This is a genomic window from Flavobacterium cellulosilyticum (genome assembly GCF_004349355.1).
In the GTDB taxonomy this organism is placed as follows: domain Bacteria; phylum Bacteroidota; class Bacteroidia; order Flavobacteriales; family Flavobacteriaceae; genus Flavobacterium; species Flavobacterium cellulosilyticum.
In genome coordinates, this window is the sequence record NZ_SMFK01000001.1 from 1 (window position 1) to 230,686 (window position 230,686).

Annotated in this window: 191 protein-coding genes, 1 tRNA gene, 1 pseudogene and 2 riboswitches (1 of these 195 cut by a window edge); of the genes and pseudogenes, 89 read left to right on the forward strand and 104 right to left on the reverse strand. The window is 33.0% G+C overall.

What is annotated here, in order from left to right; all coding sequences use genetic code 11:
• Positions 1 to 1,021: 1,021 nt before the first annotated feature.
• Complete coding sequence (locus tag E0F76_RS00005) at positions 1,022 to 2,257, reverse strand: ABC transporter permease (protein WP_132000286.1); 1,236 nt, start codon at positions 2,255 to 2,257, stop codon at positions 1,022 to 1,024.
• Positions 2,258 to 2,352: 95 nt separating this feature from the next.
• Positions 2,353 to 2,847: a YkgJ family cysteine cluster protein gene (locus E0F76_RS00010; RefSeq protein WP_132000287.1), complete on the reverse strand. Its 495-nt coding sequence runs from the start codon at positions 2,845 to 2,847 to the stop codon at positions 2,353 to 2,355.
• A gap of 92 nt (positions 2,848 to 2,939) precedes the next feature.
• Here E0F76_RS00010 and E0F76_RS00015 point away from each other — a divergent pair, with 92 nt between their 5' ends.
• Together E0F76_RS00015 and E0F76_RS00020 are read left to right on the forward strand one after the other, a co-directional pair.
• Positions 2,940 to 3,641, forward strand: coding sequence for a class I SAM-dependent methyltransferase (locus E0F76_RS00015; protein WP_132000288.1), 702 nt, complete (start codon positions 2,940 to 2,942; stop codon positions 3,639 to 3,641).
• A gap of 81 nt (positions 3,642 to 3,722) precedes the next feature.
• Positions 3,723 to 4,265 (forward strand): YfiT family bacillithiol transferase, encoded by a 543-nt coding sequence (locus tag E0F76_RS00020; RefSeq protein ID WP_132000289.1) that lies wholly within the window; start codon positions 3,723 to 3,725, stop codon positions 4,263 to 4,265.
• 111 nt (positions 4,266 to 4,376) lie between these two features.
• Here E0F76_RS00020 and E0F76_RS00025 read toward each other — a convergent pair whose 3' ends face one another.
• The 8 genes from E0F76_RS00025 to E0F76_RS00065 all read right to left on the reverse strand — a co-directional run bounded on the left by E0F76_RS00025 (position 4,377) and on the right by E0F76_RS00065 (position 12,076).
• Positions 4,377 to 5,534, reverse strand: coding sequence for an aminotransferase class V-fold PLP-dependent enzyme (locus E0F76_RS00025; protein WP_132000290.1), 1,158 nt, complete (start codon positions 5,532 to 5,534; stop codon positions 4,377 to 4,379).
• A gap of 27 nt (positions 5,535 to 5,561) precedes the next feature.
• On the reverse strand, positions 5,562 to 6,194 hold the full coding sequence (locus E0F76_RS00030) for a 7-carboxy-7-deazaguanine synthase QueE (protein ID WP_132000291.1): 633 nt from the start codon (positions 6,192 to 6,194) through the stop codon (positions 5,562 to 5,564).
• A gap of 108 nt (positions 6,195 to 6,302) precedes the next feature.
• Positions 6,303 to 7,979 carry a tetratricopeptide repeat protein gene (locus E0F76_RS00035; protein WP_132000292.1) on the reverse strand — a complete coding sequence of 559 codons (1,677 nt, stop codon included), beginning with the start codon at positions 7,977 to 7,979 and terminating at the stop codon, positions 6,303 to 6,305.
• Between the two features lie 19 nt (positions 7,980 to 7,998).
• Complete coding sequence (locus tag E0F76_RS00040) at positions 7,999 to 8,916, reverse strand: PstS family phosphate ABC transporter substrate-binding protein (protein ID WP_132000293.1); 918 nt, start codon at positions 8,914 to 8,916, stop codon at positions 7,999 to 8,001.
• A 247-nt stretch (positions 8,917 to 9,163) separates the two neighbouring features.
• Positions 9,164 to 9,958 (reverse strand): energy transducer TonB, encoded by a 795-nt coding sequence (locus E0F76_RS00050; protein WP_132000295.1) that lies wholly within the window; start codon positions 9,956 to 9,958, stop codon positions 9,164 to 9,166.
• A gap of 34 nt (positions 9,959 to 9,992) precedes the next feature.
• Positions 9,993 to 10,556 carry an ExbD/TolR family protein gene (locus tag E0F76_RS00055; RefSeq protein WP_132000296.1) on the reverse strand — a complete coding sequence of 188 codons (564 nt, stop codon included), beginning with the start codon at positions 10,554 to 10,556 and terminating at the stop codon, positions 9,993 to 9,995.
• Between the two features lie 19 nt (positions 10,557 to 10,575).
• Positions 10,576 to 11,184 (reverse strand): ExbD/TolR family protein, encoded by a 609-nt coding sequence (locus E0F76_RS00060; protein ID WP_132000297.1) that lies wholly within the window; start codon positions 11,182 to 11,184, stop codon positions 10,576 to 10,578.
• Between the two features lie 70 nt (positions 11,185 to 11,254).
• A complete protein-coding gene (locus E0F76_RS00065) occupies positions 11,255 to 12,076 on the reverse strand; it encodes a MotA/TolQ/ExbB proton channel family protein (protein ID WP_132000298.1) in 822 nt (273 codons plus the stop codon).
• A 374-nt stretch (positions 12,077 to 12,450) separates the two neighbouring features.
• On the opposite strand from E0F76_RS00065, the gene E0F76_RS00070 reads away from it, so the two are divergent.
• Positions 12,451 to 13,983 carry a helicase HerA-like domain-containing protein gene (locus E0F76_RS00070; RefSeq protein ID WP_132000299.1) on the forward strand — a complete coding sequence of 511 codons (1,533 nt, stop codon included), beginning with the start codon at positions 12,451 to 12,453 and terminating at the stop codon, positions 13,981 to 13,983.
• Positions 13,984 to 14,616: 633 nt separating this feature from the next.
• Here E0F76_RS00070 and E0F76_RS00075 read toward each other — a convergent pair.
• From E0F76_RS00075 to E0F76_RS00140, 15 genes are all read right to left on the reverse strand, one after another.
• On the reverse strand, positions 14,617 to 15,024 hold the full coding sequence (locus E0F76_RS00075) for a glycine zipper family protein (RefSeq protein ID WP_132000300.1): 408 nt from the start codon (positions 15,022 to 15,024) through the stop codon (positions 14,617 to 14,619).
• Between the two features lie 174 nt (positions 15,025 to 15,198).
• Positions 15,199 to 16,248, reverse strand: a complete 1,050-nt coding sequence (queA, locus tag E0F76_RS00080; RefSeq protein ID WP_132000301.1) for a tRNA preQ1(34) S-adenosylmethionine ribosyltransferase-isomerase QueA — start codon at positions 16,246 to 16,248, stop codon at positions 15,199 to 15,201.
• A gap of 159 nt (positions 16,249 to 16,407) precedes the next feature.
• On the reverse strand, positions 16,408 to 17,634 hold the full coding sequence (locus E0F76_RS00085; RefSeq protein ID WP_132000302.1) for a 3-phosphoshikimate 1-carboxyvinyltransferase: 1,227 nt from the start codon (positions 17,632 to 17,634) through the stop codon (positions 16,408 to 16,410).
• A 107-nt stretch (positions 17,635 to 17,741) separates the two neighbouring features.
• A complete protein-coding gene (locus E0F76_RS00090) occupies positions 17,742 to 18,068 on the reverse strand; it encodes a nucleotide pyrophosphohydrolase (RefSeq protein ID WP_132000303.1) in 327 nt (108 codons plus the stop codon).
• A 58-nt stretch (positions 18,069 to 18,126) separates the two neighbouring features.
• Positions 18,127 to 18,294, reverse strand: a complete 168-nt coding sequence (locus tag E0F76_RS19510) for a hypothetical protein (protein WP_246021938.1) — start codon at positions 18,292 to 18,294, stop codon at positions 18,127 to 18,129.
• Between the two features lie 54 nt (positions 18,295 to 18,348).
• Complete coding sequence (locus E0F76_RS19515) at positions 18,349 to 18,741, reverse strand: hypothetical protein (protein WP_246021939.1); 393 nt, start codon at positions 18,739 to 18,741, stop codon at positions 18,349 to 18,351.
• Between the two features lie 62 nt (positions 18,742 to 18,803).
• Positions 18,804 to 20,798: a DUF3857 domain-containing protein gene (locus E0F76_RS00100; RefSeq protein WP_132000304.1), complete on the reverse strand. Its 1,995-nt coding sequence runs from the start codon at positions 20,796 to 20,798 to the stop codon at positions 18,804 to 18,806.
• Positions 20,799 to 20,803: 5 nt separating this feature from the next.
• Entirely contained in the window at positions 20,804 to 22,708 is a 1,905-nt protein-coding gene (locus E0F76_RS00105) for a DUF3857 domain-containing protein (RefSeq protein ID WP_132000305.1), read from the reverse strand.
• Positions 22,709 to 22,758: 50 nt separating this feature from the next.
• Positions 22,759 to 23,211 (reverse strand): D-aminoacyl-tRNA deacylase, encoded by a 453-nt coding sequence (gene dtd, locus E0F76_RS00110; protein ID WP_132000306.1) that lies wholly within the window; start codon positions 23,209 to 23,211, stop codon positions 22,759 to 22,761.
• 64 nt (positions 23,212 to 23,275) lie between these two features.
• Positions 23,276 to 24,253: a ribosome small subunit-dependent GTPase A gene (gene rsgA / locus E0F76_RS00115; protein WP_132000307.1), complete on the reverse strand. Its 978-nt coding sequence runs from the start codon at positions 24,251 to 24,253 to the stop codon at positions 23,276 to 23,278.
• 195 nt (positions 24,254 to 24,448) lie between these two features.
• A complete protein-coding gene (locus E0F76_RS00120; RefSeq protein ID WP_220398883.1) occupies positions 24,449 to 25,117 on the reverse strand; it encodes a hypothetical protein in 669 nt (222 codons plus the stop codon).
• A gap of 202 nt (positions 25,118 to 25,319) precedes the next feature.
• Positions 25,320 to 26,402 carry a bifunctional 3-deoxy-7-phosphoheptulonate synthase/chorismate mutase type II gene (locus E0F76_RS00125; RefSeq protein ID WP_132000308.1) on the reverse strand — a complete coding sequence of 361 codons (1,083 nt, stop codon included), beginning with the start codon at positions 26,400 to 26,402 and terminating at the stop codon, positions 25,320 to 25,322.
• Positions 26,403 to 26,489: 87 nt separating this feature from the next.
• Positions 26,490 to 27,347 carry a prephenate dehydrogenase gene (locus tag E0F76_RS00130; protein ID WP_132000309.1) on the reverse strand — a complete coding sequence of 286 codons (858 nt, stop codon included), beginning with the start codon at positions 27,345 to 27,347 and terminating at the stop codon, positions 26,490 to 26,492.
• 74 nt (positions 27,348 to 27,421) lie between these two features.
• Positions 27,422 to 28,567 carry a pyridoxal phosphate-dependent aminotransferase gene (locus E0F76_RS00135; RefSeq protein ID WP_132000310.1) on the reverse strand — a complete coding sequence of 382 codons (1,146 nt, stop codon included), beginning with the start codon at positions 28,565 to 28,567 and terminating at the stop codon, positions 27,422 to 27,424.
• A gap of 47 nt (positions 28,568 to 28,614) precedes the next feature.
• Entirely contained in the window at positions 28,615 to 29,445 is an 831-nt protein-coding gene (locus tag E0F76_RS00140; protein ID WP_132000311.1) for a prephenate dehydratase, read from the reverse strand.
• Positions 29,446 to 30,130: 685 nt separating this feature from the next.
• On the opposite strand from E0F76_RS00140, the gene gldA reads away from it, so the two are divergent.
• Entirely contained in the window at positions 30,131 to 31,027 is an 897-nt protein-coding gene (gene gldA / locus E0F76_RS00145) for a gliding motility-associated ABC transporter ATP-binding subunit GldA (protein WP_132000312.1), read from the forward strand.
• Positions 31,028 to 31,207: 180 nt separating this feature from the next.
• Here the strand turns inward: gldA and E0F76_RS00150 are convergent, their stop codons facing one another.
• The 14 genes from E0F76_RS00150 to E0F76_RS00215 form a co-directional block, all read right to left on the reverse strand.
• Positions 31,208 to 32,260 carry a glycosyltransferase family 9 protein gene (locus E0F76_RS00150; protein ID WP_132000313.1) on the reverse strand — a complete coding sequence of 351 codons (1,053 nt, stop codon included), beginning with the start codon at positions 32,258 to 32,260 and terminating at the stop codon, positions 31,208 to 31,210.
• A gap of 68 nt (positions 32,261 to 32,328) precedes the next feature.
• The gene (gene metF, locus E0F76_RS00155) at positions 32,329 to 33,282 is read right to left on the reverse strand and encodes a methylenetetrahydrofolate reductase [NAD(P)H] (protein WP_132000314.1); all 954 of its coding nucleotides are present in this window, start codon (positions 33,280 to 33,282) and stop codon (positions 32,329 to 32,331) included.
• Between the two features lie 80 nt (positions 33,283 to 33,362).
• Complete coding sequence (locus E0F76_RS00160; protein ID WP_132000315.1) at positions 33,363 to 33,719, reverse strand: four helix bundle protein; 357 nt, start codon at positions 33,717 to 33,719, stop codon at positions 33,363 to 33,365.
• 102 nt (positions 33,720 to 33,821) lie between these two features.
• Positions 33,822 to 36,503: a methionine synthase gene (gene metH, locus E0F76_RS00165; RefSeq protein WP_132000316.1), complete on the reverse strand. Its 2,682-nt coding sequence runs from the start codon at positions 36,501 to 36,503 to the stop codon at positions 33,822 to 33,824.
• A 365-nt stretch (positions 36,504 to 36,868) separates the two neighbouring features.
• Complete coding sequence (locus E0F76_RS00170; RefSeq protein ID WP_132000317.1) at positions 36,869 to 37,630, reverse strand: hypothetical protein; 762 nt, start codon at positions 37,628 to 37,630, stop codon at positions 36,869 to 36,871.
• A gap of 57 nt (positions 37,631 to 37,687) precedes the next feature.
• Positions 37,688 to 38,689, reverse strand: a complete 1,002-nt coding sequence (locus tag E0F76_RS00175) for a homocysteine S-methyltransferase family protein (RefSeq protein WP_132000318.1) — start codon at positions 38,687 to 38,689, stop codon at positions 37,688 to 37,690.
• A gap of 254 nt (positions 38,690 to 38,943) precedes the next feature.
• A riboswitch (SAM riboswitch) is annotated at positions 38,944 to 39,045 on the reverse strand.
• 243 nt (positions 39,046 to 39,288) lie between these two features.
• Positions 39,289 to 39,621, reverse strand: coding sequence for a 2Fe-2S iron-sulfur cluster-binding family protein (locus E0F76_RS00180; protein ID WP_132000319.1), 333 nt, complete (start codon positions 39,619 to 39,621; stop codon positions 39,289 to 39,291).
• A gap of 49 nt (positions 39,622 to 39,670) precedes the next feature.
• Complete coding sequence (locus tag E0F76_RS00185) at positions 39,671 to 40,723, reverse strand: NAD(P)/FAD-dependent oxidoreductase (protein ID WP_132000320.1); 1,053 nt, start codon at positions 40,721 to 40,723, stop codon at positions 39,671 to 39,673.
• Positions 40,724 to 40,809: 86 nt separating this feature from the next.
• A complete protein-coding gene (locus tag E0F76_RS00190; protein WP_132000321.1) occupies positions 40,810 to 41,445 on the reverse strand; it encodes a precorrin-2 dehydrogenase/sirohydrochlorin ferrochelatase family protein in 636 nt (211 codons plus the stop codon).
• 238 nt (positions 41,446 to 41,683) lie between these two features.
• The gene (gene cobA / locus E0F76_RS00195) at positions 41,684 to 42,469 is read right to left on the reverse strand and encodes a uroporphyrinogen-III C-methyltransferase (protein WP_132000322.1); all 786 of its coding nucleotides are present in this window, start codon (positions 42,467 to 42,469) and stop codon (positions 41,684 to 41,686) included.
• On the reverse strand, positions 42,462 to 44,552 hold the full coding sequence (locus tag E0F76_RS00200; RefSeq protein WP_132000323.1) for a HEPN domain-containing protein: 2,091 nt from the start codon (positions 44,550 to 44,552) through the stop codon (positions 42,462 to 42,464). Before E0F76_RS00200 ends, cobA begins: the two co-directional genes overlap by 8 nt.
• Before the next feature lie 95 nt (positions 44,553 to 44,647).
• Positions 44,648 to 45,892, reverse strand: coding sequence for a sulfate adenylyltransferase subunit 1 (locus E0F76_RS00205; RefSeq protein WP_132000324.1), 1,245 nt, complete (start codon positions 45,890 to 45,892; stop codon positions 44,648 to 44,650).
• Positions 45,893 to 45,996: 104 nt separating this feature from the next.
• The gene (gene cysD, locus E0F76_RS00210; protein WP_132000325.1) at positions 45,997 to 46,896 is read right to left on the reverse strand and encodes a sulfate adenylyltransferase subunit CysD; all 900 of its coding nucleotides are present in this window, start codon (positions 46,894 to 46,896) and stop codon (positions 45,997 to 45,999) included.
• Positions 46,897 to 46,962: 66 nt separating this feature from the next.
• Positions 46,963 to 47,664, reverse strand: a complete 702-nt coding sequence (locus tag E0F76_RS00215; protein WP_132000326.1) for a phosphoadenylyl-sulfate reductase — start codon at positions 47,662 to 47,664, stop codon at positions 46,963 to 46,965.
• A gap of 524 nt (positions 47,665 to 48,188) precedes the next feature.
• Between E0F76_RS00215 and E0F76_RS00220 the strand changes: the two genes are divergently transcribed.
• Complete coding sequence (locus tag E0F76_RS00220; RefSeq protein ID WP_132000327.1) at positions 48,189 to 48,971, forward strand: sulfite exporter TauE/SafE family protein; 783 nt, start codon at positions 48,189 to 48,191, stop codon at positions 48,969 to 48,971.
• Between the two features lie 93 nt (positions 48,972 to 49,064).
• Here the strand turns inward: E0F76_RS00220 and E0F76_RS00225 are convergent, their stop codons facing one another.
• From E0F76_RS00225 to E0F76_RS00250, 6 genes are all read right to left on the reverse strand, one after another.
• Positions 49,065 to 49,475, reverse strand: coding sequence for an RrF2 family transcriptional regulator (locus tag E0F76_RS00225; protein ID WP_132000328.1), 411 nt, complete (start codon positions 49,473 to 49,475; stop codon positions 49,065 to 49,067).
• 269 nt (positions 49,476 to 49,744) lie between these two features.
• Positions 49,745 to 50,917: a trans-sulfuration enzyme family protein gene (locus E0F76_RS00230; protein ID WP_132000329.1), complete on the reverse strand. Its 1,173-nt coding sequence runs from the start codon at positions 50,915 to 50,917 to the stop codon at positions 49,745 to 49,747.
• 90 nt (positions 50,918 to 51,007) lie between these two features.
• Positions 51,008 to 51,442 carry an OsmC family protein gene (locus E0F76_RS00235; RefSeq protein ID WP_132000330.1) on the reverse strand — a complete coding sequence of 145 codons (435 nt, stop codon included), beginning with the start codon at positions 51,440 to 51,442 and terminating at the stop codon, positions 51,008 to 51,010.
• Between the two features lie 60 nt (positions 51,443 to 51,502).
• Positions 51,503 to 54,889 carry a bifunctional aspartate kinase/homoserine dehydrogenase I gene (thrA, locus tag E0F76_RS00240; RefSeq protein ID WP_132000331.1) on the reverse strand — a complete coding sequence of 1,129 codons (3,387 nt, stop codon included), beginning with the start codon at positions 54,887 to 54,889 and terminating at the stop codon, positions 51,503 to 51,505.
• 71 nt (positions 54,890 to 54,960) lie between these two features.
• A riboswitch (SAM riboswitch) is annotated at positions 54,961 to 55,065 on the reverse strand.
• Positions 55,066 to 55,223: 158 nt separating this feature from the next.
• Positions 55,224 to 55,427, reverse strand: coding sequence for a hypothetical protein (locus E0F76_RS00245; protein WP_132000332.1), 204 nt, complete (start codon positions 55,425 to 55,427; stop codon positions 55,224 to 55,226).
• A gap of 78 nt (positions 55,428 to 55,505) precedes the next feature.
• Positions 55,506 to 56,789, reverse strand: coding sequence for an O-acetylhomoserine aminocarboxypropyltransferase/cysteine synthase family protein (locus E0F76_RS00250; RefSeq protein ID WP_132000333.1), 1,284 nt, complete (start codon positions 56,787 to 56,789; stop codon positions 55,506 to 55,508).
• 704 nt (positions 56,790 to 57,493) lie between these two features.
• Here E0F76_RS00250 and metK point away from each other — a divergent pair.
• Positions 57,494 to 58,744: a methionine adenosyltransferase gene (metK, locus tag E0F76_RS00255; protein WP_132000334.1), complete on the forward strand. Its 1,251-nt coding sequence runs from the start codon at positions 57,494 to 57,496 to the stop codon at positions 58,742 to 58,744.
• A gap of 122 nt (positions 58,745 to 58,866) precedes the next feature.
• Here the strand turns inward: metK and E0F76_RS00260 are convergent, their stop codons facing one another.
• Both E0F76_RS00260 and E0F76_RS00265 read right to left on the reverse strand, forming a co-directional pair.
• The gene (locus tag E0F76_RS00260; RefSeq protein WP_132000335.1) at positions 58,867 to 61,569 is read right to left on the reverse strand and encodes a TonB-dependent receptor; all 2,703 of its coding nucleotides are present in this window, start codon (positions 61,567 to 61,569) and stop codon (positions 58,867 to 58,869) included.
• 31 nt (positions 61,570 to 61,600) lie between these two features.
• The gene (locus E0F76_RS00265; RefSeq protein WP_132000336.1) at positions 61,601 to 62,497 is read right to left on the reverse strand and encodes a GLPGLI family protein; all 897 of its coding nucleotides are present in this window, start codon (positions 62,495 to 62,497) and stop codon (positions 61,601 to 61,603) included.
• A 311-nt stretch (positions 62,498 to 62,808) separates the two neighbouring features.
• On the opposite strand from E0F76_RS00265, the gene E0F76_RS00270 reads away from it, so the two are divergent.
• Positions 62,809 to 63,600, forward strand: a complete 792-nt coding sequence (locus tag E0F76_RS00270; protein ID WP_132000337.1) for a hypothetical protein — start codon at positions 62,809 to 62,811, stop codon at positions 63,598 to 63,600.
• Positions 63,600 to 64,214, forward strand: coding sequence for a deoxynucleoside kinase (locus tag E0F76_RS00275; protein WP_132000338.1), 615 nt, complete (start codon positions 63,600 to 63,602; stop codon positions 64,212 to 64,214). Before E0F76_RS00270 ends, E0F76_RS00275 begins: the two co-directional genes overlap by 1 nt.
• Positions 64,215 to 64,348: 134 nt before the next feature.
• Here E0F76_RS00275 and E0F76_RS00280 read toward each other — a convergent pair whose 3' ends face one another.
• The 5 genes from E0F76_RS00280 to E0F76_RS00300 all read right to left on the reverse strand — a co-directional run bounded on the left by E0F76_RS00280 (position 64,349) and on the right by E0F76_RS00300 (position 72,024).
• Complete coding sequence (locus E0F76_RS00280) at positions 64,349 to 66,925, reverse strand: sodium-translocating pyrophosphatase (protein ID WP_132000339.1); 2,577 nt, start codon at positions 66,923 to 66,925, stop codon at positions 64,349 to 64,351.
• Positions 66,926 to 67,058: 133 nt separating this feature from the next.
• Positions 67,059 to 67,586 carry an inorganic diphosphatase gene (locus E0F76_RS00285; protein ID WP_132000340.1) on the reverse strand — a complete coding sequence of 176 codons (528 nt, stop codon included), beginning with the start codon at positions 67,584 to 67,586 and terminating at the stop codon, positions 67,059 to 67,061.
• 102 nt (positions 67,587 to 67,688) lie between these two features.
• Positions 67,689 to 68,291, reverse strand: a complete 603-nt coding sequence (locus E0F76_RS00290) for a DNA-3-methyladenine glycosylase family protein (RefSeq protein ID WP_132000341.1) — start codon at positions 68,289 to 68,291, stop codon at positions 67,689 to 67,691.
• Between the two features lie 154 nt (positions 68,292 to 68,445).
• Entirely contained in the window at positions 68,446 to 70,932 is a 2,487-nt protein-coding gene (locus E0F76_RS00295; protein WP_132000342.1) for a DUF5686 and carboxypeptidase-like regulatory domain-containing protein, read from the reverse strand.
• A gap of 111 nt (positions 70,933 to 71,043) precedes the next feature.
• The gene (locus E0F76_RS00300; RefSeq protein ID WP_132000343.1) at positions 71,044 to 72,024 is read right to left on the reverse strand and encodes a pyruvate dehydrogenase complex E1 component subunit beta; all 981 of its coding nucleotides are present in this window, start codon (positions 72,022 to 72,024) and stop codon (positions 71,044 to 71,046) included.
• A gap of 266 nt (positions 72,025 to 72,290) precedes the next feature.
• On the opposite strand from E0F76_RS00300, the gene E0F76_RS00305 reads away from it, so the two are divergent.
• From E0F76_RS00305 to E0F76_RS00325, 5 genes are all read left to right on the forward strand, one after another.
• Entirely contained in the window at positions 72,291 to 73,037 is a 747-nt protein-coding gene (locus E0F76_RS00305; RefSeq protein WP_132000344.1) for an electron transfer flavoprotein subunit beta/FixA family protein, read from the forward strand.
• Positions 73,038 to 73,199: 162 nt separating this feature from the next.
• The gene (locus tag E0F76_RS00310; RefSeq protein WP_132000345.1) at positions 73,200 to 74,168 is read left to right on the forward strand and encodes an electron transfer flavoprotein subunit alpha/FixB family protein; all 969 of its coding nucleotides are present in this window, start codon (positions 73,200 to 73,202) and stop codon (positions 74,166 to 74,168) included.
• A gap of 164 nt (positions 74,169 to 74,332) precedes the next feature.
• A complete protein-coding gene (locus E0F76_RS00315) occupies positions 74,333 to 74,959 on the forward strand; it encodes a bifunctional nuclease family protein (RefSeq protein ID WP_132000346.1) in 627 nt (208 codons plus the stop codon).
• Positions 74,960 to 75,060: 101 nt separating this feature from the next.
• Entirely contained in the window at positions 75,061 to 75,885 is an 825-nt protein-coding gene (locus tag E0F76_RS00320) for a thymidylate synthase (protein WP_132000347.1), read from the forward strand.
• Between the two features lie 55 nt (positions 75,886 to 75,940).
• Positions 75,941 to 76,369 (forward strand): HIT family protein, encoded by a 429-nt coding sequence (locus E0F76_RS00325; protein WP_132000348.1) that lies wholly within the window; start codon positions 75,941 to 75,943, stop codon positions 76,367 to 76,369.
• 62 nt (positions 76,370 to 76,431) lie between these two features.
• On the opposite strand, the gene E0F76_RS00330 is transcribed toward E0F76_RS00325, so the two are convergent.
• A complete protein-coding gene (locus E0F76_RS00330; RefSeq protein ID WP_132000349.1) occupies positions 76,432 to 76,728 on the reverse strand; it encodes an isoamylase early set domain-containing protein in 297 nt (98 codons plus the stop codon).
• A gap of 238 nt (positions 76,729 to 76,966) precedes the next feature.
• On the opposite strand from E0F76_RS00330, the gene E0F76_RS00335 reads away from it, so the two are divergent.
• From E0F76_RS00335 to porT, 4 genes are read left to right on the forward strand one after another with little or no spacing between them, the layout of a single operon-like run.
• A complete protein-coding gene (locus E0F76_RS00335) occupies positions 76,967 to 77,323 on the forward strand; it encodes a 2TM domain-containing protein (RefSeq protein ID WP_132000350.1) in 357 nt (118 codons plus the stop codon).
• A 3-nt stretch (positions 77,324 to 77,326) separates the two neighbouring features.
• Positions 77,327 to 77,812, forward strand: a complete 486-nt coding sequence (locus tag E0F76_RS00340) for a dihydrofolate reductase (protein WP_132000351.1) — start codon at positions 77,327 to 77,329, stop codon at positions 77,810 to 77,812.
• A gap of 47 nt (positions 77,813 to 77,859) precedes the next feature.
• The gene (ubiE, locus tag E0F76_RS00345; RefSeq protein ID WP_132000352.1) at positions 77,860 to 78,591 is read left to right on the forward strand and encodes a bifunctional demethylmenaquinone methyltransferase/2-methoxy-6-polyprenyl-1,4-benzoquinol methylase UbiE; all 732 of its coding nucleotides are present in this window, start codon (positions 77,860 to 77,862) and stop codon (positions 78,589 to 78,591) included.
• A 1-nt stretch (position 78,592) separates the two neighbouring features.
• Positions 78,593 to 79,312: a type IX secretion/gliding motility protein PorT/SprT gene (porT, locus tag E0F76_RS00350; RefSeq protein WP_165932611.1), complete on the forward strand. Its 720-nt coding sequence runs from the start codon at positions 78,593 to 78,595 to the stop codon at positions 79,310 to 79,312.
• Between the two features lie 84 nt (positions 79,313 to 79,396).
• On the opposite strand, the gene E0F76_RS00355 is transcribed toward porT, so the two are convergent.
• Complete coding sequence (locus tag E0F76_RS00355; protein WP_132000353.1) at positions 79,397 to 80,122, reverse strand: TrmH family RNA methyltransferase; 726 nt, start codon at positions 80,120 to 80,122, stop codon at positions 79,397 to 79,399.
• Positions 80,123 to 80,159: 37 nt separating this feature from the next.
• Between E0F76_RS00355 and tamL the strand changes: the two genes are divergently transcribed.
• The 7 genes from tamL (at position 80,160) to E0F76_RS00390 (ending at position 89,675) form a co-directional block, all read left to right on the forward strand.
• Complete coding sequence (gene tamL / locus E0F76_RS00360; protein WP_132000354.1) at positions 80,160 to 82,718, forward strand: translocation and assembly module lipoprotein TamL; 2,559 nt, start codon at positions 80,160 to 80,162, stop codon at positions 82,716 to 82,718.
• 67 nt (positions 82,719 to 82,785) lie between these two features.
• Positions 82,786 to 83,853, forward strand: a complete 1,068-nt coding sequence (gene fbaA / locus E0F76_RS00365) for a class II fructose-bisphosphate aldolase (protein ID WP_132000355.1) — start codon at positions 82,786 to 82,788, stop codon at positions 83,851 to 83,853.
• 79 nt (positions 83,854 to 83,932) lie between these two features.
• Positions 83,933 to 84,787: an acetyl-CoA carboxylase, carboxyltransferase subunit beta gene (gene accD / locus E0F76_RS00370; RefSeq protein ID WP_132000356.1), complete on the forward strand. Its 855-nt coding sequence runs from the start codon at positions 83,933 to 83,935 to the stop codon at positions 84,785 to 84,787.
• A 125-nt stretch (positions 84,788 to 84,912) separates the two neighbouring features.
• The gene (locus E0F76_RS00375) at positions 84,913 to 85,545 is read left to right on the forward strand and encodes a hypothetical protein (protein WP_132000357.1); all 633 of its coding nucleotides are present in this window, start codon (positions 84,913 to 84,915) and stop codon (positions 85,543 to 85,545) included.
• A gap of 245 nt (positions 85,546 to 85,790) precedes the next feature.
• Positions 85,791 to 87,326 (forward strand): peptide MFS transporter, encoded by a 1,536-nt coding sequence (locus E0F76_RS00380; protein ID WP_132000358.1) that lies wholly within the window; start codon positions 85,791 to 85,793, stop codon positions 87,324 to 87,326.
• 4 nt (positions 87,327 to 87,330) lie between these two features.
• Positions 87,331 to 89,136 (forward strand): peptide MFS transporter, encoded by a 1,806-nt coding sequence (locus E0F76_RS00385; protein WP_132000359.1) that lies wholly within the window; start codon positions 87,331 to 87,333, stop codon positions 89,134 to 89,136.
• Positions 89,137 to 89,189: 53 nt separating this feature from the next.
• Positions 89,190 to 89,675: a thioredoxin family protein gene (locus tag E0F76_RS00390; protein WP_132000360.1), complete on the forward strand. Its 486-nt coding sequence runs from the start codon at positions 89,190 to 89,192 to the stop codon at positions 89,673 to 89,675.
• Between the two features lie 3 nt (positions 89,676 to 89,678).
• Here the strand turns inward: E0F76_RS00390 and E0F76_RS00395 are convergent, their stop codons facing one another.
• The 4 genes from E0F76_RS00395 to surE all read right to left on the reverse strand — a co-directional run bounded on the left by E0F76_RS00395 (position 89,679) and on the right by surE (position 94,119).
• Positions 89,679 to 91,715 (reverse strand): ComEC/Rec2 family competence protein, encoded by a 2,037-nt coding sequence (locus E0F76_RS00395; protein ID WP_132000361.1) that lies wholly within the window; start codon positions 91,713 to 91,715, stop codon positions 89,679 to 89,681.
• Positions 91,716 to 91,797: 82 nt separating this feature from the next.
• Positions 91,798 to 92,907 carry a lipid-A-disaccharide synthase gene (lpxB, locus tag E0F76_RS00400; RefSeq protein ID WP_132000362.1) on the reverse strand — a complete coding sequence of 370 codons (1,110 nt, stop codon included), beginning with the start codon at positions 92,905 to 92,907 and terminating at the stop codon, positions 91,798 to 91,800.
• 33 nt (positions 92,908 to 92,940) lie between these two features.
• The gene (locus E0F76_RS00405; RefSeq protein WP_132000363.1) at positions 92,941 to 93,213 is read right to left on the reverse strand and encodes a hypothetical protein; all 273 of its coding nucleotides are present in this window, start codon (positions 93,211 to 93,213) and stop codon (positions 92,941 to 92,943) included.
• Positions 93,214 to 93,327: 114 nt separating this feature from the next.
• Positions 93,328 to 94,119, reverse strand: a complete 792-nt coding sequence (gene surE / locus E0F76_RS00410) for a 5'/3'-nucleotidase SurE (protein WP_132000364.1) — start codon at positions 94,117 to 94,119, stop codon at positions 93,328 to 93,330.
• A 192-nt stretch (positions 94,120 to 94,311) separates the two neighbouring features.
• Between surE and E0F76_RS00415 the strand changes: the two genes are divergently transcribed.
• From E0F76_RS00415 to E0F76_RS19955, 3 genes and pseudogenes are all read left to right on the forward strand, one after another.
• Complete coding sequence (locus tag E0F76_RS00415) at positions 94,312 to 96,585, forward strand: carboxy terminal-processing peptidase (RefSeq protein ID WP_132000365.1); 2,274 nt, start codon at positions 94,312 to 94,314, stop codon at positions 96,583 to 96,585.
• A gap of 111 nt (positions 96,586 to 96,696) precedes the next feature.
• Positions 96,697 to 96,975: a hypothetical protein gene (locus tag E0F76_RS19950; protein WP_342773038.1), complete on the forward strand. Its 279-nt coding sequence runs from the start codon at positions 96,697 to 96,699 to the stop codon at positions 96,973 to 96,975.
• A 51-nt stretch (positions 96,976 to 97,026) separates the two neighbouring features.
• Positions 97,027 to 97,314 (forward strand): annotated as a pseudogene (locus E0F76_RS19955) (DNA/RNA non-specific endonuclease).
• A 139-nt stretch (positions 97,315 to 97,453) separates the two neighbouring features.
• On the opposite strand, the gene rodA reads toward E0F76_RS19955, so the two are convergent.
• From rodA to purH, 6 genes are read right to left on the reverse strand one after another with little or no spacing between them, the layout of a single operon-like run.
• Positions 97,454 to 98,689, reverse strand: a complete 1,236-nt coding sequence (gene rodA, locus E0F76_RS00425; RefSeq protein ID WP_132000366.1) for a rod shape-determining protein RodA — start codon at positions 98,687 to 98,689, stop codon at positions 97,454 to 97,456.
• Positions 98,690 to 98,706: 17 nt separating this feature from the next.
• Positions 98,707 to 100,635, reverse strand: a complete 1,929-nt coding sequence (gene mrdA / locus E0F76_RS00430) for a penicillin-binding protein 2 (protein ID WP_132000367.1) — start codon at positions 100,633 to 100,635, stop codon at positions 98,707 to 98,709.
• The gene (locus E0F76_RS00435) at positions 100,632 to 101,138 is read right to left on the reverse strand and encodes a rod shape-determining protein MreD (protein ID WP_132000368.1); all 507 of its coding nucleotides are present in this window, start codon (positions 101,136 to 101,138) and stop codon (positions 100,632 to 100,634) included. Before E0F76_RS00435 ends, mrdA begins: the two co-directional genes overlap by 4 nt.
• Positions 101,131 to 101,955: a rod shape-determining protein MreC gene (mreC, locus tag E0F76_RS00440; protein WP_132000369.1), complete on the reverse strand. Its 825-nt coding sequence runs from the start codon at positions 101,953 to 101,955 to the stop codon at positions 101,131 to 101,133. Before mreC ends, E0F76_RS00435 begins: the two co-directional genes overlap by 8 nt.
• A 52-nt stretch (positions 101,956 to 102,007) precedes the next feature.
• Positions 102,008 to 103,036 carry a rod shape-determining protein gene (locus E0F76_RS00445; RefSeq protein ID WP_132000370.1) on the reverse strand — a complete coding sequence of 343 codons (1,029 nt, stop codon included), beginning with the start codon at positions 103,034 to 103,036 and terminating at the stop codon, positions 102,008 to 102,010.
• A gap of 53 nt (positions 103,037 to 103,089) precedes the next feature.
• Complete coding sequence (gene purH, locus E0F76_RS00450; protein WP_132000371.1) at positions 103,090 to 104,616, reverse strand: bifunctional phosphoribosylaminoimidazolecarboxamide formyltransferase/IMP cyclohydrolase; 1,527 nt, start codon at positions 104,614 to 104,616, stop codon at positions 103,090 to 103,092.
• A 164-nt stretch (positions 104,617 to 104,780) separates the two neighbouring features.
• On the opposite strand from purH, the gene E0F76_RS00455 reads away from it, so the two are divergent.
• From E0F76_RS00455 to E0F76_RS00470, 4 genes are all read left to right on the forward strand, one after another.
• Positions 104,781 to 106,034 carry an ABC transporter permease gene (locus tag E0F76_RS00455; protein ID WP_132000372.1) on the forward strand — a complete coding sequence of 418 codons (1,254 nt, stop codon included), beginning with the start codon at positions 104,781 to 104,783 and terminating at the stop codon, positions 106,032 to 106,034.
• A 165-nt stretch (positions 106,035 to 106,199) separates the two neighbouring features.
• Positions 106,200 to 107,306 carry a pectinesterase family protein gene (locus tag E0F76_RS00460; protein WP_132000373.1) on the forward strand — a complete coding sequence of 369 codons (1,107 nt, stop codon included), beginning with the start codon at positions 106,200 to 106,202 and terminating at the stop codon, positions 107,304 to 107,306.
• Positions 107,307 to 107,404: 98 nt separating this feature from the next.
• The gene (locus E0F76_RS00465; protein ID WP_132000374.1) at positions 107,405 to 108,727 is read left to right on the forward strand and encodes a hydroxymethylglutaryl-CoA reductase, degradative; all 1,323 of its coding nucleotides are present in this window, start codon (positions 107,405 to 107,407) and stop codon (positions 108,725 to 108,727) included.
• Between the two features lie 137 nt (positions 108,728 to 108,864).
• A complete protein-coding gene (locus E0F76_RS00470) occupies positions 108,865 to 109,782 on the forward strand; it encodes a GYDIA family GHMP kinase (RefSeq protein ID WP_132000375.1) in 918 nt (305 codons plus the stop codon).
• Between the two features lie 50 nt (positions 109,783 to 109,832).
• Here the strand turns inward: E0F76_RS00470 and E0F76_RS00475 are convergent, their stop codons facing one another.
• The 6 genes from E0F76_RS00475 to E0F76_RS00500 form a co-directional block, all read right to left on the reverse strand.
• Positions 109,833 to 111,932 carry a peptidylprolyl isomerase gene (locus E0F76_RS00475; RefSeq protein ID WP_132000376.1) on the reverse strand — a complete coding sequence of 700 codons (2,100 nt, stop codon included), beginning with the start codon at positions 111,930 to 111,932 and terminating at the stop codon, positions 109,833 to 109,835.
• Between the two features lie 108 nt (positions 111,933 to 112,040).
• The gene (locus E0F76_RS00480; protein ID WP_132000377.1) at positions 112,041 to 113,300 is read right to left on the reverse strand and encodes a hemolysin family protein; all 1,260 of its coding nucleotides are present in this window, start codon (positions 113,298 to 113,300) and stop codon (positions 112,041 to 112,043) included.
• A gap of 3 nt (positions 113,301 to 113,303) precedes the next feature.
• Entirely contained in the window at positions 113,304 to 113,498 is a 195-nt protein-coding gene (locus E0F76_RS00485) for a hypothetical protein (protein WP_132000378.1), read from the reverse strand.
• A 12-nt stretch (positions 113,499 to 113,510) separates the two neighbouring features.
• Complete coding sequence (lptC, locus tag E0F76_RS00490) at positions 113,511 to 114,059, reverse strand: LPS export ABC transporter periplasmic protein LptC (RefSeq protein WP_132000379.1); 549 nt, start codon at positions 114,057 to 114,059, stop codon at positions 113,511 to 113,513.
• Positions 114,060 to 114,110: 51 nt separating this feature from the next.
• Positions 114,111 to 115,349 (reverse strand): hypothetical protein, encoded by a 1,239-nt coding sequence (locus E0F76_RS00495; RefSeq protein WP_132000380.1) that lies wholly within the window; start codon positions 115,347 to 115,349, stop codon positions 114,111 to 114,113.
• The gene (locus E0F76_RS00500) at positions 115,342 to 116,076 is read right to left on the reverse strand and encodes a type III pantothenate kinase (RefSeq protein WP_132000381.1); all 735 of its coding nucleotides are present in this window, start codon (positions 116,074 to 116,076) and stop codon (positions 115,342 to 115,344) included. The genes E0F76_RS00495 and E0F76_RS00500 overlap by 8 nt, the downstream gene beginning before the upstream one ends.
• Positions 116,077 to 116,175: 99 nt before the next feature.
• Here E0F76_RS00500 and E0F76_RS00505 point away from each other — a divergent pair.
• The 3 genes from E0F76_RS00505 (at position 116,176) to acs (ending at position 119,047) form a co-directional block, all read left to right on the forward strand.
• Positions 116,176 to 116,248 (forward strand) — tRNA-Phe (locus E0F76_RS00505).
• A gap of 223 nt (positions 116,249 to 116,471) precedes the next feature.
• Positions 116,472 to 117,032: an acetate uptake transporter gene (locus E0F76_RS00510; protein WP_132000382.1), complete on the forward strand. Its 561-nt coding sequence runs from the start codon at positions 116,472 to 116,474 to the stop codon at positions 117,030 to 117,032.
• A 107-nt stretch (positions 117,033 to 117,139) separates the two neighbouring features.
• Positions 117,140 to 119,047, forward strand: a complete 1,908-nt coding sequence (gene acs / locus E0F76_RS00515; protein ID WP_132000383.1) for an acetate--CoA ligase — start codon at positions 117,140 to 117,142, stop codon at positions 119,045 to 119,047.
• 142 nt (positions 119,048 to 119,189) lie between these two features.
• Here the strand turns inward: acs and E0F76_RS00520 are convergent, their stop codons facing one another.
• The 5 genes from E0F76_RS00520 to E0F76_RS00540 form a co-directional block, all read right to left on the reverse strand.
• Positions 119,190 to 120,725, reverse strand: a complete 1,536-nt coding sequence (locus E0F76_RS00520; RefSeq protein ID WP_132000384.1) for a T9SS type A sorting domain-containing protein — start codon at positions 120,723 to 120,725, stop codon at positions 119,190 to 119,192.
• A gap of 231 nt (positions 120,726 to 120,956) precedes the next feature.
• Positions 120,957 to 123,875 carry an alpha-amylase family glycosyl hydrolase gene (locus E0F76_RS00525; RefSeq protein ID WP_132000385.1) on the reverse strand — a complete coding sequence of 973 codons (2,919 nt, stop codon included), beginning with the start codon at positions 123,873 to 123,875 and terminating at the stop codon, positions 120,957 to 120,959.
• 157 nt (positions 123,876 to 124,032) lie between these two features.
• Positions 124,033 to 125,103, reverse strand: coding sequence for a SusE domain-containing protein (locus E0F76_RS00530; RefSeq protein WP_132000386.1), 1,071 nt, complete (start codon positions 125,101 to 125,103; stop codon positions 124,033 to 124,035).
• A 35-nt stretch (positions 125,104 to 125,138) separates the two neighbouring features.
• Positions 125,139 to 126,755 (reverse strand): RagB/SusD family nutrient uptake outer membrane protein, encoded by a 1,617-nt coding sequence (locus E0F76_RS00535; protein WP_132000387.1) that lies wholly within the window; start codon positions 126,753 to 126,755, stop codon positions 125,139 to 125,141.
• A gap of 19 nt (positions 126,756 to 126,774) precedes the next feature.
• Positions 126,775 to 129,693, reverse strand: coding sequence for a SusC/RagA family TonB-linked outer membrane protein (locus tag E0F76_RS00540; RefSeq protein ID WP_132000388.1), 2,919 nt, complete (start codon positions 129,691 to 129,693; stop codon positions 126,775 to 126,777).
• Positions 129,694 to 129,918: 225 nt separating this feature from the next.
• Between E0F76_RS00540 and E0F76_RS00545 the strand changes: the two genes are divergently transcribed.
• The 11 genes from E0F76_RS00545 to E0F76_RS00595 all read left to right on the forward strand — a co-directional run bounded on the left by E0F76_RS00545 (position 129,919) and on the right by E0F76_RS00595 (position 150,062).
• Positions 129,919 to 130,962: a LacI family DNA-binding transcriptional regulator gene (locus E0F76_RS00545; protein WP_132000389.1), complete on the forward strand. Its 1,044-nt coding sequence runs from the start codon at positions 129,919 to 129,921 to the stop codon at positions 130,960 to 130,962.
• Between the two features lie 263 nt (positions 130,963 to 131,225).
• Positions 131,226 to 132,761, forward strand: coding sequence for an MFS transporter (locus E0F76_RS00550; protein WP_132000390.1), 1,536 nt, complete (start codon positions 131,226 to 131,228; stop codon positions 132,759 to 132,761).
• Positions 132,754 to 133,413 (forward strand): beta-phosphoglucomutase, encoded by a 660-nt coding sequence (gene pgmB / locus E0F76_RS00555; protein WP_132000391.1) that lies wholly within the window; start codon positions 132,754 to 132,756, stop codon positions 133,411 to 133,413. Before E0F76_RS00550 ends, pgmB begins: the two co-directional genes overlap by 8 nt.
• Positions 133,414 to 133,445: 32 nt before the next feature.
• A complete protein-coding gene (locus tag E0F76_RS00560) occupies positions 133,446 to 135,752 on the forward strand; it encodes a glycoside hydrolase family 65 protein (RefSeq protein ID WP_132000392.1) in 2,307 nt (768 codons plus the stop codon).
• 105 nt (positions 135,753 to 135,857) lie between these two features.
• Entirely contained in the window at positions 135,858 to 137,690 is a 1,833-nt protein-coding gene (locus E0F76_RS00565) for a glycoside hydrolase family 13 protein (protein ID WP_132000393.1), read from the forward strand.
• A 62-nt stretch (positions 137,691 to 137,752) separates the two neighbouring features.
• The gene (locus tag E0F76_RS00570) at positions 137,753 to 140,122 is read left to right on the forward strand and encodes a glycoside hydrolase family 31 protein (RefSeq protein WP_132000394.1); all 2,370 of its coding nucleotides are present in this window, start codon (positions 137,753 to 137,755) and stop codon (positions 140,120 to 140,122) included.
• An 80-nt stretch (positions 140,123 to 140,202) separates the two neighbouring features.
• The gene (locus tag E0F76_RS00575) at positions 140,203 to 141,849 is read left to right on the forward strand and encodes an alpha-amylase family glycosyl hydrolase (protein WP_132000395.1); all 1,647 of its coding nucleotides are present in this window, start codon (positions 140,203 to 140,205) and stop codon (positions 141,847 to 141,849) included.
• A 106-nt stretch (positions 141,850 to 141,955) separates the two neighbouring features.
• Positions 141,956 to 142,642, forward strand: coding sequence for a glycerophosphodiester phosphodiesterase (locus tag E0F76_RS00580; RefSeq protein WP_132000396.1), 687 nt, complete (start codon positions 141,956 to 141,958; stop codon positions 142,640 to 142,642).
• Between the two features lie 145 nt (positions 142,643 to 142,787).
• The gene (locus E0F76_RS00585; protein ID WP_132000397.1) at positions 142,788 to 143,195 is read left to right on the forward strand and encodes a GxxExxY protein; all 408 of its coding nucleotides are present in this window, start codon (positions 142,788 to 142,790) and stop codon (positions 143,193 to 143,195) included.
• A 425-nt stretch (positions 143,196 to 143,620) separates the two neighbouring features.
• On the forward strand, positions 143,621 to 144,829 hold the full coding sequence (locus E0F76_RS00590) for a BaiN/RdsA family NAD(P)/FAD-dependent oxidoreductase (protein WP_132000398.1): 1,209 nt from the start codon (positions 143,621 to 143,623) through the stop codon (positions 144,827 to 144,829).
• Positions 144,830 to 145,580: 751 nt separating this feature from the next.
• On the forward strand, positions 145,581 to 150,062 hold the full coding sequence (locus tag E0F76_RS00595) for a gliding motility-associated C-terminal domain-containing protein (protein ID WP_132000399.1): 4,482 nt from the start codon (positions 145,581 to 145,583) through the stop codon (positions 150,060 to 150,062).
• Positions 150,063 to 150,131: 69 nt separating this feature from the next.
• Here E0F76_RS00595 and E0F76_RS00600 read toward each other — a convergent pair whose 3' ends face one another.
• Positions 150,132 to 150,608, reverse strand: coding sequence for a TspO/MBR family protein (locus tag E0F76_RS00600; RefSeq protein WP_132000400.1), 477 nt, complete (start codon positions 150,606 to 150,608; stop codon positions 150,132 to 150,134).
• A 101-nt stretch (positions 150,609 to 150,709) separates the two neighbouring features.
• Between E0F76_RS00600 and E0F76_RS00605 the strand changes: the two genes are divergently transcribed.
• From E0F76_RS00605 to E0F76_RS00625, 5 genes are all read left to right on the forward strand, one after another.
• Positions 150,710 to 151,813, forward strand: a complete 1,104-nt coding sequence (locus E0F76_RS00605; protein WP_132000401.1) for a diphosphomevalonate/mevalonate 3,5-bisphosphate decarboxylase family protein — start codon at positions 150,710 to 150,712, stop codon at positions 151,811 to 151,813.
• Between the two features lie 151 nt (positions 151,814 to 151,964).
• The gene (locus E0F76_RS00610; protein WP_132000402.1) at positions 151,965 to 152,903 is read left to right on the forward strand and encodes a mevalonate kinase family protein; all 939 of its coding nucleotides are present in this window, start codon (positions 151,965 to 151,967) and stop codon (positions 152,901 to 152,903) included.
• A 1-nt stretch (position 152,904) separates the two neighbouring features.
• A complete protein-coding gene (locus tag E0F76_RS00615) occupies positions 152,905 to 153,825 on the forward strand; it encodes a geranylgeranylglycerol-phosphate geranylgeranyltransferase (protein ID WP_132000403.1) in 921 nt (306 codons plus the stop codon).
• Between the two features lie 110 nt (positions 153,826 to 153,935).
• The gene (gene fdhD / locus E0F76_RS00620; protein ID WP_132000404.1) at positions 153,936 to 154,751 is read left to right on the forward strand and encodes a formate dehydrogenase accessory sulfurtransferase FdhD; all 816 of its coding nucleotides are present in this window, start codon (positions 153,936 to 153,938) and stop codon (positions 154,749 to 154,751) included.
• A 7-nt stretch (positions 154,752 to 154,758) separates the two neighbouring features.
• Positions 154,759 to 157,053: an FdhF/YdeP family oxidoreductase gene (locus tag E0F76_RS00625; protein ID WP_132000405.1), complete on the forward strand. Its 2,295-nt coding sequence runs from the start codon at positions 154,759 to 154,761 to the stop codon at positions 157,051 to 157,053.
• Between the two features lie 135 nt (positions 157,054 to 157,188).
• Here E0F76_RS00625 and E0F76_RS00630 read toward each other — a convergent pair whose 3' ends face one another.
• Together E0F76_RS00630 and E0F76_RS00635 are read right to left on the reverse strand one after the other, a co-directional pair.
• Entirely contained in the window at positions 157,189 to 157,629 is a 441-nt protein-coding gene (locus tag E0F76_RS00630; RefSeq protein ID WP_132000406.1) for a VOC family protein, read from the reverse strand.
• Between the two features lie 11 nt (positions 157,630 to 157,640).
• Positions 157,641 to 158,063, reverse strand: coding sequence for a VOC family protein (locus E0F76_RS00635; protein ID WP_132000407.1), 423 nt, complete (start codon positions 158,061 to 158,063; stop codon positions 157,641 to 157,643).
• A 505-nt stretch (positions 158,064 to 158,568) separates the two neighbouring features.
• Here E0F76_RS00635 and E0F76_RS00640 point away from each other — a divergent pair.
• The 3 genes from E0F76_RS00640 (at position 158,569) to E0F76_RS00650 (ending at position 160,594) form a co-directional block, all read left to right on the forward strand.
• Positions 158,569 to 159,477 (forward strand): pseudouridine synthase, encoded by a 909-nt coding sequence (locus tag E0F76_RS00640; RefSeq protein WP_132000408.1) that lies wholly within the window; start codon positions 158,569 to 158,571, stop codon positions 159,475 to 159,477.
• 176 nt (positions 159,478 to 159,653) lie between these two features.
• Complete coding sequence (locus E0F76_RS00645) at positions 159,654 to 160,040, forward strand: hypothetical protein (RefSeq protein ID WP_132000409.1); 387 nt, start codon at positions 159,654 to 159,656, stop codon at positions 160,038 to 160,040.
• 68 nt (positions 160,041 to 160,108) lie between these two features.
• Complete coding sequence (locus E0F76_RS00650; RefSeq protein WP_246021977.1) at positions 160,109 to 160,594, forward strand: DUF885 domain-containing protein; 486 nt, start codon at positions 160,109 to 160,111, stop codon at positions 160,592 to 160,594.
• Between the two features lie 55 nt (positions 160,595 to 160,649).
• On the opposite strand, the gene E0F76_RS00655 is transcribed toward E0F76_RS00650, so the two are convergent.
• The gene (locus E0F76_RS00655) at positions 160,650 to 161,399 is read right to left on the reverse strand and encodes a uroporphyrinogen-III synthase (protein WP_132000411.1); all 750 of its coding nucleotides are present in this window, start codon (positions 161,397 to 161,399) and stop codon (positions 160,650 to 160,652) included.
• Positions 161,400 to 161,411: 12 nt separating this feature from the next.
• Positions 161,412 to 162,083, reverse strand: a complete 672-nt coding sequence (locus E0F76_RS00660) for a DUF4271 domain-containing protein (protein WP_132000412.1) — start codon at positions 162,081 to 162,083, stop codon at positions 161,412 to 161,414.
• Positions 162,084 to 162,187: 104 nt separating this feature from the next.
• Here E0F76_RS00660 and E0F76_RS00665 point away from each other — a divergent pair, with 104 nt between their 5' ends.
• Genes E0F76_RS00665 through E0F76_RS00675 form a run of 3 tightly spaced genes read left to right on the forward strand, consistent with a single transcriptional unit; the run spans position 162,188 to position 164,814 of the window.
• Positions 162,188 to 162,913 carry a polyprenol monophosphomannose synthase gene (locus E0F76_RS00665; protein ID WP_132000413.1) on the forward strand — a complete coding sequence of 242 codons (726 nt, stop codon included), beginning with the start codon at positions 162,188 to 162,190 and terminating at the stop codon, positions 162,911 to 162,913.
• A 12-nt stretch (positions 162,914 to 162,925) separates the two neighbouring features.
• Positions 162,926 to 164,266, forward strand: coding sequence for a dihydroorotase (locus E0F76_RS00670; protein ID WP_132000414.1), 1,341 nt, complete (start codon positions 162,926 to 162,928; stop codon positions 164,264 to 164,266).
• Positions 164,267 to 164,268: 2 nt separating this feature from the next.
• Positions 164,269 to 164,814, forward strand: coding sequence for a DUF4296 domain-containing protein (locus tag E0F76_RS00675; protein WP_132000415.1), 546 nt, complete (start codon positions 164,269 to 164,271; stop codon positions 164,812 to 164,814).
• On the opposite strand, the gene E0F76_RS00680 is transcribed toward E0F76_RS00675, so the two are convergent.
• The gene (locus E0F76_RS00680) at positions 164,747 to 165,736 is read right to left on the reverse strand and encodes an NAD-dependent epimerase/dehydratase family protein (RefSeq protein ID WP_132000416.1); all 990 of its coding nucleotides are present in this window, start codon (positions 165,734 to 165,736) and stop codon (positions 164,747 to 164,749) included. The two genes, E0F76_RS00675 and E0F76_RS00680, sit on opposite strands and share 68 nt — an antisense overlap.
• A 207-nt stretch (positions 165,737 to 165,943) precedes the next feature.
• Here E0F76_RS00680 and tyrS point away from each other — a divergent pair, with 207 nt between their 5' ends.
• The gene (tyrS, locus tag E0F76_RS00685; RefSeq protein WP_132000417.1) at positions 165,944 to 167,242 is read left to right on the forward strand and encodes a tyrosine--tRNA ligase; all 1,299 of its coding nucleotides are present in this window, start codon (positions 165,944 to 165,946) and stop codon (positions 167,240 to 167,242) included.
• A 113-nt stretch (positions 167,243 to 167,355) separates the two neighbouring features.
• Here the strand turns inward: tyrS and E0F76_RS00690 are convergent, their stop codons facing one another.
• From E0F76_RS00690 to E0F76_RS00710, 5 genes are all read right to left on the reverse strand, one after another.
• On the reverse strand, positions 167,356 to 168,336 hold the full coding sequence (locus E0F76_RS00690) for a LuxE/PaaK family acyltransferase (RefSeq protein WP_132000418.1): 981 nt from the start codon (positions 168,334 to 168,336) through the stop codon (positions 167,356 to 167,358).
• Between the two features lie 356 nt (positions 168,337 to 168,692).
• Entirely contained in the window at positions 168,693 to 169,058 is a 366-nt protein-coding gene (locus tag E0F76_RS00695) for a toxin-antitoxin system YwqK family antitoxin (protein ID WP_132000419.1), read from the reverse strand.
• A 510-nt stretch (positions 169,059 to 169,568) separates the two neighbouring features.
• A complete protein-coding gene (locus E0F76_RS00700; RefSeq protein WP_132000420.1) occupies positions 169,569 to 169,910 on the reverse strand; it encodes a T9SS type A sorting domain-containing protein in 342 nt (113 codons plus the stop codon).
• A gap of 244 nt (positions 169,911 to 170,154) precedes the next feature.
• Complete coding sequence (locus E0F76_RS00705; RefSeq protein WP_132000421.1) at positions 170,155 to 171,336, reverse strand: hypothetical protein; 1,182 nt, start codon at positions 171,334 to 171,336, stop codon at positions 170,155 to 170,157.
• 97 nt (positions 171,337 to 171,433) lie between these two features.
• Positions 171,434 to 174,205: a TonB-dependent receptor gene (locus tag E0F76_RS00710; RefSeq protein WP_132000422.1), complete on the reverse strand. Its 2,772-nt coding sequence runs from the start codon at positions 174,203 to 174,205 to the stop codon at positions 171,434 to 171,436.
• Between the two features lie 218 nt (positions 174,206 to 174,423).
• Between E0F76_RS00710 and E0F76_RS00715 the strand changes: the two genes are divergently transcribed.
• From E0F76_RS00715 to phoU, 9 genes are all read left to right on the forward strand, one after another.
• Positions 174,424 to 175,107: a response regulator transcription factor gene (locus tag E0F76_RS00715; protein ID WP_132000423.1), complete on the forward strand. Its 684-nt coding sequence runs from the start codon at positions 174,424 to 174,426 to the stop codon at positions 175,105 to 175,107.
• 35 nt (positions 175,108 to 175,142) lie between these two features.
• A complete protein-coding gene (locus tag E0F76_RS00720) occupies positions 175,143 to 176,222 on the forward strand; it encodes a sensor histidine kinase (RefSeq protein WP_132000424.1) in 1,080 nt (359 codons plus the stop codon).
• 147 nt (positions 176,223 to 176,369) lie between these two features.
• Positions 176,370 to 177,665 (forward strand): porin, encoded by a 1,296-nt coding sequence (locus tag E0F76_RS00725; protein ID WP_132000425.1) that lies wholly within the window; start codon positions 176,370 to 176,372, stop codon positions 177,663 to 177,665.
• A 36-nt stretch (positions 177,666 to 177,701) separates the two neighbouring features.
• Positions 177,702 to 178,535, forward strand: a complete 834-nt coding sequence (locus E0F76_RS00730) for a phosphate ABC transporter substrate-binding protein (protein WP_132000426.1) — start codon at positions 177,702 to 177,704, stop codon at positions 178,533 to 178,535.
• A gap of 75 nt (positions 178,536 to 178,610) precedes the next feature.
• Complete coding sequence (locus E0F76_RS00735; protein WP_246021942.1) at positions 178,611 to 179,438, forward strand: phosphate ABC transporter substrate-binding protein; 828 nt, start codon at positions 178,611 to 178,613, stop codon at positions 179,436 to 179,438.
• Between the two features lie 168 nt (positions 179,439 to 179,606).
• A complete protein-coding gene (gene pstC, locus E0F76_RS00740) occupies positions 179,607 to 180,911 on the forward strand; it encodes a phosphate ABC transporter permease subunit PstC (RefSeq protein WP_132000427.1) in 1,305 nt (434 codons plus the stop codon).
• 3 nt (positions 180,912 to 180,914) lie between these two features.
• Positions 180,915 to 181,859, forward strand: a complete 945-nt coding sequence (gene pstA, locus E0F76_RS00745; RefSeq protein WP_132000428.1) for a phosphate ABC transporter permease PstA — start codon at positions 180,915 to 180,917, stop codon at positions 181,857 to 181,859.
• A 37-nt stretch (positions 181,860 to 181,896) separates the two neighbouring features.
• Complete coding sequence (gene pstB, locus E0F76_RS00750; protein ID WP_132000429.1) at positions 181,897 to 182,655, forward strand: phosphate ABC transporter ATP-binding protein PstB; 759 nt, start codon at positions 181,897 to 181,899, stop codon at positions 182,653 to 182,655.
• A 135-nt stretch (positions 182,656 to 182,790) separates the two neighbouring features.
• Positions 182,791 to 183,459 carry a phosphate signaling complex protein PhoU gene (gene phoU, locus E0F76_RS00755; RefSeq protein ID WP_132000430.1) on the forward strand — a complete coding sequence of 223 codons (669 nt, stop codon included), beginning with the start codon at positions 182,791 to 182,793 and terminating at the stop codon, positions 183,457 to 183,459.
• Between the two features lie 81 nt (positions 183,460 to 183,540).
• Here phoU and E0F76_RS00760 read toward each other — a convergent pair whose 3' ends face one another.
• The 4 genes from E0F76_RS00760 to E0F76_RS00775 form a co-directional block, all read right to left on the reverse strand.
• On the reverse strand, positions 183,541 to 184,608 hold the full coding sequence (locus tag E0F76_RS00760) for a glycosyltransferase family protein (RefSeq protein WP_132000431.1): 1,068 nt from the start codon (positions 184,606 to 184,608) through the stop codon (positions 183,541 to 183,543).
• A gap of 95 nt (positions 184,609 to 184,703) precedes the next feature.
• Positions 184,704 to 188,111 (reverse strand): hypothetical protein, encoded by a 3,408-nt coding sequence (locus E0F76_RS00765; RefSeq protein ID WP_132000432.1) that lies wholly within the window; start codon positions 188,109 to 188,111, stop codon positions 184,704 to 184,706.
• A gap of 368 nt (positions 188,112 to 188,479) precedes the next feature.
• Positions 188,480 to 189,736, reverse strand: coding sequence for an aspartate kinase (locus E0F76_RS00770; protein ID WP_132000433.1), 1,257 nt, complete (start codon positions 189,734 to 189,736; stop codon positions 188,480 to 188,482).
• A 194-nt stretch (positions 189,737 to 189,930) separates the two neighbouring features.
• Positions 189,931 to 190,410 (reverse strand): GNAT family N-acetyltransferase, encoded by a 480-nt coding sequence (locus E0F76_RS00775; protein WP_132000434.1) that lies wholly within the window; start codon positions 190,408 to 190,410, stop codon positions 189,931 to 189,933.
• Between the two features lie 166 nt (positions 190,411 to 190,576).
• On the opposite strand from E0F76_RS00775, the gene fbp reads away from it, so the two are divergent.
• The gene (gene fbp / locus E0F76_RS00780) at positions 190,577 to 191,596 is read left to right on the forward strand and encodes a class 1 fructose-bisphosphatase (protein WP_132000435.1); all 1,020 of its coding nucleotides are present in this window, start codon (positions 190,577 to 190,579) and stop codon (positions 191,594 to 191,596) included.
• A 106-nt stretch (positions 191,597 to 191,702) separates the two neighbouring features.
• Here fbp and E0F76_RS00785 read toward each other — a convergent pair whose 3' ends face one another.
• Positions 191,703 to 192,134 carry a TerB family tellurite resistance protein gene (locus tag E0F76_RS00785; RefSeq protein ID WP_132000436.1) on the reverse strand — a complete coding sequence of 144 codons (432 nt, stop codon included), beginning with the start codon at positions 192,132 to 192,134 and terminating at the stop codon, positions 191,703 to 191,705.
• A gap of 199 nt (positions 192,135 to 192,333) precedes the next feature.
• On the opposite strand from E0F76_RS00785, the gene E0F76_RS00790 reads away from it, so the two are divergent.
• The 3 genes from E0F76_RS00790 to E0F76_RS00800 are packed head-to-tail and all read left to right on the forward strand — an operon-like array spanning position 192,334 to position 194,933.
• Positions 192,334 to 192,927, forward strand: a complete 594-nt coding sequence (locus E0F76_RS00790) for a HupE/UreJ family protein (RefSeq protein WP_132000437.1) — start codon at positions 192,334 to 192,336, stop codon at positions 192,925 to 192,927.
• Between the two features lie 8 nt (positions 192,928 to 192,935).
• The gene (locus E0F76_RS00795) at positions 192,936 to 193,364 is read left to right on the forward strand and encodes a deoxycytidylate deaminase (RefSeq protein ID WP_132000438.1); all 429 of its coding nucleotides are present in this window, start codon (positions 192,936 to 192,938) and stop codon (positions 193,362 to 193,364) included.
• Positions 193,365 to 194,933 (forward strand): S41 family peptidase, encoded by a 1,569-nt coding sequence (locus E0F76_RS00800; RefSeq protein ID WP_132000439.1) that lies wholly within the window; start codon positions 193,365 to 193,367, stop codon positions 194,931 to 194,933. It abuts the gene before it with no gap.
• A gap of 11 nt (positions 194,934 to 194,944) precedes the next feature.
• Here the strand turns inward: E0F76_RS00800 and E0F76_RS00805 are convergent, their stop codons facing one another.
• The 3 genes from E0F76_RS00805 to E0F76_RS00815 form a co-directional block, all read right to left on the reverse strand.
• On the reverse strand, positions 194,945 to 195,580 hold the full coding sequence (locus E0F76_RS00805; protein ID WP_132000440.1) for an FAD-dependent oxidoreductase: 636 nt from the start codon (positions 195,578 to 195,580) through the stop codon (positions 194,945 to 194,947).
• A gap of 2 nt (positions 195,581 to 195,582) precedes the next feature.
• Positions 195,583 to 195,786 carry a hypothetical protein gene (locus tag E0F76_RS00810; protein WP_132000441.1) on the reverse strand — a complete coding sequence of 68 codons (204 nt, stop codon included), beginning with the start codon at positions 195,784 to 195,786 and terminating at the stop codon, positions 195,583 to 195,585.
• Positions 195,787 to 195,915: 129 nt separating this feature from the next.
• Complete coding sequence (locus tag E0F76_RS00815; protein WP_132001602.1) at positions 195,916 to 196,494, reverse strand: MarC family protein; 579 nt, start codon at positions 196,492 to 196,494, stop codon at positions 195,916 to 195,918.
• Positions 196,495 to 196,701: 207 nt separating this feature from the next.
• On the opposite strand from E0F76_RS00815, the gene E0F76_RS00820 reads away from it, so the two are divergent.
• From E0F76_RS00820 to E0F76_RS00835, 4 genes are all read left to right on the forward strand, one after another.
• The gene (locus E0F76_RS00820; protein WP_132000442.1) at positions 196,702 to 197,274 is read left to right on the forward strand and encodes a DUF3109 family protein; all 573 of its coding nucleotides are present in this window, start codon (positions 196,702 to 196,704) and stop codon (positions 197,272 to 197,274) included.
• Between the two features lie 245 nt (positions 197,275 to 197,519).
• Positions 197,520 to 198,497: a ribonucleotide-diphosphate reductase subunit beta gene (locus E0F76_RS00825; protein WP_132000443.1), complete on the forward strand. Its 978-nt coding sequence runs from the start codon at positions 197,520 to 197,522 to the stop codon at positions 198,495 to 198,497.
• A 231-nt stretch (positions 198,498 to 198,728) separates the two neighbouring features.
• Positions 198,729 to 201,158 (forward strand): ribonucleoside-diphosphate reductase subunit alpha, encoded by a 2,430-nt coding sequence (locus E0F76_RS00830; RefSeq protein WP_132000444.1) that lies wholly within the window; start codon positions 198,729 to 198,731, stop codon positions 201,156 to 201,158.
• Positions 201,159 to 201,619: 461 nt separating this feature from the next.
• On the forward strand, positions 201,620 to 202,099 hold the full coding sequence (locus E0F76_RS00835) for an RDD family protein (protein ID WP_132000445.1): 480 nt from the start codon (positions 201,620 to 201,622) through the stop codon (positions 202,097 to 202,099).
• Between the two features lie 140 nt (positions 202,100 to 202,239).
• Here E0F76_RS00835 and E0F76_RS00840 read toward each other — a convergent pair whose 3' ends face one another.
• Positions 202,240 to 204,000, reverse strand: coding sequence for an ABC transporter ATP-binding protein (locus E0F76_RS00840; protein ID WP_132000446.1), 1,761 nt, complete (start codon positions 203,998 to 204,000; stop codon positions 202,240 to 202,242).
• Between the two features lie 121 nt (positions 204,001 to 204,121).
• On the opposite strand from E0F76_RS00840, the gene E0F76_RS00845 reads away from it, so the two are divergent.
• The 4 genes from E0F76_RS00845 to E0F76_RS00860 all read left to right on the forward strand — a co-directional run bounded on the left by E0F76_RS00845 (position 204,122) and on the right by E0F76_RS00860 (position 205,857).
• Positions 204,122 to 204,409 carry an ArsR/SmtB family transcription factor gene (locus tag E0F76_RS00845; RefSeq protein WP_132000447.1) on the forward strand — a complete coding sequence of 96 codons (288 nt, stop codon included), beginning with the start codon at positions 204,122 to 204,124 and terminating at the stop codon, positions 204,407 to 204,409.
• A gap of 63 nt (positions 204,410 to 204,472) precedes the next feature.
• Positions 204,473 to 205,222, forward strand: coding sequence for an SDR family oxidoreductase (locus E0F76_RS00850; protein WP_132000448.1), 750 nt, complete (start codon positions 204,473 to 204,475; stop codon positions 205,220 to 205,222).
• 129 nt (positions 205,223 to 205,351) lie between these two features.
• Positions 205,352 to 205,558, forward strand: coding sequence for an addiction module protein (locus E0F76_RS00855; RefSeq protein WP_165932612.1), 207 nt, complete (start codon positions 205,352 to 205,354; stop codon positions 205,556 to 205,558).
• Positions 205,558 to 205,857: a type II toxin-antitoxin system RelE/ParE family toxin gene (locus E0F76_RS00860; RefSeq protein ID WP_165932613.1), complete on the forward strand. Its 300-nt coding sequence runs from the start codon at positions 205,558 to 205,560 to the stop codon at positions 205,855 to 205,857. Before E0F76_RS00855 ends, E0F76_RS00860 begins: the two co-directional genes overlap by 1 nt.
• A gap of 85 nt (positions 205,858 to 205,942) precedes the next feature.
• Here E0F76_RS00860 and metE read toward each other — a convergent pair whose 3' ends face one another.
• A complete protein-coding gene (metE, locus tag E0F76_RS00865; protein ID WP_132000451.1) occupies positions 205,943 to 208,267 on the reverse strand; it encodes a 5-methyltetrahydropteroyltriglutamate--homocysteine S-methyltransferase in 2,325 nt (774 codons plus the stop codon).
• A 153-nt stretch (positions 208,268 to 208,420) separates the two neighbouring features.
• Here metE and E0F76_RS00870 point away from each other — a divergent pair, with 153 nt between their 5' ends.
• Both E0F76_RS00870 and E0F76_RS00875 read left to right on the forward strand, forming a co-directional pair.
• A complete protein-coding gene (locus tag E0F76_RS00870) occupies positions 208,421 to 208,882 on the forward strand; it encodes an Lrp/AsnC family transcriptional regulator (RefSeq protein WP_132000452.1) in 462 nt (153 codons plus the stop codon).
• Between the two features lie 121 nt (positions 208,883 to 209,003).
• Positions 209,004 to 210,350, forward strand: a complete 1,347-nt coding sequence (locus E0F76_RS00875; RefSeq protein WP_132000453.1) for a deoxyguanosinetriphosphate triphosphohydrolase — start codon at positions 209,004 to 209,006, stop codon at positions 210,348 to 210,350.
• On the opposite strand, the gene E0F76_RS00880 is transcribed toward E0F76_RS00875, so the two are convergent.
• Together E0F76_RS00880 and E0F76_RS00885 are read right to left on the reverse strand one after the other, a co-directional pair.
• The gene (locus E0F76_RS00880) at positions 210,351 to 211,466 is read right to left on the reverse strand and encodes a DUF3078 domain-containing protein (protein ID WP_246021944.1); all 1,116 of its coding nucleotides are present in this window, start codon (positions 211,464 to 211,466) and stop codon (positions 210,351 to 210,353) included.
• A gap of 19 nt (positions 211,467 to 211,485) precedes the next feature.
• Positions 211,486 to 213,273 (reverse strand): 1-deoxy-D-xylulose-5-phosphate synthase, encoded by a 1,788-nt coding sequence (locus E0F76_RS00885; RefSeq protein WP_132000454.1) that lies wholly within the window; start codon positions 213,271 to 213,273, stop codon positions 211,486 to 211,488.
• Positions 213,274 to 213,459: 186 nt separating this feature from the next.
• On the opposite strand from E0F76_RS00885, the gene E0F76_RS00890 reads away from it, so the two are divergent.
• The gene (locus tag E0F76_RS00890) at positions 213,460 to 214,566 is read left to right on the forward strand and encodes a Fic family protein (protein ID WP_132000455.1); all 1,107 of its coding nucleotides are present in this window, start codon (positions 213,460 to 213,462) and stop codon (positions 214,564 to 214,566) included.
• Between the two features lie 66 nt (positions 214,567 to 214,632).
• Positions 214,633 to 215,076, forward strand: coding sequence for a nucleoside deaminase (locus E0F76_RS00895; RefSeq protein WP_132000456.1), 444 nt, complete (start codon positions 214,633 to 214,635; stop codon positions 215,074 to 215,076).
• Between the two features lie 45 nt (positions 215,077 to 215,121).
• Here E0F76_RS00895 and E0F76_RS00900 read toward each other — a convergent pair whose 3' ends face one another.
• A complete protein-coding gene (locus tag E0F76_RS00900) occupies positions 215,122 to 216,162 on the reverse strand; it encodes an ion channel (RefSeq protein WP_132000457.1) in 1,041 nt (346 codons plus the stop codon).
• 324 nt (positions 216,163 to 216,486) lie between these two features.
• A complete protein-coding gene (locus E0F76_RS00905) occupies positions 216,487 to 217,320 on the reverse strand; it encodes an AraC family transcriptional regulator (protein WP_132000458.1) in 834 nt (277 codons plus the stop codon).
• A 130-nt stretch (positions 217,321 to 217,450) separates the two neighbouring features.
• Between E0F76_RS00905 and E0F76_RS00910 the strand changes: the two genes are divergently transcribed.
• Complete coding sequence (locus E0F76_RS00910; RefSeq protein WP_132000459.1) at positions 217,451 to 218,617, forward strand: MFS transporter; 1,167 nt, start codon at positions 217,451 to 217,453, stop codon at positions 218,615 to 218,617.
• Between the two features lie 177 nt (positions 218,618 to 218,794).
• Here E0F76_RS00910 and E0F76_RS00915 read toward each other — a convergent pair whose 3' ends face one another.
• Entirely contained in the window at positions 218,795 to 220,339 is a 1,545-nt protein-coding gene (locus tag E0F76_RS00915) for an Rne/Rng family ribonuclease (RefSeq protein WP_132000460.1), read from the reverse strand.
• A 382-nt stretch (positions 220,340 to 220,721) separates the two neighbouring features.
• On the reverse strand, positions 220,722 to 221,012 hold the full coding sequence (locus E0F76_RS00920) for an HU family DNA-binding protein (RefSeq protein ID WP_132000461.1): 291 nt from the start codon (positions 221,010 to 221,012) through the stop codon (positions 220,722 to 220,724).
• Positions 221,013 to 221,144: 132 nt separating this feature from the next.
• Between E0F76_RS00920 and mutY the strand changes: the two genes are divergently transcribed.
• The 5 genes from mutY to gldD all read left to right on the forward strand — a co-directional run bounded on the left by mutY (position 221,145) and on the right by gldD (position 225,842).
• The gene (mutY, locus tag E0F76_RS00925) at positions 221,145 to 222,188 is read left to right on the forward strand and encodes an A/G-specific adenine glycosylase (protein WP_132000462.1); all 1,044 of its coding nucleotides are present in this window, start codon (positions 221,145 to 221,147) and stop codon (positions 222,186 to 222,188) included.
• Between the two features lie 123 nt (positions 222,189 to 222,311).
• Positions 222,312 to 223,400 carry an alpha/beta hydrolase gene (locus E0F76_RS00930; protein WP_132000463.1) on the forward strand — a complete coding sequence of 363 codons (1,089 nt, stop codon included), beginning with the start codon at positions 222,312 to 222,314 and terminating at the stop codon, positions 223,398 to 223,400.
• Between the two features lie 111 nt (positions 223,401 to 223,511).
• Positions 223,512 to 223,952: a single-stranded DNA-binding protein gene (locus E0F76_RS00935; RefSeq protein ID WP_132000464.1), complete on the forward strand. Its 441-nt coding sequence runs from the start codon at positions 223,512 to 223,514 to the stop codon at positions 223,950 to 223,952.
• A gap of 23 nt (positions 223,953 to 223,975) precedes the next feature.
• The gene (locus E0F76_RS00940; RefSeq protein ID WP_132000465.1) at positions 223,976 to 225,271 is read left to right on the forward strand and encodes a gliding motility-associated protein GldE; all 1,296 of its coding nucleotides are present in this window, start codon (positions 223,976 to 223,978) and stop codon (positions 225,269 to 225,271) included.
• Positions 225,272 to 225,278: 7 nt separating this feature from the next.
• The gene (gene gldD / locus E0F76_RS00945; RefSeq protein WP_132000466.1) at positions 225,279 to 225,842 is read left to right on the forward strand and encodes a gliding motility lipoprotein GldD; all 564 of its coding nucleotides are present in this window, start codon (positions 225,279 to 225,281) and stop codon (positions 225,840 to 225,842) included.
• Positions 225,843 to 226,018: 176 nt separating this feature from the next.
• On the opposite strand, the gene E0F76_RS00950 is transcribed toward gldD, so the two are convergent.
• On the reverse strand, positions 226,019 to 226,711 hold the full coding sequence (locus E0F76_RS00950; protein ID WP_132000467.1) for a zinc metallopeptidase: 693 nt from the start codon (positions 226,709 to 226,711) through the stop codon (positions 226,019 to 226,021).
• A 304-nt stretch (positions 226,712 to 227,015) separates the two neighbouring features.
• Positions 227,016 to 230,270: a leucine--tRNA ligase gene (gene leuS, locus E0F76_RS00955; protein ID WP_132000468.1), complete on the reverse strand. Its 3,255-nt coding sequence runs from the start codon at positions 230,268 to 230,270 to the stop codon at positions 227,016 to 227,018.
• Positions 230,271 to 230,597: 327 nt separating this feature from the next.
• Here leuS and E0F76_RS00960 point away from each other — a divergent pair, with 327 nt between their 5' ends.
• Positions 230,598 to 230,686: the 5' portion of a cell division protein FtsX gene (locus tag E0F76_RS00960; RefSeq protein WP_132000469.1), read on the forward strand. Its footprint extends 787 nt past the window's final position; the window shows 89 of its 876 coding nt (coding positions 1-89); its start codon is at positions 230,598 to 230,600; the stop codon falls past the right edge of the window.

Below are 230,686 nucleotides of genomic sequence, written 5' to 3' on the forward strand. Positions count from 1 at the left end.
CGGTTAGCGGCTGCAAAAGTAACTATTCTTTTTTAACTGGCAAGACTTTTTGAAAATCTTTTGAAAAATATTTTTTTTCCATCTTATTATCAATCTTCTTATCAGTCTATCAAGGAACGTTGCTCGTTTAGCGGGGTGCAAAGGTAACTCTCGTTTTTAAATCTCACAAGCTTTTTTTAAACTTTATTTAGAAAATAAATCTTCCTTTTTGTTTGTAATGCTTGTCAGTATTTTAAAGAACTTCGTGCTCATTGCGGGTGCAAAAGTAGTGGGTTTATTTAGTTATTCAAGACCTTTTGTAAACTATTTTTAAAGTATTTTTTAACACATTGATAACCTATTGTTTACATTAGCTATTTTTTGAGGTTTTGTGATTTATGATTCCAGTTTTTTAGAATTCTATACGTTTTATGGACTTTGAGGTTTGATTTGGGTTTCGGATTTTGAATGGAAATGGGTTTTATAGCGATTATATATGATGAGGCGTGCTGTAAAAAAAAGCGGTTTCTTTTGAATAATAGCTTTCAAAGACCTATCCCCTGCTTCTGACACACAGATTTGAGCAAATTTTCGTAGATGGTTTAACAGTGCATCTGTTTTTATTTGAAAAACTTTGAGATTATATTTTAGTAATAAGTACGTTTGATTAGATTTACTGTACCTATATATAAGGAGAACTGTATATATAAAACCAACTTACCTTTGTTGGAATTTAAAGTGGCACGCAGATTTTAGAAGATGGCGAACTGACATACTGGTTTATTTTGAAAAGCATTGGCTTTTATAGTACTACATAATGACATGAACAGAATATATATAGGAGAAACATCTTAATGACTACGTATGCCATAGCCCTGATCGCAGTGGAAATCCTTGTGAAAAGAAAGACTAATTTTTCTTGCAGAAAAAGAGCGACCAAAGGAAGCTCCTTTTTATGCTTAGAAAAATAGACTGGATTGAACAAGATTGAAACGAAGAGATGGATGAAGCTCCTGAAAGCAATAAATATTTGATTCTAAATCTACTCGTAACGTATGGCTTTGACCGGAGAAATCTTTGTTATTATGTAGGAAGGGATTAATAATACAAGGAAACAGATTGTGATGGTGAGCAAATTTAGTAAGACGATGTAACCCCAATTGAGGTATACGGGTGCTTCATTTACGTAATAATTTTCGGGATTGAGGGTGATTACTCCGAAATATTGCTGAATGAGTAGCAGTGAAATCCCAATGAAGTTTCCCCAGAAGAGTCCTTTTATTATAAGATAGAGTGCGTTGTAGAGAAATACTTTACGCACGGACCAATTGTTTGCACCTAATGCTTTGAGCATTCCGATCATTTGAGTACGTTCGAGAATAAGTACCAATAGCGCAACGACCATATTGATGGTAGCCACGAGTATCATTACCGATAATATGATGATGATGTTGAAATCGAAGAGTTTTAACCACTCGAATATATAGGTGTATTTTTCGACTATGGTTTTAGTGTCTAATGTTGAGCCCGATTGTTTGTATACTTTTTCGCCAATTTCTTTTATGTTATTGAAATCGTCTACAAAAACTTCGAAAGCACCTACTTGATCAGTCGTCCATTTATTGATACGCTGAATGTGACGAATGTCACCTATAATATAGGTGGCGTCGAATTCCTGAAAACCAGAGTTGAATATCCCTGCAATTTTGAATCTTCGGACGTTGGGCATCTTATTTTGCTCTTCCTTCATGAAGAAGGTGTTGAAAGTATCGCCTACTTTTAGATGAAGTCGGTTAGCGAGAAACTGAGAGATTAAAACCTCTTGATTTGTATTCTTTGTATAATCAGGAACGTTACCAGATACGAGATACTCTTTTATGTTGTTCCATTGATAATCATTTCCGACTCCTTTGAAAATGATTCCTTCGAAAGCAGTTTCGGTTCTAATAATACCAGCTTTACTAGCAATGGCTTGAATATGACTTACCTCAGGAATGGAAGAGAACTTGGGATAAAAATCTTGTTTTTTAGATATAGGAACCAGCGTAACTTCGGATTGATTGTTATCATAATTTGAAATAATGATATGTCCGTTGAATGCTGAGATTTTATCACGGATTTTTTGTTGAAGTCCAATACCCGTTGCGACCGATACGATCATCATAATCATTCCGATGGCAATTGCCGAAATAGCAATCTTTATTATAGGTGAAGAGATACTGCTTTTGTAATCTTTGGCAGTGATAAGTCGTTTGGCTATGAAATATTCTAAATTCAATTGTATAGGATGTCTTGTTTGAAATTTGCTTATGCCAAAAATACAGCATAAACTTGTTTGGTGATTTTATAATGGATAAAATTTATGAAATCTATTTACAAAGGCAACTTCTCCTTCATTTTTTCTACAATATTAAAAGCTGCGGGGCAAATGGCGACATTTTTTAGCGTTAAATCGGTAATTTGATTGAACTTCTTTCTATCGGTGTGTGGAAATTCGCGACATGCCTTTGGACGAACATCATAAATAAAACACGTATTATCTGTATCCAGAAAATTACAAGGCACAGATTGCAACACATAATCGGTATCTTCATCTACACGTAAATACTGATCAATAAATTGCTGTGGTTTTTGTCGTAAATATTTTGAAATTCGCTCAATGTCGGCCAAAGTAAACAATGGACCGGTTGTTTTGCAGCAATTGGCACAATCCAGACAATTTGTTTTTTTGAATTCGGCATCATGCAAATCCTGCATAATGTAATCGAGATTCCTTGGCGTTTTCTTTTTTAGCTTATCGAAATACTTTTTATTTTCGATATGCTTATCTTTGGCTTCTTTAGGAAGATTATTTATGATTTGTTTCAATTTGATTACTTGATTTGAATTACAAAAGTAAGCAACTTCTAATTTAATAACTAAAAACCTGAGGATAGATTACTTCGTTCCTCGCAATGACTATGAAAGATCTTTTCGGAAAAGCCATACTCGATTTCCAAACCAATACATCTCCTGAAGATTTAATTACCGAAACATCCATCTCTGAAGCGGACGAAATGAGTGTTGCCTATCTTTTTCGTTCTTATAATGAAATGCCAAAGTTGGAACAAAAAGCGCTTCAATTAGCCAAAGGAAAAGTACTTGATGTAGGTTGTGGAGCAGGAAGTCACAGCCTGACTTTACAAAACGAACGGAATCTAGACGTTACTGCTATCGATATTTCGCCAAATGCGATTGAAGCATGTGCACTTCGAGGTTTGAAAAACGCCAAAGTTCAAGATATCATGACTTTGGAAAACGAAAAATTTGATACTATTCTGTTATTAATGAATGGAACGGGTATTTTCGGGACTATAAAAGAAACTCCTCGGTATTTGCAAAAACTAAAAAGCCTATTGAACCCTCGCGGACAAATATTAATTGATTCATCGGACATTATTTATATGTTTGACGATGATGAAGATGGCGGAAAATGGATTCCAAGTAATGGTTATTACGGCGAATTGACTTTTACGGTTTCCTATAAAAACGAAACTGAAGCTACTTTTCCTTGGTTGTATTTAGATTACAACACCTTGCAAAATGCGGCATTCGATAATGGTTTGAAATGCGAAATGATTTTGGAAGGGGATCATTATGATTATTTAGCTAAACTCTCATAGAAAAGTGAGGGAGTTAGAAGTGGGAAGTTAGAAGACGGGAGAGAAGAGTAAAGTAAATTTAACAAATACAAAACTTAAATTATGAATGATTTAGAATTAGATAAATTGCGTTATCCAATTGGACATTATATCGCTCCTGAAAAATACACTTCAAAATACATAAATGAGAAAATTGCTGAAATCGCTTCATTCCCCGAAAGGCTAAAAAAAGGAGTTTCCCAATTATCAAACAAACAATTAGATACTGCCTATCGACCAGATGGGTGGACTATTCGTCAAGTGGTTCACCATTGCGCCGACAGCTATATCAATTGTTTTAGCAGAATCAAATGGGCATTGACCGAAGATACACCTATCATAAAATTTTACCACGAAGAACTTTGGGCAGAAATGCACGACAATAGAACTATGCCTATCGCACCAACTTTGTCTTTGCTCGAAGGTTTGCATTTTCGTCTGGCGTACTTAATGAGCAGTCTGTCTGAAAACGACTTGCAAAAATCATTCATACATCCCGCAAATAATAAAGAGTACAAAATCGAGGAAATCATTGGCACTTATGCTTGGCATAGCAACCACCATTTGGCACACGTCACCGAATTGAAGAAAAGAAAATCTTGGTAAATATTAGGAGCTTTTTCCAGCTGTACATTACAATCTTTTTATAGCTTTTACTCCGCAAAGCTACGTAATAGCTATAAAAAGGATTTTCATTTCCATCTGGGCTAGTGCATTTTACACCTCTAGCAGATTTGTAGTTTCGATAATATCTTGCAATGCTGCATACAAAACATCTAGATCTTCTTGAGAATTATACGCGTTAATCGAGTAACGTATATAAAAATTTCCATTCAAAGGTAGAATAGGAATTTCGATTTTGTATTTTATATACAAAACTTCTTTCAATTCGACAGGATTGGATGTATTAATTGGAATACTTGCCATTTGAACCATAAATTCTTCAGATATAGGACAAATTGGATTCGTTTTAAGTAGATCACAAAAACGTTGGTAGTTTTCTAAAACAAGTTTTCTACATTCCTTTGCTTGAAGTTTCCAATTATTCTTTTCCAGAAATTCAATTACTTTAGGCGTACACAAGAAAGCAGAAATATCTCTAGTTCCCTGAAATTCTTGATAATCTAAAAACTGACTTTCTCCAGGAGCCACACTTTCGTATCCCCAACCCACAACAAGCGGATCCAGCATATCCTGAAAATTTTTTTTCACATAAAGAAAAGAACTTCCCTTGGGAGCCAACATCCATTTATGTAGTGTACCTGTATAAAAATCAGGATTCAAATCCATGATATTTAAATCCATTTGACCTGGTACGTGAGCACCATCAATAATAGTGATTAGTCCTAATTCTCGAGCTTTTTCACAAATTTCCTTAACTGGAAAAACCAAAGCAGTTGCGCTTGAAATATGGTTTAAGAAAACGATTTTGGTTTTTTCATTATAACCAGACCAAAATTCTTCTAATATTTGTTCTTTAGAAACGACTGGAAGCGATATATTTTGGCGAATGTATTTGATTCCCGCTTTTTTGCAATAGAAATTCCAAGTACGATCCATGGCGCCGTATTCGTGATTTGTAGTCAGAATTTCGTCGCCTTCATTTAAATCCAAACTACGCATAATTGTATTGATAGCGAAAGTTGGATTTGGTGTGAAAAAAAAATCATTAGAATCACATTCAATGTAATTGGCTAATCTTTCTTTAGCTATATATAAATATTCACGCTGCTTTTTTAATAAAAACTGAACAGGTTCTTTCTCTAATTCCAATTGAAATCGTTGGTATTCTTCAAAAATTAGTTTCGGACAGGCACCAAATGAACCATGATTTAAAAACGTGATTGTAGGATCAAGAAGGAATTGTGATTTCATTTCTTACAGCTGATTAAAAAACAATAATTATGGAATGTTCAAGTATTTATGGGTTTGCAAAGAAACTCGCCATTCAGGATTGTTCATTACATACTCTACAATAAGCGGCGTCATTTCTTCTTTTTTGCTCCATTCCGGTTGCAAAAATAAAATGGCATGGTTATTTACTAATGCAGCTTGCTCCTCAGCGAAAATAAAATCGTGCTTATTGTAAATAATCACTTTCAATTCATTTGCATTATTATATACGGTTTGAGTAGGTAATTTATTTTTCTTTGGAGAAAGACAAATCCAATCCCATTTCCCAGACAGTTCATAAGCACCTGATGTTTCTATATGTACTTTCCGGTTTTGATCTTTAAGCTTTTGAGTTAGCAAAGTCATGTCCCACATCAATGGCTCCCCTCCAGTTACAACAACGGTATCTGAATATTTGCTGGCATTCGTAACTATTAAATCAGTACTTGTAGGTGGATGCAATTCAGCATTCCAACTTTCCTTTACATCACACCAATGACAACCAACATCGCAACCACCAATTCTTATAAAATAGGCAGCTGTTCCAGTATGATAACCTTCTCCTTGTATAGTGTAAAACTCTTCCATTAGCGGAAGCATTGCACCTTTATTAACTTCTAATTGTAATTCTTTTGAAAGCATTTCTTTATTTTAAAGTGCAAAGATAGTGAAATAAAAGTGTTGAGTAAACTCCATAAAAAAAGCCGATAATTCTTTGAGAATTATCGGCTTTTTTTATGGAGTTTTAAATTACTTTTTCAATAATTCTAATGATTTTGTAGCATAATTATTAGTTGGATCCAATGCAAGAGTTTTATTGAAATATTCAATTGCTTTTGGTTTATCAGTATTTGCATAAGCAGCCGCGCTAGTATTATACGCCTCTATAACTTTCTTTAAAACTACTGGGTTAGCCAATTCCTCTGCTCCTTTTTCAGTAGTTTTAGCAATGAATTCCTCATAATACTTTATAGTCATTGGGTCATTTGCCATCAAACTATTTGTTCTAGCTCTATAAAGCAAGGCATCAAGATAAGTAGGAGAAGCAGTAAAAACTCTCTCAAATGCAAGATCCGCTTTTTGCAATCCTGCAACATCTAATGGTTGACCTTCCTCTCTTTTTCCACTACCATAATAGATTGACAAACCATAATAAATATTGTCTTCTAAATAATTTGGACTTTCAGGATATGTAGTGGCAAATTCAAAAACAACACTTGCTTCTTTATAAAATTTATCACTAAACAATGATTTTCCAAGTTCATTTAAATCTTCAATAATTAATGGCTCAATTTCGATCGCTTTTTTAATATCAGAAACTCCTGATTTAAACAAAGTTGAATCGATAGAAGTCCCTTCTATTGACAAACCTTTTTTGAATTTAGCTTTAGCTAAATAAAGATAATCTTGAGCTATTATAGTATTATTAGGATTAGCAATATAATTATTTAATGATTTAATTGCCAAGTCAATGTTATTATTTTCTAAAGCAGAATACCCTAAATAACGAAATATACGTGGATTCACTTTATCCATTGCTGCCATAGCATTAGCTTCTTTTTCAAGTTCTTTATAATCTTTGACCAATACCAAGAAATCAGCATGACGCATTCTTGAATTTAAAGAACGATCTGTTAAACTAAGGTACTTTTCATAGTGGCCAATAGCGGTTTTCATATACTCTTCTTCTTTAGAACGTTTATTTCTACCCCATTTGTAATAAGTTTCAGCTAATTCTCTATAAACTGGACCATAATTTGGATTTATGGCAATTACCTCATTAAATGATTTTATAGCTTCATCATATGATTTTGCTCCTTTTAACAAAACCCCTAACTGCATTTTTGCTCTTAATAAAGAAGAATCTATTTGGAAAGCATTTCTATAGGCTGCATAAGCCTCATTTTGATTTTTATCCCCATAGTAAGCATCCCCTAAAGCAAGAAATATTTGCGAATCATCAGATTTTATCGCTTTTGCTTTATTTAAAAATTCAATAGCCTTTGAATAATTAGGAATTGATGAAAATGTATAGGCTTTACCAATATAAATTAACTCTTCGATATCTCTTCTTCTAACATTTTTTAATGCTAAGGCAAAATTTGAATCGGCAGCAACAGAATTTCCGTTATTTAAATCTATTTGACCTAAACCGATATAATTTAAATCTTCCCCATCTTTACCTGTTAATCCTCTTTTGAATGCAATTTTAGCTGAATCAGTAACTGTTTGAACAAGATAAACATTTCCCAATAAAAAATTCGCTCTACCATCGGTCGGATTAGATTGGAGGATTGATTTCAATATGGATTTAGCTTTCTCATATTGCTCAGCATCAATTGCCGTTTTCGCTTGATTAATGTCTTGTGCAAAACCAATTGAAATAGTTGCTAAAAAGGCTATGCTAAAAAGTTTAAATTTGTTCATCGATAATATATTTATTTTATTATTTTTCATTATTTATTGTATTTCTTATATTTATTTTTCTTCCAGGAATTCGTATAGGCAAAAGTCCTGACTTTAGAATAATTCTTTGTCCAATATCTCCTGCAACAAATGAGGCAAAACCCATACCTAAACCTGAAAATCCTTGTCCATTTATTATAAACAATTCTCGTGCCAAAGAATATTTACCTTCAGCAATATTATTTTGACTTGGAAAATAATAATTCTTATCTGTAAGGCTTTTAACACTTAAAATATTAACATTAGCCATATATTTTTTCATTATTGGCGATGGTTGTGACAACCAATTTAATCCTACAACACCAATCATCCCATCATTTTCGGCAACAAACTTAATAACATCTTGGTTTGTTTTAAAAGAAAAAACTCCTTTTTCCGGAATAGTATTAATTCCAGCAAGTTCGTTCATATAGCGTACAGTGCTTGAATTTGGATTATCAAAAACTAACCCTTTTATATTTGAATTTGACTTACCCTGCAAAAATTCAATTACATTTTTTAAATCTATTAAAGTGTCATTATTGGATTTATTTGATACAAACGCTATGGCATCGATAGCAAATTTAGTGATTTTTGGAATAATTTTTTTTTGTTCAAAGATTTTATTTTCCTCTTTTGTTAAATTTCTAGTTAAAATAGCTATTCTTGATTTATCTTTAAATAAAGAAAGAATCACTTCTGATTCTGATAAGGAAACAATATCAATCTTAGCATCATATTTACTTTCAAAAACCTCAACTTGATCTTCTATAATTGGCGTCAAGGTTTCATCTACCAAAACAGTTGTTGAACCTTTTAAAATTGATTCATTATTACTATTTTTCTTTTCTTTTTGATTACACATCACAAATAAAAATCCAATACATAAAAGAACAAAGTATTTGCTTTTTTTTAACATAACTAATTATTGTTTGAATTAAAAAATCGAAAAAATCTAAAGAATGAATAAACAATTAAAACAACTCCAAAAGAAACCCTATAAGTTGATGTCATTTCTATTGGAAAACTTTGGGGAAATAAAAAATTCCAAAAAATTACAATTAGGCCTAAAAGCAAATATACAAAAAAAAACAGGATTCCTATAATGAAAAGAAATCGCTCGTTAGGCGATTTCTTTTGAAAATTTATACCAATATTCTTCAACATTAGTCTGCTGATTGAATACTGATTGGCAAACTGAAAGTACAACGTACTTTTTTACCGTTTTGTTCTCCAGGGGTCCATTTTGGACATCTGTTTAATACACGTACAGCTTCTTTTCCAGTTCCGTAACCAATATCTCTAAGTATTTTAATATCTGTTAAGGAACCGTCTTTTTCAACTACAAAAGTAACATAAACTTTACCTTTAAGACCTGGCTCATCTGGTGCTTGGTAATTCCTGGCAACAAATTTATTGAACTCATTCATTCCACCAGGAAAATCAGGTTTTACCTCAATACCTGCTGTGTTATACACTGTATTATCTTCTTCAATTACAGCAGCAGGTCCTTTACCTACTGGCTCAACAGTTAGAACTGCATCAGGATCTCCTTTAATCGTTTCTTTACCAATGTTTTTATTTTTAATTTCTTTGATAACTACAATTTCTTCCACAACCTCTTCTGCTTTTGCAACAACTGGTTTAACAAACTTCACTTGATCCACTTTTGGAGGTGGCGGTGGAGGTGGAGGAAGATTAATATCTTTTGGTTTTTCCTTTTTTGGAGGTAGTTTTACTGTAGTAATAATTTTATCCAATGAGTTATCCACCTTTTTTTCTGGAAGCAAACGCATCAGATTTGGTATACTAACCAAAACAATAAAAATTATTGCCCCAATAATAAATGCCTTAAACGTTCGGTTTGTGATTGATTTTCTCAATTCATAAGCGCCGTAAACTTTGTTGCGACCCTCGAAAACAATTTCAAGCCATTGATTTTTTAATAAATCTAATTTCATATTTCTTAATTATTAGGTTATTAGGTTATTAGATTTACTCTTTTTTCCCCTCTAACAATTTTGTTTCTTCTGGTGTAAAATCATTAACAATTGCATAAGTCGGCACATCAACAATTGCCATTTCATCTAGTATATCAACCAAATTTCGATAATTTGATTTCTTACTTGGTTTAATAATAACAATCATACCATTTTTAGGCTTTCCTTTAGCAGTAGAATATGCTAAAACTGATTTTTTTCTAGATAATAATTCTTCACGAATTCCATCTTTTCCGTATGTAAAATCTTTAGGAGCTCCACCAACAACTGGAGTAGCCAATAAACCAACATAACGTACAATTTTATTATCAGCACCTAACATTATCGTCATCGTACGATTTTCATCTACTTTTATATTTGATTCATCTTTGTCATCTTTATCTGGCAACCCCAAACTCATAGATTGTGGTTTAGACAAGGTCGTAGTTAACATAAAGAATGTAATCAACAAGAAGGCTAAATCCACCATAGCAGTTAAATCTACTTTAGAGTTTTGTTTTTTACTTCTTACTTTTTTATCCCCCTTGCCTCCACTGTCGCCTGTATTTAATTCAGCCATTTTAGTGTGTGTTTTTTAATTAAAAATCTTTTCCTCTTAAACCAGTAACTAAACTAAAGTTATTGATTTTTTGATTTTGTAAAATATCCATTACTTTACGAATTACCGGATATTCTTCTTTAGCATCTCCTTTTATGGCAATTTGTAATTCCTTGTCATTAATTTCAATATTTGCAATTCGAGCATTTTGAACCCAATCCGCTAATTGATTATCAAGTGAATCTTTAGGAACTCCTGGTTGCCCCGCTTTTGATCGCTCAGAAGCTTTCATTTCAATAATTTGTTTTAAATTCTGAATTGGAACTCCAAAACCTTCCATTTTTGAAAATTCAGTTTTATCAGCATCTGAAAATTCAACATTATATTTCTCACTCATTAATTCTAAAGTTCTCATACGAACTTCTCTTCCTATTATGTCAAAAAATACTTTTCCTTTACCAATTGTCAAAGTAGCCAAATCAGATTCTGGCAATTTAGTTTGTACAGTTGATGATGGAGTATCCACAGGCAATGCTTCTGGTATTTTGGCCGTAGCGGTCAAAATAAAAAAAGTAAGCAAAAGGAATGCTACATCACACATAGCAGTCATATCAATAGACGTTGCTTTTTTTTGCGTTTTTACAGCCATTAAATTATATATTTAAATTAAAAGAATCTGGCCTACAAAAATGCAGACCAATTCTTAAAATTATTACTAATTATTTATTTAGAGTACCTCTGTAGTGTCTGTATGTATTCACGATTGTGTTACCAGCCTCGTCAATTGCGTAAGTTAGTGTATCTATTTTTGAAGTAAATAAGTTATAAGTAACAATCGCTAAAGCAGAAGTCGAGATCCCTGTAGCAGTATTGATAAGCGCTTCAGAAATACCATTAGCCAACAAAGCTTGATCTGGAGTTCCAGAACTTGCTAACGCACCAAATGCTTTAATCATACCAGTAACTGTTCCTAACAAACCTGCAAGAGTTCCTAATGAAACTAATGTAGAAAGAATAGTCATATGTTTTTCTAACATTGGCATTTCAAGTGAAGTTGCTTCTTCAATTTCTTTGTGAATTGTTTCAGCAGCAGTTTCGCTATCTAAACCTCCTTTTTTAACTTCTTGATATTTAACAAGAGCTGATCTAATTGCATTTGCAACAGATCCTTGTTGTTTGTCACAAGCTGCAATTGCACCATCAATATCTCCTGATTTGATGCTTTTTTGCACAGAACTCATAAAAGTATCTAAATTACCTTTTCCAGCAGCTTTAGATATTGCAGCATAGCGCTCAAATGAAAACACTATCACCATTAACAACAACCCCATCAAAACAGGTACAATAGGACCTCCTTTATAAACCATCGCTAAATAATTCCCTGGTATTGGATGACCTGTATTTACCCCGCCTTCAAAATTTCCTCCAGCACCCATAATGAAATTCCAAACTAACCATCCAGTAAAAATACATAATACAATGATCAATAATGAAATCATTCCTCCTAAACCTGAACCCTTTTCTTTTTTAACGTTTGCCATTTTTTTTTAATTTTAATAATTTTAATAATTTTATTTGCGCTTTAATAAACTTTGTTGAAGGGCAAATTTATATTTTTAGTTGAAATAAAAAAATTATTTTTGGTATTATTATAATATTTTTCAATTTACAAATCGAAATTTATTATTTTATTATTAAAAAAATTACATTATATTTAATAAAAACACCTTTTTTCATAAACATACTCCTAGATACAAGGCTTATCCAAACTATTTTTTAAAATTTTTGGTAAATATTTTACAATAAAAATATTTTGTTTATTTTTAAAATTACGAATTAATTTTATTCATTATTCAATTTTACATAACATTAAAAATACAATATATTGCATATCATTTAAATTCCAAAAACAATTATGAGAAAAAAAGATGAATTTGAACAAGTAATCACAAGTGGTTATTTATCTAAAGGTGAAAGTATAATTCTTGGGGGAGCAATGCTAGATGGCGAAGTTTTACCAAACGCACATATTAAAATTCCATTAAAAACTTTGAACCGTCACGGTTTAATTGCCGGAGCTACAGGAACTGGAAAAACAAAAACCATTCAAGTTTTATCTGAACAATTATCTTCATTTGGGATTCCTGTTTTGATGATGGACATTAAAGGTGATTTCAGTGGAATTGCCAAAGAAGGTGAAGAAAAAACGTTTATAACTGAACGTCATAGTAAAATTAATATTCCATACAAAATATCTAGTTTCCCTGTTGAATTAATGTCTTTATCTGACCAATCAGGTGTAAGATTGCGTTCAACTGTTTCAGAGTTTGGCCCCGTTTTATTTTCAAGGATTTTGGATTTAAATGACACCCAAGCTGGCGTTGTCTCGGTATTATTTAAATATTGTGATGATAACAAAATGCCTCTTTTAGATTTAAAAGATATAAAAAAAGTTATTAACTACATAACAGAAGATGGCAAAAAAGAAATCGAAGATAATTATGGTAAGATTTCAACTTCGACAACAGGTATAATTTTACGAAAGATTATTGAACTTGAACAACAAGGTGCTGAATTATTTTTTGGGGAAATGTCATTTGAAATTGACGATTTAATGCGAATTGACGAAAATGGAAAAGGATACGTCAATATCATTCGATTGACTGATATTCAGGACAAACCTAAATTATTTTCAACATTTATGCTAAGTTTATTGGCCGAAATTTACAATCAAATGCCTGAAAAAGGAGACTCAGACCAGCCTGAATTAGTCATTTTTATAGATGAAGCCCATTTGATTTTTAAAGAAGCAAGTAAGACTTTATTGGATCAAATAGAAACAATTGTAAAACTAATTCGCTCAAAAGGAGTTGGAATTTACTTTATTACTCAGAATCCAATGGATGTTCCGAGTGGAGTTTTGGCACAATTAGGGTTAAAAATTCAACACGCCTTGAGAGCTTTTACCGCAAAAGATAGACAAGCTATTAAACAAACGGCAGATAATTATCCTTCGTCCGATTTTTATAAAACCGATGAAATCCTGACTAGTCTGGGAATTGGAGAAGCTTTAGTAACTGCATTGAATGAAAAGGGAATCCCAACACCACTGGCCGTAACAATGCTTCGTGCCCCAATGAGTAGGATGGATATTTTAACTGAAAGTGAAATTCAAGAAATTAATTCAAAATCAAAATTAGTTCGAAAATATTCTGAAGTAATTGATCGAGAAAGTGCTTATGAAATGCTTAATAAGAAAATTTCAATTATTGAACAAGAAGTTGCAAAACACCAAGAAGAAAAAACAGCGAAAATAGAAGAGAAAAAAGAAAACAAGAAGACAGCTGAAACAACAGGAGCGGTAACTAATTCCGTTTTAAAAGTATTAACAAGCGCTACTTTTATAAGAGGAGCTTTTGGAGTTTTGAGTAAATTACTTAGAAAATAATTCTATCAAAAAAACCAATCTATTTTATACATTACTATTTTTACATATAAGTTGCACCCAGAAAACACATTTAAAATCGGAAATAGAATTAAAAGAGGAAGTTTTAAAAAAAGAAAGAGACTTCAATTCTCTTTCGGAAACGAAAGGAATTGCAGAAGCTTTTTATACTTTTGCTCATTCTAATGCAGTACTTAAAAGAGAAAACGATTCTTTAATTCGAGGCAAGGAAAACATTAAATTATATTATAATAATCCAAAATATAAAAATGTTACCATAAAATGGAAGTCTGATTTTATCGAAGTTTCCCAAGACGGAAATATCGCGTATACTTATGGCAAATATATTTGGAGCGTAAAAGATTCGGTAGGAAATTCCAAAGATTTCAAAGGTATTTATCATGCAGTTTGGAAAAGGCAAAAAGATGAATCCTGGAAATATGTTTGGGATTGACAGTCTTTAGTTTAATATGATAACTACCAAATTTAGGTAATAACATTCTTTATTTTTTGTTAAGTAGCAGTACTAAATCTTATAAAAAACCTAAATACTAAATTTTCAATTTAAAAAAAGAGAGTTTAAACTCCAATTGGAATCAAAACTCTCTTTTAATAAAACTAAAATAATTATTATTTTTATTTTTTACTGTCATCAATAATCGCTCCGGTTCCTGCTCCAACTCCAGCACCAACGAGTCCACCAATTATAGCTCCCGTACCTTTTTTCTTGCTGACAATAGCGCCTGTTGCAGCACCAACACCAGCGCCAATTACCGCCCCTTTTGCTGCTCCACTCCAACCTTTCTTTTTAGCAACTGTAGTGCTGGTTGCAGGTTGATTTACTACTGTTACATTTTGAGGACGAAGTTTTTCTTCATTGATTTTTGTGATTTCTAACTGCATAGAATCAATAATTTTTTGTTTATTGATTTCTGTTTGCATAGAATCAATGCTAGCCTTTTTGGCGTTATTAATGTCACTTTTTTGTTGGTTCTGACAAGAAACAAATAAAAGTGTCAAAAATAGAATAGATAGTGTTTTCATAATTACAATTTGTAAATTTGTTGTAAAGTTAGAATTAAAATCGTAGTGAGAGTTACACAATTCAAATAAAATTTCATACAATTACATGAATGACCAACTTATAAAAATCATCTTAAAAACTAAAAAATCTCGCCATTTCTGGCGAGATTTTTTACTTTAACCTTCTTTAGAAAATTAAATGATTAACATTGCATCTCCATAAGAATAGAATTTATACTCTTCTTTGATTGCTTCTTCATAAGCTCTTTTCATTAAATCGTGCCCACAAAAAGCAGATATCATCATTAATAAAGTAGATTTTGGTGTGTGAAAATTAGTAATCATACAAGTTGCCAAACTAAAATCGTGTGGTGGAAAAATAAATTTATTAGTCCAGCCGTCAAAAGGATTTAGAGTTCCGTGTGAAGACACAGAGCTTTCAATTGCTCGCATAGAAGTAGTTCCTACAGCACAAATTCGTTTTTTCTTCCCCTTAGCATCATTTACAACATCACAAGCTTCTTGATTGATTTTTAATTCCTCAGAATCCATTTTATGCTTTGATAAATCTTCTACTTCAACTGGATTAAATGTTCCTAAACCTACATGAAGTGTAACTTCGGCAAATTTAATTCCCTTAATTTCAAATCTTTTCAACAAATGCTTAGAAAAGTGCAATCCTGCAGTTGGCGCAGCAACCGCCCCTTCCTCTTTAGCATAAATTGTTTGGTAACGATCTGCATCTTCTGGAGTTACTTCTCTATTAATGTATTTTGGAATTGGTGTTTCTCCTAATTCTGTCAATTTATTTCTAAATTCTTCATACGAACCATCATAAAGAAAACGTAATGTTCTTCCACGTGAGGTGGTATTATCAATTACTTCAGCAACTAATGAATCGTCATCGCCAAAATATAATTTATTTCCAATACGGATCTTACGAGCTGGATCAACCAAAACATCCCAAAGACGTTGTTCTGCATTTAATTCTCGAAGTAAAAAAACTTCAATTCTTGCACCCGTTTTTTCTTTATTTCCATACAAACGTGCTGGAAAAACTTTTGTGTTATTTAAAATTAGGACATCTCCCTCATCAAAATAATCGATAACATCTTTAAATGTCTTATGTTCAATAGTTTGTTTTTTGCGGTCAATTACCATCAAACGTGCTTCATCTCTGTTTTCTGATGGATATTCAGCAAGAAGCTCTTTAGGTAAATTGAATTGAAAATGGGATAATTTCATTTTTATAGTTTAAAAGTTGATGCGTTTAGAAGTTTAGAGGTTCTAAAATTTTAAACGCCTGCAAATATACGACTGTAAGATAGGCGTTGTCAAGTGTTTCGCACTTTATTTTTATATAAAGTCGAAAATAAGATGTGACAGCAGTATTTTAATCGGATTTTACTTTTCTACAATCTCAAAACCTAGTTTTTTCATGTCTTCCCAAAAATCGGGATACGACTTTGAAACTACCTCTGCATTGTCTATAACAATTGGCACTTTCAGCGCTAAAGGAGCAAACGCCATTGCCATTCTATGGTCATTATAAGTTGCAATTGCAATAGTAGGCCTGATGTGATTTGTAGCTATCAATGTCAAACATTTATCTGTAACGGTGATGTTTGCACCCAATTTTGTTAATTCGGTTTTTAAAGCTTCTAGCCTATCTGTTTCCTTGATTTTTAAAGTATGAAGCCCCGTTAAATGGCAACCTATCCCTAAACCAAAGCAAGTTACTACAATAGTTTGGGCAATATCTGGTGAAGAATTAAGATCCCAATTTAGATTTTGAATTGATGTATAAGCCTTTTTCTTTAGAATAATTGAATTGTTTTCAAAAGTAGTTTCAACTCCTAATTCTTTATAAATAATTGCTAAAGAAGAATCGCCCTGTAAACTTTTTTCCTTGTAACTGGATAATCGAATAGCAGTGCCTACATTGGCCATAGCCACAATGGAATAAAAATAAGAAGCCGAACTCCAATCCGACTCAACTGTCATAACCTTCGTTTCGACTTCCTGTTTTGGATATACTTTGATTAAATTTCCCTCGAAACTCGTTTTTATCGCCAAATCGTTGAGCAACGCCAAGGTCATTTTGATATAAGGAACAGAGGTGATAGCACCTTCTAAATTCAATTCGATTCCATTTTCTAATTTAGGAGCTATGAGCAATAGTGCCGAAATATATTGGCTACTCACATTTGCTGGCATGGAAACATAACTGTTTACTAATTTTTGTCCTGTAATTTTAATTGGTGGAAAACCTTCGTTTTCTACATACTCAATCTTTGCTCCTAATTGTCGCAAAGCTTCAACCAAAATTTTGATGGGACGTTCTTTCATTCTTGGCGAACCGGTCAAAGTCACTGTTCTATTTTCTTGAATGGCAAAAAAGGCCGTCAAGAATCGCATGGCTGTTCCGGCATGATGAATGTCTACAATTTCGTCATTTCCATTCAATGCTTTTTGCATTACTTCGCTGTCATCAGAGTTCGATGTATTGGCAAGAGAAATAACAGGAAATAAAGCTTGCAACAATAACAATCTATTGGTTTCGCTTTTAGAACCTGTAATTTTAATTGTATTTTGTATATCGCTGATTGCAGATTGCAGGAGTAGATTCATTTCTATTAATTATAAGTTATGAGTTAAGGTATTTGACTTTATACTCAAATAATTTCGGGGCGCAATTTACTACTCCTCATTCACAATTCATAATTCACAGCTCATAATTATTTCAATTTTTCATTATTCTTGTGACGGTCTTTATCTCGAACGGATTTCAAATCCAATTTTTTATCGAAAGCAGCTTGCAGATCGATTCCGGTTTGATTAGCGAGACACAATACTACAAAAACCACATCGGCTAATTCTTCGCCAAGGTCTTTGTTTTTATCGCTCTCTTTTTCAGATTGTTCGCCGTAACGACGGGCTATGATTCTTGCAACCTCCCCAACTTCTTCAGTAAGTTGAGCCATATTCGTTAATTCATTGAAATAGCGAACTCCATGTTCATTTATCCAATTATCTACTTCTAGTTGAGCGTTTTTTAAGTTCATACGTTTTATATTTTTAACACTGTCAGGGTTTTGAACCCTGATTGGGTTGTTGATTAGGTTAATATTCGATTATTAAATTATTTATTTCATTTACTTTTGGCTCTTGATTATGAAAAAATATATAATCTTCGATACCTCCAAAAATCTCGATGACTTCATTTCTCATTAATTTTGTAGGCTTATCTGAAATTATAGTTTCATATGATGACCAAGGATACAAACTCATTTGTTTTACAAAACCGTGTTGAACTGGATTGATATGTATGTAATAAATCAGTTGTCAAAAATACATTTCAGAAGAAACCAATTTTCTTTCGAAAGTGGTTTCAAACAAACTTCCTGTTCTATTGTATCGTTTGTTTATAGCTTGTGTATAGGAGTTGAACAAATGCGAAAACTGTCTAGATGGGTCAATTAATTTTGGTTTTTCGGTTGTATTGTAGCTTAACTCGCTTTCGTTAATTTCAATTCTTTCTTTTATTTTTACCAAAATATGAAAATGGTTTTTCAATAAACACCAAGCAAAAGTTTCGGCAATTGGCTCTATACATTTTGCATACAAACGCAAAAAATGATAGTAATTCTCCGTTTCAAGAAATATATCAATTCCATTATTGCCCCGATTGTATATATGGTAATGATTTCCATGACGAATTGGTTCCTTTATTTCCATTTTCTAAATTTAATTAACCCTGTCAGGGTTTAAACCCTGACAGGGTTCGGTTAACGAAGGTATTAAATTTTCTTTAGAACAATTCTCTCTGATTGCTTATCTGTCATTTGTCTATAAAAATCTTTTAACACAGAATAAAAGTCTGCAGAGACAAGTAATTTGTTTGATTCTTTTGCAATCGAAACCTGAATTTTATTATAAGATGCTTCTACGTTAAATACAAATGATGCGACATTATCTTTAGTTTGCAATTTAATTGGTTTTGGAACTGATTCAACAACATAGCCTTTGGGGATTTCAAAAATCACATTGAATTTTTCTTGGTCTGGATAGCCAAAATAAATAGGGAATTCCCTTTTTTCCTGAACAAATGGATTTTTATTTTTTGCGAAAAAAAGTTGCGGATTAATATACATTTTATCTCTAATTATTTCGCATTGATTGTCGGATGTAAATGTAAAATTCTCCATGATAGGTTTAGAGTAGTCCTTACTGTTGTCGATAGTATAGTCACTAATTTTAATTCCAGACAAATCATTTTCTAGTTTTTCAAGATAATTTTCTTGATTAATTCCTGCGTATTTTTCTCTAAAAGTGAAAGCATGATAATCTGTCCCATACACTCTATATTGACCTGATATCTTCCCGTTTTCATCAATTGTCACGAGCATATTAGTTGTTGTTTTAGACAATAATTTTGGCTCTAATTTTATTTCCTCAGAACTCCCATCTTGTCTTATTAATCTTCCTGTCCAGTTTAAGGTGAAGAGTGGTAAAATAGAATTTGTGGTGTGTTTATTTGTTGCATCGAGTAAAATTTGTTTTCCGTCTAATTCTGCAGAAGCAATCACATAATTAAAAATAGTTCTATTGGGAAATATCGGAATACCATGATCTATAGTACTTAGTAACACTGGATTTGTTACTACCCCTACATAATTTAGCATAGCCATAAGAATAAAATTGATTTCGGCTGTGTTCCCGACCCCATCAATATAAGCTTGCTTGACACCTTTATCTGTATAATATCCTTTCTTATTGTTCCAATTCATTTTGTTCTGAACAAATTTAAAGATGATGTCCAACCTTTCACTTTTGGATTCTACATTTTTCAGAATACGCGATACATCTTGAATTATATAATCCCTTTCTTTAAGTTCTTTTCCAAAATCCTTATCTTCATAAATTGTTTTTGCAACTCCTTCCCAAGTCACAGAATAATCTTTGACTGGTTCTAGGTAAAATTGTGTTTTTTCTAATTCATGTGCTACAGACAAACGATAATTATCAATATTATCTACAAAAGGTTCTTCTTTTAAAGCGGGAATATTTATAGCTGTATAGGTATTACTAGCTTGTTGAAAACTAACTGATTCCGTTTTCATTTGATCATATTTATTAGCAAAAGATAGGTAACCGTTAGTAATTTTAGAATCAAATTTTAATTCCGAAGGTCGCTTAGCAATCGCTTTATACACAAAAAACCCAGGGATTTCTGTGGTGTATTCTGAATTATTTACGGGAATATCTTTTTGAAAATTAAAATCAGGAAACTCAATAATGTTCCCTGATTTTAAAACATATTTAAATTCAATAACAGAACCCACCTTTACATTTGGCATTGTAATGGCGGCTTCTTTCCAGTATTTATTTATTGATGTTTTAAAACTCCCTTCGTTATTTAGCTTAGTTTTAATCACCTTTCCATTTTCAAGATTATAGGTTACACAATCTGTAAACTCTAACTTATCAGGATTAAGGTTCTCATAGCCAACACGAAAAGACACATTATAATTTGCCCATTTTAGGCCTTCTTTTTTATAAATTTTAATTCTAAAGGTGTTTTCTGTATTAATACTAAACCCGTTAGTAATAGTGTAGGTGAAAAAAGTTTTAGCTTTATTAAACAAAACCGCCGCAACTGCTGACGAATCAATCGGATGCGTTTTTTCTTCAAGTTCTTTTATAGACACTTTTCCTAATTTAAAATCTTGGGCATTGCTAATAGCGAACGACAAAAAAGCAAAGACTGCGATTACGTTTTTTTTGAAAAGCATAATTATTAGTTTTTAGTTAATATAATTTTGGCATTGTCGTTTCTAGAAATTTGATCTATAAAAAGACGGTACTCCTCATATTCTTCCTTCGTATACATTCCTTTTTTCAACAAAAAGCTTCTTTTATAAGTAAAATGAGTTGCATCTTTTTTGACAAACTCGGCTTTGTATTCTCCAAATTTATTTATTGACTCTATGGTAGTTGGTAAAAATTCTATTGTAAATGCGGATGGCAATGATATTTCAATAGCATCTGAATCGAAAAAACCTCTATCAATTTCAAAAGGATTTTTACGATTTCGAATTCGAGTAACACCCCATAAATTATGATTGAAAGCGTTTACTGCAAACATCATTTTATTGGATGTAAGATTGCCATAATTCAAAGCACTTAAATCGGATTCTATTGTAAAAGCAACATTTTCTTTATCGTTAATGAATTTAGTCGAATTGATTTTTAAATTTTTAATATTCGACCAATATTTTTTAAAATGAGCTTCTTTCTCATCGGGTTGCATTCTTTCTGTATTCGATTTCTCATACTGTGAACCTGTAGACACAATACTAATCTTACCCGAAAAATCTCCATCTTGATTTATAGTATATTCGCCACTACTTATTTGAGAATTCGCTTTGTTTTCATATTTTTTGGTTCTTACAATTTCTCCACCTTTGGGTTTTATTACCACAACATCTCTGTCGTCTGTAAAATTAGCTTGATATCCAAATGGATTAAATTGATCCGTACATTCCAAAAATACATATTCTTCGCCATTTGGAATTGCCAAAATAGCATGATTCCCTTGAACAGAAAAAAAATCAGATTTAATATTTGTTTTATCTTTTCCTCCATACAATTCGGTATAATAAGAAGGTACATTAACTGCGAATAACAGTGCTCTGGTATAATTAGTAAGCGCCTTACAATCTCCATAACCCAATCGATCTACATCGTTGGCCAACATAGGTTTAAAACCACCAATACCTACTTGAATACCTACATATCTCGACTTTTCCTGCATGTATTTGTAAATCAGTTTCGCCTTCTCGATTGGATCTGTTTCGTCTCCAACTAAGGCTGTCATTTTTGCTTTTGTTTCTGGTGAAAGTTCCGCTGTTCCAGTCAATATTTTATCCGAAAACCATTTTCCATATTCATTCCAAGTTTTGGCATTTCCATCTACCCCTTCCAAATTAAAAAACTCCAATCCCATCATCAATTTAGGGTACATTTCTCGTACAGTTGGACTTAAATCCTCTGGCTTCTGAGCAGGAATATTGGTTGCTGTGTATGACAATTGCGTAGAAGAATCTAGCCCTTTTTTGATGTTGAAACCCATAAAATTCAATTCCATTTTCTTAAAACCAAGATTCGCAGGATAAGTCACATTTACTATGCTTTTTTCTATACTTAAAAAATAATCATTTAAAGGAAACCATGATGGAATAAAAGCGGTTGTAGAAGTTTCGACTTCGCTTTCGTAAACGACTGTAAAAGGATATAAAATTGGTGTATAATCTAAAAAGACAACTCTACTGTCTGAAAATATAGTTCCACCACCTGCAACACTTTGATCTCTAAAATCTTTACGCTTTATCTTCTTGATTTCATTTCCAAAATTATCAAAAACAGTAGCTTGTATACTCTGAATTGAGGATCTTTTATTGTAATTCTCATAGGCATCAACCGATCCGAGGCCCTTTTCATTTAGAACAGTTACCACTCTTGTCTTTTTGACATTCATACTTCTTTGAGATGAAATCACTATATCAGTTTGCTCTAAACGCACTACCGCATTGGCATTTTGCTTTAAACTATCAGGAATTGACACAGTAGAATACGATGATTTTTGAGCTGTAAGAAATGTAGTGAAAAACAGAAAAACGAGATAAACAAATTTGAATTTCATCGAATGATTTTTATCTCAGAAATGTAAGAATAAATCTGAATAAAAAAAAGTTAAATTGGATTTTTAGAATCAATTAAAATAGTCACTGGACCATCATTAATTAAAGCTACTTTCATGTCGGCACCAAATGTTCCAGTTTGCACTTTTTTGCTTAATTCTAGTTCTAATTGCTGTACAAAATTCTCATAAAGCGGAATGGCAATTTGGGGTTTTGATGCTTTGACATACGAAGGGCGATTGCCTTTTTTGGTTAAGGCGTGTAGGGTAAACTGAGAAACTACAATTATTTCACCATCAACATCTTTTATTGACAGGTTCATTACCTCGTAGTCATCACCAAAAATGCGAATATTAGCAATTTTAGCAGCCAGCCAATCAATATCTTCTTGAGTATCGGTATCTTCTATACCAACTAAAACCAATAATCCTTTTTGGATTTCGGCTACAATTTTAGAAGCTATAGTTACAGAAGCTTGAGAAACTCTTTGGATAACGGTTTTCATTCTTGATTAAGGAATAAGGGTTTTTAGATTTAGGATTTTAAAACTGAATACTCAAAACTGATCACTATTTCCTCGTTTCATCACTTGCTTTTCGATCCTCGTCATACGAATCGATTCGATAATTTTCATCATCACCTTCCAAAATTTTAAGATAGCTATTGTAACGCGACCAAGCAATTTCGTCTTTTTCCAATGCTTTTTTAATGGCACAATGTGGTTCTTCTTTATGCAGGCAATTATTGAATTTACATTGGTCTTTCAGTTTGAAAAATTCGGGAAAATAGCCACTGATTTCTGCTGCATCCATATCGACAATACCAAAACCTTTTATTCCCGGTGTATCTATTATTCGAGCATCAAAACTCAAATCATACATTTCTGCAAAAGTAGTTGTGTGCTGTCCTTGTTTACTTGCCTCAGAAATAGTTTTAGTTTTAAGATGCAAAGAGGGTTCCATGGCATTGACTAAAGTCGATTTCCCTACTCCAGAATGTCCTGAAAACATACTCACTTTACCAATCATCATTTCTTTCAATTCTTCAATTCCCTTCATTTCTGTCGAAGAAACCCGCAAACATTTGTATCCAATTTCCTGATAAACATGTTGCATGTACAATTGCTCGTCCAACGTGGCTTCGTCAAAAGTGTCAATTTTATTAAATACCAAAACCGTTTCTATTCCATATGCTTCGGCTGTTACCAGAAAACGATCTATGAAATTAAAGGTTGTTGGTGGATTATTAATCGTTATCAAAAGAAAAACGCGATCAATATTCGACGCAATAATGTGCATTTGATGCGATAAATTCACTGATTTTCGAACAATATAATTCTTTCTCTCGTGAATATTATTTATCGTTCCTGTTACAACATCAGAAGATTCTTCGAGCTCATAATCTACAATATCTCCCACCGCAATTGGATTAGTGCTTTTAATTCCTTTGATTCGGAATTTCCCTTTCATACGGCATTCGATAAAATCACCTTGCTCGGATTTTACGGTGTACCAACTTCCTGTAGATTTATAAACGAGTCCTGTCATTTTTTGAATTACGAATTACGAATTACGAATTTAGATACGAAATCTATACTTTGCAAAGGTAATTTTTTGTTTGAAGTTTGAAGTTTAAAGTTCGAAGTTTTTGTGACTGTCAACAAATAAAAAATCTCCACAACTTTAATTTAGAAGCTGTGGAGATTGATTTGAACTATACTAATGAAATTAGATTAGTTGTTTCTATTTTATATAAGGAAAATTTCTTGAAACCTTACGCATCATACTTTCAACTAAATCATCAGTTGAAGTTGCCAACCCTTGATCCATGGTCTTAAAAAAACGCCATAGTATCTCCCCATCTGAGCCATTATTAAGCGTCATCGTTAAAGTTCCAGTACCCGTTTTTCCTCCAAATCCACCAAATATTATTGCAGAAGCAATAGCACCAGCTTCAGATTTGGTTTGTTCTGTTTCAAACACCCCTCCAATTATCCCATCTACACCGAGAACTTTTGCAATCTCATCTTTTGTATATTCATCAAGTTTATCAAGAATTCCTGCTTTTTTTAATAAAATATTAGTTTTATCTACATCTTGAAAACTAACATTATAATTGTCACGCTTTCTCAGCAAAAAAGTATACATACTTGATTGTATCGAATTTGACATACTTTTTTCTTGATCACGATTTGCTTCAGCATTAAAATTCTTCGGCTGTTTCTTATAAGTAATACTTACTTTATAAGGCAAAATAGCCACTATTTTATGTTGACTAATGATGGTTTTTAATTGAGGACTCTCAAATATTTGCTTCGATTGAGCATGTCCTAAAAAAGAAAGAAAAAGACAAAACAAAAAGAAAACATTTTTCATAATGTTTTTGTAATTACACAGTAATGATTTTTTCATAAATTAAATTTAAAGGTTATAAATATACTCAACAATAATACAAAAAAAAACCTACAATAAATTGTAGGTTTTTAATAAATTATAAAATATTTTTTACAATTAAGTAATAACCATGGTATAATGTCGTATTTTAAAATTAGAATAAAATTATATAATAGACTGATTTAAAGTTATTTTCTTAAAGTTGATTCTTTTGACTTACTTACATATTCAATATTTTTTCTTGGTGTTCAATACTTTCTTGGTGAATTCCTTTGAATAATTTAATAATAAATTCTTCTGTCAATCCTTTTTTAACACCTTCAGCCAACATTTTTGTTTGAATTTCATTCCAACGTGTGTTTTGTAAAACGGCAACATTTGCCTCTTTTTTCACTTGACCAATTTCGTCAGCTACTTTCATACGTTTTCCTAACAATTCTAATAAATTAGCATCCAAAACATCGATATTTGCTCGCAATTTTGACATTTTTTGTTCAAAATCAGGAGTATCACCACTTACTTTTCTAATTTTCAAATCTTTCAAGATTTGTTTCAACGCATCTGGAGTTACTTGTTGAGCTGCATCAGACCATGCATTATCTGGATCAATATGTGTTTCGATTATCATACCGTCGTAATTTAAATCCAAAGCTTCTTGAGTCACTTCAAGGATCATTTCACGGTTACCTGTAATGTGTGATGGATCTATTATTAAAGGCAAATCAGGGAATTTATTTTGCAATTCGATAGCAATTTGCCATTCTGGAATGTTTCTGTATTTTGTTTTTTCGTAAGTAGAAAAACCTCTGTGAATTACTCCTAAATTTTTTATCCCAGCAGCATACAAACGCTCCACACCACCTAACCATAAAGCCATATCTGGATTTACTGGATTTTTAATCAAAACGATTTTATCTGTACCTGCTAATGTGTCAGCAATCTCTTGAACAGCAAATGGATTTGCAGTTGTACGAGCTCCAACCCATAACACATCGATATCATTTTCTAAAGCCAATTTACAGTGTGCAGCTGTAGCAACTTCCGTTCCCATTAGCAATCCTGTTTCTGCCTTTGCTTTTTTCAACCATTTCAATCCTATTTCACCAACTCCTTCAAATCCTCCTGGACGAGTTCTTGGTTTCCAAATTCCTGCTCTAAAAACACTAACATCTGAATCTTTCAATTCGTGAGCGATTTTCAAAACTTGTTCTTCAGTTTCAGCACTACAAGGTCCTGCTATCACAAATGGATGAGTTAAATTGAATTCGTTCAACCAATTTCTCATTTCTTTCTTGTTTTCCATCTTTTCTAATTTAATTTTTATTATTTTTTTCTGTGTTGTTCTTTTTTAATTGAAAACTGTGACCAAACACTTTATACTGACCACTATTTACTTTTTTATATGCATTCCGTTTAGAATCTCCTTTATTTTATTGACACTTTGCATTTCATTATAAATTGCATCGTAATCTTCGTTTTCCAATAACTCTTTGAATTTAGACAAATTGGAAATATATTCTTCTAATGTTTTAACTACTTGTTTATTATTTTGTTTGAAAATTGGTGTCCACATCGCTGGTGAACTTTTTGCTAAACGCACCGTACTTTCAAAACCCGAACCCGCCATATCAAAAATATCCTGCTCGTCTTTCTCTTTATTAATGACTGTTTTTCCTAGCATAAAAGAACTTATGTGCGATAAATGCGAAACATAAGCAATGTGTTTATCGTGTGATTTTGGGTCCATATATCGGATTCTCATCCCCATACTTTTAAATAACTCCAAGGCTTTTTCTTGTAGTTTGAAGGTGGTTTTTTCTACTTCGCAAATAATATTAGTTTTACCTTCAAACAATCCTCTTATTGCTGCTGATGGTCCTGAAAACTCCGTTCCAGCAATGGGATGTGTCGCAATATAATTTCTTCTTCGCAGATGATTCGCAACAACTTCACATATTGGCGACTTGGTAGAACCCACTTCAAAAACAATGGTGTTATCTCCAATAACATCCAATACTTTTGGCAAAACTATTAATGCCACATCTACAGGAACTGAAACAATTACTAAATCGGATGTAGCCAAATCGTCAAAAGTCGCTGCAGCATCAACAACCCCTAGAGCTATGGCTTCCGCCAAGTGGCTTTCGTTGTTGTCAATTCCATAAATTGTAGCTTCGGGATGTAGATTTTTTATATCCAAAACCATCGAACCGCCAATTAAACCTATTCCTATTACATGTACTTTCATTTTATTTTAAAGTTGTTGGTTGTTGGTTGTTGGTTGTTGGTTCGAACTATCAACCAACAACAGTCAACTATCAACTAAAATCTGTCAATTGCTTCTTGAACTATTTCTTCTTTTACACATAATGCAAATCGAATATAACCTTCTCCATTCGAACCAAATATTGTTCCTGGAGTGATGAAAATTGATTTCTCGTATAATATTTCGTCGATAAACTTTTCAGCAGATGTAATTCCCTCAGGTAATTTCGCCCAAACAAATAATCCAACTCCTTCTTTGTACACCGTACAACCTAACTTTTCTGCTAATTGTTCGGTAAGAATTCTACGTTTATTATAAATCACATTCATGGAATCAAACCAAGATTTGTCACTTTTTAAAGCGGCAATTGCTCCTTTTTGAATTCCGTAGAACATACCACTGTCCATATTGCTTTTTACTTTTAGTACTGCATCGATACATGCCGCATTTCCTAGAACCATTCCTACTCGCCAACCAGCCATATTGAAGGTTTTCGATAAAGAATTTAATTCTAATGCTACTTCTTTCGCTCCTTCGACTTGTAGCAAACTCATCGGATTGTCATTCAAAACAAAACTGTACGGATTGTCATTGATCAACAAAATGTTGTGTTTTTTGGCAAAGGCCACTAATTTTTCGAACAATTGTAAACTACCTCTCGCTCCTGTTGGCATATGAGGATAACCCAACCACATGATTTTCACTTTCGATAAATCTAATTTTTCTAAGGCTTCAAAATCGGGTTCCCAATTATTATTTTCCTTCAAATCATAATAAACTGGTACTGCTCCTACTAAATTCGTCACCGAAGTGTAAGTTGGATATCCTGGATTTGGAATTAAAACCTGGTCACCTTCATTCAAAAATGCCATAGAAATATGCATAATACCTTCCTTAGAACCTATCAAAGGCAAAATCTCCGTGTTAGGATTCAAAACAACACCATAATTTGAAGCATAAAAATCTGCCATACTTGATCTCAATTCCGGCAAGCCTTGATAACTTTGATACTGATGTGCGTTTTCGTCTTGCATTGCTAGAGTAACGGCATCAATAACTGCTTGAGAAGGCTTTAAATCTGGGCTACCAATTCCCATATTGATAATTGGTTTTCCTTCAGACGCTAATTGTCTTACTTCTCTCAATTTTGAAGAAAAATAATATTCTTCAATTATATCTAGGCGCTTTGCTGTTGTAATCATTGTTATCTTTTAAATTCTTTCGACTTTTTGACTTTATAACTTTAGAATTATTGTGGTTTTGTGTTTTTATATTCTCCCAACACTTTAAAATATTCCGCCATAATATTAATCAATGATTTTGCTTTGGCGTAATCGTCGTATTTTTCAAAAGTGACATCAACGAAAAAAGAATATTTCCAAGGGGTTTCTATTTTTGGAAGGGATTGAATTTTAGTTAAATTCAAATTACAATCACTCATTACATTTAGAATCGTTGCCAAACTTCCGCGTTTGTGATTCAATTCAAATTTAATGGAGGCTCTATTAATTTCATCTTCATTCACAAAAGAATTTTCTTTTTTCAGAATCACAAATCGAGTCATATTGTCCTTAATCGTTTGGATTTCTGGTGCCAATATTTCTAAATCATACATTTCAGCTGCCGTTTTACTGGCAATTGCCGCAATACCTTTGAATTGATTCCTTTGAATTCTTCTAGCGGTTTCTGCTGTATCTTTATCTTCTACTATTTTAATATTTGGATACTTTTTCAAGAATTCCATACACTGCAACAATGCCATTGGATGCGAATGTACTTCCTGAATATCCTCCAGTTTTTGTCCTTTTAAAGCCATCAAATTCTGATGAATACTCAAATAATGCTCACCAATGATGTGCAAATTATATTTATCAATCAGTGCATAATTAGGAATAATTGGTCCTGCGATAGAATTCTCAATTGCCATAACCGCTTGATCCGATTTACCTGTCAGCAAATTACTTACCAACTCTTCAAAAGACAAACATTCATCTACTTCTACATTTTGATAGAAATAATCTTGCGCCACTTGATGGTGAAAAGATCCTATTATTCCTTGAATCCCAATTTTAGTTCTCATATAATCAAAAAAAAATCCTGATTTTCATCAGGATTGTATATTAGTTTTATTTGTTTCTTCATTTTTCAAATAACCATAGCACAATCCTTACTTCTTGTTAAAGAAGAAATAAAAGGTGTTGCTAAAATAAAATCGGTTATTAGACATTGTCTTGCTCTTAATGTTAAATTTCTTTGCAAATGTAAATATTATTTATTGTTCCCCCAATAATTATACTTATTTTTTCGAACAAAAAAAGAATTCTCGGTAAAAATTGCATTTCATTATAAAATAACCAAAAATAAAGTCCAAATTTGACAATTAAGCAACTACAAATTTACCAATTCTACTCCAACTCAATTAAACTGTTCTACAATACTATTCTTGTTCTAATTAAAAAACAAGGTTCTTATAGTATTTGAGTTAAACTCGAAGATCAAAATCAGTTTCAACAATCTAAACCATTAAGAAAAATTAAGTTTGATGTTTTCTTAAATTACCAGAACTCATTATGCTTTAAATAGTCAAACGTGCTTTAAACACCAATGTTTTTCTTAAACCATGAAGAAAAATTAAGAAAGATTAAGTTTAGTTTATCTTAATTAACTTAATGGTTTAATAAAAAAACCATTCACAATAATACCTGTACAATCAAAAACAATAATTTATAAGATTTTCTGTTTACTTTTGTACCAAATTCAAAAGCATGTCAATAGAGGTAAAAAACATATCGAAAAGTTACGGTACTCAGAAAGCATTGGACAACATTTCGTTTGCTGTTAATAAAGGGGAAATCGTTGGTTTTTTAGGTCCAAATGGAGCAGGAAAATCAACTTTGATGAAAATATTGACCACTTATATTGCTGCCGATGAAGGTGATGCATCCGTAAATGGATTTGATGTAAACTCTCAAACCAAATCTGTGCAACAATCGATTGGCTATTTGCCAGAACACAATCCGTTGTATTTGGATTTGTACGTCAGGGAATATTTGGCTTTTAATGCCGATGTTTATAAAGTGACCAAATCTCGAATCGAAGAAGTAATCCAACTAACTGGTTTAACTAGTGAAAGTCACAAGAAAATAGGCGAATTATCGAAAGGTTTCCGTCAACGTGTGGGACTTGCCAATGCCTTATTACACAATCCTGATGTTCTCATTTTGGACGAACCCACAACTGGATTAGACCCAAATCAATTGGTCGAAATTAGAAATGTGATTAAAAACGTGGGCAAAGACAAAACGGTTTTTCTATCCACTCATATTATGCAAGAAGTCGAAGCCATTTGTAATCGGGTTATCATTATTGACAAAGGAAAAATTGTAGCCGATAAAAAACTAGACACTTTGATTTCTGAAGATAAGGAACAAATTATTGAAGTTGAATTTGACAAGAAAATCGAAGAAGAATTTATCTCCAAAATCGAAAATCTAGTTTCTTATAAAAACACCCATGACATGATTTGGGAATTGACTTTCAAAGCAGACAAAGACATGCGCCCAGTAGTTTTTGATTTTGCCAATGCCAATGGATTGAAAACACTTCAACTCAACCAGAAAAACAAGAACTTAGAAGCTGTTTTTAGAGAAATCACAAAATAAGTAATCAGTGGTCCGTTTTTAGTGATCAGTAAAAAAATTAAAAGCATCATCTCAGATTGAAAATGATGCTTTTTTTTATGAATTCAAATGTCATAGCCCAGATGGAAGCGGCATCCTTTTTCTGGCTTCTTTAGCCAGGAAAAGATATAGCATACAGCTGGAAATAGCTCCTAAAAAATACTAATTATTTTTCAATACTTCGTGAATAGTCTTCATCCAATCCTCTAAATCAGTTTGATTGGTTTGAATGGCGCAACTACCGGGATTGTATGGCTTGTATTTGTCTACGACAGTTACTGAGAACAAGCCTAAAGTTGGGATTTGCGCGGCACTGGCTAAATGCATCATACCGCTATCGGCACCTATAAAAATCGCGGTATTAGCGAAAAAAGCGGTTATTTCGCGAATATCTTTGCTGTAAAATGAAGGCGCTTTGAAACCTAATTGTGATACATTTTCGACTGGTAAAATTTCTAGGATGTTATAGTCTGGAAATTGCTTTAAAAGTCTTTCGTAAAAAACGGCCCACCAATCGACCGAATAACATTTTGCTCCTGTTGCAAAAGTAAAAATACCTATTGTTTTTTTTGTGGCTGGCACTAATAGATCTAGCTTTTCTTTTGCTGCTTTTAGTTCAGTTTGGCTTAATTTAATTAACAATGAGGGAACTATTTTGTCCTTACTTTGGATTCCAAATTGGGCTAAATAATTTCTTAAATTATAAACAGGCTGTTTGGCAATATGTCCGTAATTATCATATTTCGACTGATCTTCCTCGTTCATTCCTCCAAAAAACTTGTATTTTGAATTGGCTAACTTTATGGACAGCCTTCCTGAAGATGAGTTTTGCTCTACATTGATTGCCAGATCATACTTTTGTTTCCTGAGCGAAACCCAACCCTTTAAATAGGCTGAAAGTTCGTCGAAATGCTTTTTAGGAAGTTTGATGATTTGTCCTATGTTGGTATAATTTTCGAAAACTATTGGCGCCATATTTCCTTTTACGAAGATATCTATAGTGCAGTTGGGGAAAGTTTGAGAAACTTCTTGAACTAGTGGTGTGATTAATAATAAATTCCCCAGTCTATGATTGGGTCTTGAGATTAAAACTCTTTTTATTTGAGAAGGGTCCATTATTCCGTTTGCAGGTCCTATGTTGTTTTTTCCAATATTCCCAAAAACAGCTGCAGTTAAAACTCGTCTGAATGGGTTAATTTTACTTAATAATTTCATATTTACTTTTATAAAGAAGAACTAATAATTATATTTTTTAAATTAATTCAGATAATTTGGAAAAAAAATTAAAAAACCCGACTCGCAATATTATAAATGTTATCTGATTTACCCATCGAATAATAATGTACACAAGGCACACCAAATTCTATCAATTCTTTGGATTGTTGCACTGCAAAATCTACTCCTATTTGGCGAACTTCAATATTATCTTTGGCTTGCTCAATAGATGTAATCAAACTTTCAGGCATATCCAACCAAAAAACTTGAGGCAACAACTGCAAATGTCGCTTTACAGCAACAGGTTTGATACCTGGAATAATAGGCACTGTAATTCCGATTGCTCGAGCTGCTTCGACAAACCTAAAATAACGCTGATTGTCAAAAAACATTTGAGTAACTACATAATCGGCACCAGCAACTACTTTTTCCTTCAAACGTTTCAAATCGGCTTCTAAACTTGGTGCTTCGATATGTTTTTCGGGATATCCCGCTACACCAATACAAAAATCTGGCGCACTCTGCATAGGCAATGTTTCATGCAAAAATCGTCCTGAGTTCATCGCTTTGATTTGTTTAACCAAATCAACTGCATAATTATTACCGCCTTTCATTGGTTCAAAATATTTCTCCCCTTTCATTGGATCTCCACGAAGGGCAACTAAATTATCGATTCCCAAATAATGGCAATCAACCAATAAATATTCGGTTTCTTCTTTTGTAAAGCCACCACACAACACATGAGGAATAGCGTCTACACCATATTTATGTTGGATAGAAGCACAAATCCCAACTGTTCCCGGACGCATACGCGTGATGCGACGATCAAAAAGTCCGTCTTTCTCGATGTACACATATTCTTCTCTCGAAGTGGTTACATCTATAAACGGTGGTTTGAACTCCATTAACGGATCTATATTGGCATACAAATCTTTAATATTACTTCCTTTTTGAGGCGGAACAATCTCAAATGAGAATAAAGGTTTCCCTTTGGCGTCTTCTATATGTTGTGTTACTTTCATTATTTTTGGTTGTTGGTTGTTGGTTGATAGTTGATGGTTGATGTACTAAACCCCATCAACTAAATACTATCAACCAACAACTAAATTTTACTTTTATAATAATTTATAAATCCATTCAAAAGCTTTTTACAACTCTGAATCTGTTCAAAAGCAATATTAAAATTATCAGAATCAATATACTTCTGATCTAATGCTAAATAATACTGTGTTTCTAATTCATATAACGACCCTCTTGAAATATGTAAAAAATGCAAGGTATCCTTTGATGTTTGTCGACCACAACCCTCAGCAATATTGGAAGGTATAGAAATTGCAGCTCTTCGCATCTGATTGGTCAAACCAAACAATTCTTCTTTGGGAAATAATTTAGATGAATCATACAACAAATTAACTAGTTTTCTAGCTTCAATCCAAACCTCTAATTTATTGTACTCCATTTTTTGTTTGGTTGTAAGTTGATAGTTGTTGGTTGATAGAAAAAACTTGATGATGATTGGAAAATCCATCAACCATCAACCAATCACCAACAACCAAAATCTTTAATCCGCTATATTAGGACTCAACCATTTCGAAGCTTTATCTGTTGAGATACTTCTGCGTTTGGCATAATCAATTACTTGGTCTTCTTTGATTTTTCCGAGTCCAAAATACTTACTTTCTGGATTCGCAAAATAATAACCCGATACCGAAGACGCTGGCCACATTGCCATACTTTCGGTCAAAGTTACTCCAATTTCTTCTTCTACTTTTAATAATTTCCAAATTGTTGGTTTCTCCAAATGGTCAGGACAAGCTGGATAACCTGGAGCTGGACGCATCCCTTTGTAGCTTTCTTCGATTAAGGATTCAGTTGACAAAGCTTCGTCTGGAGAATAACCCCAAATTTCTTTACGGATTTGTTCGTGCAAATATTCAGCAAAAGCTTCCGCCAAACGATCCGCTAATGCTTTGACCATAATCGAATTGTAATCGTCTAAATTGTCTCTGTATTCATCGGCCCATTCGTCCACACCAAAACCGGTAGTTACACAGAAAGCACCCATATAATCGGTTACTCCATTGTCTTTTGGCGCGATAAAATCGGCCAAAGCAATATTTGGTGCTCCCTTAGTTTTTTGTGCTTGCTGACGTAGAGTCAAGAACTTTTCTATTTCTTTTCCACTTTCATCATACAACTGAATATCATCATCGTTAACTTGGTTCGCAGGGAAGATTCCGTAGATTCCTTTGGCAGTGAATTTTTTCTCTTTCAAAATAACGTCCAACATTTCCTTAGCATCTGCAAAAACCGAAGTAGCTTGTTCCCCTACTACCTCATCGGTCAAAATCGCAGGATATTTTCCGTGCAATTCCCAAGTTCTAAAAAAAGGCGTCCAGTCAATATATGGAACCAACACATCCAAATCGACTTCAAAACTTTTTGTCCCGATGAAATTGGGTTTCTTTGGCGTATAGTTTGCCCAATCCAATTGCAATTTATTTTTACGTGCTTGTTCAATAGTCAAGAAATTCTTGTCTCTCGAACGACTTAAAAAAGCTTCTCTAAACACATCATAGTCTTCACGAATTCCAGCAGTATAGGTTTCTTTATTATGGTCTAATAAATTCCCTGCAACCGTAACCGCTCTCGAAGCATCATTAACGTGTATAACTGTTTCTTTATATTGCGGTGCAATTTTAACGGCAGTATGTGCACGCGAAGTCGTTGCGCCACCTATCATGACTGGAATTTTCATTCCTCTTTTGTCCAATTCTTTGGCGAGATACACCATTTCGTCCAATGATGGCGTTATCAAACCGCTTAATCCAATAATATCAACTTCATGTTCAATAGCAGCAGCAATAATTTTCTCTGGCGCTACCATTACTCCAAGGTCAATAATTTCATAATTATTACAAGCTAATACCACCGAAACAATGTTTTTTCCAATATCATGAACATCCCCTTTTACGGTAGCCATCAATATTTTTCCGTTTCCTTGTTTGTCTCCCGCTTGTTTCGAGGCTTCAATATAAGGCAACAAATAAGCCACGGCTTTTTTCATGACACGTGCCGATTTTACCACCTGCGGCAAAAACATCTTCCCGGATCCAAACAAATCTCCAACGACATTCATACCCGTCATCAAGTTGATTTCAATCACTTCAATTGGTTTTGTAGCGGCTAATCTTGCTTCTTCAACATCTTCTTCTATAAAAGCATCCACTCCTTTTACTAATGAGTGCGTGATTCTTTCTTGAACGGTTCCAAAACGCCACTCTTGCACTTCCTTTTCAGTTGCTTTTGGTCCGCCTTTTACATTCTCTGCCAAATCCAACAAACGTTCTGTAGCATCATCACGACGGTTCAAAATCACATCTTCTACATGTTCTAATAAGTCTTTTGGAATGTCATCATAAATCGTCAACATTTCTGGATTTACAATTCCCATTGTCATTCCGTTTTGGATGGCGTGGTACAAGAAAACCGAGTGCATCGCCTCTCTCACCGTATCATTTCCTCTAAACGAAAACGAAACATTACTCACACCTCCACTAATATGTGCGTGTGGCAAATTGTCGCGAACCCATCTGGTTCCTCTAAAGAAATCCAAAGCGTTCAAACGGTGCTCTTCCATTCCAGTTGCAACTGGAAATATATTCAAATCGAAAATAATATCCTGAGGTGGAAAACCCACTTTATTCACTAAAATATCATACGAACGTTGGCATATCTCAACTCTCCTATCGTAATTATCAGCTTGACCTGTTTCGTCAAAAGCCATAATAATGGCTGCAGCTCCATAGCGTTTTATCAATTGGGCATGATGAATAAATTGCTCTTCTCCTTCTTTTAAAGATATCGAGTTTACAACACTTTTCCCTTGCACCACTTTCAAACCGGCTTCGATAATATCCCATTTCGAGCTATCAATCATAATTGGCACACGAGCAATATCCGGTTCAGCAGCAATTAAGTTCAGGAATTTCACCATCGCATATTCGCCATCTAGCATTCCCTCATCCATATTAATATCGATGATTTGCGCTCCACCTTCTACTTGCTCCTTGGCAATACTCAACGCTTCATCGTATTTTTCTTCCTTGATTAATCGAAGGAATTTTCTAGAACCCGTCACATTCGTACGTTCCCCAATGTTTACAAAAACACTTTCTGGCGTAATGATTAAGGGTTCTAATCCCGATAAAACTAAATTTCTTCTCTTTTCTTCTGCTGCCATTATTTTGTTTATTTGTCCTGCAAGGTTTCAAAAACTTTGCAGGTATCACTTTTCATCTCTTCATATTTTGGGCGTGTCCCAAAAGGGCCGGGCTGTTCGCTCTATCTTTTGTTCCGTTATCACTTCACAAAAGGATGCCGCTGCTATCCCTCACGGGGGCATTTTGCATCTCAATTTCATACCATTCAACGGATTAAAATCCGTTGCTACAAGATGTGTCGTTCCTACGGAACTTATTCTGTTGCTAGCGAGAGCGTCCCGCTCGTGCCTATCTCAATATTTAATTTTACCTTTTTTTACCTGCCTATGTTGGTTGGCACGAGTGGGATACTCGCGCTAGCTGGGTCTATCGGCAATAAATTATTTTATTCAGGATTCGCCTGTAATATATTTACTTTTAATTTAGTTATTTCAGATAAATAATTAATTATCTCTTCTTGCCTATTATTGTCATCTTCAAGACCTCTACTAGTATCCCAATGTCCATCATCATTAAATTTAATAAAATAAGATGGAGTTTGATTCTCTCCGGTATTTGGATTTATAGGTTGAATATAATTTATAGATTTGATTTCAGAAAAGGAATAAGTTTTATCTGTAAAAGTTAAAAAATCATTTAATACAATTTTTTCTTTATAAATATTAACCGAATAATCAGACAAAAGTATCATTAATACAACAGCTCCAATTCCTGATATCCACATCATATAATTAAATATTTTCATTCCATCGGCACCAGTTTTTAAATCCGAATACAAAATAAATTCATCAAAATCCTCTTTTAATATAAACTTATATATAAATATCATTGGAAACTTTACAAAGCCAAAAGACAAAACTAGTGCTGGCATAAACCACATTAATCTACTTGTAACTATATGGTATGTAATTTCAGAATCATTATTCTCTGGCGAATAAAAAATTATTGAGAATAATAAACCAATTAAATAGGTCATTAAAGGAATTAAAATCAATATTAAAATCAAAGACAACTTATCCCATTTCTGATATTTATTATTCAGAGCTGGAAAATCAATTTCCGAATGGTTTACTGGTAATTTGAGAGGCACGAATTTTGCAAGTAAAAATATAACTAGTGCTGTGATTGGGTAAATTAACAAAGTCATTTTTAGTGTTTTTTATTATTGTTGTTTTTAATCAAACATTCTAAAATCTTTTGTTGACTACATCCTCGCCATCGAAACCCTTGGCTTATAATCCTTCGCAATATCAGCAATCAATTTAATGTGTGCTGGAGTTGTTCCGCAACAACCACCAATTATATTTATTAAATTATCGTCTAAATACTCTTTGATGAAAGCTTGTGTTTGTTCTGGGGTTTCGTCGTATTCTCCAAAGGCGTTTGGCAATCCTGCATTGGGATGTGCTGACACATTGAAAGAAGTGTTTTGAGACAAAGTCTGCAAATACGGTTTCAATAAATCGGCACCTAAAGCGCAATTGAAACCTACACTTAATAACGGAATGTGCGATACCGAAACCAAGAAAGCTTCTACCGTTTGTCCTGAAAGTGTTCTTCCTGATGCATCGGTAATTGTTCCTGAAACCATGATTGGAATATCAATGCCACGTTCGTCTTTAACTTGTTCGATAGCGAAAAGTGCTGCTTTGGCATTAAGCGTATCAAAAATAGTTTCTACCAATAACAAATCGCAACCTCCATCCATCAAGGCTTCTACTTGTTGTTTGTAAGCTATACGCAAATCATCAAAAGTTACGGCTCTGTAACCTGGATCATTCACGTCTGGAGACATACTCGCTGTACGGTTTGTTGGCCCGATCGAACCCGCAACAAAACGAGGTTTGTCAGGATTTTTTGCGGTGAATTCGTCGGCTACTTCACGGGCTAATTTTGCCGATTGGTAGTTTAATTCATATACATAGTCCTCTAAATGGTAATCCGCCATTCCGATAGTGGTTCCTGAGAAAGTATTGGTTTCTACAATATCAGCTCCCGCTTCGTAATACAAGGCATGCACTTCTTTGATGGCTTTCGGTTGTGTCAATGACAATAAATCGTTGTTCCCTTTTAGCGAATGTGGAAAATCCTTGAATTGTTCTCCTCGAAAATCTTCTTCGGAAAAATTATAGCGTTGCAACATCGTTCCCATCGCTCCATCGAGTACGAGAATTCGTTTTTTGATTTCTTCTTGAATGTTTGGCATAATATTTAGCTTTTGGCTTTGAGCTTTTGGCTTTTGGCCGTGTTATTTTCACCTATTACGCAAAGGCGCAAAGGATTATATTCTAAACTCAGAATGTGTTGATTCCTATATTTTTAGCCCTGATAGAAGTGGAAATCCTTTGTGGCTGGAGTTCAGCCGCAAAGATTATAACGTATAGCAGGATATAGCTCCTAAAAAAAAGCTACCGTTTCTAAAAAAATAAATGTTATCGTAAAATGGGAGAGGATTTCTCGCAGTTATCTTTTCCCGTTTGGGACAGAATGTAGCACCTTCTTTACGGCTAAAGGGTTGCTAAGGTTTCACTGGGTCTTTCCCTCCGCCTTTCGTGATAACAATCAGTAAAATTATGAGCGCTGCAAATGTAATACTAAAAATTAAAATATGAAATAATTTCTGTTTATGCTTTAAATAATTTAAAAATAGAAAATCAACCTACAATACTTCATTTTTTATAAATTAGTACGAAATACTAAGCGCTGTTTAAATAGAATGTCATACTACATAACATAATTTAGCAAACGTTCAGATGAAAAAAAAAAATGTTATTTTAGTCCAAATCGATAAATAAATCCAGTCTTTTATGACTCTGGTGCAAGTGCAATCTCTAATCCTCCTAAAGCATTTGTTAGATAAATTTGGCATCCCAATCGACTATTGTCTTTTACATTAAAGGCTTCTGAGAGCATGGCTTCTTCGTCATCGCTCATTTCTGGCAAAGTCACTTGGTTTAATATATAACACTGGCAAGAGGCACACATAGCCATTCCGCCACATATTCCAATGGTTCCTGCTGGAGCCAATTCGTACGCACTCACGAGTTCCATGACATTCATATTCATGTCTGTGGGTGCTTGTACTTCGTGAGTTATTCCTTCTCTATCGGTAATTTTAATAGTTATATCCTGTGTCATATTCTATATTTATGTATCAATACAATAAATTGCATTGATGTATTAATTTTTAATCTATTGCTTTAACTACTGATTTGGGTGCCTCCTTACGAGTACCGTCGAATCCATCGATACCTGAAACAGTAGTGTATTTCATGACAAATTTCTTGCCAGGATTGATAATTTGATAAGCTGCCTGACACATTAAAGTTGCTTCATGGAAACCGCATAAAATCAATTTCAGTTTTCCTGGGTAGGTATTGACATCTCCTATGGCAAAAATTCCAGGAATATTGGTTTGATAATCCAACGCATTGTTTACTTTGATGGCATTTTTTTCGATTTCTAATCCCCAGTTTGCGATTGGACCTAATTTTGGTGTTAATCCAAAAAGCGGAATAAAATAATCACAAGGAACGTTACGATGTGCACCATTTTCATCTAAATCTACAGACTCAATATGTTCAGCCCCTTTAATACCAACAACTTCGGCAGGTGTTATTAATTTAATTTTTCCGGCGTCTTTTAATTCTTGTACTTTATCGACAGAATCCAAAGCACCTCTAAATTCATTTCTTCGGTGAACCAAAGTCACTTCGGAAGCAATATTAGAAAGAAAAATACTCCAGTCCAAAGCAGAATCTCCACCACCAGCAATTACGACTCTTTTATCTCTAAATTTTTCTGGGTTTTTGATAAAATATTTGATTCCCTTGTCTTCATAAAATTTAAGTCCATCAATAAGCGGTTTTCTTGGTTCAAAACTCCCTAATCCACCGGCAATAGCGATAACAGGGGCGTTAAATTTCTTCCCTTTATTTGAAGTCACAATAAAACTTCCGTCTTCTTGTTTTTCGATGGTTTCGGCACGTTCACCAAATGTGAAACCTGGTTCAAATTGCTTGATTTGTTCCCTTAGATTATGTATTAAATCACCTGCCAATACTTCTGGAAAGCCCGGAATATCAAAAATAGGTTTTTTAGGATACAACTCGGACAATTGACCTCCAGCTTGTGGCAAGGCATCCAAAATATGGCATTTTAATTTTAATAATCCTGCCTCAAAAACGGCGAATAAACCTGTTGGTCCCGCTCCTATTATTAGTATATCTGTTTTAATCATTTTATTTGTGTTACCTCCCACCAGTCTCCTCCAAAGGAAGGGGAACTGAGACAGAGTTGTTTATGGTTTATATTTATGTATTCTGTTTATTCTTTGTTTTTCAAAGCTTGAGTGATTTCGTTCATTCGTTGCACTTTGTTTTCGAAGTTGCCTTTTAAGGTTTTACGATATTCGTTTAAGTTTTCGACCATTTTATTGATGTCTTCTGGAATTACCTCTTCAAAAAATTCGCGTAATCTTTTGGCTGTTGTTGGCGACTTCCCGTTGGTTGAGATGGCTATTTTTACGTTTCCTTTGGTTACGATACCCCCCAAATAATAATCACATAATGGCGGTGTATCGGCGATATTGCAAATCAAATATCTTCGTCGGGATAAATCGTACACTCGCTTGTTGACTTTTAAATCATCGGTGCAAGCAATGACCATGTGGCGTTTTTTGAGCATTTTTTTCTTGAACTTCGCTTTAGTCAATTTTACCGAAGGATGATTTTTGACTAGGGCTTCTAATTCAGGTAAAAACTGGGTTGCCACGACCTCAACATTAGCATTAGGACTGGATTTGAGCATGAAAGACAATTTCTCTAAACCTACATTTCCTCCGCCTACTATAAGAACATTCAGATTGTGTAGTTTTAAAAAAATAGGATATAATTCGTTTCTTTCCGCAACACCTTCCAAAGGTGAGGAATCTTGATTATTTGAATTTATTTCGTCTGACATATTACAATTGTATTTAGCGTTAGTATTTTCAAAACAATTAATATTCTGAAAAAAAAAATTTAAACCATTAAGAAAATTAAGGTTCATTAAGAAAAAAGAAAACATTAATCTTTAAAAAATTAAATTCGCTCTCGTTTTGCTCAAAAAAATTAAACCATCAAGAAATTTAAGCTTTATTAAGTCAAAACTTAATTTCCTTAATTTCCTTAATGGTTTAAAAAATGGGCCGAAAAATAATTTATCCTCTAGCGCAAATCTTATTTGACTCCAGTTCTTTGTATATTTCTTTGAGATTATTTCGTTCTCGGACTACTTCTCCGATGACAATAATCGCTGGATTACTTAATTTTTGCTCCAATACAATTCCTTGAATGGTGTCTATGGTTCCAATGCCCACTTTTTCAGTTGGAGTTGTTCCGTTTTGAATAATTGCAATAGGGGTTTTTCCTTTGGATTCGTTTTGGAACAAAGTAACTATTTGTTCTAATTTACTCATTCCCATCAAAATTACGACTGTTGCCGATGATTGAGCCGCAAGGGCAATATCATTGGATAAATTCCTGTCGGATGTTGTTCCTGTGATGACCCAAAAACTTTCTGACACCCCCCTTTTTGTCAATGAAATTCCTTGATAAGCTGGAACGGCAATGGCTGAAGAAATTCCCGGAACCACAAAAGTTGGAATTCCGAAACTTTCTACAAATTCTATTTCTTCGCTTCCTCGTCCAAAAATGAAGGGATCTCCGCCTTTCAATCGAACCACATTTCCATACGTAAGGGCATTATCAACAATCAACTGATTAATTTGATCCTGCGTATACGAATGAGCTCCTTTTCTTTTCCCTACGAAAATCCGTAAGGCAGTTTTGGGTGCGTGATTCATTATTTCCTCATTGGCCAAAGCATCATACAAAACCACATTCGCTTCAGCAAGTGCCCGCACGCCTTTGAGCGTAAGCAAGTCGGGATCACCCGGACCCGCACCTACTAAAGTTACTTTTGGTTTTATACTATTATTAAGCATTCGCTAAATCTTTTGCTCTGTAATCTTCTAATTTTTGGAAAAACTCGGTTACTTCTTGAATGTATTTTTTTGCAAATGCTTCAGAAGGTTCGTTTTGATTGATCTGATACACGACATCTTTGAAAGAAGCTCCTAACTCAATTTTATTAGAATCTATAAAATAAGTGTCAAATAAATCGATAATACCAGCGTGGTGATTCGTTTTTTGGCTTTCTGCCAATAACAAGGCTTTTGCTCCATTTACGAAACCAGCATAGGCTAAATAAATAGCATCTGACCATTTTTTATCTTCGAAAGCTTCATTGGCAAAAGTGATTTTGTCTTTAGCTTCGAATAATAAAGTCGCAACTAAATCAATTACAACACCAGCACATTCTCCAACTCCAATTGCTTTTACATAATTGTCTGCATTTCCCCAATCTACGAAATCCTCTTCCGTAAGGTTGGTTACATCAGATAAAGGTTTCAAAAAGTCGAAGAAATACGTTTGCCCTTTTGCATCATAATGTTCTAGGAAAGAATTTCCGTTTGCATTCGCTTCGAAATCTGCTAAAATTGCGCGCAAAGCATCAGGACCACGACGGCTAGGAATTTTGATTACTTTATCAGCAAATCTTCCTACTCCATTTCCTAAATTTCCACCACCCAGTAATACTTGAAGTGCTGGTGCAACTAATTTCCCTGAATTGATAGACATTCCTTGGAAACCAATATGCGCCATATTATGTTGTCCACAAGCATTCATACAACCACTAATTTTAATTGTTAGATCAGTATTGTTGGCGTATTGTGGGTATTCTGCTGCTAAAACCCTTTCTAATTCTGCAGCTATTCCAGTACTGCTAGCTATTCCTAAATTACAAGTATCTGTACCAGGACAAGCGGTGATATCGCCAATAGTATCGTAACCTAAAGTCACCATATCCAATGTAGCTAATTCTTGGTAGAAAAATCCTAAATTTTCTGCTTTAATGTTGCGAATAACAATGTTTTGTCTTAATGAAAAACGCAATTCGTTGGTTCCGTAATTTTTGATCAAATCGGCCAATTGTCTTGCTTTGTCTGTATAAAAATCCCCTAAGGCAACTTTCACTCCAATGGCAAAATAACCAGCTTGTTTTTGAGCAAATACGTTCGATTTTTTCCACGCTTCGAAAGCTACAGCATCATCAACTGTAACGGTAGGTACTGATAATAGTGTTTCTGGTATAGCACCATCAAAAGCAGTTGTATCTATTTCGAAAGAATGATAGGGTAAAGCTTTTTTCTCTGCTTCAACCAATTTCAAGAACTCGTCTCTTCCTAAATCTTTAATCAAGAATTTCAAACGAGCTTTTAATCTTTTAGATCTTTCACCGTAACGGTCAAAAATTCTTAGAACTCCTTCAATTGTTGGAATTAATTGATTTACGGGAATAAATTCTGATAATAATTCAGCGTGATGTGGCTGTGAGCCTAATCCTCCACCCAACATTACTTTGAATCCTTTTTTGCCATCTACAATTTTTGGTATAAATCCTAAATCGTGTAAATAACTCAAAGCAGTATCTTTATCCGAAGACGAAAATGACATTTTGAATTTACGCCCCATTTCTTGACAAATAGGATTTCTCAAGAAAAATTGAAAGGCAGCGTGTGCATAAGGCGAAACATCAAATGGTTCCTCTACATCGATTCCTGCCGTCTCACTAGCTGTAATATTTCTCACGGTATTTCCGCAAGCCTCGCGAAGTGTGATATCACTTTTTTCTAATTCAGCCCAAAGTTCTGGTGTTCTATCTAAACTCACATAGTGAATTTGAATATCCTGACGTGTTGTAATGTGCAATCGTCCGGTAGAATATTCATCTGAAACTTTGCAAATTCGGTTTAATTGCTCACTGCTCACTTTACCAAAAGGCAATTTGATACGTATCATTTGAACGCCTTCTTGACGTTGACCATATACTCCTCTTGCTAAACGAAGACTACGAAAACGTTCGTCATCGATTTTACCATCTTTAAATAAGGCTATTTTTCTTTCTAAATCGATAATGTCTTTTTGGACAATTGGATCTTCTATTTCTGTTCTAAAACTTTGCATAATTTTTAGCTTTTAGCTATTAGCTGATGGCTGTTAGCTGTTTATGATTTTTGTTTTTCGCTTTTAACTTTTGCCAAGTGGCTTTTACCTAATGGCTATTTTATAAATCCTACTCCTGCAGTTGTGTTAGTCGCTGCATCTATTAATATAAAAGCACCGTTTGATTTGTTGTCATTATAGGCATCAAAATAAATGGCTTTGCTCAATTTAATATTCACTTCTCCAATTTCATTTATAGCTAATTGAGATGCTTCTTTTGTTCCTGAATAATCAGTAGCAATTACATTCTTTACACTATCAATTTTGGCTAAAACTCTGTTCGTATTGTGTTGTACAAAATATTTTGCCCCTGGAACTAGTTTTTTACTGTCCATCCAACAAACCGTTGTGTTGATGTCTTTTTCAACTTTAGGTAATTCGCCAGATTTTACAATCATGTCTCCTCTAGTTACATTGATGTCGTTTTCTAACTCAATTGTAATAGAAGATCCCGCAGTGGCTTCCTCATATTGCTCTTCAAAAAAGCGAATGTTCGTCACTTTAGATTCTGTCAAAGAAGGCAGGACAGTAACGGCATCACCAACTTTTATATTATTACCATATAATTTTCCAGCATATCCTCTAAAATCATGATATTGCTCCGTTTTTGGGCGAATAACTGTTTGAACTGGAAAACGCGCTTGTCCATTATCGTAAATGTCTTTTGGTTCTAAAGCTTCTAAATGTTCCAAAATAGTTTGACCATCATACCAAGGCATTTCTCCTAATGATTCTACAACATTATCTCCAGTCAAAGCACTCAAAGGAATATAACTTACGTTTTGTTCTTTGTAGGCGCTTTTTGCATTTAATGCTTGAAAATCCGCTTTAATTTTGTTGTACACTTCTTCCGAATAATCAACTAAATCCATTTTATTTACTGCAACAATTACGTCTTTTACTCTCAATAAATTATTAATGAAAAAGTGACGATACGTTTGCTCAATTACGCCTTTACGAGCATCAATCAAAATAATAGACACTTGAGAAGTCGAAGCACCTGTAACCATGTTACGTGTGTATTCTACGTGTCCCGGAGTATCTGCGATGATGTAACTTTTCTTAGCAGTAGAAAAATAAATATGAGCTACGTCGATAGTGATTCCTTGCTCTCTTTCTGCAACTAATCCGTCAGTAGCCAAAGAAAAGTCAAGATAATCATATCCTTTTTGCTTGCTGCTTTTTTCTATTGCTTCTAATTTATCTGTAGTTAACGATTGAGTATCGTATAATAATCTTCCAATTAATGTACTCTTTCCGTCATCTACACTTCCTGCTGTTGCTATTTTTAAAACTTCCATTTTTTATTTTTTGTTTAAAGTTTAAAAGGTTTAAAGTTTGAACTAAAATCCAACTTTTTTATACCTTTCACTTATGCCTTATTACTTTTGACTTTTGACTTATTTTAAAAATACCCTTGTTGTTTTCTTTTTTCCATCGCAGCCTCAGAACGTTTATCGTCGATTCTGGCACCTCTTTCGGAGATGGTTGACAACCTAATTTCGCCAACTACCTCAGAGATTGTAGCTGCATAAGAATCAACAGCTGCTGTACAACTCATATCTCCTACAGTTCTAAAACGAACAATTCTTTCTTCAACAACTTCATCTTCGTCTTGATAAACAAAAGGAGAATGCGACCAAATCATACCATCACGAATAAATACTTTACGTTTGTGTGAAAAGTAAATCGATGGAATTTCAATTTGCTCTTGTTCGATATAACTCCAAACATCTAATTCTGTCCAATTCGAAATTGGAAAAACACGTACGTTTTGACCATTTTCTATTTTACCGTTCAATAAATCAAACAATTCTGGACGTTGGTTTTTTTCGTCCCATTGGCCAAAATCATCACGAACAGAGAAAATACGTTCTTTTGCTCTTGCTTTTTCTTCGTCACGACGTGCACCACCAATACAAGCATCAAATTTGAATTCTGCGATAGCATCCAACAAAGTAGTTGTTTGCAAGCTATTTCGACTTGAATATTTTCCTGATTCTTCTACTACTTTTCCTTCATCGATAGCATCCTGTACATGACGAACAATTAATTCTAAACCTAATTCTTTTACCAATCGATCTCTAAATTCAATAGTTTCAGGGAAATTATGCCCTGTATCTACGTGCAACAAAGGAAAAGGAATTTTCGCAGGGAAAAATGCTTTTTGTGCCAAACGCACCAGCGTTATTGAATCTTTTCCACCGGAGAAAAGCAAAACTGGTTTGTCAAACTGAGAGATAACCTCTCTGAAAATGTAAATCGCTTCGCTTTCTAAAGCATTTGTTTTTAATATTGAACTCATTATTATTTGATAATTTGTTTATTCGGTTAATCGGTTAATCGATTAAACACCTAAACGATTAAACTTTTATTTTTGGTGTAAACCACATTCTTTATGACTGGATTCCCACGACCATCTTCCTGCTCTAATATCTTCGCCAGGAAAAATAGCTCTCGTACAAGGCGCACATCCTATACTCACAAAACCTTGTTTGTGTAAGACATTTTGTGGCACATTATTGTCCTCAATGTATTTTTGAACCTCTTCTAAAGTCCATTTTAACAATGGATTGAATTTAATAATGTCAAAATGAGCATCGTATTCAAAGAAGGCCAAATCGTTTCTATTCTCTGATTGCTCGGCACGTAAACCTGTAATCCAAATCGAATTTCCTTTTAAAGCTTTCGTCAATGGAGCTACTTTTCGAATAAAACAACATTCTTTTCTGTTCTCAACCGATTCGTAAAAGCTGTTAGGACCTTTTGTTTCTAGTAATTTCTCTACTGAAGCTGTATCTGGAAAACAAACTTTAATTTCCTTTTTATACTTTTTTAATGTCTTGTGAAAAACATCATACGTCTCTTGAAATAATCTCCCTGTATCCAAAGTGAAAATGGTAATTGGCAAATTATTTTTGGCAATCAAGGCAGTAATCACTTGGTCTTCTTGACCGAATGAAGTCGAGAATACCACTTTTTCTTTGAATTCATTAGCCAAAAAAGACAAGGTTTCCTCAATCGAGAAATCCTTTGTTTTTTCTAATAATGTTTGAACTATCATTTTACTCATTTGATTTTATTTTTTCATAAATCTATTACCCTATCGGTTTAGTAGATTACTTGGCAAAAGTACTACTTATTTCTATATATCAAAATAATATTTTGCCTTTTTACTAAAAATAGACAGTTTATTCATTAACACTCAATTAAATTGTAATAAAAGGATGGCTTTTGTTTTCAATGTTTCAAATGAAACTTCTCATTTAACAAAGATAACTTTACGTCTCAAATAATTATTAATCTAGTCCGTTAAAAAATTAATAAAAAATAATAGAATAGTAGTTATATACTGATAAATCTTAAAAAGATATTTATACTTGAACTCGATTAGTGTTATTATTTAAAAAATAGCTAATTGTAGATTTACAATGACAAATACCCTATTATAAAAAGGTTTTAGGTTCTTTCGAAGTATATCATAAACCAACTATAAAATAACTTTATTTACACATTTTTAAAATAAATTAATAAATAGTCTATAAAGTCGATAGGATAATTGTAAAATAGTTTTTACTTTTGAACAAAAAATTTCTAATGGATTTTCAAATAGGATTAGTAATTGCAGGTTTGGCTGTTGGTTTTGTAGTAGGTTTAACCGGTGTTGGTGGTGGTTCTTTAATGACCCCCATATTATTATGGTTCGGCATTCCCCCAACAACGGCTGTAGGAACTGATTTGCTTTATGCGGCTTTTACCAAAATGGGTGGTGTTTTTGTACATCATAAAAAAAGCAACATCAATTGGACCATCACGGGTTGGCTTTCTTTAGGAAGTGTCCCTGCTGCTTTATTAACTTTATGGATTCTTCACAGTATAAAAACTGATATTACTGCCTTAAATGCAATAATAAAATACAGTTTAGGTTGGGCGTTACTTTTTACTTCCGTAGCTGTTTTGTTCAAAAAAAGACTATTAGTTTTTTCTCAAAAACATGCTGGTGATAAGTTTCATAATGAGAGTAAAACTCAAAATTTTTTAACTGTCCTTATTGGTGTAATGCTGGGTGCCACTGTAACCTTGACTTCAATAGGCGCGGGTGCTTTAGGTACTGTTACTTTGTTTTTTTTATATCCACTTTTACCAACTCCAAGATTAGTTGGAACTGAGATTGCACATGCAGTTCCGTTGACTCTAGTCGCAGGATTGGGTCATGCTACAATGGGGAATTTAGATTTAGGTCTGTTAGGACAATTATTAATAGGATCACTTCCTGGAATTATTATTGGAAGTATGTTGAGTGGTAAAGTACCCGATTTAATACTAAGAAATGCTATCGCAATAATGTTATTTTTCGTGGGCTATAAATTGGTTTTTTAAATTATAGTATAATAGTAATTACTTAAAAAAATGCTCTTTCACTAATATTTATGAAAGAGCATTTTTTTTGAGGGTATTTTAGATTCGAAATAATCAAAAAACAATATCTGCAAGCGAATTATTTTCTAGTATTTTCAATGTATTGTCTCGTACTTCGGTCATTAATCGACGAACAGCGCAAGTAGCTTCATCGGTACAATCATCACATTTTTCATAAAAATTATGACTTGCACAGGGCAATAATGCAATTGGTCCTTCGAGGATACGATACACTTTTGCCATGTTGATATCCTTAGGTTCTTTGATTAAATAATAGCCACCACCTTTTCCTTTTTTGGCACCCAAAAAACCAGAATGACGCAAAAGCAATAAAATACTTTCTAAAAATTTAACCGATATGTTTTCACTTTTGGCAATATCAGCAATTGCGACTGGAGTTTGATCTTCTTGGCGTGCCAAAAAAGTCAATGCTTTTATTCCGTATTTTGTTTTTTTAGAGAGCATTTTTATAATATTAAAATAGAAACAAACGAAATACAGTATTTGAAATCGCTTTCCAAATATCGTGAATTTTATTGAAAGAAAGTATTGTCAAAGATTGAAACTTTGACAATGATTATGAAAAATCAAAACAAAGATGAGAATTAATAATTTATCCCAGAATTCAACCTTGGTCGAGTAAATTATGATTAACTTTTAAATTGTCTAAACAATAAACAAATAGCCCACGGCTGAAACCGTGGGCTATTGAATGAATTAATAATTATAATTTTTTAAGCCAAAGCTTGTTCCAAATCGGCAATAACATCTTTCACGGTCTCCAAACCTACTGATACACGTACCAAACCATCTGTAATACTCACTGCCAATCTTTCTTCGACAGATAATTTACTGTGAGTTGTAGAAGCTGGATGCGTTACGATTGTTCTTGTATCTCCTAAATTTGGCGATAGTGAACACAGTTTTATTTTATCTAAAAAGGCTCTTCCGGCTTCAATACCACCTTTTATTTCAAAAGCCACAATATTACCTCCCGCCTTCATTTGCTTTTGGGCGATTTCATACTGTGGATGCGATTTCAAGAACGGATATTTTACTTTATTCACGCTAGGATGCTGTTCTAAAAACTCTGCAACTTTCAAAGCATTTTCACAATGTCTGTCTAAACGAATCGCCAAAGTTTCTAAACTTTTAGATAAAACCCAAGCATTAAACGGAGATAAAGAAGGACCAGTCAATCGTGAAAACAAATATATTTTTTGAATCAATTCGATAGTTCCTACTGTTATTCCACCCAAAACTCTACCTTGACCGTCCATTAACTTTGTAGCAGAATGGACTACCAAATGCGCACCCCATTTTATAGGTTGCTGCAAATAAGGCGTTGCAAAACAGTTGTCAATGATCAAAATCAAATCGTGTTTTTTGGCAATGTCTCCAAGCAATTCCAAATCTATAATATCTACCGCTGGATTTGTTGGCGATTCTGCAAAAAGAATTTTGGTATTGGGTTTGATAAAACTTTCAATTGTTTCGGGTTTATTTATATCAAAATACGAAGTTTCAATTCCCCATTTTGGAAAATAATTGATAAACAGGGAATGCGTTGCTCCAAATATACTGCTGGCCGAAACCACATGATCTCCTGAATTCAACAAAGCTGCTAAAGTAGAATATACCGCAGCCATTCCAGAAGCGAATGCAAATCCAGATTCAGCGCCTTCCATCTTGCACACTTTTTCTACAAACTCGTTGTTGTTTGGATTGCTGTAACGGCTATAAATATTTCTATCTTTCTCATCAGCAAACGAGGCACGCATATCTTCGGCATCTTCAAATACAAAACTAGAAGTTAAGTATAATGGCACAGAATGCTCTAAATATTGTGTTCTTTCTAATTGGGTACGTATGGCTTCAGTTTCAAAACCAAATTCTTTTTCGTTCATTCTGTTTTATTTAAAGTTTAAAGTTTAAAGTTTAAAATGGTCCAAAAACGACATTTCCACTCCAACTCTTTAAACGAATAATTTTAATTTTTATATCTTTTCTAACTGGCTTCCATTCAAAATCACTTTATAATGTATGGTGGCTGTGGGTTCCAATGTTTTAGAAACCGAGCAATATTTTTCGAAAGATAATTGTGCGGCTTTTGCGGCTTTGTCCTCTTTTATATTTCCTTCTAAGGTGAAAACTAAATAAATATCTTTGAACGGTTTTGCTTCTCCAACTTGTATACGCTCTCCTTCTACTTCTGCTTTGAAAGAAGTAATCTCCTGACGTTGTTTTTTCAAAATCGAAATCATATCAATAGCACTACAACCTGCAACACCCATTAACACCAATTCCATTGGGCTTGGTCCCATATCATTACCTCCAAAATCGGGACGAGCATCTACATTTACTATGTGTCCACGATCGTTTTTTAATTCGAAGTGAAAGTTTTCGTTAACTCTGTTTAATGTTATTTTCATAATTTTATTTTTTAAATCTGAATTACTTCGTCCGTTCGCTATCGCTCGGGTCTAAAATCTTTATCCTTTGTCCGACAATCGCAATAAATCTCCAAAAACACCTCTGGCTGTTACTGCCGATCCTGCTCCTGCACCTTGAATCACAATTGGTCGGTCTCCATACGATTCTGTGTAAATTTCGAAGAAAGAATCTGATCCTTTCAATCCACCTAAAGCGGTATCCATTGGCACAGAAACTAATTTTACTTCCAGATTCCCTTTATCGTTTTGTAAATCTCCTGATAATTCACCAATGTATCGCAACACATGATTGGGTTCTTGATTAGCTTTAATCTTATCATAAATCGGGTCGAATTCTTTTAATTTTTGCAAGAATTCTGCAACGCTTCCTTCTCTTAAATGTTCTGGAATTAGGTTTTGAATATCGACTTCTTCAAACTCATTTTGCAAATCTAATTCTCTAGCTAATATCAATAACTTTCTACCTACATCGTTTCCACATAAATCTTCTCTTGGATCAGGTTCTGTATAACCATTATCAATTGCTTCTTTGAGTATTTCACTAAATGGAACGTCTTTTGAAGAAAAATTATTGAATAAATAACTCAATGTACCTGAGAAAACGCCTTTTATTTTAGTGATATTTTCGCCCGAAAGGTGTAATAATTTTATAGTGTCAATTAATGGCAAACCTGCACCAACATTAGTTTCATACAAATAATTCTTTTGATTATCAGCCAATACTTTTCTTAAATCCTTGTAGAATTTATAACTCAATGTATTTGCCACTTTATTAGAAGAAATCAAATCGAAACTTCCTTCTGCCAATGGAATATAATTTTCTACAAACGCAGCACTCGCCGTATTATCAATCGCAATCAAATTCTCTAAGTGATTATCTTTGGCGAAAGCAATAACATCACTCATTTTGTAGGCAAAACCATTGGTTTGAATTTCGTTTTTCCAGTTTGGAGAAACTCCGTTTTTATTTAAAAGTAAATTCTTTGAATTCGCAATCGCAAAAACATTCAATTTAATATCCTTCCTTTTTTCAATTGCAGCTGCTGATTCTAATATTTGATTGATCAAAGTTCCGCCCACTAATCCGTGACCAAAAACTGCAATATTTATTTTCTTAGAAACTCCAAATATCTCTCCGTGAATTACATTCAATGCTTTGTGTAATTCTGATTTTTTTACCACCAAACTCACGTTTTTTCCAGTCACTGTATTGTTGAAAAGTATAGGTACAACCTTATTCTTAATCAAAGCGGTGTACGGTTTATGAAAGGTACTTAAATCTTGACCTATAATCGAAATTACCGAAACATCATCCGTAATCGAAATTCTATTAACATCTTTCGAATAGAAATCATTTTCGAATTCTTTCTCCAATTCAATCATTGCTTTTGTAGCTTGATTGGCATTCACTACTAATCCAATTCCTCTTTCTGAAGAACCTTGCGAAATGATGCTTACGCTAATATTATTGTCTCCCATTACTCTAAAAATGCGTGCATCAACACCCGTTTTACCAAGTAATCCACGTCCTTCTAAATTTACTAATGCCACATTTTCGAGTACAGAAAGTGTTTTAATTCCTACTGCATTCGATTTTGAAGTAATTAATGTCCCTTGATTTTCGTGGTTGAACGTATTTAATATTCGTAATGGAATATTTTTTTCTATTAAAGGAATTATAGTTTTAGCATGCAAAATAGTTGCTCCAAAATTGGCTATTTCATTGGCTTCGTTAAAAGACAAACGGTCAATTTTCTTTGCGTCTGGAACGTATTCTGGATTTGCTGTATAAATCCCGTCCACGTGACTGTAGTTTTGCAATTCTTCAGCATCAACATAATTAGCAATTAAAGAAGCGGTGTAATTGCTACCATTTCTACCTAAAGTTGTCGTCTCATTATTATTATTAGAACCGATAAAACCAGTAATAATATTTACCTTATCCGCATTTTCTTTAAAATAATTGACGACATTTTTCTTTGAAATTTGCTCCAATGGTTGGGCGTCACCAAACTTAGAATCCGTTTTTAACAAAGTTCTTGAATCGGCAAAACGAGCATCTATCCCTTTTTCTTGCAACATTGCCGCTACTAATCTTGCTGAAACTAATTCACCCTGAGCTAAAACTTGGTCTTTTATCTTTTCGCTATAATCGCCAATCAAACTAACCCCTTCAAAAAGTTTGTCTAACAAAGCAAACTCTTCCGATAAATCGACATTATAACCGTCTTGTTGATAGCTTTTGAAACTTTCTAACAATGGTTTATAATTCCCATTTTTCGCAGCAATAGTCAATATATCTTCTAATTCATCTGTAGCATTTCCTCGGGCAGAAACGATAATAGCTATGTTTTCGTCTTTGCTTTTCTTATCGATAATAATATCTAAAACCTTATTTAATCCTTCACCGTTAGCTAACGATTTTCCGCCAAATTTTAATATCTTCATTTTATTTTTTTTGTTTTTAAAAACAACATCCAACAAATTATTCAATTGATCGTATTCCATTAAAAAAGCATCATGACCGTGTTGCGAGTCGATTTCGCTATAAAAAACATTGTGCTTGAATTTTTTTATTTCGTGATACGTTTCTCTGTTTTCATTGGCCGTAAAGAACAAATCTGAATTGATTCCGATGATATAAATATTGGCATCTATAGCCGAAATCATTTCTTCAAAAGACGCTTTTCCTCGAGTAATATCAATCGTTTTGAGCAATTGATTCATCATTTTATAAGCCGAAAGCTGAAAACGCTTTTGCAATTTCTCTCCATGATAATTCAACCAACTTTCCACCTGAAAAGATTCGAATTTTTCCGTTGAAGTTCTCTTGAATTTTTCTTTAAATGATTCGGGTGTTCGGTAGCACAACATCGCGTGAATCCGAGCATCTTCAATAGGTTTTGATGAATTGCAAAGTATTTTTTCTTGCAAATAGCAATTGGCAATCAGCCAATCAGTCGATTTCCAATCTGTAGCAATTGGGATGAAATTATGAGCTAATTTAGGTTCTAAAGCCATCATTTCCCAAGCAATTCCTCCACCAACAGAACCTCCAATAAGTGCGAAAATTTCCTTTATTTCTAAAACCCGAATACCTTCAACAAAAAGTCTTGCTACATCACGAGCGGTAAAATCCAAGTAATTTTCAATATAAATGGTATCGAAACCATTTCCTGGAACATCAAAAGCTACTATGGTATATTTATTAGTATCTATTGTTTTCTTTTCGCCAATAAGACTATTCCACCATCCATTTTCGCCAATTACTTGAGAATTTCCCGTTAAAGCGTGATTGACCATTACGATAGGAGCAGTATTCAAAGCTTGACCAAAAACCTGATAACTTAGATTTATGGAACTAATAATTACTCCACTTTCAGTAGTGAAATTTTGTAATGTAATTGACGATGGTTTATTTTCCAATTTTTAAATCTTTATGATTTTGTATGGAAATATTAGAAAGAAAACTAGAAGTAAACTAGAGAGGAGTTCATGTGTTATCTTCTCCCATTTACGGGATAGAATGTAGCACCTTCTTCGTTTGCGAAGGGTTGCTAAGCTTTCAACGGGTCTATTCCCTCGAGCTTTCTTTATAACATTTCAATACGTTTGTGAACTTAAAGGCACAAATTAACTACATTTTTTTTAAACAACCAAATTTAACTCATTTGGTTTGCTTCATTTTAATAAAACAATAACAATTAGAATCCAATTTCCAGAATCCAATTGTTATTGTTTAAAATATTTCTATTTCATCTTAAATGAAAAGAGCATTATTTTCTTCAGAATACATTTGAGACAACAATGAGTTCATTCCTTTTTTATTTATTGATGCTTTTTTTAAATCCATTTCAAATCTAGGATTTGTTAGTTCTGCACTATAGTCAGTTACTTTTGTTGGCCTCGTTTTTAGATTAGTAAAAAAAAGAAATTTGTTGGTGTAATATTTTAGTGTTTTCATGATGTTTTATTTTTTAAATTTTTCATTTATTTTATTTAAAACATATTGAATTCAGTTGCCTCAAGTTCAATTATGTTTTTATTGTGTTTTTAAATTTTCAAATACTGCTAATAAATCAGCTTTTAAATCTTCGATATCTTCCAGTCCTACGGACAATCTGATTAAATCTTTGGTAACTCCTGTTGCAATTTGATCTTCATCGGATAACTGCTGATGCGTTGTACTAGCCGGATGAATAATTAAAGATTTTGTGTCTCCAATATTTGCCAGAAGCGAGAATATCTTTGTTTCATCAGCCAATTGCTTGGCGGCTTCAAATCCTCCTTTAAGTCCGAAAGTTAGTAATCCGTTTTGACCCTTAGGTAAATATTGTGTTGCTAAATTGTAATATTTACTGGACTTCAATCCCGGATAATTCACCCATGTGACTTGCTCCTGCTTTTCTAGCCATTGGGCTAATGCCAATCCGTTTTCGCTGTGTTTCTGGACTCGAACGGCTAAGGTTTCTAAGCCTTGAACAATCTGAAAAGCGTTGAAAGGACTTAAAGCTGCTCCAAAATCCCGTAAACCTTCGATTCTCACTTTAGCAATAAAAGCAGCCGCTCCGAGGGCTTCGTGATATACTAAACCATGATATCCTGCATTTGGCTCCGTAAACTCGGGAAACTTTCCGCTACTCCAATCAAATGTTCCTGCATCAATTACTGCTCCACCAAGCGAAGTTCCATTTCCTGCAATGTACTTTGTCAAGGAGTGAATAACAATATTAGCTCCATGTTCGATTGGGTTTAACAAATAAGGCGATGGAACGGTGTTGTCAACTATAAAAGGGATCTTTAATACTTTGGCCTCAGCCGAAATCGCTTTCAAGTCCAAAACATCTAATTTTGGATTCCCTAAACTTTCTACAAAGAACACCTTTGTGTTTTCCTTAGCGGCCTTTGTAAAATTAGCTGCATCAGAAGGATCTACAAATGTGGTTGTAATACCTAATCTTGGCAAAGTATTACTTAACAAATTATACGTTCCACCGTATAAACTGCTTGATGCAACAATATGATCCCCCGCTTTTAGTAAAACCAACAATGAAGTTGCAATTGCAGCCGTTCCGGATGCGGTAACTACAGCAGCAATTCCTCCTTCGAGAGCTGCTAATCGTTGTTCCAGAATATCATTAGTTGGATTATTTAATCTGGTATATATAAATCCAGCTTCAGCAAGTCCAAATAAATTGGCCGCATGATCTGAATTATTAAAAACATATGAACTCGTTTGATAAATTGGTACAGCTCTAGTTCCAGCTGTTTTAGTAACATCGTGTCCTGCGTGTAATGCGTTTGTTTCGAATTTTTGAGTGCTCATAATTTATTTATTTTAGATTCTATATTTATATTTTTATTCGTTTTGAATACGTCTTTAATTTAATTCCTAAAAAGCGAAAAACCCTTTTAGAGTGTATCCAAAAGGGTTTTAAGTTTGTTCTAACTTATACTTTCGGAATCAACAGACACTAATACACACCATAGACTTGGCACCTAACATCGATTTGACATTGAATGATTTCATATGTTTTTGGTTTGAGTTGATCATAATAATGTAATTTAATATGTGATTAAAACAATTGTAAAAAAAAAGCTTCCCGTTATCTGGGAAGCTTTTGCTATATAAATTTGAATTTAAATTTATGCTACAGGCGACCCACAGGATTTATCCTGAGTGTGTTTCGACATTTTGCATACATTAATTTTCATTTTTCCCTTTTTGATGATACAAATTTGCAAACTTTTATTTACATATCCAAATAATTTTTAAAAAATATTTGCTGTAATTAATTTCTAACTATTTGCTTAAATTTATATTCTGATTTCTTAAATCAAAAAAAGTGTTAAGAATAATTTTCAATTCAAAATGGTTTTATACCTTTGCAGTCGAAAACTAGAGGAATAATTTGAACTGATTGCAACCTCATTAAAAAAAGCTAAAGCAGAACTCCTCCTTTAGTCTTTCGTTTGCAATCTTATTTTTTCTCTGAAAATTAATTTCTAAATTATAAAATAATTTTTATTATGGCATATTTATTTACCTCAGAGTCAGTAAGTGAAGGACATCCAGACAAAATTGCTGATCAAATTTCAGACGCATTAATTGATAATTTCTTGGCATTTGATCCTGAGTCAAAAGTAGCATGTGAAACTTTAGTAACTACAGGACAAGTAATTCTTGCTGGCGAAGTAAAGTCAAATATTTATCTAGACGTTCAAACTATCGCTAGAGAGGTTATTAAAAAAATAGGTTATACCAAGAGTGAATATATGTTTGAAGCCAATTCATGTGGTGTACTTTCGGCAATTCACGAACAATCTGCAGACATTAACCAAGGTGTTGACAGAGCGAGTAAAGAAGACCAAGGAGCAGGAGACCAAGGAATGATGTTTGGTTATGCTACGAGTGAAACGGAAAACTTTATGCCTTTGGCTCTTGATTTATCGCATAAATTATTACAAGAATTAGCTGTTTTACGTCGTGAGAACAATGAAATTAGGTATTTGCGTCCAGATGCAAAATCACAAGTAACATTAGAATATGATGATAATAACAAACCAACACGTATAGATGCCATTGTTATTTCGACTCAACATGATGACTTTGATGAAGAAAATACCATGTTAGCGAAAATCAAAAGTGATCTAGTAGGAATTTTAATTCCACGAATCATCAAAGATAATCCTCAATACGCTCATTTATTCAATGACAAAATCACGTATCATATTAATCCAACCGGAAAATTCGTAATTGGCGGACCTCATGGAGATACTGGATTAACAGGAAGAAAAATAATCGTAGACACTTACGGCGGAAAAGGTGCTCACGGTGGTGGCGCTTTCTCTGGAAAAGATCCAAGTAAAGTAGATAGAAGTGCTGCTTATGCAACACGTCATATCGCTAAAAACTTGGTTGCTGCTGGTGTAGCCGATGAGATTTTAGTTCAAGTGTCTTATGCTATTGGAGTCGCAAAACCAATGGGGATTTTTATTGAAACTTACGGAACGTCGAAAGTAGATTTGAAAGACGGTGAAATCGCTAAAAAAGTGGAAGCTATTTTTGATATGCGTCCGTACTTTATCGAACAACGTTTGAAATTGAGAAACCCAATTTATAGCGAAACTGCTGCTTACGGTCATATGGGACGTACTCCAGAAACGGTTACAAAAACTTTTTCAGCTCCTGGAGGCGAATCAAAAACAGTTACTGTTGAATTGTTCACTTGGGAAAAATTAGATTTTGTAGATGAAGTAAAAGCTGCTTTTGGATTGTAAAATTTAACCGCAAAGTTATACGCGAATTACGCAAAGAAAAAACCTGACTAATTATTTTAGTCAGGTTTTTTTAGACCTCATGGCAATGAAAAGCCTTTTCGATGGACAGCAGGATGACCTACTTACAAATTATACTTTAATGAGAAAATCACATATCGTGGTTGAACGGTGTATTGAGAGGATCTGGTTGAGAATTGCGAGAAACTATCGTCGTTTAATGATTTTGTGTTTAATAAGTTTGTTCCGCTGATTTTATATTCGAATTTGCTGTTTTTTTTTTGATAAATTAAACTCGAACTTAAGAAATCATATTTGTTTTCAACTGAATTATTTTTCGCGTGGTAGTTGTAATATTCGTATTCTGCCACAAAAGAAAAACTGTTTAGGAAATAATAATCCAACTTTGCAAAAGGCTTATTGGTGTAAAAAACACTACTGTTGTAATCGTTTATGGTATAACTATATCCCAATTCTAAATTAGGCCTATTTTTATAATTTGTAGCTGCTTTTACAGTATAACTTTGAGTAAAACTCTCATTAGTTGACAATACATTGTTTTGTATATTATTGTATTTAGACCAATTTAAATTGACTGTCGTAGAGGCTTTGTAATTTTTTAAGAAAGAACGCCCATAAGAACCTCTTGCGGAAATCGACTCATCGGCAAAATCAGAATTATATGGTGTAGAAGATTGATTTACGCCATCATAAAACGCTTTCGTTTTTATGGCATCGGTGCGTTTAGAGTAATTCAAAAAAGCCGATATGTTTTCTAAATTAAACATGTTATACTTAAAATAACGGAATGAATGTTGTAGCGCGGTCGCATTTTCTAACGTTCTAATCCCTTTTGTTAAACTGTTGTAATTAGAGAATACAAACCCTTCGGCCAACTGATTAATATCAGTAAAACTATTGGTAAGACCAACATTATAGGTTAAACTTTCTGCTTTTTTTATTTGATAAATAGCAAAAAAATCAGGCAATATACGATTGAACTGTTTAGTATAATCAGTACCTAATTGCGCATTTGTCATATTGAAATTATGCAAGCTAACGCCTGGTGTAAAAGTAAATTTACCCGTTAATATTTTATAATGCAATCCTAAATAGGCATCATTAAAATTATATTTTACATCATTTTTATTGACGGCACTATTCAACTCATTTACTTGTTGATTGTCTACTATTTGATAAATACTAGAATCGAAATTTTGATTTGAATAGGTATTTCCTAACGTTATATTAATATTGCTTTTTGCCGTAAGCATGTAATAATAATCCAATTTTGAATCAATTTTTTTTGTCTTTACAAATCGATTTTGATTGATATTATTCCTGTTTTGGCCAGAAATATACCCTTCTAAATTAAATGGTTTTGTCATTAAATCCGCATTGTAAAAAGGATCTTCTTCCTGATACAAATATTGCGTTTCGAAAGCAAATATATTTTTATTATTCAAGGTGTAAAACAAACTTAAATTTTGATTTACAGAAATCGGTTTTTGTTTTTTTATGGTGTTGATTGATTCTGTTGTAGAAACGTTATTTACAATCGATTCCCGCATCAAAGGAGACACCTCGTCTTGTTTTGAAAGTTTGGCTAGTACATCGTAATCAAATTGGAAATTTGCTGATGGTTTGTAACTGGAACTTAATTTAAACATCCCAAAACTACTTTTTTGATTGGCTAATTCATTGCGTTTTTCTGTTGATTGAATTTCTGATGAATTGGGCTTTAAAATATTAGTTTGCGATACGGTTTCCACTTGTGTGATTGATGATGTCAAAATCCCAAAACCGCTTAAACTCCATGCCTTTGTGACATTATAGGAGAAATTTGTCGCACCAAATTTGGTTTCAATCTCTTTAGCCCGATCATTTCTCAAAAGCGATATCCCCAAATTATTAGAGGATATATCAAAACTCGTCCCCCCTTTTGCCATCAAACCTCTAAAACCACCTGTTAGTTTGCCATAATCTTGAATGGTCATTGGCAATTCGCCTATATTATTAAAATTTGTTATAATATTAAGGCTGTATTTAGGATTATAATAAAACAATTTAGGATTGATAAGATATCGATTATCCGTATGTCCCACTCCAATACCTGCAGTAACATCACCAAACCAGAAATTCTTTTTCCCTGATTTTAGCTTGATATTCATCGCGACATTATCCTGATTGTTCTCTACTCCTTTAAGGATTGAATTTTCATTGTAATTACGCAATACTTGAATCTTGTCTATGGCATCTGCTGGAATATTTTTGACTCCTAATTTGGTATCCCCATCAAAGAAATCTTTTCCTTCGACCATCAATTTGGTTACCTTTTTACCTTCTACTTCCACTTCACCATCGGCATTAACTTCGACACCTGGTAATTTTTTCAGGATATCTTCTAGTTTTCGTTCGGTTCCGGATTTAAAGGAATCTGCATTATAAACTATAGTATCTCCTTTAATAGAAACTGGCATTTCTCGGATAACCTCGACTGCATCTAATTCTATATCACCTTCTTCTAAAGAAATGTTTTTAGAACTACTTTGGGCCGTCGTATTAAAAGCAACTTCTTTACTTCTTAGTCCCAAAAAACTTATTTTAATACTATACGATGTATTTGGTTTCAAATTTAGAGAATACTTTCCTTTATCATTTGTAATAGCATAAGAATCCATCGCTTTGGTAACTTGATTCACTGCCATAACATTGGCCATTTCTACGGGAATTGATTTGGAATCCGAAATTATCCCATCAAGAGTTATTGATTGAGAAAACGAGAGCGCGCTTAAAAAGAATAAAGCGATTGGTAAAATATTTTTCATTTAAGAGAATTTGCAATGTTTATATAGCTTACTAATTCATTCTAGGTCCACCACCATTTCCACCACGATTTCTCATTTCACGAAATTCCTCCATTTTTTTCACTACTAATTCATCATAGTCTTTTTGCGAAATGACTTTTCCTTTTGAAGATGCTTTAATATCAACTTTAACTTTTGGGTTCAAAACAATTTTAGAACACAGCATCACTGTTTTACCATCATTTACTTCTAATATTAAACCGGGTAAACCCCAATAATTTTCTGGCCCTTGGTTTACAGGAATTTCTGGTGTATACCAAGCCGTAACTATTAAATCTTTTGGAATATCCATTTCACTCATGAAATTAGTTTTCTTTTCTTTGTTATCAGTTGCAACGGATACTTCTTTTTTATTGTCTTCTTTCTTGGGTCTAAAATTCCTAAAATCAGTTTTACTTGCAGGAACGACAGCGGTTGCTTTGAAACAATTATAACCACCAATCAATCTTGTTTCTCCTTCTAACTTCCACTTCAAATTAGGCAAAGAATCTTTAATAAGAAACTCTTTGCTCATGAATTCTTTATCTACAATGTAGGTTTTGGTTTTTACATCTTTATAAAAAGTCCCTCCAGCACCTGTCATTGAAGCCATCATGCGCATACCTCCCTGACCTTGTCCCTGCGTTGGTGCGTCTAATTTCTCCTCTTCCTTATAAATAGAAGCTGATTTGTCAAAATTAAGAATGAATCTTTTTTCGAACATTGATTTCATTCTTTCCTCCATGTTTTTTTGCATATCAGGACTGATATTTTTATTTTCTGAAATACGAGCTTTAAAATCAGCCGTACTGGTTTTAGACTCATACACAGCCATTCCTTGAAATTCTTGAGCCAGAATCCCCAAATGGCTTGCAAGCATAAATACTAGGGTAAAAATAATTTTTGACATACGTTTTAATTTAAATGTTGTTTGCTGGAAATAAGTCTGCCTTGAAGCGTTTATGTTACACTAATTCATTTTAAATTTGATGTTAGACATTGCAATAAGTAAATGGTTTAAACTTAAATTATAAAATCCAAAAAGACTGTTTTTAACTTAGGAATAAAAGTATCTTTAATAATTTGAAATAAAAAACAGAATATACCAAACCCTAAATTCAGAAGACAGGTTGAATCTAAAACCAGACGAACATGCTCTTGAATATGAAATTAAAAAACCCTCAGTTTTATTAATCCAAATTTTTGTACTTTAGTGAGCTTATGAAAAACCTCTATTTATTATTTTTTATTTTCCATTTTTCTTGTTTGATTGCACAAGATCAAAAAATTAAAGTTACTCCAGTTTCTACTCAAAAAATAGATGCCAGTTTCTTAGTAGGGTTGGATGGATTAGAAAACAACTATTTCGTCAAAAACAATGTATTCTATAAGCAACATAAAACAGATATATGGGAATATAAGAACCTTTCTTTGGGTACTATTACAAAAATAGACATACAAAATCCACTAAAAATTGTTTTGTTCTATGAGAATTTCAACACGATCGTAACACTCGATAATCAACTTAATGAAACCCAAAAAATAAATTTTTCTGAAAATGAAGTTCCAATATTAGTTAACGCTACAGGAATTGCATCTCAAAACAAATTATGGATTTACGATAGTTTATCACAACAAATTGGACTTTTTGATTACTTAAAAAATACTTTTCAAACAATAACACAACCCATTAAAGGGACTTTAAAACATTATGAAAGCAATTTTAATTCTTTTCAGTGGATTGATGAAAATTTGAATTGGTATTCCTGCACAATATTTGGAAAAATCACTTTATTGGGAAAAGTTCCTGATTTTGATCAAATTCAAATGATTTCAAATTCCGATTTGATTTATAAAAAAAACAAATTTATTTATTATTTTACCCTAATCGGGAATAAAAAATACTTAATTGATTTAGATAAAAAAACCTTTGACAATTTCTATTACAAAGACCAAATTTTGTCTATTTTTACCAACCAAGAAATTATAAATTATAAATTTACAACACCGTAATGCATATAGCAATAGCAGGAAACATTGGAGCAGGAAAAACTACATTAACTCGTTTATTGGCGAAACATTTTAAATGGGAACCTCATTTTGAAGATGTGGTCGATAATCCATATTTGGATGATTTCTATCACCAAATGGAACGTTGGTCGTTTAATTTGCAAATTTATTTCCTAAATAGTCGTTTTCGTCAAGTAATCCATATCCGTGAAAGTGGCAAAAAAATAATTCAAGACAGAACCATTTATGAAGACGCTCATATTTTTGCGCCAAATTTGCATGCAATGGGCTTAATGACCAACCGTGATTTTCAAAACTATTCTTCGTTATTTGAACTAATGGAATCGACAGTTAAACCACCTGATATGTTGATTTATCTTAGAAGTTCTATTCCTAATTTAGTGGGCCAAATTCACAAACGTGGTCGTGAATATGAAAATACAATTTCAATTGAATACCTCAACAGATTGAATGAGCGTTACGAGGCTTGGATTCAAACTTATACAAAAGGAAAACTACTAATTATCGATGTCGACAAGATCAATTTTGTCGACAACCCTGAAGATTTAGGAATGATAATCAATAAAATTGATGCCGAATTGAACGGATTGTTTTAGTCCTCTCCCCAGACCTTTATTAAGCAAAGGCAGGCAAAAATGTATTCTAAATTCTCTTTCTGCCTCTTTATAGTATTAAAACAAAATGCCTCGCAAATCGCGAGGCATTTCTGTTTAATCTAAAAGATGATCTATTATTTCAAAGCATCAACTTTGGCTTTTACTTCAGATAAAGAACCTTGAAAAACCTGAATATTTTCTTTTCCATTTTCAGAAGAAGTTACAATCGCCTTTGCTTTTCCATCAGTGTTGATGATTTCAACTTTAACCTTTTTTTCGTCTGAAACTTTAGTAGCACAACATGCTTTATCTCCAGCTACCGCTATAAATTTTCCATTAGCATCATAATGCGACAGGCACATTTCTTTTTGCTCTGGAGTACATCCTCTTTCATCACACATTGCGGCACATTCTTCTTTGGTCATCGTGGCGCATTTTAACATGTCACATTTACCCATTGACATAGCATTATTACCCATAGAATAATTCGAATGCATCATCTCCATTTTATTATGATTATGACTGTCAGAAGCACTTCCATTTCCTAAAATTGGAGCAATTACCAACCCAATTAAACAAGTCAATTTAATCAATATATTCATGGATGGTCCTGAAGTATCTTTGAAAGGATCTCCAACAGTATCACCAGTTACAGCTGCTTTATGCGCATCAGAACCTTTGTATGTCATTTCGCCATTAATCAAAACTCCTGCTTCAAAAGATTTTTTGGCATTATCCCAAGCACCACCGGCATTATTTTGAAATATAGCCCAAAGCACACCAGAAACAGTAACTCCAGCCATGTAGCCACCCAACATTTCGGCAATTAATTGGTTATTGTCTCCATAAACTATCTTTCCTAAAAGCACAATCGCAATTGGGAAACCTATTGTCAAAACTCCTGGCAACATCATTTCGCGCAAAGCTGCTTTGGTAGAGATATCGACACATTTTGCATATTCCGGTTTTCCAGTACCTTCCATAATTCCAGGAATTTCTTTGAACTGACGACGCACTTCATACACCATATCCATGGCAGCTTTTCCAACAGAATTCATTGCTAAAGCAGAGAAAACTACAGGAATCATTCCACCTACGAATAACATTGCTAAAACTGGCGCTTTGAAAATATTGATACCGTCGATTCCAGTAAATGTAACGTAAGCAGCAAATAAAGCTAATGAAGTTAATGCCGCCGAAGCGATTGCAAAACCTTTTCCAGTTGCAGCAGTTGTATTACCAACTGAATCCAAAATATCTGTACGAGTTCGTACTTCTTTTGGTAACTCACTCATTTCAGCAATTCCACCAGCATTGTCAGATATTGGTCCGAAAGCATCAATTGCCAATTGCATAGCTGTGGTAGCCATCATTGCAGAAGCGGCAAGTGCCACGCCGTAGAAACCAGCAAAAGCATATGAAGTCCAAATTGCAGCAGCAAATAATAATACAGTTGGAAAAGTAGAAATCATTCCTGTTGCTAAACCGGCAATCACGTTAGTTCCTGCACCAGTTGATGATTTTTGTACGATTGCCATAACTGGTTTAGTGCCCAAACCTGTGTAATATTCTGTAACAGATGAGATAACTGCCCCAACCACTAATCCTACGATAGTTGCATAAAAAACTCTCATTGAAGAAATTTCTTGTAAGCCTTCACCAAAGAAATTCATCTTCATAGTTTCAGGCAACATATATTGAACTAAGAAGAAACAAGCTATTGCAGTCAATCCGATAGAAACCCAGTTTCCAACATTTAAGGCTCCTTGTACTTGTTTTTCTTTGGCATCATTACTCGTTATTTTAACTAACATGGTCCCAATAATGGAGAATAATATTCCAAAACCTGCAATTGCCATTGGCAATAAAATAGGTCCAATTCCACCAAAAGCATCTTGAATATTTCCACCCATGTCTTTAATTACATAGTTGCCAAGAACCATTGCCGCAAGAACCGTTGCAACGTATGAACCAAATAAATCGGCACCCATTCCGGCTACGTCACCAACATTATCCCCAACATTATCTGCAATAGTTGCAGGATTTCTTGGGTCATCTTCAGGTATTCCTGCTTCTACTTTACCTACTAAATCTGCACCAACATCGGCAGCTTTAGTATAAATTCCACCGCCAACACGGGCGAACAAAGCAATAGATTCAGCACCAAGGGAGAAACCAGCTAATGTTTCTAAAACGATTGTCATATCTTCAGTAGAAGTCCAAACACCATTCATAAAAACATTAAAAAATATAATAAAGAAAGTTGTTAATCCTAAAACTGCCAAACCTGCAACACCCAATCCCATTACTGTTCCTCCACCAAAAGAAACCTTTAAGGCTTGTGGTAAACTAGTACGAGCGGCTTGAGTTGTTCTAACATTTGTTTTGGTTGCAATTTTCATTCCCATATTTCCAGCCAAAGCAGAGAAAAAGGCTCCAAAAACAAAAGCAACTACAATTAATAAATGAGTTGAAGTTCCTGGTATAAAAGTAATACCAGCTAATACAATACTTGCAAGAACTACAAATACTGCCAATAATTTATATTCTGCTTTTAGAAAAGCCAATGCTCCTTCGTAAATATGCTCTGAAATCTCTTTCATTTTACCATCTCCGGCATCTTGTTTCAAAACCCAAGCTCTTTTATAAAACATAAAAGCTAATCCAATGAGCGCCATAACGATTGGCACATAAATCATTAATGTATTCATAAATATTTGTTTTTTTGTTTTTTGTATGAAAAATTAGTAATGTACTATTGCAAACGTACTATATTGAAACTAAAAAAGCAATATCCAAATACATGAATATTGCTTTATATGAAAAAATAATCAAAGTATTTTATTAAATACTAAATAATCCTTCTGGTTTATTTGGAATCTGATTAAATCGTTCGGTACACTCTTCAATAATGTCTAATGCTTCACTTAGATCACCCCAACCTCCTACATCAACAACTTTCTGTTCAAGATCTTTGTAAACTTGAAAGAAATGTTCAATTTCTTTCAGTAAATGAGGGTTAATATCTGATAAATCATTTAAAGAGTTCCAAATAGGATCGGAAACTGGAACACATATAATCTTTTCGTCTGGTCCTTTATCATCCGCCATGTGGAAAACTCCAATTGGTTTTACTTCCATAACACAACCAGGAAAAGTATGCTCGTTAATTAAAACTAATACATCTAATGGATCACCATCTAGCGCTAAAGTTTCTGGCATAAAACCATAATCAGCAGGATACATCATTGACGAGAACAACATTCTGTCGAAACGTATTCTTTTTAATTCGAAATCATATTCATATTTATTTCTACTTCCTCTTGGAATTTCGATTAAAACATCGAAAGTTTTTATTTTATCTGCAGCCATCTTTTTATTTTCTATATTTTGTGCACAAAATTAAATAAACTTTTGGTTAACTCAATGAAAATCTATATATATCGTCTATTACGTTTGCGTAATTAATAATTATTAGTAAACAACTATTCTATTTCTTTTACTTAAATAATAGTGCCATAATAAAAATGTTGCCATAGAACGATATGGACTCCATTTTGCAGTATAGAATTCCATTGCTGACTTATCCTCTATATGAAGTAGTTCTTTTAAAGTATTAATTACTGCAATATCTCCAAGTGGAAGTATATCTGGCGCTTGAAGTGAAAACATTAAATAGATATCAATAGTCCAATGGCCTATTCCCTTGATTTTTATTAATTCTTCACGAACTTGGTCTGCTTTTTTAGTAGCAAGACTTTCTAAGTCAATATGATTGTTGATTATCGAATGGGACAATGCTTTAATGTATGCCGTTTTTTGTCGGCTTACGCCACTATTTCTATACTCTTCATCTGCAGCACGGAGTAATATTTCGGGTTTAAAATTGATTTGTTTGTTTTTAAGTTTCAGAAAGGTGGCTTTAGCCGAATCAATGGATACTTGCTGCTCAAGTATCAAAAGCACTAAGGTTTCAAATCCTTGTGGTCGAACAGGAATTACGGGTGTTCCATATTTCTCAATAATTAGCTTAAAAATAGGCTCATTTTCTGAAAGATATTGGATGGCTTGTTGCATAATGGTTGTTTTAGCCCAGATGGAAATGGAAAGCCTTTTGAAGAAAACGGCTAATTTTTGTTGAAAAATAAAAGCGACCAAAGGAAGCTCTTTATTTTTTAGTACAAAAATAGCCGTTTTCGAAAAAGCTTGTAATGAACAGCTGGATTGGCTTCTAAAAATAAAATCCAAAAGAACCCTTTACAGCAAATTTTGTTGCGTCGGGCACATTGAGATAATTGCCTCTCCAAGAAAAATCGATACGAAATACCTTGAAAATATTCCCAATTCCTGCGCTGTATTCATAATATATTTTTTCTGGCGAATGATATGTTAATCCTGAAGCGTTTATCATTCTATTGTTACTGGACACAGTACCATAAACTGCTTTTGCCCCAAAGTTTTCTCGCCAATTTAGTTTTCGCATAAATGGAATTCTCGCAAATAATCGCCCTTGCAAACTGTGATCCCACTTAAAGGTCACATATTGATCCGTTACAAATTCATAATATTTCAGATTACTAAAAGTGTTTGCTATGTCAAAAAAAGATTGATTACCGGGTACAACACTCATTAATCCTAAGGGAATATTTCCGAAAGTTTTTCCGGCTTCCAGAATTACATTAGTACGCCCTAGTGGCCCAATAATAATAGGTTGCTTGAAATACATTTGTATTTTTTGATACTCAAAATCACTATTTAGCAAACCTTTAAATCCTTGACTATAGCTTAAAAACATACGAGTAAATGGACTATCGACATTGGCTCTTTCAACAGAATAACCGATAGTTTTTCGATTTGGAGTATAATCTACCATTATGTTGGCCTCCGATTGTTTTACTTGGCTTTTTATGATTGTTCGCGATAAATCGGTGTAATAATCCAAACTAAATGTTGGAGATGCGCTCAATAATGTCCGATATGAAATCCCCCCTCCTATAGTCAGGTTTTTGACTGGTTCAAATTCTATTTCGAAATTAGACAAATTAACATTGGTTAATTTATCGTTACTACCAAAAGTCAGTATTCCCGAGGACGCATAATCACGACCTATAATATCATTTGTTGTGGTGAGTGAAGCTCCAATTTGCTCAATATCCCTTCGATTTCCTCCTGAAATTATGACTCTCTTCTTCTTATCAATCATCCATTTTCCTGTAATCCCGTATTTGAACTTATCGTCATTAAACCCGTAGGCAGTATACGCTTGCAATCGCCATGTGTCGTTGGGTCCAAAATAAGTTCTTATCCCTGCTCGCAATCGCACTCCTTCGACTACATTTTTCCCAATTACTGAATAAATAGAACCATAATCTAAATTGCCATAGTTGAGATATCCGCTATCCAATATTTGAATTAAACTATAAATTTGTTTGAACTTATTGACCGTTTGGAGTGTATCGAGCATTTTATAAATGCCTTTTTCGTCTTTGGATAAGGTTTCGAATCGGTTTTTTTTCCAATATTCATCGTCTTTATTATAGACTTCTTGATCATAACGATTCACTGCCTCTTTATAGAATGAAATTGGTTTTTCTTCATTAAATTTATGATCCTTATAAAATGTCGTTCTTTTACCATAAACTCCTTTTGATTTATCTTTTTTGCTTAAAGCAAAATCGGTCATCATATAATCTTTAGTCAAAAGAAAAACGGAGTCATTCATAACTTCAAACTCCTGTTCAACATAGATGTCTTTTACCCAGTTAATATTAGCGCTTTTAGACGCTGCCATATTGATGTTTTTTATAGCAAAAGTGGTGTCGTTTACCCAAAAATCTCCTTTAAATGTCAATTCATTTTTACGTCTCGGATAAAATAAAATGTTATAACACCATTTATCATCTACAAATGCGCTGTCTCTTAAAATATAATTATAAACATCAATTCCTGTTGTGGAAATAGGACTAGTAAAACTTTTGTCAAAAAAAGTCAAGTGATTGTCATAAATATTATATTCTGTATATAAATCTTTTACAAATGACAATATTTGTTGATTCCCGTTAAATCCAGAAGCCTTACTCGCTTTAACTTTATCAATTACTTTCTTAGATTTATTATCACCATATACTTCTGATAACGATTCATTAATGAAAATAGGCAAATAGGTTTTTCCTGTAATTTTCGAAGTATCTATTTGTTTGAATATAAATTCCATTCCCTTGAAAATCTGTTTTTTCATAAAGGCACTATCAATAGAATTCATATCAAATTCTATTTTTTCATACTTTTCCATTTGATATTGGTCAAATAAATACAGGCCATTTTTACGTTTTCTTTTCCATATTTTTCGAAGTATTTCAAGTGCAGGATTGTCTTTTTTGGATGTTTTACCTGCAAAAACTACAACTTCATTCAAGCTTATAACTTCACTTAATTGAATTGAAAGATTATAATTAACAGCTTTCTCTAATGCAACCTCCTTCGTTGTATAACCTACCGATGAAATTTCAAGAACTTTATATGTTTTTGAAGATTCTAAATAAAAACGTCCTTCCTCATTAGAAAGTATTCCTTCATTAGAATTTTTGAATGCCACATTCACGAATGGAATTGGTTTATTCGTTTTGTCTACGACAATTCCGCTAACTTTAGTTTGAGCAAAAATAGAGTTAGTTAGTACAATTAAAAAAACTAGATTCAGTATTATATTCTTTTTCATAGTCAAAAAAAAAAACTTCATCAAATTAGAGCTCTGATGAAGTTTCAAATATAGTTATTTCAAAAATGTCTCGATTGAATTTTGAATTTTCAATCGTTAAATTTTATATAATTATTTTTTATACAATACTTTTTTTACTGCTTTTATAACGTCGTCAGCATTTGGCAACCATTCTTTAAGCAATACTGGAGAGTAAGGAGCTGGTGTATCAGCCGTAGTAATACGTTGAATTGGCGCATCAAGAAAATCAAAAGCACGATCTTGAACCATATAAGTAATTTCAGAAGAAACACTTGCAAATGGCCATGCTTCTTCCAGAATAACCAATCTATTCGTTTTTTTAACAGAAGTTAAAATAGTTTCATTGTCCATTGGACGAACTGTTCTTAAATCGATAATTTCACATGAAATCCCTTCTTTTGCTAATTCTTCTGCAGCGATATAGGCTTCTTTGATTATTTTTCCGAATGAAACAATTGTAACATCAGTACCTTCACGTTTGATATCAGCAACACCTATTGGAATGGTATATTCACCATCTGGCACTTCCCCTTTGTCGCCATACATTTGCTCAGACTCCATAAAAATTACAGGATCATTATCTCTAATAGCTGATTTTAAAAGCCCTTTAGCATCGTAAACATTTGAAGGAACTACTACTTTAAGACCAGGTGTGTTAGCAAACCAATTTTCTAATGCTTGTGAATGCGTTGCTCCTAATTGTCCTGCTGAAGCCGTTGGCCCACGAAAAACGATAGGCACATTAAACTGCCCTCCCGTCATTTGACGTATTTTGGCTGCATTATTAATAATTTGATCAATCCCCACTAAACAGAAATTGAAAGTCATATATTCTACAATTGGTCTACAACCATTCATTGCTGAACCCACTGCAATTCCCGTAAAACCTAGTTCTGCAATTGGCGTATCAATTACTCTTTTTTCTCCGAATTCTGCAAGCATACCTTTTGATGCTTTATAGGCACCATTGTATTCTGCTACTTCTTCACCCATTAAGTATATTGATTCATCACGACGCATTTCTTCACTCATCGCTTCGCAAATAGCCTCTCTAAATTGTATCGTTCTCATATTTTTATTTTTGTATGTAATTTCGAATGGCAAAAATAAATATTTTATACCACTTTAAAGCAAAAAACACATTTAAAATATAGTGGAATTACTTCTAAAATACAACATATCTATTTATTGTTATAAAAATCCACAGAATGTTGGCCGTTCCTTTCATAAATACGAAATCGTAATAGTAATTAAAAATATTATGCACGCATAGTATGTTATTCAAATTAATATTATATTTTTGTAAAAGAACCTTAGAAATTAAAATATATATATCTATGAAAATATTAGTTTGCATAAGTCATGTTCCAGATACTACTTCAAAAATTAATTTTAGCGATAATGACTCTCAATTTGATTCCAATGGAGTTCAATTTGTTATAAATCCAAATGATGAATTTGGTCTCACACGTGCAATTTGGTTTCAAGAACAACAAGCAGCTACAGTAACTGTTGCCAATGTTGGAGGTCCAGAAACGGAACCAACTTTAAGAAAAGCTTTGGCGATTGGTGCCAATGATGCTATTCGAATAAATGCAAATCCTACCGATAGTTTTTTTGTAGCAAAACAACTTGCTGAAGTCATAAAAAATGGTGGGTACGATTTAGTAATCGCTGGAAAAGAATCATTAGATTATAATGGAGGTATGGTACCCGGAATGATTGCTGGTATTTTAGGATATAACTTTTTAAATTCTTGCACAAACATTGTTGTAGACGGAACTACTGTAAAAGCAATTCGAGAAATCGATGGCGGAAAAGAATCTGTTTCTACCACTTTACCCCTCATTATAGGTGGACAAAAAGGAATAGTTGAAGAAAAAGATCTTAAAATCCCAAATATGAGAGGTATTATGACAGCTAGATCAAAACCATTAACAGTTGTTGAACCAGTTGACGTTTCAATAAATACTAAATCGGTGAAATTTGAAAAACCTGCACCAAAATCAGCAGTAAAATTAGTTGCACCAGATAATCTTGACGAATTAATTAATTTACTACACAACGAAGCGAAGGTTATTTAAGATTGTAGAATTTAGATTGCAGATTGCAGATTGCAGTGTGAAAATCTATAATACATCTTAATTCAAAAATCTTTAATCTTTAATTGAAAATAATATAAATCAAGTTTTTAGTTTTCAGATTCTGAAATCTGTAATCTAAATTCTGCAATCTACAACCACACTATGTCTATATTAATATACGCAGAATCAGCAGAAGGAAAATTTAAAAAAGTAGCTTTTGAATTGGCTTCTTATGCAAAAAAAGTAGCTGAATCAATAGGTACAACCGTTACAGCCGTAACAATTAATACCAATGATGTTTCGGAATTGTCAAAATACGGTGTAGATAAAGTTTTGAAAGTAACAAACGAAAAACTTTCTGGTTTTTCCGCTAAAGCTTATGCTGATGTAATCAAACAAGCTGCTCAAAAAGAAAGTTCAAAAATTATTTTGTTATCATCAACAACAGATAGTATTTATCTTTCGCCACTTGTTGCCGTTTCCTTAGAAGCGGGTTTCGCATCGAATGTAGTGGGATTACCAACAAGTAATTCGCCATTTCAAGTAAGAAGAAATGCCTTTTCAAACAAAGCATTTAACATCACCGAGATAGAAACAGATATAAAAGTTCTTGGTTTAGCTAAAAACTCTTATGGTATTTTTGAAAATGCATCCACTTTAACAGAAGAAGAATTTAATCCTACAATTGGTGAAAATGATTTTGGCATAAAGGTAGAGTCTGTAGAAAAAGGATCTGGAAAAGTATCTATTGCAGATGCTGACATAGTAGTTTCAGGAGGTAGAGGATTAAAAGGCCCCGAAAATTGGGCAATGATAGAAGAATTAGCATCCGTTCTTGGAGCTGCAACAGCTTGTTCAAAACCCGTTTCAGATTTAGATTGGCGGCCTCACTCAGAACACGTAGGACAAACTGGAAAACCTGTAGCGGCCAACTTGTATATTGCAATTGGGATTTCAGGAGCCATTCAACATATTGCTGGCATCAACTCCTCTAAAGTAAAACTAGTTATAAATATAGACCCCGAAGCTCCTTTCTTCAAAGTAGCAGATTATGGTGTGGTCGGCGATGCATTTGACGTTGTCCCTCGATTAATTGAAAAGCTAAAAGCTTTTAAAGCATCCCAATCGTAAATTTTAAAATACTCTTCAATAAATAATGCTGCCTAGAAATAAGATAATTGTATCTTTGCTTTAGGTAGCTTTTTTGTTTCCATTTTTTTACTTAAAATTGCACTCCCAAATTCAAAAAAGTTACAATCAAAAACAAAGCAATAAATGCTTTACATATAAAAAAAATGAGCTTAGTTAAATTATCAATAAAAGGAATATCTTATAGCCAAACTCAAAACGGAGCTTATGCTTTGATTTTAAATGAAGTTGATGGAGACAGAAAGTTACCAATAGTTATTGGTGCTTTTGAGGCTCAATCTATTGCAATTGCTCTTGAAAAAGAAATTAGACCTCCACGTCCTTTGACTCACGATTTGTTCAAAAATTTTGCAGATCGATTTGACATCGTGGTAAAACAAGTAATTATTCACAAGTTAGTTGACGGTGTTTTCTATTCAAGTATTATTTGTGAAAGAGACAAAATAGAAGAAATTATAGATGCCAGAACTTCCGATGCTATTGCATTAGCATTGCGATTTAACGCTCCGATTTTTACTTACAAAAATATTTTGGACAAAGCCGGAATTTATTTGAAAGCTAATCCACTAGAAACTGATAAAGAATCTCAAGAAATAGATGATGTCCTTTCAAATCCAGAAACTTTTGGACTGGAAGAAGAAAGCAATCAATCAGGTGAAACTTATACCAAACATAGTTTGCAAGAACTGAACGACCTTCTTGATCAGGCTGTTGAGCACGAAGATTATGAAAAAGCAGCTAAAATCAGGGATGAGATTTCAAAAAGACAATAAAAAGTAGTGTTCAGTATTCAGAACGCAGTATTCAGAAATAAGTAATTACAAAATTGTTTAATCGGTTAACCCCTTCAAACAATTAATCGATTAAACCAAAAATGAAACAATATTTAGATTTAGTTCAGCACGTTTTAGATAACGGAAACCAAAAAGGAGATAGAACAGGAACAGGAACAAAAAGTGTGTTTGGTTATCAAATGCGTTTTGATTTAAATGAAGGTTTCCCAATGGTAACTACTAAGAAGTTACATTTAAAATCGATTATTTATGAATTACTTTGGTTCTTAAAAGGAGACACAAACATTGGATATCTTCAAGAAAACGGCATTAAAATATGGGATGCTTGGGCTGATGAAAATGGAGATTTAGGTCCAGTTTATGGTCGTCAATGGCGAAATTGGAACAACGAAGAAATTGATCAAATCGAAGATCTTATCAATGAATTAAAAACCAATCCAAACAGCAGGAGAATGCTTGTTTCGGCATGGAACCCTTCTGTATTACCTGACAATTCGAAAACATTTTCAGAAAACGTAGCGAACAATAAAGCGGCATTGCCTCCATGTCACGCATTCTTCCAATTTTATGTTTCAGACGGAAAGTTATCCTGCCAATTGTACCAACGAAGTGCTGATATTTTTCTTGGAGTTCCATTTAACATTGCTTCTTATGCTTTATTCACTATGATGATTGCTCAAGTATGCGATTTAGGGGTAGGTGAATTTATTCATACTTTTGGAGATGCTCACATTTATAACAATCATATTGAACAAGTTGAATTACAATTATCACGTGAACCAAAATCTTTACCAAAAATGATTTTAAATCCGGAAATCAAAAATATTTTCGACTTTACTTTTGAAGATTTTACTCTAGAAGGATATGAACCACACGCTTTGATTAAAGGTAGTGTTGCTGTTTAATTAGAATTAGTTATTACCTATTTATATTCATTCAACTTAATTATTTAAATAAAATATGCCCACATCACCTGTTTCAGAATGTTTGTATTGTCAAGACAACGAAACATTATACAATTTAATGATTAAAATATGTGATTTAGAAGTATCACAACTCTTCTTATTTAAGGAGCAGTCTTATACCGGTCGCTGCAATGTAGTATATAAAGACCACGGGGTGGATCTTCACAAATTGAGCGATGACCAACGCAATGCTTTTATGCGTGATGTTGCAAAAACGGCCAAAGCAATTGACGCAGCATTCAACCCAACTAAAATAAACTATGGCGCTTATTCGGACACCTTGTCGCATTTACACATGCATATAGTACCAAAATACAAGGATGGCTATGCTTTTGGAGGTGTTTTCGAAATGAATCCACAAAAAACTTTCTTATCCGAAACAGAATACGAAGCAACAATAGCTAAAATCAAAGCAGACTTATAAGTAAATCACCTGCTTTATATAAAATTAAAAATCCGCTTTTCAGCGGATTTTTTTATATTTTTTTAAACTTCTAGAACACCATTTTCAGTGCCCGCAAATTCGTTCCATTTAAAAGTATCCGCTTCAGAGTCGTTTATGAAATTGCCGTCAATTACATACTTAAATTCATAAGAAGCATCTTTTGGCAATTCAAAAACGCCTTTGAATGTACCATTTTTTAATTTTGACAATTCACCTTCAGCAGGATTCCAATTATTGAAATCTCCAACAACCGAAGCTGTGATCGCTTCTTTAGCCTCCACTGAAAATGTAACTTTACAAACTGGTTTCGTTTTTATAAATTGTTTCTTTATTGACATAACTATTTCATTTTTAGATTTATGATGCAAAGTAAATGAATTCTGTTCTAATATGAGTTAAACCAAATAAGAATTAGGAGTTTCGTTGAAAATATATTTTTTTTTAACGCAATTCATAATTATTGCTCCATTTATTTAGTATAAAGTAAATAAAAAATCATTTTTTTATAAAATAATCTTGCGTCAAAACTAGAAGGATTCAAAATATATTTTACCTTTATCTCCTTAATTTTAACAAATGGAAAAAGAACAACACGAACTTTATGAATATGCCCGAAAAAGACTAAATCAAAAAAAAAGACTTTATTTTCATTTTGTTTTATTAATACTTGGAAGTATATTTTTATTTCTTGCCAATCATTTTTTGGTTTTTGGCTATACATATAATTGGTCCATTTGGGTAATAACAATATGGGCTTTCTTATTTATACTTCATTTTATAAAAATATTCATAACTGATCGCTTTATGAATAAAAATTGGGAAAGAGAACAAATTAGTAGACTAGTTGCGTTACAACAAAAAAAGATTACTGAATTTCAAGTTCAAATAGAAGAAGAAGAAGAAGAAGAAATATCTACTAATAAACCGCAATAGAAAATGATAATTATAATTGCAGCTGTAGCCGAAAATAGTGCATTGGGAAAAAACAATACTTTGCTTTGGCACTTACCTAAAGACTTCAAACGATTTAAAGAAATCACTTCTGGACATCATATAATAATGGGTAGAAAAACTTTTGAAAGTTTCCCAAAACCATTACCTAATAGAACCCACGTAATTATTACTCGTCAAAAAGGATATCAAGCTAAAGGTTGTATTGTGGTTCCAGATATCAAAAGCGCCATCGCAGTTTGCCCTAAAAATGAAGATCTATACATTATAGGTGGCGGTGAGATTTACACACAATCTATTGGATTATCTGATAAACTTGACATTACACTTGTCCACAAATCATTTGATGCTGAAGTATTTTTCCCTGAAATAGACCTCGAAATATGGGAATTAACTTCCGAAATATTTAATTCAAAAGACGAAAAACATCTTTATGATTACACTTTTCAAACCTTTATTCGAAAAAAATAAAATTCATAATCCAAAAATCTAGTTTACCTTTGCTTAAAATTTTAAAAATGCCAAAAAACATAACACCCTATAAGGATTCAACTTTAAGCAAAAAGGAACAAGTAGCGTCTATGTTTGACACTATTTCTGGAAATTATGACAATCTTAATCGAGTAATTTCTTTTGGAATTGATGTGAAATGGCGCAAAAAAGTCCTTCAAATTGTTTCAAAATCAAACCCTAACACAATTTTAGACATTGCAACAGGAACAGGTGATCTAGCCATTTTGTTAGCAGAAACAAAAGCTGAAAAAATTATTGGTTTAGACATTTCTGCTGGAATGTTAGAAGTAGGAAAGAAAAAAATTGAAGAAAAAAAATTATCAAATACTATTGAAATGGTTTTGGCCGATTCTGAAAACATGTCTTTCGAAGATAATTATTTCGATGCCATAACTGTAGCTTTTGGTGTTAGAAATTTCGAAAACTTAGAAAAAGGATTATCAGAAATTTTGAGAGTTTTAAAACCAAATGGAATATTTGTCATACTTGAAACTTCGGTCCCTGAAAAAACACCTTACAAACAGGGCTATACATTTTACAGTAAAAACATTTTACCAATTATAGGAAAATTATTTTCTAAAGACAATGTTGCATACGGTTATTTATCAGAATCTGCTGCAGCATTTCCTTATGGTGAAGCTCTGAACAATATTTTGAAAAAAATTGGGTTTATAGATGTAGTTGCATTACCTCAAACATTTGGTGTAGCAACAATTTATTCAGCATCCAAAACATAATATGAAAAAATTAGTTGTCTTCTTTTTATTTATAATATCCATAAAAGGACATTCCCAGAATTCTTACGGAATGTTTAGCAAGGATCCCATTATTAATTTAGAAAATTTTCAAAAACAAAAATTGTATTTTGGCTTTTTTCTTGGCTTTAACTCCTACGATTATAAAATAGATTATAAAACTGTAAGTCAAGATATACTAATACAAAAAACTACAGGTTTTAATGTGGGACTTGTGGCTGATTTAAGACTTCAAGAATATATCAATCTCCGTTTTGAACCTGGTTTATATTACACCCAAAGGAACTTTCATTATCCTACAAGCTATTTCCCTACAACCCCTACTGAATCTAACAAACTCAGAGAAGTAAATGGCACCAATCTCCATTTTCCATTATTGTTAAAGTTTTCTTCACTTAGAACGGGCAATATTAGGCCCTATTTATTGGGTGGAGTTTCGGCAACATTAAATTTAGCTAGTAATTCAAAGTCATTAGATGATAATTATGAAAACATTTTTAGAGTTAAGCGTTGGACAAATAATTATGAATTGGGCTTAGGAATAGATGTTTTCTCCGAATATTTTATATTTTCACCTTCGATAAGAGGAGTATTTGGATTGAAAGATGAATTAATACGGGATAATAACCCTGACAGTCCTTGGACTGGAAATATTGAATCTATTAAAACTAGAGCCATTTTTATTAATTTTACTTTTCACTAAAAAAAAGTGGTCAATGTTCAATGACAGATTGCATAGTATGTGCTAAAAACCGAACACAACAACAGAATACTGAAAACTAAAAATTTACCCTCGACGAAACTCACTTAAAATAATTGCTGTTGCAGTTGCCACATTCAGACTTTCTGTTTTTTGAATACTTCCAAAACGAGGTATTGTAAGTTTATTATTTATTAATTTTTCAAGATTCGGCGAAATTCCATTGGCTTCATTTCCCATAATAATAATTCCTTCTTGAGGTAAAACACTTTTATAAATGTTTTTTCCGTCCATAAAAGTACCAAAAACTGTTAATTTAGTTTGACTCACAAACGACTCTAAATCAATATAATTTACATTAACCCTGGCAATAGACCCCATAGTAGCTTGAACCACCTTTGGATTGTAAATATCTACGGCATCTTTGGAACAAATTAATTGATCAATTCCAAACCAGTCACACAAGCGCAAAATAGTGCCTAAATTTCCTGGATCACGAATAGAATCAAGTGCTAGTATTAAACCAGATTCTACTATTTTTTTTTCAGTTGGGATTTTAAAAATGGCCAAACAGGTATTGGAAGTTGCCAGAGCGCTTATTTTTTTTAATTCACTTTCTAGAATAATCAATCTTTTCTCTTTCGAAACATCTCCAAAATCATCTAAAACTGTATATAATTGAACCAATTCAAAGTTTGATTCTAATAATTCTTGGATTACTTTGATGCCTTCGGCAAAAAACAATTGATTTGCAAATCGAAACTTTTTTTGCTGCAAACTCGTTATAAGTTTTATTTGGTTTTTACTAAGCATAAAATAATGTACTTTTGAATTAAATATTTCCAAAGACTTGAAAAAGATTAGCACAAAAATAGCAACATTTATTCTAATTGGGATAATTATCTCGGCATGTAATACCGTGAGGCGAGTTCCAGATGGCAAACAACTTCTTACCAAAAACGAAATTTTAGAAAATGGCAAGAAAATAAACAAAGAAGAAGTTGAACTGCAATTGTATCAAAAACCAAACAGTTCAATTTTAGGCTATCGATTGCGATTGAATTTATTTAACATTGCTAATCCAAATCCAGATTCAACTTATAAAGCAAAATTCAAAAACCATCCTGGAAAATACGAAAGAAAATCGAAGTGGCTTTCTGCAAAACAAGTGGATCGCCTTGGAAAATCCTTTTGGTACCATGGCATTCATGATTTCTTAAAAAAAACTGGAGAACCTCCAGTAATAATTGACACTTTAAGAACTAAAAAATCTATTGCAAGATTAAAATATTTCTATTTTAACAACGGTTTTTTTGGCGTGAAAGCAAACTACAAATTAGATAGTTTAAAGCCTAAAAAAGCTAAAATAAAATACACGATAACTACGGGAGTCCCCTATTTTATAGATTCTTTAAAAACTTCAATTCATACAAAAGTATTGGACTCCATGTATCAGTCAAAAATAGCTTCCAGTTATATTAAATCGGGTAATATATACAAAACAGAAGATTTCAATAAAGAAAAGGACAGGATTAACACTTATTTTAGAAATAATGGAATATATAATTTCCAACCTAATTATATAACCTATGATTTAGACACCCTAAACAGCAATAACAAAATAAATGTAAATTTAAACATAAACGATTATTCCTTTCAAGATAATGACACCACAAAAACAGAACCTTTCAAGATCTATAAAATAAGTGATGTAAACATTTATACCGATTATTCGGCTGTCAATAATAGTGAAATATTTACCGACAGTACTACCTACAATAATTTCCATTTGTATAGCCATACAAAATTAAAATACAAACCAAAGTCCATTACAGATGCAGTTTTTATAACAAAAGGCAGTTTATTTGCAGATTCTAGGACTGTGTTAACAACACGATATTTAAATAATCTTAAGATTTTCAATTACCCAACTATTTTATATGAAGTAGATAAAAGAGACTCTACTGCTCAATCCTTAATTGCTAAAGTATATTTATCCCCTAGAAAAAAATATAGTGTAGGTGCTTCTTTTGATGTAACACATTCAAACATTCAAGATATTGGTATTGCAGCAAGTATTACTGAAACTATTCGAAATGTTTTCAATGGTGCCGAAACATTAGAAATTTCAGCTCGAGGAAATATTGGTGCTTCAAAAGATTTAGCAAATCCACAAAATAATTTTTTCAATGTATCTGAGTATGGGCTTGATTTGAAACTGAATATTCCTAGAATATGGTTTCCTTTTACCACAGAAAAAATCATTCCTAAAAGTATGATTCCATCGACACTACTCTCAGCTGGTATTGCTACCCAAAAAAATATTGGCCTCGATAAGCAAAATTTCACAGGATCATTATCTTATAATTGGAATCCAAAAAAGAATACTACAGCTCGTTTTGATTTCCTAAACATTCAATATGTAAGAAACTTAAATCCAAAGAATTATTTTAATGTATATGCTTCATCCTATAATGCATTAAATAATATTGCAAAAGTTTACAACACCGATCTATCTTATGTTGATAAAGACACTGGGGATTTGATAATTGAAAATGGAACAAATGGATTCATTAATGATGTTTTAACAGGAAAAACGACATTAACATCATCTAATAAAGATTTCACTTCGGTAAATAGCATTGAAGAACGAAGAGTACGTCTGTCCGAAAATGATTTTATATTAGCTTCAAGTTTTACTTTTTCGAAAACAACTAAAACTGACCTTCTAGACAATTCATTTTATCTTTTTAAGACAAAAATCGAATCGGCAGGCTCCCTTTTAACTTTATTTGCAAATGCAGCAAGTTTACAAAAAAGCCAAGATGGTAATTATAAAATTTTCAACTTAGAATATTCAGAATATATAAAAACTGAATTCGATTATATTAAATATTGGGATTTAACCAAAGAAAAAGTAGTAGCAGTAAGAACATTTTTTGGGATTGCAATTCCATACGGAAATTCTAACAACATTCCATTTTCCAGGAGTTATTTTGCTGGCGGATCAAATGACAATAGAGCTTGGCAACCTTATCAATTAGGACCTGGTAGTAGCGGTGCTATTAATGATTTTAATGAAGCAAATATGAAAATTGCATTAAGCGCCGAGTTTCGATTTAAAATTTTTGGAAACCTAAAAGGGGCTCTTTTTGCTGATGCTGGAAACATTTGGAATGTATTGGACAACGTAACTGACGAAAAATCTACATTCAAAAATTTAAGCAATTTAAAAGAAATTGCTTTAGGTTCGGGTTTTGGATTACGATATGACCTTAATTTTTTTGTTATCCGTTTTGATTTGGGTTTTAAAACATACAATCCTGCCAATGAAATTGGTAAACGATGGTTTAACGAATACGTTTTCGCAAAATCTGTGTTAAATTTTGGTATTAATTATCCGTTCTAAGTGCTAATTAATTCTTATTTTTGTATTCTTAAATAATATTTCAAACAATAATTTAAAAAAAAGTACAATGGCACATAATATCAAACCAGGAGTAGCTACTGGAGATCAAGTTCAAGAAATTTTCAATTATGCCAAAGAAAAAGGGTTTGCTCTTCCTGCAGTAAACGTTATTGGTTCCAACACTATAAATGGAGTTCTTGAAACAGCAGCAAAATTAAATGCACCTGTTATTATTCAATTTTCAAATGGTGGAGCGCAATTTAATGCTGGAAAAGGTCTTTCTAATTCAGGTGAAAAAGCGGCTATCGCTGGTGGAATTGCTGGAGCTAAACACATCCATACTTTAGCTGAAGCTTATGGAGCTACTGTGATTTTACATACTGACCACTGTGCAAAAAAACTTTTACCTTGGATAGATGGATTACTTGATGCTTCAGAAGTTCATTTTGCTGCAACTGGAAAACCATTATTTTCTTCTCATATGATTGATTTATCAGAAGAACCAATCGAAGAAAATATCGAAATTTGTAAAGGATATTTAGCTAGAATGAGCAAAATGGGAATGACATTAGAAATCGAACTTGGAATTACAGGTGGTGAAGAAGATGGTGTTGACAACTCTGATGTAGACAGTTCAAAATTATACACTCAACCGTCAGAAGTATCTTATGCTTATGAGGAATTATTAAAAGTAAGCCCTAGATTTACAATTGCAGCTTCATTTGGAAATGTACATGGCGTTTACAAACCAGGAAATGTAAAATTGACTCCAAAAATCTTGAAAAATTCTCAAGATTTTGTTCAAGAAAAATTCAAAACAGGACCAAACCCAGTAGATTTCGTTTTCCACGGAGGATCTGGTTCTACTTTAGAAGAAATTAGAGAAGGTATTAGCTATGGTGTTGTAAAAATGAATATTGATACTGACTTACAATTCGCATTTGCAGAAGGTATTCGTGACTTTATGGTTGACAATATTGATTATTTAAAAACTCAAATTGGAAATCCTACTGGTGACGATGCTCCTAACAAAAAATACTACGATCCAAGAAAATGGTTACGTGAAGGTGAAGTAACTTTCATTGCAAGACTAGAGCAAGCATTTGCCGATTTAAATAACGTGAACACTCTATAAATTATGAATTATGAGTTATGAATTATGAGATTTTCTTGTAATTTATAACTCATAACTTTTAACTCATAACTCTACTAATATGGCTTGGTTTAAAAGAACAGCAAAAGGAATTACCACAGCGACTGAAGACAAAATGGATGTTCCAAAAGGTCTTTGGTACAAATCACCAACTGGAAAAGTTATAGATGCAGAGGAACTTGCTCGCAATTTATATGTAAGTCCTGAAGATGATTTTCACGTAAGAATAGGAAGTAAAGAATATTTCGAAATATTATTCGACAATAATGAATTCATAGAATTAGATGCCAATATTACCTCTAAAGACACTTTGAATTTTGTTGATACAAAAAAATATTCCGATCGTCTGAAAGACACGATGGCCAAAACCAACTTAAAAGACGCAGTACGAACTGGAGTTGGGAAATCTAAAGGAAAAGACTTAGTCGTTTGCTGTATGGATTTTGCTTTTATTGGAGGCTCTATGGGAGCAGTTGTTGGTGAAAAAATAGCTCGTGGAATCGACTATTCCATTAAAAACAAAATTCCATTTGTGATGATTTCAAAATCAGGTGGAGCTAGAATGATGGAAGCAGCATATTCATTGATGCAATTAGCCAAAACATCTGTAAAATTAGCACAATTAGCTGAAGCTAAAATTCCATATATCTCTTTATGTACAGATCCAACAACTGGTGGAACTACCGCTTCTTATGCAATGCTTGGCGACATAAACATTTCTGAACCAGGTGCATTAATTGGTTTTGCCGGACCAAGAGTTGTAAAAGACACTACCGGTAAAGATTTGCCAGAAGGGTTTCAAACTGCTGAATTTGTACTTGAACATGGCTTTCTAGATTTTATTACACAACGAAAAGATTTGAAGAGCAAGATAAACTTGTACATCGATTTAATAGAAAATATAGATATTAGATAATTTAAGATCCCGATTAATTCGGGATTTTTTTTGAAATATAAGTCTTCAATATATTTTTAATTAAAAAACCACAAAATAAAAATAGACAAAAATAGTATCTTTGCATTTTTATTTTAAGCACCATTATGTCAAAACCATCACTAAAAGAAACAGGATTAGAATTTGCTTTAATTTTATTTTTACTGTTTTTAATGGCTTCTATTATTAGTTATTTTAAGTCCTATCATTATTTTTTGGGAATCTTATTATTATTACTAATTACTAAGTCGTTACTCCGTTCCTACAAAAAAGTTGGGATTAACAAATCCGTATTCTGGCTTTCTGTGTTTGGTGTTTTTTTTACAGCAATTACAGGCTTGTTAGTGGAGAAATGGGGTACTTACAATGGATTTTGGATTTATCTTGATATACCAAAAGACATTGAAATTCCTTTTTGGGTTCCATTTGCATGGGGATTGGCTTATAAAGCACTTTATCGAGTAGAACGCATTTTGATTCAATATTTCTCATCTCCAATAAAAAAATGGGTTTTTTGTGTCATGCTACCTGCCTTAGTTCTTCCTGTAATCGGAGAAATATTTGTTATTTATTTTGGCACTTGGAATTATACTTGGCAACCTCAATATTTTGGAATGCCGCCAATAGCTATAGTTTTATTATGCCTTTTCCATGTAGGGATCGTAATCACTATGTGCAAAATTTGTCAAAAATTTTCAATTATTGATCCCGTATATAGCAAATTGGTTTCCATTAAATAACTAAATGATTGATATTGAATTTAAAAATAGACTAGATTCAATTAATTAAGTCAAGTAGATTTTTTTCTATTCAATTTTGGAATTTATTTGCATATTTTATTTTTTGGTCAAAAAAACAATCAAAACATTCTCAATCCTAACATTTAACATATGAAATGTGAAATAATTGTAAAATTTTCACTAAAATTGGCCTATGATTTAAAAACGTTTCGTTTTCTTTAAATTATTAAACCCAAATTTATAATATGTCAAAATACTCTTCTCCAAATAATGCAGAATTTCTAGGACATCCTAAAGCACTTTTCATTCTATTTTTTACCGAAATGTGGGAACGTTTTTCATTTTATGGAATGAAAGCTTTGCTCATATTCTACCTTACAAAATATTATTTATTTTCCGATGAATCAGGTAATTTACTGATTGGAAGTTATGCCGCTTTGGTCTATGCCATGCCAGTAGTTGGAGGTTTTATTGCTGACAAGTATTTAGGCTTTCGTAAAGCTATCGTTTTTGGAGGAATCATGCTTGTTTTAGGACATCTCGGTATGGCATACGAAGGCAATGGCGCAACAAAATCATTAACGGGTGAAATCATTAGAGATGATGCCGCACTTCAAGTATTTTATTTATCCCTAGCTTTTATTGTTGTGGGTGTTGGTTTTTTAAAAGCCAATATTTCTTCCTTAGTTGGTGAGCTATATGAAGTGGGTGATAGGAGGAAAGATTCTGGTTTTACCATTTTCTATATGGGAATCAATTTAGGTTCTTTTTTAGCAACCATTGTTTGCGTTTGGCTTGGAGAAACCTATGGTTGGAGTTATGGTTTTGCAGCTGCTGGAATAGGGATGCTTTTTGGGCTAATCACATTTATTTCTGGCAGAAAATTACTCATGGGTAAAGGGGAATCTAAAGTTCCAGAATATCTAGAGCAACGAAGCTTTGGAATAAAAAACGAATATCTTATTTATACAGGTAGTGTGCTTTCAGCAATTTTAGTTTGGCAAATGGTACAAAGCCATAGTGTTGTTCAAGGCTTGCTAATTGGAGCAGGTGCTCTTTCTTTTTTTTACATCATTTATTATGCCCTTACCAAGTTAGATAAAGTAGCCAAAGAACGATTATTGGCACTTACAATCTTAATTATCTTCACAGTAGTTTTTTGGGCTTTATTCGAACAAGCCTACACTTCTTTAAACTTATTTGCTGATAGAATATTAGATCGAGGCGGTATTCCAGCTGGAAATTTTTTAAGTTTAAATGCCTTATTCATTATTATTCTTGCCCCTGTTTTTGCCTGGTTATGGATAAAATTAGGGAAATACAATCCCAATACTGCAGTTAAATTCTCTTTTGCATTAATGCTTGTTGGACTTGGATTTGGTTCATTGGTATTCGGAATTGGAATTTCTGGCGCTGGAAAAGTGGGTATGATATGGTTAATACTAACTTACTTCCTACATACTTGTGCTGAGCTGTGTTTATCACCTGTAGGTTTATCCGCTGTTACTAAATTATCACCAGTAAAAATTGTTGGGTTCATGATGGGCGTTTGGTTTTTAGCCACTGCAAGTTCTGAATTTATCGCATCAATATTAGCCAATATCGCTTCTGTAGACACTTCAAACGAAACCGGAATTGATCTTGGATTAGCTAAACAAAGTTACTTAATGCTTTTTGAATATTTATTTTATACAGGTATCGGTTTTGGAGTACTGCTTTTGTTACTTTCAAAATTCATCAATAAATTAATGCACGGAGTCGACAAAGAATTAAATAATTAATACAATGAATCAAAACACTACAGACCAATTTTTCAAAAATCCAGTTTTAGGACATCCCGCAGGATTATTCGTTTTATTTTTTACAGAAATGTGGGAACGTTTTTCCTTTTACGGCATGCGATCCTTACTTATATTATTCTTAACCACAGCTACTATTAATGGAGGATGGGAGTGGTCACGTGAAAATGCTTCGGCACTATTTGGTTCTTACGTAGGTCTAGTTTATTTGTCTACAATGTTAGGAGGTTATTTTGCCGATAAAATCATCGGTTTTAGATGGGCAGTTGTTCTTGGCGCTAGTCTCATGACTTTAGGACATGCATCGATGGCACTTGAAAGTGAATTTTCAATTTATCTAGGATTGGTTTTATTAGTGTTTGGAAACGGATTTTTCAAACCCAACATGACTTCCATCATTTCTGAAATGTATAAAGATCGTCCGGAGAAGAAAGATGGAGCCTATACTTTATTTTATATGGGAGTAAATGCAGGTGCTTTTTTCGGAATTTTACTTTGTGGTTATTTGGGCGAAAAAGTGGGTTGGAGTTATGGCTTTGGTCTTGCTGGAATTTTCATGTTCTTTGGAATGTTACAATTTTGGCTGTCTCAAAATATTTTTGGCGATATCGGATTAAAACCTAACAAAGAGAGTGTGGCTAAAGCACAAGCTATGGATACCGACAAAAGAAATCCATTTACACCAATTCAATTGGTTGTTATTGCCGTTACTTCTGTTTTAGGATTGCTTTGGATTTTAAATGATCCTGCTTCAAAAATTTCAGGAGGAAAAATAAATGTTTTTGGTTTTCTAGGAGAAAATGGAAATACAATTGCCATTGTTACCGCACTTCTTTTATTTCTAATTTTACTAGCTTACCGTTTTACACAATATTCTCAAATTACAAAGGAAAAATTAATGGCCGTTACTTTTTTTGCCTTTCTTACCATTTTCTTTTGGGCCATTTTTGAGCAATCTCCTAACAGTTTAACCATTTTTGCAAGTGACTATACTAATAGAGTGTTAGAAGGCAACTGGAGTGTTACCTTTTTAATTATAAACTCCTTAATTACAATCTTACCTCTTGCTATTATTACTTGGGTATTGTCATTATTATTCAAACAAACTTTTAAAGATTATGCTGTTGCCAATTTGATTTTGAGTACCAGTTTTGTAATTATTTGGATTATCGCATTATGGATGTTAGCAAAGGATTATTATACTGCAGGTTTCTTGTCTTTGTCAGATGAAACCTTGTCAATTTTAAAGATAGAAAAGGTGACCGAGTCACTGACTGAAGTACCGGCCACTTGGTTTTCTACACTAAATTCATTATTTATTATCACATTAGCGCCTTTATTTTCGAAATGGTGGGAAAGCAAATACAATCCTTCTGCCAATTTAAAATACGGTATCGGAATGACATTACTAGGAATTGGAATGGCATTTGTAGCTTTTGGTGCAAACGGAATCGAGCCTGGAGCAAAAACAGCTTCCGTAAGCATGATTTGGCTGATTTTAGTGTATTTGTTTTATACTATGGCAGAACTATGTATTTCACCAGTTGGTTTGTCTTATGTAAGTAAATTAGTTCCCGCAAGAATGATTGCTTTTATGTTTGGTGTTTGGTATCTTGCGGTAGCTATTGGAATGAAAGGAGCAGGAATGTTTGGCGAGAACATTGATAAAATTGCCAACGAACATGGCTTGAGTTATTTCTTTTGGATTTTGACAATAATTTCAATTGTTATGGCTGTATTTTCTATAATTATGTCACCGATTATCAAAAAATTAATGCATGGTGTAAGATAACCGACATTATTTGGTATTATTTTTGTATAAATTTGTAACAAATAAAAAAGTTTATGAAAAGAGTATTAATAATAACACTAATCCTAAGTTCATTTGTATTTCGAGCTCAAGGATCAAACGAAAGAGGAAATGAAAAGCAATTAACTTGGGAAACTGATGTCAACAAAGCAATTTCACTTTCAAATAAAACAAATAAACCAATGTTACTGTTTTTTACAGGTAGCGATTGGTGTGGCTGGTGTATCCGTTTGCAAAAAGAAGTTTTACTAACTCCCGAATTCGAAGTTTGGGCTAAGAAAAATGTAATACTTGTGGAATTAGATTACCCAAGAAGAACACCACAATCTGAAGAAATAAAAAATCAAAATGCTGGTATGCAACAAGCATTTTCAATTCAAGGTTTTCCAACAATATGGTTTGCAACTGCAAATATAAAAGAAGGAAAACCTAATTTTACCGGACTTGGAAATACTGGTTATGTTGCAGGAGGACCAAATGCTTGGTTAGCAGTTGCTGATGGAATCATTAAAAAGAAATAACTTTTAATTCAACTTGTAAAATCCCTTTTCATCAGTAGAATGAAAAGGGATTTTTGCTTTTAAACATGAAGCACTCCATAATTTGATATACGTTTTGAAATTGGAAGCATCCGCAATAACTAATTTAGGTTTCGTAGTTGCTATCAAGCGATTGAAATTGATTTTCGGAGATTGAGTTAACATTAGAATATCAGGTCTAGAATTATTGGGATAAACACTTAAACTGTCTAAAATTAAAATTTTGGTTCCATTGAAAAAAAGGAAGTTTTTGAGAGGCTTTCTAGATTTTAAATGGCTAAAGTTACCCATTAAATAAACCGAAATAGGCTTGTTTTGTGAAACTGATTCTAAAAGGGATTTATTAGCAAATAGTGTGACATTTTCTCCATTTCTTTCTGTAATCATGGAACTTCTGTATGCATTGAATATTACTAATTCACTTTGGTTTTCAATAGTTGATTGGGTGAAAAAATAGGCGATTTGAAAACAAAATAAAGCTATCAATGCTAACGCCAATCTATTAAAACTAGGCTTTTTGAACCATATAATTGTTGCAAAAATCAATAAATAAAGATTTAACAACAATTGCCAATTAAAAGGAATTTCTTGAATTATAAATTGTTCAAGTGAAGCAATCGAATTAATGATTTTATTCAAAATAAAGATGCTCCATTCCAATGTTTTGGAGAGAAATAATGGAATGCAATTTAAAGCAGCCAAAACCATTACAAAAATTCCTAAAGCCATTATCAAGCTCAAAAATGGAATAATCACCAAATTAGTCACAAAAAACAATCCCGGAAACTGGTGAAAATAATAAATACTCAATGGCATTACCCCTATTTGTGCTGCAAAAGAAACAGTTAAAATTTCCCAAAAATAATTGACAATTTTATTTTTAGGTGACCAAAGTTGGGCCAATAAAGGTTGTAACCATAGAATAAAAAACAAAGCCAAATAACTCAATTGAAAACCAACTTCGAATAAAAAAGAAGGTTTGAAAAGCAAAATTAGTAATGCGGAAACTAATAGAGTATGATATATATAGGTACTTCTTCTTAAATACATTCCGATTGCCACAAACGAAAACATCGTCACCGACCGCAATACCGATGGTGACATTCCCGATAGTATTGCAAAGGAAAACAAAGAAGATAGAATTACAATTAATTTAATAAACGATCCACGTCGTGTATTAGGAAAAGGTTTCAAAAGAAATGTAATAAAAAGTAAAATAAATCCAATATGCAATCCAGATACCGACAAAATATGAATCGCACCAGCATATTGATAATCCCGAATAATCTCAGGAGAAACATCCTGTTTTTGTCCTAAAATTAAAGCAACAGCTACATCAAGTTCCGGTTTATTGAAATTGTTTTTCTGCAAATTCCGAATGATTCTCGTCCTTAATTTAGCTGTGTAATACCATACATCTTTTGTGAATAATGAACCTACCTTAATATCATTTGCATTGGAATAAATCTGGGAATAAATTTGATTTCTTTCTAAATAATTACCGTAGTTAAATTGGCATGGATTTTTGGGCGCACTATTTTTATGCAAACTAGCATTGATAAGTACATGACGTCCAACTTCTAAAGGAAGATTCACATTGTCTTTTCGAACATTTAAGAGAATTTTACCCGTATAAACCGAATCATCAATTGTATTGACTATAACAATATAACGGTCATTAAATTTTGAATATTTAAGTTTTTCTAGAATAGTGACTGACACTAAATGGGGACTATCAAATATATCTTTGCTATGGATATAATTATTTTTCTGCAAAGATTCAGTATGAATGATTTGCGTGCATAAGCCAATGCCAAGAGCAAGAAAACAAGTTGTTAAACCAAAATAAATAGGGTTTATCATATATTTTTTCGACACTAAAAAAGCGATGATCAAAACACTAAAAGTAAAAAAAAGGAAAGTAAAAACAAACGGAATCTCAGGCTTGAAATAGTAAGCATCTAATATGCCTAATACAAATCCAATTGTTATTCTCGTTAAAGGGAATTGTAAGACTTTCATTGAACTAAAATACAAATTTATTTAGTTCAAAAACAACTAACACTTTTATTACAAAAAGAAATCTATTTTTAAACTATAAAAATTATTTCAAACTGGCGATAATCAATTTAGCTGTTTTTTCGCTTGCGCCAATTCCGCCTAGTTTATCTTCTAAAACTTCATATTTTTTTATAAGCGTCGAACGAAAATTTGGATTTAGGATTTTATGTAATTCCTGACTTAGACGTTTTGAGTTCAAATCATTTTGAATCAATTCAGTCACGACTTCTTCATCCATTATCAAATTAACTAAGGAAATGTATTTAAGGGTAATGATTCGTTTTGCAATCTGATAAGACAACCAGCTACCTTTATAACAAACTACTTCTGGAACTTTGAAAAGTGCTGTTTCGAGGGTTGCTGTCCCTGAAGTTACTATCGCAGCGGTTGCGTTTTGCAATAAATCATAGGTTTTATTAGAAACAAACTTAATATTTTCAGTCGTAATAAAGCTTTCATAAAAAGCAAACTCCTGACTTGGTGCACCAGCAATAACAAATTGATAGTCCGTAAATTCAGCAACTACACTCAACATTACTTCTAGCATTTTGGTGATTTCTTGTTTTCGGCTACCTGGCAATAAGGCAATGATTGGCTTTCCATTCAGTTGGTTTTCATTTCTAAATGCAACCGAATCTTTTTTAGTTCTATTTGCTAAAGCGTCAATCAATGGGTGTCCCACATAAGTAACCTCATAATTATACTTTGCGTAAAAAGGTTTAACAAAAGGCAATACTACATACATGTGATCTATAGTTTCTTTTATCGACTGAACTCTTCCCGCTCTCGACGCCCAAACTTGTGGACTGATATAATAAAAGGTTTTAAATCCCGCAGGTTTTGCCCACTTTGCAATTCGAAGATTAAATCCAGAATTATCAATAAAAACTAATGCGTCTGGTTTAAATGAAGCGATGTCTTTTTTGCAAAATTTTATAAATCCCAAAATAGAAAAAAGGTTTTTTATTATTTCACTAAAGCCCATATAGGCTCTATCTTTATAATGCGAAACTAAATCTGCTCCTGCTTGTTGCATTAAATCACCGCCCCAACACCTTATTTGAGCAGTTTTATCTTGTTTATAGATTTCCTTTATCAAATTGGAACCGTGCAAATCACCCGATGCCTCCCCAGCTATTATATAGTATTTCATTTTTACTTTTTAAACCTATAATTAAACCTAATTTTATGCAAATAAAGTGAGTATTGCTATTACAATAACCGCCAAGACTACGCCACGAGCCATGAATTCTTTATTAAATCTCAATAAAACAGCAAAAGCAACTAGATCAAGTATCGAACCTAAAGTTATTAACTTTCCCAGTTTTCCTTCTGATTTCATCACTTGAATACCAGTAATAAAATTAAAATCTGTAAAAAATGTAATGAAAATAAAAATTCCCAAAATGGAACCTATTATTCCAATTGCAAAACCAATTACTATCTCTTTTTTATTCATATAAACATTTTTTTTTGTCAACGGTCATATTTGGTTTCCCTTTTTACTACTAGGACTTTATCACACAACATAATATTTCATCGGTGTTCGATGATTTTCAATTGTTATAGCAAACTATTTACTTTTTTGTTCATTCCAATTCCAAGTATTAAGTTGTTGAATAGTGTGATGAGCAGTCAAATCGAATTGTACAGGAACCACAGAAATAAAATTATTTGCCAAAGCCCACTCGTCAGTGTCTTCCCCATGATCTTGGTTAATAAATTCACCTGTAAGCCAATAATAATCTCTGCCTTGTGGTGTTTTTCGTTTATCGAATTTTTCAATCCAAAGCGCTTTTGCTTGCCTACAGATTTTTATTCCTCGAATTTCTTCTTCTTTCAATTTAGGAAAGTTCACGTTCAAAACTACATTCTCAGGCAGTCCTTTTGCCAAAACTTCCAAAGTGATTGTTTTAATAAAAGATTTTATTGGTTCAAAATCTGCATTCCAATCATAATCCAATAAAGAGAAACCAATCGCTGGAATGCCCTCGATTCCTGCCTCAACAGCAGCACTCATGGTTCCTGAATAAATTACATTTATTGAGGAATTAGAACCGTGATTAATTCCAGAAACACATAAATCTGGTTTTTTTTTCAATATTTCGTTAACTGCCAACTTAACACAATCAACTGGAGTCCCAGAGCAACTGTACTCTAGAATAGCCTCATTCTCTTTGGATATTTTGTTGATATACAAGGTGTCGTTTATTGTAATAGAATGTCCTGTGGCACTTTGAGGACTATCAGGCGCAACTACTACAACCGTCCCTATTTCTGACATAACGGCAATTAAAGCACGAATTCCAGGAGCCGAAATCCCGTCATCATTAGTTACTAGAATCAAAGGTTTGGAATTTTTCATCGAAATATAATTAAATTAAGGGTTCTTTTTCTCAAAAAAACCATGTTGATTTTCATTAAACAAAGAAACAAAATTAAACTTGTTCACAGTTTAAACCCAAAACAAAAAAAACTATTTTATATCTTTAACAAAAATTTATGTGAGGCCAAGGTTTGTTGGCATGCTTTTTACAGTAATTTAGACTAAAAATTGATGACCATTATTATTGACTTTATGAAAAGAAATTATAAAATACTACTTGCCGTTGTTATGCTTTCGGTGACTTTATTTGCATTTAAGTTAAATTCGACTAAAAGCGTTAATTCCGATAAGGACAAAATGCTATTGGAATTATTAGCATTTGTAATCGAAAAAGGTCATTATAGTCCTGCAAAAATCGATGACACCTTTTCAAAAGGAGTTTATAAAGACTATATTCAAGCTTTGGATCCATCTAAACGATTCTTTTTACAATCTGACATTGATGAATTTTCAAAATATGAAACCGACTTGGACGATGAATTACTGAATAAAGACTTGACTTTTTTTGAACTTTCTTATAATAGATTGATGAAAAGAATGGATGAGGGGAAAAAATTATATAAAGATATATTAAGTGCTCCGTTTGATTATTCCATTAACGAAACATTCAATACAAATTATGAAAAAGCGCCTTATGCTAAGGACGAACAGGAATTAAAGGAAAGATGGCGCAAACAAATCAAATTGTCTACACTTTCTTCATTAACCAGTCGTCAGGAAATTCAAGAGAATAAAGCAAAAGGAATTGTTGAAAAAACAAAAAATCACATTTCGGAGGATATAAATCCTGGAGAATTAGTTGATGATTTGAGCAATTCTGCAGATGATAAATCAAGCAAATCAGCGGACGAAAAACCAAAAACTTTTGAAGAATTAGAAAAACTAACGCGTGAAAGTTCTTTGAAATCATTAGATGAATATTTTGGTTTTATGAAAGATTTAACCAGAGATGATTGGTTTTCGGTATATATAAATTCAATTACATCACAATTTGATCCGCACACTAATTATTTCCCACCGGAAGAAAAGGAACGTTTTGACGCCAGTATCAGCGGTAAATTCGAAGGAATCGGAGCTCGACTTCAAAAGAAAAATGATTTTACTGAAATAACAGAACTTATTTCAGGTGGACCAGCTTGGAGAGGAAAACAATTGGAAGCTGGAGATGTTGTAATGAAAGTGGCACAAGGAAATGCAGAACCTGTTGACATTGTTGGAATGCGTTTGGACGATGTGGTTAAAAAAATAAAAGGACCAAAAGGATCTGAAGTTCGTCTTACTGTCAAAAAAGTGGATGGGTCAATAAAAACAATTGCGATCATAAGAGATGTTGTCGAAATTGAAGAAACTTATGCCAAGTCAAGCGTAGTTGAAAAAAACGGATTAAAATATGGCGTGATTTATTTACCTAAATTTTATATCGATTTTGAGAATAGAGACGGACGCGATGCTGGGAAAGATGTAGCAGCCGAAGTGGAATCATTGAAAAAAGCAGGAGTTAACGGAATTGTTCTTGATGTTCGTGATGATGGTGGTGGTTCACTTTCTACAGTTGTCGATATTGCAGGGTTATTTATTGAACAAGGACCAATTGTTCAAGTAAAATCAGCAGGAAGAAAAAAAGAAGTTCTTTACGACAGAGATAAAAAAATTGAATGGGATGGACCATTAGTAATAATGGTGAATAGTTTCTCTGCTTCAGCATCTGAAATATTGGCTGCAGCCATTCAAGATTATAAAAGGGGAATTATTATTGGCAGTAAACAAACTTATGGTAAAGGAACCGTTCAAAATGTGATTGATTTAAATCAATTTGTACGAAATACTAATTCTGGCGATTTAGGCGCCTTAAAAACGACTATACAAAAGTTTTACAGAATAAATGGTGGCTCAACACAACTTGAAGGTGTAAACAGCGATGTAGTTATGCCTGATAGATACGCTTATTTGAAAATGGGAGAGCGAGATGTAAACAATGCAATGCCTTGGGATAAAATTGACCCAGCAGTTTACAACGTTTGGAACAAAAATGAAAATTTCGAGAAAGCAATTAATGATAGCAGAAAACGAATTGCCAAAAGCTCACAGTTTAAATTAATCGAAGAAAATGCAAAATGGATTGACACCAGAAGCAAAGAAAATGAATATAGTTTAAATATGGATGAGTTTAAAAAGAACCAGAAAACTATTGAAGAAACCAATAAAAAATTCAAAGCAATTGGTGAATATAATTATCATCTGAAATTTACATCATTACCTCTAGAAATAGAAGCAATGAAAAAAGATGCTTCCCTTAAAGAGAAAAGAGAAAGTTGGCATGAAAGTTTATCTAAAGATATTTATGTAGAAGAAGCATTAAATGTTTTGGATGATTTACAAACTAAATCTGTTGTAAAAAAAAATGATACTAATACCTTAAAAAAAGAAAAATTAGTAAAATCATAATTAAATAATTTGATAAAAAATAAAAACACACACAATTTAATCATAGTAACGCTTCAGAAATTAAAAAAATATTTCTGAAGCGTTTTTAGTTTTGGTTTTCTATTAATACAATTGTTTGAGTCTTTATTGATTCCTTTTAAAGAAAAATACATAACAAAATCAGAAATAGAAATTCAAAACGATCAAATACATTACTTTGATTATTTACCTTCATCTACAACAAATCAAATTGTAAAACATGAATATTATACTTTATTTTATAGTGAAAAATCCGAACAAGCGGACTGGGTTGCCTATGAATTTAAAAAAGATTATTTAAAAAACAACCATTTTAAAAGGCCTTATTTTAAAGAAGATTCAAAAGTAAAATCTGGTACTGCAGATTGGTGAAATTTTAAAAAATCAGGTTATAATAAGGGTCATCTGTGTCAGGCCGGTGATATGGAGTTTACAATTAATGCTTATACTGATACTTTTTTCACGTCAAAGATTTCGACTCAAACTCATGGTTTCAATGGTGGTATTTGGAATAGATTAGAGCAAAAGATACGTTACTAAGCTGCTAAATATGATGGCGTATATGTTGTAACTGCAGGAGTATTACTCCCTTCGCTTAGAACAATTGGCAAAGAAAGGGTATTGGTTTCAAATAATTTTTATAAAATTATAGTAGATAATTCAGATGGTAAATACAAGTCTATTGCTTTTTTGATACCACATAAAAAGTGATAGACCTCTTTATGACGATGGAGTATCTATTGATAGCATAGAGAAATTAACTGGTATCGATTTCTTTCCAAAATTAGACGATAAAAAAGAAAATCGTATAGAGAAAAGCGGCGATTACAAGGATTGGAGTTTTAATTAATTACCACTCATTCACTTTATTGGCATCCATTTTTATAAATATAAAAAGCAAAATAGTAAAGCCCCAAAGTCCTGAACCTCCATAAGAAAAGAAAGGTAATGGAACACCAATAGTTGGAAAAATACCCAATACCATTGCAATGTTTACAAAAAAATGTATAAATAAAATTCCAGCTACACAATAACCGTAAACTCTACTGAACTTTGTTTTTTGTCTTTCGGCGAGATAAATAATCCTAAGAAATAGTCCTACAAATAAAGCAACAACTAGCAATGATCCTAAAAAACCCCATTCTTCACCCACTGTTGTAAAAATATAATCGGTGTGTTGTTCTGGCACAAATCCCCCTTTGGTTTGTGTTCCTTCCAGAAACCCTTTTCCAAACCAACCTCCCGATCCAATTGCAATTTCAGATTGATTAGTATTGTAGCCAATCCCTTTCATGTCAACTGATTTTCCAAGTAGAATATTAAAACGATCTCGGTGATGTTGTTTAAAAACATGTTGAAACACGTAGCTTACAGACAAGACAAATCCAGAAATTAATGCAAAAAATATACTACTTAAAACAATATTTCTGTCGCCTAACCTAGACTTGAAATGATAAATTACAATTACTATCAAAGAAATAAGTATTACATATTCGGGTTCTAGAACCAGTGTTAATACAAATAGAAGAATTGCAACAAATCCAGATAAAACATACCAAGCAGGCAATCCTTCACGATACAATACAATAATAAAAACACTATATATCAAAGCACTTCCAGGGTCAGGCTGTGGCAAAATCAATAGTACGGGCAAAAACACAATAGCTAATGCTTGAATTTGCCTATTTACATCCTTTAAATTGATTTGACTATCACTTAAATATTTTGCTAAAGCCAATGCTGTTGCGGCTTTTGCAAATTCAGAAGGTTGAAGTGTAAAACTCCCAATACCATACCAACAACGTTGACCAGCAATAGTTTTACCAAACACAAACAATCCTGCTAATGACAATAAAGCGAATCCAAAAATTATACTAGCATATTTTTCATAGAATTTCCCATCAACATAAAGTATAATGAAAATTAAAGGAATTGTAAAAATAATAAAAATAAGTTGTTTGTCAGCCGTTCCTTCCATCGACGATAATGATGATGAATATATGTTCAACCAACCCATTAGTACTAAAACTATATAGATAATGATAGATATCCAGTCGATATTATTGGTTAAACTTTGATTTTTCATTTAAAACGAATCTATTTTTAATGTTTTGTAGTGTCTATTATAATTTTAGGAACTATCATTTTGCTTTTCAAAATTGAATCTCTCCTTCTCATTTCTTGCTTTACAGCTTCAGATTGACCTCCCAATTTTGCATATCGATCTTGCAGGCTTCTTTCTAGAATTCTTTTTTCTAAATCAGTTCGAGTAATTTTGTTTCTTAGATATTTTTCAATCATTAAACTGGCAATAGGACCAGCTATAGTAGCTCCAAATCCTCCATTTTCAATCATTACTGCAATGGCTATTTTTGGATTATCTTTTGGGGCAAAAGCAACAAAAATAGAGTGGTCTTCCATTTTTGTTCTTACACCATTGATTTTTGCATAATTCTCGGCAGTACCCGTTTTACCGCAAATATCAATTCCTTCAACTCGAAGAGAACTTGCTGTTCCAAGATTATACACATCAAACAAACCACTTATCATAGGTTTAAAATGTTTTTTATCGATTGTTGTAACATGTTTAGTTGTAAACTTGGCGTCTATTTTTTGACCTTGAATTTTTTTGATGATATGAGGTGTAAAATAATACCCTTCATTAGCTACAGTAGCCATCATATTGGCCAATTGGATAGGAGTCATCAATACTTCTCCTTGACCAATAGCATTCGATATAATAGTTTTACCACTATAACCCCAACCAGGATACATTTTTTTATAGGTATTAGAGGTAGGCACTTTTCCTCTTTTACCTGTAGGTAAATCATACCCCATAAATTGGCCGAGACCAAAACTTTTTACATGATTACTCCAAGTATCTACAGCAAAGGGTGTATTGGAATATTTTCCAATAATACGCAAATAAACATTGGCAAAATAAGTATTACAAGAATTGTATATCCCATTATGCAATTGATGCGGACCAAAACCATGACACTTCATAAATCTTCCGGGTGCATAACTAAACCCATGATGACACATAAAAGTAGTTTGTTCGTCAATTACTTTTTCTTGAAGACCTACAAGTCCTGTTAATATCTTAAATGGAGAACCTGGAGGATATTCCGCCAAAAGTCCCCTGTCATATAAAGGTTTTGCAATCGAATCACGGTATAATAAGGTGTAATTCTTTGAACGTTGACGCCCCACTAAAATAGCTGGATCATAAGAAGGCGCAGTTACAAGGGCTAAAATCTCACCCGTTTTGGGTTCAATTGCAACAATACCACCTCTTTTATTAATCATCAATTCCTCACCATACTCTTGAAGTACTGCATCGAGGGTTAAGTTTATATCTTCTCCTTGAACAGAAATAGTATCATATTTCCCTTCTTTAAAAGAACCAATTTCGCGATTGTATTTGTCTTTTTGATAGTATTTCACACCTTTTATGCCGCGTAACACTTCTTCATAACTTTCCTCAACTCCTTGCCTTCCAATTAAATCACCACTATTGTAATAAGGGTTTTTGGCAATTAATTTTTCGTTTACTTGAGTAATAAATCCAAAAACATTCGCCCCATAATTAACTTGATAATCTCTCAAAGAACGTTTTTGAAAATAAAATCCCTCAAATTTTCTAATTTTTTCTTGAAATGCTGCAAATTCACTTTTATTTAATTGGGCTAAAAAAACAGAAGGTAATCTTGGGCTATACACTTTAGCCTTGGCTATTTTTTCAACATAATCCTCCTTTGTAATGTCTAATAATTGACAAAATTCTAAGGTGTCAATATTTTTCAATTCCCTTGGAATTACCATTATATCATAAGAAGGCTGATTTGCTACTAATAATTTTCCATTTCTATCGTAAATGTAACCTCTTTCAGGATAATCATATTTTATTTTAATTGCATTATTATCTGATTTTAATTTGTAAGAATCGTCAATAATTTGCAAATAAAACAAACGCAATACAAGTAGAATTGCTGCTATAATAATTAAAGAAGGGAGCAATACTTTTCTCATCTTCTATTTGGCTTAATAAGATATATTATTATTATGCATAGTATAATAGTAAAAACAGTACTTAATACCGTTCTAATTAAAATATCCCAGAAAAAACTAAATTGGAATGCCTCCAATATGAATAAGACAAAATGATGAATTAACACCGAAAACAAAATAAACGAAAATCGTTCTGGAGTAATTACGTCATTTAACTTAATAGTCTGGTATTCATAACTAAGTCCAAAAGAAAACTTAAAAAGATAGGGTCGGTAATAGGCCAAAATCAAACATGCAGCAGTATGAATTCCACCTGAATTACTAAACACATCCATTGTTAATCCTAAAAGAAAACTAGCTAATAATAGTCCAAATTTATTACTGTTTACTGGGTATAATATGATAAATAAGACATAAGGAAACGGACTTATATATCCCAAAAAATTCATATTATTAAAAATAATAATTTGAACTGCCAACAAGAGCAGAAATCTAAAAGTATTTATGAATAATACGTTATTCATTTTTACGTCCTTTTTCTAAATTAATAATTTCTTCTCGATCTTTGCTTTTTATGATATATACATGTCCTAGATTAGTCATGTCGTTGAACAGTTTTATGTTCAATGTATAATAATGCGTTTGATTATCTACATATATTCTGTCTATTGTTCCAATATTAATGTTTTCAGGAAATATTACAGATTGTCCACCAGTTACAATAGTATCGCCTTTTCTAATGGCTGCTAAACGGGGAACGTCTATTAATTGAGCATAACCGGTACTTTTACCATTCCAAACTAAAGAACCAAAGTGATTTGATTTTTTAATTTTTGCGTTAATTTGAGATTTGACATTCAAAATACTTACTACAGTAGAATAATTAGGTGAGACATTATCAATAATTCCCACGAGTCCTAAACTATTTACTACACCCATATCCGATTTTACGCCTTGATTAGCTCCAGAATTTAAGGTTAGGAAATTTTCGTATGAATTAAAGGAATTATGAATCACTTTTGACACAATAATATCAGTATCACGCATCCCTTTTACACTGTCCAATTTAGAAATTGCAGTAGAGTCTTTTAAATCAAAAAGGTAGCTTCTTAATTTAGCATTTTCTTGGGCTAGCATCTCATTTTGAGTTCTCAAATTAAGATATTCACTCACATTATTTATTTTTTCATAAACTCCGCCGCTCACAAAATTGGCCGAACTGATTACTTTACTTCGGTGATAGGAATGAGATTGAATCGTCAGAAATAACGAAATACCCAAAAGCAGCAAAAACAGTAATCTATTACTGTTTTTATAAATAAAATTAAATATTTGCTGCATTTTATACCTGTATATTATATTTAATAAACTATTAAAAAAAACTAATAAAGTCTTATTTAATTAAAACACTTTTAAATTTCACAATATTTTTTAGTGCCATACCCGTTCCTCTAACTACTGCTCTTAATGGGTCTTCGGCGATATAAACAGGTAAATCTGTTTTTTGTGAAATTCTCTTATCCAATCCTCTCAACATCGAACCTCCACCGGCAAGATAAATTCCAGTATTGTAAATATCCGCCGCTAATTCTGGTGGTGTTTGAGATAAAGTTTCCATTACAGCATCTTCAATTCTTTGAATAGATTTATCCAATGCTTTTGCAATTTCACGGTAAGAAACCGAAACTTGTTTTGGTTTTCCAGTTAGTAAATCTCTACCTTGAACAGACATTTCCTCAGGAGGAGTTTCTAAATCTTCAATAGCAGCACCAACTTGTATTTTTATTTTCTCCGCAGTGCTTTCACCCACAAAAAGGTTGTGTTGTGTACGCATATAATATACGATGTCATTGGTAAAAACATCACCAGCAATTTTTACTGATTTGTCACAAACAATCCCACCTAATGCGATAACTGCAATTTCAGTAGTCCCACCACCTATATCGACAATCATATTTCCTTTAGGCTGCATAATATCTATTCCGATACCTATCGCTGCTGCCATTGGTTCATGAATCAAATATACTTCTTTACCATTTACTCTTTCACATGATTCTTTTACTGCACGCATTTCTACTTCAGTAATTCCAGAAGGAATACAAACCACCATTCTTAGTGCTGGAGTAAACATTCTTTTTTTCAATGCTGGAATACTTTTAATAAGCATACTTATCATTTTTTCAGAAGCATCAAAATCTGCAATTACACCATCTTTCAATGGTCGTATTGTTTTAATGTTTTCATGGGTCTTCCCCTGCATCATACTGGCTTCTTTACCAACTGCTATAATTTTTCCAGATACTCTATCTCTAGCAACTATCGATGGACTGTCAATTACGACTTTATCATTATGTATGATTAAAGTATTTGCGGTACCAAGGTCTATCGCAATATCCTCGGTCATGAAATCAAAAAATCCCATAAATTTTTGTGGGTTTAAAAGTTATAAATTTGAAACGTACAAAGCTAATCAAATTAATGTTTGAAATGACGTGTTCCAGTAAATACCATTGCAACTTTATTTTCATTGCAATAATTAATACTTAATTCGTCTTTAATTGATCCTCCAGGTTGAATCACTGCTGTAATTCCTGCCTTTTTGGCAATTTCTACGCAATCTGGAAAAGGAAAAAAAGCATCACTTGCCATCGAAGCTCCTTCAAGACTAAATCCAAAAACTTTTGCTTTTTCTATAGCTTGCAAAAGCGCATCGACTCTTGATGTTTGTCCCGTTCCGGAAGAAATTAAAGTACCATTTTTAGCAAACACAATTGTATTTGATTTGGTGTTTTTACATACTTTAGATGCAAAAATCAAGTCTTTTACCTCTTGCTCTGTAGGTGATGTTATAGTAACGGTTTTTAAGTCAGCTTTAGTATCTGTGATATTATTTCTATCTTGAATTAAAAGTCCATTCAAACAAGTTCGCACCTGTTTTTGGGGTAATTCAACTTCATTTTGAATCAAAATAATTCTATTTTTCTTTTCTTGCAATATAGGCAGAGCCGCTTCATCATAACTTGGAGCAATTACAACTTCACAAAATAATTTGTTTATTTCTGTTGCGGTTGCAACATCAATTTTCGTGTTTGCAATTAAAACCCCTCCAAAAGCTGAAGTTGGATCGCAAGCCAAAGCTATATTATATGCTTCGCTAATTGATGCTCTTGTTGCTAAACCACATGCATTATTATGTTTCAAGATAGCAAACGTAGGACCGTCATTTTTGAATTCGTTAATCAAGTTAACTGCCGCATCAACATCTAATAAATTATTGTATGACAATTCTTTTCCATGAACTTTTTTGAATATAGCGTCAAAATCACCAAAGAAAAATCCCTTTTGATGTGGATTTTCTCCATATCTCAAAACTTGTCCATCAGCAATACTTGTTTTAAAAATTGTCTCGTCAGTATTGAAATAATTAAAAATTGCAGTGTCGTAATGGGATGATGTATGGAATGCTTTAGTAGCCAATAATCGTCTATTTTCTAAAGTTGTTGCTCCATTTTGAGTACTAATCATATCTAAAAGCAAACTATATTCAGCAACTGAAGCTACTATAACTGTATCCTTGAAATTTTTTGCAGCAGCACGAATTAAAGAAATCCCGCCAATATCAATTTTTTCGATAATATCCGACTCACTTGCGCCAGAAGCTACCGTTTTTTCGAAAGGATATAAATCAACAATTACCAAATCAATTTGCGGAATCTCATATTCTCGCATTTGCTCTATATCTGTTGCATTATCTTGGCGATTTAAAATACCTCCAAAAACTTTTGGATGCAAAGTTTTCACCCTTCCACCAAGTATAGATGGATATGAAGTTACATCTTCTACTGGTACAACTGGAATACCCAAGTTTTTAATAAACTCTTCAGTTCCTCCAGTGGAGTAAAAAATAACATTTTGCTCGTGTAATTTTTGTATTATAGGTTCCAAACCTTCTTTTGAGAAGACAGAAATTAATGCCGATTTGATTGTTTTAGTTGTACTCATTGTGTAGTTAGAATTTTAATGGTGCAAAAGTAGTTTTTTTGATGATAAAATTCAAATCTATTTCTGTAACAATATTTAAAATAACAACACCAATGATATAAAGTTGATTCATTAGGTTTATGACTATTTTTTTTGCAATTTTACAATAACAAAAACCGCCTTTTATGTTCGTTTACTTTAGACTTTTATCAGAGAGTTTCCGCTTTGCAACGAATGCATTACGAAGCAATAAATTGAGAACTCTATTATCTTTATTAGGCGTTACTATTGGAATTTTTTCAATAATCGCAGTACTTGCTGCAGTAGATTCATTGGACAGAAAAATCACAAAAGATTTAAGCTCTTTAGACAAAAACACTATTTATTTAATGAACCGATCTTTTGGACCTTCTGACATCCCAAGATGGAAAAGAGAACAATTTCCGAATGTGAAATATTCCGAATATATTTATTTAAAAAGTTCGATGACCAATACAGACCAAATGGGTTTTCAAATATTCACTGGTAGAGAATCTATCAAATACGAATCAAAAACTGTCAGCGACGTGAATATGGTTCCTGTTTCGTACGAATTCATAGACATTCAAGGACTTGAATTTGAAGAAGGTCGATTTTACACAGAATCCGAAGCCAATTCTGCTGCAACAGTAGTAGTGTTAGGTAAAGATATTGCCGTATCCTTATTTGGTGACAGCGAAGCTATTGGCAAAAAAGTGCGTTTGTACGGTCAGCGTTTTACGGTAATTGGAGTTTTAACCAAAAAAGGGGATGGCCTATCTATTGGGAATAACAATGACACTTCGGCTTTTATTCCAGTGAATTTCGCCAGACAATTGTATGGTGACAATAATAAAAATTCCGTCAACGTCATTATTTTCAAACCTCAAAAAGATGTTGATATGGGTGCTTACAAAGCTGAAATCACACAGAAATTAAGAAATATTCGCGGATTGAAAGACGGAGAAATTGATGATTTTTTCATTAATGTTTTTTCTGGTTTCACTGATTTGATAGATGTTATTATTTCCAAAATGAATTTAGTAGGTTGGGTCATAAGTGGTTTTTCACTTCTTGTTGGTGGTTTTGGAATTGCTAATATTATGTTTGTATCTGTAAAAGAGCGAACCAATCTCATTGGAATCCAAAAATCTTTGGGTGCCAAAAACCGATTTATATTATTTCAATTCTTGTTCGAAGCTATTATTCTCTCCGTAATTGGCGGGATAATTGGCTTATTTATGGTTTGGATAATTGCACTTATTTTGACTAAAGCGCTAGATTTTGATTTTATTTTAGGCTTGGGCAATATCCTTTTAGGAACTGGACTTGCCGCATTTATCGGATTAATCTCTGGAATTCTTCCTGCCATTTCTGCTTCCAAATTAGATCCTGTCGAGGCAATTAGAACAGGGATGTAATTTTTTAGTGGTCAATGGTCAGACTTTTTAGTGAGCAGTTTACAATTGAAGCTAAAGTCATTTAGGAAAGAGAAGGAATCCCAAATAATTTAGTTTTACACAATAATAGCACAACGGAATACTTTAACTATTTTGCATAAATTGTCACTTCAAAAATTCACAGAAATGAAAAATAAATTATTACCTATTATTGTTTTACTATTATTAATCGCCACAAATATAAGTTCCTTATTCGCCCAAAACAATGAACTCAGATCCGATATCATTGTGGCTGCAGATGGCAGTGGCAATTACTCAAAAGTACAGGATGCTTTTAATGCTGTAAAAGACAACAATTTAAAACCAACAATTATTTTTGTCAAAGCGGGTATCTATAAAGAAAAACTTATACTAAATGCTCAAAAAAAGAATGTAAGTCTAATAGGGGAATCATATAAAAACACCATTCTTACTTTTGATGACTATGCCAAAATTGCTGGTGGTACGGATAAATCGTGTAGTACATTAATTGAAGCCGATGATTTTTTTGCAGAAAATATCACTTTCGAGAACACCATAGACAGCCGATTAGACAAATACAATGAAGGAGGACAAGGAGTTGCATTAATGATTACAGGTGATAGAGGAATTTTTCATAATTGTAAAATAACTGGTTTTCAAGACAGCTTTTTTCTTAAAAGCAACAAAAGAACTTATATAAAAGATTGCATTATTGACGGAACTACCGATTTTATTTTTGGTTCAGGCATCGCATTATTCGAAAATTGTTTTATTCGCAACCGAAAAGATTCTCATATTACCGCTGCAAAACAAACCGTTGAAAAAAGCAAATATGGCTTTGTTTTTAAAGATTGTGTTATCCTAAAATATCCCGGAGAAAACGTCACCAACGCCACTTTAGGCAGACCATGGGGAGCTGGAGCAAATGTTGTCTTCTTACATTCCTATATAGGATCGCAAATTAAGGCTGATGGTTGGTCGGTTTGGACAAAAGAACCTGCCAAAAATGGATTTGATAATTGGCAAACAACTTATTTTGGCGAATACAACTGTTTTGGACCAGGCTTCAAACCTACAAGCAGATTGTCTTGGACACATCAGCTTAGTGAAACTGAAGCTTTAGAATACACAAAAGAAAAGATATTCGCAGCCAATACCACAACTGATGTTAAACTTGAAAGCGATTGGAATCCAATATTGAAAAATGATAGCTGCCATTCTATATTACCTACTAAAAATGTAGTAGAAAATACTATTGAAGCTACTTTTTAACAATGATTTTATTGGCTAGTTTAATTCATAAATAACCTATACGCTACTATTATTTCAAAACGTATCTTTGCTACTTCAAAAACTGTTATCTAAAAAATATGAGTAACGCCATCGCTGGATTTTCTAAATTATCCCAAGAAGAAAAAATAAACTGGATTGCCAATACCTATTTTTCTAATCCACAAGTAGCTATTTCACTTCTAAAAAGTTATTGGAACACTGACGAAAAAGTCCAAAAATTACATGATGAATTCATCGAAAATACGATAAGCAATTTTTATATTCCTCTAGGAATTGCCCCTAATTTTCTAATCAATGGAGAATACCACACCATTCCAATGGCAATTGAGGAAAGTTCGGTTGTGGCAGCAGCTTCAAAAGCAGCGAAATTCTGGTCAACTCGCGGCGGTTTCAAAACGATGGTAATCAATACTGAAAAAATTGGTCAAGTTCATTTTATTTTTGAAGGAGACGCATTAAAATTAGAAACATTCTTTAATAAAATCAAATCTCATTTTTTTATCCAAACTGAAAGCATCACTAAAAACATGCAAAAAAGAGGGGGTGGAATTCTAGATATAGAACTTAAAAACAAAGTTAATTTATTACCAAACTATTTTCAATTACACGCTACTTTTGACACCAAAGATAGTATGGGAGCGAATTTCATCAATTCCTGTTTGGAGCAATTTGCCAAAACATTAAAAGAGGAAGCCTTACTCTATGATGCATTTTCAGAATCAGAAAAAGACATAGAAGTGGTGATGAGTATTCTCTCTAACTACGTTCCCAACTGCATCGTTCGTGCTGAAGTTTCTTGCCCGATTGATTATTTAGTTGAAAAACACATACCGAATCCAAAAGCATTTGCCGAGCGATTTGTTCGAGCGGTTCAAATTGCCGAAGTAGAACCTTTTCGAGCAGTGACACATAACAAAGGAATCATGAATGGAGTTGATGCTGTGGTGCTTGCAACTGGGAATGATTTTCGTGCTGTCGAAGCTGGAATTCATGCTTATGCTTCTCGAAATGGAACTTATTCTAGTTTATCTCACGCTAAAATAGAAAATGACATTTTTACTTTTTGGCTAGAAATCCCCTTAGCATTAGGTACTGTTGGCGGTTTGACAACTTTGCATCCCTTAGTTAAATTATCATTAGAAATTTTACAAAACCCATCTGCCGAAGAGTTAATGCAATTTGTTGCTGTTGCTGGTTTGGCGCAAAATTTTGCAGCTTTGCGTTCTTTAACTACAACTGGAATTCAGGACGGACACATGAAAATGCATTTGAACAACATCCTGAATCAATTTGAAGCTACCGAGGAGGAACGTCATTTGATTCGAAAACATTTCAAGCATCATATTGTTTCACACAGTGGGGTTGTAGATTTTATTGAGAATTTAAGGAAACTTGAATAATATAAGCCACAGATCAAACGCCCTTCGATATGCTCAGGGTGACAAAACGAATTTACACCAATTTAATAATTTAGTTATTCGAATAACTTAGTGTCTTCGGGCCTTCGCGGCAAAAAACACCTTCGTGTTAAAGAAATATGAAAAAAGAATTTTATAGTAACGGGAAACTATTAATCACTGGAGAATATTTAGTTCTTGACGGAGCCAAAGGATTTGCGCTCCCAACTAAATTTGGACAAAATCTAATTGTAGAAAATGGAGCAAACAGATCTATTACTTGGAAAAGTTACGATTCTGATGGAAGCATTTGGCTAGATGTAAACCTTACATTTCTTGAAATTTTAAACAAAGATACTAATGATAAGCAAGCATCGGTAAAAAACACCTTAATCGAAATTCTACATGCAGCCTCTTTATTGAATCCGGATTTTATTGAAAACTCTGAAGGTTATAACATCATAACACATCTGACTTTTCCCAAAAATTGGGGATTGGGGACTTCATCTACCTTAATAAACAATATTGCACAATGGTTGCAAATCAATGCATTTGTTTTGCTAAAAAATAGCTTTGGCGGTAGCGGCTATGATATTGCTTGCGCGCAAAACAACAGCCCTATCGTCTATCATCTAGATATGGGAAAACCTGTTGTTGAAAAAGTAACTTTCCATCCAGATTTCAAAAACAATTTATATTTTGTTTACTTGGATAAAAAGCAAAATAGCAAATCAGCGATTGCGGCTTATTATAACAATAGGAATGAGAATTTATCCAAAAACATTGCCAAAATTGACTTGCTTACACATGAAGTCCTAACTGCAAAAACGCTTCGGGAATTTGCGACAGCATTAGATGAACACGAAGCCGAAATGAGCAACATTCTAGAAATGCAAACCATAAAAGAATCTTTATTTTCAGATTTTAATGGTGTTATAAAAAGTCTTGGCGCTTGGGGAGGTGATTTTGTATTGGCAATTTCCAAAGAAAATCCAACAGCCTATTTTGAGAAAAGAGGATATCGAACTATAATCTCTTATAAAGAAATGATTCTGTAAATCAAAAAATCCCGATAAATCGGGATTTTTTGTTTGTATAAAGGTTCAATTTAGTAATTGAACTTACTTCTATTGTCTTTTATTTCTGCTTTATCTTTCAAGGCAGGAATAACTCTGTTAACATCTCCAGCACTTTGTGCCGTTAATTGAGTTATATAAGAAGCGTGACTCGCTAATTTAGGCGCTTTTATAGTGCTTTTATTTAAAACCACATAGACTCCTGTATTTCCTTCAATTGGGGCAGAAAGTTTACCTGTTGCTAATGCAAAAGCATTACCAACAACTTTAGGCTCTTGACCGACGCCACCAGCTAAAGTTGGATTCATCATAGTAACATCTGTAGCTTGTTGAACAGTAGATCCAGTAGCTTTTGCAATTGCTGCTAATGAAGTTCCTGACATTTTAGCTTTGATTAACTCTGCTTTTTTCTTGTTCTTAAGAATTGGCTCAACATAAGATCGAACAGCTTCGACTGTCATTAAACCCTCAGCGTTTACTTTTTTAAGTTTAGCAATTACGTGACCTAAATTTGCCACTTCAAATCTTTTTACAGCTCCAGTATCAGTTCCGCTTTCAAAAGCCCATCTTACAATGTTTCTTTGATTCCCTAATGGACCAAAAGATTCATCCATAGCTTTAGCAGTAACAGGAGGCGCAACTGTTAATTTCATTTCAGCAGCAACTTTGTTAAAATCTTTATCTGCAGCATCCATTTCAAATTTTGTAGCTTGAGTAAATACTTTGTCTGATGTTGATTCAGAAGCTTCTACTTTTTGAGCTACTGTTGCTAATCGAACTCCATCTTGCTTATCCGTTATTTTAATGATATGAAATCCAAAAGGAGTTTCTACCAATCCAACTTTTCCAATTGGATTATTAAATACAAAATCATTGAATGGCTTTACCATTTGGTTTGGACCAAAAAATCCTAAATCACCGCCTTGTTGTGCTGAAGAATCATCAGAAGCAGTAAAAGCTAACATCAAGAAACTTTCCGGATTTGCATTTACTTGTGCCAAAATTGATTCTGCTTTGGCTTTTGCTTCTTCTTTAGTTCTTTTTTCTTTTTGGTTTGGAACTTGTGTTCCTTCGTAGCTAATTAAAATGTGACTTGCTTTTGCATTCACACCCACTTTTCTACCAAATGATTTAGAAATACAATAGTAATTCCCCATTTTGTATGGACCATAAATTTCTCCAGGAGCCAAGTTGTATAATTTATCCGCATCTACAGCAGGTAAATCTTTTTTAGCTACATAAGTAGAATCATAAGGAACATCAGAATTTGAATTTACAAATTCTACAATATTTTTAGCGTTTCTAAAACCCGGTAACGTATCGTTCTGTTTAGTAGTCGCATTGTACACTACGCTTCCAGATAAAAGACTATTGATTTTAGATTTTACTTCAGTTTCATCCTCAGGAGATGCTTTATCTTCAATTAAAACATATTCTATCTCGCGAGTTTCGTCAGCTTTGTATTTTTTCTCATTTTTCTTCATAAAAGAAACAATTTCATCATCAGATACTTTTACTTCGCTGTCCTTAATTGACGAATACATTCCGGCAACATAGTCAAAGTTTACTTTGTTAGCTTCCATTTCGTATCTCAATTTTCCTTCACTTTCAGTTGTGTAAAGTCCTGCTTTTATCAAATTTGTATAAATTTGATATTTGGCATTCAACTCTGCATCTTTCTCTCTGTCTTTTAAAACTTGAGCTTGATCCGGATTAGAATTAAAAAATTCTTTGAATTTAGCTTCATCAAAAATACCCGCAGCGTTTAAAAAAGAAGGGTTTTTTCCAATATTTGGATCTGCTTTCAACACTTCCATAATATGTTTTGCACCAACTCTCAATCCCAATTTATCAAACTCAGCAGTTAATAAAGCTACAGATACTTCTTGATCCCAAACTCTATTTGCTGCTGCTGTAGAAGTTATTCCTTGTTGACTTTTTTCAACATTACTAACTTTTACTCTAAAATCTTCAAATGAAATGTCTTTCCCATTTATGCTACCTACATCTTTTGCACTAGATCCAAAAGCGCCTTTGTCAAAAAGACTTGGAACAAGAAATGCAAATAATGCGAATGCAATAACCACTATCATTAATGCAGAACGTTGTCTAATTTTTTCTAAAACTGCCATTTTTATTGTTGTTTATTTTATATTCAGTTTGCGAAAATACAATTATCTAATTAATAATTATACTAGTAACACTATATTTTACAAGAAATTTTGATTTACCAAAAAAAATCAATCTTTTACTGTCAATTTTACTAATTCTATTTTCTTATTTGTTGCTTCTTCGATGAGGAAATGATAGGTTCCAATGGTGATAGCATCTCCATTTTGAGGTATTTCCTTTGTAAAATCTACAATGAATCCTCCAAGTGTTCCATAAGAATCACTTTCTGGAATTGTAAGCTTGTAGGTTTGATTCAAATATTCGACATCAAGACGAGCAGAAAATAAATAAACTCCATCTTCAATTTCAGTTTCTGTTAATTCTTCATCAGAATCGTGTTCATCTTCAATTTCGCCAAAAAGTTCTTCTACGATATCTTCGATAGTAATTATTCCTGAAGTCCCCCCATATTCATCTAGAACTACAGCTACACTTTTTCGTTTTTTGGTAAGTAAACTCATTGCATCCTTAATATATATTGTTTCAGGCACAAACTCTACTCGAATTACAATGGATTTAATGGATTTTGGTTTTTTGAACATATCAAATGAATGTACATAACCGATGATGTCATCAAGTGAGTTTTGATATACTACAATTTTTGAATATCCTGTTTCAATAAATAATTTCTTCAATGCTGTTACTGATTCAAACAAATCAATGGCAACGATCTCCGTTCTTGGACTCATAATATCACGCGCTTTGACTCTCGAAAAGTCCAGTGCATTTTGGAATATTTGAATCTCAGAATCCATTTCTTCATGATCTTCAACAGTACTCATTTGCTCTGTAATATAATTACCTAACTCCGCTTTACTAAAATACAAAGGCACTAGATCGCCTTCAGTTTTAAAAAAACGTTTTAAAACAAAATCAGATACCCAGATAAAAAAAGTGGAAATAAAATAAAATAACAAATAAAAACCATAAGCTGGAAGCGCAAAAACCTTTATCAAAGTATTGGCATATATTTGAAAAAATACCTTAGGCAGGAACTCTGCTGTGATTAATACAATTATGGTAGATAATAGCGTTTGGATTATTAGATTCAAAAATTCTGAAAAATGAAATCCTATAACCTCAATCCAATGCAATAATAACTCGCCCATTAAAAAACCATATACTACTAAAGCAATATTGTTTCCAATAAGCATTGAGGCAATAAATTTCGAAGGTTTTTCAGTTAGTTTAGTAAGAACATTAGAGATAAAATTGTCTTGTTTTTTTTCTATCTCAAGATATATTTTGTTTGAAGAAATAAAGGCTATTTCCATTCCCGAGAAAAATGCACTTAGTATTAGACATAGTATTATAATACTAATTTCCATCAATTAGGACTTTTTACTGGTATCATCGAACTTTTTGGCAAACTTCCTTCTGAAGAAAAACATAAAAACAGAAAGCACTGCTATTCCTAGAAAAAGAAAATGCTGATCATTATCTTGATCCCACATTTCTATTGCTCTAATGGCAAAGAAGATAGCCGCTACAAGATAAATATATTGTGTGTATTTTAAGTAATTCATAATAAAGTGTATTTAATCAGAAGACTCCACTTCTCCTGTTATTTTTTGAGAATTAATTTGTTTGAAATCTTTACTAAAATCAATTCCTTGTCCATTTGAAACTCCTTTTGGGTCTGTAAATTTAAAGCTTTTTTCTGTAAAAAACCATTCGTTTTTTTGGTCGAAATACAATTGTTCCGTTTCGAGTATTTGCCCATCTTGAGAAGTGATTTTCACATTTCCCTTCAAATCAATGATGTTTGTTAACTTATAGGAAGTAGCATAATCTGACTTTATATATGTTTTTTTTGCATTTTTGTCATACAAAGTAACATCTACACCTTTAGGGAATTCTGTAAAAGGAAAATCAACAGTTGCATAATCAATCATTTTTGAACTTATCAAAATAGCTGTTATGCGTCCTGAATCTGTATATTTTAAATTAATTTTATCCGCTTCTCCACTTGGCACAAATTCAGAAAAATTAATTTTTTGCACTTCTTTAAAATTACTTTCACAACCTACAATCATTGTCAATGCAATAACAACTGAAAGGCTTGTATAGTTTTTTATTAAAGTCATTCGTGAAACTTAAGAAAATTGTGAGTGAAAATCAGCTAGAAACTTTTCGTTTTAACGGAATTTACTTCTAACAAACCATTTGTCGTTAAGAGAAAAACTCAAGTTTAAATTGAGATAATTTTCTTGAATCAAATTAGCCGAAGTAGTTCCTTTTTTTCCATATTCAATCCCAAGGTTGAAATTTGACAAAGAAGCCGTTATTGGCAACCCTATACCTAAGGTCACTCCCACATCATTTATAGAAGTTGAATTAATTATTAGTCCTGTTTTTTCATATTTAAAACCTCCGCGAAAAGTAATTCTTTTACCATAACTCACATACGAACCTGAATCGGGAGTATAATACCCTCCAATACTGTATTTTTGTCTTTTACCGTATTCAACATTGCTTTTCGAATTATACGAATTAGTTAATTCACCTACAGCTTGAATAGCTACTTCTGCACCAAAAAGCCACTTTTTTGAATCCCCAATTCCCGCTCCAAAAGCTATTTTTTGAGGCAATTTTAAATCGGTTGTTGTTTTTGATTCGTCAAGATTATCGACAGTTTGAGAAGTATTGTTTATTGTTGAAACATTTCTAGTATTATTAGATCTTAAGTTGCTTTCAGGCGTATAATAAAGACTACTGAAAAAAGTCAATTTTTCATTAATTTTAGTATTATACATCATCCCAACGTCATAATTTATACCTGATAACGTTGCGGCATTAGACTCAAGAGTCCCATTTTGAATATTTGGAGCAAACTCTACACTATTTGTTTTAATTTGACCAAAGTTATAATTTGCTTTAACTCCTACATTAAAATTTGAATTTACTTTATATCCAAACCCTAAAAAAACTTTATTTACACCACCCCAGCCATTATAACTACGACTATTCTGAGTTCCGTTGGTGTTTATATCATTTATTCTATATCCTACTGATGACAATGGCATTAACCCAAACGCCGCGCCAAATTTACCTAAAGGAATTCCTAAAGTTATATAATCTAAAGTAGTTCTATTCGTTTTTGCAGATGCATCATTCGATTTTAGTGTAGCATGGTTACTACTGCCTCCAATAGTAAAATTAGTCCATTTTAAATCTGCAAGGCCGGCAGGATTTAATAAATTAACATGTGTACTATCTTTTGATATAGATATTCCACCCATTGAACGACTTTCTAGCGTTCCATTAAATTTCGCTTCTCCGATTCCGTAAAAAGAATATGGCGATGATGTGCCGTCTTGTGCAAAGGAAACAACAGACAAAAACAAACAAGCACCAATTATAAATTTTCTAATCATTGTTGATTTTATATTGAAAAGTTTGGTTCAAACTTTCTAGCAGGAAATTTGAATTGGCAAATATGGTATTTTTTAATCGTTTGGCCAAAAATTCAGAGTCTCCACCCGTTAAAATTATTATAAAGTTTGAAAAATTCGCTTTATATTCATCTATGAAACCATCAATTTCATATACTAATCCATTTACAATACCTGAATGAATCGAATTGGAAGTCGAATTTCCAATAAAATTTTCAGGATTTTCTAATGACAACAATGGAAGTTTTGATGTGTACTCATATAAAGCTTGATACCTCAACTTCAATCCCGGCGAAATTGACCCTCCAAGATACTTATTTTGATCATTTATAAAATCATAAGTAACACAGGTTCCAGCATCAATAACCAACCGATTTTGATTTGGAAACTTTAGAGTTGCTCCAGTTGCGAGTACCAGTCGATCAATTCCTAAAGTTAAGGGCGTTTCATAGCAATTAGAAAATGGAAATGGATCTATATTTGACACAAAATGGATATTTACGACATCTTCAAAGCCAATAAATATCGATTTTTCGATTTCAGACACAGATGAAATGACTAAATTACTTATCTTTTTATATTTTTTTAAAATATTTTTAATATTTTTTTCAAGCTCACTTTTTATAAAAACAAAGGAATCTAAAATGATACTTCCCTCAAATACAGCGGCTTTAATTCTTGTATTACCAATGTCTAATGTTAAAATCATATTGTATTTTTTAATGATGCGAAGTTACGAATAGATTTTTTTTAAAAAATGTTTTGGATAAATTAAAAATCATCCTATATTTGCACCCGCAATAAGAACGGTACCTTAGCTCAGATGGTAGAGCAATGGACTGAAAATCCATGTGTCCCTGGTTCGATCCCTGGAGGTACCACAAAAAAACCCGAATAGAAATATTCGGGTTTTTTGTTTTAATTTTATACTTATTACAAATTTCTAGGCATTCTATAATATCATTCAAAAATTTATTCGGAAAATGGAACAGTTTTGATATATTTGTGAAAACAATTATATTCAAATAAAATAGTTTTATGAATTTAATTGACCATAATACCAATCTATTAAAACAAAAAAAACCAATTATATTTATTTAACTTATGGAACAAATCATTAAAGACACTACTGCAAATCCAGCAACATTAGGCCTTTTTGGCTTCGGGATGACTACTATTTTATTAAATATTCACAACGCGGGATTCTTCGAACTCAATGCAATGATTATGGGAATGGGAATGTTTTTTGGAGGCATGCAACAAGTTATAGCTGGAATTATGGAATGGAAAAAAGGAAATCTTTTTGCAATGACTGCCTTTACTTCTTACGGTTTCTTTTGGATATCTCTAGTAGCTTTATGGACTCTTCCAATAATGGGAGTAACCAAACCTGACGGCGCATCAATGGGTTTCTATTTGGGTTTATGGGGTTTATTTACTTTTGCTTTATTCATTGGAACCCTTAAAGGGAACACCATTGGAAAACTTATTTTTGGTTCATTAGTTGTATTATTTGCATTATTATCCATTGCAAGTTTTACTGGAAATGCAGCAATTCATACCTTTGCAGGATATGAAGGAATTTTATGCGGTTTTTTCGCTTTTTATGAAGCCGCTGCAATTATCATAAATGAAAAATTCGGAAAAGAATTGTTGCCTCTTTAAAAACAAATGTTCCAATTATTTACTTTATATCCAATTCCAAAGTATATAAAATAAACAAATCATTATTACTTTAAGCTTAAGACTTTTAAAAACAGAAAAAAAACATTATGAGTTACTATAAAATTGAAAATCTAGAACAATATTTTAAACATTATAACAAATCCATTCGAGAACCTAGAAAATTTTGGAGCAAAATAGCTTCTGAGAACTTTACTTGGTATCAAGAGTGTGAAAAAGTAATGGAATTTGACATGTCCGAAGCAAAAATAAAATGGTTTGTAGATGCTAAGGTAAATATCGTAAAAAATTGTATCGACAGACATCTTGCTAGAAAAGGGGATAAAACCGCTATTATTTTTGAACCAAATAATCCAAATGAAGAAGCACAACACATTAGCTATAATGATTTATATATCAGTGTTTCTAAAATGTCAAATGTACTTCGTGAGCAAGGAATAAAAAAAGGAGATCGAGTTTGCATTTATTTGCCAATGATTCCAGAATTAGCAATTTCAGTTTTGGCATGCGCCAGAATTGGAGCGATTCACTCTGTCGTATTTGCAGGATTCTCAGCATCAGCAGTTGAAGCTAGAATTAATGATAGTGCCTGCAAAATGGTTATCACATCTGACGGTGGTTACAGAGGCGAAAAAACAATCGACTTAAAGGGAATCATCGATGAGGCATTGACAAATTGTCCTAGTGTTGAAAAAGTTTTGGTAGCAAAAAGAACAAATGCCGAAATCAACATGAAAGAAGGACGTGACCAATGGTTACAACCACTAGTTGATGAAGCATCAGATAATAGTGTTGCCGAAATTATGGATGCCGAAGACCCATTATTCATACTCTATACTTCTGGCTCTACTGGAAAACCCAAAGGCATGGTACATACAACTGCTGGCTACATGGTTTACACTGCATATACTTTCAAAAATGTCTTCAGTTATGAAGAAAATGATGTTTTCTGGTGTACTGCTGATATCGGTTGGATAACTGGACATTCGTATATCTTATATGGCCCTTTATTGAATGGTGCCACGACAGTAATGTTCGAAGGAATTCCTTCCTATCCTGATTTTAGTCGTTTTTGGGAAATCATTGAAAAACATAAAGTAACTCAGTTTTACACTGCACCAACAGCCGTTAGAGCATTGGCAAAAGAAAAACTAGAATACGTACTTAAATTCCCTTTAAAATCACTAAAAGTTATAGGTTCCGTTGGAGAACCTATAAATGAAGAAGCATGGCACTGGTACAATGACCATGTTGGAGGAAAAAGATGTCCATTAGTAGATACTTGGTGGCAAACTGAAACTGGAGGGATTTTAATTTCAGCATTGGCTTTTATTACACCAACAAAACCAACTTATGCCTCATTGCCATTACCAGGAATTCAGCCTATCTTAATGAATGAAAAACGCAATGAAATAGAGGGGAATCAAATTGAAGGTAGTTTATGTATAAAGTTCCCTTGGCCAGGAATTGCCAGAACCATATGGGGTGATCATCAAAGATACAAAGAAACTTATTTCACAGCTTTCCCAGGGAAATATTTTACTGGAGATGGTGCTTTACGTGACGAAGTAGGTTATTACAGAATCACTGGTCGTGTTGATGATGTAGTTATTGTTTCGGGTCATAACCTTGGAACCGCACCTATAGAAGATGCCATAAACGAACACCCAGCAGTTGCAGAGAGTGCTATCGTTGGCTTCCCGCATGATGTAAAAGGAAAAGCTTTATATGGTTTTGTAATCCTGAAAGAATCTGGAGAATACCGCGACAGAACCAACTTAGCAAAAGAAATCAACCAACATATTTCAGATCACATTGGGCCAATTGCCAAGCTAGATAAAATTCAGTTTGTTTCTGGATTGCCAAAAACACGTTCTGGAAAAATTATGCGTCGCATACTTCGCAAAATAGCAGAAGGTGATTACTCTAATTTTGGAGATACTTCCACCCTATTAAACCCAGAAATTGTGGATGAAATAAAAGAAGGAAGATTGTAAAAAACAATTGAATTTAAAAAGAATAGCTGCCCGAAAAGGCAGCTATTCTTTTTTGTAGAACCCTAAAAAGTATTCATAATAATAAAAGAATCCCTTACTGTAGCAATAACAGTAAGGGATTAATAATAAATAATCTATGCTTTTATTCTTTTACTAACTTAACAGTAGAAGATCCATTTACAGTAGAAACTTTTGCAAAATAAACCCCTTTAGAAAGAGCAGCAGCATTAACAATAACTTCTTTTGAAGCACTATTTTTAGTGTAAACTGCCTTTCCTAGCACATTAAATACTTGCACTGATGTAATATCATCATTTCCTGAAGTAATATTCCAACTATTTTTTGTCGGATTAGGATATGCTTTGAAACTACCTGCGTTAAAGTTTTTAACAGCTAAAGCAGTTCCAAAATCATAAGCTCCAGTTAACATATTATACTTCAAATTATAAGTTCCAGCAGTAGTTGGGATATTATTACCTGTTTTTGTTCCTGCAGGAAATAAATCACCACCTGAATTTACAGCCCAACCATTATTTTCACGGAATTTTGCTTCACCTGTTGTAACAACTAGTCCATTTAAAGTATAGTTTACACCATTTACAGTAGATAGTTTATTAGCATCTACTTGAGGGTCAGTTGGCCATCCACCAACTCCAGATCCAACTATTGCTACAGTGTTTAGAGTAAAAGAATAAGCTCCAGTTGATCTTTTGAAAGTACCATTATAGTTTCCTGCAACTGCAGGAATATTACCACCAGTTGATGTACCAGAAGGCCAAGTGTCCCCACCCCAGTTTTTATCCCAAGAATTGTCTTGACGGAATTTTATTCCATCTGTAGTAAAAGGAATATGGTTTATTGTATAATTTTCACCGTCTGTAGTAGTCATAGCATTTGGATCTATTTCTCCTGGAGTTCCTGCCGGCCATCCACCAGCTCCCCCACCAATAATAGCTATTTTAGGAAAAGTGGCCACCTTAAAAGTATATGCAGCAGTTGTATAATCAAAAGTTACATCATAATCAATTCCTGTTGTTGTTACTGGAATCATGCCAGTTGTGCTTGTTGCAGAACCATTTGGAAAACTCGTTGATCCATATCTAGTACCATCTATACTAAATTGACAATTTCCAGGTACAAGTGTTACTTTGTTAGCCGTAAATACAGTTCCATTTGCAGTTGTCATAGTAGCACCACCTGAAGCTGTTACTGCTGTACCTACAATTTTGATAACTGGAAGCGGTGTTCCAGGAACGAATGACCATGAACCTTGAACTCTATTGAAAGTAATTGTCCAAACCCCAGCTTTACTAAATATATTTTTACCTCCATCTACTGGAGCAGCATTAGTACCTGATGGCCAACCTTTATCTACTGCAAATTGACTGTCTGTTGGTCCCCAACCATAAACATTACCTACTGTTCCTGCACAACCTGTTGTCCAACATTTTCCTTCACGAAATTTTAATTCCCCGTCAGTAAGAACTTTATCTACGAGTGAATATGTAATACCATCAGAGGTCAATAATTCTGTCTCTGCAGTGTCAGTCCATCCACCATTTCCAGAACCAATAAGGGTAATCACTGGAAATGCTGCTGTCTTGGCATTGGCTTGTGCTTTACCGCTGTGACTAAATAATAACACAGCAACAAATAAAGAAAATAATTTTGTTTTCATAATTATATAATTTTTAGATTATTATCATATAAATGTATAAAAAACAGGCGTATAAATAACGAATGCTATAAATAAAAAACCTACTATCACGTTTTCGTGTTGATAACATTGCAATTTTATAGTATATTGAGATACCTACTCCTACAGTAATTAAATAAAAAATGAAGCTGAACTTTATTCCATAAAAAAGGCTGTCTTTTCGGACAGCCTCATATTTTAATCAATTTTAATTTATTGTTTTAAAAGTTTCATCACTTTTTGCTTATTTTTCTCATTAAGTACTTTTACAATATACATTCCACTATTTAAATCATTGATAGGAAATTGATTTCCCTTAACCTGATATGCATTGAAACTTTTTACTAATTTTCCAGTAATGGTATAAATTTCTACTTTTGAAGCAGTTGTATTCAGCGTAAAATAATTGGAAGCTGGGTTTGGATATAAATAAATTTCTCCATTCACTTCGAATTTGTCAGTGCCTAATGTGGATGGTTTATTCCCATATATTCTAAATCCGCCCGCTTCAATAGCAATTGTTGCAGTTGTGCTTGTTACATCTAACGTAGAATTATCCATCAAGTTGTACCATGTTCCTGTATATGGAAAATCTGGAGTGACATTTTGTGAGTAAACGTCAAAATTAGCTAGTACCACTACATTTCGTAATTGCGTAGAGGTCATGGTATTATCCCAAAGAAACAATCTTGGTGTAGCTGTATTCCCAGATTGAATATCAAAACCACTATTAGCCGTAATAGTCGGATTAAAAACGGGTTCGGTAGTTTTAAGTGAAATCATTTTTGCCCAATCAAAATAAATTTTATTTCTATTTGGATCACCTAACCAATTGTTTACCCATTGAGGCTGTGGTTTTGTAGCCAATTTACAATCTCCATTAATGGTATCATAATCAGAATTCACCGTACCATTACTACAAGTCCAAATCGATTTTTCCCAACCCAATGCGCCAAATTGCCATATCATTTTTGGCCCTGGAACTAAAAGTGATACTGCACCAATAGCTGACATTCTTGACAATGCTGTATTTAAATTTTTAACATCATGAGCTGGATTATAACTTTGACCAAAGGTTACATTCTTATACATTAAGTTTTCTTCATCATGACTTTCGGCAAATCCTATTACTCTTTTTCCAGAAAAACCATGAGCGTCATACCCCATTCTTTCAAAGTTATTGGAGGAATTCCAACCCATTGACAGCTGATTGTATTCGTTGGTCAATTTGCCCCACATCATAATCCCTTTGCTTGGTGTTTCTGCTATTCTATAATTTGCCCATTCTTGTTCTTCGTTGTCATTTCCTAAATGCTCAAATATTGCATAATGTGTTGGATCTAAACTCCAAGAATAATCTACATATTCTTTTAGCACATCTATTCTGTCTTGCTGTTTGGTATTCGTACAATTATCCTGTCCTCCAGAAACTGTTGAGGGACAATTTTGGGTAAATCCTTTAGTTAAATCCCAACGAAAACCGTCTATTTTGTACTCTTCTATCCATTGTTTTACAACGCGTTTTACATAGGTTTTAGTTCTAGTTTGTTGGTGATTAAAATCATTTCCAACATTATAGCTATGCATGGCAACTATATTAAAATAAGGATTATCAGCTGCTGGGCCTCCCAATCCATCGCCGTCAGGATCATTCATCCACATTCTGTCCATAGGATTTCTTCCAAAAGCATGATTCAATGCTACATCCAGAATTATTGCAATTCCGTTTTGATGACATAAATCGATAAACTCTTTCAGTTTAGCACTTGTTCCATAAGCTTTGTCTAAAGCCATGTGAAAAGAAGTGTTATATCCCCAACTTTCATTTCCTTCAAATTCCATTACTGGCAATAATTCGATGGCGTTTATTTTCAGGTTTTTGAAATAATCTATTCTATCAATCAAGTTTTGATAACTTCTGTTGGCATCAAAATCTCTAACCAAAAGTTCATAAACAACCAGTTTGTCTTTTTCTGGTTTTACAAAATTTGTAGTTGCAGCACTCCAAGCATAAGGCGTTTGACCGGTTTGTAGAACCGTCACTTCTCTATCTTGTCCAGCAGGATAGGCTGGAAGATTAGGATAATTTCCTGCAGGAATATAGGGATCTTCCTCTTTATTTAAAACTAAGGTAGAATAAGGATCTGCAGTTTTTACTAAGATAGGCGAGCCTGAGATAGGCGTTTCATCAATAACCCAATATTGATATGTATAATTTGTTCCTGAAAGCAATCCATTAAGTTCTAGCCAAAATTTGGTTGATCCTACAGTAGCATCTTTTTTCATAGAATAATTTGCTCCAGGCTGCCAATTGTTAAAACTTCCTGCAACATAAATAAAATCTTTTCCTGGTGCATCGATTACTAATGTAGCTTTGGATGCATCAGCTGAATTATAATTTATTCCTTCGACTAAGCCAGCAGGCAATGTCTCAGAAACAGTTCCAGGATTTACAATTACTGAGAATTTTTTCGAAATAGTTGTTGTCCCTTGCGTAATTTGTAAATCATAGTTTTTATTCTCCACAATATTTGAATGTGTAAAAGAATAAGAGGTACCTGAAAATGTATTTACACTTAAACCGTTTGCAAATAAATTGTAATTGGCATTTCCGTTAGTATTCGTCGCAGAAACACTTACACTTCCTCCAGAAGACAAAATAGTAGTACTATTTTGAACTGGCGAAACCAAATTGGCCTGAAAATATCCTACATTAATAAAAAAATCGCCACAACTAGGCGCCAATTTTAAAGTTTGTGTACCTGCAGGATTTCTAAAAACCATACCCATTTTTGTTGCACTAGTTTGTTGTCCAGCAGTTATTCCAAAATAAACACTTGGTGTTATTGTTTTACTCCAAGTACCATTGCCATTATTGGTCATCAAACCAATTCCATCATCTGTACCCCAGTTTCCAATTACACTATAACCCCATGGATTAGCATCGGTACCAATACCAGAATGCATATATACTTTTACGGGATTCGCTCCCATTGTATTGCAGGTTGAGCTTGCAAAGGAAACGGTAATAGTAATTGGATCGGTAACATTGAAAGTTGCTGGTGAAATGGTTACTTGTTGAGCAAAACCCGTAAAAGTAATCAGTAATATTAAATAAATAATTTTTTTCATAGCTGTGCTATTTAATTTAAATGTGACTCTCTCTGTCATCACATATTAGTAATTAAAACAATCTTTATTCCTCTAGCTCTGCTTTTTTCAGAGTCAAAATTAATAATGACAAAAGGGCTGTCTATATAAAAACAGCCCTTTTTTGAAAGATTTTTGATTATTGTTTGGTTATTGTATATGTATAGGCTCTTGGTGTGTTTAAATCAAGGGCTATTTTATAAGACGCTGGAGTTGTCCCTGCTAAATAAATATCTTTACCATTATAAGTCATGGTTTTCCCCGCATAATTAGCTCCAACTACAGTTTCATCGTATCCACCCAAAATTAGAGTAGTCGCCGTGTTTCTAAATCTAAATGGTTTACCGCCACTAAGAGTTATTGTTAATTCCCACTTTTTTGTTGTTGCATTATAGGTCATTTTTTTGTTAAGCGCTGTTGGGAATGGAGTTGCAAGACCATAAACACCCCATTCACTAGAAGTGATTGAATATGTTTTAGGCGTTGTTCCAATGTTTGCTTTCAACATATAAAATCCAGCAGTTGCCACATTAATAGCAGCACCATTTAACACTAATGCTCCACTACCATTATCACCATAATACGGATTCGTTGATTGATACACACCACCTACTGAGGTGTAAAACTTATAAGCCCCCGCTTCTAACCAAGCATACCCCTCACTATCAGAGGTATATAATCCTGATGATATCATTTTAGGAGCGTTTGCAGGATTATCAGTATTTTTAGTAAAAGCAAATGTTACTTGAGCAAATGGAGTTACTTTGAGAGTAACTGTATTTGAATATTGGACAAAAGGATTGGCACTTTCGCCCAAAACTGATTTCACTCTTATATCTAAATCAACTGCTGTGTCTGGTATAAAACCATTGTCTAATAACAAAGCATTGATAAAACTTTCTTGCCATACTGCTTTCAAATCTGTTGAAGTTGTACTGGCAACTATAGATTTTGCAAAATTAGTACCTGCTTTGGCTATTTCAACAGTGTACTTTGGTGAAGCAGTAGCAACTCCACTATCAGCAGCATCCCAAGTTAATGTAGTTACAAGATTATCCCCATCTAATGGCGATAAAACAAATGGACCATTTGGAGCTGGTACTTTAAGCGCCAGTCCTATTGGAGCGACCATTGGATCTATGACATCTGTGCATGAAGCAAATGATATAAGCAAAAATGCAAAAGTCGTTATCTTTAAAATGTTTTTCATTGTATATATTTATTTAATTTAAATACCCTAGAAATTTAAAACCCTGGGTTTTGTGATAAATTAGAATTTGAGCGTAACTCATTAGCTGGAATTGCAAACAAGAGTCTAAAATCAGGCAAAGTACCACCTGCTTTTACTCCACCTTTCCATTCCCAATTATAACCGCTTAAGTATTTACCAAATCGGATCAAATCCTGACGTCTGTAACCTTCCCAATATAATTCTTTAGCTCTTTCGTTTAGCACTAAATCTGGCGTCACTTCGCTAGCAGTAATTGTAGGCGCATTAATGTTAGCTCTTTTTCTTAAATTATTTATATAATCTTTAGCGATTGATTTATCTCCTACTCCATTGGCTGCTAATTCAGCATACATTAGGTAAGCATCTCCCATTCTAAACATAGGAAAATCAGTATCCGGAAAAGTTGCTGAAGTCGCTTTGGCCCCATCTGATCTTACGTTAGTGAATTTTGTGAGTTTTTTACCTTGTACAAATGCGTCTTGATTGGTATCAACAGTTGGATTTGTAATCGAGGCAGGATCTGTATTTCCTTGTACATACGTTACTCGAGCATCACTTGTACCCACTGTTTCAGCAAATTCTTTACGAATTCTGTACCCTTTCCAACCTGAATCTACACCTAGTAATAAACCAACAGCATTATCACAAGATCCATGTACTAAATAGGTCATACCTCCCCAAGTTTGGGATTTAATTCCATCAGAAACTAATGGAAAAATGATTTCGTTTTGTGCTCCATTTGTATTGTTATCTGCTTGAAATAATTTATTTCTGTCGGCAATAATTATATATCCTGAAGTAAGCACCTTGTTTAGAGCAACTAAAGCATCCGCATTACGATCTTTCGTAGTATATACTTTTGAATTAATTAATAATTTTGCCTTTAACATCCAAGCGGCGGCTTTATCTGCTCTACCGTATTCATTTGCTTTTGGTGCAACTAAGTCTGCATCAATAGCATCTAATTCTGTTATTAGATAATTAAAAATAAATTCTCGGGTTTGCATTGGTGGTTTAATTCCTAAAGGATCGGCATCAGTCATAAAAGGTAAATTCCCAAAAATATCAATTCCATGAAAATAAGTTAAAGCTCTTAAAAAACGAACTTCAGCTCTGAATTTAGTGATTTGAGTTTTTAAATCATCGCTTACTCCTCTACTTGTTAATTTCTCTGGAGTAGTTTCTCTTAAAAATTCATTACATAATCCAACTTGGAAAAACACTCTAGCAAAAAAAGCTTCTGTAAAAACATTGTCTTTATCCCAGGTATTAAAATTCAAGTCTTTGATCGTTTTATTATCACTTTCACCCCAAGCAATCATCGCTTCGTCGGTAGTCAATTCCTGACATTGCCAATATCCTCTAAGATATTGTGAAAACCCTTCATCTACAGATGAACCTAAATCAGACTGACCTGCAGGGCCTTCTTGACCCGTTACCACAAAACCTGCATAGATTTTAGCCAAAAACTGCTTGTAAGAATTTGGATTAGTTGCAAAAAAACTTTCACTTAATGCCTGATCATCATCTTTTGGTGCAATATTTAGATCATCTAAGCAAGAACTTAATGAAAACAAGATGGATAAAATAAATACCCATTTTAAATTCTTTATTATTAGTAATTTTTTCATTTTAATTTATTTTTTAATATTAAAAATTTGCATTCACACCCAACATAAACATTCTTGCTCTTGGGAAGATTGTTCCATCAATTCCATTGTTGAAAACCTCAGGATCAATACCTTTGTAATCTGTAATAGTCAATACATTCTGAACACCACCATATAACCTCAATGAATATTTATCCGTTTGAAATACAGATTTAAAATTATATCCTATTGTAATATTATCTAATTTTAAAAAAGATGCATTTTTTATATAATAATCAGATTGTTTTGAAGCCGCTATAAAGCTGGTGTTGCTGTAATCTATTGGTGAATTATTAATAGTTTGATTGAAAGTATCGTTAATTGTACCTAAGAAAGCTCTACCGGCATTTACGTCATCATATACATAATTCCCTAAACTTGCTCTCCATGCCATAGAGTAATCCCAATTTTTATATAGTGTCCCATTAAACATAAGCCCCATTGTTATATCGGCTTGTGGTTTATGATAATTATACTGATCACTACTATCTATTTTTCCATCTCCATTTCTATCTACAAAAACTCCTTCTATAGGTCTTCCTTCTGGAGTATAAACCTGCTCATAAACTCTAAATGAAAAAGGAGACAATCCAATGGTATGTGTTTGTACAAAAGCACCTAAACCAACACCTCCTTGTGGATCATTATCTGTAGCTAAAGCAGTGATCTTTGTTTTATTGTAAGTAAAGTTATAATTAATTCCTAAGGTGAAATTATCCTTTTGAACGGCGTCATAATTCAATCCAAAATCAATACCTTTTGATTCAAGAGATCCAATATTTGTTGGTCCATAAACCCCTAAGTTCTGTAGCGCTCCTAATTTAGTGTTAGCAAACAAATCAGTCGTTTTAGAAAAATACCCATCTATAGATCCTTTTAACCTATTATCGATAAACCCAAAATCCAATCCAGCATTGTATTTAGCACTTCTTTCCCATTTTAAACTTTCGTTATAACCATCAGGTTTAGAGATAACAACAAATTCGTTACCAAATTGATAATAGTTATTTTTAGATGTACTATATTTTTTTATCCATGCTAGAGATGTTCCTAAATTTTGCTGCCCTGTCTCTCCATAACTTAATCTTAATTTTAAATCAGAAAAAGTTTTAGAATCTCTAAGAAAACTTTCTTCTTTCATTTTCCAAGCAAAAGCAACCCCTGGAAAATTAGCCCATTTATTTACTGGAGAAACCCTAGTTGAACCATCACGTCTAAAATTGAATGTCATTAGATATTTATCATTAAATCCTAAATTTAAACGACCAAAAAAGGCTTGCAAATTATTACCTGGATCGGTATAAACGTCTTCTTTTGCTTCTTCATTTACGCCTAAACCAAATAATTTTTTGTTTCCTGAATAATAATTTTGCCAATCAAATTGTTGGTACTCATAACCTGCTAACAAATCCACATTCCATTTTCCAATAGCTTTCGTATAATTTAACTGAGCATTTAAATTTTCGTTTTTATTATGATACCAAGTATTAGAATAAGACCCAATTTGATTTGTTGGCAAATTTGGATTGTTATTATAACCCGATCTCGACAATGGGTTAATAGTTAGACTACCATCACCATCTTGTTTATCCATACCTGCATTTATAACCGCTTTTAATTCTGGTAAGAAATGAAACTTATAATCGATGTTTATGTTTCCAAAAAATCTAAATTGATTGGCAACATTTCTTTTGTCTTTTAACAAACTCACTGGATTCGATGTCCCTTTTGGCTGACCTGAATTGAACCATTCTGTATAACCATTAAAAATAGAAGTTGGATTATAAACCGATTGTGTTGGGTCATAAGAAATCGCACTTCCTATTGCTCCTTCATCCGCTATTTGTCGGAAAGTGTAAGAATAATTTCCTGTAATATTCAATTTTAAATGATCGTCTAAAAAACTAGGATTCAACGCAATAGAAGCAGTAGATCTTTTAAAATTAGAGGTATTCAAAACACCACTATTATCTGTATTTCCAATAGTTAATCTTGAAGGCACTTTATCAAACAGATTACCCATAACAGATAAATTAATATCCGAAGTATAGGAATCACTAAAAATCTCATTCTGCCAATCTGTTTTTGAATTCCCTAAAAGATTGGCTTTAAGTGGCGCTTTTTCATTAATCAATGTTCTATATTCATCAGCAGAATAAACATCTATTTTCTTAGCCAAAGTATTTAATGTAGTAAAAGTGTTGAAAGAAACTTGCATCTCTTTTTTAGACCCTCTTTTGGTAGTAATCAAAATTACCCCGTTTGATCCTCTATTACCATAAATAGCAGTTGCTGATGCATCTTTCAAAATAGAAAACGATTCAATATCATTGGGGTTTATTGCCGAAAGCCCTCCGTCAATAGGCAAGCCATCAATAACTATTAATGGATCATTACTTGCAAGCAACGAAGATCCACCACGAATTCGTATTACAGGATCATTTCCCGGAGTTCCTGAAGAAGTAACAACAACACCTGCCGCTCTACCGCTCAACAATCCTTCAACTCCTACAATTGCTCCTTTATTAAAGTCCTTAGCTGAAACCAAATCTACTGCTCCAGTAGCATCTTTCTTTCTCACAGAACCATATCCTACTTGAACAACAACTTCTTGCAAAAGATTAGCATCCTCAACAAGACTAATATTTAAAGTGACTTGATTTGTAAAGCTAATAATCTGACTAGAATAGCCTAAATAAGAAAAAATTATTTTATCTCCTTTTTTTAATGTTGGTAAGTTATATTTTCCATCAAAATCTGTTTGTGTTCCCATTGTAGAACCTTGAATTACTACATTAACTCCAGGAATTGGCTGATTCGATTTTGAATCCAATACTGTACCACTTAATGTTCCTTGTGCAAGAACACAAATTGGCATGAATAGTAATAAAAATAACAACTTTTTGTAAATTGTTTTCATACTTTTAGTTTAAATTAATTTGGTTATTGTTATATTTACCCTTACTTCGAGTGTTAAAATTAAGTAAATTTATGATTGTGAGGACATATAACTTTTTAAACCGACAACGAAAACGTGATAGTGTTGAAAACTTTCTATTTTATTGAAGTTTTTCGCCTTATTTTTACTAATATTTAAATTAATATATACATATACTACGAAAGTCATTATATTCAAATCCCAAACATGAAAAAGAAGGTTACCCTAAAACAAATTGCCAGAGAATTAGACGTTTCCATTTCTACTGTTTCTAAATCTTTGAGAAATAGCCCAGAAATAGGAGAGGAAACCAGGCTAAGAGTTCAGGCTTTTGCCAAATTTTATCATTATAAACCCAACAATATTGCACTAAGTTTAAAAAACAGAAAAACAAAAACTATAGGAATTATAATTCCAGAAATCGTTCATCATTTTTTCTCAACAGTAATTAATGGCATTGAAAGGATTGCTAATGAAAATGGCTACAGCGTAATCATCTGTTTATCTGACGATTCATTTGACAAGGAAGTATTAAACATGGAATTACTTGCTAATGGAAGTATCGATGGATTTATCATGTCCTTATCTAAGGAAACCCAACAAAAAAAAGATTTTCACCATATTACTGAAGTAATTAATCAAGGAATGCCTGTTGTAATGTTTGACAGGGTTACTCAAGATATTAATTGCGACAAAGTAATTATAGATGACGAATTAGCGGCTTATGAAGCCGTTCAAAGTTTAATTGATAAAGGAAGAAAAAACATTGCACTAGTGACAACGGTCGATTACGTAAGTGTCGGTAAACTAAGAACGGATGGTTATACAAAAGCTTTGCTTGAAAATGGTTTGCCTTTTGAAGAAAATTTGATCATAAAAATTGAAAATGTCGATAATTGTGAAATAAAAATAGGAAAGCTATTAGAAGATAAAGCTATTGATGCTGTTTTAGCAGTTAACGAATTATTTGCCGTTACTATCATAAAAATAGCCAATAAAATGGGATTAAAAGTTCCTGACGATGTAGCCGTTATCGCTTTTACTGATGGTATTATTTCTAAATATTCTACTCCAACTATCACAACTGTATCACAAAACGGAATAGAAATGGGAAATATCGCAGCAAAAGTACTCATCGAAAGATTAGAAGAAGTGCATAATGAGAAAGAATTTGATGAAGAGGAAGAAGAGGAAATATACAAAACCGTTGTAATTGAAACACATTTGATAGAAAGAGAATCCACTCAATAAAAAAATCAATTTTAATAGCAATATTAATATTCAAAAAAGTTGAAATTGATATTGCCATTGTTTTTTGCTATTACTCTTGATTTTAAAACTTATCAAACTATTTCGTTGTAGTCTCTTCAAATTCAACAAAATCTAAAATCTAAAATCTAAAATCTAAAATCTTTATTATATTTACAGCATTCAAAACTTTTACTTTTACTTCGAAAAATAAGTTTAGTTTTGATAAGCAAGGCGCTTATCGTACATTCATTTAAAATACGATAATGGAAAAGCGTAAATTAAGTTTCTGGCAAATTTGGAACATGAGTTTCGGATTTCTAGGAATACAAATGGGTTTTGCACTGCAAAACTCAAACGTTAGTAGAATATTTCAAACACTAGGTGCAAATATTGACGACATTCCCATTTTATGGGTTGCCGCACCTTTAACAGGGTTAATTATCCAGCCTATTATCGGATATTTTTCAGATAGAACTTGGACAAAATTAGGCCGAAGAAAACCTTACTTTTTAGTAGGAGCTATTCTTGCTTCTGCCGCTTTGTTTATTATGCCAAACTCTCCTTTTCTTTGGTTTGCAGCTGGAATGTTATGGATTATGGATGCTTCTATTAATGTTTCAATGGAACCATTTCGAGCTTTTGTTGGAGACAATTTACCCGATTCCCAAAGAACAACTGGTTTTGCAATGCAAAGCTTTTTCATTGGAATAGGTGCTTATTTCGCCTCAAAACTTCCATTAATTTTTACCCATTTGGGAGTTAACAATACTGCTCCGCTTGGAATTATTCCAGATTCTGTAAAATATTCTTTTTATTTTGGAGGAATCGTATTTATTATAACTGTATTATGGACCGTTATATTCTCAAAAGAATATTCTCCTGAAGAATTAGCCGCTTTTGAAAAAAGCAAAGAAAGGGTTTTCCAAAAAGAAACCCATTCATCTGAATGGTATTTGGCAAATGCTAAATCACATTTAAATAAAGGTGTTTTATTTATAGTAGTAAGTCTCTTATTTTCATTGATTATCTATCAATTTGATCTAAAAAAAGATTTATATGTTTTGTCATTAGGTCTAATTGGCCTTGGCGGATTAGCCATGTTAATCTCTGGATTAATGCAAAAATCGAATAAAACTGAAAATGGTTTTATTACTATAATGAATGATTTTCAGTTTATGCCAAAAATCATGAAACAATTGGCTTGGGTGCAATTCTTTTCGTGGTTTGCGCTTTTCTCTATGTGGATTTACACCACACTTGCTATAACTCAGCATATATATAAAACAGTTGACACTACATCCGAAGCTTACAATACTGGCGCAAATCAAGTAGGCGAAATGTTTGCTAATTACAATCTAATCGCTGCAATAGCCGCATTTATACTACCTGTATTGGCGAAATACACCAGTAGAAAATTTACCCATTTTGCTGCCTTAGTTTGTGGTGGCTTAGGATTAATTTCTGTTTATTTTATTACCGAACCTACAACATTTACAATAGAATGGCTTCCTATGATAGGTGTCGGAATTGCTTGGGCAAGTATTTTATCTATTCCTTATGCCATGCTTTCAGGCTCATTACCTTCCGATAAAATGGGATATTATATGGGTGTTTTCAATTTCTTTATAGTAATTCCACAATTAGTTGCAGCCTCAATATTAGGATTTCTTGTATCCAAATTTTTCAACAATGAGCCGATTTATGCTCTATTGATTGGTGGCGCCTCTATGATACTTGCCGGAATTATTGCCCTTACCATTACTGATACTGATGAAATTAAAATTAAATCAAATGATTAAAAAAGCTTTTATATTCGACCTTGACGGAGTAATTGTCGACACAGCAAAATATCATTTTCTAGCTTGGAAAAAAATCGCCAACGAACTTGATATTGATTTCACATTGGAACACAATGAATTATTAAAAGGCGTGAGCCGAGTACGTTCTTTAGATATCATCCTAGATATCGGAAAAATTGAAGCTTCGCAAGCAGATAAAAACAAATGGCTCATTCAAAAAAACGAAGATTATCTTTCCTATTTGGTCGATATGAATCAAAGTGAAGTTTTGCCAGGAGTAATGCCTATTTTAAACTATTTGAAAGAACAAAATCAATTAATTGCATTGGGTTCTGCCAGTAAAAACGCAAGACCAATATTAGAAAAAACTGGCACTTTATCCTTTTTTGATGCCATTGTTGACGGTAATGATGTTACTAATGCAAAACCCGACCCTGAAGTTTTTCTAATTGCTGCTCAGTTATTAGGAGCTAAACCAGAAGATTCAATTGTATTTGAAGATTCTGTTGCTGGAATTCAAGCGGCAAATATTGGCGGAATGCTCAGTATTGGAATTGGTGACAAAGAGACCCTTCATGAAGCCCAATATATCTTTAACGATTTCAATGAAATTGACACGATTTTTATCGATGAATTAATAAGAAAAAAGTAAAAAAAACTTTAACCTTTTAAACAAAATAAAAAATGAACCAAAATTATATAAAACCAGACAATTGGTCCATCATTGAAGAAGGATTTGATGTAGAAAGTGTGAAATCGTCCGAAAGTCTTTTCAGTATTGGAAATGGCGCCATGGGACAACGCGCTAATTTTGAAGAAACATACACCGGAGAAAGCTTTCAAGGAAGCTATATAGCAGGAATTTATTATCCTGATAAAACAAAAGTAGGTTGGTGGAAAAATGGCTATCCAAAATATTTTGCAAAAGTCCTAAACGCTCCTAATTGGATTGGTATCGACGTTGAAATCAATGACGAAAACCTTGATTTGAAAACCTGTACGGAAGTGAATAACTTCCGTCGCGAATTGAATATGAAAGAAGGCTGGTACAACCGATCCTTTGATGCTACATTGCAAAATGGAACCGAAATTTCGGTGACTATTCGTCGTTTTTTGTCCTTAGATTTAGACGAAGTCGGTGTAATCAATTATGAAATCACTCCTGTAAATAAAGATGCAAAGATAGTTTTCAAACCTTATATAGACGCAGGAATTCATAATGAAGACACCAACTGGGACGAAAAATTCTGGGAAACTCTGGAAGTAAAAAGAACAGGAAATGAAGGTTTTGTCACTGCCCAAACATTAAAAACCAATTTCAAGGCAACAACATTTATGCAAAATAACATTTTCATAGATGGAAAAAACGGAAACATTTCACCTTCAAATATTAAAACAGGTACTGATAAAATTCAATTTTCATTCGATGTTATTATTGCTCAAGGTCAAAAAACATCCATTCAAAAAATTGGTGGCTACACCGTTTCTCTTAACCATAATGACACGTTAAATGCAGCTGAAACTGTTATAAAAACAGCATTGGCAAAAGGATATGACCAAATGTTAGCCGAACAAAGCGATGCTTGGGCTAAAATTTGGGAAATGTCTGATATCACAATTGATGGTGATGTAAAAGCACAGCAAGGAATTCGTTTTAATATTTTTCAGTTAAACCAAACTTATTTAGGAAAAGACTCTCGATTAAATATTGGTCCAAAAGGGTTTACTGGCGAAAAATATGGTGGTTCGACTTATTGGGATACTGAAGCGTATTGTATTCCTTTTTACATGGCGACCAAAGATCAGCAAGTAGCCCGAAATTTATTGACATATCGTTACAATCAGCTAGATAAAGCCATAGAAAATGCCGAGAAAAATTTAGGTTTCACAAATGGAGCTGCACTTTATCCTATGGTAACAATGAATGGTGAAGAATGTCACAACGAGTGGGAAATCACTCATGAAGAAATACACCGAAACGGCGCCATTGCTTTTGCTATATATAACTATTATCGTTTTACAGGCGATTACAGTTATATTCCTGAAAAAGGGTTGGAAGTCTTAATTGGAATTGCTCGTTTTTGGCATCAAAGAGCCAATTTTTCCAAAGAAAAAAACCAATTTGTTATACTTGGAGTTACGGGACCCAACGAATACGAAAACAATGTAAACAATAATTTCTACACAAATTTTATTGCAAAATGGTGCATCGACTATACATTCGAACAAATTCAAAAAGTCGCTTTGGAATATCCATCAGACCATAAACGAATCGTCGAAAAAGTAAAATTGTCCGATGCTGAACTACAAGATTGGAAAAAAGTTTCTGGAAATATGTACTTTCCAAAATCTGAAAAATTAGGAATTTATCTGCAACAAGATGGCTTTTTGGACAAAGAATTAGTGTTAGTAAAAGACTTGGATAAAAGCCAAAGACCTATTAATCAAAAATGGTCATGGGATAGAATCCTACGTTCTCCTTATATTAAACAAGCCGACGTATTACAATGTTTTTATTTCTTTGAAGATCATTTTTCAAAAGAAGAATTACAACGCAATTTTGAATTCTATGAGGCATTTACAGTTCACGAAAGTTCCCTTTCTCCTTGCGTGCACTCTATTCAAGCGGCCAAGTTAGACAAAATGGATATGGCCTATACCTTTTATTTAAGAACCTCAAGATTAGATTTAGATGATTATAACAAAGAGGTCGAAGAAGGTTGTCACATTACTTCAATGGCAGGAACTTGGATGAGTATTGTAGAAGGTTTTGGCGGAATGAGAGTCAAAGATAACACACTTCATTTTTCTCCTAAAATCCCAAAAGAATGGACAGGTTATACTTTTAAAATTAACTTTAGAAATCAAATTTTAAAAGTTATTGTTAATCATACTAAAACACAGTTTGAACTCGAAGGTACAAAAAATATGACACTTTTTGTAAATGGAGAATCTGTTTTGGTAAATGCAAATTTACTAACTAATGCTTAATTAATAATTTGCTCATAAGCAACTAAGAAAATTAAGTACGTTCTTATTTTCTTAGTTGCCTTATTTTTATTTAAAAAGGTTTCTCTGAAATTAATCATTTATCAAATGAAAAAGATAATTTTACTTCTTATCATTACAACTACTACTATGTTTGCTCAAATTGAAAAAATAGAACCTCCTTTTTGGTATGCAGGAATGCAAAATCCTGAATTACAAATTATGTTTTACGGAAAAAACATAGCTAAATATCAGGTTTCAGTTTCCAATTCGATTACTATACTAAATGTTAAAAGAACTGAAAATTCAAACTATATTTTCATTACAATAAACACTAAAAATGTTACCGCCACAGAATTTATTTTTACTTTCAAGGAGAAAAATAAAGTAGTTTTTACTCAATTATATTCTCTAAAAAAACGAAGAGAAAACTCAGCGCAACGACTCAGTTTTGATGCCTCAGATACGATGTATTTGTTGATGCCAGATCGCTTCTCAAACGGGAATCCCAATAATGACAGTGATGCTTTAATGACTGAAAAATACAATCGAGAATTGCCAGGTGGAAGACATGGTGGGGACATTCAAGGCATTATCAATCATTTAGATTACATACAGGACTTAGGCGCAACAACTATTTGGAGCACACCGCTTTGCGAAGATAATGAAGCTGCATATTCCTATCATACTTATGCACAAACAGATGTTTATAAAATTGATCCACGTTATGGGACCAATGACGATTATGCGCGATTAGCATCTGAAATGCACAAGAGAAAATTGAAATTAGTAATGGATTATGTGACCAATCATTGGGGAAAAGAACATTGGATGATGAAAGATTTACCCACTCCAGATTGGATTCATCAGTTTGAAAATTATACTCAAACCAATCATAAAAGAACCGTTATTCACGACACACATGCATCGAAAAGTGACACTAAAATATGTATGGAAGGATGGTTTGCTCCTACGATGCCAGATTTGAATCAAAATAATCCGTTAGTATTAAACTATCTTACACAGAATGCAATTTGGTGGATTGAATTCGCCAATTTAGATGGTTTTAGAGTGGACACCTACAATTATGCTGAACCAAAAGCCATTGCTAAATGGACTAAAGCTATAACGGATGAATACCCTAACTTTAATATTGTTGGCGAAATATCGATGCGAAATCAAGCCCAACTTTCGTATTGGCAAAAAGACAGCCCCATTGGAAAAATTCAAAATTTCAATTCCAATTTGCCGAGTATAATGGATTTTATTCTATCCGATGCTCTTTTGACCATTTTCAATGAAGATGGCAATTGGGAAACAGGAATGATCCGAATCTACGACAATTTAGCCAATGATTTTTTGTATCCAAATGTAAATAATTTGCTAATTTTTGCTGAAAATCATGATACACATCGTGTCAATCATGTGTATCTAAATGACATTCAAAAATACAAAATGACTATGGCTGTTCTTGCTACAGTTCGAGGAATTCCACAATTGTATTATGGTTCCGAAATTGGAATGACCGGAAACAAAGACAGTGGTGACGCCTATATCCGACAAGATTTTCCCGGCGGATGGGAAGGCGATACCATTAATGCTTATACTAAAAAAGGCAGAACTGATGGTCAAAACGAATATTTCGATTTTACCCGTAAATTATTTAATTGGAGAAAAACAAAATCAGTCGTACATTTTGGAAAAATGACCCATTATATTCCAGAAAACAATACCTATATCTATTTTCGATATGATAGCAATGACAGCGTGATGGTTTTATTCAACAACAATAGTGAAACAAAATCTATTGCTACCGATCGTTTTGAAGAAAATTTAAAAAACTATACCATTGGAAAAGATGTCATTTCTGAAAAAATAATTGATATAACAAAAGATATTATTTTGGAACCAAAATCGGTTTTAATACTCGAATTGAAATAATAGATTAACTCCTACCAAACCTGAAACTTTATAAAATCCTATCAGGTTTAAAATCATTTTAAATGAAAAAAATATTTTTCTTATTATTTATAACTTCGCTTTCCTTTGCCCAAAATGCAAACAGAAAATTCATCAGTTGCAAAGAAAATAAAGGCATTTTAGAAATCTCAACTTCTGATGGTTTCTATTTGATAAAACCCTATTCTGATAAAATTATTGAAACCTCTTTTATTCCAAAGGGACAAAGTTTCAATCCAATTTCTGAAGCTGTCGTTTTAACTCCAAAAAAGAGAGCTTCAAAGGTTTCCGAAAATAAAAAATCAATTACACTTTCAACTTCTGGAATTGTAGTTTCCATCCAAAAATTCCCGTTTCAAATTTCTTATTTCAATCAACAAAAACTGTTGTTTTCAGAGAAAAACGGTTATTCTAAAAAAGACAATAATGAAATACTAGATTTCAACATTGACTCTTCCGAAGTACTTTATGGTGGTGGCGAACGCGCTTTGGGAATGAACCGCCGTGGAAATCGTTTGCAATTATACAATCGTGCCAGTTATGGCTACGAAACGCATGCTGACTTAATGAATTTCTGTATTCCGATGGTTTTATCCTCAAAAATATACGCGGTTCATTTTGATAATTCCGCTATTGGTTACTTAGATTTAGACAGCAAAAAAGACAATACATTAGAATATGAAACGATTTCTGGCAGAAAAACCTACCAAGTAATTGTAGGCGATTCTTGGACCGATTTAATTTCTAATTATACTGATTTAACCGGAAAACAACCTTTACCTGCAAGATGGACTTTGGGAAATTTCTCCAGTCGTTTTGGGTATCATTCGCAAGAAGAAGTCGAGAAAACAATCAAAAAATTTGAAGATGATAAAATTCCTGTCGATGCCATAATCCTAGATTTATATTGGTTTGGCAAAGAAGTAAAGGGAACAATGGGGAATTTGGCTTGGGATAAAGACAAATTTCCACATCCAACAAAAATGATTGCCGATTTGAATGCTAAAGGAGTGAAAACGGTGCTAATAACGGAACCATTTGTCTTAACTACTTCCAGTAAATGGCAGGAAGCAGTTGATAAAAAAATCTTGGCAACGGATGACAAAGGGAATCCATTTCAATATGATTTCTATTTTGGCAACACTGGTATCATAGACATATTTAAACCTGAGGGAGCATCTTGGTTTTGGAATATTTATAAAAACTTAATCAATCAAGGTGTTGGTGGCCTTTGGGGAGATTTGGGTGAACCCGAAGTATTTCCATCTGAAGCTAGAACTGCAGCTGGAAAAGCAGATGAAGTTCATAATATTTATGGTCACAACTGGGCAAAATTAATTGCAGAAGGTTATAAAAAAGATTTTCCAAAGGTACGTCCGTTTATCTTGATGCGCGCTGGATTTTCTGGCTCGCAACGTTTTGGCATGATGCCATGGTCTGGTGACGTGAGCCGCTCTTGGGGTGGATTGCAATCCCAAACTGAGATTGCACTGCAAATGGGAATGCAAGGAATGGGCTATATGCACTCCGATTTAGGTGGTTTTGCTGGGGATTATTTCGACAATGAATTGTATATCCGTTGGTTGCAATATGGAGTTTTTCAACCTATTTTTCGACCACATGCGCAGGAAGATGTTGCTTCGGAACCTGTTTATAAAGATATAATAACCAAAGCCAAAGCCAAAAAACAAGTGGAATTGCGTTACCAATTATTACCTTATAATTACACCTTGGCTTTCGAAAACAGTCAAAAAGGAACACCATTAATGCGTCCATTGTTTTTTGAAGAACCTAATAATCCGAAATTAGCTACCGTTTGCGAAAGCTATCTATGGGGAAATGACTTTTTGGTTACGCCAATTACAAAACCGGGTATAACTTCAACTACTATCTATTTTCCTAAAAACAACAATTGGTATGATTTTTATACGGACGAAAAACAAATGGCTGGAACTACTGCAACTGTTTCGGTTGTTGAAGACCATATTCCAGTTTATGTTCGTGGTGGCGCTTTTATTCCAATGATAAAAACAATCCTAAACACATCGAAATATTCTTTAGACAACTTTGATTTGCACTATTATTTTGATGCAAAAACTACAAACAGTTCAGGAAACCTGTACAATGATAATGGGACAACTACTTTTACTTTCGAAAAAGGAGAATATGAACTATTAAATTTCAATGGCAATTTCAATGGTAATGGCAAAGTAATTGTCCTGAAATTGGATTCAGAAATTGGAAAAAACTTTCAATCTGCTGACAAAAATGTAAATTTGATCATTCACAATATAAAAGCCAAAACCATTACTGTCGATGGAAAAATTGTAGCATTCAAAGCAAATAAAAACACAGTTGAAATTCCTGTTTCATGGAAAAAAGGAACTGGTGTTGAAATAAAAATACAACTATAAAAAAAAACGTCAAACCATTTAGAAAATTAAGAAATAGATAATGAACCTTAATTCTTTAATGATATTTTAAAAAAAAATCTATGAAAAAATTAATCTTGCTTTTAACTATTTCTCTTTTATTCACAAGCTGTTCTTCAACAAAACAAAATAAAAGTGAAACAAAAACCCCATTCGTTTGGGAAAATGCCAATGTCTATTTTCTATTAGTGGACCGGTTTAATAATGGGGATAAAACCAATGACCACACCTATAACAGAAATAAACCAGCAGATAAATTGCGAGGTTTTGAGGGTGGAGATATTAGAGGTGTAATTCAAAAATTAAACGAAGGTTACTTTGAAAAATTAGGAATTAATGCTATTTGGATGACGCCAATTGTAGAACAAATACACGACGGAGTCGATGAAGGAACAGGTTACACATATGCATTTCATGGCTATTGGGCAAAAGATTGGTCTGCTTTAGACCCTAATTTTGGAACAAAAAAAGATTTAGCTGAATTAGTCCAAAAAGCACATGCTAAAGGAATTCGGATCATGCTTGACGCTGTTATCAACCATACAGGACCTGTAACTGAGGAAGATCCTGCATATCCTGATGAGTGGGTTCGTACTACTCCAAAATGCACCTACAAATCATATGACACTTATATTAATTGCACTTTAGTTGATAACCTCCCGGATGTTAAAACCGAAAGTAATGAGAATGTAGATTTACCTCTAATGCTCATTGAAAAATGGAAAAAAGAAGGTCGTTATGAAAAAGAAGTCGCTGAGTTAGACGCCTTTTTCAAAAAAACAGGCTATCCAAGAGCACCAAGATATTATATTATGAAATGGTTGTCCGATTATATAACCAACTATGGAATTGACGGTTATCGTGTGGATACCGTGAAACACACTTATGAAAATGTTTGGGCCGATTTTTCAGTAGTTTGCAAAAATGCTTTTACTGAATACAAACAAATAAATCCAAATAAGGTATTAGACAACAATGCTTTTTTCTTGGTTGGAGAAGTGTATGGTTATGGCATTAAAGCTAAGCAATGGTATGATTTTGGAGATAAAAAAGTAAATTATTTCGAAAACGGATTCAATGGATTAATCAATTTTGATTTCAAAGGCGATGCCAATAAATCGTATGAAGAAATCTTCTCAAAATATTCGACTATTTTAAATTCAGAATTAAAAGGCTTGACCGTAATGAATTATTTGACCTCACACGATGATGGTACTCCTTTTGATAAAAAGAGAGAAAAAACCATCGAAGCAGGAACTAAACTACTGCTAGCACCTGGAATTTCGCAAGTGTATTATGGTGATGAAAGTGCTCGATCACTTGAAATAGCAGGCACTACAGGTGATGCAACCTTACGATCGATGATGAATTGGGCTGCCATAAAGACAAATCTTACAACTCAAAAAGTACTATTGCATTGGCAGAAATTAGGCAATTTCAGAAAAAAACATCCTTCAATTGGAGCAGGAATTCATCAAGAAATTACAGCAAGTCCTTATGTTTTTAGCAGAACTTATACTAAAGATAACTACACAGATAACGTAGTTGTTGGATTGGACTTAGCAATTGGAGAAAAAGAGATTTCAGTGGGAGCTATTTTTAAAGACGGAACTAAAGTAAGAGATGCTTATTCTGGAATATCAACTGTAGTTTTGAATGGAAAAGTTAGTATTGATACTGAATATGCTATTTTGTTACTGGAAAAATAAACTAGAAATCAAAGAATTTACACCTATTCGCAAAGCTCTCAAAGTAAATTAACGCTTTGAGAACTTTGCGATTTTTCTTTAATATATTTACATTAAATTAAATGAAATGAATAAAATTCTCAAAATAGCTCACCGTGGCGCTTCTGGTTACGAACCTGAGAACACCTTAATTTCCTTTCAAAAAGCAATTGATTTGAAAGCCGATGGCATTGAGCTCGATGTGCATTTAAGTTCAGATGGTGTATTAATTGTTATGCACGACGAAACCATCGACCGAACCACAAACGGTAGAGGAGAAGTGAACAAAATGTCTCTAAAAGAATTGAAAGCTTTTAAAATTCACAATTCTAAAGAAATTCCAACTTTAATCGAAGTTTTCGATATGGTCAAACAACACTGTTTTATCAATATTGAACTCAAAGGAATTGGCACTGCGAAACCCGTTATCGATTTAATAAGTTTTTATAGTAAAGAAAAAGGTTGGCATCACGATAATTTCCTTATTTCCAGTTTTGATTGGAAAATGTTAGAAGAAACTAGATTGTTAAACCCGAATATTCGAATTGGTGTTTTGACTGAAGAGTCTATTGAAGAGGCGTTGGCTTTCGCCAAAAAAATAAAAGCCTATTCCATTAATCCCGATTACACATTGCTAACAAAAGAAAATGTAGCTTTGCAACAAGAAAATGGCTTCCAGGTTTTTCCTTGGACAGTGAACTCTGAAGAAGCAATTTTAAATATAAAATCATTCAAAGTAAACGGAATCATTTCTAATTTTCCTGATAGGATTTAATTTTAAACCATTAAGAAAGTTAAGTAAATTAAGTTTTATTGTAAATAATCAGATTGTTGACTAAAAAAAGTATTTCGAGTTTTTTAAACAACTATTTATTTTAAACCATTAAGAAAGTTAAGTATGAATGTAAATAATTTGATTGATGACTAAAAAAGAAATAACGCAATTATCTTATGAAATTATTGGATTTGCCATAAAAGTTCACAAAAAACTAGGTCCAGGTTTGTTGGAGAAAATTTATGAAGAATGTTTAAAATATGAACTAGAAAAAAACGGGTACAATGTTAAACAACAAATAAATATAGAAATCGATTATTATGATTTAGAACTATCAAATCCATTGAGATTGGATTTATTAGTAAATGATTGTATCATCGTCGAGTTGAAAACAGTTGAAAAATTTCACCCAATAGATGAAGCCAAACTATTAACTTACATGAAACTATTAAGTATTCCGCAAGGATTACTCATCAATTTTAATACTACCAACATATCAAAATCTACCAAACCATTAATAAATGAATATTTTTCCAGACTTGCTGACGATTAAATTTAATAAACCTTAACTCTCTTAATGGTTTAAAAATAATTAACGTTTTTGTTACAGTACTCGCAGGCAACCATACTTAACAAATCTAAAGTCACTTAATTGTTTAAAAAATATTTCACAATACTCACACACAACTAAACTTAATTTTTCTTATATTTCTTAATGGTCAAAGAAAAGTAAAACTTAATAAATAGAAACTCTTAAAGGTTTAAAAAATATTTCAAAATACTCACACACAACTAAACTTAATTTTTCTTATATTTCTTAATGGTCTAAGAAAAGTAAAACTTAATAAATAGAAACTCTTAAAGGTTTAAAAAATATTTCAAAATACTCACACACAACTAAACTTAATTTTTCTTATATTTCTTAGTGGTTTAAGAAAAGTAAAACTTAATAAATCGAAACTCCTAAAGGTTTAAAAAATGAACTCAAATTTTGACATACTAATTATTGGTGGTGGAGCTGCAGGGTTTTTTACGGCAATCAATATTGTAGAAAAAAATCCAAAATGTAAAGTAGCTATTCTTGAACGCGGAAGTGAAGTCTTATCTAAAGTTCGTGTTTCTGGAGGTGGAAGATGCAACGTTACTCACGCCTGTTTTGAACCCAATGAGTTGGTGAAATTTTATCCCCGTGGCGAGAAAGAATTGCGAGGTCCTTTCCATCAATTTTGTTCAGGTGACACCGTAGAATGGTTTAATAATCATGGAGTCGAACTTAAAATGGAAGCCGATGGCCGAATGTTTCCTGTTTCGAATTCATCGCAAACTATAATTGATTGTTTTCTTCAAGCCACCCAAAAACTGGGCATTACAGTATTAACTGGGCAAAGCGTGCAATCTATTTTCAAAAAAGACAACTTGTGGAAAATTGAAACTCAAAACGAAAATTATATCACCGAAAAATTAATTCTTGCCACAGGAAGCAACCCAAAAATATGGGAAATGTTACAAACTTTTGGCCACGCCATCGTAAATCCCGTTCCTTCCCTGTTTACATTTAATATCAAAGATGCTAGAATTAAAGAATTGCCTGGAGTTTCGGCACAAGTTTCAATAAAAGTAAAAGACAGCAAACTTACCTCAACAGGTCCTTTATTGATCACACATTGGGGAATGAGTGGTCCTGCGATTTTAAAACTATCTGCTTGGGGTGCACGAATTTTATCCGAAAAAAAATATCAGTTTACTATTTTTGTCAATTGGTTGAATGATAGTGATTCTGAGGAAATTGAGCAGCAATTAAAAAAATTAAAACAAGAACAAGCTAAAAAAATGGTTTCCAAAAAATCACCATTTGATCTCACCAATCGTTTGTGGGAAAGTTTAGTCTTAGCATCTAATATTCAAGAAGAAACTAAATGGGCGGATTTGTCTAAAGTTCAAATTCAAGCTTTATCTAATCAACTTACAAAAGGAATTTTTCAAGTAAATGGCAAAAGTACTTTTAAAGAAGAATTTGTCACGGCAGGAGGTATTGACTTAAAGGAAATTAATTTTAAAACCATGGGAAGCAAACTGCACGAAAACCTCTACTTTGCAGGGGAAATCGTTAACATAGATGCAATAACAGGAGGATTTAACTTTCAAAATGCTTGGACAAGTGGTTTTATTTTAGCGAATGCAGTATAGTATTTTTTGTATATTTATTTAGTAAAGTTTTGATACAAACATCTTAATAAAATTATTTCATTCTGAATTTTATTAGTTTTAGTATTGAGACGTGATTTGGAATTCAAATTTTAGGAGGTTGCTACATTCATCAATAAGAAATAATTTATCCTATTTGCATCAAGTGGCAATATTTGACTTTAAATAAAATCTTACCTTATTTCAGAATAGTCATGCTACTAATTTAAATTTTAAATCAAATTAAAATTAGAAAAACATTTAGTTCTTAATCACTTTATAAGATACCGATTCATATTTTGTAATCCTTAATGTATCGGGAAACATTCTATTTGTTATATCAAAAACAATTGGATCTGGTTTGGCAAATGTAAAGCGATACAAAAAATACAATCAAACAAGTCAATTAGAGAAAGTTTAACACTGGTTTAGAATATTTAAGAAGATACCAAATGAATCAATTTATGTAAAATTCTTCTGCAAAATCTAACCAATAAATTAACGAATTCTAGATTTCAAATAAATGGAAAAAGTACCTTAAAAAAAATATTTATAACGGTTCGTGAATTTAACTTTCAAATGGCTTTAACTTGTAGTTTTATTTTGGCAAAATCTTTATAGTCATAAATAAATTAATCGTAATTTTGAAAATACATGTTTTATCAGACATTAAAATTATTCAACGAATTATAAAATTTATATTTAAATAATTTCTTTACGGTTCTACAGTAAATCAACTAATATCCTATAGTAAATGAAAAAAAATTACTTGTTAATCGCTATATTTTTAAACCTATTTACTCTCTATTCATTTGCCAATAGTTTAAAAAATAAAAATAACACAAATGATTTAAAAGAAGCATTTATTATTCATTTGATTTCACCTATTTCATTATTAAATAATAATTCAAATGCTTTTTTAACAAATACTTTAGCCTCAACAGTAATTGCTTGCGAAGGCGACAACATAACACTGATCGCAAATCCAAGCGGAGGAGTTGCTCCATACACATCCTTTAGTTGGACTGGTCCAAATGGTTTTGTTTCAACTGCCGAAAATCCAATTATAAATAACATCAAAGAAGCTGATGCTGGAGATTACATTGTAACTTATACCGATGCTGCTGCTTCAACTTTTCAGAATACCATATCTGTTATCGTAACGAAAAAAATTATTCCAACTTTTGATGCAACTGTATTTGCAATCTGTAATGGTGGTTTTGCTCCAATTTTATCAACAACATCAACAAATGGAATTAAAGGGTCTTGGAGTCCTTCAGTGGTAAGTAATACTGCAACAAACACCTATATTTTCACACCTGATGCCGGTCAATGTGCTAATAATTTTTCATTAACCATTTATGTCATTAATAATGTTACCCCTACTTTCACATTACCAAAATCAATTTGTTCAAACAACACCCCTCCACTATTATTAAATATTTCTAACAATGGTATCGTTGGGACTTGGAGTCCAAGCACCGTAAGCAATACAAATTCAGGAAGTTATATATTTACACCTTCATTAGGACAATGTGCATTACCTACTACACTACAAATAATTGTAAACCCTTTATCGGCCATTTTTTTACCAGCAATCCCACCAATATGTTCTGGCGAAGTTTTAGCCCCTTTGCCGACTACTTCGAATAATGGTGTTACCGGAACTTGGTCGCCTGCAATAAACAATACAGCAACTACAACTTATACGTTTACGCCAACACCTGGACAATGTACTACTACTCCAACAACAATGACTATTGTAGTTAATCCTACTATGCCAACTTTTACACAAGTGGCCCCAATATGTTCTGGTGAAGTTTTAGCTCCTTTGCCAACTACTTCGAATAATGGTGTTACCGGAACTTGGTCGCCTGCAATGAATAATACAGCAACAACAACTTATACTTTTACACCAACTACAGGACAATGTGCTACTAGTCCATCTACAATGACAATTGTCGTAAATCCGATTGTGGCAACTTTCACGCAAGTGGCTCCAATATGTTCTGGCGAAGTTTTAGCCCCTTTGCCGACTTCTTCGAATAATGGTGTTACCGGAACTTGGTCGCCTGCAATAAACAATACAGCAACTACAACTTATACGTTTACGCCAACACCTGGACAATGTACTACTACTCCAACAACAATGACTATTGTAGTTAATCCTACTATGCCAACTTTTACACAAGTGGCCCCAATATGTTCTGGTGAAGTTTTAGCTCCTTTGCCAACTACTTCGAATAATGGTGTTACCGGAACTTGGTCGCCTGCAATGAATAATACAGCAACAACAACCTATACTTTTACACCAACTACAGGACAATGTGCCACTAGTCCAGCTTCAATGACAATTGTCGTAAATCCGATTGTGGCAACTTTCACGCAAGTGGCTCCAATATGTTCTGGTGAAGCTTTAGCTCCTTTGCCTACTACTTCGAATAATGGTGTTACAGGAACTTGGTCGCCTGCAATAAACAATACAGCATCTACAACTTATACGTTTACGCCAACACCTGGACAATGTACTACTACTCCAACAACAATGACTATTGTAGTAAATCCTACTATGCCAACTTTTACACAAGTGGCTCCAATATGTTCTGGTCAAGCTTTAGCTTCTTTGTCTACTACTTCGAATAATGGTGTTACCGGAACTTGGTCGCCTGCAATGAATAATACGGCTACAACCACTTATACTTTTACACCAACTACAGGACAATGTGCCACTAGTCCATCTACAATGACAATTGTCGTGAACCCATTAGTGGCAACTTTCACGCAAGTGGCTCCAATATGTTCCGGTGAAGCTTTAGCTCCTTTGCCTACTACTTCGAATAATAATGTTACTGGAACTTGGTCGCCTGCTCTGAATAATACGGCAACAACAACCTATACTTTTACACCAAATACAGGACAATGCACTACTAGTCCATCTACAATGACAATTGTCGTGAACCCATTAGTGGCAACTTTCACGCAAGTGGCACCAAAATGTTCTGGTGAAGCTTTAGCTCCTTTGCCTACTACTTCGAATAATGGTGTTACCGGAACTTGGTCACCTGCTCTGAATAATACGGCAACAACAACCTATACTTTTACACCAAATACAGGACAATGCACTATTAGTCCGGCTACAATGACTATTGTAGTAAATTCGATTATGGCAACTTTCACGCAAGTGGCTCCAATATGTTCTGGTCAAGCTTTAGCTCCTTTGCCTACTACTTCGAATAATGGTGTTACCGGAACTTGGTCGCCTGCAATGAATAATACAGCAACAACAACTTATACTTTTACACCAACTACAGGACAATGTGCAACTAGTCCAGCTTCAATGACAATTGTCGTAAATCCGATTGTGGCAACTTTCACGCAAGTGGCCCCAATATGTTCTGGTGAAGTTATAGCTGTTTTGCCTACTACTTCGAATAATGGTGTTACTGGAAATTGGTCACCTGCAATGAATAAGACGGCTACAACAACTTATACTTTTACACCAACTACAGGACAATGTACCACTACTCCAGCTACAATGACAATTGTCGTGAATCAAAAAGTAACACCCACTTTTAATTCAATTGCATCAATTTGTTCAGGAGAAACTTTAGCTCCTTTGCCTACTACTTCGAATAATGGTGTTACTGGAATTTGGTCGCCTGCAATGAATAATACAGCAACTACAACGTATACTTTTACACCAACTACAGGACAATGCACCACCACTCCTTCTACAATGACTATTGTCGTAAATCAAAAAGCAACTCCAACTTTTAATTCAGTTGGGCCAATTTGTTCAGGTGATACATTAGCTCCTTTGCCAACAACTTCGAATAATGCAATTACAGGAACTTGGTCACCAGTAATTAATAATACAGCAACAACAACTTATACTTTTACACCAACTACTGGTATCTGCGCAACAACAACTGTATTAACAGTAACTGTAAACCCAAATATTGTTCCGACTTTTAATGCTATTCCAGATGTTTGTTATGAATCTGTAGCACCTAGTTTACCTACAATTTCGACTAATGGAATTACAGGAACTTGGAGTCCAACGATTGTAAGCAATATAACTTCAGCTTCTTATACATTCATTCCTACTGCTGGCATTTGTGCAAGGAAAGCATCATTAAGTATAAACGTCAATACAATAGTACCCGTTTTCAATATCGTTCCTTCAATTTGCATCAACGGTACAGCTCCATTATTACCTAGTACTTCAACAAATGGAATTACTGGAACTTGGAGTCCTTCTATTATTAGCAACACAGTTTCTGGAAATTATACCTTTACTCCTAATGCTAACCAATGTGCTACAACAACAGCTTTAACTATTACAGTTAAACCAATTCTTACTTCAAATTTTACAGCTATTTCTCCAATTTGTTCGGGTGCAACAAGGCCATCATTACCTCTTGTATCAACAAATGGAGTTACAGGAACTTGGAACCCAGCAGTTGTAAATAATCTGGCATCTGGAATTTATACATTTACACCAGCTCCAAACGAATGCGCTATTGGCACTACAATGAATGTTACAGTTATTCCAAATGCAATTCCGACATTCACTCAAATTGCCCCAATTTGTTCTAATACTGCTTTAGAATCATTATCAACTACATCAATTAATGGCATAACTGGAACATGGTCGCCTGCTATGAATAATACTACTACAACCACTTATACATTTACACCAACAACTGGTCAATGCGCAATTACAACTACAATGAGCATTATTGTTAATCAATCTCCAACAGCATTCACTATTAAAACTACAGATGTGGTTAATGGCAGGCCAGATGGAATTATTGAAATAAGCAATCCCTTAAATGGCTTAGCTCCTTTTCAGTACAGTGTTAACAATAGTTCATTTACTACAAATCCTTCGTTTACAAATCTAGCTCCAGGTGATTATACCATCACAATAAAAGATTCAAATAATTGTGAGTACAAAAAAGGAGCGATAATTAACACTATGTGCTTATTCCCAAATGTCATTACTCCAAATAATGATTCTTACAACAATACGTTTAACCTTAGTGGTTGCGAGGTTGAAAGACTTCAGTTGTTTAATAGATACGGAAGAGAAGTTAATAGTTACACTAATTATACTAGTCAATGGGATGGAGCCAATAATAAAGGAGAACGTCTCCCTGATGGAACCTATTTTTATGTAGCCGAAATAAAAGGCGGCAAATCAAAAGTAGGTTGGGTATTTATATCTCGATAATTTAAAATAATAAAAGCTCCAATTGGAGCTTTTATTATTTTAAAACGAAATAGTATTTATTTCATGAAATTATTTATTCAACCACCAAATACTGAAATTCAAAATCATGGCGAAACTTACCCATAGCAAATATGGAATAAGTAAATATCCTGCAATTTTATTAATTTTTTCAAACTTAGTATACGTTTCAAATATCATAAGCCACAATAATATTATTTCGATACCAGCTAACATTGGGTTTTTCAATCCAAAAAACAAATAGGACCACAAGCCATTTAGAGCTAATTGAACAGCAAATAAAACCAATGCTTTTTTAACCAAATCTTTATCAAATTCAATTTTGTTCCAAATTAATCCCGCGGCAACACCCATCATCACATAAAGCATACTCCAAACAGGAGCAAAAACCCAATTCGGTGGATTAAAACTTGGCTTCACCAAAGTAGGATACCATGTAGTTATTGCAGTACGAGTAACCATTCCAGAAAAATAACCAATCACTAAACAGGTAACAACTACAACTAGAATCCGAGTTATCTTATTCATTTATTTTTTTTGCAAATCTAACCAAATCTTTAATCCAATTCTACAAATAAACAAAGGAAGGTATAAAACAAAAAAAGTATCTTTGCAAAAATTTTTAATTGATGTTTTCAACAAACGATTTTATTCCAAATAAATATACTCAGTCCATCGAAAATGGAAGTTTCCAATGGAGTTCGCCCAGCAATATTGCCTTGGTGAAATATTGGGGTAAAAAAGACAAGCAGATTCCTGCCAATCCTTCGGTGAGTTTTACATTGAGTAATTGCAAAACCATTACAACTTTGGCTTTCGCCAAAAAACCGATTTCCTCTGCGCTCCCAGTAGAAGATTCAGATTTCTCCTTCGATTTGCTTTTCGAGGGCCAATCAAAAGAAGATTTCAAACCTAAAATTCAACAATTTTTCGAAAGAATTTCGGTGTATTTGCCCTTCTTGAAAGAATATCATTTTACGATCGACACTAAAAACACTTTTCCTCACAGTTCCGGAATTGCCTCTTCGGCATCTGGAATGGCGGCTTTGGCAATGAATTTAATGAGTTTAGAAAAAACATTAAATCCAACGATGACCGAAGATTATTTTTTTCAAAAAGCTTCTTTCTTAGCTCGTTTGGGTTCAGGAAGTGCTTGCCGAAGTATAAAAGGGAAAGTGGTAGTTTGGGGTAATCATAACACTATTTCAGGAAGTTCGGATTTATTTGGTGTCGAATTTCCAAATACAATTCACGAGAATTTCAATAATTTCCAAGACACTATTTTATTGGTGGACAAGGGCGAAAAACAAGTTTCGAGTTCACTTGGTCATAATTTAATGAACGGACATCCATTTGCCGAAAGGCGATTTGATCAAGCTCATGAAAACTTAGACAAACTAATTGCTATTTTTGAAAACGGAAATCTTGAGGATTTTATCAAAGTGGTCGAAAGCGAAGCACTTACATTGCACGCTATGATGATGTGTTCTATGCCTTATTTTATTTTAATGAAACCCAATACGCTGGAAATTATTAATGCGATTTGGAAATTCAGAAACGCAACCAAAACACCTGTTTGTTTCACACTTGATGCAGGAGCAAATGTACATGTATTGTATCCTCATAACGTCAAAGAAAAAGTATTGCAATTTATTAAAGACGAATTAGTTGGCTATTGTCAAAATGCACAGTACATTTGTGACCAAATTGGAAGTGGTTCGATTGCATTGTAATTTTTGTATCTTTGCGCATTAAAGCATTGATGTTTTGGATTTTCAAAAAGATTAGAAATTTTTAAAATTTCACTTTTCTATACTAAACATAAAGTAAGCAAGATTAACAAAACAGAATAATTATCAACCCCAAATTGCTAATTTAAAACAGATGAAAGGACCATTATTTTACTCTAAAATACTTCTCTTTGGTGAATACGGAATTATTCGTGACTCTAAAGGATTGTCTATACCCTACAATTTTTATAATGGAGCCCTAAAAAAAGATGCACATCCATCAGTTGAAAATTTAAAATCAAATGACAATTTAAAACGTTTTGTTTCCCATCTTGAAACTTTACAAAAGGAACAACCTGAATTAGTTCATTTTGACTTAAACGCTTTGAAAATAGATGTAGAAAGCGGAATGTACTTTGACTCAAGTATTCCACAAGGATACGGAGTAGGAAGTAGCGGCGCACTGGTTGCGGCCATATATGATAAATATGCCCAAGACAAAATTACGGTTTTGGAGAATTTAACTCGCGAAAAACTATTGCGATTAAAAACTATTTTTGGACAAATGGAGTCATTTTTCCACGGAAAAAGTTCAGGATTGGATCCTTTAAATAGTTATTTGAGCATTCCAATCTTAATAAATTCTAAAGATGATATTGAAGCAACTGGAATTCCAACTCAAAGTTTGGAAGGAAATGGAGCAGTATTTTTGATAGATTCTGGAATTATTGGAGAAACAGCTCCAATGGTAAATATATTTATGGAGAAATTGAAAGATCAAGGTTTCCGAAGAATGCTAAAATCCCAATTTATCAAACATACTGATGCTTGTGTCGAAAACTTCTTGGGTGGTGACATGAAATCATTATTTGCCAACACTAAAAAATTATCGAAGGTTGTTTTGAATAACTTCAAACCTATGATTCCAGAACAGTTTCATGGTATTTGGCAACAAGGCATAGACACCAATGATTATTATCTAAAATTATGTGGTTCTGGTGGTGGCGGTTATATTCTAGGTTTTACACAAAACATAGAAAAAGCAAGAATTTCATTGAAAGATTATAAGCTCGAAGTAGTTTACCAATTTTAAAATGCTAAGTAGGAAGAACAAAATAATACTGATGAAATTCGTCGGTTTGTTCTCTGTAGTTAGAGGTTATAACATTCCGATAATCATTCTAGCACAATATCTTTCTGCCATTTTCATTCTCGCACCCGAAAAAAGAGCCTTATACATCCTACTCGATTTTGATTTATTCATCATAGTTTTAGCTTCGTCTTTAACCATTGCTTCAGGATATATAATCAATAACTTTTACGACAAAAAGAAAGACTTAATCAATCGCCCCAATAAATCTATGCTTGATAGATTGGTCAGTCAGAAAACAAAACTACAAGTATATTTTAGTTTGAATTTTATAGTTGTATTTCTAGCTATAATTGTATCCTGGCGTGCTTTTCTTTATTTTTCAGTCTATATTTTCTTGATTTGGTACTATTCTCATCGAATAAAAAAATATGCGTTTATAGGTAATTTAACTGCTGCAATACTAGCTGTTTTGCCTTTTTTCGCAATTCTATTATATTATAAAAACCTTTACGAGGTAATCTTTGGCCATGCCTCTTTTTTATTTTTATTACTATTGATTCGGGAAATGATAAAAGATTTGGAAAATATTAGAGGTGACTTAGCTAACGATTATAAAACGATTCCTATTCTTTTTGGAGAATCCGTTTCAAAAAAAATAATTACTTTCTTGACAATCGCAACAATAATTCCAGTTTATGTTTTAATAGATATATTCGACGTGGGTTATATGGATATTTATTTTTATTGTTGCTTAATTATAATGACTTTTTTCTTACTTTCCCTTTGGAAATCCAACTCCAAAGAACAATATCTTTTACTTCACAATGTTTTGAAATTTTTAATTGTAGCTGGTGTTTTTAGCATCATTCTCATTAATCCGAGTGTACTGTGGCATGGTGAGAAATTATTGCGTTCGATATAATTAATGCATTAGAAAACTATATTTAAACTAAACATCCTATTGTTTTGACCATATGGTGTATTCATTCCCTCGTTTTTTTTTTATATTTTTACATTACTTAAATATACAAAATGCAAACCATCGTATACGAAGGAATTAAAAAGACAGCTGAATCTACAACCATAATCAATGATTTTTTAGTTGTCGAAGCTCCTTTGGAAATCAACGTAAACGGCAATCCTTTTACCGTCGTGATGCGAACGCCTGGTGACGACTTGGAATTAGTACGAGGTCTTCTCTATTCAGAAGATATTTATAGAGGCATTGAAAATCTAGTTTTGACTGTTTTAGAAAATTCCGTAACTAATTTTACCAGAATAAATGCAACGATTCCTAAAGATAAATTAGGAAAAGGATATTTAAACAAAAGGTCTTTATTATCCGTTTCATCCTGTGGAATTTGTGGCAAACAAAGTTTAGACGATTTTGAAAGACCTAATACTAAACTTGCCAACCAACCAAAAATAAATCTAGACCGATTATCCGAACTATTTTCGACCATGCGATTGCACCAACATACTTTTAGTTTAACAGGAGGCTCACATGCAGCAATATTATTTAGTGATAAATATGAATTTCTTACTTTAAAAGAAGACATTGGAAGACACAATGCAGTCGATAAATGTGTGGGTGAATTATTGAATTCCAATAAATTAAAATCAGCGGCTTTTATGTTAGTTAGCGGTAGGGTTTCTTATGAAATTATTACCAAAGCATTTCTAGCAAAAATAAGCACTATTGTTGCTGTTTCTGCTTGCTCTTCTTTAGCTGTTGATTATGCCAAAGAATTTGGAATTTGTCTCATTGGATTTTCAAGAGATAACAATGCTACTGTCTATTCTAACCCTTCGGGATGTATAGAATCGACATTAAAAAACTTAAAATAGTTTCACAATGACAAAAAAAACAATAGCACAACCTCCAGTGAAATTCACTGGAATAAAGGAAATTAAAATGCCAACATCGGCAGTAGGATTCAAGGCTATCAAGTCAGCATTGACCCATATTACAGATGAAGTAGGGATAATGAAGGGGATTGGATTATTGGCCAAATTGAACCAGAAAGATGGTTTTGACTGTCCCGGATGTGCATGGCCTGATCCAGATGAAAAAAGAGCTTTTTTGGCCGAATATTGTGAAAATGGCGCCAAAGCTGTAGCAGAAGAAGCCACAAAAAACAGGGTTTCTCCTCTATTTTTTGCGACACATAGCATAGCAGAATTAGGACTACTATCCGATTTTGAACTTGGAAAAAAAGGTCGTGTTACCCAACCCATGTACCTGCCCGAAGGCGCCACACATTATCAACCGATTGAATGGGATGCAGCTTTTCAAATCATTAGCAATAATCTAAAAAAATTACAATCTCCCGACGAAGCTATTTTTTATACTTCGGGTCGTACCAGTAACGAAGCAGCTTATTTGTACCAATTATTTGTTCGCCAATTTGGGACCAATAATTTGCCTGATTGTTCCAACATGTGTCATGAATCCAGTGGTGCCGCCTTATCCGAAACACTTGGAATTGGTAAAGGATCTGTAACTTTAGATGATTTCAAATATGCTGAAGTTGTCATTGTCATAGGTCAAAACCCCGGTACGAATCATCCTAGAATGCTTACGGCTTTAGGCGAAACCAAAAAACATGGTGGTAAAATAATCAGTATCAACCCCTTGCCTGAAGTGGGATTGAAAAATTTCATTGAGCCTCAAAATCCACTAAAATGGTTGGGAGACGGAATGGATTTATCCGACTTATTTCTTCAAGTAAAAATCAACGGAGATGTGGCTTTGCTGAAAGCGATTCTGATTTTATTAAACCAAAAAGAAATGAATAATCCAGGAACTGTTTTCGACACCGATTTTATCCAAAAACAAACCCAAGGTTACGAAGATTTTATCGGTGATTTAGAAACATATAACTTTGATGATTTAGTAAATCAAACCGGAATTTCACTTTCTGAAATCGCAGCTGCAGTGGAAATTTTGGCAAACAATAAGAAAATCATTGTTTGTTGGGCAATGGGACTTACTCAACATAAAAACGCAGTAGACAACATTCGCGAAGTAGTGAATCTATTACTACTCAAAGGTAGTATTGGCAAACAAGGAGCAGGAACCTGTCCTGTTCGTGGTCATTCGAACGTGCAAGGAGATAGAACTATGGGGATTTGGGAAAGACCTGAAGAAGATTTTTTGAATGCTCTAGATGCTCATTTTAATTTCAAATCTCCAAGAAAAAATGGTTACGATGTGGTCGAATCTATTGAAGCAATGTACGAAAAAAAGGCTCATTTTTTCCTGGGAATGGGTGGAAATTTCAATTCGGCAACTCCAGATACAGAAGTGACTGCCAAGGCTTTACGCAACTGTGAGTTGACAGTACATATTTCGACAAAAATAAATCGAAGCCACCTCATTCACGGCAAAGAAGCTTTGATTTTACCTTGCTTAGGACGCACCGAAAAAGACATTCAAGCCAGTGGCGAACAATTTGTAAGCGTCGAAAATTCGATGGGAGTTATTTCGAAATCAGTGGGACATCTCGAACCTTTGTCGGAGTATTTAAAAAGCGAAACCGCAATTGTAGCAGGTATTGCCAATGCTACTTTAGAAAACACCACTGTAAACTGGACGGCAATGGCAGGAAATTATGACTTAATTCGTGATGCGATTGAGGCTACTATTCCAGGTTTTGAACAATTTAATGAGCGAATTCGAATTTTGGGTGGGTTTTATTTGCCTAATAGTTCACGTGAAAATGATTTTAGCGTAACCTATACCGGAAAGGCTAATTTCACCATCAACCAAGTCTCGGATATCGTATTGAAAAAAGACCAATACCTTATGATGACCATTCGTACCCATGATCAATTCAACACAACAATTTATGGATTAAACGACCGCTACCGCGGGATTCTCAATGAAAGACGGGTAATTTTTATGAATAGTGAAGACATTAAAGAAGCCGGATTGCAACACAACGACTTGGTCGATTTAGTCAGTCATTTTGAAGGTCAAGAACGCCGAGCGGAACAATTTTTAGTCATTCCTTATAGCATTCCACGTCAATGTACGGCAACTTATTTTCCAGAAACCAATGTCTTAGTGCCTTTGAAATCAACAGCTAGAATTAGCAACACACCTACCTCAAAAACGGTGGTAATATCCATTCATAAAAGGGAATAGTTTCAAGCCAGCTTCTATTTTACATTACCTAAGAAAGTTAGTAAAGAATTTCACCAATATCACAAATTAAAAATCTGTGACATTGGTGGTCAATAAATAATTAGGTAAATCCTTGAGGTATTAATAATAAAGTTGTTACACTTCTTTATTATAATTTGGATCAAAATCCACCATCCATTGAATTCCAAATTTATCTTGGAATAAGCCAAAATAAGATCCCCATGGACTTTCTGCAATGGGCACTTCTATTTTCCCACCTACTGTAAGACCATTAAAAATTTGGTCGGCTTCGTCGCGACTTTGAGCATTTATTGAAAGAGAATAACGATTGCCTTCGATCATTTTATGCCCTTGACTTTCTAGGAAATCGGTTGCCATAAGCACATTCTCTTTGCCAATTGGCAAAGCTATATGCATAATTTTATTGGCTTCTTTATCTGACAAAGGCGCTTCGGGATTTGGCATGTCTTTGAATCGAACGATCATTGCAAATTCACCACCAAATACTGATTTGTAAAAAGTAAATGCTTCTTCGGAATTTCCGTTGAAGTTGATATAAGGATTTATAATTGCCATGATGTACTAGTTTAAGAATTAATTAATTTTTCGATATCAAATTTTGTCATTTGCATAAAAGCATACATGGCTCTTGGTGCTTTTTCAGGGTCGTTCATCAATTTACCTAAAATTGAAGGTACAATTTGCCAAGAAACACCAAACTTATCGTCAAGCCAACCGCATTTATTGTACTTTCCTCCAGCTCCCAATTTCTCCCAATAATGGTCGATTTCTTCTTGAGTTTCGCAAGTTATGACATAGGAATTGGCGGGTGAAAATTGATATTCAGGACCTCCATTTAAGGCCATAAATTTAGTTTCATTAAGTTCAAAAATCACAACCATAGGATTTTCTGAAACTATTTTAGAGTTTTTGAAAATGGAACAATAATGATCTGCTGCTGCTTTTGCTTGGCCGTCGAACCATAAGCATGGAAAAAGTTGATTTGCCATATTTAATTTTTTTAATTTGTTTTATTTTCTTTAGCACCTTAACTCTAATGATTTACATTTTGCATAAACATCATCAAATTTCGTAACATCTTTTGAACAAACATAATTATTTTTCAGGAAAACTATAACAATTAAATGTTATTATTTCATAAGGATTTAAGCTTTAGTACACTATAACATCCTGCATTTCAATAAGGTAAATAAATTCAATGATTTTATATAACTCCATAGCCCTGACAGCAGTGGAAAGCCTTTGCTGTGTGAAAACTACTTTTTTCTGGTGGTGGCAGAGCGACCATCGGAAGCTCCTGCCAGCACCTAGAAAAAGAGTTTGAAGCCAGTGAAGCTTGGAACGAATGGCAGGAATAGCTTCTAGAAAAAAGAATTTTGAAAATTACATTCTTTAAGTACTTAATAATTAAGACTTAATCCTTAGCACTTAATGACTATCAATTGGTCAAAGGCAAGGATATAAATACTATCTTTGCAAAAATTAAGAATAATTATGAATGACAAGCAAGGCAGTAATAGAGGCGGAAGCGCTAGATCAGGTGGATCTAGAACAAACTCTAATAAGTCAAAACCTGCGATGGCCAAAAGGGCTCAAGGTCCTAAGAAAGCCAAAATAAACACCAAAGCTGCAGAAGTTGCGAGCGATAAAGTAGAGAAAAAACCGAATCAAGCGCCTAAAAGACCTAAGGTTAAAGACGAAATTCGATTGAATAAATACATTGCCAATTCAGGAGCATGTTCCCGTCGCGATGCCGATATTTATATCCAATCTGGAACTGTTAAGGTAAACGGAATTCCTGTTACTGAAATGGGATACATGGTTAAACCTGGAGATGTAGTGAATTTTGACGGTGCGACTTTGACACCTGAGAAAAAAGTGTACATCTTGCTGAACAAGCCTAAAAACTTTACAACCGCTCTTGACGAAGGTCAAGAATATCGTAATGTGTTGGAATTGGTCAAAGGTTCGACTACAGCCAAAATTGGAGCTATTGGAAGAATGGATAAAAATACGACTGGTTTATTGCTGTTTACAAACGATACCGATATGATTCGTAAGTTTACTTTGCCAACTAACAAATCATCAAAAATATATCAAGTTTCGTTAGATAAAAACTTAAAATTTGAGGATTTAGAAAAAATAAATAAAGGCCTAGTTCTTGACGGACACCGCGTTTTTGTTGAAGATGTGAGTTACATTGAGGGTGAATCGAAAAGCGAAATTGGCTTGAAATTAAGATCTGCGAATGTAAAAGTAGTACGCGCAATTTTCGAAAGTTTTAGTTATGATGTTTTGAGAATTGACCGAGTTGCTTTTGCTGGTTTGACAAAGAAAAACTTACCTCGTGGTAACTGGAGATTATTGACAGAACAAGAAATCATCAATTTGAAGAACGTATAAGTTAAAATAATTTCAACTATTAAATCTCCTGCTTTATGTATTTAAAGCAGGAGATTTTTTTTATAATAAACTCGATAAATTGATTCATAAATGTATTTTTAACATCCTAATGATTTATTTTTCGATAATATTAATAAAAAATAAAAAGAATAACTGCTGTTTTTATAGTAATCGCTGTGTCTTTTCTATTCGTTAAATGCAAAGTACAAGAGAACAAACAAGACTTTAATACCTTAGCAAATAGTTATTTTGACGATAAAAATGCTTTAAATCCATTAGAAGCTACCCAATATGGACAAAATAAGTATAATGATCAAATACAATTGGAGATCAACGATGCATATAGGAAAAAACAAGCCGCTTTTTTTGATAAATATGAATTCGCATTGTCAACAACAGATGAAAAACAATTATCCTTTGAAGAAAAAAACAGTTACGAAAATATATGCTGGAAAGTTGAAATTGAGAAAGAGTTACTAAAATACCCTACCAATCTAATGCCTATTTCTCAATTTAATGGAACATATTTAGAGATGGGAAGATTTGCTGGTGGTGAAAGTTGACAACCTTTTAAATCTGAAAAGGACTATACAAATTTTCTAAAAAGATTGGACATCATTTTCAAGTTTCTATACAACAAGAATGTACTACTTTACCCAATTTCAGAAAATTTAATTGGCTGAGCGCCTATGGTGAAGGTTGGGCTTTGTACTCTGAAAGTTTAGGAAAAGAATTAGGAATGTATCAAGATCCCTACCAATATTTAGGAATGCTTGACGGTGAAATGCATAGAGCCATTCGATTAGTTGTGGATACTGGTATTCATAGCAAACACTGGACAAGAGAACAAGCGATTCAATATTCCTTAGCCAATGAAGCTAGAAGCAAGGATGTTATCATTCCCGAAATCGAACGTTATATGGCGCGGCCAGGACAAGCATTGTCCTATAAAATTGGACAGCTGAAAATTTTGGAATTAAGACATAAAGCAAAAACTGCAATGGGGGCAAAATTTTATATCAAGAAATTCCACAAAAAAGTATTAGAATCTGGTGTAATGCATCTTGTCTTATTAGAAAAGAAAATTAACCTTTGGATAGCTGAATCAAAGCAATAAAAAAAGCTGCAAGAACACTGCAGCTTTTATATATTTATTTAAAAGCAATTTCTGTTTACTTTCCTTTATTTGCCTCTATTATATATTTTTCTAATGCCATAGACATTGATGGAGTTTCAGGAGTTGGAGCAAGAATATCAATTCTTAATCCTTTGTCTAAAGCTTCTTTTTGAGTAGAACTTCCAAAAACAGCAATTCTAGTATTATTTTGTTCGAAATTGGGGAAATTTGTAAACAATGATTTTATTCCTGTTGGGCTAAAGAATGCTAAAACATCATAATACACATCGGCCAAATCAGATAAATCACTTATTACTGTTCTATAAAAAACGGCTTGAGTCCATTCTACCTTTAAATTATTTAGCGTTATTGGCGCATCAGGATTTAATTGGTCAGAAGCTGGCAACAAGAATTTTTCGTCTTTGTACTTTTTAATTAATGGAGATAAATCAGCAAAGTCTTTTGGACCCACATAAATTTTACGCTTGCGGTACACTACATATTTTTGCAAATAGAAAGCTACTGCCTCTGATTGGCAAAAATACTTTAATCCTTCCGGAACTTTAAATCGCATTTCATCTGCGACCCTAAAAAAGTGATCTACAGAGTTTTTGCTTGTTAAAATAATTGCAGTAAAATTATTAAGGTCAATTTTTTGCAGTCTAATCTCTTTAGCACTAACACCCTCTACGTGAATGAAACATCTGAAATCAACTTTTACCTTATGTTTGTTTTGAAGCTCAAAGTATGGAGAGTTTTCCACTTTAGGCTCTGGCTGCGACACTAAAATTGTTTTCACTTTCATATTTTACATTTTCTAAGCAATCCCTTTTGTAAACAAATAATACATGAAATAATAAGGTGCTATTTCGAGAGCGCAAAGATACAAAATAAAGTAAAACAACTTACTGTATATTATATTTTGATAATTTTTAATTGAAACGAAATAGACTAACACATTGACAGACAACAAAATAACTATAATGATTGTCAAAATATTTATTGAAATTGTGTCATGATAGAACAAAAATATATTGATTGGAAGTAAAATCAGACCAATATAAGTTCTAAAAACAACCTTCTGAAGATTATATTGCTCCATAAATTCTTCAATATCGAATGCTGTAGCAATGATCTTTTCAATTAAAAATTTAGATAAAGTAAAGAAAACTAAAAAAGTAAAAATTTGAATATAAACTATCCAATCGGTTTTAGAAGCAAAACCAAATATGGACAGTGAAATCTGGATAAAGAAGGTCAATGAAATTATTTGAACAAAAAACAAGGCAATAGTAAAACCACTTTTAAGGTTACTACTGTCTTTATATACATTTGTATATTTATCAGAATAAATTAATTTAGCAAAGTCTGCAAACCGATTCTCAAATGCTGATTTTACAATTGCAATAGTAGCAAATGATAGTACAAATATGATAATTGCCCAATCTCTATTCTCGATTTCCCGTAAATGAAGTACATTTTCTGTCATATCGACGCAAAATTACTAATTTTTTATTTCATTATTTTTATTATAATTTTATTATCAATCAAATCGTATAAAAAGTTTACTTTTGCGATGAAATTATTCGAAGTATGAACGATTGCATTGTTATAATTCCTACCTATAACGAAATTGAAAACATTGAAAGCATTGTTAGGTCAGTGCTTTCCCAACACAAGACTTTTCATGTACTTGTTATTGACGACAACTCACCTGATCACACTGGAGATAAAGTGGTTCTGCTACAATCTGAATTTGAAGGAAAATTGTTTTTAGAAAAAAGAACAGGAAAATTAGGTTTGGGAACTGCTTATGTTCATGGATTTAGATGGGCATTGGAAAATAAATATGAATACATTTTCGAAATGGACGCTGATTTTTCTCACAATCCTAATGATTTAGAGAAATTATATGACGCATGCCATTTTGGGGGAGCTGATTTGGCTATTGGTTCTCGATATGTTACTGGAGTAAATGTTGTAAATTGGCCGTTAAGCAGGGTTCTTATGTCCTATTTTGCTTCAGTTTATGTAAGAATGATTACTGGAATGAAAATTCATGATGCAACAGCTGGATTTATTTGCTATAAAAAAGAAGTGTTGCAAAAGATAAATTTGGATAAAATAAAATTTGTTGGCTATGCTTTTCAAATAGAAATGAAATACAGAACCTATTGTAATGATTTTAAAATTGTAGAAGTCCCAATTATTTTTACGGACAGAACAAAAGGCCAATCAAAAATGAGTAGTGCTATTTTTAAAGAAGCCGTTTTAGGTGTAATTGCACTACGGTTAAAAAAATTAGTTAATACCTTATAAACCAAAGAAACAATGAATAGGGTTTTAATCAAGAATGCCAAAATAGTAAACGAAGGAACTATTTTTGAAGGAGATGTTTTAATTGAAAATGATCTAATAGTTGAGATTGCTGAAACTATTAGCGCTAAATCATCTGAATGTATGATATACGACGCCGAAGGAAATTATTTAATACCTGGAGCTATTGACGATCAAGTGCATTTTAGAGAGCCCGGTTTAACTCATAAAGGAGATATTGAATCCGAATCTAAAGCTGCTGTAGCAGGTGGAATCACCAGTTTTATAGAACAACCAAATACAATTCCCAATGCGGTGACGCAGGAAGTATTGGAGCAAAAATATCAATTGGCAGCTGAAAAATCATATGCAAATTATTCGTTTATGATGGGCGCTACAAACGATAATTTAGAGGAAGTTCTTAAGACAAATCCAAAGAATGTTGCTGGGATAAAAATATTTTTAGGTTCATCAACTGGAAATATGTTAGTTGATAATGAAGCCATTTTAGAACGAATATTTTCTAGCACACCGATGCTAATTGCTGTGCATTGTGAGGATGAAACTACCATAAAAAACAATCTTGAAAAATATATAGCTGAATTTGGCGATGATATCCCGGTAACCGCGCATCACCTTATTCGAAGTGAAGAAGCGTGTTATCTTTCCTCTTCTAAAGCGATTGCTCTTGCAAAAAAAACAGGTGCAAGATTGCATATTTTTCATCTTTCGACTGCCAAAGAAATGGAATTGTTTACCAATAAAATTCCATTGGAAGAGAAAAAAATAACAGCCGAAGTTTGTATTCATCATTTATGGTTTTCGAATGACGATTATGCAACAAAAGGCAATTTGATAAAATGGAATCCCGCTGTTAAAACGGCAAATGACAGAAAAGTGTTATGGGAAGCATTACTAGACGGAAGGATTGATGTCATTGCTACAGATCATGCTCCCCATACTTTAGAAGAGAAAAAGCAATCTTATTTGAAAGCACCTTCTGGAGGGCCTCTTGTTCAACATGCAGTTGTTGCAATGTTCGAAGCATACCACCAAGGAAAAATAAGCGTTGAAAAAATCGTTGAAAAAATGTGTCATAATCCCGCTAAGATTTTTAAAATTGAAAAACGAGGTTTTATAAAAGTGGGCTATTTTGCTGATTTAGTAATTGTCAATTCTGGATTGCCTTGGAGCGTTAAAAAAGAAAATATTCTCTATAAATGTGGTTGGTCACCGTTCGAAGGTTTTACATTTAAAACCCGAATTACCCATACTTTTGTTAATGGACAATTAGTTTATGCCGCTTTTAAAGTTAAAAACATACGCGCTGGAAAGCGTTTGTTGTTCAATAGATAATTATGAAGACGAAAATAATACTACCATTATTTGTTTTTTGTGCAATTCTTATGAGTTGTAATAAGGAAATAATTAAGACCCCAGATAATCTTATAGAACAAGATAAAATGGTAGATATTATGTACGACTTATCCCTTTTGTCAGCTATGAAAATTCAATATAGTAGCATGCCAGATACTGAAGCTATTAATTCGAACGAATATATCTATAAAAAATATAAAATCGATAGTCTTCAATTTGTGCAAAGCAATATTTATTATGCTTCTGATACAAAGGAGTATCAAAAAATGATACTAGAAATTAAAACACGTTTGGATAAGAATAAATCTACAGCTGATTCTATTTTTAAAATTAAGGAGAAGAAAGATTTGTTAGTTAAAAAGAAGCAAGAGAAACTTAAACAAATTAGACTAAAAGATTCAATATCTAAAATTAAAAAAGAAATAAAAACAGCATCGGATTCAATAAAAAAATATAAATTTATAGATTCGCATTGGCCATTATATATTGATGAATATCTAAAAACTCCATATTTAAAGCGTTTTTAATTTTTTCGTTTGAATACAATTTCTTTGAATAAGAAGCTTTAGCAGAAGCTCTAACTAAAAATCTCCTTTTCCTAAAAAGAGTAGATATGACCCAATCCATTCTCCACAATATCTTCATCATTAAGGGACTCAAATAGATTGATGGTTTTTTGATTTTTTTAGCCATTGCAATTGAGTTAAAAAAGTCTCTGTAAACAATGTTTTCTGAAATTAATATGTACCGTTCGTTTTTGGTTTCACGATTGATTAATCCCACCATAACTTTAACCACATCTGTAACAGCAATATATCCTGTGGTACCTGTGGTATAAAAAGGCATTCCATTTTGTACATTTTTTATCAATTTTCCGCTTCCTTGGTCGAGAAAACCTGGCCCAATTATCATACCGGGGTTAACAATAACTGCATTTACACCTTCCTGTTGTCCACGCCATATTTCCATTTCTGCACCATATTTTGAGATGGCATAATCGCTATGAGGTTTCTCGGGATTCCATTCAGTATCTTCAGTTATTATTTTTTCGTTTTCCTTCAAATCACCAAGAGCCGCAATTGAGCTTACAAAACAAAGTTTCTGCACGTTTTTGGCAATGCAAAAATTAACAATATTGGCTGTTCCTTCAATATTAATTTTACGTAATAAATCTTCGTCATTGGGTTCAAATGAAATCAAGGCAGCACAATGATAAACATACTCAATCTTTTCGAATGCAATTTCTAAAGAAGGAACATCTATAATATCACCCTTCATCCATTCAATTTTATTAAATAAAGGCTCTTTGTTATATTGAGAAAAAAGTGATTTTGTTTTTTGAATTGAATCGATATTTCGATAAATAGCTCGTACGCTTTCTCCATTTTCAATCAAATGAAGCAACAAATGTGCTCCTACTAATCCTGTACCTCCTGTGACTAATATCATATTGTAAATATACCCTTTTGTGTTTAAGACACAAAGTTTTTTTTGCCATAAAGGCACAAAGTTTAAGTCTATGAATTATTTTATGTTGTCATTGTCTTTGCTTTTTATGAAATAGTTAATACTATATTTCTATTGCTATTGAAATTGCCATTCTCATTGCCATTGCTTTTTGAATTACTATCTTTGCCAAAAATTTACTCTTCTAAAATGAAAAATATTATTACCGAATTACAATGGCGCGGATTGGTTCACGATATAATGCCTGGAACCGAAGATCAATTGTTGAAAGAAATGACTGCTACTTATATCGGTTTTGATCCAACATCAGATTCATTGCATATAGGAAGCTTAGTACCGATAATACTTTTAGTTCATTTGGAAAAATTCGGACATAAACCAATTGCATTAGTTGGTGGAGCTACAGGAATGATTGGTGATCCATCCGGAAAATCAGACGAAAGAAATCTATTGGATGAAGCTACATTAAATCATAATGTAGCTGGAATTAAAGCAGTATTGTCTCGATTTTTAGATTTTAATTCTAAAGCTGTTAATGCTCCCGTATTAGTCAATAACTACGATTGGATGAAAGGCTTGTCATTTATAAATTTTGCTCGTGATGTGGGAAAACGAATCACAGTGAACTATATGATGGCAAAAGATTCGGTTAAAAAACGCTTGTCTGGCGAAGGTGAAGGAATGTCTTTTACCGAGTTTACATATCAATTGATTCAAGGATACGATTTCTATCATTTACATAAAGAATACAATTGTTTGCTACAAATGGGAGGTTCCGACCAATGGGGAAATATTACCACTGGAACTGAACTAGTACGCCGCATGAATGTTGGCGAAGAAGCCAAAGCGTATGCAATGACTTGTCCGTTAATTACCAAAGCAGATGGTTCGAAATTTGGAAAATCCGAGGGGGGAAATGTTTGGCTAACCGCTGATAAAACTTCGGTTTACAAATTCTACCAGTTTTGGTTAAACACAACTGATGTTGATGCTGAGAAATACATTAAGATTTTTACTTTCTTAGACGAAGCAACTATAAATACTTTGATCGAAGAACATAAAGTAGCACCGCATTTAAGAGTTTTACAAAGGAAATTAGCTGAAGACTTGACTGTTTTTGTACATTCAAAGGAAGATTTGGAAAAAGCGACTAAAGCATCAACTATTCTTTTTGGAAATGCTACAGCCGATGATTTGAAACAATTGGATGAAGCAACCTTTTTAGAAGTATTTGAAGGCGTTCCACAAGCAGAAATCTCAAAAAGCGAAATAGAAGCAGGAATACAAATTATAGGCGTTTTAAACGATAGAACAGGTTTTTTTAAATCCAATGGAGAAGCTAGACGTGCCTTGAACGCCAATTCTATTTCAGTAAACAAGGAAAAAGTAACGGAAGAATTTGTGCTTTCGACCAAAGATTTGATCAACAACCAATTTGTGTTGTTACAAAGTGGAAAGAAAAATTATTTTGTGGTAAGGATAGCTTAAAAGGTTAACTGGTTAGTCGTTCAACTGTTTGCGAAAAATAGTATTATCTTTTTGATTTTGTGACAAGAGCGGCTTAAACATTAATGGTTTAAGCAATTAACCGAATAACCTTTTTACAAAACCATTAAATTACAACCACGAATATCCGAATTATCAAAACGTCCCAATACTTCAAAAGAGTTGTTGGGATTTTTTTTACCTAAATCTTGGGTGGCAATAAAAGAACAGGAATTAATATTGGCTAAATCAATCACATTAATACCGCCCGTTTTTCCTTCTTTAACATAGGTCAAGGCATCCTCAGTGTCTCGAATGAGGATTTGTATCCAAGAAGGACATTCGAACACACCATTTCCCAAAGAATAGGCTTGCGATAACAATTCAGTCATTCCATATTCAGAATGAATAGCAGCAACTCCAAATCCATTGCATAAAATTTCGTGCAATTCTTCGCGAATAATTTCTTTGCGCTTGCCTTTCATTCCACCAGTTTCCATAATAATGGTATTCTTCAATCGAAAACTCTGGTATTCAATCAAATCTAACAATGCATAAGTAACTCCAATCAAAATAATATTTTGACCTGCATTGTCTAACTTTACCAGTTTTTCAGTAAGCTCTTTATAATTATGAAGATAAAAACCACTTTCTGGATTATTGGTTTTATTTATTAAATCTTCAACCATATAAATCAATGACGAACCTTCACGTTCTAGATAAGAGGGTAGTAATGCTAGAACCACGTAATCTTCAATATTTCCATAAAACTGCGAAAATCCATTGAGATAACTTTCTTCATACAAAGAGACTTCCGTAACAAAATGTTTACTCGTAATCATTCCTGTCGTTCCACTACTGCTAAAGATTTGTTGAGCAGCATCCTTGTTGGAAACTACTTTATGACTTTTAAAAAACTGAATGGGCAAAAATGGAATTTGTTTTAATGATTTTACTTTTTGAACATCTGTTTTCAGGTAATCACAAAACTCATGATAAACCAAGTTATTTTCATATTGAAATCGAAACACTTTAAGTGCTACTTTTTCAAATTGCTTTTGGTTTGAAATGGCGAATATATCAGGAGTTGAAGACAAAAATATTTTTTTTTTTACAAAAGTAATTAAATAAAAAACACCGCAACTTTTCAGTAATAGTATTTAATAATTAATTTTAGAGTAACTACCTTTCACTTTTCGGTCATTAGGTAGTTTTAGTTTACATTTTAAGTTGGATTTTTTGTTGATTTTTTAAACACAATTGTAATTATCGAAACACAACCAATTATCAAATACACTTATAGAATCTAATTCAACATTTTCGATTTTGAACTTACAATAATTTTAGGAAAAGACCTCTACTTCTACATAACAGAAAGAATAAAAAAATAGCGACAAATTTAATTGTCGCTATTTTTTTATTCTTTCTTAAATCCACCTTTCAGGAAAGCTCATTAATATCCATCTGCTAAACTATTTTGTTTCCAATTTTTTATATCAGCTATTTTATTAGAGGAATAATCAACTTCAAATAAATTACTAACCAAAACATCATTATCTCGTGACCAAAAAAACCATTTACCAGTTTTAATACCTTTAGTGTATTCGCCCATTGAAGTTTTGTTTCCTTGCTCATCAAAAGCAACCCAAACCCCTTCTAATTTTCCATTTTCAAAAAAACCTTGTTGTAATATATTTCCATTCTCATAAAAATAAGTTGCTCTAATTTTTTTTCCAAATAATTCCAATACGGGTTTTGACTCTTGGGCAAATAGTGTTCCTGTGAACAAAATTGCGATTAAAATTATATACTTTTTCATCTTTATGGTTTTTTATATGTTTTTTAATTACTACTCAAATGTAGGGAATTAATTTACATTAAAAAAACATTAGCTTAACAATTTCTTTACATTGGACAAAACTTAACATTGGAAACTATTTCAAAATAAAAACAATCTAATTATTTCCATATTCTTAAATAATAGAAAGTTATGAATTTCTGAAATTTTATTTTTTTGATAATATCATTAACATGTTGCAGCATTAATTTTATACTAATGATCGCGTTACGAATTATCTATTATTAGGAATAGATGTACTACAATTTTAGGAATTAAAAATAGCTGTTTTCTGGTGGATTTATTAATCCTAAAGCAAAAGAAACAAGTTAAGATTGTTATTTGCAAAAAATTTCACTCTGACGAGTCTATTTGCTAGCACATTACAATCCATTAAAGTATATAATCGAAAATTACCCAAACTTTAAAAGGAGGAAAAAATAATTAACTAAATTATTGAAGAGAAAATTAATCGAAAAAAATTAGAATTAACTATCTAACAATCAATTTTCTAGTTGCAGAAGAAGTGTCTCCTTCACTGATTTTGATAATATAAACACCCGGAGAAAGGCTAGAAATATTCAGTTCTTTTGAACTTATTGTAGATTGCAGTACTTTTTTTCCTAATACGTCAAAAATAATTATATCCTTATTTGAATCGTTTTTTGACGTAATATATACTTTTCCATTGCTTGCTGGATTAGGGTACAAGTTTAGACCTTCAATAGAAGTTGATTCTTGAATTTTGGATTGTTGCTTAGACTCTTGAGCAGAACCACTCAGCGTAAAGAAAAAAGCCAATAAAATAGTAATATAAAAGTATTTTTTTGCCATCATTAGGATTTGGATTTGTAAATGTATAAAAAACATTTCAAAATGTATACCAAAGTTAATAAAAATACGTTTAGCGAAGTAATTTATATAAATATTAACTTGAAATGTACTATTTAACAGATATTATTAAACAGTAAATCTATTTGAATTTTTATTTGCATATCGTAATTTCAGCACTAGAAACATGCATAAATAAAAAACACCTCCCAAATTTGAGAGGTGCTTTATTAAAGTATTTTAAAATTTAGAAAGCATAACCAGTCCAAGTAAATACTGAAGTATTAGCTCCAGTTGCTCCAGTTGGAGAAACAGTAATTATTCCTGTACTTGTACCTTTAAAGTTGTTATTTATATCTAAGTTTAAACCTTGCCCAGTAATTATTACTGATGAAGTATTGCCTGCATCTCCTTTAGAATCTGTATAGTTAACAAACCCTTTTGTTGGAGCTGGAGCTTTAGTCCCTAATATTGCTAATGAATTAGTCATTGTAATACCACTATTTCTTCTGATTTTTATAATTGCATCCAATGCAACTACAGAGTTTGAAACAATAGTAATGTTTTTCAATACGGGGTTAGATTGACCTGCTTGAGTTGGAGCTAATCCATCAAAGTTACCATCACCTTCAACACCTCTTGGGTCAGAAGTTACATCATTATAACCTAGTTCTCTAATACAGTATGCGTTATCAATTGTTCCAGTGTATCCTTGAGTATAGTCAAGCATGTCATCTTTAGCATTTACTACTAGTATGTTTTTTACATTTACTGTTCCTCCAAAAAACTCAATAGCATCATCATCACCGTATTTAGAAGCGATATTTTCTACTACAGTTCCACTTCCTACTGAATACATAGTAAATCCGTTAAATTCTTTATCACCATTAATTCTAGCTCCAGTGTATTCAACAGTTACATATTTAAGAGTACCAGAGTTGTCAGCTGGATCAGTACCACCGTATGTGAAATCAACAACTTCAGTAGTTGCCGTACCACCACCACTTATAGGTGCTTTACCCATAAGTAATAAACCTCCCCAGTCACCTGCTCTTGGATTTCCTGAATTTGAAGTAAAAAGAATAGGTAATGCTGCTGTACCAGAAGCATCAATTTTAGCTCCTTGCTCAACTGCTAAATATACATTGGTTCCACCAGGAGTTGCTTTGAAAGTTGAACCAGCTGCGATTGTTAATTTAAATCCGCTTTTTACAACCAATGCTCCATCTAAAATGTAGTCTCCTTTAGGTAAAGAAAGGTTTGCCGTAATATCACCTTTAAGACTTGTTGCATCGTAGTCTAAATCAGTTAGTGATGTTATTTTACCATCTTTAACTGCAACAGGTGTTGTTGTAGCATTATCGCTGCTACATGATACAATAGTTCCCGCTAGAACTGAAAAAAATAGGAATTGTTTAATTGTGTTCATCTTTAAAATTTTTTGTTTTATTATATTTTTATTAGTGCAAAGGTATCATCGCTTTGTTAACTCATTGTTACAGCGTTGTTATCATAATGTAATTAATCTATAGGTTCCAATAGATTCCTAAACTTGTAAATACCCCTTTTTTATATTGACCAACTTCAGCTTGACCAACTTGGCCGTTGTTGACATATTCCTTAGTTAATTTAAAATCTGGGTTTAAAATGTTTTTTAATGAAAAGTTGATTCCCAATTTGTTTTTTATAAATTCAAATTTGTTTACAAAATCTAATGTAGGAACTCCTTTCTCAACTATATTTTCATTTGTTGATGTACCAATAGAGTATATTTTATCATAAAAATAATTTAATACTATTGTTGATGTTAAACTGCTTTTTCCTGTTTTGTAATTATAACTCAAATCAGAATTAATTAATAATGGGGAAGCACCTTCTAGCTTGTCACTTTTATGTGTAGGCAAAATTGTCAATCTGTCATTTGGATTGTCAATAATTTTTTGATTTGTTATCAAGTAGGATAAATTAAGCCCCCCGGTAAGATTTGATCTTTTTGAGGAGTTGACATCATCAAATCCAAAAATTGTTTTTCTTACTTCTAATTCAAAACCAGTTGCATAAGCGTCACCTAAATTTACATACGACAATTCATTTGATGCTGAAGCAACGTTGATTCTGTTAATAGGATCTTTTATTTTTTTGTAGAAACCACCTAAAGAGATGATCTCGTTTTTAGATAAATAATAATCATATTTTAAATCGAAGTTCAAGTTTGTTGAAGGTTTTAAGTCAGGGTTACCAAAACTAGCAAAACTGATTTCTTCGTATAAAAAGGGCGCTGTTTCTTTAAACTGCGGCATTGTATAAGTTTGACTCGCAGCAAAACGTACTGCATTTTTATCTGACAATGTATATTTAGCAATTAAACTTGGTAAGAAATAATTTTTTTTGATTACCGAAGGATCAATTGTTAGAGTATTTACACTACTTGAGATATTCGTGTCCCATTCCACTTTTTGATTAATGTTTTCATATCTCGCACCTAGCTGTACTGTAAATTTGTTATTTATAGGATAGGTCAACTGTGCATAAGCAGCATATAAATCTCTTTTTCCAGTATAATACATTGGTTCAAAAACATTAGAAACTCGTTCGTCTCCCCTAGCAGTTTTCATTTTGAATGTATTGTTAACTCCGGCTTGATTAAAGACAGCATCAGGATTATTTATATCAATAACTACATTATTACTGGGAACATCAAAGTTAATTTGTGTAAAATCAAATTCCCTCTTTGTATTTCTATAATTACCTCCAAAATTTAGTTTTTTAATAAGTTCAGCATCAGGATTAAAAGTGTAGCTCAATTCAGCTTTACCAGCTAAATCTTTTTCGTTTAGTACAGAAAAATACCTATTATTTAGTACTGATGAGTTTGTAGCTAAAATATAATTTCCGTCTTTATAGTCGTATGAGTTTGTTTTTCGATCAGGCTCACTTGCATCAATTTTATTATAGGAAGCGCTCACATTAGCTTCTAATTTCTCATTAATTTTGTAATCGAACAAAAGCTGATTTGAGAATAAAATATTATTATTGGTCTGTTGTCTTCTTATGAATGATTTTTGGCCTGAATCAAAATTATCATTTATACTTACTGAAAAGCCTGTATAATCACCCATATTTTCGTTTGAATCGTGTATAAACAATCCATTATAAGAGATGCTTTTACCAGAACCAAATTTATATTTAACATTGGCTAACCCAGATTGTGTTGAATTGTAATTGTATTTTTTGTATTTCAAATCTTGACCTATTCCTCCATTAGCATTTATATTTCCTGTTTTTCCTTCTTTAAAACTAAATTCACTAGTTGAAAATAGAACGGCAAAAAAACTTAAGCTTTTGTAGTTTTCAAAATTAAATTTATTTCCAACTGCAACAGAAAAATTAGAATTCACTGTGCTTTTTATTGATTGTGGCTTAAAACTAGTTTTAAAACTATAAAAATTTAAGTCGGTAATTGGAACGTTTTTTTTATCTCCCACAAAACCAAAATAACTATGACCATCAGGAGCCTTAAAAATTGAATTTAAAGTGTTGGAATTGTAACCGCTTCCAACACTAATGTTTAGTACTGATTGTGTTTCTAATTCTTTTGAAGCAATATCAATGTTAGCACCAGCTACATCGCCGTACAATGATGCGTTAAAAGTCTTGTTAACATTTATGTTTTTAATGATATTTGTAGAAAAGAATTTTAAAGCAATATTCTTGTATTCGGGATCTTCAGAGGGTAATGGTAGCCCATTCAATGAAGTTGAATTGTACCGATCTCCTAATCCTCTAACATTTACATTTTTGACACCCTCTTGTTCCGAAACTCCCGAAGTTTTTGCAACTGCTCCAGCAGCATCTCCAACTCCTTTTCTTGATAATTCTTGAGCTCCAATAGCTTGTTTTATTTCAACGGCATTTCTTTGCTCTAATAATAATGCTGTTTCTATTGATCTGTTGACATTGGTTTTGATAATAACATCTTCTAATTTATAGCCTCCAGAACCTAATGCTTTGTCCACAATTAAAGTTTTACCTTCAACCACTGTGATAAGAGTTTCTAATGGATCATAACCTACGAAGCTAAATTGAATCGTATAATTTCCAGCATCGGCATTTAATGTGTATTTACCGTTAATATCCGTTATTGTGTTAATTTTTGTTCCTTTAATAACAACATTTGCAAAAGGCAATGTTTCGTTTTTTGCATCTTTATCAGTTAATGTTCCTGTTATAGTGCCTTTATTTTGTGAAAAACAAATTGCATTAATAAAAAGTGCCAAAATGAATAATCTAATTTTCATGTTTATTTAATTTTTTGCAAAATTATAATTAAAACGGAAAGTGTAAGTTAACTGTGTATTATCATTAGGTGTCTTGAATGTTATAGAATCGTTATCATATTAAATTACGGTTAACAAGGGTTTTTAACCATTAATATATTGTTATATTTACATTTTAAATTGAAATTGAGAGCTAAATTTTGCCGAATTTCTAAAAGATTAATATTATTTTTTTCAATATGAAAAACAGAAACACTAAGATTTTACTTGTTGACGATGAACCGGATATACTAGAGATTGTTGGTTACAATCTAGCTCAAGAAGGATATCAAATAATAAAAGCTTCAAATGGTAAAGAAGCCATACTAAAAGCTAAGAAAGAAATCCCAGATCTTATTATTATGGATGTCATGATGCCCGAAATGGACGGAATGGAAGCTTGTGAAATGATAAGAAAAATTCCTGAATTAAGTCAAGTGATTATAACTTTTTTAACCGCCAGAAGTGAAGATTATTCTCAAATGGCAGGTTTTGATGCTGGTGGGGATGATTATATTACAAAACCAATCAAACCAAAATTATTGGTTAGTAAAGTTAAAGCATTGTTACGCCGTCGAAATGAAAAAGAAACAAGTAGCGAAACTTTAAATGTTGGTGGAATCGTAATAAATCGCGAAGAATATATAATCATAAAAGATGATGTTGTAATTGCTTTACCTCGAAAAGAATTTGAACTTTTCTATTTATTGGCATCTAAACCAGGAAAAGTTTTCAAAAGGGATGAGATCTTAGATAAAGTTTGGGGAAATGAAGTCATAGTAGGCGGAAGAACTATTGATGTTCACATTAGAAAACTTCGGGAGAAAATAGGCGAGGAATTTTTCAAAACTATTAAAGGAGTTGGTTATAAGTTTGAAATTTAAACTATAAATGCCATATTAGCAATTGTTAAAATATAATGAAAATAAGTTTAAAAAAAACTTTTAGGTTTGCCGCGATATCAGCATTCTACATCAGCATCTTTGGTGGTTTTGTAGTGCTTGTCATGGTAAAAAAAATGATTAATTTACCTTTTCAAAATTTATTAATCTTTGTATTAGTGTTTTTTGGATTTATTTATTTATATACCTTTTTAGTATTACAGTACAGAGTAGAAAAATTCATTTATAGAAGGGTAAAAAAAATCTATGAAGATATTTCTTTATTAGAGTCCAGTACCTTTATTGAAAAACCTATAACAACGGATATCGAAGAACTAACACGAGAAGTAAAAAAGTTTGCTACAAGCAAAAAACTCGAAATCGAAATGCTAAAAGTTCGAGAACAATACCGACGAGAATTTCTTGGAAATGTTTCTCACGAACTTAAAACACCCTTATTTACTGTTCAAGGTTATTTGTCTACACTCCTTGATGGCGCAATGGATGACAAAACAATTCGAAAAAAATACTTAAAACGAGCTGAAAAAGGGGTTGAAAGATTAATTTATATAGTGGAAGATTTAGACATGATTACCAAACTTGAAGTAGGTGATTTAAATTTGGATTTTTCTGAATTTGATATTGTCGATTTAATCCAAAATGTTTTTGATTTATTAGAAATGAAAGCGGATAAAAAGAAGATTTCATTGGCATTCGATAATTACCACATTCAACCTATCTTTGTATATGGAGACAAGGACAAAATTCAACAAGTATTAGAAAATCTAATTGTAAATTCCATAAAATATGGTAGAGAATCAGGATTAACAGAAGTTAGCGTGATTAATTTGACTAAGAAAAAAGTATTAATCCGCATAAGTGACAATGGTGAAGGTATCGAAAGTCAAAATATCCCTAGACTATTTGAACGATTTTTTCGAGTAGACAAAAGTGGTGCTCGTTCTGAGGGAGGTTCCGGTTTGGGACTTGCTATTGTAAAGCATATTATTGAAGCACATAAAGAAAAGATATATGTAGAAAGTGAATTTGGTATAGGATCTGAATTTTCTTTTACATTAAAAAAAGCGCAAGCAAATAATTTAAAAAATATATTGTAATAAAGTGATAATCAATGTTTAAAGAATTATTTATCAGAATTTAGCAGCAATTTGATAACAATTTGTTTACATGATAACATTGCCTTAACGTTATCTTAACATTGCATCCGCAACTTTGTCCCATAAAATTAATTAACACAATTAAGGATGAAAAAAATTACACTGGCGTTTTTGATTATAAGCGCAATTGTTGCAAATGCACAAGAAATACATAGAGATACTGTTTATTCATCTTTGAGAGAAAAAGTTGACGAGCAAGCAATGAAAATTGCAGGCTATGACGAAAGAATTTCTGCAGACGAATCTGTTCTTAATGAATTAAATAAAATTAAAATTTCTGGTTATATACAGAGTCAATTTGAAATGAATGATGTTTGGTCAGCTGATGGAAGTGTACATGGATCTGGAACTCCTACTGTTAGTAATTCATTCTCTCTTAGAAGAGCAAGGGTTAAATTTACTTACAAACCAATTGATGGTGTGAATTTTGTATTGTGTCCAGACTTTCAAGTCAATAAAATTAGTTTGAAAGATGCATTTGTACAATTGAATGACCTTTGGATCAATACTTTTTCATTATTTGTAGGACAGTTTAACAGACCTACATATGAAGTAGAGTTTTCCTCATCAGCAAGAGAATTTGCTGAAAGATCTTTGATGACAAGAACACTTTATCCTTCTGAAAGAGATCAAGGAGCTAAATTAGAAGCGGATTTTATGACAAAATTCAATGTTCCTTTAAAATTGCAATTTGCCGTGTTAAATGGGAATTTTGGTGAAGGTGCTATAGATAATCAGGTAAAAGACATTGATAATGGTAAAGATGTAATGGCTAGAGCAGTTTATTCTTTTTCAATGCCAAACAAAGGTTTGGGTATCGATATAGGTGGGCATACTTATATAGGAAACACTACAGTAATTGCTCAAACAACTCCTGTGCCAACTGTTTTTAAGGATGTAAATAATAATTCATTTACTCCAATAGTGGGTGATAAATTGAAAAAAGAATTGTTTGGAGCTGAGATGCAAGTGTATTACGATTTTCTTGGCGGATTGTCTTTAAAATCAGAATACATTAGAGGTACTTATTCAGGAACAACTAATCCAACTCAGGTGAACTCATCATTCAATGCTAATAAAGTAAGAAATATAGAAGGTTATTATATTTCATTAATTAAAGATGTAGGTAAAAATAATGTAGCTTCTATACGCTATGATGTATTTGATCCAAACACTAAATTATCTGGAGATGCAGTTACAAAGAAAGATGATTTAAAATACAATAACTGGACCTATGCATGGCAGTATTTCTTTAATTCAAATATTAAATTAATGGCTAGTTATACTATGCCTATTAATGAAAAATCACTAAATGCAGGAGCTGATTATATAAAAGACAAACATGACAATGTTTTCACACTAAGATTTCAAGCTTCGTTTTAATAAATTGGTTTAAAAAAAAAACAAATAATAATAAAAATGAAAACAAAAAATTTAAAAATAGCAGCAATTTTATTAGTCATAATGACAATAGGATTATCATTTACATCAATTGACAAAATAACAGTTAAGGGTTCTGATACTCTAGTTATTTTATCTCAAAAATGGGCCGAAGTATATATGAAAAGCCATCCAGGTGTTTCAATTCAAGTAACAGGTGGAGGATCAGGAGTTGGAATTGCATCTTTGATTAATGGTTCTACAGATATTGCAAATGCAAGTCGTCCTATGAAAGCTTCAGAAGTTAGCAAATTGAAAGCAAGGTACAATACTCTTGGTGTTGAAATACCTTGTGCTAAAGATGGTTTGTCCGTTTATCTTAATAAAGCGAATGGAATTTCTGAACTTACAGTAAAACAAATTGGGTTAATTTTCTCAGGAAAAATTACAAACTGGAAAGAAGTTGGAGGAGTTGATGCTGGAATTAGATTATATGGAAGAGAAAGTAGTTCAGGTACTTTTGGATTTTTTCAAGATAATGTAGTAAAAGGAGATTATTCTCCAAACTGCCAAACTTTACCAGGAACCGCTGCTATTGTAAATGCGGTAAAAAAAGATAAATTTGCCATTGGATATGGTGGTGCTGCTTATGCAGAAGGTGTAAAAGATTGTGCTGTAAAAGTAGATGATAAAAGCAAAGGAGTTTATCCAACAGCAGAAACAATTAAAAACAAATCCTATCCTATTACTCGATACTTGTATATGTATTTAAAATCTAGACCAACGGGAGAAACTAAAGCTTTTATAGATTGGATATTAAGTCCCGAAGGACAAAAATTAGTTGTTGAAACTGGATATTTTCCGGTAAGATAATAAAAACTCTGAATCCCTTGTTCGCTTTTCGAATAAGGGATTCTTTTCCTTTTAATAATAAATAAAAAAAACGAAATGATGAAATTTAAAATTGTTACTTTATTATTAGTACTAATAACAGTTGGATGTGGTTCTAAAGAATCGAAAAAAACAACAGTAAAAGGTTCAGATACCATGGTGATTTTATCACAAAAATGGGCTGAAGCATTTATGAAAGAGCATCCTAAATCTACAATTCAGGTAACTGGTGGTGGTTCGGGTGTAGGTTTAGCAGCATTAATTAATGGTTCAACTGATATTGCAAATGCAAGTCGCCCTATAAAACCATCAGAAATAGATCAAATAAAAGAAAAATACAAAGAAAATGTAGTAGAAATTCCTTGTGCCAAGGATGGATTATCTGTTTTTCTTAATCAAGGAAATTCAGTTTCAGAACTTACAATACAACAGTTAGGTGATATTTATTCCGGAAAAATCACAAACTGGAAAGAGGTAGGCGGTGACGACGAAAAAATCCAATTGTATGGTAGAGAAAGTAGTTCAGGTACTTTTGAATTCTTTAAAGAGCATGTAGTAAAAGGAGATTTTTCTAAATATGTGCAAACTTTACCTGGTACTGCTGCAATTGTAAACGCAGTTAAAAAAGATAAATACAGTATTGGATACGGAGGAGCAGCTTATGCTGAAGGCGTAAAAGACTGTAAAGTAAAAGTAGACGCTACTACTGAAGGGGTTTTACCTTCTGCGGCAACTATTAAAGACAAAACTTATCCAATTTCTAGATATCTATACATGTATCTTAAATCAAAACCAACTGGAGACGCTAAAGAATTCATAGACTGGATATTAAGCCCAGCAGGACAAAAAATTATTGAAGAAGTAGGGTATTACCCACTAAAATAATTTTTTTTTAAAACAGCATTCCTTATTTTAGGAGTGCAGTTTTGGATTTGTATATCTATCAAATGCGCATATCCCAAAATTGGTTTTAATTACTAATTTTACAATGCGAATAAAATATGACCGATAAAAAACAATCCATATCTACATATGAATTATTAAATAAATCAAATGAATTCCCAATTTCCGATTAATCAAAATTTCACCAAAGAAAGCCTGAAAAAACAATTCAGGCTTTCCGAGTTTCTAGCAGAGAAAATTATATCATCAATTGCATTTCTTTCGATTACAATCATTATCTTGATCTTTTTCTTTGTTTTTAAAGAATCGCTACCCATTTTTCATTTTGGAAAAAGCGAGAAGGCAAAAACAGAAGTAAGTTCAGAATCAATGCCTGAATCATACGGATCTACTTCGGTTGAGGACTTAAAACCAGAGTCCTATGGCTCTGAACCAAAAGAAGATTTAAAACCGGAGGCCTATGGTGAACCGGTAAGTCAATCCGATTTAAAACCAGAATCTTATGGGGAACCGGTAAGTCAATCCGATCTAAAGCCAGAATCTTATGGGGAACCAGTAAGTCAAACAGATTTAAAGCCAGAAACCTATGGTGATGTAGTTGTAGAACCATTGACGGAGACTACTACAAAGGATTCTAGTATAAGTGAGGAGAACCAACATCAAGACAAGGTTGCGGAAAACAATGAAGGAACTGATCAAACTTGGAGTACATTCCTAACTACAGAATGGGTTCCTGTTTCAAACAATCCTCGTTTTGGTTTAATTGGATTACTTATTGGAACAATAAAAGTAACTATAATTGCAATGCTAATTGCTGGACCACTAGCAATTTTAGCCGCACTCTACACCTCTTGTTTTGCTTCTAAAAGAAAAAAAGAGATCATTAAACCTATTATCGAAATGCTTGCTGCTTTTCCTTCAGTGGTTATTGGTTTTTTTGCATTAATTGTGTTAGCTACTTTTTTCCAAAATATATTTGGTTACGATTCTAGATTAAATGCCTTTATTGGAGGAGTTGCAATGGCTTTAGCAGCAATTCCAATTATCTATACTATTTCTGAAGATGCACTTTCTGCAGTTCCAAAAACCTACACTGAGGCAAGTTTAGCACTTGGCGCAAGCAAATGGCAAACTGCTTTCTTCGTGACATTGCCAGCCGCAACACCAGGGATTTTTGCCGCCTTACTTTTAGGTATTGGTCGTGTTTTTGGAGAAACGATGATTGCGCTTATGGCTACTGGAAATGCAGCTTTATTATCATCAAATCCATTCGAAAGTGTACGTACATTTGCAGCAACAATTGGTGCAGAAATGGCCGAAACTGTATTTGGTGAAACTCATTATAGTGTTTTGTTTTTTATAGGCTCACTGCTTTTTATTTTCTCATTTGTATTAAATGCCGTAGCAGAGTTTTATGTAAAAGGTAAATTAATTAAAAAATTTCAAGGTAAATAAAATATGGACAAAATTATAGACAAAGAAAATCCGCATTTTTTTTCCAATACTACAAACAATGCAGATGTAAAAGGAAAATTTTTTATAGGGATTACCCAATTAGCGGTTGTATTGATTATTGCTATTCTTTTTATCATATTAGGAATTATAGTTTTTGAAGGTCGTGAAAAATTTTCCTGGGAATTCATTAGCTCATTCCCAACAGATGGAATGACAAAAGGAGGTGTTTTACCTGCCATTATAGGAACTTTTATTTTAGTGGTTGTGATGTCGATTGCTGCCGTTCCATTTGGGACAATTACAGCTATTTATTTGACAGAATATGCAAAGGAAAATTCAAAAATTGCTGCGGCAGTTCGTTTTTCTGTTCGAACTTTAGCAGTTGTACCTTCGATAATATTTGGGCTTTTTGGACTTGGTTTTTTTATTCAATTCTTAGGAACTGGACTGGATGAAACCTTCAACGGGGGAGAATTACATTGGGGACAGCCAAATATTCTTTGGGCCAGTCTTACCATGTCCTTGCTTACACTTCCTGTAATTATAGTCTCAGTAGAAGAAGCCCTAAAAACGATCCCACGCGAATTGCGCGAAGCTAGTTTAGCATTAGGAGCAACCAAATGGCAAACGATAAAAAATATCGTTTTACCAGGTTCAATTTCTGGTATAATGACCGGAACTATTTTAGCTGTAAGTAGAGGCGCTGGTGAGGTTGCACCAATCTTATTTACAGGAGCAGCATACTATTTAGCCACTTTACCGGAATCTTTGAGCGATCAATTCATGAATTTGGGGTACCACATTTATATTATGTCAACCCAATCTTCAGATGTTGAAAAAACAATGCCGATACAATTTGCAACAACATTAGTGCTGTTAATCCTTACCTTATCATTAAACTTGGTAGCTGTAATTATTAGATCTCGAATTAGAAGAAAATCAAAATAATTAGAAAAATATTTGCCACTACCCAATAATTCATAAAATGAAAAACACAAAAATAGAAGTAAAAGATTTATCATTATACTACGGTGAAAAACAAGCACTTAAAAACATATCATTAGAAATTCCTCGAAACAAGGTTACTGCATTGATTGGACCTTCGGGATGTGGGAAATCCACTTTTTTGAGATGTATCAATAGAATGAATGACTTAATTCCAAGCGTAAAAATTACTGGAGAAATGTTGGTTGAAGGGATTGATATTTACGATAAAAATGTAGACGTTGTCAATATTAGAAAAAAAATTGGAATGGTTTTTCAAAAATCAAATCCTTTTCCAAAATCTATCTATGAAAATGTCGCTTATGGACCAAAAATTAATGGAATTAATAACAAAACGGAGTTAGACGAAATTGTAGAAACTTCTTTGAGACAAGCTGCTATTTGGGATGAATTGAAAGACCGACTTGATGATTCAGCTATGGGTCTTTCTGGAGGACAACAACAACGTTTATGTATTGCAAGAACACTTGCTGTAAGTCCAGATATTATTTTAATGGATGAGCCTGCTAGTGCATTAGATCCCATTTCCACCTCTAAAATTGAAGAATTAGTTCATGAGTTAAAGGAGCAATATACCATAATTATCGTGACACATAATATGCAACAAGCCGCACGAACAAGTGATTATACAGCTTTCTTTTATCTTGGTGAATTAATAGAATTAGGTAAAACAAATACAATATTTACCAAACCAGAACAAAAACAAACGGAAGATTATATCACTGGAAGATTTGGATAATATTTGTTAAACGGTTAACTGCTTAATTGGTTAATCGCAATCAAACTTCCTATTTTCGATTAACCAATTAACCTTTCCCTAACCGATTGGCCTTTCTCTAACCGAATTGGCCTTTTAAAAACTAAAAACTGTAAGATGACACACTTTGAAATAGAATTAGAAAAACTTAAAAATGTAATTATAAAAATTGGTAATTTGGCTGAAGGTCAAGTTCAAGAATCAATAAAAGCATTATTATCTGAACCAATTGAGGGAAAAGAAGTAAAGAAAATTGAAAGTAAAATTGATAAATTAGATGTGAAAATTGACGAAATTTGTCAAAGTATTTTCGCTTTGCAACAGCCCGTAGCTTCTGATTTACGTTTTATTATGGGTTCTTTACAAATGAGTAACGAGATAGAACGAATTGGAGATTTAGCCGTAAGTGTTATAAAAAGAAATAAAAGCATCAAGGATAAACATGATTTGATAGCTAAATTTGACATTGCTGAATTAGGTAAAAAAGTAGAGCTGATTACTTCAAAAACAAATGCGTTTTTCCTTACCCGTGACGAAACCCTATTTACTGAAATTTTTAGCTTGAATACGGCAATTAAAATTAAAAGCAATGAAACTATTTTAGAAATTATAACTGAAATGAAATCACATTCAAAAACAGTTGTTTCAGGCACAAATCTTGTTATTGTTATCAAACATTTGGAACGTATTTCAGATCATTGTACCAATATAGCCGAATATGTTTATTTTATAATAAACGCAAAAATCATCAAGCATGACAAGCACGAAGATATAAATTTAGAGTAAAGCGCACTATCATGAAAAACCCCGACTTATACTAATCTACTATAAGTCGGGGTTTTTATTTGGTTAATGATTTTATGTTTTTTACTTCTCAAAAACCTCAAATAATTTTCCCCAATTGATACTGTTGTTGGTCCCCTTAAACCCTTTGTATTGCTCGATTTCAAAGATGTCTTTCATCTTAAATTCATCCTGATTTTTATAGGGAGCAAACCCTTCTTTTTCTAACTTTTCAGCCAAATATTCTTGTTCATATTGTCCTGGGGTTGGAATAAAAAATGCTTTTTTCTCCAATTTTACCAAGTCCATAATCGTTGTGTAACCGGAACGACATAACACTATTTCGCTCTCATTGAACGTTTGTTCCAGTTGTCGAGTATTCATAAAATTGTAATAAGTAATATTCCCAATTTGTTCCTTTTTCTGAGTTTTTTTAACTACCCCTCTTATAAAAACGATCTTTCCGCTAAAATGCAAAACTTCATTCTTAAGTTTAGCTTCTAACAATCCTCTTTGAGGTTCAGGTCCTGAAAGAAGGATCATTAAATCATAGTTTTTTGGAGTCTCTTTTTTTTGCATTCGGCTTAAAGGACCTAGGTATTTTAGATTTAAATCTGTTTTTTCTAAATGACCCAATTTACCGGTATAATTTGGGGTTTCTTCAAAATCTGGCACCCAACATTCCGTATGTTTTTTTATTATGCATTGATGCAATATACTCGACAACCAAGTAGTGCTTCCCGTTAATACATTCAATTGATGAGTGATGAAAACTGAGGGCACTTTTTTAGTACACACACCTAAACGATTGTCAGAAATAATCCCTTCGATGTTGTGTTTTTTTATCCATTTATTGACTAATCTTTTTTCATTTAAAACAGCACCAATAAATTTAGGTGAATTCCTTAATAATTTCCATTTAAAATTTCTTCCATTTTTGGCATATTCTATTTTATAAGAAGGCAATTCTAAAGTTTTAATATAAGGAAATTCTTTGCGCAATAGTTCAAGAGCAATCCCATCAGTTGCTATAATTGGGATGTAATTATTTTCCTGTAATGCCTTTATTATAGGAATGCATCGCGTTGCATGTCCCAATCCCCAATTTAAGGGGGCAATTAAAATTGTTTTATTTGTTGAGTTCAAAGTCATTTTCTATGTCTAATTTAGAAGCGAAAGATAGATATAGCATCACAATTTAATATTTTGAAAGTATTATTATACTATTAAGTTATTAGGAAACAAACCTAAAAAAAGGCTCTCAACTGTACGCTTCCTGTATGAATGGTTTGGCTTGATTCGCTTTTTCGTCCTTGGTAATTCAAGTTGATGTCTAAATAACTGGTTAAGTTTTTTTGCAACAGCAATCTCCAAGTCAAGTTTTGACCCGTTTGCAATCCTTCAAGCATTTGAAACCCTACCGATGAATATTCATTCCCATTAAATTTATTTTGATAAAAAGACACTTCTCCATTCATGGTCAAATTTTTACTGCTTGCATAAGTAAATGAAGTACCAAATCGGTTTTGCAGCAATGTGTCAAAATTGCCAATTTGATTATTCTTTTTTTGCAATTCGTAAAACAAATCCAAACTGGTATTTTTAGAAAATAAATAACTGATTTTTGGGGCCAATTGATATCCTTTTATTTCATAATTTTTCTCAGGGAAATTTTCAGATGCAATTGATGTATTTATGGTTTTGGCAAAAAAACCAAACAACCAACTTTTTTTATATAAGTGTGCATATTGTATTTGGTTCGAACTATTTTTTGATTCTTGAGAACCTATGGAAAGCAAATTTTTTGACTGATTTTGTATATAAGAATAAGTAATCGAATGATCTTGCTTTCCTCTGTTATAAAACAAGCTGTTTCTGAAACTGGAGTTCAATCCCAAAACAGTTGAATTTGAATTACCAAAAGGATTCAGGTCGAAATTACCGCCTTTGTTTTCAATCTTTCGGTCAATTAAAAACGATGTTTGGTTGTAAAAATAAGAAATAATTTTCTTGAACCCAACTTCATTTTGCCATTGATTTGGGTTTAAAACTATGGATTGTGAGAATTTATTTTGATGAGTTTTGATATAAATTCGGTTAGGCAAATACACCCTAATATATTTAGCCTGATCAATAAATGGAGCCACTTCAAACTCTTCTAATTCTTGAATTCCATTACTGTTATAATCATTCCAGGTATAAACACCTTGTCCAGCAGCAACTTCTAAATACGTAAATTCCTGCTGCGGAATCGATCCTGAATTGGTTTCAAAAACAGTTGTTGATTGAATTAATTGCTTAAAGAAACGATCGTTATAGATCATTCTGGAATTTAAAGAAGGCTCTTTCTTCTGGGTCGAATTAACATAATCCAATATTCTGTAATTAACAAAAAGAGACAAATCACTTTTGGTCGTTTGAATTAATTTTGATTTCAAAACAAATGTTTGAGAGTTGTTGACTCTTTGAATACTTCCGTTTTGCAGACTATCATTTGCTCTTTTAAAATAACCTAATTCAACGAAAACCTTGGTACTATCACCACGACCTGCAAAAAAACCATATTCTAAAAACCGTTGGCTCAATGCCGAAAATTGATTGGTTGATTTGTTTTTTTCTTGATTATCTTCAAGTTTTAGACTCGTTCCAATCCAGTTTTTATGGAAATTATATTTGACTTTAGATTGATTTCTAATAAATTTAGATACTGTGTTTGTGGAATTGCTATTTAAGAAACTCCCGTGATTTTGCAACATCCATTGATTCAATTTAAACGCTCCATTTAGTACAGAACGATTTCCGCTAAAGTTTTTGGAGAAATCGAGTTTTTCAAATTGATAAACCAAACTTCCTTTTTCAGGCAAAACCATATTTAAACCGGATATTAAATAACTTTGATTTCCGATTGCTATAGTTTCTAAATTCCAATCACGGCTAAATTCAATGCTATTTAATCTTTCAACTGAACTGAAATTTTCTTGCACAAACTGATAATTTGCAAATGCATCAACTACCCATTTTTTTGAAAACAAGCGTTGTCGTGCATTTATTTTTGCAGCCAATCCTTGATTGTTAGCGTCGTCTATTCTCGAAAAAAGATTTTTATCATTGTTACTCAAACCTATTTCAAAGTCAATGGACGATTTCTCTGTTGGCGTATATTTACCCATAAAAGTAGCAACTTGAATTTTTATGGGGGCAATTAATGGAATAATTGGTTCGTAATTCCCTTGTGGAACGGAATTTAGAGGTTCAATATATTCGTATATTTTGCTGATTGTAGCGGAGTTTTTTAAGATGTAATTTCCTTTATTCGTGCCTATAAAATTAAACCGAACGTTAAATAATTCATCTTGTGGATTATTTGAATATTCGAAAATTTCAACTTGATTAACAATTCTTTTTTTATATAAAATTTTATTATCAGAATAGGAATCTAAATAGGCTGATGGCGCAGTCATTAAATCAGGATTGTCACCAGCATTAGCTAAGATAAGAGCTTGATCTGTAGAAAGACTTTGTTGTAATGGCTGGTTTTTTAAATCACTTTCCGAATACAAATAGCTGCCAAAACTCCATTTTTTGGCTTCATGACTACCACCTGCGTAGGTTACAAATCGGGTGAAATTTTGATTTGAATATTGGTATTCAATTGTAATTCGCATTTCCGATGTTATGGTATAAAGTGGTGTAAACAGTATTTCGCCAGCATTATAATCGATGGTGTAATCATTGTTTTCGCCTCTTTTCAAAAGAATTCCGTTCACATAAACCCTTTCTGATCCTGAAATAACAAGCACATACAATTCTCCCTTTTGACCTATTAATTTATAAGGACCTTGATTTCCTTCTTGACCAATAAAATTGCTTTTAGCATATTGACCTTTAACCAATGCCGCTGATGCAAATATATTTGTCTTATTTTCTTCAGTTCCAAAGTCGAAATTGGCAGTTATACCTTGCGCTTTTTTGTTGAAATTTAAAAACTGAGATTTCTTATTTTCGAGAAAGACATCACCAGCTCGAATATTCCATTGATTACTAAATAGCTCTATAAAAACATTATCAAATTGATCTAGTTTTTGAGAATATCCGCCATCTTGCAATGGTATATTGCTGTCTTGTAAAGAGGCTCTCAAACTTACTTTTTCGGATAGTTTTCCTGTAATTTGCAAATCTAGATTGGAGGTCAAAACCGTATTTTGATTATTACCAATTGTGACACCTCGTGTGATACTTCCTGAAGTGTTTAATCCTTCAAAAGGGATGGTGTTTTTCTGGATATTGGTTTCAATATTGAACAAATTTTCATTACTAGCTTTATTACTTACTATCTGACTTGAGTCATAAATGTGGTATTCTTTAGTTAAAAATGCTGGTAATTTTAAATATTGAACAGTAATTGAATCTAAAGCAGCACCTTCTTTTAATAATAATATTCCTTTTTCGAAATTTATGGTATAAAAAGAGCTGTCTATTTGTGTATTATTTTTGTCTAATAAAACAAAATGATTGGTGTTAATGCTTTCTTTTTCAAGATAAATAGTATCGAGAGTTCCTTTAATTTTCTTTGTTTTATACAGCGAATTTGTTTCTTGAGCTTGGAGCCCAGAAAAGAAGAGAAACACCAATAAAAGCAAGATATTCTTAAGCATAAATACATAAACTTTAAAGTTTCAAAAGTAGTATTTATATTTGGGAAATAGTAATGGGGGAATTTGGAGTTTGAAATGAATTAATAAAAAAAACGCAAATTCACAAATTATTAAAATATGCGAATCTGCAGTAAATTATTTTATTTTTTCTAACCGAATTTCATTTTGTCTAACGGAATCAATGAATTTTTTTAAAACGGTACTATTGTAGAAGTCTAGACATTGCATTAAATATAATAGCTAAAACAAATCTTATAGTTTCTTTCTTAAATGTATCTTTTTTATTTGTGTTAAAATGATAAAAAAACCGCCAATTCTCAAATTTAAAAATCTGCGAATTTGCGGTCTAATTATTAAAAATAGAAAGACTAGTTTTCCTTCGTTACAATTTGCATTGTTTCCGTTCCAACTTGTTTTAGCAAAACCGTTTTTCCTTCTTCTACCGTATGCGCTGCTTTGTCATCGGAATGTCGAATGGTATAAAGCGTTACATTTTCGGTGAAATCTACTTTGAATTTTTTAGATAAAATGGAGTTTAATTCCTTGAAATTTCCAAATTTATCCTCCACACAAACAGAAAAACTAATTGCAGAATTCTGAATCAAGTTTACTTTTAGCTTGAATTGGTGAAACAATCCAAAAATTTCACTGATGTTTTCTTCCATTATGAATGAAAAATCTATGGAGGAAAGTGAAATTAATAACTGTTCTCTTTTTACAATAAAACAAGGCATAAATGGTTCTAAAGTGGACCCTTTTGACACACTAGTTCCAGGTAATAACGGATTGATAAATGATTTTACATACAAAGGAATTTCCTTTTTTTGTAGCGGTTGCAAGGTTTTCGGGTGAATTACCGTTGCGCCATAAAAAGCCAATTCGATAGCTTCACGATACGAAATTTGGTTTAACAAACTTGCGTTTTCAAAGTAACGTGGATCGGCATTCATAACCCCTGGTACATCTTTCCAGATGGTTACACTTTCAGCATTGATGCAATATGCAAATATAGCTGCAGTATAATCGGAACCTTCACGACCTAAAGTTGTGGTGAAATTATTTTCATCAGAACCCAAGAATCCTTGAGTGACGTTTAGAATTTTTCTCTTTACATTTTTAGAAATGTTAGCTTGAGTTAATTCCCAATCTACTTCGGCATCTCTATAATTGGCATTCGTTTTAATGAAATTCCTAACATCAAGCCATTGTGTTTTGATCCCCATATAAGACATGAAATGACTCAAAATGGTAGTCGATATCAATTCGCCATAACTCACAATTTGGTCGTAAACAAAATCATAATTTGGCGATTTATTATGGATTAAAAAATATTCTAATTCCAAAAACTGAGTATTTACCGCAGCAAAAACTTCATTTTTATCATCTTCGAATAAATCCAATAGGATTTGATTGTGGTATTTTTTTATTTCTTGTACAGAGGATTTTAATTCATCTGATTTGTCAAAATAATTTTTAATTACTATTTCAAGTGCATTTGTAGTTTTCCCCATTGCTGAAACAACCAACAAAACATCTTCATAACCTGCTTTTAGTAAAACGTCATAAACGTTTTTAATTCCTGCGGCATCTTTTACTGATGCACCTCCAAATTTGAATATTCTCATTTTAAATTAAGATTTCAGATTCCAGATTCCAGATTAACATTTGAAATTTGAAAGCGATTTATTTATTATGTTTATTTAACTTTTTGTAACTATTTAATCCTTATTTTTTGGATTTGTACACTCTATCAACTCTAAACCACCTATGTTTTTCCAGTTTTGGCTCCCTCTCTTTTGGAGAAGGTCGAGGAGAGGATTTATCTCAATTTATTTTCAATAAAATAATCAATTGCTGCTTCGTCCATTTGTGCAACTTTCCAATCCACTAGTACTTTTGCTCCCGACTTTTCATAAAAATCGATTGCAGGCGTATTCCAATCTAAAACATTCCATTCAATTCTTCGAACACCTTCTTTTTTGCCTTCTTTTATAATTTCAGAATAAAGTGCATACCCTACTCCACTTCCGCGCATTTTTTGTTTCACCACTAAATCTTCTAAATGAATCGTTTTTCCTTTCCAAGTAGAGTAACGATTGTAAAACAAAGCAATTCCAACAATTTCAGTATCAACTTCAGCAACAAATACTTTAAATAAGGGTATTTGACCAAAACCATCTCGAATTAAATCATCAACAGTAATTAAAACGGCATTTGGCTCATTTTCAAAAACAGCTAATTCTTGAATAAGTTCTAAAACGGCTTCCATGTCTCTTAATGTTCCTTTTCTTATAATCATAAACTGAAATATTTCTATAGATTCGTCAAAATAAAATGATTTCCTCTAAAATAGAGGACTATATTTGGCAAATATACAATACTGTATGAGTAACTAGAATTTTTGTAAATCATTTTCACAAAAAAACCGATATTTGTGACTTCAAACCAACTACAACGATATCATTATGGAAGAACGCAATATAACTTTAGGAGAATTTATCATTGAAAACCAGAATGCCTTTCAATATTCGTCTGGCGAATTGTCAAGAATCTTTAATTCGATTCGATTAGCAGCCAAAGTAGTTAACTACAAAGTAAACAAAGCAGGTTTAGTAGATATCGTTGGAGCTGCTGGCGAACAAAACATTCAAGGAGAAGATCAGCAAAAATTGGATGTATATGCCAATGAGATTTTTATTCAAACCTTAATTAATCGTGAGATTGTTTGTGGTATTGCTTCAGAAGAAAACGATGATTTTATAACGGTCGCAGGAAGTGATAATGGTCATAATAATAAATATGTAGTATTGATGGATCCTCTTGACGGATCTTCTAACATAGATGTAAACGTTTCGGTAGGAACTATTTTTTCAGTTTATCGAAGAATTTCTCCAATAGGAACTCCAGTCACGATTGAAGATTTTTTACAACCGGGAATCAATCAAGTTGCTGCAGGATATGTAATTTACGGAACCTCTACAATGATTGTTTATACTACAGGTTTTGGCGTAAACGGTTTTACATTAAACCCTGCCATTGGTACTTTTTACCTTTCGCATCCCAACATGCAGTTTCCAAAAGACGGAAATATTTATTCTATCAATGAAGGAAATTATGTTCATTTTCCTCAAGGCGTAAAAGATTATATCAAATATTGCCAATTTGAAGAAGAAGATAGACCGTACACCTCCAGATACATTGGAAGTTTAGTTTCAGACATTCATAGAAACATGATTAAAGGAGGTATTTATATTTATCCTACTAGTACCAAAGCGCCAAAAGGAAAATTACGTTTACTTTATGAATGCAATCCAATAGCATTCATAGTAGAACAAGCAGGTGGAAAAGGATCTGATGGATTTAATAGAATAATGGAAATTCAGCCAACGGAATTACACGAAAGAGTTCCATTCTTTTGCGGAAGTAATAACATGGTAGAAAAAGCTGAAGAATTTATGATGAAAGCAAAATTGAGCAAATACTAAAAAAACTTCAATTCTTTAAATAAAAAAACATCCCAAATAGTTTAACATTTGGGATGTTTGTATGAACGTCTAAAAGCAATATTGAACTTTAGAACAGCCTTTTACTTTACTTATTCATGTTTTCCATTTCGTAAATAAAAGTATCTAAGTCTACTTTCCCATCTACTAACACTAGGGCTTTGTCTACAATATAATTGACATTCTCTGGCGTAAAGCCTAAAGCGATACCAAATTTTCTTAATAAATCGTCTTGTTTATCTCCTAAATGATGATCAATATGAACCATTCTAGCTAAGTCATATAAACGTTCTAATCTATGGATACGAAGGTACGGAGGGTTTATAGCATATTTTTGAGGGTTTTCCAATATCTCTTTATATTCTTCTTCTGAAATATCTAGATTTCTGGCAAGTTTGTCTAAAAAAACTTTTTCCTCTAGGGCAAGTATCCCATCAGCTAAAGCAACACGAGCAATTGCCGAAAAATGACCCTTGTTTCGATGTTTAAATTCGTTATCAAATAATTCTGCGATTGACATAATGTTTTGGTTTAAATGATTTAGATAAAGATAAATGTTTTTTTGAAACTTATCAAATATTAAGGCTACTGTTTTCTGTCTTTTCCTACTTTTTTAATTGAATAAAAACATCAAAAATGGTTTTTAACAATCTCTATTTAATCTTATTTCAAAATAAATTGTAAGTTTGACAACCCCTAATCTTAATAACTATTTTACTATGTCAGAATTTTGGATTTTTTTCGAAAAAGGATTAAGACACATTCTAAATATATATGCTTACGACCACATTCTGTTTTTAATTGCTTTGACTGTTCCTTTCGCTTTTAAGGACTGGAAAAGATTGTTGCTTTTAGTCTCCATTTTTACTTTAGGTCATTCATTAGCCCTGTTGTTATCCGTTTATGGAGTGATTTACATAAAAGGTAATTTGGTAGAGTTATTAATTCCAATTACCATTCTTATTGTCGCTTTATTCCATCTTTTTACAGCAGGGAAATCTTCAAAAAAAGAGAGTATTAGTGTGATTTTGTTTGTGACTTTGTTTTTTGGAATAATACACGGATTGGGCTTTGCCGGTTATTTTAAAACAATATTAACAGGTTCACCACAATCTAAATTGTTACCTTTGCTTGAATTTGCATTGGGTATAGAAGCATCGCAAATCATAGTCGTTTTTGTGGTTTTAATTCTTTCCTATATTGTTCAAACGGTTTTCCGATTTTCCAAAAGAGATTGGACATTAGTAATGTCCTCTTTTGTAATTGGCGTTGTGTTACCGTTGATAGTCCAAAGTAAAATTTGGCTTAGATAAATTAAATTATGGAAAAGAAAAAATTGAATAAATACGATAAAGCGTATCTTAGAATTGCAAAAGAATGGAGTCTTTTGTCGTATTGCAAACGAAAACAAGTTGGAGCTATAATTGTTAGAGATCGTATGATAATTTCTGACGGTTATAATGGAACTCCTTCTGGCTTTGAAAACTGTTGCGAGGACGAAGCTGGACTTACCAATTGGTATGTACTTCATGCAGAGGCAAACGCAATTCTAAAAGTGGCGCGCTCAACACAAACCTGTGATGGAGCAACATTATATATAACCCTTTCCCCATGTAAAGAATGCAGTAAATTAATTCATCAATCGGGAATTAAAAGAGTGGTGTATCAATTGGGATATAGAGACACATCAGGAATTGATTTTCTTGCAAAAGCAGGTGTTATCGTTGAACAAATTGAAGTTTTGGAATAAATGAAAATTAATTCGAAATATTTTGCGATACTCATTTTTACTGTTCTTGCCTTTGGTATACTTTTGGGCGGATGGCTTAATTTCCCCAATCAACACACTTATTTAGTAAAGAACAATGCTAAAAACAAACTGGGAAAAATCATTGATTTTATTGATAATGAGTATGTAGACAGCATAAACAATGACACTATTATCAATAAAGCTATAATAAATTTATTGGACCAACTTGATCCTCATTCTGTTTACATACAACCAAATAAACAAGTTGAATTCGCCGAAAACATGAAAGGTGATTTTGTGGGAATTGGCGTTAATTTTTATATTTTAAATGATTCTGTGGCAATTGTTAAAACGCTAGAAAATGGTCCATCAGAGAAAGCCGGAATTAAAGCAGGTGACAGAATACTGTATGCAGATCAAACAAAATTATTTGGACGAAAACTACCAATAGACAGTCTTTTTTCTAAATTTAAAGGAATAGAAGGATCTGAAGTTACGCTGACTGTTTATAGAAAATCAACGCATAAAGAATTAAAAATTAAAATAAAACGAGGTATAATACCTATTAAAAGTGTTGATGCTGCAATTTTATTTAATAAACATACCGCTTATATCAAAATCAATCGATTTGCCGAAAACACTTACGATGAGTTTATAAAAGCCTTAACACGATTAAAAGAAATGGGTGCGAAGTCATTAATTATTGATCTTCGAAATAATGGAGGAGGATATTTAAACCAAGCCGTTTTTATAGCAGATGAATTATTAAAAGACAGACAATTAATTGTTTTTACCAAAAGCAAAAAAGGTGTTACTAAAAAAATATATGCAACAAAAAAGGGAATTTTCGAATCTGGAAAAGTAATTCTATTTATAAATGAAAACAGCGCATCAGCAAGTGAGATTCTAGCCGGAGCGATTCAAGATAACGATAGAGGAACTATCGTAGGAAGACGTTCATATGGAAAAGGACTAGTTCAAAGAGAAATGGATTTTGAAGATGGATCGGCTGTTCGATTGACAATTGCCAGATATTATACACCTACAGGTCGTTCCATTCAAAAAACGTATTCAAGTGGTAATGCAGATTATTATAAAGAAACTGGCTCCCGTTTTAATAATGGGGAATTGTACCATAAAGACAGTATAAAAACACCAATTACCCCAAAGTATAAAACGCCAAATGGCAGGGTTGTATATGGTGGTGGCGGTATTGTTCCAGATATATTTGTGCCAATCGAACTCGAACATGGTAATGAAAACTCTGTAAACTTATTAGAATTGGGTGTTCTAAGTAATTTTGTTTTTGAACAGTTGGATAAAGATAGAGGTGCTTTTACAAATTTGACTTTTGATCAATGTATGGATAAAATCAATTCGAGTGATTTGTATTTTAATTTGTTTCAAAAATACATTTTGAAATATAGAATGGATTTGAATATCAAAAATAATAAAGCAATTGTGAAGCGTTATCTTTCGGCAGAATTTGCAGGTCAATTATATAATGAAAGTAAATTTTATGAAGTCCTATTAAAAAATGATGCCATGATGAAAGCGGTAATAAAGTAAAATAATTGAATTTACCTTATACTATCATGAACATGGGTTTGAATACCGTCATTCCATAAAGTAAGAATATCGGTAGCTACAGCAGCTCCACTTCCTGATGCAATTGCCACTTGGCTTCTCCAACCCGCCAAAGTTCCCGTTACATAAATACCTTCGGCTACTTTATGGTCATTATTTCTAAGCTGAATTCTTTGCTTTACAGGCAGTGATTTAAGATGTGGCTCTACATAGTGCATCAAGCCTTCAATAGCAAATGTATTAGCAGCACCAATGGCCACAACAATCATTTTAGATTGATACCTATTCTTGTTTGTGATAATTGTAAATTCAGGACTCGAGGTCGAAGGACGAACTGACGAAGTAAATTCTCCCTCAATTTTCAGCACTTTTTCGTTAGGAATTTGTGTAATATGAGGATAGGTTTCTGATAAATGTTGAATACTTTCAGATAACAAATCAGAACCTAATTTATTTGGACTAATTCCATATCCATTATTAATTAAGGCCTCTTGAAGAGAAGAATTTTTTTGATGGGTAATTACAGCAATTTTTTTATCAATTACGAAGGATTTGTTTTTAGCAGAGCCTAAAATTAAACTGCATGACATTCCAGAAACACCACCACCAATTATTAAAACATCAAACATAATTAGAATTTATCATTCATTTTTTCTTCGATATTTTTTGATAATCTAAAAATTAAAAGAATCAAAACAGCGCAAGTAGAGGCTGCAACACCAATACAGGCAACCATACTATTTCCTTCAAGTGGATGATTAAAATCTAAAAGACTAATGTTAAAAATAATTAAAACTAATGCCAAAATCACCAATATGTTTGTAAAAATTTTCATAAAAATATATTTTTGTTAGTACCTAAATACAGCTCCCTTTAGTGTCAATTTTATCTTTTAAATATTAAATAAACAACTAAAACTGTTTTTATGTAAAAAATTAATGAGGTAAATTTATAAAAATTTATTTTAGACAAACAAACCTTTAACATTAGCAGCGAATAATTTAACAGCAATTGCTAAAAGAACTACGCCAAAAGCTTTTCTGACTACTCCTAAACCATTTTTTCCTAACATTTTTTCGATTTTTGATGAGGATTTCAATACTGCATACACTATAATGATGTTCAAAACAATGGCAAACACAATGTTTAAAGTTTGAAATTCAGCCTTCAATGACAATAATGTAGTCATCGTTCCAGCTCCAGCAATTAATGGAAAAGCAATAGGAACAATTGACGCAGAACTTGCCTCATCGTCGCGATAAATACGAACACCCAAAATCATTTCCAAGGCTAAAAAGAACAATACAAAAGAACCTGCCACAGCAAATGAATGCACATCAATACCTATTAATTTTAATAACTCTTCACCAACAAAAAGAAAAATTATCATAATAGAACCCGCAACTATTGACGCTTTTTCTGATTCAATATGTCCGTGTTTTGTCTTTAAATCAACCACAATTGGAATAGATCCAACAATGTCAATTACAGCAAATAGCACCATGCTTACCGTAATAATTTCTTTTAAGTCAATCTCCATTATTATATTATTTAGGAAGTAAAAGTATTCAATTATTAGGCTTTTTAATACTGATTTTTGGATAATTATTGACAATCTTAGGTCATTGAAAATTACAATGAGTTTTTAATTAAAATCTTTATAAAAGTGAAGATCAACAATATAGAAATTGGAATTGTTAAAATTAAACTTTAACTTTTTAAAATTCGGAATTCAAAGTATCTTTGCAATATGTTTCAACTAGGAAAAACCATCATATCGGAAGATATACTCGAAAAAGAATTTGTTTGTAATCTATCGGCTTGCAAAGGGGCGTGTTGTGTCGACGGTGATGCAGGAGCGCCATTGAGCGAAGATGAAACTAAAATTTTGGAAGCCATTTATCCAAAAGTTAAACCATTTCTTCGTAAAGAAGGGATTGCAGCTATTGAAGCTCAAGGTACTTGGACAAAAGGCACAGATGGAGAACTTGAAACACCATTAATCGACAATAAGGATTGTGCCTACGTAATGTATGATGGTAAAACCGCACTTTGCGGAATCGAACAAGCCTATAATCAAGGGGAAATTGATTGGAAAAAACCAGTTTCCTGTCATTTGTATCCTATTCGGGTGAAAGATTTCACGGAGTTTGCTGCTGTTAATTATGATAAATGGGAAATTTGCGACGATGCCTGTTCCTTAGGTGCAGCACTTGAAGTTCCCGTTTACAAATTTGTTAAGGAAGCCTTAATTCGAAGATTTGGTGAGGATTGGTATTTAGAACTAGAAAAGGTAGCTCAAGAGTTGAAAAGCAATTCTTAAAAAACTAAAGGTTTGTTTTTTAAACCGCTATAGTTTACAGTAGCTCACGTTGTATTAATTTTTTTAACACACTGTAATTCAGGTATTTAGAAACAATGAGAAATCATTCTATTTCTCACTTTTTGTTAAAAACTATCCCTTATTGTGAATAAGTTTGGCTTTTAAAAACCGCATAAATTCACAACCTTTGTAATCTACGAAAAACATAATAATTCGTTGAAATCTTATAAAACCCTACACAAGCAATGTCACAAATCGAACCAATTTTACAAGAGAACAAAAATCGTTTCGTAATATTCCCTATCAAACACCACGATATTTGGGAGTTTTATAAAATGATGGAAGCCAGTTTTTGGACTGCAGAAGAAATAGATTTATCCCAAGACTTAAACGATTGGAATAATAAATTAAGTGATGATGAAAGGTATTTTGTAAAACATATTTTAGCATTTTTCGCAGCTTCGGATGGAATTGTAAACGAAAACCTAGCTGAAAATTTTGTCAATGAAGTGCAATATGCCGAAGCAAAATTTTTCTATGGTTTCCAGATTATGATGGAAAACATTCATAGTGAAACGTATTCGCTTTTGATTGATACTTATGTAAAAGATGAAGCAGAAAAAACACAATTATTTACTGCAATTGATGTGTTTCCTGCTATCAAGAAAAAAGCCCAATGGGCTTTGAAATGGATAGAATCCGATTCGTTTGCCGAAAGATTAATTGCATTTGCTGCAGTGGAAGGAATTTTCTTTTCCGGAAGTTTTTGCTCTATCTTCTGGTTAAAAAAACGTGGTTTAATGCCAGGACTGACATTTTCAAATGAATTAATTTCTCGTGACGAAGGCGTTCATTGTGATTTTGCAGTGCACTTGCACAACCATCATTTAGTAAACAAAGTACCTAAAGAACGTATCAGAGAAATTATTGTTGATGCATTGAATATCGAAAGAGAGTTTATTACTGAGTCCATTCCAGTAAGTTTAATTGGTATGAATGCAGTCTTAATGACACAGTATTTAGAATTTGTTACTGATCGATTGTTGGTCGAATTAGAATGCGAAAGAGAATACAATACCCCTAACCCATTTGATTTTATGGACATGATTTCGCTTCAAGGAAAAACAAATTTCTTTGAAAAGAAAGTAGCCGAATATCAAAAAGCGGGTGTTAAAGTTACCGAAGGAGACTCTCAAAAAATTAGTTTCGACGCTGATTTTTAATTTTTTTACCGCAAAGACGCTAAGTCACAAAGGAAATTATAAAAAATATAAAAGTCTAAATTTAATTTTTAGACAAAGAAATTACTACGAAAGCCAAAGCCAAAAAACTTTGCCCTTTGTGTCTTCGTGGCAATAAACATAAATTATTACCCGGGAATAGTATCCCAAAATAGCAATACAAATTCAACTAACTAGAAAAGGGATTTTCTATTTTAAAAAAAAATCAAGATTATGTACGTAATTAAAAGAGATGGTCGTAAAGAGCCTGTAATGTTTGACAAAATCACAGATAGGATTAAAAAACTATGTTATGGTTTAAATGATTTAGTAGACGCTGTAAAAGTGGCAATGCGAGTAATTGAAGGATTGTATGACGGAGTTTCCACTTCTGAATTGGACAATCTTGCTGCTGAAACAGCTGCCTCAATGACTATTGCTCATCCTGATTATGCGCAATTAGCGGCTAGAATTGCTATTTCAAATTTACATTCCAATACCACCAAATCTTTCTCGGAAACGATGAACGAAATGTTTCATTATGTCAATCCGAGAACCAATCTAGAAGCACCCTTACTTTCTGAAGAAGTGCATAAAGTAATCATGGATAATGCCGAATATTTAGATTCTCGTATCATTTATAATAGAGATTTTAACTACGATTATTTTGGTTTTAAAACCTTAGAGCGTTCGTATTTGTTAAAAATTAACGGAAAAATAGTAGAGCGTCCACAACACATGTTGATGCGTGTTTCGGTTGGAATACACCTAAATGATTTAAAATCGGTTATAGAAACCTACGACTTAATGTCGAAAAAATTCTTTACACATGCTACGCCAACCTTATTTAATGCTGGAACTCCAAAACCTCAAATGTCTTCTTGTTTCCTTTTGGCTATGCAAGACGACAGTATCGATGGAATATATGACACCTTAAAACAAACAGCTAAAATATCGCAATCTGCTGGTGGAGTTGGGCTTTCTATTCATAACGTTCGCGCAACGGGTTCGTACATTCGTGGAACTAATGGAACTTCGAATGGGATTGTGCCGATGTTAAGGGTTTTTAACGATACGGCTCGTTATGTAGATCAAGGTGGTGGAAAACGTAAAGGAAGTTTTGCGATTTACATGGAAACTTGGCATGCTGATATTTTTGATTTCCTAGATTTGAAAAAGAATACAGGAAAAGAAGAAATGCGTGCTAGAGATTTATTCTTTGCCATGTGGACATCGGATTTGTTTATGAAACGAGTACAGGAAGATTCCTATTGGACCTTGATGTGTCCTAACGAATGTCCAGGGTTATATGACGTATACGGAGAAGAATTCGAAAAGATGTATATTAATTATGAAACTCGTAATAAAGGGCGCAAAACGATAAAAGCACGTGAATTATGGGAGAAAATTCTAGAATCTCAAATCGAGACTGGAACGCCCTACATGTTGTACAAAGATGCCGCAAATAGAAAATCAAACCAGAAAAATCTTGGAACTATTCGATCATCGAATTTGTGCACGGAGATAATGGAATTTACTTCGAAAGATGAAATTGCGGTTTGTAATCTTGCCTCTATTTCGTTACCAATGTTTGTGGAAAACGGAAAATTCGACCATGACTTATTATACACTGTTACAAAACGAGTAACTCGTAACTTGAATAAAGTTATTGACAGAAATTACTATCCTGTAAAAGAAGCCGAAAACTCAAATTTACGTCACCGTCCAGTTGGATTAGGAGTGCAAGGTCTAGCTGATGCATTTATCATGTTGCGTTTGCCTTTTACAAGTGATGAAGCGAAAAAATTAAACCAAGAAATATTCGAAACTTTATACTTTGCTGCTGTTACCGCATCTATGGAAATGGCAATAGAAGAAGGGCCTTATTCAACATTCGAAGGATCTCCAATTTCTCAAGGAGAATTCCAATACAATTTGTGGGGACTGAAAGACGAAGAATTATCAGGACGTTGGGATTGGGCTTCTTTAAGAAAAGAAGTGATGAAAAACGGAGTTAGAAATTCTCTTTTAGTAGCACCTATGCCTACTGCCTCCACTTCGCAAATATTAGGGAACAACGAAGCGTTTGAACCATACACTTCTAATATTTATACCAGAAGAGTACTTTCGGGAGAATTTATTGTGGTAAACAAACATTTACTACATGATTTAGTAGAACGTGGCTTGTGGAATGAATCCTTGAAGCAAGAATTAATGAGAAATAATGGTTCGGTTCAAGACCTGAATATTCCGCAAGAGTTGAAAGAATTGTACAAAACAGTTTGGGAAATGTCTATGAAAGACATTATTGATATGTCACGTCAAAGAGGGTATTTTGTAGATCAATCACAATCCTTGAACTTGTTTATGCAAGATGCAAATTATTCTAAATTAACATCAATGCACTTCTACGCTTGGCAATCTGGATTGAAAACCGGAATGTACTATTTGAGAACAAAAGCTGCAGTTGATGCGATTAAATTCACCTTGAACAACGATAAAAAAGAAGCTCCAATTGAAATTCCAACAACTGTAGCTGAGAAAAAATTACAACCTATTGCTGTTTTAGACGAAGCAGTTGAAATATCAGCAGAAGAATACAAAGCAATGATCGAATTGGCAAAAAATGCCGGTGCAGAAGATTGTGAAATGTGTGGAAGTTAATATGAAATAAAAAAGACTTCAATTGTAGTTGAAGTCTTTTTTTAGATTTAATTATAGATAATAGAATTGAAGTTCTATTCTATAGCCAAATTTTTATTTGTTTTTTCAAAGTTCAAATATAAAATATTCTGGTAAAAAAAGGACTTCTTTATTGTTAAATTTTAATATTTTTCAAATATGAATCCAAAACAGGATGAAAGTTGTGAGTATATTTTTAGAAAATGTATCACAACCAGAAACGGAAGAAAAATTTGTAAAACGGACGGAAGTTGTTTTAAAATTCGAATTAAAAAAAACGTTTAGTATTTTAATTAAACAGCTATCATTTTGGTAGCTGTTTTTTTTTGATATATACAAAGTCTAATCAATCTATATTACTAGGATTAAAATTCTACTTTCCGAAAAAAAATCACTATATTTGAGAGAGTAATCCTTACAAAAACAATTAAAACATCTCAAAAATGGAAAATAAAGAATTTACTGTTACTAATGATTTATTGGCTACCAGAGGACAACGTTCTCTTAATTGCATTCTCGATTTATTAATTGTTCATACTATTATAGTTAGCATTGGAACAACAGTGGTTATTATTGGAGATCTAACAAGCAATTACAATTTAACAAATTGGGCTGAATCCAGAACAACTTTAGAAAAATTGTTGCTTTGGGCTGTGATTGTCTTTTTATATTATTTTTTGACAGAAACCTATTTTTCCCAAACTTTTGCCAAGTATTTTACCAAAACAATTGTAGTCACAAAAGAAGGTTCAAGACCTAAATTACACAAAATCTTCATTCGGACGCTTACTCGATTTATTCCATTAGAAGGACTTACTTTTTTATCTAGTAATATTAGAGGTCTACATGACTTGTTTTCTAATACTTATGTTGTGAAAAAACACGAGCTCAATCATAAAAAGGGAGTTATTGCATTTCCTTGATAAAATTTGTTCAAATAAACCCCTTAGTAAATTTTAAAGATTTGCTAAGGGGTTTTTAATTGTAGATTATGCGGATAATATGTTCTCGATATTAGTTCTCATTTGTTGTGTTGATGCAATCATTTCTATTAAATATTTCATTAAAAAACTTCATACTTTCTTTCGCCAATTTGTTGTCTCCACATCGCATAATACAAGCCTTTTTCATCCAATAAATCTTGGTGTTTACCTTGTTCGATGATTTGTCCTTGTTCCAAAACAAATATTTTATCAGCGTGCATAATAGTCGATAAACGATGCGCAATCAATACTGTAATTTGATCTTGCTTAGACGATATGCTACGGATAGTTTTGGTGATTTCTTCTTCGGTAATCGAGTCCAATGCCGATGTTGCTTCGTCAAAGAGCAATAAATGTGGATTTCTAAGCAACGCTCTGGCAATTGATAGACGTTGTTTCTCGCCACCCGATACTTTTATGCCACCTTCGCCAATAGTAGTGTATATTCCATTTTTGGCACGTGCTAATAAATTTTGACAGGCCGATTTTTGCAAAACATCGTTGATTTCTTCGTCGGTAGCATTTGGTTTTACAAACAGTAAATTGTCTTTTATCGTTCCCGAAAACAATTGGGCATCTTGGGTAACAAAACCTAATTGTTGTCTCAATTCGGTAAGGTCAATGTCTTTGGCGTTTTTATCATTATAAAAAATAGCACCTTCTGCAGGATTATATAATCCGACTAACATTTTGACCAAAGTAGTTTTTCCACTTCCTGACGGCCCCACAAAAGCAATAGTTTCACCAGCTTTTGCATCAAAAGAAATGTTTTTTACGGCATAGGAACTTGCAGTTTGGTGTTTGAATGAAATATTATCAAAACGCAAATGATGGATAGCGCCAATAGTTTTAGGATTTATCGGAGTTTCTTCACTTTTGGAATTCATTAAATCAGCAAAATTATCCATCGAAGCTTTCGTTTCGTTATAAGTGGCAATGACATTTCCCAATTCCTGTAACGGATTAAACAAAAAGAAAGAAAAGAACATTAACGTAATCAAATCTCCTGGTTTGATGATGTCTTTAAAAATGAACATATAAAGCGCAAAAACCAAAGCGGTTCGCATAAAATGTACAGTTGTGCCTTGAATGAAACTCAACGAACGAATAAACCTTACTTTTTTGAGTTCTAATCCAAGGATTTTAATTGTTGTTGCGTTTAAACGATTGACTTCTTGTTGGGTTAATCCCAAACTTTTTACGAGTTCAATATTTCGTAAGGATTCGGTTGTGGCTCCAGCCAAAGCAGTAGTTTCTCCTAAAATTTCTTTCGAAACTTTCTTAATTCTTTTGCCTAAAAATGAACTGATGAAAGCTATGACAGGAACAGTTGCCAGAAATATTGGTCCCAGTAGCCAATTAATACTTGAAGCATAAGCCACGACAAATACGATGCCGACTATCGATTGAAAGATTAATGAAATAGATAAGGTAATGAATTTCTCGCAGTCAATTTTCACTTTCTGAAGTTTACCCAAGGTTTCACCGCTGCGTTGGTCTTCAAAATCCTGAAAAGGCAATTGCAGTGCTTTTTGAATCCCTTCAGTGTACATTTGAGCCCCCGTTCGCTGAATGATGATATTGGTATAATAATCCTGAAAGTTTTTGGCAATTCTAGAAACCATTGCAGCGCCCAAAGATAATGCCAACCAGCCAAAAACTGCTTTGGTAAAATTGAGTTGATTGTGATTAAAGTTGACCACTCCAACACCACATTCGTTAAGAAGTTTACCAATAATTATGGAATCAAATAAGGAAAAACATTGATTTATTGTAGCTAGAAATAAAGCAATGTATAAAAGCGTTTTATGGGTTTTGATGTAAGCATATAAAATTTTCATAGAAAATGTTTTAAAGAAAGTAATTCAAACTACAATTAGTAGCTAAAGTATTGAAGGTGCAAATTTAAAAAATATATCGAAATATTTCGATATATTAAAAAATATATTTTACATTTGCCTTATGATTGCATGTTTAAACATAAAACAAGTTGAAAAAATCTCAAAAGCTTTGGGCGATCCCTATCGTTTGAAGATTATGAATATTATCAGCAAAAGTGAAAGCTGTGTACAATGCTGTGATGTTTCTGCTGAATTTAATTTGGCTCAATCTACTATGTCGCATCATTTGAAACAATTGATAGATGCGGATTTATTGATTGCAGATAAAGATGGTCGTAACTTGAAATTTGTTATTAATAAAGAAGTTTGTGCTGCTTATGCAGACTATATTAACAGTTTATTGCTTTAGCTTTTTTTAATCAAAAACATCGAAATATTTAGATATTTAAATACTTAAAACAATAGAATTATTATGAAGAAATTACAAAACAAAGTAGCTGTAATTACAGGAGGTAATAGCGGAATGGGATTAGCAACTGCAAAATTATTTGCAGAGCAAGGTGCCAAAGTGGCGATTACAGGTCGTAATAAAAAGACCATTGACGAAGCGGTTTTCGAAATTGGCAATGCCTCGATTGGATTGGTAAGCGATGTTTCGGATTTAAACAGCATCGATGCTACTTACGGAACGGTTAAAGACACTTTTGGAAAAATAGATGTATTGGTAGTGAATGCAGGTGTATTTATCGCCGCGCCTTTAGCTGATTATACCGAAGAAATGTTTGATCAAACCAGCGATATTAATTTCAAAGGCGTTTTCTTTACGATTCAAAAAGCATTACCGCACCTGAATGACGGTGCTTCGATTGTTATCACAGCATCTACGGTGGCTCACAAAGGATATGTGACTACTGCAGCTTATTCAGCATCCAAAGCGGCGGTTCGTTCGTTGGCAAGAACTTTCTCTGCTGAATTATTGGATAGAAATATCCGTGTGAATGTCCTTTCTCCTGGACCAATTGATACGCCAATATTTTCAAGAGATGGAGCTTCAGAAGAAGAAGCGAACGGAACAAAAGCATATTTTGCCTCAGGAATTCCAGCAAAACGTTTGGGAACCTCAGAAGAAATGGCCGCAGGATTCCTTTATCTCGCATCCGATGATTCTAAGTTTATGATAGGCGGCGAGTTGTTGTTGGATGGTGGAGCAGCAACCTTATAAATAAAAAATTTCAATATCAAACAAAGTTTATTGAACTCTAAAAAATAAGTAAAGTAATCGGGCTACAAACATTCATTTCATAATTAAATTTGATTAAATTTGTAGTATTCAATGCTAATACAAGGAGTTATGGAAATTAAAAATTTATCCAAATACAGCAATGCGGAAAAAATTGTTCTTGCCGAGCAATTGTGGGACAGTGTTTCTAAAAAGGATTTGGAAATTTCTGACGATGTGAAAAGAGAATTAGATATTCGAATAAAAAAATTAGAAGAAGGTAAATCGAAATTATACACTTGGGATGAGGTTAAAAATCATTTAAAGAGTATTCGATAGTGTATAAAATTCATTTCGTAAAAGAAGCATTATTCGATATTGAAGAAATTGTTCTTTGGTATGAAGAACAAAGAATAGGACTTTCTTATGATTTTGAACTTTGTTTAGAAGCAGGAATTGATGTTATTTTGAGAAATCCTGACGCTTTTCAAAAAAGACATAAAGACATAAAAATTAGATATATTTCCAGATTTCCTTACGGGATTCATTATAGATTTGAAAAAGAAGAAATTATCGTTATTGGTGTTTTTCATACTTCCCGTTCTCCTAAAAATTGGTCTAAAAGATTAAAACAGTAAATCAGAGTTGAATGATTCTGATAGAAAAAGTAAAACCCTAGTAAATCTAAATCTACTAGGGTTTTTTAGTTGTAAAATATAGGTATTAAACCGTTGTAATATTCTCAATAGCAACACGCATTTCTTTAGCAGCAGCAACCATTTCGATTAGTGCTTTTTTAGTTTCCTCCCAATGACGGGTTTTTAAACCACAATCCGGGTTCACCCAAAGTTGGTCAATTGGAACAACAGCCGAAGCTTTTTCTAATAATTGCACCATTTCTTTTCGTGATGGAACTCGTGGTGAGTGTATATCATAAACTCCTGGTCCAATTTCATTTGGATATTTAAAATCGGCAAAAACATCCAATAATTCCATTTGCGAACGCGAACATTCAATCGTGATGACATCGGCATCCATATCAGCAATATTTTGAATGATATCGTTGAATTCGCTATAACACATGTGGGTGTGAATTTGGGTATCGTCTTTTACTCCTGAAGCCGAAATTCGAAACGCTTTTATTGCCCAATCCAAATAGTTTGCCCATTCTTCTTTACGCAATGGCAATCCTTCTCGAATTGCTGGCTCGTCAATTTGAATGATTTTAATTCCGACTTTTTCTAAATCGACTACTTCGTCACGAATCGCCAAAGCAATTTGTGTACAGGTTTCAGAGCGCGGTTGATCATTTCGCACAAACGACCATTGCAAAATAGTTACAGGGCCAGTCAACATTCCTTTGACCCATTTTGGTGTAAGCGATTGTGCAAATGAAGCCCACTTTACCGTCATTGGATTTGGACGATAAACATCGCCATAAATCACAGGTGGCTTTACACAACGGCTGCCGTAACTTTGCACCCAACCGTTTTTGGTAAAGGCAAATCCGTCTAATTGTTCACCAAAGTATTCCACCATATCATTACGCTCAAATTCGCCATGAACCAAGACATCTATTCCTGTTTCTTCTTGAAAACGAATGGTTTCTTCGGTTTCTTTTTCGAGTAAAGCGTCGTATTGTTCTGGATTTAACTCCCCTTTTTTGAATTTCGCTCGCCAGCTTCTTACTTCTGTGGTTTGTGGAAACGAACCAATTGTAGTAGTTGGAAATAAAGGCAATTTTAAAGCTGCAATTTGTTTGTGTCTTCGAATTGCAAATGGATTTTGTCTTTTATCATCACCAATTGCAATGCTCGCTACCCTATTTTTAACATCATCATTGTGAATTAATTTTGAGGTTTTACGGCTTTCATTAGCAATAGTGTTTTCTTGAAAAGCAACTGTGTCTACAAGCGAAATTTCCTCTATGGCAAAATTTTGTAGCAGTACAATTTCTTCTGTTTTTTGTTTGGCAAAAGCCAACCATTGTTTTATTTCATTAGGAAGTGTTGCTTCGTTGGATTCTAAATCTAAATCGCAAGGCGAGTGAATTAAAGAACAAGAAGGAGCAATCAATACTCTGTCTTTTCCAATTGCATCAGTTGCTTTTTTGATTAGTGCTAGTGATTTTTTGAAATCATTTTTCCAGATATTCCTACCGTCAACTACCCCAAGCGAAAGACTTACGTTAGCCGCTAATTTTCCTGATTCCAAAATATCATCCAATTGCGAAGAGCAACGAACCAAATCTAAATGCAGCGTGTGAACAGGTAATGCCAAAACGGTGTCTAAATTCTCTCCAAAGCAGTCAAAATAATTAGTCAAAATAATTTTTAAATTAGGAAATTTTTTGTTGATTTCGTTGTACACAAAAGTAATGGCATTGTGTACTGCATCAGTTAGGTTCAAGGCTAAAAATGGTTCGTCAAACTGAATGTATTCCGCTCCTTCGTTTTGTAAAGTATTTAGAATTTCAAAATAGACTGGTAATACTTTTTCGATTAGCTCAATTCTATGAAAACCTTCTTCTTTTTCTTTACCTAATAATAAATAAGACACTGGACTAATAAGCACTGGTTTCGTTGTGAATCCAAGTTTTTTAGCTTCAATAAATTCGTCAATTATTTTAGTTGAAAACAATTCGAATTGTTGATTTTTTGTAAATTCAGGAACGATATAATGGTAGTTGGTGTCAAACCACTTGGTCATTTCCATAGCTACAACGTCTTGCCCTTCTTTTTGTGCGCCTCTAGCCATAGCAAAATACAAATCCAAAGCAGAGTTAGTTTTAGCAATTTCCCTATATCGATTAGGAAAAGCGCCCAATGTAAGCGTTAAATCCAAAACCTGATCGTAAAAAGAAAAATCATTAGAAGGAATTAAATCTATTCCTGCATTAGCTTGCAGTTGCCAATTTTCCTTACGGATGTTTTTTCCAACATTCAAAAGGGCATCGACTGAAATGCTTCCTGCCCAATAGGATTCACTGGCTTTTTTAAGTTCTCTATTGCTACCAATTCTAGGGTAACCCAAATTATTTGTTTTCATTTTAAAGTGTTTTTTACTTTACAAATGTATTAACTTAGTTATTATTTCTGAATTGTTCTAGTTTGTTAAGTGAATTGAATCGTAAAAGTGTATTTTTACAGTAATTAGTACCAAATAAAATTTTTAAGATACACTTTAGCCGTAAAAAAAACTATGGAAAATTTAGACCACATTGATTTGCAGATATTAAAACAACTGCAAGAAAACTCTAATATTAATACAAAAGAGCTGGCAAGCAAATTGTTCCTGACAGTTACTCCAGTTTATGAGCGTATTAAAAGACTGGAACGCGACGGTTATATTATGAAGTATGTGGCTTTATTGGACAAGAAAAAGCTCAATCTTGGAATGACCGTTTTTTGTAATGTACGACTAAAAGAACACGCTCGAAATGTGGGAAGCAATTTTGTAAAAGATATTGTGGCACTTCCAGAAATTATCGAATGCTATAATATTGCTGGCGATTATGATTTTATGCTTAAAATATTGGTGGAAGATATGTCCAGTTATCAAAATTTTGTGATGAATAAATTATCTACAATAGAGAATATCGGTAATACCCAAAGTATCTTTGTGATGGGTGAAATTAAGCACAGTACGGCATTGACAATCTGATGAAGTCTTGATTTTAATTTAAGTGGTTTTTAATTAATTGGATAAAATCTTAAAATAAAATGTATTTTTGGTGGTTTTAAATCACAAATCTAAAATCCTTAATCTACAATTTTAAATCAATATGAACTGGGAACAACTTTTATCACTACGTCGCCAAGGAGACACAAGTAAAAGACTACGAATAGAGCAAGACGACACGCGTTTGGGTTTTGAAGTGGATTATGACAGAATCATATTCTCGTCTGCTTTCCGAAGTTTACAGGATAAAACCCAGGTTATTCCACTTTCAAAAACAGATTTTGTACACACGCGACTGACTCATAGTTTGGAAGTTTCCGTAGTTGGTCGTTCTATAGGCCGATTAGTAGGTAAGAAAATAATCGAAAAACATCCTTATTTAAAGGAAGTCCATGGTTTTCAAGCAAATGATTTTGGGGCAATTGTTGCTGCAGCTTCTTTGGCACATGACATTGGAAATCCGCCTTTTGGACATTCTGGTGAAAAAGCCATTGGAGAATATTTTTCTATTGGAAAGGGACTGCAATACAAAGAAAAGTTATCAGCAAAAGAATGGCAGGATTTAATCGATTTTGAAGGGAATGCCAATGGTTTTGCAGTTTTAACAGCTAGTCGTCCCGGAATTGAGGGCGGACTTCGTATTTCGTATGCAACGCTTGGTGCTTTTATGAAATATCCCAAGGAAAGTTTACCAAAAAAACCAACAAAAGACATTGCAGATAAAAAATACGGTTTTTTTCAATCGGATAAAAAATTCTTCGAAAATGTGGCTTCAGAACTAGGGATGATTCCAAATAAATCTGGCAGTGATATTGGTTTCGAAAGACATCCTTTGGCTTATTTGGTCGAAGCTGCCGATGATATTTGTTATACAATTATCGATTTTGAAGATGGTATAAATTTAGGGTTGGTTTCTGAAGATTTTGCTTTAGAATATTTAATTAAATTAGTAAAAGACAGTATTGATACTTCAAAATACAAAACATTAGAAACAAAAGAAGATCGAATTAGTTATTTGCGTGCACTAGCCATTGGAAGTTTAATCAATGATGCCGTAAAAGTTTTTGTAGAGAATGAAGAAGCAATTTTGAATGGAAAATTTCCTTTTGCTCTAACAGATAAAAGTAAATACAAAGCACAGATGGATGATATTATTAAAATCAGTGTGAATAATATTTACCAAAGTCGTGAAGTAATTGAAAAAGAAATTGTGGGTTACCAAATTATTCAAACTTTGTTAGATAAGTTTATATCCGCTTTCAACAATAAATTTAATGGGAATGCCTCAAACTACGATAAATTACTACTCAAGATGTTACCAGAGAAGTTCTTAGAAGAAAAAGAGGATTTGTACCAAAGGCTGTTGCATATTTGTCATTACGTCTCCCTTTTAACTGATGGAAATGCCTTGGAATTATATGAAACAATTAACGGAAGAAAAACAAATTAATTAAAAATTATAAACTAGCCCAACGCCTAAAGATTGTTTTAACTGTATTTTAGCTCCTCTTGAAACTTGTTTTCCATCGATTTCTTCGGTTGTTTTTATATCGTCATCATACACTATTTGAGTGCCAATATTAGCCTGAACATATTGATTTACTTTCAAATCAAAATTTAATTTCCAATCGATATCTATATTTCCAAAATTATGGATATAATCAGAATATAAACTTAAACGGTTTTCCAAAGAGATGTTCTTAAAAATCTCTTTTTTGAAATGGTTCGTAATCAAAAAACCAACTTCGGTTTTTGAATTTTCACCTTCAATTAGAATATTTCCAGCTGAGTCATAAATTGCCTTTTCTACACCAAACGCTCCTTTATTGGCTAAAGTTTGGTTTAAAACCAAGGTGTTTTTCATTGTTAAAGGGGAGATAAAAAGATCAAAATTATTCTTTTTATCAAAATAATTAGCTCCAACCCCAAGGAAAGTATAGGCTGGTGCAAATAATTTTGAAATTAGAGTATTTGTATTGGAGTATTTATAGCCATTAGTAAATTGAGTGTTAAAATTGAATTTCACTGAATGAAACCAATTCGATGATGTGTCATTTCTATATCCAAAAGTAGAGTTAAATCGAAATTCATCATCAGACTTTCTTATGGCTAAACCATCTTGTTTATTGATGCCGTACTTAAATAGTAATTCATTTACCCATTCACTATTGTCAAGAGTTCTAGTTCTAATGAAATTACCTTTGAATAATCCTGAAACAGAACTAACACCACCGGCGCTCCAATTTACTAGTGCGATTTCATTTAAATCGAAACCTATTGTGTTTTTTCTTTTCCAATGCGACAAAATGATATAATGTACCATTGGCCCTTTTAACTCAGGTGCTTTTATAGAAATAGGAGTCTTTTTTATGAATAATGGTGCTGGAGAAAATTCTACTGTAAGCGGGCCTAAAAGGGGTCCTATTTTTGGATTTGATATTGAATCTATTATAAATATTGGTTCTATTAATGGCTCGATTACTGGTTCTTTGACTATTTCCTGTGAAAAACTATTTATCGTAACCGTTAGGAAAAAGAGGAGTAATTTGTAATGCTTTAATTTCATTCTTTACTTTTTTTTCAATTTACAAAAATAACGATTTTTCAATAGCTGAAAAAACAGTTACTAAACTACTAACGTCCATTTTACAGTATTGTTGTAATTCATTAACAGTGCCATGCTCAATAAATTCGTCAGGAATTCCAAGTGTTTTTATAGTACAAGCACAATGATATTCTGCTGCGAACTCCACAATAGTCGTGCCAAAACCACCTTTAATAACGCCATCTTCAATAGTAATTATAGTATTATAGTATGATAATATAGTATGTAATAATTTTTCATCAAGCGGCTTTACAAAAGCAAAATCATAATGCGAAAAAGTTTCTGGATTATTCATTTTGGCTAAAGCCAAAGTCACATTATTTCCAATAGTACCATTGGATAAAACGGCCACTTTAGATCCTTTTTTGAGACAATTTGCTTTCCCAATTTCTATTTTTTCATAGGGCCTTTCCCAATCAACAATTTGTCCTCGACCACGAGGATATCGAATGGCAATAGGATGGTTTAATCCCAATTGTGCAGTATATAAAATATTTCGCAGCGCCATTTCATTCAATGGTGAATAAACAATCATATTAGGAATACATCGCAAATAAGCCAAATCGAATATGCCGTGATGAGTTGCTCCATCTTCGCCAACTAATCCTGCTCTATCCAAACAAAATATTACGGGTAAATTCTGTAACGCCACATCGTGAATAAGTTGGTCATAGGCACGTTGTAAAAAAGTAGAATAAATATTGCAAAAAACCACCATTCCTTGGGTAGCCATTCCTGCTGATAAAGTAACTGCGTGTTGTTCAGCGATTCCTACATCGAAAGCACGATTAGGAAAAGCGTCCATCATAAATTTCAAGGAACTTCCAGATGGCATTGCCGGAGTTATTCCAATAATTTTTTCGTTGGCCTTCGCCAAATCTAAAATAGTTAAACCAAAAACATCTTGGTATTTTGGCGGAAGATTATCTTCTGATTTTACGTGAATTTCTCCGGTAGTAGCATCAAATTTGCCTGGAGCATGGTATTTTACTTGGTCTTCTTCAGCTTTTTGTAACCCCTTCCCTTTTGTGGTAATAAGGTGAAGGAATTTTGGTCCCTTTATTTTTTTTAATCGTTTTAATTCCTTGAGAACTGCAAAAATATCATTGCCATCAATGGGACCTGAATAATCGAAATTCAGGGATTTAATCATATTGTTTTTTCTAGGATTTTTTCCTTCTTTCACGGCAGTGAGATAGTTTTTCAAAGCACCAACACTTGGATCTATCCCAATAGCATTATCATTTAGAATTACCAAAAGATTAGCATCGGTAACTCCTGCATGATTCAACCCTTCGAATGCCATTCCCGATGCGATAGAAGCGTCGCCAATAACAGCAATGTGGTGTTTATCAAAATCTCCTTTTAAATTAGAAGCAATTGCCATTCCTAAAGCGGCAGAAATAGAGGTAGAAGAATGACCTACACCAAAAGCATCGTAAACACTTTCACTTCTTTTTGGGAAACCGGAAATACCTCCCAATTGTCTGTTCGTATGAAAATTTTCTCTTCTTTCTGTTAGTATTTTATGACCATACGCTTGATGTCCTACATCCCAAATCAACAAATCTTCGGGCGTGTTGAACACATAATGCAAAGCAATTGTAAGTTCAACAACTCCAAGACTCGAACCCAAATGACCTTCTTTTACTGATACAATATCAATAATAAAATTACGCAATTCTTGTGCTACTTGAGGAAGTTCGCCTTCATCAAGTAGGCGTAAATCAGTTGGATTGTTGATGTTTTGAAGAAGGTTACTTTTCATTGTAATTTAAAAAGCGAATTTACGGTTTTAAATTGAATTTTGTTTTTTTGAATTAAAGGCATATTGCAATTTGAAAAGGAATGAATGTTGTTATTGACTGTATATTATAAAATGAAGCGATTAAATGTACTAATCACCTCAAAAAATTGTTATATTTGAGGTGATTAATTATTTTATTCAACTCAAATGAAATACAACTGGCAGCTACCCGATTGGGCAAACTTTACATTTGATGAATCTGTAATCGATTCTATAGCCATAAAATTTGCTCTAGAAACAGGCGAACTTAAGGGTCTAGTCGATTCGTTATCGAATGAAATTAGAGAGGAAACCATCTTGGAATTTATGATTTCGGAGGCCATTAAAACTTCAGAAATAGAAGGGGAATTTTTTAACCGGCAAGATGTGATGTCTTCTATTAGAAAAAATTTGGGATATAGTGATGATTTCCTCCAAATTAGAAATAAAGAGGCACAAGGAATAGGGAAGTTGATGGTGACGGTTCGAAGCTCTTTTGCAGAAAACCTATCAGAAAAAACCATCAAGCAGTGGCATGGCATTCTTATGGAATATTCCAAGTTTATTACTTCCGGAGAATATCGGATGGGGACTGAAGCAATGCAAATAATATCGGGCTCTTTTGGTAAAGAAACGATTCATTTTGAAGCACCTTCATCCGATAAAGTCCCATTTGAAATGTTTAATTTTATAAAATGGTACAATGGATTTGTATTAAATCCTACAGACATAAAAAACGCATTAATTAAAACTTCTATTTCGCATCTGTATTTTGAGAGTATTCATCCTTTTGAAGATGGAAATGGCAGAATTGGTAGGGCAATTGCCGAAAAATGCCTTTCAGAATCCTTAAATAGACCTGTTTTGATGAGTATTTCTAGTACAATTGAACAAAATAAAAAGCAATATTACGAATCTTTAAAGCAAGCTCAGCGAACACTAGAAATTACACCATGGATTCTTTATTTTTCTAAATTGATTTTAGAAAGCCAAAAAAATGCTAAGCAAATTGTACTTATCACTTTAAACAAAACTAAATTTATAGACCAGTTTAAAACCCAAATGAATGAAAGGCAAATGAAGGTAGTTTTGAAGATGTTTGAAAATGGTGGTATTGGTTTTAAGGGAGGGATGACGGTTTTAAAATATGTCTCCATTACCAAAACATCGAGGGCAACTGCTACAAGAGATTTACAAAATTTGACAGTGAAAAACATTTTTATCCCAAGAGGTGAAGGTCGAAACAGACGCTATGACTTGAATTTGTTGTTGTAGTACATGTGGGGTAAATATCTTATTTGAAACAAATTAAAAACGCTCTTAAATTCTTATTTTTGCCGTATGGAAAACCCTTTCACCGACGAATATTTTATGAAAAAAGCTTTGCAAGAAGCAGAAATGGCTTTTGAAAAAGACGAAATTCCCGTAGGAGCCATCATTGTTATCGACAATAAAATTATTGCCCGAGGTCATAACCTTACTGAAATGCTAGTAGATGTTACTGCTCACGCTGAAATGCAGGCTATAACCGCTGCTTCCAATTTCCTTGGTGGAAAATATCTCACGGGTTGCACACTCTATGTTACACTTGAACCTTGCCAAATGTGCGCAGGTGCTTTGTATTGGAGTCAGATTTCGAAAATTGTTTTTGGAGCCAGTGACGAAAATCGAGGTTACGAGAAAATGGGAGCACAATTGCATCCGAAAACGACTGTTGTTCGAGGAGTTTTAGCGCATGAAGCTTCGGAATTAATAAAGCGGTTTTTTGCTCTGAAAAGGAAATAAGTTTTTTATTTTAATCTTTATTTGTCTGTTATAAATTAGATTGAATCACAGCGTTTCGATTGTATTGATTTCATGGTTGTAGCTTCCGGTGTTCAGGTCAGTCCACTCCCATCCATCATCTTTAATGAGAGACAATAATAATTGGCGTCTCGTTTTTAATTTATTATATTCTAAATCAACCGTTTCACCAGAAATAATTTTTATTCCTTTATTTTCAAGAGTAGTAAGAATTACCACTGGAGGCGTTTTTTTTCCAGGAATTATAAAGGAAGCAGGTAAAGTTTCGAGATAACTTGAAATCGCTTTTCTTAGTCTACCAAGTACGTTAATTGAAGGCTGTTGTTCTTTAGGAATGTTATGCAACAATACGGTAAGCACCTCATCTAGATTGGTAAGATTGAGCACAAAGGCTTCTTTCTTGTTCGAGGAATGGAAAAAATGCAGTACCGAGTATGCCTTATGATTTTGCGCATGTAAAATAATAGAATCGATAAGGCCTATAAAAGGTTGTTCTAACTCCTTAAAATCTTTTCCATTCCAATAGTTCAAAAGAATTTCTTCTACTGATCCACCAAGAGTATGTATATGCACACTTATTTTCCTTTTCATTATTTCAGCTGAGACGACCGGAATTAAGTAAGTAATAGCAATGGAAATCAGAATCAGTCCAGTAAATGAAAGAATTGCGGTAAGTATATCCCAGAATCCATTAGAAGCTTCCATGTCTCCTAAACCTAAAGTGGACAGCGTATAGCCGGTGTAAAATATCTTGTTTATTACAGTTGTTGATGTGTTGGTTTCGACATTCATCAGCGAGTCCGGACAGCTGATGAATAATAAGCTGGCAGAAACCCAAATAAGCAACAACCAGTTAATAAGAATAGAAACTAGGATGAAAGCCCCGCCAAGTTCCAAAACTTTTCGATGCCCCATTTTTTTATTAAGTACCAACAGCACTCTCCATATTGAGGTCGATAACCGTTTCGAAATAAAACCAGCTCCACGAACGGATAAGGAAGTATTGATTAAATCGGCAGCGGTAACAAGTAAGAGAAGAATTCCTAGAAAAAACAAAAAATAATTCATAGCATTAATTTAAAACTGTTGGAACAATCCATTTTTGGTATAGGTTGAACTCTAAGGTTTGTATTTTGGGTATTGTTACATAGATTGGCATCTAATATAGGTAATAAACAATTACTATTGACAACTTAAATTAATTCCATGACCGAAGATTACTTTGCCAAATAAAAAAAGTTCAATCGTAAAATATTTGTTATATCGTTTAATTGGAAATCTTGAACTAGCAAATCGGAATGCAAAATAGACCTGAACGTAACAGAATTTTTGAGAATGATGTTTTTGACTTGATAAAAGGATTTTTAAAGCAAGAAGGAATTGTAATTTTTCTTATAATTTATTTATCTCACTTGGCTTTATATTTCTTTGTTTTTTAAAATAATTTGAGAGATGACTTTCATCGGTAAAACCAAATTCATAGGCAATTTGTTTGATGGACATTTGCTTGTTAATAATTCTTTTTTCGATGAGTTGTATTCTAAGTTTATTGATATAATCTCTATATGTTATCGAAAAATTACGTTTAAAGTAAGCTCCGAAATACGTTTGGGATATATTAAAATGGTTTGCAATTATTTTAATTTGAACTAGTTTTGGTTTGTAAATGTTTTGATGGATATAAGAAATAATTTGATCGTTATCTATGGCAGTTCCTGTAATTTGTAAATTCATGCAACGCATTGTTTCCTTAATTAATCCAAAAATCGATAAAATCTGATAGAAAACTATCGGAGAATTAGTAATGTTAGTTCTACAATTATAAGTGGTTATGTTTTCTATAGTATTTCTTAATATAGTTTTAGAAGAGTCGTCTAGTCTCAAAACATTTTCTTTGAGAGATTGATCTCGCATAAAATTCTCAGGGGTATTCAGTAGAAACTCATCACAAGAAAGCTTTTTATTGGAATTAAAATAGGTATCTGTAAATTTAATAAAGACGAAGCGAGTTCTATTTTTAATATCAAAATAGTGCTCGTCATCTGGAGAAATAACAAATAAATCCCCTGCTTTATAGCCTAATAAATTTTTATTTAAATGATGAACTCCAGTACCTTTCCGGATATATATAATTTCATAATAGGTATGACTATGAGTTGGAAGATGAAATTTATCTTCTTCAAATTCATCTATAACTAATGTTTCGAATTGATTTAATTTTTTCATAACCTATAATTGCAAGTTTATAATGCAAATTTACAATTTCTATGCTATAGTTATTTATAAATTTGCAAAATAAATAAGTGATGCTTTTGTAATAACAGAACGTTTATCTTTAATCTCTTTATAAAATATAATGAAAAAAAGTTTGTTTTCACTCGCTTTGGGCGGTTTGACAATAGGAATTACTGAGTTTGTAATGATGGGAATATTACCTGATATTGCTTCCGATTTAAAAATTAGCATCCCTGTTGCCGGACATTTAATTTCGGCTTATGCACTTGGGGTAGTTATAGGCGCGCCTTTATTAGTAATCATCACACGAAATTATCCTCCTAAAAGAACCCTTTTGATATTGGCACTGTTGATTACTATTTTTAATTCACTTTCAATTATAGCTCCTAATTATGAATTTTTATTTGGGGTACGATTGCTTTCAGGATTACCACACGGTGCTTTTTTTGGAGTGGGTGCAGTTGTTGCTAGTCGACTTGCAGATAAAGGAAAAGAAGCTCAAGCAATTTCGGTTATGTTTGCGGGTTTGACTATTGCAAATCTTGTGGGGGTGCCTATTGGGACTTATATAGGTCATCATTTTACTTGGCGCTTTACTTTTATAATTGTCGCCATTGCAGGATCTTTAACCATTTGCTCGCTTTATTTTTGGATGCCAAATGTTGAAGCTAAAGCCAAAGAAGCAATGAAAACGCAATTGCTCTTTTTTAAGAAGGCTGAGGCTTGGTTGGTCATTTCTATTACTGCTATCGGGGCTGGAGGTTTGTTTTGCTGGATTAGTTATATTGCTCCATTGCTAACAGATGTTTCTGGATTTGATGCTGCCAACGTGCCTTATATTATGATGTTGGCCGGACTGGGAATGGTTTTGGGGAATTTTATTGGAGGTAAATTAGCGGATCGATTCTCTGCCGAAAAAACAATTATAGTACTCCTTTCGATAATGGCGTTTGATTTGTTGTTGGTGTTTTTATTTTCTGCTAATCCTTATGCAAGTTTAGTATTGGTGTTTACTACGGGTTGTATTTCTTTTGCTGTAGCGGCTCCAATTCAAACTTTGATGATACAAACTGCTGTAGGTGCTGAGATGATCGCTTCGGCAGCGATTCAGGCAGCTTTTAATACTGGAAATGCTTTAGGAGCTTTTCTTGGTGGTTTGCCCTTAATTGCAGGATTTAGTTATGCTTCACCTAATTTAGTGGGTATTGCAATGTCTATTTTTGGGGTCGCTATTACAACGGTATTTTTCCTAAGAAAACGGCGTATTTTGAAGTTGCAAAGAATTTAAAATTTATAGAAAACAGCTTGTTTTGAAGATAAATGCCCTAGCCCAGATAGAAGCGACATCCTTTTTCTGGTTTCTTTAGCCAGGAAAAGATATAGCGGATTGCTGGATAAGGCTCCTAGTTAAAATCTAAAAAAAGCAACAAAAAAACCGCCAATCTCACGAAAGGCGGTTTTTGATTTATTCTATTATAACATTCTTCTTTTTATCGTAGTAATGGTATTCTAGGTACGTGTAAGCGTCACGAGGTATAATTTTCACCCATTTTTTATGTTCAAAAAACCATTTTGAACGTATTGATGGAAAACCTTTGGTAAGGTATGCGGCCACAAAGGGGTGCACATTGAGTACAACGTCAGAGTGGGCTTTTAATATGCTTTCTAGATCAAGAGCGATTTTGTCAATGATTTGAATTGGCGCTTCAATTTCGCCTTCAATATTGTTTGGATCTTCTTCTCTAGTTTTAATGTTGACTTCCGGTCTTACTCTTTGTCTGGTAATTTGGACTAAGCCAAATTTACTCGGAGGTAAGATTTTGTGTTTTGCTTTATCATCGTTCATTTCTTCTCTAAGGAAGTCGAACAAGACTTTGCGATTTTCTGGATTACCCATGTCGATAAAATCAACTACGATTATTCCACCCATATCACGAAGACGCAATTGTCTTGCTATTTCGGCGGCAGCAATCATATTGACTTCCATGGCAGTGTCTTCTTGGTTGGATGCTTTATTAGAACGGTTTCCACTATTGACGTCGATGACGTGCAAAGCTTCTGTGTGTTCGATAATAAGATATGCACCTTTACTCATAGAAACTGTTTTTCCAAAGGAGGTCTTGATTTGTCTTTCAATATTGTATTTCTCGAAAATCGGAGTGTCTTTTGATTGATAAAACTTAACAATCGAAGTTTTTGAAGGCGCTATTTCTTGTAAATAGTCCTTTGTTTGGTTGTACAACTCTTCGTCATCTATTTGGATACCACTAAAGGTATCGTTGAAGACATCTCTTAATATTGATGAAGCTCTATTGAGCTCTCCTAATACTTTTGACGGATGATGAGCGGTTGGTAATTTTTTACACATTGCAGTCCATCTCTCTATGAGGTTCTGCAAATCTTTTTCTAATTCGGCTGTATTTTTGCCTTCGGCTACTGTGCGAACAATAACACCAAATCCTTTTGGTTTGATGGATTGTACCAATCGTTTCAAACGTTCTTTTTCTTTCTTATCTTCTATTTTTTGAGAAATAGAAACACGGTCAGAAAACGGAACTAAAACAATAAATCTTCCGGCAAGAGAAAGCTCAGCGCTAATTCTTGGTCCTTTGGTAGATATTGGTTCTTTGACGACTTGTACTAAAATAGATTGATTGGCATTGATAATGTTACTTATCGAGCCATCTTTGTCTATTTCTTTTTCAAACTGAAAGTTTTTTAGGGAGAAATCTTTTATTTTACCTGCGCTTACAAGTTTTATGAATTTCAGTTGGGAAGCAAGATTAGGACCCAAATCGTGATAATGTAAAAAAGCATCTTTTTCGAAGCCTACATTTACAAAAGCAGCATTAAGTCCAGCAACTGGTTTTCTTATTTTGGCAATAAAAATATCACCAACTTGAAAGTTACTTGTTTCTTGTTCTTTGTGTAATTCAATTAGTTTTCCATCTTTTAATAAGGCAAAATCTACGGCTTCGGAACTAGATCTGATGATTAATTCTTTATTCACTCTGTAAATTTTTATCCGAACCTATTGGTTGTCGGTTGTCGGTTGTTGGTTGTTGGGAAATCCGTCAACTATCAACTGCCAACCATCAACTTTTCAGCAAGGATGGATTAAACAATAATTTTAACAGGTATTGAACCCGGGGAAAATTAGTTTGCAGTTTACAGTATTCAGCTTGCAGCTAACTGAACACTAAATACTGAACACTGATCACTAACTTTCAATTTCAATGAACGGTTAAAAAGAAAAAAGTAGTTTAAAACTACTTTTTCTTTTTGTGTCGGTTAGCTCTCGCTCTTTTTTTACGTTTGTGCGTTGCTACCTTATGTCTCTTTCTTTTTTTACCACTTGGCATAGTAGATGATTTTGTAATTAATAATTAGTGTTATTTTGCTTCGTTATTCGTTTTTACTCCTTCTACAAACACTTTTGCTGGTTTGAATGCTGGAATATTATGTGCTGGAATTTTAATCGTGGTATTCTTAGAAATATTTCTACCTGTTTTTTCAGCTCTTGTTTTCACTATAAAGCTTCCAAATCCTCTTAAATAAACATTATCTCCTGTTTCAAGTGAAGACTTTACTTCAGTCATAAACGTTTCTATTGTTGCTTGAACATCTCCTTTTTCAAGGCCTAATTTTTCTGATATTTTAGCTACGATATCTGCTTTCGTCATTTTATTTCGTATTATTTATGGTGTACTAATTTTTTGAGGTTGCAAATATATGAATTAAAAAAACAATTAATCAATCTAATTCGTTAAAATTTAATCACATAAACTTTTACTTTTGCTAACTTAAACATAAAGATGAATTTTTCCAAAACATTGATAATCTGGTATTTACAAAATAAACGCGATTTACCGTGGCGTAAAACTGACAAACCATACCGCATTTGGCTCTCAGAAATTATGCTTCAACAAACGCGAGTAGCTCAAGGAACGCCCTATTTTCTTTCATTTATTACTGCTTTTCCAACAGTTTTTGATTTGGCTCAAGCCGATGAAGAGCAAGTATTAAAACTTTGGCAGGGTTTGGGTTATTACTCTAGAGCACGTAATTTGCACAAAACAGCCCAATTTGTAGCTAATGAACTTTCAGGAATATTCCCAGATAACTATAATGACTTACTAAAATTAAAAGGTGTTGGCGAATATACAGCAGCGGCAATTGCCTCGTTCTCCTTTAATGAAGCGGTCCCCGTTGTTGATGGAAATGTATTTCGGGTATTGTCCCGTTATTTTGATATTGAAACCGATATTTCCTTGGCTTCCGCCAAAAAAGAATTTGCTGCTTTAGCATTCGAATTGATGCCTAAAGATAATCCTGCTATTTTTAATCAGGCCATAATGGAATTCGGCGCATTGCAATGTGTGCCCAAAAGTCCCGATTGCACTATTTGTGTATTTAATTCCAGTTGTGCTGCCTTGCAAAAAAAGAAAGTGGATCAATTGCCTGTAAAATCTAAAAAGTTAAAAGTACGAAATCGCTATTTCAATTATCTCGTTGTTAAAGACGAAGAAGCTAAAACGATCCTTCAAAAACGCACTGCTAAAGGGATTTGGCACAATCTTTATGAATTTCCTTTGCTGGAATCTGATGGAGAAGTCGAATTTGACTATGTATCAGAACAATCAAAAAACCATTTTTTCAAAAACGATACTATTATAAGCATCGAAGATTGGACTCAAAAAAGTATCATTCATAAATTGTCACACCAGCATTTGCACATAAAGTTTTGGAAAATTAACCTAAAAGGAACAGTTGAAAATGGAATTGATCCTATCACCTTAAAAACTTTTCCTTTCCCCATTGTGATTCATAAATTTATCGAAAATGAAGCTAGGCTTTGAGCTAAGTTTTTCTTTGTTTAGAAATAGCTGCAATTAAATTATTTATCATGAATCAATTAATTGTGTATTTTAGACAAATCAAACTTTACATTTTAAAGTCCTTATTGTTTTAATCTTTCCTATATGAAAAAAAATATTGTTTTAGTACTCTTTATTATTAGTTCATTTACGGTTATTTCTGCTCAATATGCTCTAGTAACTATTCCAGGCTCAAAAGTTCGAAAAATAACTTCGAAAATCGTTATTGGACAAGAATATGAGTTGCAAATCTCCTTGCCTTCTGGTTATGAAACTAGTGGAAAGAAATATCCTGTAGTATATCTCATGGATTCACAATGGGATTTTCCCTTAGTTAATTCAATTTACGGAGAGCAATATTTTGATGGATTTATACCTGAACTTATAATTGTAGGTGTGACTTGGGGCGGAATCAATCCGAATGCTGATAGTTTGCGAGTTAGGGATTATACTCCAACAAATGTAGCAACAATGAAGCAAAGTGGAGGAGCCGATCAGTTCCTCAATTTTATGAAAACGGAATTATTTCCTTATATAGATACTAACTTCAAAACGGATAAGGAGAATAGAACTTTGATGGGTTGTTCCCTAGGAGGCTTATTTACACTCTATACCTTATTGACTCATACGGACATGTTTTCTAGTTATGTTGCAGCCACTCCTGCTATTGCTTGGGACAACACTGTCTTGTATCAATTTGAAAAAGAATTTACTCAAAAAACAATTACAAAGCCAATTAAACTCTTTATGACCGTAGGTGATGTAGAAAAAGGAAAGGAAACTTTTGAAAAATTCAGTGCATTTATTCTAAATAAGAAATTTTCAAATTTATATACAACTTCAAAAGTGCTTGAAAATACGGGGCATTCTGGCACGAAATCCGAAACTTATTCTAGAGGTTTGCAATATATTTTTGAAAGGAATAATTTGGATTTAACCTCAGATGTGTTGAATCAATATAAGGGTGATTATCAATTCCCAAATGGGGATATTATGTCGATAACAAATGAAAAAAAACATTTGGTTTGCTCGTATTTAAATCACAATAAATTGCAATTACTTGCCAATACGGAACGTCATTTTTATGCTAAATCGGAATTTTTTAATATTTATTTTGATGTTTCAAATGATAAAACCGTTGGCTTGCGTCTTGAAGTTTATGGTAAACAAAGTATACTTAAAAAAATTAATTAATTAAAAAAATTGCCAACGTATAGCCTTTAGCATTTGAGGTTTTGCGTAAAGGAATTGTTTTTTATATTTCTGAAAAATGTATCTTTGATGACATATTAATAGCCATAAAAAATGAATTCGACTTTAAATAAGGTAATGCTAATTGGGCATTTGGGTGATGATGTAAAAATGCATTATTTCAAAAGTGATTCTTGCATTGGCAAATTTCCTTTGGCTACAAATGAGACTTATATCAATAAAGAAACGGGAGAGAAAATAATTTCGACCGAGTGGCACAATATTGTAGTACGAAATAAAGCTGCTGAATTGTGCGAAAAATACTTGACAAAAGGCGATAAAATATATATCGAAGGACGCATAAAATCCCGTCATTGGCAAGCTGAAGACGGTTCTACTAAATATATCACAGAAATTCAAGCTATCGACTTTACTTTTCTTTCTACTAAAAAAGAATTGGAAGCCAGTAAAGAGAATAAGACTATCGATTCAACAAAAAATACTAACTTTGACCCAGAAAATAATGGTCTGCCAATAAACGACTTGCCATTTTGATTGTTTAACTAATCTTATTTAATTTGGACCCAGAGCCCAGTTTATTTCTTACTTACACACTAGATACCAATTTAGTATTTGGTTTCGTTGCAATAGTTGCATTGCTCATTTGTTCTGCTTTAGTTTCAGGTGCCGAAGTAGCTCTTTTTTCACTCACCCAAAAAGATGTAGATGACACTTTAATCAATGATCCCACTAAAGGAAAAATCATTGCTGAACTTTTAGAAAAACCCAAAAAATTATTAGCAACACTTTTAGTTGCCAATAATTTTATCAATATTGGAGTGGTTATTTTGTTTGCTTATATTGGAAAAAATTTGTTTTCTGATTTAAATTCACCTGTTCTTAAGTTTGTAATTGAAGTGATTTTGGTTACTTTTTTGATCTTGCTTTTTGGCGAAGTTTTACCAAAAGTGTATGCCAGCAGAAACAATATTGTGTTTTCTAAAATGATTGCAATACCGATTGGGATACTTGATAAAGTACTTTCTCCAATAAGTTTACCAATGCGTAAACTCACGATTTATTTGCATAATAAATTAGGGAAACAAAAAACTAACTTTTCTGTAAATCAATTATCACAAGCATTAGAATTAACTGATAAGGAAGAGTCTTCATCTGAAGAAAAAAAGATTTTGGAAGGAATTGTCACTTTTGGAAACACAGACACGAAACAGGTGATGAGTCCGAGAACAGATATTTTCGCATTAGACATCGATGATACATTTGAAGAAATTTATGCTAAAATAATTGCAAATGGATTTTCGAGAATTCCAGTTTACAAAGACAATATAGATCAGATAGAAGGCGTTTTATTTGTAAAAGATTTGCTTCCGCATATTAATAAAAAAACTTTCGATTGGAAAACCTTGATTCGAGAACCGTTTTTTGTTCCTGAAAACAAAAAAATAGATAATTTATTAAAGGAATTTCAAACCATGAAAAGCCATCTTGCCATTGTTGTTGATGAATATGGCGGTACCTCTGGATTGGTTTCCCTTGAAGATATTATCGAAGAAATTGTTGGGGATATTAGCGATGAGTTTGACGGAAACAATGTTAATTACACCAAAATAAATGATAAAAATTACCTTTTTGAAGGCAAAACTAACCTCAAAGATTTTTATAGAGTCATTGATGTTGATGAAGAATTGTTTGATTTAAAAAAGGGAGAAGCGGAAACTCTGGCGGGATTTCTTCTCGAAATTTTAGGTAATTTCCCAAAAAAAAATCAGGTTGTTCAATTTGAAAATTGTTTATTCACCGTTGAAGCAGTTGATAAAAAAAGAATTATACAAATTAAAATCACTCTTGAATAATAGTAAAATGTTGAAGAAACAAATTATGTTTTCGTTAATTTTTATGGTATTACTGGCCGTAAGTAGCTGTAAAGATGCTGCAATGCCAAAACCATCTAGTTATTTAAGGCTGGATTACCCAGAAGCCAAATATTTACATTTCGAAAATGAATGTCCTTTTGAATTCGAAATGAATTCGGAAGCCATAATTAAAGGAGAGAAAAATTGCGGTTTTACCATTAGCTATCCAAAAATGAAAGCTACTATTTATTTGACTTATAAAAAGGTCAACAATAATATTGATAATTTATTGCGTGATGCTCAAAAGTTAACCTACGAGCATGTTATAAAAGCCGATAACATTCTGGAACAACCTTATATGAATCCTTCAAAAAAGGTATTTGGTATGTTTTATAGAGTGGATGGGAATGCGGCGACAAACTCCCAGTTTTATGTTACTGACAGCACCAAGCATTTTGTAACGGGTTCTGTTTATTTTTATGCAAAACCCAATTTCGATTCCATAATGCCAGCTTCTAGTTACGTTAGAAACGATATGCAGCGTTTGATGGAAACCCTGAAGTGGAAATAACCCGATATTATAGAATTTGGCTGTTGCTTAAAACTGCCTGTTTTTCAATTATTTATTATTCCTTCTGCAATCAAGAAGAGTGTAAAAACAAAAAAAGCATTCCTTTAAAAACAGAAAATCCAAATTTCAATTATGTAAAATGAAATTTGGATTTTTTTATGAGAATCTTAAATATTTTAGTTTCTTCTTCCCATATAAATAGAAATATAATACATTAAAGTAGCAATTGACCCTAAAGCAGCTACTACATACGTTCTTGCAGCCCATTTCAAAGCGTCTTTTGCTCCTGCTTGCTCTTCTTGAGATAACATTCTTTTGTTCTCTAACCAAGCCAAAGCACGATTACTCGCATCATATTCTACCGGTAAAGTTACAATACTAAATAAAGTTGTCATGGCAAAAATCACAATTCCAATCAATAACAATTGTGGGAATGAATTAATCATCAAAATTCCACCCAACAAAATCCATTGCATATAAGAAGATGCAACATTTACAACTGGAACCAATTGCGAGCGCATTGCCAACCAACTGTAAGCCGTAGCATGTTGTACAGCGTGTCCACATTCATGAGCCGCAACTGCAGCAGCAGCAGCATTTCGTTGATTATAAACCGCTTCGCTCAAGTTTACTGTTTTATCCGCTGGATTATAATGATCTGTTAATTGTCCAGCAACAGAAATTACTTGTACATCACGTATTCCGTGATCAGCAAGCATTTTTTCGGCAATTTCTTTTCCCGACATTCCATTTCGCAAATGTAATTTAGAGTATTTTTCAAATTTACTTTTCAATCTTGAGCTTACTAACCAACTTGCTAGCATGATTCCGCCCATTAAGATCAACGATGGCAAACTAAATCCTAACATATATTTATTTTTTAATTAATATTACAACACTACTTCATCAAAATACAATCCAAAAATAGCAAAACGCCATCTTGTCATTAGTTAAACATTTATTAAAATAATCGCAATAACAATTTCAATGACAATAGCAATTTCAATGGCAATTTCAATGGCAATAACAATGAGAACGTATAATTGACAAAAATCCAAATTCTAATTATACATTGTCATTAGAATTTGGATTTTACTTTTATTAAATATTTATATTTTTATTTCAAATCATTTTTTTATTGTCATTGAAATTGTCATTGATATTGTATCCTTTTTATCCCACTAAATTAATCACTTTCCCTGGAACAATGATTATTTTATTGGGAATCCTACCATCTAGTTGTTTTAAAGTTCTTTCATCTTTCATGATGATTTCCTCGATTTGTTCTTTGGATAAATCCAATGCTAATTCGATAGTGAAACGCATTTTTCCGTTGAATGAAACAGGATATTCTTTACTACTTTCTACCAAGTGTTTCTCATCCAATGTTGGATAAGCTACTGTAGCAATTGAGTCTGAATTCCCTAAATGACTCCACAATTCCTCAGCAATGTGCGGTGCATACGATGAAATTAAGATGGTCAATGGTTCCAAAATCGCTCTTTCATGACAGCGTTGCGTTGATAACTCATTCACACAAATCATAAACTGGGAAACCGAAGTATTAAAAGAGAAACCTTCAATATCTTCTGCCACTTTTTTGATGGTTTTGTGTAAAGATTTCAAGCTGTCTTTTGAGGGTTCGTTGTTGGTGACAATCAATCCATTTTCATCAAAATACAAACGCCACAATTTTTTAAGAAACCCAAAAACTCCCGAAATACCTGCCGTGTTCCATGGTTTGGCTTGTTCCAATGGTCCTAAAAACATTTCATACAAACGCAAAGTATCTGCTCCGTATTCGTTGCAAATATCATCTGGAGTTACCACATTGTATTTGGATTTCGACATTTTTTCAATTTCACGACCCACTATGTATTTGCCATTTTCGTCACAAATAAATTCAGCATTGGCATAATCTTCTCTCCAATTTTTGAATTTTTCAATGTCTAATTCATCCGATGAATTTACCATTGAAACATCAACGTGAATTGGTTGCACTTTTTGGCTTTCTATTTTATTTTTTGAAACATAAGTATTTGTTCCATCTAATCTATAAACAAATGCACTCATTCCCAAAATCATTCCCTGATTGATCAGTTTTTTAAAAGGCTCTTCTGTTGGCGCAAAGCCTTTATCCTTTAGGAATTTGTTCCAAAAACGAGAATACAATAAGTGACCTGTGGCATGTTCGCTTCCGCCAATATATAAATCGACACTTTCCCAATATGCCAAAGCTTCTTTACTAGCAAATTCGTTTTCGTTTCCAGCATCCATATAACGCATCCAATACCAAGAACTTCCCGCCCAACCTGGCATGGTATTTAATTCGAGAGGAAAAATAGTTTTGTTGTCAATTAAATGGACACTTACCACTGAACACTGAACACTGTCCCAAGCCCAAACCGCAGCATTTCCTAATGGCGGTAATCCGTCTTCGGTTGGTAAGTATTTCTCCACTTCTGGTAATATGATGGGCAAATGCTTTGGATCAATCATTTGCGGTAAGCCATTTACATAATATACAGGAAATGGCTCACCCCAATATCTTTGACGAGAGAAAACAGCATCACGCAAACGGTAATTAATTTTCCCTTTTCCTTGGTTTAATTTTTCTAATTCTACAATGACTTTTTTGGTTGCATCTTTATAACCCATTCCGTTTAGGAAATCCGAATTCACAATTTGGAATCCTTCTTTCGCTCCAAAAGCAGCTTCTGAAATATCTTTATCAAAAATATTCTTGATTTCCTGCATTCCACTCTGGCCTTTAAAGAAATTGGCAAAAGCATAATCTCTTTCATCTCCGCAAGGAACCGCCATTACAGCACCTGTTCCGTAACCTGCCAAAACATAATCACCAATCCAAACTGGAATCGGTTCTTTGGTAAACGGATGTTCGGCATACGCACCTGTAAACACACCCGAAATGGTTTTTACATCTGCCATACGCTCTCTTTCCGAACGTTTTGCTGTTTTTTCGATATAGGCAGCAACAGCTGCTTTTTGCTCTGGAGTAGTAATTTGTGCTACCAATTCATGTTCTGGTGCCAAAGTCATAAAGGTCACTCCAAAAATAGTATCAGGACGAGTGGTAAAAACTTCAATTTTTTTGAATTCAGAATTTGATTCTGAAATTTCATCTAATTCTAAAGTGATTGTATCTAAAACGCCTGCAATGTTTCTAATAATTTCTTCCTTATTGAATCGAATAATTTTAAAACCATTCTCGGCAATAACTTTTGCTCTTTCTACATTTGTAACTTTTTGAAAATCCTGAGTTTCCTCATTAATTACAATAACCATTTTTTTAGAAAGACAAACAAAATCAACAATATAATCTCCAATCAAATATTGATGTTTGAACTTGTAATCCAATGCTTTTGACTTTAAACTAAGCCATAATATTTGCTCTGTTTCTGTTGGATTCTCTCTCAATCCTTTAGCTTTTTCAAGCAATTGATTCTTAATATTCTTATTCCCATTTATAATAGGAAAAGTGACCAATGCACCAACGGATTTACCTATCCAATTGCGTTGACTTTCCTTGATGCTTTCACTCCAATCAATTGCATTTAAACCCTGCAACAACCGTTCTGCATAAGCAGAAATTCGCATGCTCCATTGCGTCATTTTCTTGCGAACTACTGAAAAACCACCACGTTCTGAAACTCCGTTTATAATTTCATCATTGGCCAAAACAGTCCCCAATCCAGGACACCAGTTCACTTCTGTTTCTGCTAAATACGTTAATCGGTATTGTAACAGGATTCGTTGTTGTTTTTCAGATGAAAAAGCGTTCCACTCGTTGGATGAAAACGAAATTATATTTTCATCGCAAACTGCTTCAACATTTGCATTTCCTTCGGTTAAAAAAACAGCTATCAAGGTCGAAATATCTTCCGCTTTGTCTGAATTTTTATTGTACCATGAATTGAATAATTGGATAAAAATCCATTGTGTATGTTTGTAATAATCCGGGTTTGAGGTACGCACTTCTCTACTCCAATCGAATGAAAACCCAATTTTATCCAATTGCTTTCTATACCCTGCAATTTTATTTCCTTCTTTATCAACTCCACCATCAATATTTACTGAAGTAGTATCTTCTGGACGCTGTCCTGTTTGAATGGCATATTGTTCTGCAGGCAATCCAAAACTATCATAACCCATTGGATGCAAAACGTTGAATCCACGATGTCTTTTGTATCTTGAATACACATCTGAAGCAATGTAACCAAGCGGATGCCCCACGTGCAACCCTGCTCCTGAAGGATAAGGAAACATATCCAAAACATAAAATTTTGGTTTAGCTACGCTCAGTTTGGCTTCGCCTCGGGTTTCGGAATTATTTTGCGCTGCAAAAGTTTGATTTTCGGCCCAATATTGTTGCCATTTGGCCTCTATTTCGTTCGGATTGTATTTCATTCCCTTTTTCTATTTTTATTTTAATGGAGTCATGCAGTCGCAAAAGCTCTAGTCATTCCCTTTTTCTATTTTTATTTTAATGGAGTCATGCAGTCGCAAAAGCTCTAGTCATTCCCTTTTTCTATTTTTATTTTAATGGAGTAATGCAGTCGCAAATAAACTCATTTAGTATTTATTTTTAAGCAATTCTGGGTTTTGAATCCTGAAAGTAAGGCGTAAAATTGAGTGGCAAATTTACATTTATTGTACGAAAGTTAAAACTTTGAGCGTTATTAACTTCAAATAAAGAAATTCTTTGTTATTTTTACCCCATAATTACAATAAACTATGGTATCTTCATTTGATAAGTTTCAAAAACGCAGACTAATCTCCTCTTATTTTTCAGTAATCCTAAGTGTTTTCTTAGTATTATTCCT

What these genes read in the sequence shown, in the direction of transcription:
- surE (WP_132000364.1), bottom strand. Translation starts at nt 94,119, where the DNA reads ATGAAAAATTCCAAACCTTTGATTCTAGTAACTAATGATGACGGGATT.
- E0F76_RS00355 (WP_132000353.1), bottom strand. Translation starts at nt 80,122, where the DNA reads ATGCTTAGTAAAAACCAAATAAAACTTATAACGAGTTTGCAGCAAAAA.
- E0F76_RS00475 (WP_132000376.1), bottom strand. Translation starts at nt 111,932, where the DNA reads ATGGCAGTTTTAGAAAAAATTAGACAACGTTCTGCATTAATGATAGTG.
- purH (WP_132000371.1), bottom strand. Translation starts at nt 104,616, where the DNA reads ATGAGTACAACTAAAACAATCAAATCGGCATTAATTTCTGTCTTCTCA.
- E0F76_RS00175 (WP_132000318.1), bottom strand. Translation starts at nt 38,689, where the DNA reads ATGCCAAACATTCAAGAAGAAATCAAAAAACGAATTCTCGTACTCGAT.
- E0F76_RS00910 (WP_132000459.1), top strand. Translation starts at nt 217,451, where the DNA reads ATGAAAAAAAGTTTGTTTTCACTCGCTTTGGGCGGTTTGACAATAGGA.
- E0F76_RS00830 (WP_132000444.1), top strand. Translation starts at nt 198,729, where the DNA reads ATGTACGTAATTAAAAGAGATGGTCGTAAAGAGCCTGTAATGTTTGAC.
- E0F76_RS00445 (WP_132000370.1), bottom strand. Translation starts at nt 103,036, where the DNA reads ATGGGATTTTTTGATTTCATGACCGAGGATATTGCGATAGACCTTGGT.
- E0F76_RS00455 (WP_132000372.1), top strand. Translation starts at nt 104,781, where the DNA reads ATGTTCGTTTACTTTAGACTTTTATCAGAGAGTTTCCGCTTTGCAACG.
- E0F76_RS00225 (WP_132000328.1), bottom strand. Translation starts at nt 49,475, where the DNA reads ATGCTCTCTAAAAAAACAAAATACGGAATAAAAGCATTGACTTTTTTG.
- E0F76_RS00140 (WP_132000311.1), bottom strand. Translation starts at nt 29,445, where the DNA reads ATGAGAACTAAAATTGGGATTCAAGGAATAATAGGATCTTTTCACCAT.
- E0F76_RS00215 (WP_132000326.1), bottom strand. Translation starts at nt 47,664, where the DNA reads ATGAGTAAAATGATAGTTCAAACATTATTAGAAAAAACAAAGGATTTC.
- gldD (WP_132000466.1), top strand. Translation starts at nt 225,279, where the DNA reads ATGTTGAAGAAACAAATTATGTTTTCGTTAATTTTTATGGTATTACTG.
- E0F76_RS00495 (WP_132000380.1), bottom strand. Translation starts at nt 115,349, where the DNA reads ATGATTAGAAAATTTATAATTGGTGCTTGTTTGTTTTTGTCTGTTGTT.
- ubiE (WP_132000352.1), top strand. Translation starts at nt 77,860, where the DNA reads ATGCCAAAAAACATAACACCCTATAAGGATTCAACTTTAAGCAAAAAG.
- E0F76_RS00135 (WP_132000310.1), bottom strand. Translation starts at nt 28,567, where the DNA reads ATGATTACAACAGCAAAGCGCCTAGATATAATTGAAGAATATTATTTT.
- E0F76_RS00465 (WP_132000374.1), top strand. Translation starts at nt 107,405, where the DNA reads ATGAGTAACGCCATCGCTGGATTTTCTAAATTATCCCAAGAAGAAAAA.
- E0F76_RS00630 (WP_132000406.1), bottom strand. Translation starts at nt 157,629, where the DNA reads ATGGCAATTATAAATCCTTATATCAACTTCAACGGAAATTCCGAAGAA.
- E0F76_RS00295 (WP_132000342.1), bottom strand. Translation starts at nt 70,932, where the DNA reads ATGAAAAAGAATATAATACTGAATCTAGTTTTTTTAATTGTACTAACT.
- E0F76_RS00635 (WP_132000407.1), bottom strand. Translation starts at nt 158,063, where the DNA reads ATGGCAAATCAACTTTTTCCATGCTTATGGTTCGACGGCCAAGCAAAA.
- E0F76_RS00600 (WP_132000400.1), bottom strand. Translation starts at nt 150,608, where the DNA reads ATGAATAAGATAACTCGGATTCTAGTTGTAGTTGTTACCTGTTTAGTG.
- E0F76_RS00570 (WP_132000394.1), top strand. Translation starts at nt 137,753, where the DNA reads ATGAAAAAAATATTTTTCTTATTATTTATAACTTCGCTTTCCTTTGCC.
- E0F76_RS00185 (WP_132000320.1), bottom strand. Translation starts at nt 40,723, where the DNA reads ATGATTAAAACAGATATACTAATAATAGGAGCGGGACCAACAGGTTTA.
- E0F76_RS00035 (WP_132000292.1), bottom strand. Translation starts at nt 7,979, where the DNA reads ATGAACAAATTTAAACTTTTTAGCATAGCCTTTTTAGCAACTATTTCA.
- E0F76_RS00290 (WP_132000341.1), bottom strand. Translation starts at nt 68,291, where the DNA reads ATGCAACAAGCCATCCAATATCTTTCAGAAAATGAGCCTATTTTTAAG.
- E0F76_RS00550 (WP_132000390.1), top strand. Translation starts at nt 131,226, where the DNA reads ATGGAAAAGCGTAAATTAAGTTTCTGGCAAATTTGGAACATGAGTTTC.
- E0F76_RS00200 (WP_132000323.1), bottom strand. Translation starts at nt 44,552, where the DNA reads ATGCAAAGTTTTAGAACAGAAATAGAAGATCCAATTGTCCAAAAAGAC.
- mreC (WP_132000369.1), bottom strand. Translation starts at nt 101,955, where the DNA reads ATGCAGCAAATATTTAATTTTATTTATAAAAACAGTAATAGATTACTG.
- E0F76_RS00270 (WP_132000337.1), top strand. Translation starts at nt 62,809, where the DNA reads ATGAAAAACCTCTATTTATTATTTTTTATTTTCCATTTTTCTTGTTTG.
- E0F76_RS00820 (WP_132000442.1), top strand. Translation starts at nt 196,702, where the DNA reads ATGTTTCAACTAGGAAAAACCATCATATCGGAAGATATACTCGAAAAA.
- E0F76_RS00700 (WP_132000420.1), bottom strand. Translation starts at nt 169,910, where the DNA reads ATGGCAAAAAAATACTTTTATATTACTATTTTATTGGCTTTTTTCTTT.
- E0F76_RS00805 (WP_132000440.1), bottom strand. Translation starts at nt 195,580, where the DNA reads ATGTTTGATGTTTTAATAATTGGTGGTGGTGTTTCTGGAATGTCATGC.
- E0F76_RS00935 (WP_132000464.1), top strand. Translation starts at nt 223,512, where the DNA reads ATGAATTCGACTTTAAATAAGGTAATGCTAATTGGGCATTTGGGTGAT.
- acs (WP_132000383.1), top strand. Translation starts at nt 117,140, where the DNA reads ATGAGTTACTATAAAATTGAAAATCTAGAACAATATTTTAAACATTAT.
- E0F76_RS00085 (WP_132000302.1), bottom strand. Translation starts at nt 17,634, where the DNA reads ATGAATCTACTCCTGCAATCTGCAATCAGCGATATACAAAATACAATT.
- E0F76_RS00220 (WP_132000327.1), top strand. Translation starts at nt 48,189, where the DNA reads ATGGATTTTCAAATAGGATTAGTAATTGCAGGTTTGGCTGTTGGTTTT.
- E0F76_RS00640 (WP_132000408.1), top strand. Translation starts at nt 158,569, where the DNA reads ATGAATGACAAGCAAGGCAGTAATAGAGGCGGAAGCGCTAGATCAGGT.
- E0F76_RS00855 (WP_165932612.1), top strand. Translation starts at nt 205,352, where the DNA reads ATGGAAATTAAAAATTTATCCAAATACAGCAATGCGGAAAAAATTGTT.
- E0F76_RS00105 (WP_132000305.1), bottom strand. Translation starts at nt 22,708, where the DNA reads ATGAAATTCAAATTTGTTTATCTCGTTTTTCTGTTTTTCACTACATTT.
- E0F76_RS00840 (WP_132000446.1), bottom strand. Translation starts at nt 204,000, where the DNA reads ATGAAAATTTTATATGCTTACATCAAAACCCATAAAACGCTTTTATAC.
- E0F76_RS00715 (WP_132000423.1), top strand. Translation starts at nt 174,424, where the DNA reads ATGAAAAACAGAAACACTAAGATTTTACTTGTTGACGATGAACCGGAT.
- E0F76_RS00880 (WP_246021944.1), bottom strand. Translation starts at nt 211,466, where the DNA reads ATGAAATTAAAGCATTACAAATTACTCCTCTTTTTCCTAACGGTTACG.
- E0F76_RS19510 (WP_246021938.1), bottom strand. Translation starts at nt 18,294, where the DNA reads ATGAGTTTGTATCCTTGGTCATCATATGAAACTATAATTTCAGATAAG.
- E0F76_RS00320 (WP_132000347.1), top strand. Translation starts at nt 75,061, where the DNA reads ATGAAACAATATTTAGATTTAGTTCAGCACGTTTTAGATAACGGAAAC.
- E0F76_RS00795 (WP_132000438.1), top strand. Translation starts at nt 192,936, where the DNA reads ATGGAAAAGAAAAAATTGAATAAATACGATAAAGCGTATCTTAGAATT.
- pstB (WP_132000429.1), top strand. Translation starts at nt 181,897, where the DNA reads ATGAAAAACACAAAAATAGAAGTAAAAGATTTATCATTATACTACGGT.
- E0F76_RS00845 (WP_132000447.1), top strand. Translation starts at nt 204,122, where the DNA reads ATGATTGCATGTTTAAACATAAAACAAGTTGAAAAAATCTCAAAAGCT.
- E0F76_RS00705 (WP_132000421.1), bottom strand. Translation starts at nt 171,336, where the DNA reads ATGAACACAATTAAACAATTCCTATTTTTTTCAGTTCTAGCGGGAACT.
- E0F76_RS00075 (WP_132000300.1), bottom strand. Translation starts at nt 15,024, where the DNA reads ATGAAAACACTATCTATTCTATTTTTGACACTTTTATTTGTTTCTTGT.
- fbaA (WP_132000355.1), top strand. Translation starts at nt 82,786, where the DNA reads ATGGCACATAATATCAAACCAGGAGTAGCTACTGGAGATCAAGTTCAA.
- E0F76_RS00040 (WP_132000293.1), bottom strand. Translation starts at nt 8,916, where the DNA reads ATGTTAAAAAAAAGCAAATACTTTGTTCTTTTATGTATTGGATTTTTA.
- E0F76_RS00765 (WP_132000432.1), bottom strand. Translation starts at nt 188,111, where the DNA reads ATGCTTAAGAATATCTTGCTTTTATTGGTGTTTCTCTTCTTTTCTGGG.
- pstA (WP_132000428.1), top strand. Translation starts at nt 180,915, where the DNA reads ATGGACAAAATTATAGACAAAGAAAATCCGCATTTTTTTTCCAATACT.
- E0F76_RS00070 (WP_132000299.1), top strand. Translation starts at nt 12,451, where the DNA reads ATGAGAAAAAAAGATGAATTTGAACAAGTAATCACAAGTGGTTATTTA.
- E0F76_RS00300 (WP_132000343.1), bottom strand. Translation starts at nt 72,024, where the DNA reads ATGAGAACGATACAATTTAGAGAGGCTATTTGCGAAGCGATGAGTGAA.
- E0F76_RS00950 (WP_132000467.1), bottom strand. Translation starts at nt 226,711, where the DNA reads ATGTTAGGATTTAGTTTGCCATCGTTGATCTTAATGGGCGGAATCATG.
- E0F76_RS00510 (WP_132000382.1), top strand. Translation starts at nt 116,472, where the DNA reads ATGGAACAAATCATTAAAGACACTACTGCAAATCCAGCAACATTAGGC.
- E0F76_RS00655 (WP_132000411.1), bottom strand. Translation starts at nt 161,399, where the DNA reads ATGAAAGTGAAAACAATTTTAGTGTCGCAGCCAGAGCCTAAAGTGGAA.
- E0F76_RS00260 (WP_132000335.1), bottom strand. Translation starts at nt 61,569, where the DNA reads ATGAAAAATATTTTACCAATCGCTTTATTCTTTTTAAGCGCGCTCTCG.
- E0F76_RS00285 (WP_132000340.1), bottom strand. Translation starts at nt 67,586, where the DNA reads ATGGCTGCAGATAAAATAAAAACTTTCGATGTTTTAATCGAAATTCCA.
- E0F76_RS00875 (WP_132000453.1), top strand. Translation starts at nt 209,004, where the DNA reads ATGAACTGGGAACAACTTTTATCACTACGTCGCCAAGGAGACACAAGT.
- E0F76_RS00310 (WP_132000345.1), top strand. Translation starts at nt 73,200, where the DNA reads ATGTCTATATTAATATACGCAGAATCAGCAGAAGGAAAATTTAAAAAA.
- E0F76_RS00770 (WP_132000433.1), bottom strand. Translation starts at nt 189,736, where the DNA reads ATGAGAATATTCAAATTTGGAGGTGCATCAGTAAAAGATGCCGCAGGA.
- E0F76_RS00025 (WP_132000290.1), bottom strand. Translation starts at nt 5,534, where the DNA reads ATGAAATCACAATTCCTTCTTGATCCTACAATCACGTTTTTAAATCAT.
- gldA (WP_132000312.1), top strand. Translation starts at nt 30,131, where the DNA reads ATGTCAATAGAGGTAAAAAACATATCGAAAAGTTACGGTACTCAGAAA.
- E0F76_RS00280 (WP_132000339.1), bottom strand. Translation starts at nt 66,925, where the DNA reads ATGAATACATTAATGATTTATGTGCCAATCGTTATGGCGCTCATTGGA.
- E0F76_RS00825 (WP_132000443.1), top strand. Translation starts at nt 197,520, where the DNA reads ATGTCACAAATCGAACCAATTTTACAAGAGAACAAAAATCGTTTCGTA.
- mrdA (WP_132000367.1), bottom strand. Translation starts at nt 100,635, where the DNA reads ATGAGAAAAGTATTGCTCCCTTCTTTAATTATTATAGCAGCAATTCTA.
- E0F76_RS00520 (WP_132000384.1), bottom strand. Translation starts at nt 120,725, where the DNA reads ATGAAAACAAAATTATTTTCTTTATTTGTTGCTGTGTTATTATTTAGT.
- lptC (WP_132000379.1), bottom strand. Translation starts at nt 114,059, where the DNA reads ATGACTTTAATAAAAAACTATACAAGCCTTTCAGTTGTTATTGCATTG.
- E0F76_RS00595 (WP_132000399.1), top strand. Translation starts at nt 145,581, where the DNA reads ATGAAAAAAAATTACTTGTTAATCGCTATATTTTTAAACCTATTTACT.
- E0F76_RS00125 (WP_132000308.1), bottom strand. Translation starts at nt 26,402, where the DNA reads ATGGAAAACAAGAAAGAAATGAGAAATTGGTTGAACGAATTCAATTTA.
- accD (WP_132000356.1), top strand. Translation starts at nt 83,933, where the DNA reads ATGGCTTGGTTTAAAAGAACAGCAAAAGGAATTACCACAGCGACTGAA.
- E0F76_RS00590 (WP_132000398.1), top strand. Translation starts at nt 143,621, where the DNA reads ATGAACTCAAATTTTGACATACTAATTATTGGTGGTGGAGCTGCAGGG.
- E0F76_RS00060 (WP_132000297.1), bottom strand. Translation starts at nt 11,184, where the DNA reads ATGGCTGTAAAAACGCAAAAAAAAGCAACGTCTATTGATATGACTGCT.
- E0F76_RS00130 (WP_132000309.1), bottom strand. Translation starts at nt 27,347, where the DNA reads ATGAAAGTACATGTAATAGGAATAGGTTTAATTGGCGGTTCGATGGTT.
- E0F76_RS00205 (WP_132000324.1), bottom strand. Translation starts at nt 45,892, where the DNA reads ATGGAAGTTTTAAAAATAGCAACAGCAGGAAGTGTAGATGACGGAAAG.
- E0F76_RS00470 (WP_132000375.1), top strand. Translation starts at nt 108,865, where the DNA reads ATGAAAAAAGAATTTTATAGTAACGGGAAACTATTAATCACTGGAGAA.
- E0F76_RS00315 (WP_132000346.1), top strand. Translation starts at nt 74,333, where the DNA reads ATGAGCTTAGTTAAATTATCAATAAAAGGAATATCTTATAGCCAAACT.
- E0F76_RS00680 (WP_132000416.1), bottom strand. Translation starts at nt 165,736, where the DNA reads ATGATATTAGTCACAGGAGGTACAGGATTAGTAGGAGCACATTTGTTG.
- E0F76_RS00625 (WP_132000405.1), top strand. Translation starts at nt 154,759, where the DNA reads ATGACAAAAAAAACAATAGCACAACCTCCAGTGAAATTCACTGGAATA.
- E0F76_RS00675 (WP_132000415.1), top strand. Translation starts at nt 164,269, where the DNA reads ATGAAGACGAAAATAATACTACCATTATTTGTTTTTTGTGCAATTCTT.
- mutY (WP_132000462.1), top strand. Translation starts at nt 221,145, where the DNA reads ATGAATTTTTCCAAAACATTGATAATCTGGTATTTACAAAATAAACGC.
- E0F76_RS00565 (WP_132000393.1), top strand. Translation starts at nt 135,858, where the DNA reads ATGAAAAAGATAATTTTACTTCTTATCATTACAACTACTACTATGTTT.
- E0F76_RS00030 (WP_132000291.1), bottom strand. Translation starts at nt 6,194, where the DNA reads ATGCTTTCAAAAGAATTACAATTAGAAGTTAATAAAGGTGCAATGCTT.
- E0F76_RS00540 (WP_132000388.1), bottom strand. Translation starts at nt 129,693, where the DNA reads ATGAAAACAATTTACAAAAAGTTGTTATTTTTATTACTATTCATGCCA.
- E0F76_RS00920 (WP_132000461.1), bottom strand. Translation starts at nt 221,012, where the DNA reads ATGACGAAAGCAGATATCGTAGCTAAAATATCAGAAAAATTAGGCCTT.
- E0F76_RS00605 (WP_132000401.1), top strand. Translation starts at nt 150,710, where the DNA reads ATGTTTTCAACAAACGATTTTATTCCAAATAAATATACTCAGTCCATC.
- E0F76_RS00460 (WP_132000373.1), top strand. Translation starts at nt 106,200, where the DNA reads ATGAAAAATAAATTATTACCTATTATTGTTTTACTATTATTAATCGCC.
- E0F76_RS00190 (WP_132000321.1), bottom strand. Translation starts at nt 41,445, where the DNA reads ATGTCAGACGAAATAAATTCAAATAATCAAGATTCCTCACCTTTGGAA.
- cobA (WP_132000322.1), bottom strand. Translation starts at nt 42,469, where the DNA reads ATGCTTAATAATAGTATAAAACCAAAAGTAACTTTAGTAGGTGCGGGT.
- E0F76_RS00775 (WP_132000434.1), bottom strand. Translation starts at nt 190,410, where the DNA reads ATGATTATAAGAAAAGGAACATTAAGAGACATGGAAGCCGTTTTAGAA.
- rodA (WP_132000366.1), bottom strand. Translation starts at nt 98,689, where the DNA reads ATGAAAAATCAAAGTTTAACCAATAATATCGACTGGATATCTATCATT.
- E0F76_RS00375 (WP_132000357.1), top strand. Translation starts at nt 84,913, where the DNA reads ATGTCAAAACCATCACTAAAAGAAACAGGATTAGAATTTGCTTTAATT.
- E0F76_RS00760 (WP_132000431.1), bottom strand. Translation starts at nt 184,608, where the DNA reads ATGACTTTGAACTCAACAAATAAAACAATTTTAATTGCCCCCTTAAAT.
- E0F76_RS00180 (WP_132000319.1), bottom strand. Translation starts at nt 39,621, where the DNA reads ATGACACAGGATATAACTATTAAAATTACCGATAGAGAAGGAATAACT.
- E0F76_RS00090 (WP_132000303.1), bottom strand. Translation starts at nt 18,068, where the DNA reads ATGAACTTAAAAAACGCTCAACTAGAAGTAGATAATTGGATAAATGAA.
- E0F76_RS00055 (WP_132000296.1), bottom strand. Translation starts at nt 10,556, where the DNA reads ATGGCTGAATTAAATACAGGCGACAGTGGAGGCAAGGGGGATAAAAAA.
- metK (WP_132000334.1), top strand. Translation starts at nt 57,494, where the DNA reads ATGGCATATTTATTTACCTCAGAGTCAGTAAGTGAAGGACATCCAGAC.
- E0F76_RS00050 (WP_132000295.1), bottom strand. Translation starts at nt 9,958, where the DNA reads ATGAAATTAGATTTATTAAAAAATCAATGGCTTGAAATTGTTTTCGAG.
- E0F76_RS00405 (WP_132000363.1), bottom strand. Translation starts at nt 93,213, where the DNA reads ATGAATAAAAAAGAGATAGTAATTGGTTTTGCAATTGGAATAATAGGT.
- E0F76_RS00235 (WP_132000330.1), bottom strand. Translation starts at nt 51,442, where the DNA reads ATGAAAATAACATTAAACAGAGTTAACGAAAACTTTCACTTCGAATTA.
- E0F76_RS00560 (WP_132000392.1), top strand. Translation starts at nt 133,446, where the DNA reads ATGAACCAAAATTATATAAAACCAGACAATTGGTCCATCATTGAAGAA.
- E0F76_RS00835 (WP_132000445.1), top strand. Translation starts at nt 201,620, where the DNA reads ATGGAAAATAAAGAATTTACTGTTACTAATGATTTATTGGCTACCAGA.
- cysD (WP_132000325.1), bottom strand. Translation starts at nt 46,896, where the DNA reads ATGAGTTCAATATTAAAAACAAATGCTTTAGAAAGCGAAGCGATTTAC.
- pgmB (WP_132000391.1), top strand. Translation starts at nt 132,754, where the DNA reads ATGATTAAAAAAGCTTTTATATTCGACCTTGACGGAGTAATTGTCGAC.
- porT (WP_165932611.1), top strand. Translation starts at nt 78,593, where the DNA reads ATGAAAAAATTAGTTGTCTTCTTTTTATTTATAATATCCATAAAAGGA.
- E0F76_RS00735 (WP_246021942.1), top strand. Translation starts at nt 178,611, where the DNA reads ATGATGAAATTTAAAATTGTTACTTTATTATTAGTACTAATAACAGTT.
- E0F76_RS00900 (WP_132000457.1), bottom strand. Translation starts at nt 216,162, where the DNA reads ATGAATTATTTTTTGTTTTTTCTAGGAATTCTTCTCTTACTTGTTACC.
- pstC (WP_132000427.1), top strand. Translation starts at nt 179,607, where the DNA reads ATGAATTCCCAATTTCCGATTAATCAAAATTTCACCAAAGAAAGCCTG.
- E0F76_RS00800 (WP_132000439.1), top strand. Translation starts at nt 193,365, where the DNA reads ATGAAAATTAATTCGAAATATTTTGCGATACTCATTTTTACTGTTCTT.
- E0F76_RS00615 (WP_132000403.1), top strand. Translation starts at nt 152,905, where the DNA reads ATGCTAAGTAGGAAGAACAAAATAATACTGATGAAATTCGTCGGTTTG.
- E0F76_RS00480 (WP_132000377.1), bottom strand. Translation starts at nt 113,300, where the DNA reads ATGGAAATTAGTATTATAATACTATGTCTAATACTAAGTGCATTTTTC.
- metF (WP_132000314.1), bottom strand. Translation starts at nt 33,282, where the DNA reads ATGAAAGTAACACAACATATAGAAGACGCCAAAGGGAAACCTTTATTC.
- E0F76_RS00665 (WP_132000413.1), top strand. Translation starts at nt 162,188, where the DNA reads ATGAACGATTGCATTGTTATAATTCCTACCTATAACGAAATTGAAAAC.
- E0F76_RS00670 (WP_132000414.1), top strand. Translation starts at nt 162,926, where the DNA reads ATGAATAGGGTTTTAATCAAGAATGCCAAAATAGTAAACGAAGGAACT.
- E0F76_RS00265 (WP_132000336.1), bottom strand. Translation starts at nt 62,497, where the DNA reads ATGTCAAAAATTATTTTTACCCTAGTATTTATGCTTGCAAGCCATTTG.
- E0F76_RS00580 (WP_132000396.1), top strand. Translation starts at nt 141,956, where the DNA reads ATGAATAAAATTCTCAAAATAGCTCACCGTGGCGCTTCTGGTTACGAA.
- E0F76_RS00160 (WP_132000315.1), bottom strand. Translation starts at nt 33,719, where the DNA reads ATGGAGTACAATAAATTAGAGGTTTGGATTGAAGCTAGAAAACTAGTT.
- E0F76_RS00710 (WP_132000422.1), bottom strand. Translation starts at nt 174,205, where the DNA reads ATGAAAATTAGATTATTCATTTTGGCACTTTTTATTAATGCAATTTGT.
- E0F76_RS00325 (WP_132000348.1), top strand. Translation starts at nt 75,941, where the DNA reads ATGCCCACATCACCTGTTTCAGAATGTTTGTATTGTCAAGACAACGAA.
- E0F76_RS00850 (WP_132000448.1), top strand. Translation starts at nt 204,473, where the DNA reads ATGAAGAAATTACAAAACAAAGTAGCTGTAATTACAGGAGGTAATAGC.
- fbp (WP_132000435.1), top strand. Translation starts at nt 190,577, where the DNA reads ATGGAAGAACGCAATATAACTTTAGGAGAATTTATCATTGAAAACCAG.
- E0F76_RS00525 (WP_132000385.1), bottom strand. Translation starts at nt 123,875, where the DNA reads ATGAAAAAAATTATTTATTTAATATTACTGATTACTTTTACGGGTTTT.
- E0F76_RS00020 (WP_132000289.1), top strand. Translation starts at nt 3,723, where the DNA reads ATGAATGATTTAGAATTAGATAAATTGCGTTATCCAATTGGACATTAT.
- E0F76_RS00100 (WP_132000304.1), bottom strand. Translation starts at nt 20,798, where the DNA reads ATGCTTTTCAAAAAAAACGTAATCGCAGTCTTTGCTTTTTTGTCGTTC.
- E0F76_RS00905 (WP_132000458.1), bottom strand. Translation starts at nt 217,320, where the DNA reads ATGAAAAAATTAAATCAATTCGAAACATTAGTTATAGATGAATTTGAA.
- E0F76_RS00065 (WP_132000298.1), bottom strand. Translation starts at nt 12,076, where the DNA reads ATGGCAAACGTTAAAAAAGAAAAGGGTTCAGGTTTAGGAGGAATGATT.
- metE (WP_132000451.1), bottom strand. Translation starts at nt 208,267, where the DNA reads ATGAAAACAAATAATTTGGGTTACCCTAGAATTGGTAGCAATAGAGAA.
- leuS (WP_132000468.1), bottom strand. Translation starts at nt 230,270, where the DNA reads ATGAAATACAATCCGAACGAAATAGAGGCCAAATGGCAACAATATTGG.
- E0F76_RS00245 (WP_132000332.1), bottom strand. Translation starts at nt 55,427, where the DNA reads ATGAAAACACTAAAATATTACACCAACAAATTTCTTTTTTTTACTAAT.
- E0F76_RS00890 (WP_132000455.1), top strand. Translation starts at nt 213,460, where the DNA reads ATGAAATACAACTGGCAGCTACCCGATTGGGCAAACTTTACATTTGAT.
- dtd (WP_132000306.1), bottom strand. Translation starts at nt 23,211, where the DNA reads ATGAAAACCGTTATCCAAAGAGTTTCTCAAGCTTCTGTAACTATAGCT.
- E0F76_RS00250 (WP_132000333.1), bottom strand. Translation starts at nt 56,789, where the DNA reads ATGAGCACTCAAAAATTCGAAACAAACGCATTACACGCAGGACACGAT.
- E0F76_RS00610 (WP_132000402.1), top strand. Translation starts at nt 151,965, where the DNA reads ATGAAAGGACCATTATTTTACTCTAAAATACTTCTCTTTGGTGAATAC.
- E0F76_RS00330 (WP_132000349.1), bottom strand. Translation starts at nt 76,728, where the DNA reads ATGTCAATAAAGAAACAATTTATAAAAACGAAACCAGTTTGTAAAGTT.
- E0F76_RS00895 (WP_132000456.1), top strand. Translation starts at nt 214,633, where the DNA reads ATGGAAAACCCTTTCACCGACGAATATTTTATGAAAAAAGCTTTGCAA.
- E0F76_RS00725 (WP_132000425.1), top strand. Translation starts at nt 176,370, where the DNA reads ATGAAAAAAATTACACTGGCGTTTTTGATTATAAGCGCAATTGTTGCA.
- tyrS (WP_132000417.1), top strand. Translation starts at nt 165,944, where the DNA reads ATGAAAAATATTATTACCGAATTACAATGGCGCGGATTGGTTCACGAT.
- E0F76_RS00275 (WP_132000338.1), top strand. Translation starts at nt 63,600, where the DNA reads ATGCATATAGCAATAGCAGGAAACATTGGAGCAGGAAAAACTACATTA.
- phoU (WP_132000430.1), top strand. Translation starts at nt 182,791, where the DNA reads ATGACACACTTTGAAATAGAATTAGAAAAACTTAAAAATGTAATTATA.
- E0F76_RS00870 (WP_132000452.1), top strand. Translation starts at nt 208,421, where the DNA reads ATGGAAAATTTAGACCACATTGATTTGCAGATATTAAAACAACTGCAA.
- queA (WP_132000301.1), bottom strand. Translation starts at nt 16,248, where the DNA reads ATGAAATTATCCCATTTTCAATTCAATTTACCTAAAGAGCTTCTTGCT.
- E0F76_RS00305 (WP_132000344.1), top strand. Translation starts at nt 72,291, where the DNA reads ATGAAAATATTAGTTTGCATAAGTCATGTTCCAGATACTACTTCAAAA.
- E0F76_RS00415 (WP_132000365.1), top strand. Translation starts at nt 94,312, where the DNA reads ATGACCATTATTATTGACTTTATGAAAAGAAATTATAAAATACTACTT.
- E0F76_RS00335 (WP_132000350.1), top strand. Translation starts at nt 76,967, where the DNA reads ATGGAAAAAGAACAACACGAACTTTATGAATATGCCCGAAAAAGACTA.
- E0F76_RS00380 (WP_132000358.1), top strand. Translation starts at nt 85,791, where the DNA reads ATGTCAAAATACTCTTCTCCAAATAATGCAGAATTTCTAGGACATCCT.
- E0F76_RS00885 (WP_132000454.1), bottom strand. Translation starts at nt 213,273, where the DNA reads ATGAAAAGTAACCTTCTTCAAAACATCAACAATCCAACTGATTTACGC.
- E0F76_RS00585 (WP_132000397.1), top strand. Translation starts at nt 142,788, where the DNA reads ATGACTAAAAAAGAAATAACGCAATTATCTTATGAAATTATTGGATTT.
- E0F76_RS19515 (WP_246021939.1), bottom strand. Translation starts at nt 18,741, where the DNA reads ATGGAAATAAAGGAACCAATTCGTCATGGAAATCATTACCATATATAC.
- E0F76_RS00170 (WP_132000317.1), bottom strand. Translation starts at nt 37,630, where the DNA reads ATGACTTTGTTAATTTACCCAATCACAGCACTAGTTATATTTTTACTT.
- E0F76_RS00390 (WP_132000360.1), top strand. Translation starts at nt 89,190, where the DNA reads ATGAAAAGAGTATTAATAATAACACTAATCCTAAGTTCATTTGTATTT.
- E0F76_RS00150 (WP_132000313.1), bottom strand. Translation starts at nt 32,260, where the DNA reads ATGAAATTATTAAGTAAAATTAACCCATTCAGACGAGTTTTAACTGCA.
- lpxB (WP_132000362.1), bottom strand. Translation starts at nt 92,907, where the DNA reads ATGAAATACTATATAATAGCTGGGGAGGCATCGGGTGATTTGCACGGT.
- E0F76_RS00230 (WP_132000329.1), bottom strand. Translation starts at nt 50,917, where the DNA reads ATGAACGAAAAAGAATTTGGTTTTGAAACTGAAGCCATACGTACCCAA.
- E0F76_RS00500 (WP_132000381.1), bottom strand. Translation starts at nt 116,076, where the DNA reads ATGATTTTAACATTAGACATTGGTAATACAAGAATTAAAGCCGCTGTA.
- E0F76_RS00545 (WP_132000389.1), top strand. Translation starts at nt 129,919, where the DNA reads ATGAAAAAGAAGGTTACCCTAAAACAAATTGCCAGAGAATTAGACGTT.
- E0F76_RS00530 (WP_132000386.1), bottom strand. Translation starts at nt 125,103, where the DNA reads ATGAAAAACATTTTAAAGATAACGACTTTTGCATTTTTGCTTATATCA.
- E0F76_RS00575 (WP_132000395.1), top strand. Translation starts at nt 140,203, where the DNA reads ATGAAAAAATTAATCTTGCTTTTAACTATTTCTCTTTTATTCACAAGC.
- E0F76_RS00535 (WP_132000387.1), bottom strand. Translation starts at nt 126,755, where the DNA reads ATGAAAAAATTACTAATAATAAAGAATTTAAAATGGGTATTTATTTTA.
- E0F76_RS00810 (WP_132000441.1), bottom strand. Translation starts at nt 195,786, where the DNA reads ATGAAAATTTTTACAAACATATTGGTGATTTTGGCATTAGTTTTAATT.
- E0F76_RS00340 (WP_132000351.1), top strand. Translation starts at nt 77,327, where the DNA reads ATGATAATTATAATTGCAGCTGTAGCCGAAAATAGTGCATTGGGAAAA.
- E0F76_RS00730 (WP_132000426.1), top strand. Translation starts at nt 177,702, where the DNA reads ATGAAAACAAAAAATTTAAAAATAGCAGCAATTTTATTAGTCATAATG.
- E0F76_RS00930 (WP_132000463.1), top strand. Translation starts at nt 222,312, where the DNA reads ATGAAAAAAAATATTGTTTTAGTACTCTTTATTATTAGTTCATTTACG.
- E0F76_RS00695 (WP_132000419.1), bottom strand. Translation starts at nt 169,058, where the DNA reads ATGAAAAAGTATATAATTTTAATCGCAATTTTGTTCACAGGAACACTA.
- E0F76_RS00015 (WP_132000288.1), top strand. Translation starts at nt 2,940, where the DNA reads ATGAAAGATCTTTTCGGAAAAGCCATACTCGATTTCCAAACCAATACA.
- fdhD (WP_132000404.1), top strand. Translation starts at nt 153,936, where the DNA reads ATGCAAACCATCGTATACGAAGGAATTAAAAAGACAGCTGAATCTACA.
- E0F76_RS00385 (WP_132000359.1), top strand. Translation starts at nt 87,331, where the DNA reads ATGAATCAAAACACTACAGACCAATTTTTCAAAAATCCAGTTTTAGGA.
- E0F76_RS00485 (WP_132000378.1), bottom strand. Translation starts at nt 113,498, where the DNA reads ATGAATTACTTAAAATACACACAATATATTTATCTTGTAGCGGCTATC.
- E0F76_RS00660 (WP_132000412.1), bottom strand. Translation starts at nt 162,083, where the DNA reads ATGACAGAAAATGTACTTCATTTACGGGAAATCGAGAATAGAGATTGG.
- metH (WP_132000316.1), bottom strand. Translation starts at nt 36,503, where the DNA reads ATGGCAGCAGAAGAAAAGAGAAGAAATTTAGTTTTATCGGGATTAGAA.
- E0F76_RS00720 (WP_132000424.1), top strand. Translation starts at nt 175,143, where the DNA reads ATGAAAATAAGTTTAAAAAAAACTTTTAGGTTTGCCGCGATATCAGCA.
- E0F76_RS00785 (WP_132000436.1), bottom strand. Translation starts at nt 192,134, where the DNA reads ATGTCAATCGCAGAATTATTTGATAACGAATTTAAACATCGAAACAAG.
- E0F76_RS00435 (WP_132000368.1), bottom strand. Translation starts at nt 101,138, where the DNA reads ATGAATAACGTATTATTCATAAATACTTTTAGATTTCTGCTCTTGTTG.
- E0F76_RS00790 (WP_132000437.1), top strand. Translation starts at nt 192,334, where the DNA reads ATGTCAGAATTTTGGATTTTTTTCGAAAAAGGATTAAGACACATTCTA.
- rsgA (WP_132000307.1), bottom strand. Translation starts at nt 24,253, where the DNA reads ATGACAGGACTCGTTTATAAATCTACAGGAAGTTGGTACACCGTAAAA.
- E0F76_RS00395 (WP_132000361.1), bottom strand. Translation starts at nt 91,715, where the DNA reads ATGAAAGTCTTACAATTCCCTTTAACGAGAATAACAATTGGATTTGTA.
- E0F76_RS00120 (WP_220398883.1), bottom strand. Translation starts at nt 25,117, where the DNA reads ATGAAAAAATCATTACTGTGTAATTACAAAAACATTATGAAAAATGTT.